The organism is Candidatus Symbiopectobacterium sp. NZEC135 (genome assembly GCF_025962695.1).
The window spans coordinates 1-211,693 of the sequence record NZ_JAGFPF010000003.1 but is presented as its reverse complement, the minus strand read 5'-3'; the positions used below and the strand labels follow the sequence as shown (position 1 = coordinate 211,693).

Annotated in this window: 206 protein-coding genes, 2 tRNA genes, 1 other RNA gene and 7 pseudogenes; 112 read left to right on the top strand and 104 right to left on the bottom strand. The window is 49.9% G+C overall.

Annotated elements, in window-relative coordinates:
* Positions 1 to 307: 307 nt before the first annotated feature.
* A complete protein-coding gene (locus J5224_RS03675) occupies positions 308 to 721 on the top strand; it encodes a CoA-binding protein (protein WP_264624062.1) in 414 nt (137 codons plus the stop codon).
* Positions 722 to 757: 36 nt separating this feature from the next.
* On the opposite strand, the gene hspQ is transcribed toward J5224_RS03675, so the two are convergent.
* Positions 758 to 1,066, bottom strand: a complete 309-nt coding sequence (gene hspQ / locus J5224_RS03670) for a heat shock protein HspQ (RefSeq protein WP_264624061.1) — start codon at positions 1,064 to 1,066, stop codon at positions 758 to 760.
* A gap of 201 nt (positions 1,067 to 1,267) precedes the next feature.
* Here hspQ and yccX point away from each other — a divergent pair, with 201 nt between their 5' ends.
* Positions 1,268 to 1,546 carry an acylphosphatase gene (yccX, locus tag J5224_RS03665; protein WP_264624060.1) on the top strand — a complete coding sequence of 93 codons (279 nt, stop codon included), beginning with the start codon at positions 1,268 to 1,270 and terminating at the stop codon, positions 1,544 to 1,546.
* A 7-nt stretch (positions 1,547 to 1,553) separates the two neighbouring features.
* On the opposite strand, the gene tusE is transcribed toward yccX, so the two are convergent.
* Together tusE and yccA are read right to left on the bottom strand one after the other, a co-directional pair.
* Positions 1,554 to 1,883, bottom strand: coding sequence for a sulfurtransferase TusE (gene tusE / locus J5224_RS03660; protein ID WP_264624073.1), 330 nt, complete (start codon positions 1,881 to 1,883; stop codon positions 1,554 to 1,556).
* A gap of 155 nt (positions 1,884 to 2,038) precedes the next feature.
* A complete protein-coding gene (yccA, locus tag J5224_RS03655) occupies positions 2,039 to 2,698 on the bottom strand; it encodes an FtsH protease modulator YccA (RefSeq protein ID WP_222157401.1) in 660 nt (219 codons plus the stop codon).
* A 228-nt stretch (positions 2,699 to 2,926) separates the two neighbouring features.
* Between yccA and J5224_RS03650 the strand changes: the two genes are divergently transcribed.
* The 4 genes from J5224_RS03650 to J5224_RS03635 all read left to right on the top strand — a co-directional run bounded on the left by J5224_RS03650 (position 2,927) and on the right by J5224_RS03635 (position 4,845).
* Positions 2,927 to 3,014: transfer RNA gene (locus J5224_RS03650), tRNA-Ser, on the top strand.
* Positions 3,015 to 3,433: 419 nt separating this feature from the next.
* On the top strand, positions 3,434 to 3,757 hold the full coding sequence (locus tag J5224_RS03645) for an antibiotic biosynthesis monooxygenase family protein (protein ID WP_264624059.1): 324 nt from the start codon (positions 3,434 to 3,436) through the stop codon (positions 3,755 to 3,757).
* On the top strand, positions 3,750 to 4,142 hold the full coding sequence (locus J5224_RS03640) for an amino acid-binding protein (protein ID WP_264624058.1): 393 nt from the start codon (positions 3,750 to 3,752) through the stop codon (positions 4,140 to 4,142). The genes J5224_RS03645 and J5224_RS03640 overlap by 8 nt, the downstream gene beginning before the upstream one ends.
* A gap of 1 nt (position 4,143) precedes the next feature.
* Complete coding sequence (locus J5224_RS03635; protein ID WP_264624057.1) at positions 4,144 to 4,845, top strand: ArsR/SmtB family transcription factor; 702 nt, start codon at positions 4,144 to 4,146, stop codon at positions 4,843 to 4,845.
* Positions 4,846 to 5,141: 296 nt separating this feature from the next.
* On the opposite strand, the gene J5224_RS03625 is transcribed toward J5224_RS03635, so the two are convergent.
* From J5224_RS03625 to mgtS, 3 genes are all read right to left on the bottom strand, one after another.
* Positions 5,142 to 5,552 carry a RidA family protein gene (locus tag J5224_RS03625; RefSeq protein ID WP_264624056.1) on the bottom strand — a complete coding sequence of 137 codons (411 nt, stop codon included), beginning with the start codon at positions 5,550 to 5,552 and terminating at the stop codon, positions 5,142 to 5,144.
* A 340-nt stretch (positions 5,553 to 5,892) separates the two neighbouring features.
* Positions 5,893 to 6,267, bottom strand: a complete 375-nt coding sequence (locus tag J5224_RS03620; protein ID WP_264624055.1) for a hypothetical protein — start codon at positions 6,265 to 6,267, stop codon at positions 5,893 to 5,895.
* 250 nt (positions 6,268 to 6,517) lie between these two features.
* On the bottom strand, positions 6,518 to 6,613 hold the full coding sequence (mgtS, locus tag J5224_RS03615; protein ID WP_195312406.1) for a protein MgtS: 96 nt from the start codon (positions 6,611 to 6,613) through the stop codon (positions 6,518 to 6,520).
* A gap of 246 nt (positions 6,614 to 6,859) precedes the next feature.
* Here mgtS and J5224_RS03610 point away from each other — a divergent pair, with 246 nt between their 5' ends.
* Entirely contained in the window at positions 6,860 to 7,282 is a 423-nt protein-coding gene (locus J5224_RS03610; protein ID WP_319802415.1) for an NUDIX hydrolase, read from the top strand.
* 61 nt (positions 7,283 to 7,343) lie between these two features.
* Here J5224_RS03610 and J5224_RS03605 read toward each other — a convergent pair whose 3' ends face one another.
* Positions 7,344 to 7,712, bottom strand: a complete 369-nt coding sequence (locus J5224_RS03605; protein ID WP_264624054.1) for a DUF4186 domain-containing protein — start codon at positions 7,710 to 7,712, stop codon at positions 7,344 to 7,346.
* Between the two features lie 96 nt (positions 7,713 to 7,808).
* On the opposite strand from J5224_RS03605, the gene J5224_RS03600 reads away from it, so the two are divergent.
* Positions 7,809 to 8,237, top strand: coding sequence for a universal stress protein (locus J5224_RS03600; protein ID WP_264624053.1), 429 nt, complete (start codon positions 7,809 to 7,811; stop codon positions 8,235 to 8,237).
* Between the two features lie 40 nt (positions 8,238 to 8,277).
* Here J5224_RS03600 and J5224_RS03595 read toward each other — a convergent pair whose 3' ends face one another.
* Entirely contained in the window at positions 8,278 to 8,463 is a 186-nt protein-coding gene (locus tag J5224_RS03595; RefSeq protein WP_196906518.1) for a GhoT/OrtT family toxin, read from the bottom strand.
* A 369-nt stretch (positions 8,464 to 8,832) separates the two neighbouring features.
* Between J5224_RS03595 and J5224_RS03590 the strand changes: the two genes are divergently transcribed.
* The 3 genes from J5224_RS03590 to J5224_RS03580 all read left to right on the top strand — a co-directional run bounded on the left by J5224_RS03590 (position 8,833) and on the right by J5224_RS03580 (position 11,836).
* Positions 8,833 to 9,114 (top strand): Arc family DNA-binding protein, encoded by a 282-nt coding sequence (locus tag J5224_RS03590; RefSeq protein WP_264624052.1) that lies wholly within the window; start codon positions 8,833 to 8,835, stop codon positions 9,112 to 9,114.
* A 147-nt stretch (positions 9,115 to 9,261) separates the two neighbouring features.
* Positions 9,262 to 9,531, top strand: coding sequence for a hypothetical protein (locus tag J5224_RS03585; RefSeq protein WP_264624051.1), 270 nt, complete (start codon positions 9,262 to 9,264; stop codon positions 9,529 to 9,531).
* A gap of 703 nt (positions 9,532 to 10,234) precedes the next feature.
* Complete coding sequence (locus J5224_RS03580; RefSeq protein ID WP_264624050.1) at positions 10,235 to 11,836, top strand: methyl-accepting chemotaxis protein; 1,602 nt, start codon at positions 10,235 to 10,237, stop codon at positions 11,834 to 11,836.
* A 54-nt stretch (positions 11,837 to 11,890) separates the two neighbouring features.
* Here the strand turns inward: J5224_RS03580 and J5224_RS03575 are convergent, their stop codons facing one another.
* Both J5224_RS03575 and J5224_RS03570 read right to left on the bottom strand, forming a co-directional pair.
* On the bottom strand, positions 11,891 to 13,312 hold the full coding sequence (locus J5224_RS03575) for a PepSY-associated TM helix domain-containing protein (protein WP_264624049.1): 1,422 nt from the start codon (positions 13,310 to 13,312) through the stop codon (positions 11,891 to 11,893).
* 106 nt (positions 13,313 to 13,418) lie between these two features.
* Entirely contained in the window at positions 13,419 to 13,835 is a 417-nt protein-coding gene (locus J5224_RS03570) for a DUF2946 domain-containing protein (RefSeq protein WP_264624048.1), read from the bottom strand.
* 459 nt (positions 13,836 to 14,294) lie between these two features.
* Between J5224_RS03570 and J5224_RS03565 the strand changes: the two genes are divergently transcribed.
* Positions 14,295 to 15,863, top strand: a complete 1,569-nt coding sequence (locus J5224_RS03565) for a glucan biosynthesis protein G (protein ID WP_264624047.1) — start codon at positions 14,295 to 14,297, stop codon at positions 15,861 to 15,863.
* Positions 15,856 to 18,396 (top strand): glucans biosynthesis glucosyltransferase MdoH, encoded by a 2,541-nt coding sequence (gene mdoH, locus J5224_RS03560; RefSeq protein ID WP_264624046.1) that lies wholly within the window; start codon positions 15,856 to 15,858, stop codon positions 18,394 to 18,396. The genes J5224_RS03565 and mdoH overlap by 8 nt, the downstream gene beginning before the upstream one ends.
* A gap of 92 nt (positions 18,397 to 18,488) precedes the next feature.
* On the opposite strand, the gene J5224_RS03555 is transcribed toward mdoH, so the two are convergent.
* The gene (locus tag J5224_RS03555) at positions 18,489 to 19,409 is read right to left on the bottom strand and encodes a Kdo(2)-lipid IV(A) acyltransferase (RefSeq protein ID WP_264624045.1); all 921 of its coding nucleotides are present in this window, start codon (positions 19,407 to 19,409) and stop codon (positions 18,489 to 18,491) included.
* A 290-nt stretch (positions 19,410 to 19,699) separates the two neighbouring features.
* Positions 19,700 to 20,794 carry an NADH:flavin oxidoreductase/NADH oxidase gene (locus J5224_RS03550; protein WP_264624044.1) on the bottom strand — a complete coding sequence of 365 codons (1,095 nt, stop codon included), beginning with the start codon at positions 20,792 to 20,794 and terminating at the stop codon, positions 19,700 to 19,702.
* A gap of 200 nt (positions 20,795 to 20,994) precedes the next feature.
* Between J5224_RS03550 and J5224_RS03545 the strand changes: the two genes are divergently transcribed.
* Positions 20,995 to 22,065, top strand: coding sequence for a rhodanese-related sulfurtransferase (locus J5224_RS03545; RefSeq protein ID WP_264624043.1), 1,071 nt, complete (start codon positions 20,995 to 20,997; stop codon positions 22,063 to 22,065).
* Positions 22,066 to 22,176: 111 nt separating this feature from the next.
* Here J5224_RS03545 and bssS read toward each other — a convergent pair whose 3' ends face one another.
* The 4 genes from bssS to pyrC form a co-directional block, all read right to left on the bottom strand.
* Positions 22,177 to 22,431, bottom strand: coding sequence for a biofilm formation regulator BssS (bssS, locus tag J5224_RS03540; protein ID WP_264624042.1), 255 nt, complete (start codon positions 22,429 to 22,431; stop codon positions 22,177 to 22,179).
* A gap of 197 nt (positions 22,432 to 22,628) precedes the next feature.
* Positions 22,629 to 22,886 (bottom strand): hypothetical protein, encoded by a 258-nt coding sequence (locus J5224_RS03535; RefSeq protein ID WP_264624072.1) that lies wholly within the window; start codon positions 22,884 to 22,886, stop codon positions 22,629 to 22,631.
* Positions 22,887 to 22,974: 88 nt separating this feature from the next.
* Complete coding sequence (dinI, locus tag J5224_RS03530) at positions 22,975 to 23,214, bottom strand: DNA damage-inducible protein I (RefSeq protein WP_264624041.1); 240 nt, start codon at positions 23,212 to 23,214, stop codon at positions 22,975 to 22,977.
* 128 nt (positions 23,215 to 23,342) lie between these two features.
* Positions 23,343 to 24,386 carry a dihydroorotase gene (pyrC, locus tag J5224_RS03525; RefSeq protein ID WP_264624040.1) on the bottom strand — a complete coding sequence of 348 codons (1,044 nt, stop codon included), beginning with the start codon at positions 24,384 to 24,386 and terminating at the stop codon, positions 23,343 to 23,345.
* A gap of 249 nt (positions 24,387 to 24,635) precedes the next feature.
* On the opposite strand from pyrC, the gene J5224_RS03520 reads away from it, so the two are divergent.
* A complete protein-coding gene (locus J5224_RS03520; protein ID WP_264624039.1) occupies positions 24,636 to 24,923 on the top strand; it encodes a putative quinol monooxygenase in 288 nt (95 codons plus the stop codon).
* Positions 24,924 to 24,994: 71 nt separating this feature from the next.
* Here the strand turns inward: J5224_RS03520 and rne are convergent, their stop codons facing one another.
* Positions 24,995 to 28,294: a ribonuclease E gene (gene rne / locus J5224_RS03515; RefSeq protein WP_264624038.1), complete on the bottom strand. Its 3,300-nt coding sequence runs from the start codon at positions 28,292 to 28,294 to the stop codon at positions 24,995 to 24,997.
* 597 nt (positions 28,295 to 28,891) lie between these two features.
* Between rne and rluC the strand changes: the two genes are divergently transcribed.
* The gene (gene rluC, locus J5224_RS03510; protein WP_264624037.1) at positions 28,892 to 29,845 is read left to right on the top strand and encodes a 23S rRNA pseudouridine(955/2504/2580) synthase RluC; all 954 of its coding nucleotides are present in this window, start codon (positions 28,892 to 28,894) and stop codon (positions 29,843 to 29,845) included.
* 61 nt (positions 29,846 to 29,906) lie between these two features.
* Here rluC and J5224_RS03505 read toward each other — a convergent pair whose 3' ends face one another.
* The gene (locus J5224_RS03505; RefSeq protein ID WP_264624036.1) at positions 29,907 to 30,506 is read right to left on the bottom strand and encodes a Maf family protein; all 600 of its coding nucleotides are present in this window, start codon (positions 30,504 to 30,506) and stop codon (positions 29,907 to 29,909) included.
* Between the two features lie 158 nt (positions 30,507 to 30,664).
* On the opposite strand from J5224_RS03505, the gene yceD reads away from it, so the two are divergent.
* The 21 genes from yceD to J5224_RS03400 all read left to right on the top strand — a co-directional run bounded on the left by yceD (position 30,665) and on the right by J5224_RS03400 (position 48,635).
* The gene (gene yceD, locus J5224_RS03500) at positions 30,665 to 31,186 is read left to right on the top strand and encodes a 23S rRNA accumulation protein YceD (RefSeq protein ID WP_264624035.1); all 522 of its coding nucleotides are present in this window, start codon (positions 30,665 to 30,667) and stop codon (positions 31,184 to 31,186) included.
* Between the two features lie 16 nt (positions 31,187 to 31,202).
* Entirely contained in the window at positions 31,203 to 31,373 is a 171-nt protein-coding gene (gene rpmF, locus J5224_RS03495) for a 50S ribosomal protein L32 (RefSeq protein WP_009112338.1), read from the top strand.
* A gap of 29 nt (positions 31,374 to 31,402) precedes the next feature.
* Complete coding sequence (gene plsX / locus J5224_RS03490) at positions 31,403 to 32,449, top strand: phosphate acyltransferase PlsX (RefSeq protein WP_264624034.1); 1,047 nt, start codon at positions 31,403 to 31,405, stop codon at positions 32,447 to 32,449.
* A 6-nt stretch (positions 32,450 to 32,455) separates the two neighbouring features.
* Positions 32,456 to 33,409, top strand: coding sequence for a beta-ketoacyl-ACP synthase III (locus J5224_RS03485; RefSeq protein ID WP_264624033.1), 954 nt, complete (start codon positions 32,456 to 32,458; stop codon positions 33,407 to 33,409).
* Between the two features lie 18 nt (positions 33,410 to 33,427).
* Positions 33,428 to 34,357: an ACP S-malonyltransferase gene (gene fabD / locus J5224_RS03480; RefSeq protein ID WP_264624032.1), complete on the top strand. Its 930-nt coding sequence runs from the start codon at positions 33,428 to 33,430 to the stop codon at positions 34,355 to 34,357.
* Between the two features lie 13 nt (positions 34,358 to 34,370).
* Positions 34,371 to 35,105: a 3-oxoacyl-ACP reductase FabG gene (gene fabG, locus J5224_RS03475; RefSeq protein ID WP_264624031.1), complete on the top strand. Its 735-nt coding sequence runs from the start codon at positions 34,371 to 34,373 to the stop codon at positions 35,103 to 35,105.
* Positions 35,106 to 35,259: 154 nt separating this feature from the next.
* Positions 35,260 to 35,496: an acyl carrier protein gene (acpP, locus tag J5224_RS03470; protein ID WP_264624030.1), complete on the top strand. Its 237-nt coding sequence runs from the start codon at positions 35,260 to 35,262 to the stop codon at positions 35,494 to 35,496.
* A gap of 82 nt (positions 35,497 to 35,578) precedes the next feature.
* Complete coding sequence (fabF, locus tag J5224_RS03465) at positions 35,579 to 36,820, top strand: beta-ketoacyl-ACP synthase II (protein ID WP_264624029.1); 1,242 nt, start codon at positions 35,579 to 35,581, stop codon at positions 36,818 to 36,820.
* Positions 36,821 to 37,016: 196 nt separating this feature from the next.
* Positions 37,017 to 37,817 carry an aminodeoxychorismate lyase gene (gene pabC, locus J5224_RS03460; RefSeq protein ID WP_264624028.1) on the top strand — a complete coding sequence of 267 codons (801 nt, stop codon included), beginning with the start codon at positions 37,017 to 37,019 and terminating at the stop codon, positions 37,815 to 37,817.
* Between the two features lie 14 nt (positions 37,818 to 37,831).
* Positions 37,832 to 38,857, top strand: a complete 1,026-nt coding sequence (gene mltG / locus J5224_RS03455; protein WP_264624071.1) for an endolytic transglycosylase MltG — start codon at positions 37,832 to 37,834, stop codon at positions 38,855 to 38,857.
* Positions 38,847 to 39,515: a dTMP kinase gene (gene tmk, locus J5224_RS03450; protein WP_264624027.1), complete on the top strand. Its 669-nt coding sequence runs from the start codon at positions 38,847 to 38,849 to the stop codon at positions 39,513 to 39,515. The genes mltG and tmk overlap by 11 nt, the downstream gene beginning before the upstream one ends.
* A 2-nt stretch (positions 39,516 to 39,517) precedes the next feature.
* Positions 39,518 to 40,531 (top strand): DNA polymerase III subunit delta', encoded by a 1,014-nt coding sequence (gene holB, locus J5224_RS03445; RefSeq protein ID WP_264624026.1) that lies wholly within the window; start codon positions 39,518 to 39,520, stop codon positions 40,529 to 40,531.
* Between the two features lie 19 nt (positions 40,532 to 40,550).
* Positions 40,551 to 41,348, top strand: coding sequence for a metal-dependent hydrolase (locus J5224_RS03440; protein ID WP_264624025.1), 798 nt, complete (start codon positions 40,551 to 40,553; stop codon positions 41,346 to 41,348).
* Between the two features lie 308 nt (positions 41,349 to 41,656).
* Positions 41,657 to 43,090, top strand: coding sequence for a PTS glucose transporter subunit IIBC (gene ptsG / locus J5224_RS03435; protein ID WP_264624024.1), 1,434 nt, complete (start codon positions 41,657 to 41,659; stop codon positions 43,088 to 43,090).
* A gap of 185 nt (positions 43,091 to 43,275) precedes the next feature.
* The gene (gene hinT, locus J5224_RS03430) at positions 43,276 to 43,626 is read left to right on the top strand and encodes a purine nucleoside phosphoramidase (RefSeq protein ID WP_264624023.1); all 351 of its coding nucleotides are present in this window, start codon (positions 43,276 to 43,278) and stop codon (positions 43,624 to 43,626) included.
* Between the two features lie 4 nt (positions 43,627 to 43,630).
* Positions 43,631 to 44,017 carry a YcfL family protein gene (locus J5224_RS03425; protein WP_264624022.1) on the top strand — a complete coding sequence of 129 codons (387 nt, stop codon included), beginning with the start codon at positions 43,631 to 43,633 and terminating at the stop codon, positions 44,015 to 44,017.
* A gap of 20 nt (positions 44,018 to 44,037) precedes the next feature.
* Positions 44,038 to 44,616, top strand: coding sequence for a penicillin-binding protein activator LpoB (gene lpoB, locus J5224_RS03420; RefSeq protein WP_264624021.1), 579 nt, complete (start codon positions 44,038 to 44,040; stop codon positions 44,614 to 44,616).
* Positions 44,576 to 45,463, top strand: a complete 888-nt coding sequence (locus J5224_RS03415; protein WP_264624020.1) for a phosphotransferase — start codon at positions 44,576 to 44,578, stop codon at positions 45,461 to 45,463. The genes lpoB and J5224_RS03415 overlap by 41 nt, the downstream gene beginning before the upstream one ends.
* Before the next feature lie 150 nt (positions 45,464 to 45,613).
* Positions 45,614 to 46,156, top strand: a complete 543-nt coding sequence (gene ycfP / locus J5224_RS03410) for an alpha/beta hydrolase YcfP (RefSeq protein ID WP_264624019.1) — start codon at positions 45,614 to 45,616, stop codon at positions 46,154 to 46,156.
* A 298-nt stretch (positions 46,157 to 46,454) separates the two neighbouring features.
* Positions 46,455 to 47,762, top strand: coding sequence for an NAD(P)/FAD-dependent oxidoreductase (locus tag J5224_RS03405; protein ID WP_264624018.1), 1,308 nt, complete (start codon positions 46,455 to 46,457; stop codon positions 47,760 to 47,762).
* 333 nt (positions 47,763 to 48,095) lie between these two features.
* Positions 48,096 to 48,635 (top strand): glycine zipper 2TM domain-containing protein, encoded by a 540-nt coding sequence (locus tag J5224_RS03400; protein ID WP_264624017.1) that lies wholly within the window; start codon positions 48,096 to 48,098, stop codon positions 48,633 to 48,635.
* Positions 48,636 to 48,676: 41 nt separating this feature from the next.
* Here J5224_RS03400 and yegD read toward each other — a convergent pair whose 3' ends face one another.
* Together yegD and mfd are read right to left on the bottom strand one after the other, a co-directional pair.
* Positions 48,677 to 50,029, bottom strand: a complete 1,353-nt coding sequence (gene yegD, locus J5224_RS03395) for a molecular chaperone (protein WP_264624016.1) — start codon at positions 50,027 to 50,029, stop codon at positions 48,677 to 48,679.
* Positions 50,030 to 50,212: 183 nt separating this feature from the next.
* Positions 50,213 to 53,662, bottom strand: a complete 3,450-nt coding sequence (gene mfd, locus J5224_RS03390; protein WP_264624015.1) for a transcription-repair coupling factor — start codon at positions 53,660 to 53,662, stop codon at positions 50,213 to 50,215.
* Between the two features lie 136 nt (positions 53,663 to 53,798).
* Between mfd and lolC the strand changes: the two genes are divergently transcribed.
* From lolC to J5224_RS03310, 16 genes and pseudogenes are all read left to right on the top strand, one after another.
* On the top strand, positions 53,799 to 55,001 hold the full coding sequence (gene lolC / locus J5224_RS03385; RefSeq protein WP_264624014.1) for a lipoprotein-releasing ABC transporter permease subunit LolC: 1,203 nt from the start codon (positions 53,799 to 53,801) through the stop codon (positions 54,999 to 55,001).
* On the top strand, positions 54,994 to 55,701 hold the full coding sequence (lolD, locus tag J5224_RS03380) for a lipoprotein-releasing ABC transporter ATP-binding protein LolD (protein WP_264624013.1): 708 nt from the start codon (positions 54,994 to 54,996) through the stop codon (positions 55,699 to 55,701). Before lolC ends, lolD begins: the two co-directional genes overlap by 8 nt.
* Positions 55,698 to 56,945, top strand: coding sequence for a lipoprotein-releasing ABC transporter permease subunit LolE (lolE, locus tag J5224_RS03375; protein ID WP_264624012.1), 1,248 nt, complete (start codon positions 55,698 to 55,700; stop codon positions 56,943 to 56,945). Before lolD ends, lolE begins: the two co-directional genes overlap by 4 nt.
* 52 nt (positions 56,946 to 56,997) lie before the next feature.
* The gene (nagK, locus tag J5224_RS03370; RefSeq protein ID WP_264624011.1) at positions 56,998 to 57,912 is read left to right on the top strand and encodes an N-acetylglucosamine kinase; all 915 of its coding nucleotides are present in this window, start codon (positions 56,998 to 57,000) and stop codon (positions 57,910 to 57,912) included.
* Between the two features lie 70 nt (positions 57,913 to 57,982).
* A complete protein-coding gene (gene cobB / locus J5224_RS03365) occupies positions 57,983 to 58,813 on the top strand; it encodes a Sir2 family NAD+-dependent deacetylase (RefSeq protein WP_264624010.1) in 831 nt (276 codons plus the stop codon).
* Between the two features lie 123 nt (positions 58,814 to 58,936).
* Positions 58,937 to 59,953, top strand: coding sequence for a vitamin B12 ABC transporter permease BtuC (gene btuC, locus J5224_RS03360; RefSeq protein ID WP_264624009.1), 1,017 nt, complete (start codon positions 58,937 to 58,939; stop codon positions 59,951 to 59,953).
* 23 nt (positions 59,954 to 59,976) lie between these two features.
* Positions 59,977 to 60,528, top strand: a complete 552-nt coding sequence (locus J5224_RS03355) for a glutathione peroxidase (RefSeq protein ID WP_264624008.1) — start codon at positions 59,977 to 59,979, stop codon at positions 60,526 to 60,528.
* A 3-nt stretch (positions 60,529 to 60,531) separates the two neighbouring features.
* Positions 60,532 to 61,320 (top strand): vitamin B12 ABC transporter ATP-binding protein BtuD, encoded by a 789-nt coding sequence (btuD, locus tag J5224_RS03350; protein WP_413544638.1) that lies wholly within the window; start codon positions 60,532 to 60,534, stop codon positions 61,318 to 61,320.
* Between the two features lie 138 nt (positions 61,321 to 61,458).
* Positions 61,459 to 61,926: an NlpC/P60 family protein gene (locus J5224_RS03345; protein ID WP_264624007.1), complete on the top strand. Its 468-nt coding sequence runs from the start codon at positions 61,459 to 61,461 to the stop codon at positions 61,924 to 61,926.
* 57 nt (positions 61,927 to 61,983) lie between these two features.
* Positions 61,984 to 62,124: pseudogene (lplA, locus tag J5224_RS03340) on the top strand (lipoate--protein ligase LplA); the annotation flags it as partial.
* A gap of 42 nt (positions 62,125 to 62,166) precedes the next feature.
* On the top strand, positions 62,167 to 63,864 hold the full coding sequence (locus J5224_RS03335; RefSeq protein ID WP_264624006.1) for a recombinase family protein: 1,698 nt from the start codon (positions 62,167 to 62,169) through the stop codon (positions 63,862 to 63,864).
* 615 nt (positions 63,865 to 64,479) lie between these two features.
* On the top strand, positions 64,480 to 64,629 hold the full coding sequence (locus J5224_RS03330; RefSeq protein WP_264624005.1) for a hypothetical protein: 150 nt from the start codon (positions 64,480 to 64,482) through the stop codon (positions 64,627 to 64,629).
* 69 nt (positions 64,630 to 64,698) lie between these two features.
* A complete protein-coding gene (locus tag J5224_RS03325; protein WP_264624004.1) occupies positions 64,699 to 65,184 on the top strand; it encodes a hypothetical protein in 486 nt (161 codons plus the stop codon).
* Positions 65,185 to 65,237: 53 nt separating this feature from the next.
* The gene (locus tag J5224_RS03320) at positions 65,238 to 66,620 is read left to right on the top strand and encodes a hypothetical protein (protein ID WP_264624003.1); all 1,383 of its coding nucleotides are present in this window, start codon (positions 65,238 to 65,240) and stop codon (positions 66,618 to 66,620) included.
* Between the two features lie 539 nt (positions 66,621 to 67,159).
* Complete coding sequence (locus tag J5224_RS03315) at positions 67,160 to 67,642, top strand: hypothetical protein (RefSeq protein ID WP_264624002.1); 483 nt, start codon at positions 67,160 to 67,162, stop codon at positions 67,640 to 67,642.
* 54 nt (positions 67,643 to 67,696) lie between these two features.
* Complete coding sequence (locus J5224_RS03310) at positions 67,697 to 69,415, top strand: AIPR family protein (RefSeq protein WP_264624001.1); 1,719 nt, start codon at positions 67,697 to 67,699, stop codon at positions 69,413 to 69,415.
* Between the two features lie 65 nt (positions 69,416 to 69,480).
* Here the strand turns inward: J5224_RS03310 and J5224_RS03305 are convergent, their stop codons facing one another.
* Positions 69,481 to 70,281, bottom strand: coding sequence for a hypothetical protein (locus tag J5224_RS03305; RefSeq protein WP_264624000.1), 801 nt, complete (start codon positions 70,279 to 70,281; stop codon positions 69,481 to 69,483).
* A gap of 159 nt (positions 70,282 to 70,440) precedes the next feature.
* On the opposite strand from J5224_RS03305, the gene J5224_RS03300 reads away from it, so the two are divergent.
* Together J5224_RS03300 and J5224_RS03295 are read left to right on the top strand one after the other, a co-directional pair.
* Positions 70,441 to 71,244, top strand: coding sequence for a hypothetical protein (locus tag J5224_RS03300; protein ID WP_264623999.1), 804 nt, complete (start codon positions 70,441 to 70,443; stop codon positions 71,242 to 71,244).
* 20 nt (positions 71,245 to 71,264) lie between these two features.
* Complete coding sequence (locus tag J5224_RS03295; RefSeq protein ID WP_264623998.1) at positions 71,265 to 71,684, top strand: lysozyme inhibitor LprI family protein; 420 nt, start codon at positions 71,265 to 71,267, stop codon at positions 71,682 to 71,684.
* A gap of 100 nt (positions 71,685 to 71,784) precedes the next feature.
* On the opposite strand, the gene J5224_RS03290 is transcribed toward J5224_RS03295, so the two are convergent.
* Together J5224_RS03290 and J5224_RS03285 are read right to left on the bottom strand one after the other, a co-directional pair.
* The gene (locus J5224_RS03290) at positions 71,785 to 72,708 is read right to left on the bottom strand and encodes a phospholipase D-like domain-containing protein (RefSeq protein WP_264623997.1); all 924 of its coding nucleotides are present in this window, start codon (positions 72,706 to 72,708) and stop codon (positions 71,785 to 71,787) included.
* Positions 72,709 to 72,735: 27 nt separating this feature from the next.
* Complete coding sequence (locus J5224_RS03285) at positions 72,736 to 73,365, bottom strand: hypothetical protein (protein ID WP_264623996.1); 630 nt, start codon at positions 73,363 to 73,365, stop codon at positions 72,736 to 72,738.
* Positions 73,366 to 73,697: 332 nt separating this feature from the next.
* On the opposite strand from J5224_RS03285, the gene J5224_RS03280 reads away from it, so the two are divergent.
* From J5224_RS03280 to J5224_RS03150, 27 genes and pseudogenes are all read left to right on the top strand, one after another.
* Positions 73,698 to 73,934 (top strand): hypothetical protein, encoded by a 237-nt coding sequence (locus J5224_RS03280; RefSeq protein ID WP_264623995.1) that lies wholly within the window; start codon positions 73,698 to 73,700, stop codon positions 73,932 to 73,934.
* Between the two features lie 405 nt (positions 73,935 to 74,339).
* Positions 74,340 to 74,846, top strand: a complete 507-nt coding sequence (locus J5224_RS03275; protein ID WP_264623994.1) for a hypothetical protein — start codon at positions 74,340 to 74,342, stop codon at positions 74,844 to 74,846.
* On the top strand, positions 74,812 to 76,707 hold the full coding sequence (locus J5224_RS03270; protein ID WP_264623993.1) for a phage terminase large subunit family protein: 1,896 nt from the start codon (positions 74,812 to 74,814) through the stop codon (positions 76,705 to 76,707). Before J5224_RS03275 ends, J5224_RS03270 begins: the two co-directional genes overlap by 35 nt.
* 9 nt (positions 76,708 to 76,716) lie before the next feature.
* Positions 76,717 to 77,205, top strand: a complete 489-nt coding sequence (locus J5224_RS03265; protein WP_264623992.1) for a hypothetical protein — start codon at positions 76,717 to 76,719, stop codon at positions 77,203 to 77,205.
* A gap of 19 nt (positions 77,206 to 77,224) precedes the next feature.
* Positions 77,225 to 78,769 (top strand): phage portal protein, encoded by a 1,545-nt coding sequence (locus tag J5224_RS03260; protein WP_264623991.1) that lies wholly within the window; start codon positions 77,225 to 77,227, stop codon positions 78,767 to 78,769.
* A complete protein-coding gene (locus J5224_RS03255; protein WP_264623990.1) occupies positions 78,720 to 80,435 on the top strand; it encodes a phage major capsid protein in 1,716 nt (571 codons plus the stop codon). Before J5224_RS03260 ends, J5224_RS03255 begins: the two co-directional genes overlap by 50 nt.
* A gap of 5 nt (positions 80,436 to 80,440) precedes the next feature.
* Positions 80,441 to 80,731 carry a hypothetical protein gene (locus tag J5224_RS03250; RefSeq protein WP_264623989.1) on the top strand — a complete coding sequence of 97 codons (291 nt, stop codon included), beginning with the start codon at positions 80,441 to 80,443 and terminating at the stop codon, positions 80,729 to 80,731.
* A gap of 2 nt (positions 80,732 to 80,733) precedes the next feature.
* Positions 80,734 to 81,156, top strand: coding sequence for a hypothetical protein (locus J5224_RS03245; protein ID WP_264623988.1), 423 nt, complete (start codon positions 80,734 to 80,736; stop codon positions 81,154 to 81,156).
* A 44-nt stretch (positions 81,157 to 81,200) separates the two neighbouring features.
* Positions 81,201 to 81,656: a phage tail tube protein gene (locus J5224_RS03240; protein WP_264623987.1), complete on the top strand. Its 456-nt coding sequence runs from the start codon at positions 81,201 to 81,203 to the stop codon at positions 81,654 to 81,656.
* Between the two features lies 1 nt (position 81,657).
* Complete coding sequence (locus tag J5224_RS03235; RefSeq protein ID WP_264623986.1) at positions 81,658 to 81,942, top strand: hypothetical protein; 285 nt, start codon at positions 81,658 to 81,660, stop codon at positions 81,940 to 81,942.
* 50 nt (positions 81,943 to 81,992) lie between these two features.
* Positions 81,993 to 82,304 carry a hypothetical protein gene (locus J5224_RS03230; protein WP_264623985.1) on the top strand — a complete coding sequence of 104 codons (312 nt, stop codon included), beginning with the start codon at positions 81,993 to 81,995 and terminating at the stop codon, positions 82,302 to 82,304.
* On the top strand, positions 82,291 to 84,729 hold the full coding sequence (locus J5224_RS03225) for a hypothetical protein (protein WP_264623984.1): 2,439 nt from the start codon (positions 82,291 to 82,293) through the stop codon (positions 84,727 to 84,729). Before J5224_RS03230 ends, J5224_RS03225 begins: the two co-directional genes overlap by 14 nt.
* A 115-nt stretch (positions 84,730 to 84,844) precedes the next feature.
* A complete protein-coding gene (locus J5224_RS03220; protein ID WP_264623983.1) occupies positions 84,845 to 85,390 on the top strand; it encodes a hypothetical protein in 546 nt (181 codons plus the stop codon).
* On the top strand, positions 85,387 to 86,013 hold the full coding sequence (locus J5224_RS03215; RefSeq protein WP_264623982.1) for a DUF2163 domain-containing protein: 627 nt from the start codon (positions 85,387 to 85,389) through the stop codon (positions 86,011 to 86,013). Before J5224_RS03220 ends, J5224_RS03215 begins: the two co-directional genes overlap by 4 nt.
* Positions 86,001 to 86,384, top strand: coding sequence for a hypothetical protein (locus tag J5224_RS03210; protein ID WP_264623981.1), 384 nt, complete (start codon positions 86,001 to 86,003; stop codon positions 86,382 to 86,384). The genes J5224_RS03215 and J5224_RS03210 overlap by 13 nt, the downstream gene beginning before the upstream one ends.
* 4 nt (positions 86,385 to 86,388) lie before the next feature.
* The gene (locus J5224_RS03205; RefSeq protein WP_264623980.1) at positions 86,389 to 90,747 is read left to right on the top strand and encodes a phage tail protein; all 4,359 of its coding nucleotides are present in this window, start codon (positions 86,389 to 86,391) and stop codon (positions 90,745 to 90,747) included.
* The gene (locus J5224_RS03200) at positions 90,747 to 91,832 is read left to right on the top strand and encodes a DUF6453 family protein (protein WP_264623979.1); all 1,086 of its coding nucleotides are present in this window, start codon (positions 90,747 to 90,749) and stop codon (positions 91,830 to 91,832) included. The genes J5224_RS03205 and J5224_RS03200 overlap by 1 nt, the downstream gene beginning before the upstream one ends.
* A 46-nt stretch (positions 91,833 to 91,878) precedes the next feature.
* Positions 91,879 to 92,142, top strand: coding sequence for a hypothetical protein (locus J5224_RS03195; RefSeq protein WP_264623978.1), 264 nt, complete (start codon positions 91,879 to 91,881; stop codon positions 92,140 to 92,142).
* Positions 92,143 to 92,204: 62 nt separating this feature from the next.
* Positions 92,205 to 92,678, top strand: coding sequence for a glycoside hydrolase family protein (locus J5224_RS03190; RefSeq protein ID WP_264623977.1), 474 nt, complete (start codon positions 92,205 to 92,207; stop codon positions 92,676 to 92,678).
* 3 nt (positions 92,679 to 92,681) lie between these two features.
* A complete protein-coding gene (locus J5224_RS03185; protein WP_264623976.1) occupies positions 92,682 to 93,113 on the top strand; it encodes a hypothetical protein in 432 nt (143 codons plus the stop codon).
* Positions 93,101 to 93,691, top strand: coding sequence for a hypothetical protein (locus J5224_RS03180; RefSeq protein WP_264623975.1), 591 nt, complete (start codon positions 93,101 to 93,103; stop codon positions 93,689 to 93,691). Before J5224_RS03185 ends, J5224_RS03180 begins: the two co-directional genes overlap by 13 nt.
* A gap of 330 nt (positions 93,692 to 94,021) precedes the next feature.
* The gene (locus tag J5224_RS03175) at positions 94,022 to 94,315 is read left to right on the top strand and encodes a hypothetical protein (protein WP_264623974.1); all 294 of its coding nucleotides are present in this window, start codon (positions 94,022 to 94,024) and stop codon (positions 94,313 to 94,315) included.
* 89 nt (positions 94,316 to 94,404) lie between these two features.
* Complete coding sequence (locus J5224_RS03170) at positions 94,405 to 94,626, top strand: DUF2188 domain-containing protein (protein ID WP_264623973.1); 222 nt, start codon at positions 94,405 to 94,407, stop codon at positions 94,624 to 94,626.
* 104 nt (positions 94,627 to 94,730) lie between these two features.
* Positions 94,731 to 95,621: pseudogene (locus J5224_RS03165) on the top strand (lipoate--protein ligase); the annotation flags it as partial.
* A gap of 38 nt (positions 95,622 to 95,659) precedes the next feature.
* A complete protein-coding gene (locus J5224_RS03160; protein ID WP_264623972.1) occupies positions 95,660 to 96,013 on the top strand; it encodes a hypothetical protein in 354 nt (117 codons plus the stop codon).
* A 160-nt stretch (positions 96,014 to 96,173) separates the two neighbouring features.
* Complete coding sequence (locus J5224_RS03155) at positions 96,174 to 96,899, top strand: EAL domain-containing protein (RefSeq protein WP_264623971.1); 726 nt, start codon at positions 96,174 to 96,176, stop codon at positions 96,897 to 96,899.
* A gap of 89 nt (positions 96,900 to 96,988) precedes the next feature.
* The gene (locus tag J5224_RS03150; protein WP_264624069.1) at positions 96,989 to 98,440 is read left to right on the top strand and encodes a protein adenylyltransferase SelO; all 1,452 of its coding nucleotides are present in this window, start codon (positions 96,989 to 96,991) and stop codon (positions 98,438 to 98,440) included.
* A gap of 1 nt (position 98,441) precedes the next feature.
* Here J5224_RS03150 and J5224_RS03145 read toward each other — a convergent pair whose 3' ends face one another.
* The 6 genes from J5224_RS03145 to J5224_RS03120 form a co-directional block, all read right to left on the bottom strand.
* Positions 98,442 to 99,224, bottom strand: a complete 783-nt coding sequence (locus J5224_RS03145) for a heme ABC transporter ATP-binding protein (RefSeq protein WP_264623970.1) — start codon at positions 99,222 to 99,224, stop codon at positions 98,442 to 98,444.
* Complete coding sequence (locus J5224_RS03140; RefSeq protein WP_264623969.1) at positions 99,217 to 100,221, bottom strand: FecCD family ABC transporter permease; 1,005 nt, start codon at positions 100,219 to 100,221, stop codon at positions 99,217 to 99,219. The genes J5224_RS03145 and J5224_RS03140 overlap by 8 nt, the downstream gene beginning before the upstream one ends.
* Positions 100,218 to 101,036: a heme/hemin ABC transporter substrate-binding protein gene (locus J5224_RS03135; protein ID WP_264623968.1), complete on the bottom strand. Its 819-nt coding sequence runs from the start codon at positions 101,034 to 101,036 to the stop codon at positions 100,218 to 100,220. Before J5224_RS03135 ends, J5224_RS03140 begins: the two co-directional genes overlap by 4 nt.
* Positions 101,033 to 102,082: a hemin-degrading factor gene (locus J5224_RS03130; RefSeq protein ID WP_264623967.1), complete on the bottom strand. Its 1,050-nt coding sequence runs from the start codon at positions 102,080 to 102,082 to the stop codon at positions 101,033 to 101,035. The genes J5224_RS03135 and J5224_RS03130 overlap by 4 nt, the downstream gene beginning before the upstream one ends.
* A gap of 204 nt (positions 102,083 to 102,286) precedes the next feature.
* A complete protein-coding gene (locus tag J5224_RS03125; protein WP_264623966.1) occupies positions 102,287 to 103,333 on the bottom strand; it encodes a 3-deoxy-7-phosphoheptulonate synthase in 1,047 nt (348 codons plus the stop codon).
* A 333-nt stretch (positions 103,334 to 103,666) separates the two neighbouring features.
* Positions 103,667 to 104,488: a pyruvate, water dikinase regulatory protein gene (locus J5224_RS03120; RefSeq protein WP_264623965.1), complete on the bottom strand. Its 822-nt coding sequence runs from the start codon at positions 104,486 to 104,488 to the stop codon at positions 103,667 to 103,669.
* Positions 104,489 to 104,822: 334 nt separating this feature from the next.
* Between J5224_RS03120 and ppsA the strand changes: the two genes are divergently transcribed.
* Positions 104,823 to 107,198 (top strand): phosphoenolpyruvate synthase, encoded by a 2,376-nt coding sequence (gene ppsA, locus J5224_RS03115; RefSeq protein WP_264623964.1) that lies wholly within the window; start codon positions 104,823 to 104,825, stop codon positions 107,196 to 107,198.
* Positions 107,199 to 107,260: 62 nt separating this feature from the next.
* Here ppsA and apbE read toward each other — a convergent pair whose 3' ends face one another.
* From apbE to ydiK, 3 genes are all read right to left on the bottom strand, one after another.
* Positions 107,261 to 108,238 carry an FAD:protein FMN transferase ApbE gene (gene apbE, locus J5224_RS03110; protein WP_413544639.1) on the bottom strand — a complete coding sequence of 326 codons (978 nt, stop codon included), beginning with the start codon at positions 108,236 to 108,238 and terminating at the stop codon, positions 107,261 to 107,263.
* A 199-nt stretch (positions 108,239 to 108,437) separates the two neighbouring features.
* An RNA gene (gene rprA, locus J5224_RS03105) (antisense sRNA RprA) lies at positions 108,438 to 108,551 on the bottom strand.
* Between the two features lie 268 nt (positions 108,552 to 108,819).
* Entirely contained in the window at positions 108,820 to 109,938 is a 1,119-nt protein-coding gene (gene ydiK, locus J5224_RS03100) for an AI-2E family transporter YdiK (protein WP_264624068.1), read from the bottom strand.
* Between the two features lie 370 nt (positions 109,939 to 110,308).
* Here ydiK and J5224_RS03095 point away from each other — a divergent pair, with 370 nt between their 5' ends.
* Together J5224_RS03095 and J5224_RS03090 are read left to right on the top strand one after the other, a co-directional pair.
* Positions 110,309 to 113,365: an FAD-binding and (Fe-S)-binding domain-containing protein gene (locus J5224_RS03095; protein WP_264623962.1), complete on the top strand. Its 3,057-nt coding sequence runs from the start codon at positions 110,309 to 110,311 to the stop codon at positions 113,363 to 113,365.
* A gap of 12 nt (positions 113,366 to 113,377) precedes the next feature.
* Positions 113,378 to 113,794 carry a hotdog fold thioesterase gene (locus J5224_RS03090; protein WP_264623961.1) on the top strand — a complete coding sequence of 139 codons (417 nt, stop codon included), beginning with the start codon at positions 113,378 to 113,380 and terminating at the stop codon, positions 113,792 to 113,794.
* A gap of 57 nt (positions 113,795 to 113,851) precedes the next feature.
* Here the strand turns inward: J5224_RS03090 and J5224_RS03085 are convergent, their stop codons facing one another.
* On the bottom strand, positions 113,852 to 114,253 hold the full coding sequence (locus J5224_RS03085) for a hypothetical protein (protein WP_264623960.1): 402 nt from the start codon (positions 114,251 to 114,253) through the stop codon (positions 113,852 to 113,854).
* 442 nt (positions 114,254 to 114,695) lie between these two features.
* On the opposite strand from J5224_RS03085, the gene sufA reads away from it, so the two are divergent.
* The 7 genes from sufA (at position 114,696) to J5224_RS03050 (ending at position 121,750) form a co-directional block, all read left to right on the top strand.
* Entirely contained in the window at positions 114,696 to 115,070 is a 375-nt protein-coding gene (gene sufA / locus J5224_RS03080) for a Fe-S cluster assembly scaffold SufA (RefSeq protein WP_264623959.1), read from the top strand.
* 8 nt (positions 115,071 to 115,078) lie between these two features.
* Complete coding sequence (gene sufB, locus J5224_RS03075) at positions 115,079 to 116,575, top strand: Fe-S cluster assembly protein SufB (RefSeq protein WP_222157332.1); 1,497 nt, start codon at positions 115,079 to 115,081, stop codon at positions 116,573 to 116,575.
* Positions 116,576 to 116,683: 108 nt separating this feature from the next.
* Positions 116,684 to 117,430, top strand: coding sequence for a Fe-S cluster assembly ATPase SufC (gene sufC / locus J5224_RS03070; protein WP_264623958.1), 747 nt, complete (start codon positions 116,684 to 116,686; stop codon positions 117,428 to 117,430).
* Positions 117,405 to 118,709, top strand: coding sequence for a Fe-S cluster assembly protein SufD (gene sufD, locus J5224_RS03065; RefSeq protein WP_264623957.1), 1,305 nt, complete (start codon positions 117,405 to 117,407; stop codon positions 118,707 to 118,709). The genes sufC and sufD overlap by 26 nt, the downstream gene beginning before the upstream one ends.
* Positions 118,709 to 119,932 carry a cysteine desulfurase SufS gene (sufS, locus tag J5224_RS03060; protein WP_264623956.1) on the top strand — a complete coding sequence of 408 codons (1,224 nt, stop codon included), beginning with the start codon at positions 118,709 to 118,711 and terminating at the stop codon, positions 119,930 to 119,932. Before sufD ends, sufS begins: the two co-directional genes overlap by 1 nt.
* 102 nt (positions 119,933 to 120,034) lie before the next feature.
* Positions 120,035 to 120,451 (top strand): cysteine desulfuration protein SufE, encoded by a 417-nt coding sequence (gene sufE / locus J5224_RS03055; protein ID WP_264623955.1) that lies wholly within the window; start codon positions 120,035 to 120,037, stop codon positions 120,449 to 120,451.
* Positions 120,452 to 120,736: 285 nt separating this feature from the next.
* Positions 120,737 to 121,750 (top strand): L,D-transpeptidase family protein, encoded by a 1,014-nt coding sequence (locus J5224_RS03050; protein WP_319802414.1) that lies wholly within the window; start codon positions 120,737 to 120,739, stop codon positions 121,748 to 121,750.
* A gap of 215 nt (positions 121,751 to 121,965) precedes the next feature.
* On the opposite strand, the gene J5224_RS03045 is transcribed toward J5224_RS03050, so the two are convergent.
* The 3 genes from J5224_RS03045 to J5224_RS03035 form a co-directional block, all read right to left on the bottom strand.
* On the bottom strand, positions 121,966 to 122,202 hold the full coding sequence (locus J5224_RS03045) for a major outer membrane lipoprotein (RefSeq protein WP_195312335.1): 237 nt from the start codon (positions 122,200 to 122,202) through the stop codon (positions 121,966 to 121,968).
* Between the two features lie 366 nt (positions 122,203 to 122,568).
* Positions 122,569 to 123,981, bottom strand: coding sequence for a pyruvate kinase PykF (gene pykF, locus J5224_RS03040; protein WP_264623954.1), 1,413 nt, complete (start codon positions 123,979 to 123,981; stop codon positions 122,569 to 122,571).
* A gap of 649 nt (positions 123,982 to 124,630) precedes the next feature.
* Positions 124,631 to 125,164 carry a hypothetical protein gene (locus J5224_RS03035; RefSeq protein ID WP_264623953.1) on the bottom strand — a complete coding sequence of 178 codons (534 nt, stop codon included), beginning with the start codon at positions 125,162 to 125,164 and terminating at the stop codon, positions 124,631 to 124,633.
* A 169-nt stretch (positions 125,165 to 125,333) separates the two neighbouring features.
* Between J5224_RS03035 and J5224_RS03030 the strand changes: the two genes are divergently transcribed.
* Entirely contained in the window at positions 125,334 to 125,804 is a 471-nt protein-coding gene (locus tag J5224_RS03030) for a MarR family winged helix-turn-helix transcriptional regulator (RefSeq protein WP_264623952.1), read from the top strand.
* A gap of 71 nt (positions 125,805 to 125,875) precedes the next feature.
* Positions 125,876 to 126,982: an NADH:flavin oxidoreductase gene (locus tag J5224_RS03025; RefSeq protein ID WP_264623951.1), complete on the top strand. Its 1,107-nt coding sequence runs from the start codon at positions 125,876 to 125,878 to the stop codon at positions 126,980 to 126,982.
* Between the two features lie 62 nt (positions 126,983 to 127,044).
* Here the strand turns inward: J5224_RS03025 and yqhD are convergent, their stop codons facing one another.
* Positions 127,045 to 128,208 carry an alcohol dehydrogenase gene (yqhD, locus tag J5224_RS03020; protein ID WP_264623950.1) on the bottom strand — a complete coding sequence of 388 codons (1,164 nt, stop codon included), beginning with the start codon at positions 128,206 to 128,208 and terminating at the stop codon, positions 127,045 to 127,047.
* A 250-nt stretch (positions 128,209 to 128,458) separates the two neighbouring features.
* Between yqhD and J5224_RS03015 the strand changes: the two genes are divergently transcribed.
* Entirely contained in the window at positions 128,459 to 129,382 is a 924-nt protein-coding gene (locus J5224_RS03015; protein WP_264623949.1) for an AraC family transcriptional regulator, read from the top strand.
* Positions 129,383 to 129,845: 463 nt separating this feature from the next.
* Here the strand turns inward: J5224_RS03015 and J5224_RS03010 are convergent, their stop codons facing one another.
* The 7 genes from J5224_RS03010 to hcp1 all read right to left on the bottom strand — a co-directional run bounded on the left by J5224_RS03010 (position 129,846) and on the right by hcp1 (position 134,938).
* Positions 129,846 to 130,106, bottom strand: a complete 261-nt coding sequence (locus J5224_RS03010; RefSeq protein ID WP_264623948.1) for a PAAR domain-containing protein — start codon at positions 130,104 to 130,106, stop codon at positions 129,846 to 129,848.
* 10 nt (positions 130,107 to 130,116) lie between these two features.
* Positions 130,117 to 130,866 (bottom strand): immunity 52 family protein, encoded by a 750-nt coding sequence (locus J5224_RS03005; protein ID WP_264623947.1) that lies wholly within the window; start codon positions 130,864 to 130,866, stop codon positions 130,117 to 130,119.
* A 12-nt stretch (positions 130,867 to 130,878) separates the two neighbouring features.
* Entirely contained in the window at positions 130,879 to 131,505 is a 627-nt protein-coding gene (locus J5224_RS03000) for a restriction endonuclease fold toxin 5 domain-containing protein (RefSeq protein ID WP_264623946.1), read from the bottom strand.
* 2 nt (positions 131,506 to 131,507) lie between these two features.
* A complete protein-coding gene (locus J5224_RS02995) occupies positions 131,508 to 131,840 on the bottom strand; it encodes a hypothetical protein (protein WP_264623945.1) in 333 nt (110 codons plus the stop codon).
* Positions 131,837 to 132,316, bottom strand: a complete 480-nt coding sequence (locus J5224_RS02990) for a DUF4123 domain-containing protein (RefSeq protein ID WP_264623944.1) — start codon at positions 132,314 to 132,316, stop codon at positions 131,837 to 131,839. Before J5224_RS02990 ends, J5224_RS02995 begins: the two co-directional genes overlap by 4 nt.
* Positions 132,316 to 134,325 carry a type VI secretion system tip protein TssI/VgrG gene (gene tssI / locus J5224_RS02985; protein ID WP_264623943.1) on the bottom strand — a complete coding sequence of 670 codons (2,010 nt, stop codon included), beginning with the start codon at positions 134,323 to 134,325 and terminating at the stop codon, positions 132,316 to 132,318. The genes J5224_RS02990 and tssI overlap by 1 nt, the downstream gene beginning before the upstream one ends.
* Positions 134,326 to 134,419: 94 nt before the next feature.
* Entirely contained in the window at positions 134,420 to 134,938 is a 519-nt protein-coding gene (gene hcp1 / locus J5224_RS02980) for a type VI secretion system effector Hcp1 (protein ID WP_264623942.1), read from the bottom strand.
* A gap of 514 nt (positions 134,939 to 135,452) precedes the next feature.
* Here hcp1 and J5224_RS02975 point away from each other — a divergent pair.
* Together J5224_RS02975 and J5224_RS02970 are read left to right on the top strand one after the other, a co-directional pair.
* Positions 135,453 to 136,001 carry a hypothetical protein gene (locus J5224_RS02975; RefSeq protein ID WP_264623941.1) on the top strand — a complete coding sequence of 183 codons (549 nt, stop codon included), beginning with the start codon at positions 135,453 to 135,455 and terminating at the stop codon, positions 135,999 to 136,001.
* A gap of 102 nt (positions 136,002 to 136,103) precedes the next feature.
* The gene (locus tag J5224_RS02970; protein ID WP_264623940.1) at positions 136,104 to 136,298 is read left to right on the top strand and encodes a helix-turn-helix domain-containing protein; all 195 of its coding nucleotides are present in this window, start codon (positions 136,104 to 136,106) and stop codon (positions 136,296 to 136,298) included.
* Positions 136,299 to 136,350: 52 nt separating this feature from the next.
* Here J5224_RS02970 and J5224_RS02965 read toward each other — a convergent pair whose 3' ends face one another.
* The 3 genes and pseudogenes from J5224_RS02965 to J5224_RS02955 all read right to left on the bottom strand — a co-directional run.
* Positions 136,351 to 137,001 carry a hypothetical protein gene (locus J5224_RS02965; protein ID WP_264623939.1) on the bottom strand — a complete coding sequence of 217 codons (651 nt, stop codon included), beginning with the start codon at positions 136,999 to 137,001 and terminating at the stop codon, positions 136,351 to 136,353.
* Positions 137,002 to 137,115: 114 nt separating this feature from the next.
* On the bottom strand, positions 137,116 to 137,400 hold the full coding sequence (locus J5224_RS02960; RefSeq protein ID WP_264623938.1) for a hypothetical protein: 285 nt from the start codon (positions 137,398 to 137,400) through the stop codon (positions 137,116 to 137,118).
* Positions 137,401 to 137,827: 427 nt separating this feature from the next.
* Positions 137,828 to 137,902, bottom strand: a pseudogene (locus J5224_RS02955) (GNAT family N-acetyltransferase); the annotation flags it as partial.
* A gap of 334 nt (positions 137,903 to 138,236) precedes the next feature.
* Here J5224_RS02955 and J5224_RS02950 point away from each other — a divergent pair.
* Entirely contained in the window at positions 138,237 to 139,928 is a 1,692-nt protein-coding gene (locus J5224_RS02950; RefSeq protein ID WP_264623937.1) for a hypothetical protein, read from the top strand.
* A gap of 280 nt (positions 139,929 to 140,208) precedes the next feature.
* Here the strand turns inward: J5224_RS02950 and J5224_RS02945 are convergent, their stop codons facing one another.
* The 3 genes from J5224_RS02945 to J5224_RS02935 form a co-directional block, all read right to left on the bottom strand.
* Positions 140,209 to 141,228, bottom strand: coding sequence for a hypothetical protein (locus J5224_RS02945; RefSeq protein WP_264623936.1), 1,020 nt, complete (start codon positions 141,226 to 141,228; stop codon positions 140,209 to 140,211).
* 72 nt (positions 141,229 to 141,300) lie between these two features.
* Positions 141,301 to 141,450, bottom strand: coding sequence for a hypothetical protein (locus tag J5224_RS02940; protein ID WP_264623935.1), 150 nt, complete (start codon positions 141,448 to 141,450; stop codon positions 141,301 to 141,303).
* Positions 141,451 to 141,915: 465 nt separating this feature from the next.
* Positions 141,916 to 142,107 (bottom strand): YlcI/YnfO family protein, encoded by a 192-nt coding sequence (locus tag J5224_RS02935; protein ID WP_264623934.1) that lies wholly within the window; start codon positions 142,105 to 142,107, stop codon positions 141,916 to 141,918.
* 370 nt (positions 142,108 to 142,477) lie between these two features.
* Between J5224_RS02935 and J5224_RS02930 the strand changes: the two genes are divergently transcribed.
* Entirely contained in the window at positions 142,478 to 142,675 is a 198-nt protein-coding gene (locus J5224_RS02930; protein ID WP_264623933.1) for a hypothetical protein, read from the top strand.
* 13 nt (positions 142,676 to 142,688) lie between these two features.
* On the opposite strand, the pseudogene J5224_RS02925 reads toward J5224_RS02930, so the two are convergent.
* The 3 genes and pseudogenes from J5224_RS02925 to mobH all read right to left on the bottom strand — a co-directional run.
* Positions 142,689 to 142,929: pseudogene (locus tag J5224_RS02925) on the bottom strand (IS3 family transposase); the annotation flags it as partial.
* A gap of 27 nt (positions 142,930 to 142,956) precedes the next feature.
* Positions 142,957 to 143,073: pseudogene (locus J5224_RS35755) on the bottom strand (IS3 family transposase); the annotation flags it as partial.
* A gap of 144 nt (positions 143,074 to 143,217) precedes the next feature.
* Positions 143,218 to 145,011, bottom strand: a complete 1,794-nt coding sequence (gene mobH / locus J5224_RS02920) for a MobH family relaxase (protein ID WP_264623932.1) — start codon at positions 145,009 to 145,011, stop codon at positions 143,218 to 143,220.
* Positions 145,012 to 145,316: 305 nt separating this feature from the next.
* Between mobH and J5224_RS02915 the strand changes: the two genes are divergently transcribed.
* Both J5224_RS02915 and J5224_RS02910 read left to right on the top strand, forming a co-directional pair.
* Positions 145,317 to 146,285 (top strand): hypothetical protein, encoded by a 969-nt coding sequence (locus J5224_RS02915; protein WP_264623931.1) that lies wholly within the window; start codon positions 145,317 to 145,319, stop codon positions 146,283 to 146,285.
* A 203-nt stretch (positions 146,286 to 146,488) separates the two neighbouring features.
* A complete protein-coding gene (locus J5224_RS02910) occupies positions 146,489 to 146,863 on the top strand; it encodes a DUF3742 family protein (protein ID WP_319802416.1) in 375 nt (124 codons plus the stop codon).
* A gap of 13 nt (positions 146,864 to 146,876) precedes the next feature.
* Here J5224_RS02910 and J5224_RS02905 read toward each other — a convergent pair whose 3' ends face one another.
* The 5 genes from J5224_RS02905 to J5224_RS02885 are packed head-to-tail and all read right to left on the bottom strand — an operon-like array spanning position 146,877 to position 151,527.
* Positions 146,877 to 148,394: a conjugal transfer protein TraG N-terminal domain-containing protein gene (locus tag J5224_RS02905; protein ID WP_264623929.1), complete on the bottom strand. Its 1,518-nt coding sequence runs from the start codon at positions 148,392 to 148,394 to the stop codon at positions 146,877 to 146,879.
* Between the two features lie 11 nt (positions 148,395 to 148,405).
* The gene (locus tag J5224_RS02900) at positions 148,406 to 148,756 is read right to left on the bottom strand and encodes a hypothetical protein (RefSeq protein WP_264623928.1); all 351 of its coding nucleotides are present in this window, start codon (positions 148,754 to 148,756) and stop codon (positions 148,406 to 148,408) included.
* Positions 148,753 to 150,150, bottom strand: a complete 1,398-nt coding sequence (locus tag J5224_RS02895; RefSeq protein WP_264624066.1) for an integrating conjugative element protein — start codon at positions 150,148 to 150,150, stop codon at positions 148,753 to 148,755. Before J5224_RS02895 ends, J5224_RS02900 begins: the two co-directional genes overlap by 4 nt.
* A gap of 10 nt (positions 150,151 to 150,160) precedes the next feature.
* A complete protein-coding gene (locus tag J5224_RS02890; protein WP_264623927.1) occupies positions 150,161 to 151,096 on the bottom strand; it encodes a TIGR03756 family integrating conjugative element protein in 936 nt (311 codons plus the stop codon).
* Positions 151,093 to 151,527: a TIGR03757 family integrating conjugative element protein gene (locus J5224_RS02885; RefSeq protein WP_413544637.1), complete on the bottom strand. Its 435-nt coding sequence runs from the start codon at positions 151,525 to 151,527 to the stop codon at positions 151,093 to 151,095. Before J5224_RS02885 ends, J5224_RS02890 begins: the two co-directional genes overlap by 4 nt.
* A gap of 176 nt (positions 151,528 to 151,703) precedes the next feature.
* Between J5224_RS02885 and J5224_RS02880 the strand changes: the two genes are divergently transcribed.
* Both J5224_RS02880 and J5224_RS02875 read left to right on the top strand, forming a co-directional pair.
* The gene (locus tag J5224_RS02880) at positions 151,704 to 152,315 is read left to right on the top strand and encodes a DUF6088 family protein (RefSeq protein ID WP_264623926.1); all 612 of its coding nucleotides are present in this window, start codon (positions 151,704 to 151,706) and stop codon (positions 152,313 to 152,315) included.
* A complete protein-coding gene (locus J5224_RS02875; protein WP_264623925.1) occupies positions 152,308 to 153,327 on the top strand; it encodes a nucleotidyl transferase AbiEii/AbiGii toxin family protein in 1,020 nt (339 codons plus the stop codon). Before J5224_RS02880 ends, J5224_RS02875 begins: the two co-directional genes overlap by 8 nt.
* Here the strand turns inward: J5224_RS02875 and J5224_RS02870 are convergent.
* From J5224_RS02870 to J5224_RS02825, 10 genes are all read right to left on the bottom strand, one after another.
* Positions 153,311 to 156,172 (bottom strand): conjugative transfer ATPase, encoded by a 2,862-nt coding sequence (locus J5224_RS02870; protein WP_264623924.1) that lies wholly within the window; start codon positions 156,170 to 156,172, stop codon positions 153,311 to 153,313. The two genes, J5224_RS02875 and J5224_RS02870, sit on opposite strands and share 17 nt — an antisense overlap.
* A complete protein-coding gene (locus tag J5224_RS02865) occupies positions 156,172 to 156,609 on the bottom strand; it encodes a TIGR03751 family conjugal transfer lipoprotein (protein WP_264623923.1) in 438 nt (145 codons plus the stop codon). Before J5224_RS02865 ends, J5224_RS02870 begins: the two co-directional genes overlap by 1 nt.
* Positions 156,590 to 157,996 carry a TIGR03752 family integrating conjugative element protein gene (locus J5224_RS02860; RefSeq protein ID WP_264623922.1) on the bottom strand — a complete coding sequence of 469 codons (1,407 nt, stop codon included), beginning with the start codon at positions 157,994 to 157,996 and terminating at the stop codon, positions 156,590 to 156,592. Before J5224_RS02860 ends, J5224_RS02865 begins: the two co-directional genes overlap by 20 nt.
* Positions 157,986 to 158,888, bottom strand: coding sequence for a TIGR03749 family integrating conjugative element protein (locus tag J5224_RS02855; RefSeq protein WP_264623921.1), 903 nt, complete (start codon positions 158,886 to 158,888; stop codon positions 157,986 to 157,988). Before J5224_RS02855 ends, J5224_RS02860 begins: the two co-directional genes overlap by 11 nt.
* Positions 158,885 to 159,565, bottom strand: coding sequence for a PFL_4703 family integrating conjugative element protein (locus tag J5224_RS02850; protein WP_264623920.1), 681 nt, complete (start codon positions 159,563 to 159,565; stop codon positions 158,885 to 158,887). Before J5224_RS02850 ends, J5224_RS02855 begins: the two co-directional genes overlap by 4 nt.
* Positions 159,562 to 159,960, bottom strand: coding sequence for a TIGR03750 family conjugal transfer protein (locus J5224_RS02845; protein ID WP_264623919.1), 399 nt, complete (start codon positions 159,958 to 159,960; stop codon positions 159,562 to 159,564). The genes J5224_RS02850 and J5224_RS02845 overlap by 4 nt, the downstream gene beginning before the upstream one ends.
* A gap of 12 nt (positions 159,961 to 159,972) precedes the next feature.
* Complete coding sequence (locus tag J5224_RS02840) at positions 159,973 to 160,332, bottom strand: TIGR03745 family integrating conjugative element membrane protein (RefSeq protein WP_264623918.1); 360 nt, start codon at positions 160,330 to 160,332, stop codon at positions 159,973 to 159,975.
* A gap of 18 nt (positions 160,333 to 160,350) precedes the next feature.
* A complete protein-coding gene (locus J5224_RS02835) occupies positions 160,351 to 160,584 on the bottom strand; it encodes a TIGR03758 family integrating conjugative element protein (protein WP_264623917.1) in 234 nt (77 codons plus the stop codon).
* Positions 160,581 to 160,961 carry an RAQPRD family integrative conjugative element protein gene (locus J5224_RS02830; protein ID WP_264623916.1) on the bottom strand — a complete coding sequence of 127 codons (381 nt, stop codon included), beginning with the start codon at positions 160,959 to 160,961 and terminating at the stop codon, positions 160,581 to 160,583. The genes J5224_RS02835 and J5224_RS02830 overlap by 4 nt, the downstream gene beginning before the upstream one ends.
* Positions 160,962 to 161,268: 307 nt before the next feature.
* A complete protein-coding gene (locus J5224_RS02825; RefSeq protein WP_264623915.1) occupies positions 161,269 to 162,171 on the bottom strand; it encodes a bacteriophage abortive infection AbiH family protein in 903 nt (300 codons plus the stop codon).
* Between the two features lie 274 nt (positions 162,172 to 162,445).
* Here J5224_RS02825 and J5224_RS02820 point away from each other — a divergent pair, with 274 nt between their 5' ends.
* Positions 162,446 to 163,498: a DUF3800 domain-containing protein gene (locus tag J5224_RS02820; protein WP_264623914.1), complete on the top strand. Its 1,053-nt coding sequence runs from the start codon at positions 162,446 to 162,448 to the stop codon at positions 163,496 to 163,498.
* Between the two features lie 160 nt (positions 163,499 to 163,658).
* Here J5224_RS02820 and J5224_RS02815 read toward each other — a convergent pair whose 3' ends face one another.
* From J5224_RS02815 to J5224_RS02785, 7 genes are read right to left on the bottom strand one after another with little or no spacing between them, the layout of a single operon-like run.
* Positions 163,659 to 164,408, bottom strand: coding sequence for a TIGR03747 family integrating conjugative element membrane protein (locus J5224_RS02815; protein ID WP_264623913.1), 750 nt, complete (start codon positions 164,406 to 164,408; stop codon positions 163,659 to 163,661).
* A complete protein-coding gene (traD, locus tag J5224_RS02810; RefSeq protein ID WP_264623912.1) occupies positions 164,405 to 166,564 on the bottom strand; it encodes a type IV conjugative transfer system coupling protein TraD in 2,160 nt (719 codons plus the stop codon). Before traD ends, J5224_RS02815 begins: the two co-directional genes overlap by 4 nt.
* Positions 166,565 to 166,568: 4 nt before the next feature.
* Complete coding sequence (locus J5224_RS02805; RefSeq protein WP_264623911.1) at positions 166,569 to 167,108, bottom strand: integrating conjugative element protein; 540 nt, start codon at positions 167,106 to 167,108, stop codon at positions 166,569 to 166,571.
* On the bottom strand, positions 167,105 to 167,695 hold the full coding sequence (locus J5224_RS02800) for a transglycosylase SLT domain-containing protein (RefSeq protein WP_264623910.1): 591 nt from the start codon (positions 167,693 to 167,695) through the stop codon (positions 167,105 to 167,107). Before J5224_RS02800 ends, J5224_RS02805 begins: the two co-directional genes overlap by 4 nt.
* Positions 167,677 to 168,393 (bottom strand): TIGR03759 family integrating conjugative element protein, encoded by a 717-nt coding sequence (locus J5224_RS02795; protein ID WP_264623909.1) that lies wholly within the window; start codon positions 168,391 to 168,393, stop codon positions 167,677 to 167,679. Before J5224_RS02795 ends, J5224_RS02800 begins: the two co-directional genes overlap by 19 nt.
* Positions 168,394 to 168,404: 11 nt before the next feature.
* A complete protein-coding gene (locus tag J5224_RS02790) occupies positions 168,405 to 169,055 on the bottom strand; it encodes a hypothetical protein (protein ID WP_264623908.1) in 651 nt (216 codons plus the stop codon).
* Positions 169,052 to 169,621 (bottom strand): PilL N-terminal domain-containing protein, encoded by a 570-nt coding sequence (locus J5224_RS02785; RefSeq protein WP_264623907.1) that lies wholly within the window; start codon positions 169,619 to 169,621, stop codon positions 169,052 to 169,054. The genes J5224_RS02790 and J5224_RS02785 overlap by 4 nt, the downstream gene beginning before the upstream one ends.
* A 342-nt stretch (positions 169,622 to 169,963) precedes the next feature.
* Here J5224_RS02785 and J5224_RS02780 point away from each other — a divergent pair, with 342 nt between their 5' ends.
* The 3 genes and pseudogenes from J5224_RS02780 to J5224_RS02770 all read left to right on the top strand — a co-directional run bounded on the left by J5224_RS02780 (position 169,964) and on the right by J5224_RS02770 (position 172,634).
* Positions 169,964 to 170,854: a hypothetical protein gene (locus J5224_RS02780; RefSeq protein ID WP_264623906.1), complete on the top strand. Its 891-nt coding sequence runs from the start codon at positions 169,964 to 169,966 to the stop codon at positions 170,852 to 170,854.
* Positions 170,855 to 171,081: 227 nt separating this feature from the next.
* Positions 171,082 to 171,230 (top strand): annotated as a pseudogene (locus tag J5224_RS02775) (transposase domain-containing protein); the annotation flags it as partial.
* Positions 171,231 to 171,371: 141 nt separating this feature from the next.
* Entirely contained in the window at positions 171,372 to 172,634 is a 1,263-nt protein-coding gene (locus tag J5224_RS02770; protein ID WP_264623905.1) for a TIR domain-containing protein, read from the top strand.
* A gap of 316 nt (positions 172,635 to 172,950) precedes the next feature.
* On the opposite strand, the gene J5224_RS02765 is transcribed toward J5224_RS02770, so the two are convergent.
* The 8 genes from J5224_RS02765 to J5224_RS02730 form a co-directional block, all read right to left on the bottom strand.
* On the bottom strand, positions 172,951 to 175,230 hold the full coding sequence (locus J5224_RS02765) for a helicase-related protein (RefSeq protein ID WP_264623904.1): 2,280 nt from the start codon (positions 175,228 to 175,230) through the stop codon (positions 172,951 to 172,953).
* A gap of 135 nt (positions 175,231 to 175,365) precedes the next feature.
* Positions 175,366 to 176,475 (bottom strand): DUF6094 domain-containing protein, encoded by a 1,110-nt coding sequence (locus J5224_RS02760; RefSeq protein ID WP_264623903.1) that lies wholly within the window; start codon positions 176,473 to 176,475, stop codon positions 175,366 to 175,368.
* Positions 176,476 to 176,545: 70 nt separating this feature from the next.
* Positions 176,546 to 177,193, bottom strand: coding sequence for a hypothetical protein (locus J5224_RS02755; protein ID WP_264623902.1), 648 nt, complete (start codon positions 177,191 to 177,193; stop codon positions 176,546 to 176,548).
* A gap of 119 nt (positions 177,194 to 177,312) precedes the next feature.
* Positions 177,313 to 177,657, bottom strand: a complete 345-nt coding sequence (locus J5224_RS02750) for a hypothetical protein (protein WP_264623901.1) — start codon at positions 177,655 to 177,657, stop codon at positions 177,313 to 177,315.
* A gap of 92 nt (positions 177,658 to 177,749) precedes the next feature.
* Positions 177,750 to 178,424, bottom strand: a complete 675-nt coding sequence (locus J5224_RS02745; RefSeq protein WP_264623900.1) for a DUF3275 family protein — start codon at positions 178,422 to 178,424, stop codon at positions 177,750 to 177,752.
* 82 nt (positions 178,425 to 178,506) lie between these two features.
* Entirely contained in the window at positions 178,507 to 179,397 is an 891-nt protein-coding gene (locus J5224_RS02740) for a DUF3577 domain-containing protein (RefSeq protein ID WP_264623899.1), read from the bottom strand.
* 388 nt (positions 179,398 to 179,785) lie between these two features.
* Positions 179,786 to 180,151 carry a DUF3085 domain-containing protein gene (locus tag J5224_RS02735; protein ID WP_264623898.1) on the bottom strand — a complete coding sequence of 122 codons (366 nt, stop codon included), beginning with the start codon at positions 180,149 to 180,151 and terminating at the stop codon, positions 179,786 to 179,788.
* Positions 180,152 to 180,260: 109 nt separating this feature from the next.
* Positions 180,261 to 181,058, bottom strand: a complete 798-nt coding sequence (locus J5224_RS02730; RefSeq protein ID WP_264623897.1) for a GTPase — start codon at positions 181,056 to 181,058, stop codon at positions 180,261 to 180,263.
* Positions 181,059 to 181,624: 566 nt separating this feature from the next.
* Between J5224_RS02730 and J5224_RS02725 the strand changes: the two genes are divergently transcribed.
* Positions 181,625 to 181,846 carry a hypothetical protein gene (locus J5224_RS02725; protein WP_264623896.1) on the top strand — a complete coding sequence of 74 codons (222 nt, stop codon included), beginning with the start codon at positions 181,625 to 181,627 and terminating at the stop codon, positions 181,844 to 181,846.
* A gap of 94 nt (positions 181,847 to 181,940) precedes the next feature.
* Here J5224_RS02725 and J5224_RS02720 read toward each other — a convergent pair whose 3' ends face one another.
* Positions 181,941 to 183,953: a DNA topoisomerase III gene (locus J5224_RS02720; RefSeq protein WP_264623895.1), complete on the bottom strand. Its 2,013-nt coding sequence runs from the start codon at positions 183,951 to 183,953 to the stop codon at positions 181,941 to 181,943.
* A gap of 164 nt (positions 183,954 to 184,117) precedes the next feature.
* Between J5224_RS02720 and J5224_RS02715 the strand changes: the two genes are divergently transcribed.
* Positions 184,118 to 187,396, top strand: coding sequence for a hypothetical protein (locus J5224_RS02715; protein ID WP_264623894.1), 3,279 nt, complete (start codon positions 184,118 to 184,120; stop codon positions 187,394 to 187,396).
* A 116-nt stretch (positions 187,397 to 187,512) separates the two neighbouring features.
* Here the strand turns inward: J5224_RS02715 and J5224_RS02710 are convergent.
* The 14 genes and pseudogenes from J5224_RS02710 to umuC form a co-directional block, all read right to left on the bottom strand.
* A pseudogene (locus J5224_RS02710) lies at positions 187,513 to 187,919 on the bottom strand (single-stranded DNA-binding protein).
* Positions 187,920 to 187,980: 61 nt separating this feature from the next.
* Complete coding sequence (locus J5224_RS02705) at positions 187,981 to 188,541, bottom strand: DUF3158 family protein (RefSeq protein WP_264623893.1); 561 nt, start codon at positions 188,539 to 188,541, stop codon at positions 187,981 to 187,983.
* Entirely contained in the window at positions 188,538 to 189,356 is an 819-nt protein-coding gene (locus J5224_RS02700) for a PFL_4669 family integrating conjugative element protein (RefSeq protein ID WP_264623892.1), read from the bottom strand. Before J5224_RS02700 ends, J5224_RS02705 begins: the two co-directional genes overlap by 4 nt.
* Positions 189,357 to 189,538: 182 nt before the next feature.
* Positions 189,539 to 190,753 carry an STY4528 family pathogenicity island replication protein gene (locus J5224_RS02695; protein WP_264623891.1) on the bottom strand — a complete coding sequence of 405 codons (1,215 nt, stop codon included), beginning with the start codon at positions 190,751 to 190,753 and terminating at the stop codon, positions 189,539 to 189,541.
* Positions 190,753 to 191,313, bottom strand: coding sequence for a DUF2857 domain-containing protein (locus J5224_RS02690; protein ID WP_264623890.1), 561 nt, complete (start codon positions 191,311 to 191,313; stop codon positions 190,753 to 190,755). The genes J5224_RS02695 and J5224_RS02690 overlap by 1 nt, the downstream gene beginning before the upstream one ends.
* Positions 191,314 to 191,324: 11 nt before the next feature.
* Complete coding sequence (locus J5224_RS02685) at positions 191,325 to 193,049, bottom strand: ParB family protein (protein WP_264623889.1); 1,725 nt, start codon at positions 193,047 to 193,049, stop codon at positions 191,325 to 191,327.
* Positions 193,042 to 193,290: a type II toxin-antitoxin system HicA family toxin gene (locus tag J5224_RS02680; RefSeq protein ID WP_264623888.1), complete on the bottom strand. Its 249-nt coding sequence runs from the start codon at positions 193,288 to 193,290 to the stop codon at positions 193,042 to 193,044. Before J5224_RS02680 ends, J5224_RS02685 begins: the two co-directional genes overlap by 8 nt.
* Before the next feature lie 112 nt (positions 193,291 to 193,402).
* Positions 193,403 to 193,615 (bottom strand): AlpA family transcriptional regulator, encoded by a 213-nt coding sequence (locus J5224_RS02675; protein WP_264623887.1) that lies wholly within the window; start codon positions 193,613 to 193,615, stop codon positions 193,403 to 193,405.
* Between the two features lie 449 nt (positions 193,616 to 194,064).
* A complete protein-coding gene (locus J5224_RS02670) occupies positions 194,065 to 194,994 on the bottom strand; it encodes a LysR family transcriptional regulator (protein WP_264623886.1) in 930 nt (309 codons plus the stop codon).
* A gap of 374 nt (positions 194,995 to 195,368) precedes the next feature.
* Complete coding sequence (locus J5224_RS02665) at positions 195,369 to 197,213, bottom strand: tyrosine-type recombinase/integrase (RefSeq protein WP_264623885.1); 1,845 nt, start codon at positions 197,211 to 197,213, stop codon at positions 195,369 to 195,371.
* A gap of 226 nt (positions 197,214 to 197,439) precedes the next feature.
* A tRNA-Val gene (locus J5224_RS02660) sits at positions 197,440 to 197,516 on the bottom strand.
* 160 nt (positions 197,517 to 197,676) lie between these two features.
* The gene (locus tag J5224_RS02655) at positions 197,677 to 198,573 is read right to left on the bottom strand and encodes a LysR family transcriptional regulator (RefSeq protein ID WP_264623884.1); all 897 of its coding nucleotides are present in this window, start codon (positions 198,571 to 198,573) and stop codon (positions 197,677 to 197,679) included.
* A 54-nt stretch (positions 198,574 to 198,627) separates the two neighbouring features.
* The gene (locus J5224_RS02650) at positions 198,628 to 199,686 is read right to left on the bottom strand and encodes an NAD(P)-dependent alcohol dehydrogenase (RefSeq protein WP_319802413.1); all 1,059 of its coding nucleotides are present in this window, start codon (positions 199,684 to 199,686) and stop codon (positions 198,628 to 198,630) included.
* A gap of 347 nt (positions 199,687 to 200,033) precedes the next feature.
* Positions 200,034 to 201,296 carry a translesion error-prone DNA polymerase V subunit UmuC gene (gene umuC / locus J5224_RS02645; RefSeq protein WP_264623883.1) on the bottom strand — a complete coding sequence of 421 codons (1,263 nt, stop codon included), beginning with the start codon at positions 201,294 to 201,296 and terminating at the stop codon, positions 200,034 to 200,036.
* A gap of 236 nt (positions 201,297 to 201,532) precedes the next feature.
* Here umuC and J5224_RS02640 point away from each other — a divergent pair, with 236 nt between their 5' ends.
* Positions 201,533 to 202,030: a M48 family metallopeptidase gene (locus J5224_RS02640; RefSeq protein WP_264624063.1), complete on the top strand. Its 498-nt coding sequence runs from the start codon at positions 201,533 to 201,535 to the stop codon at positions 202,028 to 202,030.
* A gap of 48 nt (positions 202,031 to 202,078) precedes the next feature.
* On the opposite strand, the gene umuD is transcribed toward J5224_RS02640, so the two are convergent.
* Positions 202,079 to 202,510: a translesion error-prone DNA polymerase V autoproteolytic subunit gene (umuD, locus tag J5224_RS02635; RefSeq protein WP_264623882.1), complete on the bottom strand. Its 432-nt coding sequence runs from the start codon at positions 202,508 to 202,510 to the stop codon at positions 202,079 to 202,081.
* Between the two features lie 478 nt (positions 202,511 to 202,988).
* Between umuD and J5224_RS02630 the strand changes: the two genes are divergently transcribed.
* The gene (locus tag J5224_RS02630; RefSeq protein ID WP_264623881.1) at positions 202,989 to 204,203 is read left to right on the top strand and encodes a diguanylate phosphodiesterase; all 1,215 of its coding nucleotides are present in this window, start codon (positions 202,989 to 202,991) and stop codon (positions 204,201 to 204,203) included.
* Between the two features lie 18 nt (positions 204,204 to 204,221).
* Here the strand turns inward: J5224_RS02630 and J5224_RS02625 are convergent, their stop codons facing one another.
* Positions 204,222 to 204,776, bottom strand: coding sequence for a TetR/AcrR family transcriptional regulator (locus J5224_RS02625; RefSeq protein WP_264623880.1), 555 nt, complete (start codon positions 204,774 to 204,776; stop codon positions 204,222 to 204,224).
* Positions 204,777 to 205,169: 393 nt separating this feature from the next.
* On the opposite strand from J5224_RS02625, the gene J5224_RS02620 reads away from it, so the two are divergent.
* A complete protein-coding gene (locus J5224_RS02620; protein ID WP_264623879.1) occupies positions 205,170 to 206,105 on the top strand; it encodes a DMT family transporter in 936 nt (311 codons plus the stop codon).
* Between the two features lie 68 nt (positions 206,106 to 206,173).
* On the opposite strand, the gene J5224_RS02615 is transcribed toward J5224_RS02620, so the two are convergent.
* From J5224_RS02615 to J5224_RS02600, 4 genes are all read right to left on the bottom strand, one after another.
* Complete coding sequence (locus J5224_RS02615; protein ID WP_264623878.1) at positions 206,174 to 207,367, bottom strand: MFS transporter; 1,194 nt, start codon at positions 207,365 to 207,367, stop codon at positions 206,174 to 206,176.
* A 326-nt stretch (positions 207,368 to 207,693) separates the two neighbouring features.
* Positions 207,694 to 208,770, bottom strand: coding sequence for a hypothetical protein (locus J5224_RS02610; RefSeq protein ID WP_264623877.1), 1,077 nt, complete (start codon positions 208,768 to 208,770; stop codon positions 207,694 to 207,696).
* An 8-nt stretch (positions 208,771 to 208,778) separates the two neighbouring features.
* Positions 208,779 to 211,310 (bottom strand): fimbria/pilus outer membrane usher protein, encoded by a 2,532-nt coding sequence (locus tag J5224_RS02605; protein ID WP_264623876.1) that lies wholly within the window; start codon positions 211,308 to 211,310, stop codon positions 208,779 to 208,781.
* 113 nt (positions 211,311 to 211,423) lie between these two features.
* A partial coding sequence (locus J5224_RS02600; RefSeq protein WP_413544636.1) for a molecular chaperone occupies positions 211,424 to 211,693 on the bottom strand: 270 nt, incomplete at its 5' end.

The window sequence follows — 211,693 nt, the reverse complement described above, 5'->3', positions numbered from 1 at the left end:
GGCTATACTGCTCGTGACGAAGAAAAGCAGCACTAAAACACGGTACAATTTCATCAGCTTGACTCCGGCATCATTTAACGCGCCATTGTTGAGTATTTGGCTAAATGTGTCAAAGTTTTCATTTTTTAACAATTTGTTATTGGTGTTATGATTTATCACCTGTTGTGCGTTTACTGTTTTGTTTATCTGAAAATTCTAGGTTTAGGTACACCAGATTGAATACCGGTTTGTCGGCAACGCAAGACAAAAATAAGGCGGCACAGTGGTGTACACTGTAAATGAACCCATGCAATGTGAGGTAACAACCATGAAGGATGCAGAGATTAAATCGGTGTTGGAGAGAGTAAAAACGATTGCTTTGGTCGGTGCCAGTGAGAAAGTCTCTCGTCCCAGCTATGGTGTGATGGCTTATTTATTGGAGCAAGGGTATAACGTGATTCCTGTTAGCCCTAAACTGGCAGGGCAAGAACTCCATGGTCAACGGGTTTATGCCTCACTGGCAGATATTCCTGGCAAGGTGGACATGGTGGATGTCTTTCGTCAGTCAGAGGCCGCTTACGAGGTGGCTAAAGAGGCCATCGCTATTGGGGCAAAAGTATTATGGTTACAAATTGGCGTGATAAACGAGCAGGCAGCCGTGTTGGCAAAAAATGCCGGGCTTGAGGTCGTGATGGATCGCTGCCCTAAAATTGAGATTCCGCGCTTGGGTATTGCCAAGTAATCGGCTTGCACGCAATGCCGGCCACAGTGGCCGGTATTAATGCTGTAAACGAGGCGCTCGCTGTTTGATCTCTTTAGCAAGCTCATCCAGAGAGGGGTGCCGGTCATCATCCGGTGCTTCTTGCATCAACTGTGCTTCTGCCAGATAAGTATGAATGGCTTGCCCTTGTTCATCTTCCATCACAACGTGATACCACGGGGCAGAACGCAGCGTATCGTGGGCATCCAGTTCTTCCCACGCCGGGCTTACCAGCGAGTATTCGGGGTCGATATCAATAACCACACCTGGATATCCCAGCAGTTTATGACGAATCTGTTCTCCAATACCAAATTTACAGATAATCATAATGCCTCCTGAGATAGTCTGATTCTGTAACCTTACTTCTATATGGGCGCGAACGCCCAGATTTCAAGTCGTATGCTGAACGTCGACATCGCGTATTTGCTACCGGGATGAAGTTATTTTACTGTTAATAGTATGATGTATATTGCGTCACTGTGCAGGGAATAAAGGGGCTTGCCCATCGATGATTGAGGAGGCGTTTAGATGTCTGAACACGGTGTAATAGCCTATGTATACGGTATGGTGCAAGGTGTTGGTTTTCGTTATCACACACAACATCAGGCCCGACGACTGGGTGTAAATGGGTATGCCAGAAATTGTGAGGATGGCAGTGTGGAAGTGGTAGCCTGTGGTGAGCCGCAGCAGGTTGAACAACTTATCGCATGGCTGAAAGCGGGGGGGCCGCGCAGTGCTCGCGTTGAGCGCGTGCTTATCGAGCCCTGCGCGATGATGGATTACACGAATTTTTCAATCCGCTATTAGCCGAATATCAGATACATTTTACCGGTTTAGGCAGCCCTGCAATTTTAGTTGCCTGTTTGGCTGGGCCTTTAGGGAAAAGTCGATAAAGATAGCGGCTATTACCTTTTTCTTCACCGTGCTTTTGTGCCATTGCTTTTACCAGCATGCGAATCGCAGGGGAGGTATTGAACTCCAGATAGAAGTGGCGAACAAAGCGCACCACTTCCCAATGCGCATCGGTTAACACGATATCTTCCTGCTCAGCCAGTAACGGTGCGAGAGACTCACTCCAATCAGCGCTGTTAAGCAAATATCCCTGTGCATCTGTTTCTATAAAACGCCCTTCAAACTCCACCATCATGCCTCGTAACCCCAGTTTTACGCGAAGTGTAGCAAAGAAATTCAGTCGGAAAAATGGGGGATAAGGGAGGAATAAAAAGGCCTGAGCTGCCAAGACGCCAAACTCAGGCCTGTTACATTCGTGGAATGACAAGGGCAGAAGCCTTAACCCGGTTAGTTGTTACGCATGATGCCTAAAATGCTCAACAAACTCACGAACAGGTTATAGATGGAAACGTACAGGCTAACCGTGGCGCGAATATAATTCGTTTCACCACCGTGAATGATATTGCTGGTTTCCCAGAGAATGGCACCGGCAGAAAACAGAATGAACAAGCCGCTCAACGCAAGGTGCAATGCAGGAAGTTGCAGGAACAGATTGGCAATCACCCCGACGATCAGAACAACAAATCCCGCCATCATCATCCCGGACAGGAATGACATGTCTTTGCGCGTTGTCAGCACATAGGCAGAACAGCAGAAAAAGACCAAAGCTGTGCCGCCCAGTGCAAGCATGATGATGTCAGAGGCACCGGAGGCAATCAGTGAGCTCAGGATCGGGCCCAGCGTGTACCCCATAAACCCGGTGAGCGCAAATGCTGCCAGAATACCTGCTGGACTGTTGGCGAGTTTGTGGGTCAAAAACATCAGTCCGTAAAACCCTATCAGCATCAACAATAAGCCAGGCGCGGGAAGGTTTAGCACGGTACTGGCGGTAGCGGTAAGTGCGGAAAAACCCAGCGTAAGCGATAAAAGGAAATACGTGTTACGCAGCACCTTGTGCGTGCTGAGCAGTGAGCTTTCCTGTCTGGAAGAGACAACAATACGATCCATGGCAGCGACTCTCTCTGTTAAATGATTATTATGACTCAGGATATCAGCATAGATAGTTGCGCAGGGTTATTAAAGACGTTTTACCCTTCTTTACGCTGTGAGATGCTAATTTTATAAGCATTATGATGATATTACGTCCAGTTAACGCTAAATAGGTTATTTTTAGCGCAGTTGAGCATTATCAGGCTTTACAACCTGTCGGGCTGTGTTTATAGTTCGCTTCGTTGTGGAGGGGTGGCCGAGTGGTTTAAGGCAGCGGTCTTGAAAACCGCCGAGTGTAACAGCTCCGTGAGTTCGAATCTCACCTCCTCCGCCACTCATTCAATAGAATCGATGCGTTATGAAGATGTCTTCGGTTTTATCCTGCATAACATGCAGCAAAAAAGTCCCTTAATAGGGACTTTTTTGTTTCTGGCCTACTTACTTTTTTCATCTTATTTACCCTGATTATCCGCTTATATTCTCTTTTTCCTATCGTCAAAAATTTATCTTTACCTGCTGTCAAGCGTTGAAATCGATAGAAAATGTCTTGAGAGATTTCTGCTAACAATTAAGCTGAAGATGAAAAGGATTCTCGAACAGATGGCACGTGATAGGATATCGCCAGAAGATATTTATCACTGACACCTGACACTGGTGTATTGATGATGACATCCATATTTCGCCCTTCATCGAAGTGTTCAGCACTGAAAACGGTACAGTCATGCCCGTGTCTAATACATAGAGGGTAGGAATGTGATTGCAGTGCTTTTTGAAGCTGATGTTGTTGCCACACAGCAAGAGCGTTATCTCCAGCTTGCTGCTGAATTGAAACCGCTGTTAGCAGAGATTGATGGTTTTATGTCTATCGAGCGTTTTCAGAGCCTAACAACATCGGGCAAAATATTGTCATTGTCTTGGTGGCGGGATGAAGAGGCCGTATTGCTATGGAAACAAAACGTTTTGCATAAGGCGGCTCAGGCAGAAGGACGCCAATCTATCTTCTCTTTTTATCGCATCCGTATTGCTCATGTGCTCAGAGATTATTCATCAGAAACCCGAGGCCAAGCAGATGTATGACATCCATGTTGTTTTAAATAATGCGCCGGGAGAACTGGCGGCACTGGGTACGGCATTAGGTCAAAACGGTATTGGTCTTGAGGGTGGGGGCGTATTTACCGTCGCAGACAAAGCACATGCGCATTTTCTTGTTGAGAAGGGAGATGAGGCCAAAACAGTGCTTGAAAACGCAGGATTTCAGGTTGAAAGCGTATGCAGGCCATTGATCCGCAAACTGAAACAAGAGCGACCCGGTGAGCTGGGAGAGATAGCGGCAACGCTGGCTGAGAAGGGGGTTAATATCCTGTGCCAATATAGCGACCATGCAAATCAACTGATCCTCGTGACCGATAATGGTAGGGTTGCCAGTAAAGCCACGGAGAAATGGGCTGTTGTGCCTGAGTAACATGTTAAAACACGCTACTTCAACAGACAGCAGTGATGCTCTGGAACATTCAATGGCAGCCTTAGCTGCTGCCATGTCTGATCCGTCCCGTATAAAAATGCTCTGCGCATTGATGGACGGACGTGCATGGACAGCGACAGAGTTAAGTGCAGTCGCTGATATCGCGGCATCAACTGCCAGTGCGCATCTGTCCCGGCTGGTTAGTGAGGGACTGATTACCTGTCTTTCTCAGGGGCGCCATCGTTATTACCGTCTGGCGGGAACAGACATTGCCGCGCTGATTGAAAATCTGATGGGCGTATCATGGCGTTCGGCATCATCAGCTAAAATCAACACACCTTCCTCATTACGGGTTTTCCGCACATGTTATGACCATTTAGCGGGTGAAATCGCTGTTCATATCTATGATTTTATGGTTTCTGAAGGTTGGATAACTTCAGACGGTGCATCAATGACGCCATTCGGACAAGAACAGTTCCGGGAATTGGGTATTATGTCCACGTCAAAGATACGACGTAAAGCGTGCTGTGGCTGTCTTGACTGGAGTGAACGGCGATTTCATCTTGGTGGCGAGGCTGGCGCTGCTTTTTTTGCGCATTGTGAGCAAAAAGGATGGCTAACCAGAACGCCGGGGTTTAGGGAAATAACCATTACTTCCAGCGGGAAACTGGCGTTTAAAAAACTGTTCGGGCTGTATACATAATTTATATAACACGATACCTGTAAAGTCGCAGGGAAAGGAGAATGTATAAATATGCGGCAAGTGACAATTGTTCCTTATGATGAACAGTGCCTGTTTATTTGAAGCTGAAAGCGTGCTGTTACAGATAACGCTTGGTCAGGTTATCTCACAGATTCATCATGTTGGAAGTACAGCGGTACCATAATTAGCAGAAACACCCGTAATTGACATATTTAATAATCATCTGCGATTAGCACTCATGGATGTGGCGTAGTAGAGATAATTTTCTTCTCGAAGGCTACTTTATCGGCTTTCTATCACTGTTCTCTCTGAGTATTTATTTCTGGGCCAGTGTGCGGCGTCTGCTGATTTGCGGTGACTACGGCTGTCCCGTCTACCATACACAGGCAGTTATCACTGATAAAATCAGTGAACACTGTCATCCGCGCTGGATACTGTCCGTCAGTGAAAAACTTGCGAAAAACATCCCGAACGGCGGGGAAATCGTGCCGGTGTTTTAGATAAAGCGTCAACTGAACCATATCATCCAGGCTCGCATCGACCGACTGAAGTGTTTTTTGTAACGCTTTTAGGGATGCCTTGGCCTGAAACACCGCATCTGCTTTTTCATGACCGCCACTGTGGTGTGCCAGAAAAATAAAACCGCCTGCCACTACGCATGCTGGGCAAGTATCATCCTTAGTGTGGGGGGCTGCTCTTAAAATCATCACTCTGTCCTTATGATGTATAATGCTGAAACTGTATTTATATACAGTTGAAAAGGCAAAGTGATTATGTGAAAAGCCCTATTAATAATATAGATTCTGTGAGCGCGCTCTGATTCTATCGATCTCCCGATACAGACAGCGGAGATGGCCAAGCCACGGTTAATACCTAAATAATGACAAAACAGTTTTTGTTTTTTGACAGAAAATCATCCTGTTCCTAAAGTACAAAATATTGCCTATGACATTATTGCACTCGGCGAGCAGAGTAGCTGAATATCATGCTAAAGAGGTTGGTATCGTGCCACCTGTGCTGTTGTCAGGTGGCCCTACGCCACCATAGTCAGGCGATATCGGTTTGCAGACCTTCCTTTGCCCTCTCTTTGAGGCTTTCTTGCACTTTGTGAGTGATGCGGCTCTGGTCTTCCGGTGACATAGCCTCAAACTCTTCTTTGGAGATCCCCATCGAGGCAAGCACCGTAAAAAAGAGTCGCTCTTCAGGAGACATATCAAGCCATTCCTGCAATTCCTGTGCAGCAGCAGACTGGTGTGATGCTTGTTTTGGCTGAGCACTAACCGCATTTTCTTGTTGAGCGGGATGTTCTTTAGCTACCGCTTTTTTTAACTCAATATCAAAAGCATTTCCTTGCGATGCAACCAGATGCGATGCTGATGATGTCGAAGAGGTACGCGTCGCCAATGTTTCGATGATGGACATTCGTATTTTCCTAAACATAGTGAGGAAATACGATAATGCTACTTTTTCAGGGATTCCATTCGGAGGGAAACTGCAATAATTGTGGCTAAATTACCGGATAGGTTCACCGTGCTGATGAAATGAGATTAACGTTGAGGCGGTTAAGCGAAGAGTAATGAACAAGCGGTATAGGTAGACGGCAAATTAAAATTTGCCTCCTCTCAGCCATGATGGCACGAGAGGAGTCATCGATTGGGGGGATCAGTGTTCATCAGTCATCCCATTTAGGGCTAAAGAAAGCGATAATAAAACCTACCGCCACGATAACAGCGAGTACGCTGATAAATACATTTTCGTTTGCCAACATGATAAAACTCCTTGAATTAAGTAATTCGATAGATAATCCTCTGCGATAGAAACAACCTGACTAGATGTCAACGAGAATTCTAAGATATACACCCTAAACGGGCTTTAAATAATCGCTACTTTTGATCACCGTGCTGGATAAAGCGCGAAATCTAAAATAGTGGGATCGTTCTTTGATCGCGATCTCAATTCCCTTTCACTACCTCAGGTAATCTTCTCGGCCCTTTTTGTCAAGGAAGCATGAGTGATGAGTAAGATAAGAGCGAAAGCGGTCTGCCTTTTCCGCCACCAAGGGCGAGTGCTGTTAGCGGAAGGGCACGATCCGGTCAAGGATTCACATTATTTGTTACCCATCGGCGGTGGTGTTGATTTCGGTGAAACTTCTGAGGCTGCGGCCATACGTGAAGTTAAAGAAGAGATTGGCGCGGATGCCATTGATCTGACGTTGTTAGGCGTCTCCGAGAATATTTTTGAATACAACGGAAAACCGGGGCACGAGATCGTTTTTGTTTATGAAGGCCAGTTTGCCGATAAGGCTCTTTATCAGCAAGAGGTAGTCCATGGGATGGAGTCCAACGGCATGCCGATTGTGATGCGCTGGATTGATCAGACTGCCGTGCTGAGTGATGCGCTGACCGTGTTTCCTGATGGCATAAAAGGCATGCTGTAGCCCGCATTGCTGATGCGTAAATCGTTGCCAGGGGGGAGTCCCTTTTGGCGGCACATCGCGGTTATCCCTGTGCCGTTGGCTCTCGCTTGGCGATTTCCCGTTTCAGCCATGCCATCACGACGCTCACGATGTAGTCTTGCTCTTGTTGGCTAAGCGCTTGGTGTGCGGTGATGCCATGCCATTTTGCCAAACAGCCTCGGCAGCAGGTTGCCGTAGCATGCTGTGCAATAAAGACAGGATGTCCGCGCATTGGGGTTTGTTTGCCATCATTGCGGGGGGCGGTGGGCGCTAAACGTTGGGCAACGAAATCAGCGGCATGTTGCTTGATGACATCGAAGCCCTTTTGATTCAGATAACTCAGCTCTTTCGGCCCGAGTGCAAAACGTTGTCGAAATCCAGAGCGAGACAAACGTAAGAAAAGATCGTCCATAGAAAACCTACCTCACAGATTTATAACGCGTTATTTTACATCATACCGAGGTGGGATATGCTTTTCTTAAGCGGGAATCTGCAATAAGGAGCTGCTATGTATACGATGATACTGGTCCCTATCGATCTGGAAGAAGAGGAATTAACGCAAAACGCCTTGCAGCATGCTGTGCAGTTGGCAAAGGCGTCGGATGCCGCACTTCACTTGTTTCATGCCTTGCCCGATGCCTCCGCCTTCATGTCTGCCTACTCGTTTGGTATCAAAGAGTTTGAGAATCAAGCTGTGGTCAAAGCAAACGAGATGCTTAAAGCGCTGGTGGCAACGACGGGCCTTCCGCCCGAGCGTGTGCACTATAGCGTAAGCTTCGGTTCTCCACGTGACGAGACCTTGCAATTAGCGCAAGAGATTGGTGCGGATTTGATCGTGGTCGGCTCACGCAGGCCCAATGTGAAAACCTATCTGCTCGGTTCTAACGCAGCGGCCATTGTTCGTCATGCCACGACGGCGGTGCTGGTCGTGAGATAGCCTATCGCTGTTGTGCGGCGTTGTCGGACAGGACGCGCCGCTACAGCAGCGAAAACAGTAACACCAGTGGAAAGCTGAGTGGCCAGGTTAGCCCGATCAATATTGAGGCCAGAAAACGCATCAACAGGGATTTATCTCGGCTCAGTAAAAACGTTATCACCATCGCAATGATGGCTCCTAACAAGTAGGCATGCTTGATAAATTCCCAGACGGCGTGGTGTGACACAGCAGGTTCCTTTTCGTGGCGGCGCGCTATTCTAATGTGTTAATATATTATGATCAACGCGTTAAGTCTGATGTTGTGGCACCGATCGCAAGTCATTTACCTTCTTTCCATTGTAAGTAAAATAATTGGCTTACCAATAATTCTTATTGTCATCTATTTTCGTCATAATTCAGGTCGCACACCTGCGATGCTGCCGTGATTGATCTGTGCTTTATGAAAGTCGTACGGCGGTGTCAAAATAGGTAACGACTGAGGTTGCATAACGTGGTGTCTTTTTCATGACGGAAATATTAAATTTTTGTGTCATGCTAGACTTTATCATACGACTAACATACCGTGTCCTTTTATCTCTTAAAGAAAGGTAAGAAAATGAGTGAGATATCCAGTTTATCTTTAAAGATCCCCCAAGAGTTGAAAGAGCAAATCAAAGCAGCCGCCTTAGAAAATCAAGTTTCCATTAGCGCAGAAGTGGCGGCACGTTTGGCCAAAAGTTTTGCTATTGTCGCTAAGGATAGCGTCGATGCTGAACAAGAGGATGTGGATAGTCAGCACACCGAAGAGGTTGTTGAGCAACCATTGAGCCAAAAAGAATTGAAAAAAATCAGACAGTTGATAAAAGATAAAAGCAAAGGCGCCTCCAAGAAAAAGTGATGTTGCCAGATGGAACCTCACCGTATTGCTAATGACGGTGAGGTTTTTTTTTGTCAGTAGCGATCGGGGTCGTGTTTTTGATGCCTCGTTGTAAGGTTTTTCCAGCCCTGGCCGATGAAAAAAATTTAGGCACTGGGAGGGGAGAAGATGTTACTGGGGATATTAAAAGAAACACTCATTTTTCAGCATCAGGATAACAACCGGTTTTATCGTTACGAAATTTATAAAAATGAGCACCGCGGTGGCTATTTTACTATTATTTATTTCTCTGGTGGTCGTATTAATCAGAGTGATAAAATATCAGGTTGGGAAATGATTTCTCCCTTTATGCTATTAAAGTCAAATTATCTTCCTAATGCCAAAATAGAGTGCGAATTACATTTTAATGAAACGCATAAAACGACTGTTCTACAATGATGTTAATATTATCTGACGTATTCTGTGATTTATAGATCAATAATATTGCTCCCCTTGCTCAAGGGCAAGGGAGTAATGTGTACATTAACGACGGTGTGTTTCTGATTATTCTCTCTTCTGTAGATATTCCTTTCCTATTATTTATTCAAAAATGTTTTAAATTTGTTAAAGCAAAACAGGCTCTGTCAGTAACTGTAATTTACCTTGAATACAGATAAATATTCGCATAATGATCGATTATGGTGGTATATGGGTTTTGTAAATAAAAATAGACATATAAATTTCATTCAATCAGTAAAGAAATCGTATAATATGCCGTTGAACATAAGTCTCTGGATTTGCGTGAATACAACCATACCCTGAATGAGAGTATGGTTTTTTTCGTAACTATCAGAAAGGAGGCTTTGGTTTATCTTTATGATTTTTATTGATTTATTTTATTGAAGGGATGCGGTATGTCAATCAGTGACAAGGATTGTTCTAATGAATGGCTTTCGAGCAAGATTTAATGCCGCACTCACGCAGCTAACATATTCGATTATCTCGCATGTGTGTCGCCTGCTTTGGTTGATGCTATGTGTTGATGTCAAATCTACAGGGATAAATAGCGCATGCCGCTATTCAGTGAATAGACATTCTGTTGAATGAAACGGCCAGTAATGGTGCCGTAACGTTTATAGTAAAGATGAATAAAGGAATTTATATGAATCTGTCAAATTGGCGTATTGGATATCGTCTAGGGATAGGGTTTTCACTCTTGGTATTAATGCTGTTGGTCGTCGGCGTGATGTCATTGGGACGACTGGCTGATTTTAACGCTCAGATAGACAGGATTGTGGTGAGTGACTATCCGCTCACAGTAAAGGGGAACCAACTGATTAGTGAACTTAATGGCTATGCACTTAGCCAACAACGCGTATTGTTGACGACATCAGAACAGGATATCAAAAAAGAGATGGAGTCGATGAAACAGCGAACGGTCACTGTTTCAGCCCTGATGGAAGAGTTACGTAAATCTGCCAATGACGCACGCTCGCAGGCGATATTGCAGGATATTAATCGGGCGCGTGCTGATTTTCATACCTCCAGTACCACTTTCGCGGGATATATCAATAGCGGTGATACTGCTGCTGCGCGCAATGAGTTTATGACAGCAACCGAGAAGAGCATTCAGGCTTACAAAGCGGCGATTAGTGCGTTTATTGACCATCGTGATGACCAGATGTCTGTCTCACAGCAGCAGGTGGCGCAAAGCTATACCAACACGCGGTTGCTGTTGGTAGGTATAATCCTGGCCGCCATTTTGCTCAGCGTGATCGTGGCTGCCGCCATCACCCGCAGTGTCACTCATCCGCTTAACGAAGCACTATCCATAGCTGAGCGCGTGTCGACCGGTGATCTAACTTCAGATATTCTTGCCACGCGCAAAGATGAAACCGGTTTATTGCTACAGGCGTTGAGGAATATGAATGACAGTTTGCGCCATATTGTCAGCCAGGTGCGGGATGGGGCGGAAAGTATATCCAGTGCCGCAGGGCAGATCGCCGCAGGCAATCAGGACCTATCAGCGCGGACCGAAGAGCAGGCCAGCTCACTGGAGCAAACGGCCTCCTCGATGGAACAATTGACGGCAACCATTAAAAACACCGCAGACAATACCACGGAAGCAACACAGCTTGCCGCACAGGGTTCACAGACGGTACGCGAGAGCGGTGAGCTGATGAATGAGGTTACCAACGAAATGCGCGGCATTCGTGAATCTTCACAGCGGATGGCGGAAATCATCGGCGTGATTGACAGCATTGCCTTTCAAACCAATATTCTGGCGCTCAATGCGGCCGTTGAAGCGGCGCGTGCCGGTGAGCAGGGGCGTGGTTTTGCTGTGGTAGCGAGCGAAGTCCGCGCCTTGGCACAACGCAGCGCGACGGCGGCGAAAGAAATTAAAGAGCTGATTGATGGCTCCGTGGAAAAGGTGCGTCAGGGGATGGTTCTGGTGGAAAAAACCGCCGTTTCCATGCAAACGTTGGTGACTAACGTTGAGGGGGTTAACGGTATCGTCACGGAGATTGCCCAAGCAAGCCGTGAGCAGAGCGATGGTGTGAATCAAATCAACCTGGCCGTGGGGCAGATTGATACTACGACCCAGCAAAATGCGGCGCTGGTTGAAGAATCAGCGGCGGCCGCATTGTCTTTGCAAGAGCAGGCTCAGGCGCTAACCAGCACGGTCAGCATTTTTAAACTGGGAAGCTATCATGAAGGCCCCGTAGCGCAGCAAGATACGTTGCGCATGTTGCCAAGCGCATAAGGCCTTCCCGGCTCTGCATCATGGGCAGAGCCGGGGTATTCCCTCCGCGAGCTGTCACTGTGGTGCGTGTGGCAGCGCGTCAGCATTTTGTATTGCTTGCTGCCGTCGCCAGCGTGCGATGTCTATCAGCAAGAACACCAGCAGGCTGACGCCCATGACCGGTAAACACCCTCCCAGTAATAGTGCGATGCAACCGACGAGTATGCGCACCGCAATCGGCAACGCGGTGAAGGCGGCGAAAAGCGTGTTAACCGGGTGCGGTTGGCCGCCAGGACGCTGTCGACGCAGCCACCACAGGCGGTATCCCCACGCGATCAGTGCGCACAGTCCCAGTCCGAACGCTGCCAGGATCAGCTGATTTGGCAAACCGAACAATACGCCCATGTGGGCATCAATCCCCCAACGAGTCAGCTTTGCTGCAACCGGATAATCTGAGAACCTGACGTAATCGACGACGACGCCACTGTCAGGATTGATGGCAACCATATCGGCCTGCGTAGGCCAGCGCCGCTCAATTTCAGTCACTGTCCAGGCGTTATCTGCGTTTTTTGCCGGGCGGATCTCCAGCTTATTGGCGCTGATCCCCGCTTGTCGTGCTATCGCCAATACGTTATCGACGTTATCTACTACAACAGACGGTGCGTGGTGATGAGCCATCGTCTCACTGTGGTGTTCAGCATGGGCATCCTGCGCTGTTGTGACAGAATGGGGGATGAGTGTGGTATTCAGTGATGGTGTTTGCCAGCCCAATGCGTTGCGCCCTACGCCGATATTATTGCCCGCCCATTGTGACCAGGTCAGCCCGGTAGCGGAGAAGAACAGCATCCCGATGAGTAGCGTTAGCCCCAACGTGCTGTGTACGGCGCGCAAGCGGGTGGCGGGTGGCAATTTACGGCGGGCGGCGACTCGTGAAGGCATACGTGTTCTCCACCACAGATAAACGCCGCCGAGTGCGGCGACCCACAACCAGGAGGCCGCCAGTTCACTATAGAGACGGCCAACAGAACCGAGAAACAGCCCCTGATGCAAGCGATCTAGCCAGGTTCGCAAAGGCAATATTCCTGATGTGCCATACACCATGAGTTGGCCCTGTATGGCCAGTGTGCTTGGGTTAACAAACACGGCGAGGTATTCAGAAGGGGCGGAGTCAGGGAGTCGAAATAGCACACGACTGGTGTCACTCGGTGTAGGCGCAGGACGTATAGCCAGCCATTGGGCTGAAGGTTGCTCTGCCAGTGCGGACTGAGCGGCAGCTATCTGTGCAGCGAGTGGTTGCGCCGTGCCGGGCACATCAACATGCAACTGATGCGCATACAGACGTTCTTCAATCTGCGGTGTTAGCACATACAACGTGCCGGTCAGCGCGGCAACAAAGATAAACGGCCCAACGAACAGACCAATGTAGAAATGCAAGCGTAAGAAAAGCGCCATTACCGCCGCAGAGCGGGGCTTTTTGTCAGCGTTTACGGTATCCATAGCATGAGAGCCCTTGTCATCGTAACAAGAAGAAAATAAAGGAAAAAAAGACGTCGCCTTGTGACAGGACGTTATCCAATATCAAATTTTTGTGTTTATGGTTGTGTTATATGACTGTCGGCGGTGCTCGAGGGGATTGGGAGCGATAACGCGCGGCAACGAACTTGTGCCGTGGACGCGATTTATTCACCTCGGACTGAGTGACAAACCGCGGATCGCGCAGCGGCGAGTTATCAGAAAACAGCGCCGGGTGATGGGATAACAGCCCGCAGTAACCACAGGCGTCGTGGCCCATGGTTGCGTCGGATGACATCGGTGACGATGTTGCCGGTTTGCTGTGAGAATGATGGTGCTGAGTATGCGTGGGCGGAGTATAATCATGCCGCATTAACGCCTGTGAAACGATGGGCGCGATGAAAATCATCAGCAACGCGAAGAAGCTTAGCGTGGTGGCAATTTTGTTGTGGCGCAATGCGTTCATGTAAGAATCAGTCGGCGTCGATGCAAGTAGGTGTAAAAGCATACATATGCCACCCTACTGTACCTGATTTAACGCGATTTTGTTACCTACAGGTGTCATGCATGTTGCAACCGAATTTTTTAATGCATTAGCGTGCAACGGTTCAGATTATTCTTGAAAGTTGCACGTGCGTAAATGTCATGGTAGCCGTGTTGACAAAAGAAGCAGGTATTCTCTGCAACTACAGCATAAATAGGGTGTTTTACTCGCAGCGCAACAGGTAGAATTGTCGGTCAGCGCACGCCTCTGGCATAAATAACCGCAAGGGGTTGCCAAAGGCTAACCGGTGACGGAGTATCCTCTCTACTTTTCGATTTTTTACAGAAATTTATCGGGGTTGCAGTTTGCGTTGTTTAAACGCTGACCTATCATGATGAACCGGGCTTTTATCAAGTTGTCGGAAGGTTAACTTATCCATTAATATGGATTTTAGTTGATTTAAGCACACGAACAGGGGGAGCTGTGCTGGTTAATAATTTTGGGGTTAAACGTCGAGTAGCGAATTTGCGCTGGTTGTCCGCAGCGATTGTGTTGTCTTTCACTGCGTTGCCTGCCTGGGCATTCTCGCTGGAGGATGTGGCAGCGCAAGCTGAAAAACTGGCAGCTAAAGGCTATGAAGCGCCGAAGAGCAATCTTCCCGCCCAGTTCCGCGATATGAAATTTGCTGATTATCAGCAGATTCGTTTTAATCAGGAGAAATCATACTGGAATAACCTGCAAACGCCGTTTCGTATTCAGTTCTATCATCAGGGCATGTATTTCGACACGCCGGTGAGAATCAATGAAGTCACGGCCACTGATGTTAACGAGATCGCTTATTCACCGGAATACTTTAATTTCGGTACGGTGAATCACGATGCTGAGACCGTGAAGAATCTTGGTTTTGCAGGCTTCAAAATTTTGTATCCCATCAATAAGCTTGGCAAGGATGACGAGATCGTCAGCATGCTGGGTGCCAGCTATTTCCGTGTGATCGGTAAAGGACAGACTTACGGCCTTTCAGCTCGCGGTCTGGCGATTGACACCGCGTTGCCCTCTGGTGAAGAGTTCCCGCGCTTTCGCGAGTTTTGGATCGAGCGTCCGAAACCCAATGACAAGCACTTGCTGGTATATGCACTGCTTGATTCACCGCGTGCTACGGGCGCGTACCGTTTCGTTATTTATCCAGGACGTGACAGCGTCGTTGACGTTCAGGCCAAAGTGTTTCTGCGCGCTCGCGTAGGTAAACTGGGGCTGGCACCGCTGACCAGTATGTTCCTGTTTGGGCCGAACCAGCCTTCTCCTACGTTAAACTACCGTGGGGCGCTGCATGATTCTAACGGCTTATCTATCCACGCGGGCAACGGTGAGTGGATTTGGCGTCCGCTGAATAACCCGAAACACCTGTCTGTCAGTACCTATTCGATTGAAAATCCGAAAGGCTTCGGTCTTCTGCAACGTGGGCGTGACTTCTCCAACTATGAAGATCTGGATGACCGTTACGATTTGCGTCCCAGCGGTTGGGTTGAAACCAAGGGCGAGTGGGGCAAAGGAAAAGTCGAGCTGGTGGAAATTCCTACAGCTGACGAAACCAACGATAACATCGTTGCGTTTTGGACGCCGGAAGCGCTGCCCGAAATTGGCAAGCCGCTGGAAGTGGGTTATCGCCTGCACTTCACGCGTGACGAAGAGCAATTGCATTCACCTGAATTGGCCTACGTTCAGCGCACCATGCGTTCTACCGGGGATGTGAAGCAGTCTAACTTGATCCGCCAACCTGATGGCACCGTTGCGTTCTTGGTCGATTTTGCCGGCCCAATGATGAAAGAGATGGAAGAAGCGACGCCTGTGACCTCTCAAGTCAGCATTGGTGACAACGGTGAAATTGTTGAGAACAATGTTCGCTATAATCCGGTAACGCGTGGCTGGCGTCTGACGCTGCGTCTGCGTGTGAAAGATCCTAAACAGCCAACCGAGCTGCGCGCTGCGTTGGTGAACGGTGAGACGCTGTTATCGGAAACCTGGAGCTATCAGCTACCTGCCAATGAATAAGTTACTCTCGAGCCCTGATTATATCGGGAAATTGCCTCTGTCCGCGCAAGCGGCGGAGGCGTTGCAGCATGCGTTGCCTGAGGCTGAGCGTGAAAATATCTCTGCTATCCATCGGGCTCTGGCGCAGGGGCAATCCCCTGCGACGCTGCTGACAGAAGACGATTCGCCGCTGCAATCCGTCAAGGCGCGTCTGGATGCCGCTTGGCCCGATACGGCGACGGCGGTGAAACCGGTAGCGGTTGACAAAGAAGGGCGTGCCGCATTACAGGCGATGCCCACGATCAAACGTGCGTCGATGTTTCCTGACATGTGGCGCACCAACCCGCTGGTGCGCTGGTGGGAAAGTATGTTGGGGCGTTCCCCGGCGCCGAACCGTCCTCATGCTAGCCCGGAAGAGAAGATTGCCGAGAACCGCTGGAGAATGGTGGGGACATTGCGTCGTTATACCCTGCTTATCCTGACGCTGTTCCAAACGGCAATCGCCACCTGGTACATGAAAACCATTTTGCCTTATCAGGGATGGGCGCTGATCGATCCGTTCGCGATGGTGAATCAGCCTTTCCTGCGCTCCTTTATGCAGGTTCTGCCTTATATCCTGCAAAGTGGCATTCTTGTACTGTTTGCTGTGTTGTTCTGTTGGGTCTCCGCCGGTTTTTGGACCGCGTTGATGGGCTTTTTACAACTGTTGATCGGCAGGGACAAATACAGTATCTCGTCAACGACAGTAGGGGATGAGCCACTCAATCCTGCGCACAGAACGGCGTTGATCATGCCGATCTGTAACGAGGACGTAGAGCGTGTATTCGCCGGATTACGGGCGACCTACGAATCGGTAGCGGCCACCGGACAGCTCGATCACTTTGACCTGTATGTGCTGAGTGACAGTAACGACCCGGACAAATGCGTTTCAGAGCAGAAAGCCTGGATGGACCTGTGCCGTGAAGTGGACGGGTTTGGTCGTATTTTCTATCGTCGACGTCGCCGTCGTGTGAAACGTAAGAGCGGTAACATCGACGATTTCTGCCGCCGTTGGGGCAGCCAATACAGCTACATGGTGATATTGGATGCCGACAGCGTGATGAGTGGTGAATGTCTGACGCAGTTGGTGCGTCTGATGGAAGCCAACCCCAATGCCGGGATTATCCAGTCTTCTCCCAAAGCCTCCGGGATGGATACGCTGTATGCGCGTTGTCAGCAGTTTGCGACGCGCGTGTACGGGCCGTTGTTCACCGCAGGCTTACATTTCTGGCAACTGGGTGAGTCGCACTATTGGGGCCACAATGCCATCATCCGCGTGAAGCCGTTTATCGAGCACTGTGCGCTGGCACCGTTGCCCGGTGAAGGTTCTTTTGCGGGCGCGATTCTGTCTCATGACTTTGTTGAAGCGGCACTGATGCGCCGTGCAGGCTGGGGAGTGTGGATTGCCTATGATCTGCCCGGTTCCTATGAGGAACTACCGCCCAACCTGCTCGATGAACTCAAGCGCGATCGGCGCTGGTGTCATGGCAACCTGATGAACTTCCGGTTGTTCCTGGTGAAAGGGATGCACCCGGTACACCGTGCCGTGTTCCTGACAGGGGTGATGTCTTACCTTTCCGCGCCGCTGTGGTTTATGTTCCTGGCGCTGTCAACCGCACTGCAAGTGGTGCATACGCTGATGGAGCCACAATACTTCCTCCAACCGCGCCAGCTCTTCCCCGTGTGGCCACAGTGGCGTCCTGAATTGGCAATAGCCTTGTTCTCGACCACCTTGGTGCTGCTGTTCCTGCCAAAATTGCTGAGTGTGATTCTGGTGTGGGCAAAGGGGGCGAAGCCGTACGGTGGCGCTGTGCGCGTCTTCCTGTCGCTACTGCTGGAAATGTTGTTTTCAGTGTTGTTGGCGCCAGTGCGAATGTTGTTCCATACCGTTTTCGTGGTCAGTGCCTTCTTGGGATGGTCCGTGCAGTGGAAATCGCCGCAGCGTGATGATGATGCCACGCCATGGAGTGAAGCCTTTGCGCGTCACGGTTCTCAATTGGTATTGGGGTCGGTGTGGGCCATTGGTATGGCTTGGCTGGATTTGCGTTTCCTGTGGTGGCTGTCGCCGATTGTTTTCTCGCTGATCCTGTCGCCATTCGTGTCGGTGATTTCAAGCCGGGCCTCAATTGGGCTGGCATGCAAGCGTGCTAATCTCTTGTTGATTCCAGAAGAGTACGAGCCGCCGCGCGAGCTGGTGGCGACGGACACCTATTTCCGTGCCAACCGTGCCCGTAAATTGGAAAATGGTTTCGTGCAGGCGGTCTTCGATCCTTCGCTCAATGCGTTGGCGAGTGCAATGGCAACGGCGCGTCATGGCTTTAGCCGTGCGGTTGAGCAGGGGCGGGACCAGCGAGTTGCTGATGCGTTGAAACAGGATCTGGATACGCTAAGCGACAATCAGCGTCTTGTGCTGCTGAGCGATCCGGTGACGATTTCCCGTTTACACTATGCGGTGTGGCATAATCCGCAGCAGTTCGCCACATGGCACCAGCGCTACCAAGCACTGGAGTCCTGACGGCTTTACCGTAACGGTGAGTTTCATCCATAAAAAACAGCGGCATAGCCGCTGTTTTTTTTATTGCACTGTCGGTAGTAACGCCTGGCGATTTAATACGGTGCAGGTTCGCCTTCAGGGCGCGTTTTAAAGCGGCGATGTAACCACATGTATTGATCGGGCGCCAGCAGCACATTCTGTTCTACCAGCGCGTTCATCCAGGAGGCCGTTGTGGCTTCATCGTCTAACGGTACGTTGAATTCGGCGGGCTGGATGATTAATTCATAGCCTTTTCCCTCCTCGCGCCGCCGAGGGACAAACGGCACAATGGCGGGTTTAGCCACTTTAGCCAACAAATAACTCCCGCTGGTGGTTGCTGCACGCCTCATGGCAAAGAAGGGAACAAACACGCTGCTGCGTGGGCCATAGTCATGATCGGGAGCATACCAAATGATCTCTCCCTGCTTGAGCGCACGGATCATGCCCTTGAGATCTTTGCGATCCAACATGGTCTTATTCGAACGCATGCGGCCCCAGGTTTGCAACCAGTCAATCAGTTTGTTGTCATTGGGGCGATAAACGCCGATCCCTGGGTTATGCATGCCGAAAATGCGTGCCCCCAGCTCCAGCGTAAGAAAATGTAATCCAATCAACAATACGCCGCGTTTTTCTTCACGCAGTGCTTGCAGATGCTCCAGCCCGGTAACGGTGAACCAGCGGGCGATGCGCCAGTCTGGCCAAAACCAGGCCATACCGGTTTCGAACAGTCCCATGCCCACGGATTCGAAGTTTTTGCGCACCAACGCGGCACGCGCTTGTTCGGTCATCTCGGGAAAACAGAGGGCCAGATTGCGCTCTGCGATATATACGCGATGTTTCATGACGTGCATGGAGACACGGCCCAGCGCAGTGCCAAGACGATAGATAACCGGGTAAGGCAGCAAAACAGCAAGATAGAGTATGGCGATCCCTAGCCAGGTCAGCCAGTAACGAGGGTGTAATAATGAACGAGTGAATGATGGGAGTTGTGTCATGAGTTCCAGTATCAAAAAAAGCAGGCGCAGTCATTCGCGCTTGTCGTTAAAAGAAATCAGTCACACCAAGTGATAGTGTCAAATGTGGTGCGGTGCATCAGCCATCGTAATGATGATGCGGGAAAGCGTTCCGGCATAGGAAGGCTAACCCAGGGTAAGGCAATGTGGAATACCCCAAAAATCAATATCCGTCTTTTATCTTAGCATCGACTAATAATGATGTTTAACTTTTGGTGGGATGTCTGTGCAGAATAGGTCCCTCCCGTTTGCACCAGGGAGGGGGGGCATGCTTAATGTTGAAACAGATTTTTAATGTGATGCGGTTCACTACGCCAGAATTGTGGTGGGGTGGATACTTGTGCGCCCAGCCGCGCGGCAGCGTGCCACGGCCAGCGTGGGTTATAGAGCACGGCACGCGCAATGCCGATGGCATCCGCCTGATCCGTTGCCACAATGCCTTCAGCCTGCTCGGCTTCTGTGATGAGGCCAACCGCGATGGTGGTGATCCCTACCTCACGCTTGATGCGTTCAGCATAAGAGACCTGATAATTGGGGCCTGGTTGAATATGTTGTGCCGGAGAAAGCCCGCCGCTTGAAACATGCATAAAATCGCAGCCCGCCGCATGCAGCGCATGACTAAGCACGACAGACTGCTTGAGATCCCACCCACCTTCCACACCATCGGTGGCGGAAATACGCACGCCAACGGCTTTGTGTGCAGGAACAACCTCACGCACTGCGCGGAACACCTCAAGTACCAGACGCATACGGTTATTCAACTCTCCGCCGTAGCAATCGTCACGTACATTCGATAATGGTGACAAGAATTGATGGAGCAAATAGCCGTGTGCGGCATGGATTTCAAACACATCAAAGCCAATGCGATCGGCGCGCTGAGCAGCAGTGGCAAAAGCCGTGACGACATCCGCAATCTGCTGCGTTGTCATCGCCGCTGGTGAAGCGCCATTGTCATCATAAGGCAGGGCTGAAGGGGCAACAGGCTGCCAACCACCTTGCTGTTCGCTCACGTGTGCCCGCCCTTGCCATGGTACTGCGGTGGAGGCTTTGCGTCCGGCGTGGCCCAACTGAATACCCAGCGGCATAGCAGAGTAAGTCTTAACCGCATTGACCGCTGTGGCGAGAGCCTGCTCGGTTTCGTCATTCCACAGACCCAGATCCTGAGGGGATATACGGCCTTCAGGCACAACGGCTGTCGCTTCAACGATCAGCAACCCGGCACCTGAGTGGGAAAGGTTACCTAAATGCATGGTGTGCCAAGGGGTAGCCAAACCGTTCTGGGCCGAATACTGGCACATAGGTGCAATGATAATGCGGTTGGGCAGTGTGACGGGGCCGAGAGCAAGTGGTGTAAATAGCCGACTCATGGTGGTTACCTTATCCAAGAAGAAACGAATAAACCATCATACGCTGAGATATTTTTACCGTGTCGACGATTTTCTCCCTGCCGCACGAATTCCTCCTCTGGCGTAATTGCCGCGATCGGCTATAATCCCGCGCGTTACGCACATGTCGCCGTAACGTTATAATCTGGTTAACCCCCTCGCTGAAGACAGGAACGTACACCATGCCAGTGTTACACAACCGTGTTTCCAATGAGGAACTGAAAGCGCGCATGCTGGCGGAAACCGAGCCGCGCACCACAGTTTCTTTTTATAAATATTTTGCGCTTGATGATGCTCAGGCGTTTCGCGATAACCTGTATGTGCAATTTCTACAATGTCAGGTATTTGGCCGTGTTTATGTGGCGGCTGAAGGCATTAATGCACAGGTAAGCGTACCAGCCAGTCGCTTTGACGACTTTAAGGCGGTGCTGTACAGCGCGCATCCGGCACTGGACAACATCCGGCTGAATGTGGCGCTGGATGATGACGGAAAATCCTTTTGGGTGCTGCGCATGAAAGTTCGCGATCGCATTGTTGCGGATGGTATCGACGATCCGACCTTTAACCCCAGTAATGTTGGCACCTATCTGAAAGCCGACGCGGTTAACGCCATGGCGGACGATCCGGATACGCTGTTTGTCGATATGCGTAATCATTACGAATATGAAGTGGGGCATTTTGAAAATGCGCTTGAAGTGCCCTCTGATACCTTCCGTGAACAATTGCCGATGGCGGCAGAAATGCTGTCTGATGCGCGGGAAAAAAATATCGTGATGTATTGCACCGGCGGTATTCGCTGTGAAAAGGCCAGCGCTTATATGCGTCATCAGGGCTTCAAGAATGTCTATCATGTTGAAGGCGGCATCATTGAATATACCCGTCAGGCCAAGGCACAGGGCCTACCGGTAAAATTTGTAGGTAAAAACTTTGTCTTCGATGAGCGCATGGGAGAACGCATTACTGACGATGTTATCGCCCACTGCCATCAATGTGGTGCACTGTGCGATACCCACACCAACTGTCGCAATGCAGGGTGTCACTTGTTGTTCATTCAGTGTCCCCGTTGTCAGGCTGCCTATCAGGGCTGTTGTAGCGATGCCTGCCAGAGTGAGTTGGCGTTGCCGCTGGAAGAGCAGCGTGAGCGGCGTCGCGGACGGGAAACCAGCATGAAGATTTTTAATAAATCTCGCGATCGGCTTAGAGGGGCGTTGCGTATCCCGGCCCCTGACGAAAACGGCAGTAATGAACAGTGACAGGTCATTCATGGCGTGCGGCTAAGCGGGAAACTTAAGCACTCTGAATATAACAACACCGCCATCAGGCGGTGTTGTCAGGGGGTAATCGATTACTGTGAAATCGGTAGTCTAGTGCTTAAGCAAATCTTGTGGCTGAAAATCCGTCGACTCTATTTTAGCGATACCCGCTTCAAGAATATAAATAAGTTGCCTTGCTACATCGGTAGTAAGCCATAAAGTTCGACCTACGTTTGCGTCTGCTGGAGCCTGGTCTGGGGTGGTTAAATAATGCAAGCGGATCATCATGGCGTCATAACTGTCAACGGTGCTGATATCCCATCCTACGAGAGGATGTGTCTGAATAACTTCATTTTTCCTGTCCATACATACCCCTTATTGACTAGTTACTAACGTGAGTGACTAACGAGGCTTGGGCGGCTCCTTATTGACAAGAGCAACTTAAGTATACTGTGACTTTTGTACAGCCGGTGAGTTATTTTGAGTCTTTTTGCAAAGAAAAATTTCTGGATATGATATCCCCAAATTTCAAGGGGATATCAGTCAGGCGGGCGCAAAACAGGTTATTCGGCACTGATACCGGCATGTTTTTCAAACACGGCAATAAGCAACGCCAGATGTTTTTTGGTCTGTTCTGAGCGTTCTTCGTTGTGTGATTCCAGTTTCAAATTATGCAGTAACAGCTGCGCCGTTCTTTCATCCAACGCAAATGCCAGGGAGGAAAACGCCAGTTCCAACGCATCAATCTTATGCTGCTGGTCACCAATCAGCGCTAATAATTCGCCGAACGTCATGGCTTGTTCTGGTTTCTCTACCGTCATTGTCATGTCCCTCCGTCATCGACCCTTTACCAGCTTGTGTGAAAACTACAAGGATAAAATAGAAGGTCTCGATTATTAATGCCAGTGATTATTCCGCACTAAACCAATCGTCGGCGCTCTCCCACGTTTCCTGAAGGATTTCGGAAATTAACGCTTTATCATCCTTGTTTCCTCCTAATACGCTCAGATTGTTGGCCGCGGCGTAACGCACCTGAATGGCGCTATCGGGATAATGACGGTGTACGCGCTGGGTCAATTCGTGCGTCAAGGCTTCAATGGCGCCAGCGGGTAAGGGGGCTGATTTGGCTAATGTGAGTTCTACGCGCATGATACTCTCCTTTAATTGACTGGTTATTTATACAGTTAAAGGTGAGTGGGAGCAATAGGGGGGATACAAATATCTGGTAGTGAAACGCAAAGGCCGTTAAAAGCCCGTGCAGCGCACGGGCGGGAAAATTAACGTACTTGCCAGTTCAACGTTTGGCCTGCAAGGAAGGGTACCAGCGCGTCATCACCCAGCGCGATGCTTTCCGGGAACGTCGTGGGCGCTTTGTGCAGTTCAATCCAGCCCTCATTGATGGGTAAACCATAAAAAGCGGGCCCATTCAGCGAGCAGAACGCTTCTAGCTTATCCAGTGCGCCAATCTCTTCAAACACGGTCGCGTAAGCACAGAGCGCGGCCTGCGCATTAAACACCCCGGCACAGCCGCAACTCGCTTCTTTCTTGTGGCGCGCATGGGGGGCAGAATCCGTACCGAGGAAGAAACGGTCAGAACCGCTGGCGACCGCATCGCGCAGTGCCTGTTGATGAATATTACGTTTCAGAATTGGCAGGCAATACAAGTGGGGCCGCACACCGCCCACCAGCATGTGGTTGCGGTTAAACATCAGATGTTGCGGCGTCACGGTTGCGCCCAGATAGCGATCGCCGTCCAACACATACTGCGCTGCTTCGCGGGTTGTTATGTGTTCAAACACGATTTTCAGCGTAGGGAAGCGTTTGCGCAGCGGCTCCATCACTGATTCGATAAAGCGGGCCTCACGGTCGAAAATATCGATCGCTGGATCGGTCACTTCGCCGTGAATCAACAGCGGCATGCCGATATCAGCCATCTGTTCGAGGATCGGGTAGATAGTGGCGACATCGGTTACACCAAAACTGGAGTTGGTGGTTGCGTGTGCCGGATAGAGCTTGGCGGCGGTAAATACCCCTTGTTGGAAACCTGTCACGACCTCTTTCGCATCCAGCGAGTCGGTCAGGTAGCAGGTCATCAACGGTTGAAAATCATCACCCACTGGGATCGCGGCGAGGATGCGTTCGCGATAGGCCAGCGCACTGGCGATACTGGTGATCGGCGGTGTCAGGTTGGGCATTACAATCGCGCGGCCAAAATGACGACTGGTGAACGGCAACACGGTTGCGAGTACGTCATCGTCGCGCAGGTGAAGATGCCAGTCATCAGGACGGCGAATTTTTAATACGGTAGACAGTGTTGTCATGAAAAGCGCTCCAGCGGGCTAAATGCTAAATGTCACGAGCAGATACGGCGGGACACAAGCATAAGCGCAAAGAGCGGGGAATGCACCCGTTTGTTGCTGGCGAAACGGTATCCGAAATGCGTGGCGTTCTGTGCTAACGACAGCGGTGCAGGGTACACGGCAGGGAAAGAGTAGCGTATGGTAAGTCCCATCGCTAATTTCTCAGTCAGGCCATTCACGGCCCGTTGGGATACCTAACAGGAGCAACAGATGGAATTGCGTATTGTCGCCAGTATTCAGGCCAAACCAGAACACGTCGATGCCGTAGCACAAGCGGTGAAAAAGGTGGTAGCCCCCAGCCGAGCCGAAGCGGGAAACCTGCAATACGATCTGCACGAATCACTGGAAGCGCCGGGTACGTTCGTCTTTTTTGAACGCTGGGCAAGCCGTGACGTGTTGATGGAGCACGAAGCAACCCCACACTTTCAGCAACTGGTCGCCGAGTTGGAAGGCAAAACGCTGGGTATGGTGATCACCCCGCTGCGCGCGCTGGTTTAAGCGGCGGCAGTGTTAATGCGGATATAAAAAAACCCCTCCGAGGAGGGGTTTTTTGTGCCTGGACGGCGTATTTACTCAAACGCGGCGGGTTTTGCTGCTGCTGCGGTCGCGCGGTTGACGGCAGAGTGACCGCCCGCGCTGCCTTTACCGGCGAACTCGGTGGTCGGGCGTACCCAATCGCTGTGGCGCGGTGCTTCCGCCTCGTAGGCAGGAGCCGGTGCTTTGGTCATTGGTGCGGAAGCTGAGTGCTGCTGCTTAGACTCGCTGCGTAACGGTTGTACTGTACGAACCGTGGTGGTAACCGAGGGCTCGGCAGCCACAGATGCAGGTTCAACGGCAGCAACAGGTGCAACGGCCTCAATGGTGTCGGCTGCTTCTGTCGTTTCTACGTCAACAGTTTCAACGACAGCAACCGCTGGTGCAGTTTCTTCCGTTGCCTGAGCGACCTCCGCTACTGCGGCCTGTTCTTCAACAGCTTCAACAGACGCTTGCTCAGCGCTTGCTGTCACTACCGGTTGTTCCTCGACAGCAACGTCAACAGGTTCTGCTGCTACGACTGCTTCAGGGACTATGGTCTCTTCAACAACTACAGCCTCTTCAACAACTACGGCCTGCTCAACGAGAGCCGGTGCTTCGACGGCGTTTTGTGCGACATGTTCAGAGGCAACAGACGCGGTGCTGACGGTGTCTTCAACGAGAGGTGCGACGACGACCTCAGCCACCGGCGTAGCAACAGGTTGTGCTTCGGTGTCAGATGCAGCAATAACCGGCAGTGCCGCGATCGGTGCTTCGATAGCGGGTGTCAGCTCAGTCGACAGCTCGTCGTTTTGTGCCAATGCAGCCACCGGATAGCGGACCCACACTTTACCAGACGCCATTTCCGGCGAAGCAGAAGCCTGTGCCAACGGCATCGGCGATTGTGTCGGATAACGCTCATCACGATAGCGACGACGACGTTGACCACTCACACGCAGATGACGCGGTGAACGGCGCGAGCGGCGTGGCATATTGGCATCGTTACGGCCCGCTTCTGCCTGCTCGGCGTTAGCGTCGGTTTCCGCAGGCGCGTTTACTGCGGTATCCGTCAACAGCGGCAGCGCGTGTTCTGCTACTGGTGCAGGGGATGTTGATGCTTCAACCTGGCTATCAGCGTGTGCTGCTGATTCACCATCAATGATACGCACTTTCTGTGTTAACTGGCGGCGCTGACGGCGTGGCATTACCGGCGTCGGTTTCTCCTGTTCACTCTCTTCCTGCGCGCTTTCTTCATCACGGTTCAGGGCGTTAACATCTTGCTGGGCCTGACGTTTTTCATCCTGACGACGACGTTGACGCTCTGCACGTTGTTCACGGCGTTGCTGATCGTCACGCGGCGCTTTTTCTACCGTTTCTTCAACAGGGGCGGCAGTTTCCGTCACCGCCGGGGCGTTCTGGCGTTTGTTGCGACGGTTCTCATCACGGGATTCGCGGTTGCCGTCACGGCTTTCCTTGTTGCCATCACGGTTGTCACGGGTGCCGTCACGTTGATTGCGATCGCGACGGTTGTTTGAGCCTTGACGACGACCGGAACGACGCTCTTGACGCTGCTCTGTGGAGGCGACTTCTTGCGTGTTGGTGCTTTCCGGCTGGCTTTCCGCACCAGCAAACATGTTTTTCAACGCGCCGAACAGACGACCAAACAGCCCAGGCGTTGCAGGCGTAGTGGCTTGCTCCGGTGCGGGTTTTGCCGCTGGTTTCGGTGTGATAACTGGCGATTCAGGCAGGTCAGGCATGGTGAACGTGGCCAACGCCGGTTGCTCAGGAACCTTACGCTCCAGAGATTGCTCTTCCTGAACCTGTTGCGCCTCTGCATCAAGGCGCTGTGGCAGCAGATAGCTGAGCGTGGTCTTTTCTTCACCTTTACGTACGCGCAGAACGTGGTAGTGCGGCGTTTGCATGCCATCGTGTGGCACGATAACGGCGCGCACGCCACCTTGACGTTTCTCGATGGCATTCACGGCTTCGCGTTTTTCGTTCAGCAGATAAGACGCGATAGGCACTGGCACGATAGCGTGAACTTCCCGGGTGTTCTCTTTCAGCGCTTCTTCTTCGATTAAACGCAGAATAGAGAGCGACAGGGATTCGTTATCACGGATAGTACCTGTCCCGCTACAGCGTGGACAGACGTGATGGCTGGATTCACCGAGTGACGGACTCAACCGTTGACGGGACATTTCCAGCAGGCCGAAGCGGGAGATGCGACCAATCTGAATACGTGCGCGATCCTGACGAACGGCGTCGCGCAGGCGGTTTTCCACTTCACGCTGGTGACGAACCGGCGTCATGTCGATAAAGTCGATGACAATCAAGCCACCGAGGTCGCGCAGACGCAACTGGCGGGCGATTTCATCAGCCGCTTCAAGGTTGGTGTTGAAGGCGGTTTCTTCGATATCGCCGCCGCGTGTTGCGCGGGCCGAGTTGATATCGATCGCTGTCAACGCTTCAGTGGTATCGATGACAATGGAGCCGCCGGAAGGTAAACGCACTTCGCGCTGGAAGGCGGATTCAATCTGCGACTCGATCTGATAGTGGCTGAACAACGGAATTTCACCGCTGTACAATTTGATTTTGCTGCTGAAATCCGGGCGACCCAGGGCAGAAATATGCTCTTTGGCAAGGTCGAGGATTTTCGGGTTATCGATAAGAATTTCACCGATATCAGGGCGCAGGTAGTCGCGGAATGCACGAACGATAACATTGCTTTCCTGATGAATCAGGAACGGAGCAGGGCGGCCTTCTGCTGCTTTTTTGATGGCGTCCCAATGTTTCAGACGGAATGCCAGATCCCACTGGAGCGCATCGGCAGACTTACCAACCCCCGCGGTGCGCACGATAAGCCCCATGCCATCAGGCAGTTCGAGCGAGCTAAGTGCTTCTTTCAGTTCGGTGCGATCGTCACCTTCAATGCGACGAGAAATGCCGCCCGCACGCGGGTTGTTTGGCATCAACACCAGATAGCTACCTGCCAGGCTGATAAAAGTGGTCAGCGCTGCGCCTTTGTTGCCACGCTCTTCTTTGTCAACCTGAACAATGACTTCCTGTCCTTCGCGCAACACGTCTTTGATGTTGGGGCGACCGTGGGAGGCATAGTTACTGGGGAAGTATTCGCGAGCAATCTCTTTTAACGGAAGGAAACCGTGTCTTTCTGCGCCGTAATCGACAAAAGCAGCTTCAAGACTGGGTTCGATGCGGGTGATTTTTCCTTTATAGATATTGGCCTTTTTCTGCTCATGGCCCGGGCTTTCAATGTCCAGATCGTAGAGCCGTTGACCATCAACCAAAGCAACACGCAACTCTTCTTGCTGAGTCGCGTTAATTAACATTCTTTTCATCTTAACTTACTCGTTATTTTTACTTGCATCATTGATAGAGCTACGGACAAAGATGCTGAATGACCGGGTTCACCGATGGCCTCGTGGCTTATCGCAGGGACGTCAACCTCCCGGTTGTCGCCTGCATAGAGGCGCATATTTCGGTAGCCTGTATTTCCTGATGGAAAACAGCACATTTATTGAGGGAACAGCTTCTGAAGAAGGGTCACCAGATCTGATTCCATTTACCGGTCAAGCTGCCATCCGCAGCCCGCTAACTGCTTGATTACGCATTACGTCTTACGCCATTGCTGCGTTTATGCGTTATCAGGCAAATTTACCTATTTTGCCCTTTCCACTGTTTCAGGAAGATAGGCGGGTAAAACCACAGCATTATTCCATTGCTGGTACTGTTATAGCAAGGTGACTTTACGGATGTGCAACAAGATTGTTTTCCTGATTTTAATCACATGTGCGAGCAGTATGACTGAAGTCCGCACGTTTGATAGCAATCAGTTGGCCCAATATCTCGGTAACAGCCCATAAAGTACCTGACAGACAGTTAAGCACATAAAAAGGAGTGGCGCTATCTGCACGGGCTATTTAGAATCGCGCATCATGAAAACAGAGAATCCATCAGTACAATTTATCGCAGTTTCTGCCGATGAAGCAGGGCAGCGTATCGACAACTTTTTGCTGGCGCGGCTGAAAGGCGTGCCGAAAAGTATGATTTACCGCATCTTGCGTAAAGGTGAGGTGCGTGTGAACAAAAAACGTACCAAGCCGGAATATAAGCTACTGGATGGCGATGTGGTGCGCGTTCCGCCCGTGCGCGTCGCGGAACGTGATGAACCCGCGGTGTCTGCCAGTCTCGGTAAAGTGGCCGCATTGGCCGATTGCATTCTGTATGAAGATGACAGCCTGATCGTGCTCAATAAACCCTCCGGCACGGCGGTACATGGCGGCAGCGGGCTGAGTTTTGGCGTCATTGAAGGGCTGCGCGCGCTGCGGCCTGAAGCGCGCTTTCTGGAGTTGGTGCACCGGCTCGATCGCGATACGTCAGGCGTATTGCTGATCGCAAAAAAACGGTCGGCGCTGCGTGCGCTGCATGAGCAACTGCGGCTTAAGGGCATGCAGAAAAATTATCTGGCACTGGTACGCGGTCAGTGGCAATCCCATTGCAAAGTGGTGCAGGCACCGCTGTTAAAGAATATCTTGCAAAGCGGTGAGCGCGTGGTGCGTGTCAGTAGCGAAGGGAAACCCTCGGAAACCCGTTTCAAGGTGGAGGAGCGCTTTGAGCAGGCGACGCTGGTGCGTGCCAGCCCAGTGACGGGGCGCACCCATCAGATCCGTGTGCATACGCAACATGCGGGCCACCCTATTGCGTTTGACGATCGCTATGGTGACAGAGAATTTGACCGGCAACTGGCTGCCACCGGGCTGTCGCGTTTGTTCTTGCATGCGCAGTCGTTGAGCTTTGAGCATCCCGGCACCGGTGAGATGATGCGTGTCGAAGCGCCGCTTGATGCTGCATTGCGCCACTGCTTACAGGTGTTGCGGCAGCAGAAATAATACCCGCCGTGTTTTACCGTAAAAATGCCAGCTTTGCGCTGGCGTTTTTGTTTTTATTGCTTCATTCACCCAACCCAACTGACGTTAATGGATTGACGCCTTCACCGCGCAGCATGTCGCACAGCGCAATTAACGGCAGGCCAACCAGCGTATTCGGATCGCGTCCGGACAGTTTATCAAACAGGGTGATACCCAATCCTTCACTTTTGAAACTGCCTGCACAGTGCCAAGGCTGCTCTCGCGCCAGATAGGCTGCAATCTCTTCTTCACTCAGCGCACGAAAATGCACGTCAAAGGGTTCAACCAGCGATTGCAACACACCGCTGGTGCTGTTGAGCAGCGCCAAACCGGTATAAAAGGTGACGCAATTACCGCTGGCCTGACGTAACTGCTGCGCCGCATTTTCCGGTATCAGCGGTTTTCCGGTAATGACACCGTTAAGCACGCAGACTTGATCGCCGCCGATGATCAGGTGTGAGGGATAGCGGGTAGCCAGCGCTTGCGCTTTCTCCCGTGCTAAGCGCTCAACCAGCGCGAGGGCGTTTTCTTGCGGATGTGGGGTTTCATCGATATCAGGATTGGCACACTGAAAAGGCAGCCCCAGCTTGGCGAGCAGGCTTTTACGGTAAGTGGAGGTAGAGGCAAGCACAATCTGAGACATAATTTTTACGATAAACCGTAGCGTAATCAAAAAAGGCATTTTACACTGTGCGCCGCTGTGAAAGCGAATCTGGGCGATCGCGAATCTTGATAAAATAGTAAGACAACGCCGCCTTTTCCTTTGACTCTATGTCGTTACGACGTTAATATGCGCGCCCTATGCAAAAGGTAAAATTACCCCTGACCCTGGATGCGGTTCGCACGGCTCAAAAACGTTTAGACTATGTTGGTGTCTACACGGTTGAACAAGTTGCGCGCGTTGCCGAGTCTGTGGTCAGTGTGGATAGTGATGTTCAGGTCTCTTTATCGTTTAATATCGATAATCAGCGCCTGGCGGTGATTAACGGCAGTGCACAAGTGGACGTTACGCTGATGTGCCAGCGCTGCCAAAAGCCGTTCGAACATCAGATTCACACCACATTTTGTTTCAGTCCTGTCGTCAATGACGAGCAGGCAGAGGCTCTGCCGGAAGCGTATGAGCCAATCGATGTCGATGAGTTTGGCGAGGTCGATTTGCTGGCGATGGTTGAAGATGAGATTATTCTCGTACTGCCCATCGCTCCGGTACATGATTCTGAACACTGTGAAGTGTCCGAAGCGGACATGGTGTTCGGTAAACTGCCTGAAGAGGTGGAGAAACCGAACCCGTTTGCCGTATTAGCCAGTTTAAAGCGTAAGTAATTAAGGAGTAAGGTCCATGGCCGTACAACAGAACAAACCTAGCCGTTCCAAACGTGGTATGCGTCGTGCTCACGATGCGCTGACCACCTCTTCTGTTTCCGTAGACAAAGTTTCTGGCGAAACTCATCTGCGTCACCACATCACTGCGGATGGCTACTACCGCGGTCGCAAGGTTATTGCCAAATAATTCTCGCGAATTATTAGCAAGGCAATACCTTGACACGCCTCACACTGGCGTTAGATGCAATGGGCGGGGACGTCGGTCCCTGCGTAACGGTGCCTGCTGCATTGCAGGCACTGGCTTCTAATCCGGGTCTTCACTTGTTATTGGTCGGCGATCCCGCTGCGCTTCATCCATTACTCGCCAAAGTCGATTCTGCTTTACTGTCCCGGTTGGAAATTGTGCCGGCTGAATCGGTTATTGCGAGTGATGCGCGTCCGTCGCAGGCGATCCGTGCCAGCCGTGGTACGTCGATGCGCATTGCGCTGGAACTGATTAAAACGGGTAGGGCACAGGCGTGCGTGAGTGCAGGAAATACCGGTGCCTTAATGGGACTGGCGAAACTGCTGCTCAAGCCGTTGGAAGGTATCGATCGTCCTGCTTTGGTGACAATGTTGCCGCATCAGCAGCAGGGCAAAACGGTGTTGCTGGATTTGGGTGCCAACGTCGAGTGTGATAGCGCGCAATTGGTACAGTTTGCCGTGATGGGTTCAGTGATGGCCGAAGAAGTGCTCTCGCTGGACAATCCGCGCGTTGCCCTGCTGAACATCGGCGAAGAAGAGACCAAAGGCCTGGCCGCGATTCGCGATGCGGCCGCGCAGTTAAAGAATACGCCCTCGATTAACTATATTGGTTACCTTGAAGGCAATGAGTTACTGACGGGCAAAACCGACGTGATGGTCTGTGACGGCTTTGTGGGTAATGTCACATTGAAGACGATGGAAGGCGTGGTAAGGATGTTCCTGTCACTGCTCAAATCGTCGTCAACCGATGTTGGACGTAAAGCGAAGCAGGCGTGGTGGCTCACGTTGATCGGCCGTTTTATCCAAAGACGATTGGCGAAACGGTTCGGTCATCTCAATCCTGATCAATATAATGGCGCATGTCTGTTAGGGCTGCGGGGCACCGTGATAAAAAGCCATGGCGCGGCGAATCAACGGGCGTTTGCCGTCGCTATCGAACAGGCAATGCAGGCGGTGCAGCGGCAACTTCCCGACAGGATTGCGGCGCGCCTGAAAACTGTATTACCCAAGAGTGACTGAGCGTACATGTATACTAAAATAATCGGAACGGGCAGTTTTTTGCCTGAACAAATCAGGACGAACGCTGATTTAGAACAATTGGTCGACACTTCCGATGAATGGATTGTGACGCGCACCGGTATCCGTGAGCGCCGCATTGCCGGGCCGGATGAAAACGTGGCGACCATGGGACATCAGGCCGCGCTGAATGCGCTGGAGATGGCGGGCATCGATAAGGACAAAATTGGCTTGCTGATTGTGGCAACCACGTCCTCTACGCACGCGTTTCCGAGTGCGGCTTGCCAGGTTCAGCAGATGCTGGAGATCCGCGATACCATCGCCTTTGACGTCGCTGCGGCTTGCGCAGGGTTTACCTATGCGCTCAGCATTGCCGATCAATACATTAAAAACGGTGCGGTAGATTACGCGCTGGTGATTGGCTCAGACACGCTGGCGCGCACGCTGGATCCTGCCGATCGCGGCACGATCATTCTGTTTGGTGACGGCGCGGGCGCGGTCGTGTTGGGCCAGTCGGAACAACCCGGCATCCTGTCAACCCACCTGCATGCAGATGGCCGCTATGGTCAACTGTTGACGCTGCCTCATCAGGATCGTGCGCATCAGGATCAACCGGCCTACCTGACCATGGCGGGCAACGAAGTGTTTAAAGTTGCCGTGACGGAACTGGCGCATATCGTTGAAGAAACGCTGCATGCTGCACAGCTCGATAAGAGCGAGCTGGACTGGCTGGTGCCGCACCAGGCTAACCTGCGTATCATCAGTGCTACGGCGAAAAAATTGGGTATGGGCATGGACAAGGTTGTGGTGACACTCGATCGCCACGGCAATACGTCGGCCGCTTCCGTTCCCAGCGCGCTGGATGAAGCAGTGCGCGATGGGCGGATAAAACCCGGTCAGTTGATCCTGCTGGAAGCCTTTGGCGGCGGGTTCACCTGGGGTTCTGCGCTGGTTCGTTTTTGATCAAACGGGACGTTTAATATGACGCAATTTGCAATGGTATTTCCGGGGCAAGGGTCCCAGACAGTCGGCATGCTGGCTGAGCTGGCGGCAGAATACCCGGTAGTACAAGACACCTTTGCTCAGGCTTCTGAGGTATTGGGTTACGACCTGTGGCAGCTCACTGCACAAGGCCCGGCGGAAGAACTGAATAAAACCTGGCAAACTCAACCGGCACTGCTGACGGCGTCGGTCGCGATTTGGCGGGTGTGGCAGCAGCAGGGCGGCAAACAGCCCGCGCTGATGGCAGGGCACAGTCTGGGCGAATATTCGGCGCTGGTGTGCGCTGGCGCTCTGGACTTTCAGGAAGCGGTGCGTCTGGTTGAACTGCGCGGAAAACTGATGCAGGAAGCCGTGCCGGAAGGGACGGGCGCGATGTACGCTATCATTGGTCTGGATAACGATGCCATTGCTGCTGCCTGTGAAGCGTCTGCCGAGGGGCAGGTGGTTTCTCCGGTGAATTTTAACTCACCGGGTCAGGTCGTGATCGCGGGTAACAAAGAAGCCGTTGAGCGTGCCGGTGCGGCTTGCAAAGCTGCCGGGGCCAAGCGTGCGTTGCCGTTGCCGGTGAGTGTGCCTTCTCACTGCGCGTTGATGAAACCTGCGGCAGAAAAACTGGCAGAGGCGTTAAAAACGATTACAGTTACTACGCCAGCCATTCCAGTGATTAACAACGTTGATGCGCGTAGCGAAACCGATCCCGATGCCATCCGTGCGGCGCTGGTGAAACAGCTTTACAGCCCAGTGCGCTGGACCGAGTGTGTTTCCAACGTTGCAGCGCAGGGCGTTGAGCGCTTGCTGGAAGTGGGGCCAGGCAAAGTGTTGACCGGGCTGACAAAACGTATCGTTGATACCCTGAGTGCGGCGGCGGTTAACGATCCGGCTTCACTGTCTGCGGCCCTGGAACAATAAAACGGAGAGTACCATGAGCTTTGAAGGAAAAATTGCCCTGGTAACAGGCGCAAGCCGCGGTATTGGCCGTGCGATAGCAGAAACGCTGGTGGCACGCGGTGCCACCGTGGTGGGAACCGCGACCAGCGAAAATGGCGCGCAAGCCATCAGCGAGTGGTTGGGTGCCAATGGCAAAGGCTATATGCTCAATGTCGCCGATCAGGCGTCCGTTGAGGCCGTATTGACAGCGATTCGTGCGGATTTCGGTGAAATCGATATTTTGGTCAACAACGCCGGCATTACGCGTGATAACCTGTTGATGCGAATGAAAGACGACGAGTGGCAAGATATTATCGACACTAATTTGACATCGGTATTCCGTCTGTCAAAAGCGGTGTTACGCGCCATGATGAAAAAACGCTTTGGCCGTATCGTTACCATAGGCTCCGTCGTCGGAACCATGGGGAACGGCGGACAGGCGAACTACGCGGCAGCGAAAGCGGGCCTGATCGGTTTTAGCAAGTCGCTGGCGCGTGAAGTGGCCTCACGCGGCATTACGGTCAATGTGGTTGCGCCAGGTTTTATCGAAACCGATATGACGAAGGCATTGACAGAAGAACAACGTGCAGGCATTTTGAGCCAGGTTCCCGCGAACCGTCTTGGGGACGCGAAAGAGATCGCCAGTGCTGTTGCTTTTTTGGCCTCCGATGAGGCTGGTTATATTACGGGTGAGACATTGCATGTCAACGGCGGCATGTATATGATCTAAATAGCTCGGAATTTATTTGCGTTATTTGCGGTGAAAACCGCAAAATAGCACAAAATCGTGGTTAGACCAGCCGGGATTTTGTTGCATCTTTTTCAACATTTTATACACTACGAAAACCATCGCGAAAGCGAGTTTTGATAGGAAATTTAAGAGTATGAGCACTATCGAAGAACGCGTTAAGAAAATCATCGTTGAACAGCTTGGTGTTAAATCGGAAGAAGTGGTTAACAACGCTTCCTTCGTTGATGACCTCGGCGCGGATTCTCTTGACACCGTTGAACTGGTAATGGCGCTGGAAGAAGAATTTGATACTGAAATTCCAGACGAAGAAGCAGAAAAAATCACAACTGTTCAGGCAGCCATTGATTTTATTCAGGCTAACCAGCAGTAAGCGAACATATCTAGGCGGTCACTCGACCGCCTAAGTTTTCTTTGTCCCGCAGTGTCATATTTTCCCTCCCTGGAGGACAAGCGTGTCTAAGCGTCGTGTAGTTGTGACCGGACTGGGCATGTTAACTCCTGTCGGCAATACAGTTGAGTCCACCTGGACTGCTCTTCTTGCCGGTCAGAGTGGCATCGGCCCGATCGACCATTTCGATACTACTGCCTATGCAACCCGTTTTGCTGGCTTAGTAAAGGATTTCAATAGTGAGGATTTCATCTCGCGCAAAGAAGCGCGCAAGATGGATGCCTTTATCCAATACGGCATTGCTGCTGGCATTAACGCCATGCGCGATTCCGGTATTGAAGTGACGGAAGAAAACGCGGCGCGCTTCGGTGCGGCGATCGGTTCCGGCATTGGTGGCCTGGGTCTCATTGAAGAGAACCACAGTTCACTGGTGAACGGCGGTCCGCGTAAAATCAGCCCGTTCTTTGTCCCTTCCACCATTGTTAACATGGTGGCAGGGCATCTGAGCATCATGTTCGGACTGCGTGGTCCGAGTATTTCCATTGCCACTGCCTGTACGTCTGGCGTGCATAATATTGGCCATGCGGCGCGCATCATTGCTTACAACGATGCAGATATTATGCTGGCTGGCGGCGCGGAAAAAGCCAGTACGCCTCTGGGCGTTGGTGGATTTGGCGCAGCCCGTGCACTGTCCACGCGTAACGACAATCCTCAGGCGGCAAGCCGTCCGTGGGATAAAGATCGTGACGGTTTCGTGCTGGGTGACGGCGCCGGGATCATGGTGCTGGAAGAGTATGAGCATGCGAAGAAACGCGGCGCGAAAATTTACGCCGAAATCGTTGGCTTCGGCATGAGCAGCGATGCCTATCACATGACGTCACCGCCGGAAAACGGCGCTGGCGCAGCGTTGGCGATGGAAAACGCTTTGCGCGATGCGGGTATCACTCCGGCCCAGATTGGGTACATCAACGCGCATGGCACTTCAACGCCTGCGGGCGATCTGGCGGAAACGCACGCTGTGAAATCGGTGTTTGGTGAACAAGCGAGCCGCGTAATGGTAAGCTCAACCAAATCCATGACCGGCCACCTGTTAGGGGCTGCGGGTGCGGTGGAATCCATTTTCACGGCGCTGGCGCTGCGCGATCAGGCGGTTCCGCCGACCATCAATCTGGATAACCCGGACGAAGGTTGCGACTTGGATTTTGTACCGCATGAAGCACGTCAGGTTTCCGGTATGGAATACACACTGTGTAACTCCTTCGGATTTGGCGGCACTAACGGTTCACTGGTGTTCCGCCGCGTGTAATAGTGCGTCGATACCGCTAAAAACCCGGGTAACCGGGTTTTTTTTTGCCTGTCTCCCACCGTTGTGGGCAGCGTAAAATTCAGAACGCACCACTTGTTGCCGTGATGGGTTACTGGCACTCTGAACGTCACGCCGTTGCCACTACCCCAGCGTTGTTGGCATCGGTGTTCATGAACCCGTTGGGTGAGGGCAGCGTATGTTGTGGATAAATGGCCAGGCGCAAGCGCAGATAGCCGTTACCGATCGTGGCCTCCAGTATGGTGATGGCTGCTTTACCACCGCACGCGTGCTGGAAGGCAAGATCGTGTGGTTGCCATTGCATATGGCGCGATTACGTCAGGACACCGCGCGCTTGCATATTCCGTTTATGGCATGGGATACACTGCAAGCCGAAATGGAACGGGCGGCGCAGGGCGTAGAGCAAGGCGTAGTGAAAACTATCGTAACCCGTGGCAGCGGCGGACGCGGTTACAGCACGCTGTCGTGCAGCGAACCGACACGTATTGTCATGCAGACGGGCTATCCTGCTCACTACACCGAATGGCGCAAGCAGGGCATCTCCCTTGGCATCAGTCCGGTCACGTTGGGGCAAAATCCACGCTTGGCGGGCATTAAACACCTGAACCGACTGGAGCAGATCCTGATACGCCAGGAGATGGAAGCGCAAGGTGTCGATGACGTGGTGGTGCTTGACACTGAGGGCTGCCTGGTGGAATGCTGTGCGGCCAATTTGTTTTGGCGCAAGGGCTGTCAGGTATTTACGCCTGATTTGTCCGTCGCGGGGGTGAGCGGGGTTGCGCGTCAGCAGGTGATGGCCTGCTTGTCCCAATACCCCGATTATCAGCTACAGGTGGTGCGTGAACCCGTGACGACGCTCGCCGATGCCGATGAAGTGTTTGTTTGTAATGCATTGATGCCGGTGCTTCCGGTCAATCAAATTGATACCTGGTGTTATCGCTCCAGAGCGTTGTACCAACTACTGAGCCCTAACGGTTAGTCGATGGTTGAATGATGAAAAGAAAGAAGACGCTATTTTTCCTGCTGCTGGTGATAGTACTCGCCTCGGCACTCGGCGCCGCATGGCATAACCTGCAACAGTTTGCCCGTTCACCGCTATTGATTGAACAGGAAACCATTTTTACCCTCCCAGCCGGAACCGGCAGAGAAGCGCTGGAAACGGCGCTGACCGAACAGCAGGTGATCCCGCCAACGGTGCTGTTTCAGTGGCTGCTGCGTGCGGAGCCCGAATTGGCAAAGTTTAAAGCAGGGACCTACCGTTTTATGCCGGGCATGACGGTACGGGAGATGCTGGCGTTGCTGGCGAGCGGTAAAGAGGCGCAATTCTCTATTCGTTTTGTCGAAGGATCGCGACTGCGCGATTGGTTAGACACGTTGAAAACTGCACCCTACCTGACACACAGCGTGCAGGATAAAACGCCGCAAGAGATTGCTGCACTGCTGGATATTAAAGAAGCAGAGAGCCCGGAAGGCTGGCTCTATCCTGACACCTACCTCTACACCGCAGGCACACGTGATAGCGATCTGCTGCTGCGCGCGCATCATCGCATGCGTAGTGTGGTGGACGGGGTGTGGAAAAACCGTGAGGCGGGGTTGCCCTATGCGTCGCCGGAAGAACTGTTGACCATGGCCTCCATCGTGGAAAAAGAGACGGCGGTCAAAGAAGAACGTCCTCAGGTCGCGTCGGTATTTGTCAACCGTCTACGCGCTGGCATGCGCCTGCAAACCGACCCTACCGTGATTTATGGTATGGGTGAGGATTATCGTGGTGTGATAACGCGTAGCGCGTTGGATACCGCCACGCCGTATAATACTTATGTGATTGCCGGGTTGCCGCCGACCCCGATCGCCATGCCGAGCCGAGCTGCCCTTGAAGCCGCTGCGCATCCGGCAAAAACAGATTATCTTTATTTTGTGGCGGACGGGAAGGGAGGACACCGTTTCACGACCAACCTTGCCGATCATAACCGTGCAGTGCGCGCGTACCGCTCAACGCTGAAGGACCGGGATGAACAGTAAATTTATCGTGATTGAAGGATTGGAAGGCGCAGGCAAAACCAGTGCGCAGAACACCGTATTGGCAACCTTACGGGCGCACGGCGTGCAGGATGTGGTCTTTACCCGTGAACCGGGTGGTACACCATTGGCCGAGCGGCTGCGTGGCCTGATAAAACAAGGTGCCGATGATGAGAGAATCACGGATAAAGCGGAATTATTGATGCTTTATGCCGCGCGCGTACAGTTAGTGGAGAATGTCATCAAACCCGCGTTGGCGCGTGGTAGTTGGGTGATTGGCGATCGCCACGATCTCTCCTCGCAGGCTTATCAGGGCGGCGGGCGCGGTATGGATCAACAGCTCATGCAGTCACTGCGTGATACCGTGCTGGGCGCGTTTCGCCCCGATCTTACCCTGTACCTGGATATCCCGCCGGAACAGGGATTGGCGCGCGCGCGCCAGCGCGGTGCGCTCGATCGTATTGAGCAGGAATCGCTGGATTTCTTCGCCCGCACCCGCGCGCGCTATCAAGCGCTGGCTGCCGCCGATGCTACTATCGTTACCATTGATGCCTCGCAGTCGCTGGAGAAGGTGAGTGTGGATATTGAAACCGCACTGGTGCGGTGGCTTGGTCAGCAACAGACACAAGATGCTGTGCCGTTGTCGGTACAGGAGCGCTAAGCATGGAATGGTATCCCTGGCTGAATGGGCCCTATCGGCAACTGATTGAGGGATATCAGGAGGGGCGAGCGCACCATGCAGTATTGCTGCACGCGCTGCCGGGTATGGGGCGTGAATCGCTGGTGTATGCGTTATCCCGCCGTGTGCTGTGCCAGAAGCCTGAGGGCATGAAGAGCTGCGGAGAGTGTCATTCCTGTAAATTGATGATGGCAGGTACGCACCCAGACTGGTATGCCCTCAGCCCGGAAAAAGGCAAACAGACGTTAGGGGTTGATGCGATACGCAGCGTATTGGAAAACCTCTATCAGCGTTCACGGCAGGGCGGTGCGAAGCTGGTGTGGATTGAAAACAGCGAACAGTTGACCGAAGCAGCAGCCAACGCATTGTTAAAAACCCTGGAAGAACCGCCAGAAGCGACCTATTTTCTGCTCGGTTGCCATGAGCCAATGCGGTTGTTGGCGACGTTGCGCAGCCGTTGCCTGCACCTTTATCTGCCTACGCCTGACGAAGCGCAGAGCGTTGTCTGGCTCAATAAACGACACCCTGCATCTGCGCAGGCGCTACAAACTGCGCTGCGTTTACAGGCGGGTGCACCGCTGGCGGCTGAGCACTTGCTGCAAGACGATACCGCACGTCAGCGCACGGCATTATGTCAGGCGCTGGCAAATGCGGTACCCGCGCGTGCGTTTTATTCGTTGTTGCCGCAACTGAACCACGAAGACGCACCGGAGCGTATTCACTGGCTGTCCTCGCTACTGCTAGATGCATTAAAAATACAGCGTGGCGCTGCTAGCGCGCGCGTTAACCTCGATCAGGATGCGCTGATAGCGCTGTTAGCCAACCAATTACCCGCTGCGGAAATCGATGCGGTGCTGGCGCGTTGGCTGCGCTGCCGCCATCAACTCCTGACGGTGACAGGCGTGAACCGTGAACTCCTGCTGGCCGATGTGCTGCTGGAATGGGAGCAACGGTTTCAAACGGCAAGCCTGAATGCCCTCCCTCCTTTCTCTGTTTGATAAGCGTTGAGTAAATAGCATGTTATTAGTGGATTCGCACTGCCACCTTGATGGTCTGGATTATCAATCTCTGCATAAAGATGTGTCTGATGTGTTGGCCAAAGCGCGGGCGCGTGACGTCGGTTTTGTGCTGGCGGTGGCAACCACACTGCCCGGTTTTCGCACCATGCGTGAACTGATCGGCGATCGACCGGGAGTGGCCTATTCGTGCGGTGTGCATCCTCTTAATCAGGATGCACCGTATGATTATGCTGAGCTACGCCAACTTGCTGCCGATCCGCGCGTGGTGGCGATGGGTGAAACGGGCCTTGATTACCACTATCAGCCGGAAACCCAGGCGCAGCAGCGTGATTCCTTTCGCGAACATATTCGCGTTGGCTGTGAATTAAACAAACCGGTTATCGTGCATACCCGTTCGGCACGTCAGGATACCCTTGATATCCTGAAAGAAGAGGGGGTAGAGCGCTGTGGTGGCGTGTTGCACTGCTTCACCGAGGATATCGCGACGGCGCGCACGCTGCTGGATATGGGGTTCTACATCTCGTTTTCAGGCATTGTGACGTTTCGCAATGCCGATGAACTTCGGGACGTCGCCCGCTTTGTTCCGCTGGATCGCCTGCTGGTTGAAACTGACTCCCCATGGTTGGCACCGGTGCCATTTCGTGGCAAAGAGAACCAGCCTGCCTACGTGCGTGATGTTGCCGAGTATCTGTCCGTGCTAAAAGGTGTTGATATTGCACAATTAGCGGCGGCTACCACAGACAATTTCTCCCGCCTATTCCACATCGATTCGCAGCGGTTGACCGCCGCCGTCTAGTGTTTGAAAATGGCTGAGTTTTTTTGTGCCGCGTAATTAATTGACGCTCACCTGTGCGCTGGTTGGTGATTTCGCCGCCAGCGACAGCGATCCTGTCTGCCTGCATCGTACAGAAATAGCGATTTTGTGCGCTGCTCGACCTGTTGGCGCGATGAAACGTGATAGCAGTCAAACATTGAATGATTCATTTATTTTACTCTGCGTAAAAATTAAAAGAGGGATAAATCCCTCAAATAACAAAGGGTATCCTCCCCGCCTTTTGTTGCTATAACGCCGTAAAGCACTATTACTCAGGAGCACACTCAATTATGTTCAAGAATGCATTTGCCAACCTGCAAAAAGTAGGTAAGTCGCTGATGCTGCCTGTTTCCGTACTGCCCATTGCAGGTATCCTGCTGGGCGTCGGATCGGCAAACTTTAGCTGGCTGCCGGCCATCGTCTCTAGCGTGATGGCGCAAGCGGGTGACTCCGTATTCGCCAATATGCCACTGATTTTCGCCATCGGCGTAGCCCTCGGTTTTACCAATAATGATGGGGTTTCCGCGCTGGCGGCCGTTGTTGCCTACGGTATTATGGTGAAAACGATGGCAGCGGTGGCTCCATTGGTGCTGCAACTGCCGCCCGAAGTGATCATCAAAGAACACCTGGCGGATACTGGGGTGCTCGGCGGGATCATCGCCGGTGCCATTGCGGCCTACATGTTCAACCGCTTTTACCGCATCCAGTTGCCGGAATACCTGGGCTTTTTTGCCGGTAAGCGCTTTGTGCCGATTATCTCCGGCCTGACGGCGATTATCACCGGTGTGGCGCTCTCCTTTATCTGGCCACCGGTCGGGACCGCAATCCAGACGTTCTCGCATTGGGCGGCTTATCAGAACCCAGTGTTGGCCTTCGGTCTGTACGGTATTGTTGAACGTTCACTGGTACCGTTTGGTTTGCACCATATTTGGAACGTACCGTTCCAGATGCAGATCGGTGAATTCACCAACGCAGCGGGACAAGTGTTCCACGGTGACATTCCGCGTTACATGGCCGGTGACCCGACCGCGGGTAAACTGGCGGGCGGCTTCCTGTTCAAGATGTACGGTCTGCCTGCGGCGGCGATTGCTATCTGGCACTCCGCGAAGCCGGAGAATCGCGCTAAAGTGGGCGGCATCATGCTCTCTGCGGCGTTGACCTCATTCCTGACCGGGATCACCGAACCGATCGAGTTCTCTTTCCTGTTTGTGGCACCGATCCTGTATGTGATCCATGCCATTCTGGCAGGTTTGGCGTTCCCCATCTGTATCCTGCTGGGCATGCGCGATGGCACCAGCTTCTCCCACGGTTTGATCGACTTCGTGGTGCTGAGTGGTAACGGCAGCAATCTGTGGCTGTTCCCGATCGTTGGCTTGTGCTACGCGCTGGCTTACTACACCATCTTCCGTGTGCTGATTGCCAAACTGAATCTGAAAACGCCGGGCCGTGAAGAGAGCACCTCTGAACAGTCTGCGCAGAACAACAGTGAAATGGCAGCGGCGCTGGTAACTGCCTTTGGTGGCAAAGAAAACATCACCAATCTGGACGCCTGTATTACGCGTTTGCGCGTCAGCGTCGGCGATGTCGCCAAAGTGGATCAGGCAGGCCTGAAAAAACTCGGTGCAGCTGGCGTTGTGGTTGCAGGCTCCGGTGTACAGGCGATTTTTGGTACGAAGTCTGACAACCTGAAAACGGATATGGATGAGTACATCCGTAATCACTGATTCGTTGTCCGGGGAGTGATAAAGGGAGCGTAAGCTCCCTTTTTTATTGGGTGCTGACCTGCGCAGAAAAAGCCGCAAATCAAATATCTGAACAAGAAAAAACAGAAAGAAGGTTGAAAGCAACCGAAAGTGTCACTCATACTGCCGTAACCATTCGGCATTACACGTTTACAAGGAACTCAAACATGGCTGAAGAAACCATTTTCAGTAAAATTATCCGCCGGGAAATTCCTTCCGACATCGTCTATCAGGATGAACTGGTGACGGCCTTTCGTGATATCGCGCCTCGCACGCCAACGCACGTTTTGATCGTGCCTAACGTATTGATTCCGACTGTAAACGATGTTTTGCCTGAGCACGAACAGGCACTGGGAAGATTGTTCACTGTCGCCAGCAAGATCGCGCGCGATGAGGGCATTGATGAAGACGGCTATCGTCTGATCGTTAACTGCAATCGCCATGGCGGCCAGGAAGTCTATCATATTCATATGCACCTGCTGGGTGGTCGTCCTCTGGGGCCGTTGTTGTCGGACTAACGTGATGAACATCCAGATTGTGCGCAACCTGTTATCTGCTGTGTTGGTGTTGGGGGCCGTCGCGTGTTCCAGCACACCGCCCGTGTTGACCATCAACGAGCGGCAAACACTCGTGCTTGATGCCTCTCTGTTGTCCGCCGGGATCACGGCCTCAAAACCCGATCTGACCACGCGCAGTGAGGGGGGAAGCGCTTGGGCGGTGCTGCGCAATACGTCATCTCAGGCGGTGGCGGTGCAGTACCGCTTCTACTGGTATGACGCAAAAGGGTTAGATGTGCTGCCTTATGACGAGGTGCGCAGCGTTCTGGTGCAGGCGCAGGGCGAAGTGCGTATTTCTGGCGCGCACGAGGGGCAGAATGTTCAGCAAGTCCGCCTCCATCTGTTTCTGTAAAAGCGTTTAGAGAGGAAAGCATGAAAAAGTATCTTGTGCTGCTGTTCGGGGCAATGGTGTTGACCGGATGTATGACCCGTCCGCCAGAGCAACAGCCACCGGCGCAGATAGAACCGGTACAACCGTCACAGCCGGAAGTGGTCACGCCGCCGCCGGGGCAGCCGGTGCCTACGCCGCCGAAAATTCAAACACTGAACTGGGAAGGCAGCGTCGGGCCATTAGTGGCGCAAATGCGGCAGGCCAGTGGTGTCGCGCCCGGCAGTATCCTGCTGGTTGACAGCGTGAAGAACAACACCAACGGCGCACTGCCGGTCGCGAAGGCGACAGCGGCGATTTATGATGCGCTGGGGAACGGAAAAGCGTTCACGCTGGTGCCGCGTGAACAGGTGGCCGTTGCGAAACAGACGCTGGGGTTATCGGCGGAGGACAGTCTGGGCTCGCGCACGAAGGCGATTGGCCTGGCACGCTACGTGAGCGCGCAGTATGTGCTCTACAGCGATGTCAGCGGTGATGTGAAAACCCCGCAGTTGGATATGCAACTGATGCTGGTGCAAACCGGTGAAATCGTATGGTCGGGAAATGCTGCCGTCCAGCAGTAAAGTGGCGCTTGAACGTCTGCTTGCGCAACGCTTTCCGGCGGTTGATACCGCCGGTTTTCATTTCGATGCCGTGAACGGTTCGGGTCGCGGCTGCTGGCGCGTTCGCGTGGGCGATCGTGAACTGCTGGCGCGGCCGCAAACCACCGAGGCGGCGCAGTTGGGCGTATCCAGACAGCGTGAATACCGGGTGTTACGCCAACTCTCAGTACGCCATTTGGCCCCGAAGCCTGTGGTGTACCGCGACGGTTGGCTCATTGTGGAATGGGCGGCAGGGGCTACGGCATCTGCGCAGGATTTTTCCTGTGTATTGGAAAACGGATCGCTGGCACAACTGCTCAGTCAGCTTCACTGCCAGCCCTGCTGTGGCTTTCGTTTGAATTTACCGATGCAGTTTATCCGCCATTGGCAACACATGGATCCGCGTCGGCGCACGCCTGCGTTACTGCGCTGGCACCACCATTTTCAACGCGTTGCGCCGCCTGACCAGCTCGCATGGGCACCCTTGCACCTTGATGTGCACAGCGAGAATGTCTTGATCACGCCGCAGGGAACGCTGCTGCTTATCGATTGGGAATACGCCGCCGATGGTGATATTGGACTGGAACTGGCGCTGTTGGTGCGCGGCAACGGGCTGGACGTTGCATCACAGCGACGTTTGCTACAGACTTACCAGCAGTTGCGCCCCGGTTTGTGCGCGCAGGCGTTGAACGCATCGGTTCAACAGTGGCTGCCCTGGGCCGATTATCTTATCCTGATGTGGTGTGAGGTGTGTTGGCATCAAACGGGGCAAACGGCGTTTTTAGCGGCAGGTTCGGCATCGCGTCGAGCCCTCGGGCTACACGCGTAATCCGGACGAATACGCTACACACCTGCGCGCCAGATAACCTGTCATCGGTCAATGCAGACTCAATTCATCGGGTGTATTATCAAAAAGCGTCTGCCTGTTGTGATAGAGGGCGACGTCTGACGTTGGTCGTATCCGGAGGATGAGGTTCAGATGATTATCTACTTGCATGGCTTTGATTCCACTAGCCCTGGCAACCATGAAAAAGTGTTGCAGTTGCAGTTTATTGACCAGGACGTTGAGCTGCTGAGTTACAGTACGCTTCATCCCCGCCATGACATGCAACATTTGCTCAAACAAGTCGACAAGCTGATTCAGCGTGCACAGGATGAGCGTCCGCTGATTTGTGGTGTCGGGCTGGGCGGTTTTTGGGCCGAACGTATCGGCTTCCTATGTGATATTCGCCAGGTCATTTTTAATCCAAACCTGTTCCCGCAAGAGAACATGGTAGGAAAAATCGACAGGCCCGAAGAGTATGCGGACATTGCCACCAAGTGTGTCGCTAATTTCCGCGAGAAGAATCGCGATCGCTGTCTGACCGTGCTGTCACGTAATGATGAAATGCTGGATAGTCAGCGCAGTGCTGCACTGTTGGGATCGTTCTACGAAGTCATTTGGGACGACATTCAGACGCATAAATTCAAGAGTATCTCGCCGCACCTTCAGCGCATTAAGGCGTTTAAAACGCTCGGCTGATCGCTATACCCCCTCCCATTTTTCCCTGTCACGACGTTTGACGTTCCTCGTCCAACGTCGTGTGTCCTATACTGATATCCGCACCTGCAAAATAATTTGATGAATTCAAAAGGAAATTTTTTGCCGCGAATCAAGCGGATGAAAAATAAATTGATATATATCAATTTTGGTATGACCAAATGACCTAGCGTGCTATTCTTCCCACAGATTTGGCATTTAACTTATGAGAACCCTATGTAATATAAGGATATTATTTTTTACGCCTTATTAACTATTGGTTCACAATCAGGGGGTCGTTTTGACATCAGCACTTAAAAAAATTGTTATTGTCGGCGGTGGAGCCGGCGGTTTGGAATTAGCCACCAGCCTGGGTCATAAGCTGGGGCGCAAAAGCAAAGCTGAGATCACCTTGGTCGATCGTAATCAAAGTCATTTATGGAAACCGTTGCTGCACGAAGTGGCAACAGGCTCGATGGATGATGACATTGACGCGCTGAGCTATCTGGCACATGCACGTAACCACGGTTTCCATTTTCAGTTAGGCACGTTGATGGACATCGATCGTGAATGTCAGTGCATTCGACTGGCCGAAATCGATAACGATCAGGGTGAAATGCTGGTTGCGGAACGTTCGCTGCCCTATGACATTTTGGTGATTGCGCTGGGCAGTATCTCTAACGACTTCGGTACCACCGGCGTCAAAGACAACTGTATTTTTCTCGACAGCCCCAAACAGGCGCGCCGTTTCCACAATGAAATGCTCAACCTGTTTCTGAAATTCACCTCAAACACTAACGACGATAAAGAAAAGGTTAACATTGCTATCGTCGGCGGTGGCGCGACGGGGGTAGAACTCTCCGCGGAACTGCATAATGCGGTGAAGCAACTACACAGCTATGGTTTTGACGGGTTGGATAATCAGGCTCTGAACGTGACGCTGGTAGAAGCCGGGGAGCGCATTTTGCCCGCGTTGCCACCGCGTATTTCTGCCGCCGCGCATCAGGAGTTGACCAATATCGGTGTACGCGTTCTGACCAAAACCATGGTCACGGAAGCGAAACCCGGTGGTTTGCACACCAAAGAGGGCGAGTTTATTGAAGCCGATTTGATGGTGTGGGCCGCAGGGATCAAAGCTCCTGATGCCATGAAAGAGATTGCTGGTCTGGAAACCAACCGCATCAACCAGCTGGTGGTGGAACCGACGCTGCAAACCACGCGCGATCCAAACATCTATGCGATCGGTGATTGCGCATCGTGCCTGCAACCGAGCGGCAGCGTTGTCCCGCCGCGTGCCCAGGCGGCGCATCAGATGGCGACGCGCTGCTATCACAATATCCTCGCCCAGCTCAACGGTCAGGCGCTGAAGCCTTATGTCTATAAGGATCACGGTTCGCTGGTGTCGCTGTCCAAGTTCAGCACCGTCGGCAGCCTGATGGGTAACCTGATGCGTGGATCGGTAATGGTGGAAGGGCGCATTGCGCGCGTGGTGTATATTTCACTGTACCGTATGCACCAGATTGCCTTGCACGGCTACACCAAAACCGGGTTGATGATGCTGGTGGGCGGTATTAACCGCGTGATTCGCCCGCGTTTGAAACTGCATTAACCGACGGGGTCTACAACGTGCTGCCGGTTGGGGCGGCACGTTTTCCGGTCCTGAAGGGCCAGAATTTAGCGCTTTTTTACTCTCAGAATAACATCTCGCCTTAACGCCAATTCCCCCTAAGAAAAATCCCAAATAACCGCATTTTATTAACATACCTACGCTTTTGGTTAACTAATCTGATTGTCACGTTTACGCTTCGAATGCACACTTTTGCCAGTTATCAACGAAACAACGCACGCTGTAATGGCTGATACCGACGTTAAGGGCACCATCCCCTGACGCTCATGAATACAGCGAATAAAGCAGGTGCGAGCGGTCATTCAGGAGGTTTCTGTGAACAAATCCATGTTAGCGGGGGTGGGTATCGGTGTGGCTGCTGCTCTAGGCGTAGCGGCGGTAGCCAGCATGGAGGTATTTTCACCCGAGCCGCAGTTTGCCCAGGTAATCTCGGCAACACCCATTAAAGAAACGGTGAAAACACCGCGTCAGGAGTGCCGCGATGTCAGCGTAACCCACCGTCGCCCGGTGCAAGATGAGAATCGTCTGGCGGGGTCGGTGCTTGGCGCGGTGGCTGGTGGCGTATTGGGGCATCAGGTCGGCGGTGGTCGAGGCAAGGATATTGCCACGGTGGCGGGGGCGTTGGCGGGTGGATATGCAGGCAATCAGGTTCAGGGCCATATGCAGAACAATGATACCTACTCCACGACGCAACAGCGTTGCCAGACGGTGTATGACAAATCCCAGAAAGTACTGGGCTATGATGTCACTTACAAAATTGGCGCGCAGCAAGGCAAGATCCGTATGGATCGCGATCCAGGCACCCAAATCCCGTTGGATAGAAATGGGCAACTGGTGCTGAATCAAAAGGCATAAGTGGAAATCTGACACGCCCATCAGGGCGTGTCATTGCTCGTTTAACGCTGAAACAATAATTCAGCCCAGCGTGCCAACCCGGCGGTGACGGAACCAAAATCATCGCCGCTGGCGATAGACACATCAGGCAATGCTTGTTGTACCGCCAGACGCAACTGCGGCGAGCGCGCGCTGCCACCGGTCAGATAGATGACATCTGGACGTGTTCCACTGTCATCCAACGCCTGGCGAATCTGGGTTTGAATCTGCGATACGGGTTGGGCAATCGCCTGCACCATCTCGTCGGCAGAGACGCGTGTTGCCAGCGCGGTTTCGATAAATGCCAGCGCGGCGTCGGTCAGGGGCGCATCGGATAAGGCAATTTTGCAGGCTTCTGCTTGTTGCACCAAGCGATAGCTCAAGCGCTGCTGCCAGACGCTCAGTAAACGTTTAACCTGTGCAGGTTCACGCGCATCGCGGATCATCTCGTTGATCAGTGTACGGGTTGCATTGTTGTAAAACGCACTCTGTGCTGGCACATCGTTAATGGCGACCGCATTCCACCAAGGCAAGGTCGGCAAGGCGATGCCTTTTTCCGTCATACCATTCATACCGAGCAGCGGCATAAACTGTTTGAAGGCCAGTTGGATATCGAGATCGTTGCCGCCGGTACGGCATCCGCTGTGCCCTAGCAGACTGTCGTGACGCTCTTGCTTGCGGTGCCACGCAGGCCCCATCAACAGCATCGAGCAGTCGGTAGTTCCCCCGCCGATATCGACCACCAGCACCCGCGTTTCCTGCTGTAGCGTCGCTTCAAAATCCAGCCCGGCGGCGACGGGCTCAAACTGAAAGGCGATATCACGAAATCCGGCGCGCGTTGCGGCGCGCTCAAGAATGTCCTGTGCCTGCTTATCCGCCGCATCGCCACCGATACTTTGGAAATGGATTGGCCGACCAATCACCGCCTGCGTGATGGTATCTTCCGCCTGTTGCTCCGCCTGCTGGCGAATATGCAGCATCATGGCGCACACCAGATCTTCAAAAAAGGCGATCTGCTGCGCTTTTAACCCTACCGCCCCTAAAAAAGACTTGGGGGACTTCACGAACCACACTTCTTGCGGGTCATCCATATAACGTGCCAGCGCCGCTTGCCCAAAGTGTACGCTCTGGGGTTCAACGACAATATCTTCATCGCGGTTGTAGCTGATGGCACGTCTCAGCAGTTGCGCATTTTCGCCTTCGGCCTCGACGTGATGATGACGCCACAACCATTCGCTGACGGCTTCACGCGTCGGCGCGCACAGCATGGATGAGAGATAGGGAGAGTTGTTTTCCAGTGGCAACAGGCGTGGCGTGCCATTTTGCATCAGTGCAACGGAACAGTTGGCCGTGCCGTAGTCAAAGCCGATAAACATGTTATCCCTCCCGGTAACAAGAAAAAGGCGGGGATTTTACTGCGTGTAAAGCGGCTTGTATAGAGGCACATCTTTTTCAGGATAAACGGGGTTGCGTATCCGATTGTCGCGCTTTTGGTTTGTGGTCATCTTCAACCCTACACACCGTGGTGGCTAAACAAGAGTAGCCACCACGGTGCAGGTTTATGCCGCCAAGGTATGTTGCGCCATGTCAGTCAGCAGTCCAGCGATGAAATCGATACGCTGTGGCCTTTCGCTGAGGTCTTTAATAAATTTCAAGCGGGTAGGGCCATCCAAACGATAGACGCGAGGATCGCGCTGTAACAGGCCAATCAGGTGCGCAGGATCGACCCGGTTGTGGGCGCTAAACTCGATAAATCCGCCTTTTTCATTGCCCTCGATACGTTTGATGCCCAGCGATTGCGCGTGCTGGCGCAGTGCGGCAATCTGCAACAGATGGCGCGTGGCATCCGGCAGAGTACCGAAGCGATCGATAAGCTCCACTTTCAACTCTTCCAATGCGTTATCGTCCTTGGCGCTGGCGATACGCTTATAGAACGACAACCGCGTGTTGACGTCAGGGATAAAGTCCTCCGGCAGCAGGGACGGCAGGCGTAATTCCACCTCGGTCTGGCTGCTGATCAGATCTTCCAAAGAGGGTTCGCGCCCTGCTTTGAGCGCATCGACCGCGCTTTCCAGCAACTCCATATAGAGCGAAAAACCGACGGTCGTCATTTGCCCGCTTTGATCTTCGCCAAGCAGTTCACCGGCGCCGCGAATCTCCAAATCATGGGTTGCCAGCGCAAAGCCCGCGCCCAGATCTTCCAGTGAGGCGATAGCTTCCAGCCGTTTGTGCGCGTCGGTGCTCATGGCCTTCGGGTTTGGCGTTAGCAGGTAGGCGTAGGCTTGATGGTGCGAACGTCCTACGCGGCCGCGCAACTGGTGCAACTGGGCCAAACCGAAATGGTCGGCGCGCTCAATGATGATGGTGTTGGCGCTGGGGATATCGATACCGGTTTCGATAATGGTGGTACACACCAGTACGTTAAAGCGCTGATGGTGGAAATCGCTCATCACCCGTTCCAGATCCCGTTCGCGCATTTGGCCGTGACCAATCGCGATGCGCGCTTCAGGGACCAATTCCGCCAAGCGTTGTGCGGCTTTTTCAATGTTTTCTACGTCGTTGTAGAGGTAATAAACCTGCCCGCCGCGCAGAATTTCACGCAGCATCGCTTCGCGCACCAACAGACCATCGTATTCGCGGACAAAGGTTTTTACCGCCAGACGGCGCGCGGGCGGCGTGGCAATAATCGAGAGATCGCGCATCCCGCTCATCGCCATGTTCAGCGTGCGCGGGATCGGCGTGGCGGTCAACGTCAGGATATCCACGTTGGCACGCATCGCTTTAATACGCTCTTTGTGGCGCACGCCAAAGCGGTGCTCTTCATCCACAATCAGCAGCCCAAGGTCGCGCCAGTGCACATCACTTTGCAGCAGTTTGTGGGTGCCAATCAGAATGTCGACCTTGCCTTCCTGCGTTTGTTCCAGCACCTGCGTCTGTTCTTTGGCACTGCGGAAACGGGAGAGCATTTCGATACGGATAGGCCAGTTGGCAAAGCGGTCGCGGAAATTGTCGAAATGCTGTTGTGCCAGCAGGGTAGTTGGTACCAGCACGGCCACCTGTTTGTGGTTTTCCACCGCCAGGAACGCGGCGCGCATCGCGACTTCGGTTTTACCAAAGCCGACGTCACCGCACACCAGCCGATCCATTGCCAGCGGCTGACACATGTCGCTCAGCACGGCATTGATGGCTTGTGCCTGATCCGGTGTGGTTTCGAACGGGAACCCCTCACAGAACAGTTGGTATTGCTCGCGATCGTGCTTAAAGGCAAACCCGCTTTTCGCTGCGCGCTGTGCGTAGATATCCAGCAGTTCGGCTGCCACATCACGCACTTTCTCCGCCGCTTTTTGCCGCGCACGCGACCAGGCATCCCCCCCCAGTTTGTGTAATGGCGCACTGTCGTCCGCGCCACCGGAATAACGGCTGATGAGGTGCAATGAGGAAACCGGGACATAAAGTTTATCTTCGCCCGCGTAGCTCAGGATCATGTACTCGGCGGTGATGCCACCGGCTTCCAGCGTCGTGAGGCCGACATAGCGTCCGACACCGTGCTCCAGATGCACCACGGGCTGGCCCGGATGCAGTTCGGCCAGGTTGCGGATCAGCGTATCGGTATTAATGGTGCGACGGCTGTCCTGACGTCGACGCGCAACGCGTTCACCGAGCAAGTCGCTTTCACAAATCAAGGCGCGTTGGCGCAGTGTGTCGATAAAGCCGTGCTCGCTGGCACCGATAATCAGATAAGCGCCGGGTTTGTCCGCCTGATCCAACCGGGTAATGGGCGTTGGTGACAGTTTGATGCGCGCCAGTAATTCCTGCAGGGTTTCGCGACGCCCCTCGCTTTCAACGGAAAAGATAACCTGTCCGGTAAAGCCTTCCAAAAAACGCCGCAGTGCATCCAACGGCGCTTTGTGTTGATGCTGGATGGCAATGTCCGGCAGCGTTTGGTAACCGAGGTTACGGTGTGCCGCTTTATCCGCCAGCGTTTCTTTGCTGAGTTGAACGCGCGGCCAGGCTTTCAGTTCGCTGAACAACGCATCGACGCGCAGCCACAAGGTGTCCGGCGTTAATAGCGGGCGCATCGGGTCTACGCGGCGGCTTTCAAAACGTTGTTGAATATCGGCCCAAAAGCGGGTGGCGCTGGCTTCCAGATCGCCGGTGTTGACCAGCAGCGTATTGCTGGGGAGATAGCTGAACAGCGTGCTGAGCGGCTGTTCAAAAAACAGCGGTTGCCAATATTCAATGCCCGCAGGCCAGGTGCCTTTGCTGACCTGTTGATAAATATGCTCGGCATCACGACGTACTTCAAAGGTTTCGCGCCACTGGCTGCGAAAGCGTTCGATGGCGTTTTTGTCAGTAGGGAATTCATGCGCGGGCAGCAGGCTGATGTGTGCCACTTCGTGCAACGTGCGCTGGCTGTCGACATCAAATACGCGCAGGCTATCTACGTCATCATCGAAAAAATCGATGCGGTAGGGTTCTTCACTGCCCATGGGGAAGAGGTCCAACAGCGCACCGCGCGTGGCAAACTCACCGTGCTCCATCACCTGATCGACACTGCGGTAACCTGCTTGCTCCAATTGCGCGCGCAGTTTATCGCGCGACAGGCGTTGTCCCTTTTTCACCATTAACGCATGCCCGTGCAGGAAGGTGTGTGGGCACACCAACTGCATCAGCGTATTGACCGGCAACACCAGCACACCGCGCGTCATTTCCGGGAGGTGATACAGCGTGGACAGACGCGCCGAGATTATCTCCTGATGCGGCGAGAAACTGTCGTAAGGCAGCGTCTCCCAGTCAGACAACGTGGTGACCGGATGCGCCGTAAACTGCTGGAGTTCATCGCGTAGCCGCAGCGCGTTTTGCATATCGGGTGCGATAAGCACAACCGGCCCGGCGTGGCGTTCAATGATGTCGGCACACTCGACGGCGCAGGCAGCGCCTGTGAGTTGGCCTAACAGACGTTGTTCACCCGCTTTTACGGGCAGAGCATAGCGATTTTTTTCAGGCATAATCCGAATATCTGGTGTTGCCCCGTTCCAGCATAAGAAAAAGCAGTGTAGAAAGCGGGGTAGGGTTCCATAAAGTGATATGACCCTTTATTATCCTTGATCACTTTGCTTTAGCAACCTTATCCAGACGGATTTCATGTATCAACCTGTCGCTTTATTTATTGGCCTGCGTTATATGCGTGGGCGAGCATCGGATCGCTTTGGGCGATTTGTCTCTTGGTTATCGGCCATTGGCATCACGTTAGGCGTCATGGCGCTGGTGACCGTATTGTCGGTGATGAACGGCTTTGAGCAGGAGCTTGAAGAGAGCATTCTGGGGCTGATGCCGCAGGCAGTGGTCACCACGGCGAACGGTTCACTCGATCCGCAGGCGTTGCCCGCCTCGTCGCTGAGCACCTTACAGGGCGTGACGCGCATTGCGCCAATCACCACGGGCGAAGTGGTGCTGCAAAGTGCGCGCAGCGTGGCCGTCGGGGTGATGCTTGGCATTAACCCCGATGAACCCGAGCCCTTGTCCCGTTTTTTGAAAAATACTTCGCTTACTCAACTTCAACCGGGTGAATACCAGGTGATCCTTGGCGAGCAGTTGGCCTCCCAGCTTGGGGTTAAACGCGGTGAACAACTGCGTATTATGGTGACCGGTGCCAGCCAGCTCACGCCGATGGGACGCATTCCCAGCCAGCGCTTGTTTACCGTGGCGGGTACTTTTGCCGCAGGCAGCGAAGTGGATGGTTACCAGATGCTGGTGAATCAGCAGGATGCATCGCGTCTGATGCGTTACCCGGCAGGGCACATCACCGGCTGGCGCTTATGGCTGGAAAACCCGTTGGATATTGTGGCGTTCAGTGCGCAGCCAGTGCCACAAGGATTGGTGATGAAAGATTGGCGTGAACGCAAGGGCGAACTGTTTCAGGCCGTTCGTATGGAAAAAAACATGATGGGGCTGTTATTGAGCCTGATCGTCGCTGTCGCGGCGTTCAATATCATTACATCGTTGGGGCTGTTGGTGATGGAAAAGCAGGGCGAGGTCGCCATTTTGCAAACGCAGGGGCTGACTCAACGCCAGATCATGGCGGTGTTTATGGTGCAGGGGGGCAGTGCCGGTGTGATTGGCGCATTGTTAGGCGCTGTGCTGGGTACGCTGCTGGCCAGCCAACTGAATACGCTGATCCCAGCATTGGGGCTGTTGCTCGATGGTGCCGCGCTGCCCGTTCATATTGATGCGGTGCAGGTGGTGACTATCGCGTTGGTGGCGATGGTCGTCGCGCTGCTCTCTACCCTTTATCCTTCCTGGCGCGCCGCCGCCGTTCATCCCGCAGAGGCTTTACGCTATGAATGATTCCCTGTTGTTGCAATGTAATGACCTGTGCAAAACCTACCAGGAAGGAAAACTCTCCACCGACGTGCTGCGTCATGTGACATTCAGCATGCAGGCCGGTGAAATGATGGCGATTGTTGGTAGCTCCGGGTCGGGGAAAAGTACCCTGTTGCACTTGTTGGGCGGGCTGGATGCGCCCACCACGGGCGATGTTATCTTTAAAGGCGAGGCGCTCAGCGGGCTCTCTGCTGCCGCTAAATCGGCGCTACGTAACCGTGAACTGGGTTTTATCTACCAGTTTCACCATTTACTGCCGGATTTCACTGCGTTGGAAAACGTGGCGATGCCCTTGCTGATTGGCAACACCTCGCCCGCGCAGGCGCAGGATCAGGCGCGCGCCATGCTGACCGCCGTAGGGCTGGATGCACGGCGCGAGCACCGCTCCAGCGAGTTGTCCGGTGGGGAGCGTCAGCGCGTGGCCATCGCTCGCGCGTTGGTGAATAACCCGTCTCTGGTGTTGGCGGATGAGCCTACGGGTAACCTCGATCAGCGCACAGCGGATACCATTTTTGAACTGCTGGGCGAATTAAACGTGCGTCAGGGCACGGCGTTTCTGGTGGTGACTCACGACTTGTCGCTGGCTGCGCGTTTGCGTCGCCAGTTGGAAATGCGTGACGGGCAACTCCAGCAAGAGTTAACGCTGATGGGAGCCGCGCAATGAGTTTTCCCCCGCTTTCCTTGCTGATTGGGCTGCGTTTTAGCCGGGGTCGTCGGCGCGGTGGCATGGTTTCCCTGATCTCGGTGATCTCCACCATCGGTATTGCGCTCGGGGTGGCGGTGTTGATCGTTGGCCTCAGTGCCATGAACGGCTTCGAGCGTGAATTGAAAAATCGTATTCTGGCCGTGGTGCCCCATGGTGAAATGGAACCGGTCAATCCGCCGTTCACCGGCTGGCAGAATATGTTGCCAAAAATTGAGCAGGTGCCTGGCATCGTTGCCGCTGCGCCCTATGTGCATTTCACCGGGCTGTTGGAGAGCGGTGCCAGGCTGCGCGCGATACAGATGAAGGGCGTCGATCCGCAACAGGAACAACGTCTCAGCACCTTGCCAACGTTCGTGGCAGGAAACGCCTGGGCCAATTTCAAAGCGGGTGAGCAGCAGGTTATTCTCGGTAGGGGCGTTGCACAGGCGCTTGAAGTGAAAACCGGGGATTGGGTGACGGTAATGATCCCCAACAGCGATCCGCAAATGAAGCTGTTACAGCCGAAGCGCATTCGCCTGCACGTGAGCGGTATTCTGCAACTCAGCGGGCAGCTCGATCACAGTCTGGCGTTGATTCCGCTGGCTGACGCACAGCAGTATCTTGATATGGGGGATGATGTCAGCGGTATTGCCATCAAGGTCAATGACGTGTTTGCTGCCAGCAAATTAGTGCGTGACGCAGGGAAAGTCACTGACACCTATATCTATATTCGTGACTGGATTGGCACCTACGGTTACATGTACCGCGACATCCAGATGATTCGGACTATCATGTATTTAGCGATGGTACTGGTGATTGGCGTTGCCTGCTTTAACATTGTTTCCACGCTGGTGATGGCGGTGAAAGACAAAAGTAGCGATATTGCCGTGTTGCGCACCTTGGGGGCGAGCGACAGCCTTATCCGCGCCATTTTCATCTGGTATGGCTTGCTGGCTGGTCTGTTGGGATGCGTGATTGGCGCGGTGATCGGGGTGGTAGCAACGCTGCAACTGAGTGCGATCATGCGTGGGATTGAATCGCTGACCGGGCACCATTTTCTCTCGGGTGATATCTATTTTATCGATTTTCTGCCGTCAGAATTGCACATGACGGATGTGGTTCTGGTGCTACTCACCGCCGTGGCGTTGAGCTTGCTGGCCAGTTGGTATCCGGCGCGGCGCGCCAGCCGTATTGAGCCCGCTCGTGTGTTAAGCGGGCAATAGCGCTGCGGCACCTTGCAATCGCACAACCTATTCAGCCACAGAGGAGTGAGCCATGTATTATGGTTTTGATCTGGGCGGCAGTAAGATTGAAGTCGGCGTCTTTGATGCGGATATGAAGTCCGTATGGCAAAAACGGGTGCCTACGCCGCGTAATGACTATGATGCGTTGCTGGCGGCCTTTGTCGCACTCACGCAGGAAGCCGATGCGTTGACAGGCAAACAGGGAACTGTCGGCGTCGGCATTCCGGGTATGCGCGGCGGAGATGATGGCGCGCTGTTTACCGCTAACCTGCCTGCAACCATGGGAAAACCGCTACAGGCGGATTTACAACGCCTGTTACAGCGCGATGTGCGCATGACCAACGATGCTAACTGCTTTGCCCTTTCGGAAGCCTGGGAGGGTGAATTCCGTCAGTATCCTGTGGTGTTGGGGCTGATCCTCGGCACTGGCGTCGGCGGCGGTCTGGTGATTAACGGCGAAGTGATTGATGGTCGCAACGGCATTACCGGTGAATTCGGCCATTTCCGGCTGCCGGTAGATGCGCTGGATATCATGGGGGAAGATATCCCTCGGGTGAAGTGCGGCTGTGGTCAATCGGGTTGTATCGAAAACTATATTTCTGGCCGAGGTTTTGAATGGCTTTATGCGCATACCTATGGCGAAAGTCTTAATGCTGTCACCATTATTCGCCACTATCGGGCGGGGGAAGCAAACGCGCTGGCGCACGTCGATCGTTATATGAGCGTGCTGGCGGCCTGTGTGGGGAATCTGTTGACGATGTTTGACCCCCACTTGCTGGTGCTGGGCGGCGGGTTGTCTAACTTTGATGAGATCTATCAGTTTCTTCCGACGCGGTTGCCGGAGTATTTGCTGCCGGTTGCGCGCTTACCGCGCATTGAGAAGGCGCGTTACGGCGATGCTGGTGGCGTTCGTGGTGCGGCCCTGCTGCACTTTGCTTCGCAGTAATTTTTTAGCGATAAACGCGCATTGGCCATCAAGCAGGCCGCGTTATAACCCAGCTTTAACAGGAGCAGACATGCATACGCGTCAAAGGATGATCCGGTTTCATCAAGGAAAGCGACTGCGTCAGCAGCGTCTGCGTTCACGTATTTTCCATAAGGATTATCTGGCGGTGAATGAATCAAAAAGCCCGCGCGTGGTGGTTCTGACCGGCGCGGGGATTTCAGCGGAATCCGGCATTCGCACCTTTCGTGCGGCGGATGGCCTGTGGGAAGAGCACCGGGTGGAAGATGTCGCTACGCCGGAAGGGTTTCAACGCGATCCACAACGGGTGCAGGCGTTTTACAATGCGCGCCGTAAGCAGTTGCAGCAGCCAGAGGTGGTGCCCAACGCAGCGCATCTGGCGTTAGCCAATCTCGAGGCGGCGCTCGGGGATAACTTCCTGCTGGTGACGCAAAATATTGATAATCTGCACGAGCGTGCCGGCAGCCAGCGGGTTGTTCATATGCACGGTGAATTGCTTAAGGTACGCTGTTGTCAGAGCGGGCAGGTTATCGAGTGGACCGGTGATATCGCTGCCGATGAACGCTGCCACTGTTGCCAGTTTCCCGCGCCGCTGCGCCCGCACGTGGTGTGGTTCGGGGAGATGCCCCTTGGCATGGAGCGCATCTATCAGGCGCTGGCGCAAGCCGATTATTTCATCGCTATCGGAACGTCTGGACATGTTTATCCGGCGGCGGGGTTCGTTCATGAAGCGCACAGCCATGGCGCTTACACCATAGAACTTAACCTCGAACCGAGTCAGGTAGAGAGCCAGTTTGATGAAAAAATCTACGGCGCGGCGACGGCAGTGGTGCCGGAGTTTGTCGGTGCCTGGTTGACAGGGCGACGTAAAGTGGCGTTTTAATCGCTACTCGGTACCTGAAATGCCTTAGCGAGATGAACGGCGTGCAGTGACGCTACACGAAATGACGGTCGAGTTAAGCTGAGTTGAGTTTGCGGGTATGACCGCAGTGTACAGGATAGCGTTATGCAGTCATTGAACAAGGGATACTCGCTGTTACGTTTGCGCCAGCGCTATCATGACCGTCAACGCGTTGTTGTGTTGGCGCTACTGGCGGTGGTGGCCGTGATCATCGGGTTATGTGCTGGCGATCGTTGGGTGATGCCCTGGGCGTGGTGGGATGACGCCCAGCGTGTTTTCATCTGGCAGTTGCGCCTGCCGAGAACGTTGGCGGTGATGCTGGTGGGGGCGAGCCTGGCGATGTCGGGGGCCGTGATGCAGGCCATTTTTGATAACCCACTGGCGGAACCGGGCTTGCTGGGCGTTGCCAATGGCGCAGGCGTGGCGCTGGTGCTCGGCGTCCTGCTGGGGCAGGGCATGCAGCCCGTTTGGGTGCTGAGCGTTGGCGCTATTGTGGGGGCGCTCGTCACCACATTCTTACTATTACATTTTGCGCGACGTCACATTTCCAATGCACGTTTGCTGCTGATTGGCGTGGCGCTGGGGATTGTATGCAGTGCGGTGATGACCTGGGCCGTCTATTTCAGCACCAGTCTGGATCTACGCCAATTGATGTATTGGATGCTGGGCGGGTTTAGCGGCGTTGACTGGCGCTACGGGTGGCTGATGGTCGCCTTGCTGCCTTGTCTGGTGTGGTTAAGCCGTCAGGGGCAGACGCTCAACCGTCTGTCGCTGGGTGAGATTCAGGCGCGGCAACTGGGGATCTCCGTTTACCGGTGGCGTAACCTTTTGGTGCTGGTGGTCGGCATTCTGGTAGGAATTAGCGTTGCGCTGGCGGGGGTTATCGGGTTTGTCGGTCTGATTGTACCCCACGCGCTGCGGCTGATAGGATTGACCGATCAACGTTATTTGCTGACGGGATGCGGGCTGGCGGGTGCCATGACGCTCTCACTCTCTGACACTATGGCCCGCGTAATGATCCCCTCGGCCGAATTGCCCATCGGTGTGATCACCGCGACGCTCGGCGCACCGTTGTTTATCTGGCTGCTGCTGCGCCAGCGTAATCCGGTAAATGTAACCTAATGACGTACAACAGGAAGGTGACTATGAGTAACGACATCTATGCAATCCCGTTGACCACCATTAACGGTGAGGCGACCACGTTGGGCGCTTACCAGGGACAGGTCGCACTGATTGTTAACGTGGCCTCCAAATGCGGTTTAACCAAGCAGTACGATGCGTTGGAAAAACTGTATGAAAGCTATCGTGAGCGCGGTTTTGTGGTGCTGGGTTTTCCCTCCAATGAGTTCGCCGGGCAAGAGCCGGGCAGCGACGCTGAAATTCAGGAGTTTTGCCGTGCCACCTTTGGCGTGCAGTTCCCGATGTTCAGCAAGATTGAGGTGAACGGTGAGCAGCGTCATCCCCTGTACCGCCACCTGATTGCCGCACAACCCAAAGCCAAGGGCAATCTGCTTAGCGGTTTTTATGAGCGTTTACTCAATAAAGGGCGCGCGCCCAAGCATCCTGAAGATATTCTGTGGAACTTTGAAAAATTCCTGATCGGGCGCAATGGTCAGGTGATCCAGCGTTTTTCTCCTGATATCGCGCCGGATGACAAAATGATTGTTAACGCCATTGATGCTGCGGTGGCCGAGTAATTGTTGACACAAGAGTTAAAGCATCACGTTCCCAGCGCGCTGCGTCTGACCCATGTTGCCTGCGGGCGGCGTTTACAGCCCGTCAGCGTCAGCGCCTATGCGGGGCGGTTAATTCACGTGGTCGGGCCCAATGGTTCAGGGAAAAGCACGCTGCTGGCGCGGGTTTCCGGGCTATTGGAGGGCGGAGGGCGCGTGGAACTGGACGGCATGCCGATTGCCGATTTATCTGCGCGAGATCTGGCGCTGCGTCGCGCTTATCTGTCGCAGCAGCAAAACCCGAGTGCGTTGATGCCCGTGTTCCAGTATCTGGCGCTGCACCAGCCGAAACAGGTGAGTGTCATGGCGGTCGATGAAGTGGTCGCCCAACTCGCCACGCGTCTGATGTTAACGGATAAATTGACGCGCCCGTTGACGGAACTGTCCGGCGGCGAGTGGCAGCGTGTACGTCTTGCCGCCGTATTTTTGCAGGTATGGCCTTCGCTGAACCCTTATGCGCGCCTGTTGGTACTGGATGAGCCCGCCACCGGTCTGGACGTGGCACAACGGGTGGCGCTTGATGCCATGCTAAAAGTGTTGTGCCAGGCAGGGTTGATTGTGTTAGCCAGCGCTCACGACTTAAATCACAGTTTACAGCAGGCTGATGACATCTGGTTGATTTCAAAAGGCAAATTAATTGATGCTGGCGATGCAGCAGTCGTCATGCAGCCCGAACGACTGGCACCGGTTTTCGGCATCGACTTCCAACGCCATCGCGTTGGCGAGAGCGACTGGCTGGTGCCAGTGTCCGAGTAACCGTGCATTTACCGCATCAGGCTTGCCAAAACAGTGAGAACAACGCTAAATTAAGCTGTAATATCATTCTGATAGCGTGACATTCCCCGCAGGATGCGGTGAACGAGAAAACGTACCGATACTCGCAGGATACCGCAGATGCGCTTGATTCAGGGGTTGCTGATCGCAAGTTTGTTTTTGGTTGGGTGTAGCAGCCATCGTGCTCCGCCGCCCAATCCGCGTCTGGGCGACTCCATCATGGTGATAAGCCAACTTAACGAACAGCTCACGCAGTGGCGCGGTACGCCCTATCGCTATGGCGGGCTGGATCACCGTGGTATCGATTGCTCAGGCTTTGTCTATTTAACCTTTCGCGATCGTTTCGGCATGCAACTGCCGCGCACCACCGAGGCGCAAACGGAATTGGGTTCGCGCATTGACCGTGACGATCTGTTGCCGGGCGATTTGGTGTTTTTCAAAACCGGCAGCGGCAGCAGCGGATTGCATGTGGGGATTTATGATAAAGACGATCAGTTTATACACGCGTCGACCAGTCAGGGCGTAATGCGATCGTCATTGGATAACGTCTACTGGAAGCGGGCCTACTGGCAGGCGCGCCGAATCTGATTCTACTCTCAAGTAACGGCTGCTGATGTCGGCAGGCCGTCTGCGCATGGAGCCTCAATGTCTTCACTCCGTTTGTTGCTGTCTGACTCTTACGACCCCTGGTTTAATCTGGCCGTCGAAGAGTGCATCTTTCGCCAAATGTCCCCCACGCAGCATGTGTTATTCCTCTGGCGCAATGCGGAAACCGTGGTATCAGGTAACATATCACACACCTAAAAAATAGTATTAAGGTGTTGTTTCATGGCTGGTTTAAAACCTCACATCTACATACGTGTATCAAAAGCAAATCAGGTTCAAGGTTCTGGTCTTGATGAGCAAGAGACTAGAATCCGAGCGTATATAAAAAATCATTCCCATATGTTCAATGGTGATCCTATCGTTTGGAAAGATGAAGGTGTATCTGCATATGGTTCAAAAAACGTCGAGAACGGTCAACTTGCTGGCTTCATTAATGGGGTAGAACAAGGTCAAATTGGTGCGGGTGATTGCCTAATTATTTACAGCCTTGATCGGCTTTCGCGTCGTTCGGCTTGGGATGAAGATACCATTCAGTACATCGTAAAATCCGGCGTTGAAATTCATGATGTATCAACTCCGGTAGTACTGAAACGTGATGATCCATTCACGAAAATCATCATGGAACTTATCGTCCAACGTGGCAACAATGAGTCCAAAATAAAATCTGAACGTTCTACCAGTGGGTGGCAAGCCAGATTTAACAATATGGTTAAAAACGGGGGGATTATGACCCGCCGTTTACCTCGCTGGTTAGATAGTGATGGTACTGGATACTTAATCAAAGATTACGAAGTATCGATCATTCGTCAAATATTCACAGATTACATTAATGGACTTACAAGTCCTGTAATAGCTAAAAGACTTAATGCGGATAAGAGATTAATTAATGGTAGTTTATGGCGTCCTAATGCTATTACTAAACTAATTAAAGATCGTCGGTTACTAGGTTTCTTTTGTCGTAATGTCAATGACGAAGAAGTATCTGATATATTTCCTAAAATTATTGATGATGAAACTTTTTATCATGCTAATAGCATATTGAAGATTGCAAGCAGTGGAGTAAAAGGCAGACCAAGGTATAACGATAAGGAACGCACTGTAAGAAATATACTCACTGGTCTAATCCGTTGTGGAAAATGTGGAGGCAGAGTAACGACATCTGTTAATAGTAAGGGTGATCGTTATGTTAGATGTAGAAATAGGATTAATTTTGAAACATGTGATGCAGGTGGTTTTAAGTATGAGATCGCAGAAAAAATCATTTTCAATCATGTTAAACAGATAGATTTTGCTAGTATTATAAATGGTACAACTATAAATGACAAATTGTCAGTATTAAAGTCAGAATTAGTTAAGTTAGAGATAGAAGAAAATGAATGGTTATCTACTATTGAAGAAAGGAAAAGAAATAAGCAAAGAATATCTATTGCTTTTGCAACAGGATTATCAGATGTACAAGAACGTATTGATATTGTTAAAGATGAGATATTAGTACTTTCAACAGATGACAATATTTCTAATTTTGATCAACTTGATATTGATAAAGCGTTAGATCCTAAAAATGTAGAAGCACGATTAGCATTAAGGAAGATGCTTTTGCAAGTACTGGATACTATATCTTTCATTCGTGATGAAAATCGAATAGGTTTCAACTTACAATACAAAAATAGTGTATTTCTTCATTTGTTAATTGCAAACATTAAAACTCAAAAGATTATTTCATATGGTTCAATAAGCATTGAGAATGATGAACAAGTTATCTTAAAAAATAACTTTTTCGATCTGAATATGTTAAATGGTCAGATAAAAATGCATGATGTTACTGATTTAGAAGAGTTAGAGGACGCTGAGGACTCTTTGAGTTTTTGGAAGACTTATCTTGAACATATTTTAGACTTAATACGAAAAAAAACTAAATAAAACCATTTAAATTTTAATTTTAACCTCATAGAACGCACTCTATGAGGTTTTTTTGTATGTGGTAATACATTCTCATGGACAAGGCTCTAAATGTCACTATGGGCTTCCTATGGCGTTTTAGGTATTTCAACAGAAAAATGAAACAGTAAAATTTTATATGGTATAATATATGTATATTTCATTATAAACCTTATGCTTAAAGTACTCCCCCATCCGTGGGGGATCTTTTATGGGTTGGATATCATAATGAATGTATAGAGTTAATCATTTCACCCTCTTTTTATATTAAAGTACTAAATATAGTAGATGAAAAAGAGGGGGCAGCCATGATTAAAAAAATAATAATGGAATTTATAGCTTTCATGCTTATGATAGTTTTATTTCCAATGTATGTAGTACTACAAATTTTGTTTATGATAATAGCACTTATATTGTGGCCTATAAGTAAGATAATGATAAATAAGAATGACAGTAAAAACACGAAACAGTAAAAATTAATATGATATAATATATAGTATATCTCATTATAATATCCTCCATTAAAGAATCCCCCATATGTGGGGATCTTTTATGGTTTGTAAAAATGGAATTTTGTTAAACAATAAGGAGCATCAAATGAAAGAAAATAAGAATATATCAGTTGGAGTTAGATTAACACCACTACAGAAATCCGCATTAGAAACATTAGTAATGAATGGGAAAGCTAAAAATATTAGTTCTGCAATTCAGTACTTAATCAATATGCATATAATTACAAGGGTTTGATACTTTCACTATAGAAAAGTATTGGCAGTACTTCAAGGATGGAGTACTAAATTCATGGAAGAATAGAAAATGGATAAGGTTAATGATTTAAAAGAGAACAAATATAAATATCGACTATACAGTAAAGCATATACTTATTGGTCAAATATGCACAATAGAGTGAGAAATAGCAAAGCATATTCTGATGTAATGATTTGCTCAGAATGGTACTTGTTAAGTAACTTCTATAAGTGGTTTGAAGATAACTATACTGAAGGATGGGAAATAGATAAAGATATTCATGGCAGTAAACTATATAGTCCTGAAACCTGCGTATTTGTACCACATGAAGTAAACCAACTATTCAGAAACTATAATACTAACCTTATGAAAGGTGTAGTAGTTAACGGTAAAGGTTTTCAATCGCAAATTACGATTAATGGAGTAACGACTAAGTTAGGTACTTATCCAACACAGGAGGAAGCGAATAATCAGTACTTAATTGCTCGTGAACAAAGGTTAATAGAACTATCACAGGAATATCCTGAACTAAGTTCAGTGCTAAAAAAACAATAACAATCAAAAAAAGCCAGTACTGGAAATACTGGCTAATTATAATAAGGAATATTATGAATACCAATTATTTATCTAAGAAAATAAATTACATTTCCGCGGATTGTGGAGCAGGAAAGACTTATTCATTAACACAAATGATTCAACGTACTGATGATCGATACATCATCGTACAAGGCACACTACAGCTCGTAGAACAGACTAAGAGCACACTTGGTGAAATCTGTAAGGTGATCACATCTAAAGATAGTGACAGCGTAGAGAATGATTTACACGCCTTTCTGATGAAGCCAACGCATAGAGTACTTATTATTACGGATAAAGCATTTACTCGTATCACCGATTTATCACTATTACGTCAATGGAAAATTTATCTTGATGATGTTGTGAATTTTCATAGTTATAATGTTATCAATACTGAAAAAAAGTATGAAGTTGAACATCAACTATTTAAAGATTTTGATTCGTTATCTAAGCAGTACTTAACAGCAAAAGCAATTACTGAATTTTCGGATGATTTAGTACAAACAATGTCTACTCGTTTTGGTTTCATTCAAGACTATGATCACTTTGTCATGAATAGCAATTTCTTCGATAAGATAGGGAAAAGTGGCAATACAGATATTTATTCAACTGCAAATAATCAACTTACCATTCTTGCATGGATAAACATTGCCAAATATATCGGGCAGGACATTACATTTATGGCTAATAAGTTTGAAGAGTCATTGATTTATAAATCTGATCCAAAATTGTTTGAAGAAATTAATTTGGATGGAATGCTTAAGCGTAAAGTACCAGTACAGAATAGATTGAAAGTGTACTATTTTTCTGAGGAACGTTTTAGTCGCACATATAGAAATAATAATCCAGATGCTTTAAGTAAAGTTGCAGAATGGATTAATAATAACGTGTGCGAGTACTTCTATACTACTAATTCAGATAATAAAAATATTTTGAATGGTAAGTATATTGATCCAATTAGTCGTGGTATGAATAGTTATCAGGATTATACTAAATGTGTATGGCTAGTAAGTATGAAACCTTCACCCGTTGAAACTAAACAACTAGAATTAATGTTTAAACTAACACGCGAAGAGGTAGTGCAAGCTAGAGAAAGGGAAAATTTATATCAGTTTGTTCAACGTAGCAATTTGCGTGATTATGATAGTGCTGAGATTATAGAGGTGTATGTTTTTGATAAAGAACAAGCCTTATCTTTAAGTACTGATATCAATTATATCGATATCGGATTGAGTAGCAATAATAATAAATTTGAACCTTTAAATTTATGCAATACAAAGAAACAAAGACTAAAAAGAGCTAAGAAGAAGTTTGAAACCATTGAAAAGTTTAGTGAATGGTTGAGTACTGATACAAATAATGATCTTTCAGACCGAGAAAAAGAGCATTTTATCAAATCATATTTAAGAAAATGATGTATTTTTCACCATCATGATGTACCCAAATTACTAAAGATCCTATAGGTAAAAAAGGTACATTACTTCTCATTGAAAAGGAATAAAACCTTGTTTCTTGGAACGCCGCGAAGCCCCAGCGAAGCAAGTGAACAAGAAACAAGGTTTTATGAGTAACGACGGGCAACTTGTTGCTTGTCGTCTATGATTATCATATACAAATGGAACAGTAACAAACTCGCGTTGCTTCGTTTGCTACTGACCAGATACTTTCCTCATTCGCTACTGGAAGTAGCTCATTCGCTGCGTATCTGCTTTTTGTTTATAGAAGTACTTCAATATGAAGGGCGTTAGAAGTAGCTACGCGGTCGTATGCACTCCCTTGTCGTTCGGCTGTTTAAGCCTCTAAACGTACTCACAAGTGACCGCAGGGCACAACCCGATCAGATTATTGCTTTTCATGATGGTGTTTGTGACAAATAGTTATTGACTTATACGCTATAAATCATACAGTTGTATAATAACCCATCCGATACAATATCTATCCAAGAAGGTACACTATGTCTGTATTTCTTACTGTACTATCTGGTGTCCTTGTCTATGTCCTAGGTCAATTAGTTCTCAAGTTATTAATTGATCCTGTTAATGAATTGAAAAAAACAATCTCCAAGATAAGTTATGATTTAGTGTTTTACGCTGACGTATTAGCAAATCCTAAGCCAAAGGGCGATGAACGCATGGATAAAGCTACAAGAATAATGAGAGAGCATTCATCATTGCTTCATGCTAATGCGTATTTGATCCCTTGCTATGAATACACTCGTCTCGTCTTTGGTTTACCAAAGGAAGAAAAGATAATAGCAGCAACTGAAAATCTAATTGGTCTATCCAATGGCTTTGACGGAGTGTTAGCTGAACAAGGAATACTGAATGCGTATAAGATGCAACATACTAAAGTTAATCTAGGCATACGGATTCCTAAAGGTGATTGGCTTGATCTTGAAAATGAGATAAAATTTATTAAGGTCAAGTTTCATAATTAAATGTCTATCTTATTATGTTTTAGTGTTTTCATTTTGACTAGAGGTGAATTACTAATGGCTGGTGCAAGAGAAATTACAATATCCGGTGTGAAAAGAAGATTGCTTAGCCGTTATGGTGAATCGATTAATATGAATGATATTGGAGGGAATCAAGCCGATCAAGAGCATTGTAAGGTTTCTCGGTGTATAGCAGCACTTGCAGTAAATATTTTTAATCCTGATTTAGCTAATGAGATATGTGCTGATGCAGTATGTGATGGTAGAGATGATAACTGTATTGACGCCATATATGTTAATCATGACAAAAAGATTGTTACAGTTGTTCAAGCTAAATTTGATCAAACAGGAAATGGTTCAATAGGCCGTCAGGAAATAGCAGATTATCTTACTGCATGTAAAAGCATTCTGATGGAGGAATATGATATATTCAATCAAAGATTTAATAGATTCAGTACTGATCTTGAAAAGGCATACGATGAATCATATAAGTATGTATTTGTCTATGCGTATAGTGGCAGAGATGATATATCCGAAGATGTCAGTAGAATAATTTCAGATAGAAAAAAAGATTTTAATTTCGACTTAGATGGTGATTTTATTGATATCTACCCTTTATCTTTAAGTGGAATGAAGGACTATCTGAGCCGTCGAGCACTAGGAACAATTGATTTAAGTGATGTTGAAGTTCTTCAGTATGGTTTAACAGAAGAACCACTTAAAGCTGTGCACGGTATTATCACTGGCGATCAAATCGCCACATGGTGGGAAGTTTATGGAGATCTTCTACTGGAAGATAATATTCGAGGTGGGCTTGGTGATTCGTCTGAGGTTAATAGAGGCATAAAAGAAACGCTGCTTAATAATCCTGATATGTTTTACTATTACAACAATGGAATAACAATACTTGTTAACTCATTTACACCAAGGAGAAGAAATAATCAGGCAAGACGAGAGTCTGGTGGTTTTGATTTTACTAATATGAATATTATCAATGGTGCCCAAACTATTAGTACAATAGGGAAAACCTTTTTATCAGGCGAATTGACAGTTGAGCAGTTATCAACTATTAAAGTACCATGCCGTTTCATAAAAGTAGAAAACTATGGGGATGCAGAAGGAAATAAAATAGCACTCGAAATCACTATAGCAAATAATAGCCAAAACAAAGTAACCGCACGTGACTTCATTTCAAAAGATCCTTTCCAAATAGAATTAAAAAAATCGTTTGCTTTTGAAGAACCTTATGTATATGAGATAAAAAGAAGCGAAAGTGAAAGTGATGACGATATCTATTTGATTACGGTTGAAGACGCCTTATCATCATTAGTATGTAATCTGGTGGCACCACGATATATTTCGTTATTGAAATCTTCAAGAGGTCGATTTTTTGAATCGATTAATAGTCCGACGTATAAAGCTGTCTTTAATCCAAGCGTACATTGTGTTCTATTAATAAATGTAGTAAATATTTATCGTTCTGTATGTGTCTCGCTGAATGCTATGGAGAGTAATAGAGAAACAAAACGAGATCAGAAAATAATTATTCATGGTCGGTATGTGTTTGCTAGTTTGATTATGCACAAGTACAATAACTTAATAAACCGATCAACTGTTGTTTTACATGAACGAATTCCATCATTTGATGATGATTTAGAAGGCTATTTCACGGATATAAAAGATTATATAGATGAGTTTTATTCCACAAGCCATATGCCAAGGTTTTTCGAAAATCAGACAAGAGTTAAAGAATTATTTGATCTTTTTATTCATTAACATACATGGATAAATTATTTTATATTTTATTGGAAATAATATGCAGCTGATTTTTTAACTACATGTTATTTCCAAATATTGAAACTTAACTCTTTAGTAAGGATGTTTATTTCTTCTTCAATATCTTGGAGTTCTTTTACAGATGCATGAGTTTTATTTATTATTTTAAGGTCAAAAAAGATAGAGTCATCTCCAATTTTATTCCAATGCTGTAAGATTTTTTCTTTTTCATACAGTATTGCAGTGTAATTGTCTAACTCATTTAATAAATGCAATGCAGATTCAAAAAAAGAAACTTTCTTTTTCCTCAATTCTTCATAAAGTTCTTTCTTGTCAAGTTTCCATCCATATATAAATAATTGCGTTTCACTTTTACGAAGCAGGAAAACATCCTTCATGTAAAAGTTAACATAACGATCATGTGATTCTTTTATATATCTGGAAATATTATCTATATGTTGTATTCCACTTTGTGTTGAAAAATCCTTTCTCCATTCTCGAAGGTCTTCATCAGTTTTATGAAGCACCAACTCATTTGAAGCTATTTCAATACCAAGTAAAGTTCTTCTTATATTCTCCTCAAGAGGTAGAATATGATTCTCATGAAATTTTACAATAAGAGGTAATGAGGATTCTTTCTTTTTTATAGTTAGCCAATCTTTAGCATTCCATGCAGCATACAAAGCCGCCCCAGCCATAACAATATTAGCACTGGCACTAACCCAATCCGCAATGCTTTTCTCAAATACCAATGCATCAAGGAAACAGATCGTTATCACGCCTAAAGAGAAAGCTATTAGGTGAGTGGAGTTCACATACCTCTTTGCATATGCCCATACGGTAGTGCAGACCTTGCGTATGTCCATGTAATCCCTACTAGAAATCAGATAGATACTTAAATTTACCTCAACGACAGCTAACCAGCAACCGAGATCGATAGTACCTATTGATTTACCGGCGATTGATAGATTTTAATAGATTATATCGATCATAAATTCACTATCGATCGTTTTTATCGATCATAAATGTTTGCTGGTGTAGAATCATATAACTACAAACAAGGGATTATTCAAACTATGAAGAAAGCAGCATGGGTAGTACTGTACAGCCTTTGGGGACTCTTTCTGATACTTGCGGGCGTGGAGAAGTTCGGAGACGTTGCCGCCGCAGGTAGTGGCACTTGGTCTGTATTGGCACTGTCTGTATCAGGCATATTTCAACTTCTAGCGGCAATTGTTGCCCTATGCTGGGCAGTACTTGGCATTGGTAGCCTTAAAGAGAAATACTTGCCGTACAGATTCATTAATCATTACACCGTGCCAGTACTGATTATCTCTTTAGCCCTGATAGGAAGTATCGCCAGATCAAGCAGTGATGAAGCAAGAGCACAGAATCTTGGCTTCAAGAATGGTTCAGAACTAGCAGCCGCTAGACAGAACAACATTACTAATTCCGCAGAGTATGCGAAGTTTGTGAACGATAAGCAGTTACATGAAGCAAGGATAGCCGCCGAGAAAGAACAACAGGCCAGAGCGGAAGAGGCTAAGTGCATGGATGATGCCCTATGTTATGCATCAAAACACGAGAGCGGTAATTATGTGTGCCAAGTAGCCGTTGAAAAATCGGCTAAGTATCAATTTAAATGGACGGATGGAGTACTTGAACCTAAATTCTCATCATACAATTGGTATAATAAAGATAAGAAGCTGGTTACGTTATATGGCAACCGAGCACAAGCACAAAATGGTTTCGGTGCTTTCAAGAATATTCAGTACTCTTGTACCTTCAATGCCAACACTGGGGAAGTACTTAACGTTTCGATGCAATAATGAGGATGATGGTTATCATAATGAAAAAGATGTTACTCACAGCATTACTACTTATATCCACTACAGCATCATACGCAGCTACTGATGATTACGGCAAGGATTTGGATGATAACTTAACAGCCTGTACCAACAAGGCTGAGAACACCTTAGCAACGATAGATTGCTTCAATGATGGTCTGAAAGCATGGGATGCAGAACTCAATAAGCAGTACAAGCTATTACTCGCGGATCAGTCTGATGAATTCAAGAACAGTTTGAAGAAATCACAAGTAGCATGGATCAAGTACCGTGATTCTTACTTGGAAGCTATGCAGGCGTTCTACCGTCAACAAGATGGCACCATATGGGGCATTATCATTTCAGATGCTAAGCTACGTGTGACAAGGGATAAGGCTATTGAGCTTTACAAGCTACGTACCAGTACGAACTTGGAAGGATGAATGGTTAAGTACTGGAATTGTATGGTTCCAGTACTTATCATAATGAATATGAAACTATGCCTTCATAGATTAATTTTATTTAAATGCTGACTTTTTTAATTTAATAGTATATTTCATCCCACAAAGAAGAGAACTCGTCATCAGCATTTATCGTGGATGGGAGTACGTTTCTGAGCCTTATATCAATCCACGATAGAGATATTTCTTTTTCTATTTCTTCACCATACTCAATATGTTCATTAGCATTAGCTATATATGCACTCCCAATAGCATTAACTTCGAAAAAAGAAGATTGGAAATATTTTTGAATTCGATTGGACTTAGATCTTTCCAATTCAAATAGCTCATTGTAATATTCCTTTTTGTCATTATAATAATCGTATGGTTCATCATAATCAATGGAGCTTATAAAATTAGGTACATCCATTTCGGCAAGCTGTGAAAATGTATTTTTATTGAGATTAATGCTCCACACTTGAAGTGTTGATACTTCGAGTATTCCTCTTGAGGTACTGATAGTTCCTAATTTAAAATCAGGCATGTTTTTTCTGACGCTAAATGAGTTGAAGTTTCTTAATGGCATTGTTGCCATGTGCATTAAATCAGAAAATTGATGTTTGAACTCCTTTATTAATTGAAAGTCATTCTTGATTATTATGATGTTTTCATAATGATAGTTTGCATTATTTGACCAATTATAACTTCCTGATATTAGTATCTCATCATCGATAATACAAAATTTATTATGCATCAATTTACTTCTTATGGGGTTAGTGACTCGATGAAAACAATTTTTAATTATAGGAGAGGATTCTTCATAGAAGCGTGTATTGGAAAAATCATCATTGGCAAGAATATATACTTTTACTCCTTGGTTTATTCTGTCTAACAGTATTCTTTCAAATATTTTTATGTTGATCCACGAGACACAGATCTTTATACTATTTGTGGCATTTTGAAGCTGCTTTTTAATATGTTGTTCAATATCTTTAAAGTGACATTGGGTTTCAATTATATATTTCATATATTTAAATTTATTATGTTTAATGAGTTATTTTGTTACTTTATTGTATTTTCCGAAGTAAAGAAGAAAGTCTTGATTATATTCATTTAATTTATGATAGAGAGAATAAAAATTCTCTTCAGATGTATTAATAATGTTGATTTTTTCAATGAGTCTTTTTTTGATGCCATCTTGGAGTTCTTTTCTTGGGACTGTTAAAAAATGCCTTGAAATTAACCAAAAGTTATAAGCATTCTTGTGGGTCGTATCATACAATTCTATTGTTTGAAAAAAAAGACTTTCGATCTCATCATTGATGTTCCAGCCAAGACGTTTTAGCCTTTGTATGTTGTCGTAAATATCATTTGTTTGTGGACCGGTTTTTCTTAATTCTGATAAATTACATTCAATATCTTCTAGTTCTATATCGTATAACAAAGAATCTTCAAAGTCAGGTATCATTTCTTTATAATATCCTAGCTTACTACCAATATTAGTAATACTTTTACGCAATAATGGAAGCTGTTCGCAAATTAGATTTTTAGCTAACTCATAACCATCTTGCTGTTTTCGCTGTTGAATCCACTCTGGTGCTTTTCTATAAGCAGCAAAGGCAATACCTAATGTACCAAACGTACTTAAAGCACTAACCCAATCAGCCCACGTTCCCACTTCCATCTTCTCACCTGTAGTGTAGAACCCCAACACAGCAACTAGTACTGCTACTGCTACGATGAGCAGAACGATGACAGTACTGATTAGCGTCCTATTAATCCATTTCATTGATTATTAACTGTGTTATTTGACGTTAACTCTATGATAGCGGTACTGTTATTGAGCAGTCCAGTACTAGATACAATCTAATTAGGATATTTCAGTACTATCAATAATCAAAAGTGATATGGGTGATGGAGTATTCATATCTGCATAAAATATATAGTGTTATGCTGAAAATGAACTCTTTCATTTATTAGGTTTTAATTAACAGGGTCATATATAAGAGGTGATGAATGTTTAATATTAATAATGTTATAAATGAGCTAGACGGTTTGTTTAGTTATGCTGTCGAGAAAAATAAATACGTTTTCGATGTAGATGATAGTGATAATAACAAGTACTATCAAGTTAACATAAAAGTTTCTGGCATTGCAGGGGATGGATGGAAGCTTTGCGTTATAACTGATAAAGAAGATATAAGTATTCAGTATGTATATGTTTCTGATAAAGGAAACTGGACTGAGTTATAATTTAAATAATAAGCATTACTATGAGTGCTGGGTATACCCAGCATTTTAAATTGATTGACTTCAATGCAATATAAAGCCTTCTAAACGTATCAGTACTTTCTAATACATTCCATCACCCATTTAATTAAAACTCTGTACAATTCGATTCAGGAGCTTTAAATAGGTTCTAGGCGGCAATAGTCTCGTGTGTGGTTTCGGCACCGCGTTGTTTTTTATATATGTTTGATTTTTGATCAATCCCGCCACTTTTTGAGAACAATTATCATCATACAGTACTAATATTCTTTATATATAGACCTGCGTTAGGGGTAGCACATGCGAATTTAATGATCTTAATATAATAGATCCGCAGGCGTTACCGCTATATAAAGATAAATACTTGAGACAAGTAAAAGGAGAAAGAGGATGGCACTAAGTTATCGTTCGATAGCCAAACAGTACGGCTACGATGAATCAACCGTACGGCAATCATGGGCAAAGAAGGGAATGCCCGATCCAAAATCCAGTACTGAGCAAGATGTACGGGAATGGATTGTTGAAAATATATTACAACCCCTACGCGATACGGATACGCAGGAACAGATTCAACGTGAAAGACTCCGCAAGCTAACAGCAGAAGCAGAACAAGCAGAGATTGACGTGAGATTGAAAATGGATGAACTCATTGAAATTACCATTGTACAGAATGAACTATCATCGTATTTAAAACGTATCCGCGATCATATCAGGACTATCCCAAATAAAACCTATTTGGAATTGTTTGAACAAGACAGGGCAATAGATATTAAACGAGTGCTTCAATCACGGATTGATGAAGTACTGAATGAGTGCGGTAGGTTCAATTATGAAACTACGCAAGAGGAACACAGCAAGGAAGATGAACACACAGAAGATAAAGAGGATAATTTATAAATCCTGTAATAGTATTCTCCCACCACAAAAACTACTACCAAGTGAATTTGCCGAAACATTTCTAGTACTTCCAGATGGTGCCAGTGCAGGACAAAAGATCCGGCTATATTCATTTCAACGTGAAATGTTAGATATTATAGATGAACCACAATATCGAAAGGTAGTCTATAAAACATCGGCACAGATTGCGAAAACAACAATATTAAACTCAGCATTATTCTATTGGATGTATACAGATTCGAGCAATATTGGTATCGCACAATCGACAGGAAATGAATTAAAACAATGGAAAGCAGGGAAGATAGATAAGACTATTGAACAGGTTTCAGTACTCAACAATTTAATCACCGATAAAAACGATAAACGATACGCTAACAATGCCAGCCAAATACAATTACGTGATGGTAATTTTCTTTATTTTATGTCGCTTGGTAGTCCTAATCATCTTAGAGGAAAGACACTTAAAAGAATAATTCTTGATGAAGTATCGGCAGTGGACCTTAATGATCCTGAAGGTAATCCGATCCGCTTGGCAGAACAGCGTATTACTGACTTTGGAGCAGAAGGTAAAATACTAATATCCAGTACTCCAACATTTTCAGGCGATGCTATTGATATTGAATTTCAAAACTCAGATCAAAGGCATTTCCATGTAATTTGTCCACATTGCCAACATGAGCATGAATTACTATTTGAAAATATTAAATTTGATTGGGAACAAATCGGTAATAGAAAACTACCTGATCCAAAAACGGCAGTACTACATTGTCCAGAATGTAATGAACCAATCACAGAAGCACAACGTGTCAGAATGGTTTCTAAAGGCTTTTGGGTTAAGCATAGACCAGAGATAACCGATACAGCGGGTTTCTATATTAATCGTCTGTATAGCCCTAACAGTACTATCCAAGACATCATTTCAGAATTTCGCCTTGCATGGTTCGAGTATAATAATCAGTCATTCTATAATACAGTACTCGGACTTCATTACTCTGAATTACAGCAAGATCTTGAATTAATCAAACTTGAAAACCTACGCGATGATTCATTTGATATTGGGAATATACCGGATGAAGTACTTGCAATCACGATGGGTATTGATCAGCAACAAGACAGACTGGAAGCTACGGTACTCGGATTCAATGATAAGGAATTATTCGTACTCGGACATAAGATATTTTACGGCATAAACTGTGAGGTTAAAGGCGATACTGCTTATGATCAGTTATTGGCATTCGTGAAATCAAGTTTTCGTACAGTATCAGGACGAAAGGTAAAAGTACTTAAAGCATTCATTGACTCAGGCAATGGGCGAGCAACAAATACCGTACATGCATTCTGTCAACGTGATGCAGTACTTGAACCAATTAAGGGTTCAGGATCAAGAGCAATCCCCATGTTCCAACAGTCCAGTAGTAAAGGTCAGACATTCTTTAATCTTAACGTCCATGAATTGAAAACATGGATACGTTCATTGGTTATCAACGCCGTATCTGAAAATCCCGATGATGCACCATTGAAAATATTATTCAGTAACGAACTACCAGATGACTATTTCGAACAATTAATCTCTGAGGAATTGAAACGTAAGGGTGATGGTTACTCATGGAATCTCAAGAAAGGCCAGAAACGTAATGAGGCTCTAGATTGTCTCGGTTATGCACTTGCCGCTATGAAATATTCACTCAGTAAATTAGGTGGTCAACCATTCAAAGAATTGCGTATGTATGCCAGCAAGCAAGGGCAAGTACAAGAACCGATAAATAATTTAGATGAACATACTGCATCAACAACAGCATCAACGGCACCAAGACAAAAACAACGAAAAAAAAGTATTGGTGGTAATTGGTTTGGGAGATAAAAACAACATATGCAAACAATACAGGTATACAAAGGGCAGTCATTTACTTTTAAGATGCCAAAGGGTACTAGATTAACACTTTACCCTGCGAACCAAGCAACATCAAACGGTACAAGCAGCGAATACAATCAAACATGGTCAAGCTATCAAGTACAGAATTGGGGCGATTTTCAAACATTGGTCCTATTCAATCAAACAGATGATAGTGTAATAGAGATATATCAAATTGAAATTATTGATCCTGCAAAAGATAGTACTCAATTGCAGACATTACAAACGCAACTAAAAGATATTGAGATATTGATAGCGGCAAGAATATCAAATGACAATTCACAACTAACTATCAATAATAAAACTCTCATTAGAGAGGAATTATCAACGTTATTGAAGTTAAAGGATGAAATTATTTTAAAGATAAATAAATTGAAGAAGAAGATAAAAGGGAATAATGGTTCAGAGCCATTCTTTAAATCAACTATACATTTTAGATTCAAGTAACAATAGGAGGACACAAGGAATGTGGCCTTTTCAAAATAAAAATAATACACCACCACAAACAGAACCACAGCCGAAAGTAAAACGCATTCGTTCGTTAACGTCAGATCGTTTAAAGCAAGAAATTAATAATTCTCGTACTTATAGTGATTCTATTGTCGGTATAAGTAATGAACGACTTAGTTCAATGGCAGGAGCATATGGTAACTGGAATATTAATCAAGTACTCAGACAAACATTACCAAGCCTTAGATCTGCGTGTCGCCATTTGGCAGTACAAAACCCATTCGCTAAAAGATACGTTTCATTATCTTCAAACTTAGTCGTGGGGGCTGATGGTATTACTGTCAGACCAAGACCATTAACTCATGATTGTACTACGAATCAAGAACTATCTGAGCGTTTAGAAAAAGCATTTTATGATTGGTCAGAGAATGCGAGTGAATTTTCATTTGATGGATCTTTATCAATCGACTTGTTTCAGCAACTGGTAGAACGAACAAGGGCAATTGATGGCGAATGCTTTATACGTATTCACCGAGATAGGCAATCAGTAAAGTTTAGTATTATAGATTCAGCAAGGATTCCAAGTACTAAAAATGAAATATTACAAAATGGTAATTATATTAGTAATGGAATTGAATATGATCAAGATAGTCGAGTGATTGCATACTATGTTGCAGATATACATCCTTTGAACTACTCACTACACGTATCGTCATGCAAGCGTATATCAGCCGATGAGATCATTCACTATTTCATTCCAGAGTTCCCAAATCAACAACGTGGTATTCCTGATCTATGTCCGTCATTGAAAGCCCTACAGGATTATAACGCATATATAGAAGCCACCTTGATCGGGAAGCGAATCTCATCGAGTGCAATGGCTTTCATTAAAAACGATAGTGACAGTGGGTTACTTGATGAGGATGAAGAGCAGAGAGAATACTTTGAGTACTTAGAACCTGGCAGTATTAAAGAACTAGGCAGGGGACAAAGTATTGAAACTATCAACCCAACAGCAGGAGTTGATAAGATCAGCGAATTCTCCGAGATTATTATGCAAAAAATAGTTGCTGGCTTGGGTACTACCAAGCAAAATCTCACCGGAGATACCAGCAATGCAAGTTTTAGTGCTGCAAAAATGAGTGACCGCATTCAGCGAGATGGAATGAAAACCCGTAGTAATCTGATGATCTCAAAAGTACTAAAAACAATTTATCAAGAATGGTTGAAGGTATACATGATAAATACAATGAAGAATTTATCATTTAGTGATTTTGATAATATTAAGAATGCTGAATACATCTTACCAAAACAAATCAGCCTTGACCCTGTAAAAGATGCTCAATACGAACAAATACTTCTTGATATGGGTGTGAAATCAAAATCACAAATCATTCGTGATTTAAATACTGATCCAATTAAGGTATTCGAAGAAATCAATTCTGAGAAGGAACAGATGCAAGAAAAGATAAATAAAGAAGAGAATATAATAGTACAAGGAAGTACAACAGATGGAATTAAACAAGAAGACTCAAACGAGGGAGATAAACCTATCGAGTGATAATATTTCTGATAGAACGGTATTACTTTCTTTTAGTTCTGAAACTCCGGTTAAACGTGAAATTAATGGACAGACCTATAATGAGATTCTTTTGCATGGAATGCAGAATGTAGATCTTAGCCGATTACAAAATGATGCCGCTTTACTATTCAATCATGACTTTGATTCACTTATTGGTGTTGTTGAGTCGGTAAATATTGATACAGATAAAATAGGTCGTGCATTAGTCCGTTTTTCCGAATATGGACTAGGAGAAGAGAAATATAATCAAGTACAAGAAGGTGTACTAACTAAAGTATCCGTTGGTTATGAAATCAATGATTATGAATTTAGAGGTAATGACTTATTAATCACTCGCTGGACTCCATACGAAATTTCATTAGTTAGTGTGCCAGCAGATGATGCTGTAGGTGTTGGACGTAGTATTGAATCAGATGATGAAGTACTCGCATATTTAAAAGAGCATCCTGAATTACTAAACAAAATTCAAGAGCAACACGCAGAAGATACCGATACCGATGAAGTCATTGATGATTTAGACAGTACAACTACTGAATCAGATACTGACAATGAAGTTAGTAATGAATCAGAAGAAATAAATAAAGAAGAAGAGACACGAATCCATGAAATCAATTCAATGGGAAAAGTGTTCGGTCTTGAACAAAGGATTGTTCAAGAAGCAATAAATAACAAAAAGAGCGTTGAAGAATTCAAACGCCAAATGATATTCAAGGAAGAAACACAAATGGAAGAAAACTTTTCCCTACAAAATACAATTCGCTCGTTGATTAATGGTGAAAAATCCGCAGGTGAATATAACAATCATGGTATTGTATTACCAGTATCTGCATTTCAACGTGTCAGTACTGCAACCAATTCAGCAGGAACATTAATTCAAAATACTATTCAGTACGATTCATTTATTGATGTTGTGCGTCAAAATAGCGTATTGAAGAATTTCCCCATTAAAATCTTTAGTGGTTTAGAAGGTGATGGTAATTTAGAACTACCAATGTTATTAGATGATTACACAGGCTCCTTTGGTTTCGTTGATGAAGATGTAGCAGCAACAGATACAAATGCGGTATTTCAAAATATAGTATTAAGTCCACGTACATTTACTGGATCTGTATACTTAACCCGCTTATTACAAAAATCTGTTTCAGCAGCAGAACGTTATTTAACTGAAACCTTAATTTCTGGAAGTGCAGAGAAATTAGAACGTGCTGTTATTTCTAAAGTAATTTCTGGTGGTGTAAAAGAAACAATAGCCGTTGCAGATTTAACATATGAAAAAGTACTAAGCGTTATTGGTGATATCGGTAATATGAAAGTAGCCTCTGACAAACTATCTATTGTTTTATCTCCATCTTTAAAAGCAAAATTAAAAGGCGTTAAAATTACACCAGAGCAATTTTTGATTGATTCGAATGACCGTATGTTAGGCATTCCTGTTTATGAGTATGTGTTTGCCGCAGCAGACCGTGATCAATTCATAATTGGCGATTTCTCTCAAATAGTTATGGCTGAATGGTCAACCTTAGCGATTGACCGTGACGATACTACCAGTCGTGCGAAAGGTGGGGTACATTTAAGAGTATGGGCTGATATTGATTTTAATATTACACGTCCTGAGTACTTTACCGTCGTTAAAGTTACTGAGTAATCACTATGGCAAGATCACTATCAACAAGTGATCTTCAAAAACTACTAAAAGATTTTAGTGAAAAAATTTATGTTTATGGATCTACATACAATTATTATATTGATGTGATCCATGAACAAGAAGAAATCGTTTTTGAAGATGTGATAACAAAACAACAATATTTCAGTACTCAACGTAATAGTATTAAAGTTGCCGACAGATTTCAAAAGAGCGGAAGTACTATAATTTATATTGTAGAAAATATTGATGATGACTTGTCAGGCGTTATAAATGTCTACTACAGAAAGGTAAATTAAATATGATGATGTATAAAATACAACAAACAATCACATCATTGTTATTAGCTAAGAATATAGTACTTAATAATCCATTTAAAAGACAATTGCAGGATGGGCAGCAATATACACTATTCATTGGTGATATGATTGAAACTTATACACCTATCAAGATGGGTAATCGCATTCAATCAGAATTATCAATTGATATAGTTAGTGTATGTACTGATGAACAGTTAAATGATAGTACTTTACAAGATGTAATCACCGTAATGAACTCTGATGAATTGAAGGTTACTTTGATTGAAGAACAGGTCAATGTTTCAAGCATACATCATGAGTCTACAGAACGTGTGATTTCTGATGACAGTACTGAGCTATATGAATCGAAAAGATGTGTATTCAAATTAACCTACACATTCATAAATAATAATAATAAAGAATAATCGATGAGTAATGGATTACTCATCAATAATAAAAGGATTTAAAAATGGCAATGGATATTTTCGCAGGTGCGAATATTAAAGTTGAATTAGGCACAGCAGGTAACACTGTATCGAGTACTTTTGAAGTAATTCCAGAGGTTTCTGTTTTTCCTACTAGTGGATCAGAATCCGCAGTAATTGACGTTAAAAGTTTTAATTCAGCTTACAACCGTAAACTATTAGGTACTAAATCTGTACCAGATATAACTTTGAGTGTAAATTGGCTTCCAGATAATACAGTACATACAAAATTATTAGCTGCATCTGAAAATCAAACTCGTGTACAAATTAGAATCACTTACTTTGAAAATGCACTTCAAACTACCGGCTATTCAGTAGTATATAATGGCTTCATTTCTAAAGATGGGGTTACAGGGGATAAAGATCAGGTAGTAGTTCGTGAATTTACCTTAGCAGTAGATGGTAAAGCAGTAGAACAAAAAGTACTAGCAGGTGAATAATATGAACTTTCAAGAACTCATTAAAGTACTTGGCGTTAAACTTCATGAGATTGAGATTGGCGGTATTACTTTATATGTAAAATTACCTTCAGTACTCGAATATTCTTCATGTGACACTCAAAGTAAAACAATCATGAATTGTGTCGTTGATGAAGGTGGTAATAAAGTGTTCAATACTGAAGATGAAGTAAACCAATTAGACTTTCAGTACTATACTAAGATATACCAGAAAATTAATGAATTACTTATTCAAGCAATGAATGATAATGATATTGAAAAAAAGTAAAAAGCGATCCAGTACTACACTATGCGTTAAAACAAATAAACAAGAAAGGCATGGGATATGATGAAATCATGTCTATGCCTTTTTTATTGTTCCAGTACTTAATGGTTTTAGACCAATTGATAGAGCCAAGTGGAGCATATATTGAACAAATGCGTCATGCTCAAACTTTATCAGCCATATATTTAAGTACTGGTAACGTTAAGAAATCAGATTTTGATAAGTTCGCTCCCATGAATTTTGATTACATTGGAGTACTTTCCGGTAAAACACAGGAAGAACTTTTACAGGATCGCAAAAAAGAAAATTATAATAAAATAATGTCATTGTTTGACATTAAGGATAATAACGATGGCAAACAATAATCAATCCATGAATTTTACTATAACAGGTAATTCAAATGGTTTAGTACAGGCAATGAATAACGCCAGTACATCAATGAATCAATTTGGTAGCAATGTTGGCGGGATAGCAGGAACAGCGGCAAATAACATTGGTGGCTTGATGTCAAAAATGACCAGTCTTAATCCCGTAATGTTAGGTGTTGCTGGTATTGCTGCAACCGTTGGACTTGCATTTAAAACACTCAGCGAACAAACCGCCGCCGCGATGGAAGTGTATCAAAGTGCTGTTAAGGCAGATATGAATTCCGAGAGTCTCCAACAGATGGCGACTATGTTTCGTCAAACAGGTTTAACCCTTGATAACATCGCAGACCAGCAGAAAGACCTTAAAGATAAACTCGGTGATGCCCTTGCCAACAATGCCGGATCAATGCTTTCAGACATCATCATTCCTCTTAAGTTAAACATTATTGAACTCCAAAACATGGCGAAAGCTGGCGACGATGTGTACGCAAAGATCTACTTTGCGGCAAGGGCACAGGGCGTCTCATCAAGTGCTATGGTTAACATGTTCGAAACGTTGGGTAATGATGCGACGAGTAGATTATCAGTACTAAGACAATTCAACTCAGAACAAGAGTATCAACAGGCATTACAACGTCAGGGTATTGCTCTTACTAATGATCAAATTAACAATTTTCGTGCATATGAAGATGCTACGGCTAAATTAAATCTTGAATGGTCAAAATGGAAGAATGAAACTATTGCACCGTTAGCAGAGACGTTAGCAGACATCCTAAGACTCATTAACGACATCATGAAATCTGCACCCGTTCAGAACGCCGCAGTAGCAACCAGTGAAGCAGGGATCGCAGCCGTTGAGCAGTACCAGCAGGATTACCAGAAAGACCTATTAGCCAATTCCAGTATTTACGGTTATCAACTATCTCAGCAGGAAAATAAGAACAAGCAAACGTTAGATCGGTTAAAAGAACAAGTTGAACGTGCCAAGGAAACACAGAATGTATTAAAGACACCTGAAAAACCTAATAATCCCCTTGCTACAAATGAAACTACTATTAATCAAGCGATGTCACCAATGAAAGGTTCAGCCGCGAAAGCACAGGATTCTTTGGACTCGTTGACAAGTCGCTATAATCAATTGAAAGAGAGTATTAACGCATCGCTTGATAGTGCCTATGGTGGTGATACTAAGAAACAGCAAAACGCATTGGCAGTACTTGAAAGTAACTATAAGGCACAGAAAGAAACGCTTGAGAAGGTCATTAACGCTGATGAAATTGCTGCCAAGAAGAAAGCCGAGAGCGATGCTAAACAGGCAGAACAGAAAGCAAAACAACTTGCTCAACAACATGTACAGGCCATTAAAGACGTCGAAAATACAATGAGTCAAATCGGTATGTCCGAAAGTGCTGTCAGGCTACAGCGTTTCAAATATCAATACGATGAAATGGAACGCACAACGAAGAACAACGCTAAAACCCTTGGATTAACCGAAGCAGAAACAACCGAATTACTTAAACGTCAATATGAATCACGGCAACGAGCATATAACGACATGGTTGATGAGATGCTCAAGGAAACAGACCGTAAGAAACTATCTGATAATCTTGCCGCCATTGGCGATAATTTGACAGATAAACAACGTTCAGATCTCCTAAAGAATATGAATAAGAATGCGGGAATTGATCGTGATGATGAGAATCCATTTGATACCCGTGGATTGGGTTTAGATCTTGAAGCGTTACAAGAACAACAAAACCAAGAATTGATACTTAATAACCAACTATTGGCAAATAAAACATTAAGCCTTGAGCAGTACTTGGAACGAAAAAAACAGCTTGAGGACAAATATAACCAAGACAGTATGAATCTGATGGTTAATCAAACCACATCACAGATCTCAATGATGGGCGGCATGGCTGATTCCTTGGGAACCATCCTATCAGGTGCGTTTGGTAAACAGTCTGGAGCCGCCAAAGCTGCCTTTGCCGTGAGTAAGGGATTGGCAATTGCCGAGGCGATGATAGCGATACAACAATCAGTAGCTAAGGCAATGGCCCTTGGTTGGCCTATGGGGATCGCGGCTGGTGCTCAGGTATTAGCACAAGGTGCAACAATTGTCAGTACTATAAAATCAACGACAGTAGGGCAAGCACATGATGGTATTGATAATGTCCCAAATACGGGTACATGGAACCTTGAGAAAGGGGAGCGTGTTGTTGGTGCGGCTTTGAACCAAGACCTATCCAATTTCTTGAAATCCTCAGACGATAATGGCAGTACTGGCAATATTGAAATTAACGCACCTTTGATAGTCCAAGGTTCAGGTCAACTTACTGATGCAGAATTTAACAGGATGTTGCAGAAACACCGTGATTCATTAGTTCAGGCTGTACGTCAGAGTCAACAAAGAAATTCATAATTATTAGTGGGACAGTACTGGAACATACCATTCTTGCATACATACACCAACCAACACTGAACCAGTACTACCCACATAAATACTACATGATAACAATAATAAAAAGGAAGCATTTATGGACGAGTTTTTAATCAGTTCATTTGTATTGTCTGATAATCAGCCAATGTATAAGAATCAAGCTAATTCAGGTCGATTAATTCAACGCTCAACCGGTATTCAGTACTTTGATATATCTTTCCAAGTAAATTTAAATATTGACGATAGAGCAGCATTTCAGAAGTGGATTGCTGAACACAGTCAGGGAAAACCATTTGAAATGTCTCTTGGCTATTATTCTCTTTATAATGGTTTACAAAAAGGCAATGTGATTGCAAATGCAGCCAGTAAGAATACTTATAAAATTACCTGCACCTCAGTTATTGAGGTCGGTACTTTAATTCAATTCTCAGGACATAAAAAGATTTATCGAGTCATTGCTAATGATGGTGTTACATTATCGATATTTCCGAGTTTGAGACAGGAAGTACAAAATAATGAAACCATAAAATATAACGACATTAAAGGTACTTTCATTCTTAATGTAGACAAAAACAAATATGAGTATAAATCAGAGCAAATAGTACAACAGACTTTCACAGCAGTAGAGGACATTACATCATGATAATAGATGAATCACTACTAACCAATACTGATTTATTGGAGTACTGGAACATTACTAAAGGGAATAATAAAACACGGCTTACAGAACAAGACATTTACTCAATGGGGATTATTGTTAAGTGCGTAGATGTTATTCCTATTAGCACCTCAGCATTTTTCTTAACAGATGCATACGTAGATATTGAGGCTAATGGCGTGACGTACATATCAAGTCCTGATTTTCTTGATTCTAGTTTTAGTACTGTCACCGAGAAGAAGGACATTAATAATAACGGTACTTCTTTCAAAGTAGCAAATGTACAGCAATCATATCTTTCAATGGCCCTTAACGGCACTCTAAACAACGCAAAAGTGAACATATACATGACTATTCTTAATCCTGCTAATGGTGTTGTCTTAAGTCATATACGTTATTTTACTGGCTATATCGATGGTTTTAGTACTGACATTAATCCACTTGAAGGTAAAAACGAATTAACCATTAATATTAACAGTACTTGGAAGAAGTTAGATCAAACACAACGTGTTTTAAGTTCAACGAGTGTGCATCAATCAGTTCATCAAGGGGATAAGTTCTTTGATCTTATCGGTGTTGTACAAAGTAGTCAGATATGGAAATCTTAAAATATATTCAAAGCCTACTAAATCAAGAATTAGTCTACGGTATTAATGATTGTCATATACTCGCATTAACGATAATAGATATTCAATTAGAAACAAACTACCGTGATATCTATTACGGTAAATATCATGATCCTAAATCTGGTTGGTTATATTCCAAGAATACCGAATATCCAACTTTGCGTGATCTGCTAAATACTGTAGGGACTACTAAACAATCGATTCCGAATAATGGATGCGTATTACTTAAGGGTAATCATGCCAGTACTTATTGGAATGGAAAGGTTTTAGTACTCAATAACACTAATAACAAATATGAATTAACACACTTCTGTTCATCGGATGAATGGGAGATTTATTATATAGGGAAATAACATTATGGCAGTAGCAGCAGCAGTAGGGGCGATCATTGCTGGTTTATCAGCGGCAGGTGCAGCCTACGCAGCATCATTATCGATAGGATGGGTTATTGCAGCAGGGGTAGCAGCAGCGGCAGCCTCTTATCTTGCCTCTTCAATGATGATGAAGGTGGGAGATCTTGGGAATACTCAATACTCATCAACATCAAGTCAATCATCAAGGTCAACATCGCCAAGCACGGGCATTCCGATTGTCTACGGTGGTGAACATGATGCTTTGATCAAAACAGGCTCAATCATAGCGTGGCAAAATGTTCAAAACGAAACGGGAAATTATCTATGTACTGTACACTGTATTAGCCTTGGTGAAGTCGATAACTTCATCAATCAATTGTATTTTGATAATGTGGCAGTACTAAATCAGCCAATAACAAAAGAAGGGATTGTAACTTCATCTTACATTAAAGATCGTTTTAGACCGTACTTACAGTTAGAAGTACGATTCGGTGCTAAGGATTCGTATAATGGTTCAATGTCACTTGCAAAACAATATGGCGGTGAACGTTGGACTGATGCAATGCGTGGTGACGGGCTTGTTACTATCACTTCTGTTATTCGCAAGACACAAGATAGTCAAATTGATGGTATTTTAGTAAATTATAACTATGCATTAGCCGTTGAAATGCGTGGGCGTAAGATTAATGACATTTTAACGAATACAATTAAAACATCTTCAAACCCTGTTTCAATCCTAACAGATTATATTACTGATACATATTTCGGATTAGGTATAGATCCTACAGATATTGATCTAGATAATTTTCGTATAGCAGCACAGTACTGTGAAAATAATCAATTATACTGTAATGGTACGATTTCTTACGATAAAACATTTAAACGCAATATTGAATCCATATTACAAACATTCGGTGGCGTACTTTATCAATCTGGTAGTCAATTCAGACTTGCACTTGATGTAGCTGATTTACCAATAGCATCATTTTCAGAAGATAATATCATTGGTGAAGTACAATTAACGTCAGGTAGTCAGAATGATTACTATAACTGTATTGATGCATCCTATACCAATCCAAAGAATGACTATGCAAACGATGTTGTTCGTTTTCCTAGTAATATTATGGAAAGTGATATATTGGTTAAAGATGGAACAATCAAGAAAAAAGATGAGGATTACTTATTAGTACAGGATAAAGAGCAGTTAGCATTCCTTGTCAATCCAGAGGTTTTAAAATCGAAGTACGTTAACAGTACTATCCAATTCAACACCTATGATGCCCTTGATATCTCAGTATGGGATGTGATTACCATTTCCTATAGTGAATTAGGTTATGTAGATAAGAAATTCCGTGTGGTTAGTAAAACGCTACCATTCTCCGCAGAACAGATAGGCTTATGCCAATTATCTTGTGTTGAATATTATGATGAAATTTATGAAGGTACTGACACCGGTATATTCCCACAGGATGGATTTAAAACTAATCTACCTGATGCAACAACCGTAATTGCTCCAAGTAATATCCAAGTAGTCAGGAAGGGGACATCAAGTACTGGTAATGTTGTTACGGTTACATGGGATCATAGTACTGATTATAATATTGCTGGATACTATGTTAAGTATCGTGAAAGTACTTCAAATACATGGATTGATATTGGTTCAGTTAACAGATATACATCATCATTTGAAATATCATTACCAACAACCAATGCATATCAATTCGCAGTACAGGCATATAATAATTTAGGGTATGTATCAGCATTGATCAGTACTGGAAATATCACACCTGAATATAATTTTACATTACCTTCAATCACTGGATTGAAATTAGTAAACAGTACTACCAGTACATTAGTTACAGACTCACAGGATTTTCGTTTTCAATGGGATGAACAAAGTAATTTAGTAGTGAATGGTAAGAAATTTAGTGATTACTACAGATATTATGAAGTCAGATTGTATAATGGAAGTACCTATATTAAATCATTCAGTACTACATCAACGAATTTTGATTTAACACGTGACCTAAATGCTGTAGGCCGTAAACCTACCATTGGTATTATTGCTCATGGCTATAATTCTGGAACATACTCAGCAGAAGTTAAACTTACTGTAGAGAACAAACAACATGCCATTCCAGTTAACGTAGAAATGAAAGGTGGTTTTGGGAGTGTCTATGTCTCATGGAAAAAAAGTACTGAAAAGGATTATGCAGGTACGCAGATCACTATTATTGACGGCACTAACAGTACTGTAATCAATACGACGGAAACAGAGTTTACCAGTATCAATCTTGATGATGGTACATATGGGATTAAAGTTGGTCACTATGATGTATTTGGTACTGATAATATTGTATTCAGTACTGAACAATCTATTACTGTAAAAAGTGATTATCAATTCTCACAAGATGATATCGATAATATTCAGGACTTATTAGATCTCAGTAGTGAACTATCTACAGTACTTGATGATGCTAAAACATATACTAATACGCAAATATCTAATGCCAAAACATATACTGATTCTCAGATAACGAGTACCAAGACATACGCAGATAATCAGATGGCGAATGCTATTCAAACGGCGAATAACAATACTGCAACTAAAATCACTCAGGCTAAAAGCGAAATCAATACCGATACGGGTAATAAGATTACTGCAAGTGAGACAAAATTAACAACTGCATATACCACGGCGGATAGTGCTTTAAATCAGAAAATTACGACACTTGAAACATCGACGAATACTAAAATATCAGATACCAATAGTAAAATAACAACATTAGAAAAAACCGTTAGTGATGGTGATATGGCTAACAGTACTTTAATCACTAATCTTGAAAGTTCATTCAATACAAAATTGAATACCACTAACTCGAATATTACTAATTTACAAACTACCGTAGCAAATAACAACACCGCACAAACTACAGCTAACAATACGTTGGAATCAAGTTTTAATACTAAGTTGAACAGTACTAACGCAACCATCACTAATTTGCAAAAGACTATTAGTGATAACCAAACGTCCAATGCACAACAAATTAATGCACTTGATACCAAATTTACCGGTCAAGCTAACACTACAAACAGTAATCTAACTAATTTATCAAATGCAGTTAGTACTCAGAATACAGCGAATGCAAACCAGTTTAATAGTATTACAAGTACTTTATTAAATGTTGGTGGAAATTTACTACAAAATAGTTCATTCGAATTAGGCAGCACAACAACCGCTGAGGGATGGAATGTTTATAATAATTCAGGTGTATCTAATACGGTTTCAAAACCTATTGGTCGTCTTAGTGGCTCGGCAATGCAAGTAACATTTAATGCGTCCAGTACATCTACACACGGTGTATTTACAGGCGTTAATATTCCACTATGGAAAAGTGGGCAATGGTACACGGTTAGCTTTTACGCTAAAAAGATTAATGGTACTGGTTTTAGTGGCTGTAATTTAGCATGGAACAATCCGCAACCATCAACTACACAGACTGTATTAAATCCTAATCTAAGCACTGAATGGCAACGATACGCATTTTATATTTTCTGGAATGCTGGGATTAGCACACGACAGGAGTTATATGTTACGAGAACAGGTAATAGTATAGCAGGTGATGGATTTATTATAGATGATGTTATGGTTACTTCAGGTCAAGGTGTAATCGGTTATTCATCAAGTACAGATGATATCGCAAGGGCGAATATCTCAACATTGCAAAGTACGGTTGTTAGTAATCAAAATGCAAATGCCACATCTATTAGTCAAGTACAAACTAATTTGAATAATAACATTGCTACAGTTAATACAAAAATAGATACGTCAATAAATACATTAACGAACAATATTAACTCAACCTATTCATTAACTGCGAATGCAAATGGTGTTGTATCTGGTATTAAATTAGTCGCTAATTCAGGTGCAAGTACTAATAGTGCAATCTATTTCGTTGCTGATAAGTTTGTTGTTTCTCCTGCTGCCAGTACTACTAACGCTAAGAGTCCGTTTACTATTGATGGCGGTGTTGTGTATCTGAATAACGCGATGATTAAAAATGCGAGTATCGGTACTGCCTTGATCGCTGATGGCAGTATCACAAACGCCAAGATAGGTAATGCACAGATCACTTCTGCTAAGATTGCTGATGCTCAAATTACCAATGCTAAAATAGCTGGTGATATTCAAAGTGATAACTGGTCTTCTGGTTCAGGTTGGCGACTTGGTAAATCCGGTACTAATGCGGGTAAATTAGAGCTTAAATCTGCTTCAACTGGTCAACGTATTGAATTAGATGAAACAGGGTTACGAGTATATGATTCGAATAACATATTAAGAGTATCAATAGGGGTAATATAATGGCAGGTATGGGCGTTAAATTCTTTTCTAATACAATTGGAAGAGAGTTTATAATGGATGAAGGTTGTAGATATATGAATTATTTGGGAAGAGTAACTAACAATGCAATGTGGGTTACTCTTCCCCGTAAACCCACGGCAGGGAGTACTATCTATTTTATTCTTGAAAATGGTGCAAATGAATTGGCAACGGCAAACATAGATCGTATTGCCACATTCTATGATGTTAAATTGAGCGAGGATCGTCAATCAATACAGTATGGTATAACTAACATGGGGGCGGGTTTAATATATGGTAATGTTAGTCCATATGACAGAAAGTATCCAGAAATGAGTTTTCCCCTTCATGTATTTGAAATTGGTGGTGCTTCTCCGGCTGCTGGATTTGGTTTTGGTATCTATGGTGGGTCAGACTATAACGTAATAGTAGATGGTAGAACGGCTGGGGCTTGTGTATGGAAGTACTCAGGTAAAGTGAAAAGTGGTTTCGCTATTCCAACAACAATACCAGCATATAATAACGCCATTGTATATGCCCGTTGGAATTTACAGACACATGGTATTAAACTTTCTTCTGATAAAAAAATTTTCATATATACGGATCAGTCTGCAAATGTTGATACTACTACTGAACTTGATATGCAATTGGTGGTGTTCTCAAGTGGTTTCGATATTCCAGAGACACCGATTGGTATTAATATTAGAAACGAAGCAAATCAAATTACCTTTTCATCTGATTATCCACCATTGAGATTAAGGAATACCATGCACTATCCAAAATGGAATGGTACGTCATGGCCTGGTACATTCGATGTCGCTGATTTACCAATTGCTGATGGTATGGTTCCACTTGTAAGAAGTTATGGTACTTTCATACGTCCAACCACGATTGATAACATTGATAACCGTTTTCGACATGTAGTACTTAATGCTGCCTGTAGAATGTATGATAATAAAATACAAGTATTCCAAGGTGGTGAGGTTATGGTTTCGGGTATTCCACTTGGGCAAGCATGGGTTCCTGTAGTAACTGGCTCCGTAGTCATTCTACCAATACCTATTATTTCTGCTTCTGATTATTTTTAATTATAATAAATACTACAGTAGATAATAACAATAATAGGAACTAATAATGGATGGCACAATAACTATTATATTGTGTGTCGTTGGGGTACTTGGTTTTTTCTGGACACTATATAGGGATAAAAAACGTGATGGTGAATCACTAACCGATAGAGTCACAAAACTGGAATCTGAAACAGCACTTGTAAAACAAAGTATCAGTACTTTGAAAACTGAACAGGAAGCTATTAAAGATAATCTTGAGAAACTCGAAGAACAACTAACACAAATTAATCAGAATATCGTCAGGATCTTAACCATTCTCGATAAGTAACAGGTGGCCTCATTGTAGGCCACTTTTTTTGTTTCTCCATAAATAGATGTATAGAAATCATTATGGAGAAAGTACAAATGGATTTGTATCAAAAATTAAAACAGTATGAAGGTACTAAACAATATCAGGCAAAATTGGGCTATTATCGTGATGGGAATTTTCATATATATAAGGATCATCTTGGAAATGAAACTATCGGTTATGGTCATTTAGTACTATCAAACGAGAAACAAGCATTCAAGAATGGTATATCAGAAGTTGAAGCGGATTTATTACTTCATGCAGATATCCAACGAGCAAAACAAGATGTTAAGAAATTAAACGTTAAGATCCCCGAAGATTCACGTTGGAATGATTTTCTTGTGATGATGGTTTTTCAACTTGGATTGACTAAAACACTTGGCTTTAAGAAGTTCCTAAGTGCTTTAAGTTCTGGAAACTATGCAACTGCAATCATAGAAGTAAAAGATAGTCTTTGGTACAGGCAAACCGCCGGAAGAGTAGACGACATGATCGCCTATGTAGTTAGGGGGTGAGTCATGGACACGCAATGGAGTATGTTCAACCCTCAAGATTGGTCATTGGATGATGTACCTGAATATGCAGCGTTTGTTTATCTAATAGAATTTCCTGAAAGTGGGGAGTACTACATTGGAGTTAAACAATGTTATCAAAAGATCAAACATATTAATCAGCGTACTGATGATACAAAAGAAAGTAACTGGCCTATCTATAATTCAAGTTCCAAGACAGTAAAGCAGTACATTGAAGATGGTGAAAATCATACCAAGAAAATTCTATGGTGTTTTCCTACAGTACAAGAGGCGGCGTTGGTAGAGACTGCTTTAATCAGTATATTCGGTTCAGATAGTCAATGTCTCAACAAAGCTATCATGACTAAGACACGCTTGATTAAAAATAATGGTAGTACTACAAATATAATTCAGGAGATACTTTCATGGCTAATATAAAGTTTCAATGGAATAATAGTCCTCAGAATATTGCTAGCCAATTAAACCGTAATGGTCAACAATGGGGCAGGGATTTCCAAACTGAGCTAACAAGAAGATCTAAGTTAATATCAGATCAAATACAGGATGATATCAACAAGGTAAAAGGCGGTGCTGTACCATTCACACAGAAAGCAATACGTTTTCGAGCCACTAATAGTAAATCATCAAGTACTGTATACAATAATATCATCGTGCAGCCAAATCAGGCCAAGTACTTAAAGTTTATTTTAGGTAGTGCTGAGAAAGCAGGATCAAAAATTATTCCCACTAGTTCAGCCAAGTTGACGGCAGAAGGTAACATTCAAGGTTTACGTTCAAGATTGAAATCGGGAAGATATAAAACTGTTAGTAGTGGTAATCGTAAATACATCATTGATACTAAATCACCTAAACGCAAATCAAGAATAGAAAGAGTCATAGGCATTATTGCAAGTAGGAAGAGAAAACAATTATTCGACTTCTATAAACAAACGAGCCGATATGCTCAAAAAGAATTTAATTCAATGAAAGGGAGTTTTCAATTTAAATGGAATTAAGTCAATACATCAATCAGTTCCCATGTTATCCGCATACGGAACTACAGGATCAGACATTATGCGGAGTAATACCATGTTCAACCACATATCCCTACGACAAAGTGTTTGCTACGCATAAGTTAATAAAAAAGAAAGTACTTAAGACTGGCGGTGATCTTCTCGCTGTCAGCTTTCTCAAGGGGAATGAACCAACTTTAGAAGTAGGGGATTCAACACAATGGATCATAGAGGGAAGCGTACATGATGTTGTAGTACTCATGGCGTTCCCATTACAGCACAAAGGATACAGGGCGTGGTGTTACATCGTCCAACAGAAGCAGGAGGCATTAAATGTTATGGATAACAACGATCATTGATTTGGTCAAAAGCGGCGTTGGGTACTTTACCAAGCGTCAACAATCAAAAGACGAGCTACAGGCACAGAACAGTCATGAACAGAATCAGATCACCCTTGAAGAGACTCGTAAGGGCTTCACATGGCGTCAGTGCTTGGGTTATGTGTTGACTTTCATTGTGGCGTGGAATTTCGTTTTCGTGCCTTTGTTGGCATTGATGGGCGTCATTTTACCAGTAGTACCACTCGACGATGTGTGGCGGGTTCTGCTTGTTTTGATTGGAACGTAACAAAATACTACATATAGTGTTTGACGTAATTACACGCACTATATATAGTATTCTTGTGATTCGTTATTACACTTCCAGAGGGCTGCAAAATGGGTAAGAACCAACATGTAGTACCACACAATGGTGAATGGGCTGTTCGTAGCGAGGGTAGTGATCGCGTAACCAAAACTTTCGATACACAGCGTGAAGCAATCGATTATGGTAGAGGCATTGCTCAACGGCAAGAAAGTGAACTTGTAATTCATCGCCCTGATGGACGTATCCGTGATAAAGATTCATATGGTAATGACCCATTCCCACCTCGTGGATGATTGTCAGTACTACTACAGAAGGGAACCATTTGGTTCCCTTTTTTCTTTGTGTGGTTCAATAGTATCGAATTACAATTTTTGGTTTGTGTGCAACATTGACTATTACCGTGGTGATTGGTCGGGCACAAAACCCGTGGAAAGAGTGCAATACCCGTAAGATGGAGGAGGATGGCATCAAGCTGGCGCGTCGCAGCAGCGGGGGCGGCGCCGTGTTTCACGATTTGGGCAATACCTGCTTTACCTTTATGGCGGGAAAACCGGGTTACGATAAAAGCGTTTCAACCGCCATTATTCTTAATGCGCTGACCACGTTGGGCGTTGCGGCTTCGGCTTCAGGGCGTAACGATCTGGTGGTGGATACGCCTGATGGTGAACGCAAGGTGTCGGGTTCTGCCTACCGGGAAACCAAGGATCGTGGCTTTCACCACGGTACGCTGTTGCTCAACGCCGATCTTTCACGTCTGGCAAATTACCTCAACCCGGATGTGAAGAAATTACAGGCCAAAGGTATCACCTCCGTCCGTTCTCGGGTTGCCAATCTGGTGGAATTGTTGCCGACGGTCGATCACGCGCAAGTGTGTGAGGCGGTGCGTGACGCGTTTTTTGCCTACTACGCAGACAGTTGCACGGCGGAGCACATCTCACCCGCACAAATGCCCGATCTCCCCGGTTTTCGTGAGCAATTTGCCAAGCAAAGCAGTTGGGAATGGAATTTTGGTCAGGCCCCGGATTTTACCCATATGTTGGATACGCGCTTCCCGTGGGGGGGCATTGAGCTGCATATGGATGTCGATCGCGGCATCATTACGCGCAGTCAGCTGTTTACGGATAGCTTGAACACCGCGCCGTTAGAGGCGTTGGCGCAGGCCTTGCAGGGCTGCGCATACCGTGTGCACGATATCATCGCGGCGGGCGAAGCGCTGTTTGAACAATTTCCTGAACAGCAGTCAGAGCTGCAGCAGGTGAACACGTGGCTGGCGGAGAATATTCGTTAGGTGCAATCGGATTTTGCTCTCCACGGCAGAAGCAAGGAATGAAGAATGTCGGGTTTCTGATGGAAGGATCTTCCACATGGCAAGGTTTGGAAGTGCACAGCCATGTGGGTCCCACCGCGGTTGCTGCGATGGACATGCGCAGTGGTCATCACGGACGTATGGCGTTGTATAGTCATAACGTCCCGCTTTTTTGGGCTTCGATGCTAAAAGATCATTCCGGCATCTGGTTGGTGTTTAACACCGAACACCCGCAATCAGAGGGATTGTTGCCGGCCGTGACCTCACGGGATGTCGCGTCGATGTGGCGCTCGGTGTCGCAGGCGTGGACGAGTGAGGGGGGACTATTTACGCAAACATCAAGCGCAGAACGTTTTAGAGAAGATCTTGGATAGCGTCGTGTAATAACGTGAGCAGGTGGCAGCTGTCATGCCTATATCGTTAACAGCATGACATCACTGTAAGGGGAGCATCAGGATAACGAAAAAGGGATTGTTGAGCGCCCATTGTTGGCGTTAGAGTGATATTGCACGCTTATCTGCGCAGACATCGACCATGAAAATCGCCTTAGACATTGACTACGAAAGTGAATACCTGTTCTGGCCCATTTATAGCCGAGATGAGCGGTTATTGGCCCTGGAAATGACCGGTTGTTTCAATAGTGCGGATGGCAAACTCACCGTGCCGGGCGATATCCTGATGAGTATGTTGACCACGGCGCAAAAGCTGGCGCTGCTGGATGAACAAATCGATATCATTCAACGCAAAGCGGAGTGGCTGAAACTGCACCGGTTTTTGTTGGTGTGGCGCATTGAGAAGCATTGTGCTGAACTGCTGATGGCATCGATTCCACGCCGCAATGCGATCCGCGCATTACCCTTTGTCCATCTGGAGATTAACGAGGCGTTTCCTCATCTCGGTGAAGGTAAAGGAAACCGTGGCATTACCGAACTCAGTAACATGTTTCCCCTGTGGCTGGATAATTTCGGCTCAGGCAAGGTAAACCTCAAGGCGTTCCATGATGGTTTACTGAGCTATGTGAAAATCGATCCGAAACTGGTGTGGGATATTCTCTCGCGTCCGGCCCCTGACCTGATCATGGATCCGCTGCTTAACGTGATGAAAAGCCACCAGCAAGGCCTTGGGGTGATCGCGAAAGGGATTGATACGCCCGAGCATTTGAAAAAAGTGCATCACCTCAAGGTGGATGCGGTACAAGGTAAGCTGTGGCCCGCCATCCCGCTGCATGCCTTGGAGCAGGAACTGACGCCGGCGGCGTAAACCAGTATCCCTATATTTCCTCCGTGTTTATTTCCTTGTTGACGTTCTACACTCAAGTCTGACAGACGCAGTAGAGTGACAGAATGACGATGACACAGGGATTACGATTTACCCATCACTACCATGACGCTTTGCCCGGATGCTACACGGCGCTTTCGCCCACACCGTTACAGGGTGCTCGCTTGCTGTATCATAGCGCGGAACTGGCGGAGCAGTTGGGGGTGCCTGTCAGTTGGTTTCAGCCTGAACACAGTGATATCTGGCAAGGAAAGACGCTGCTGCCCGGCATGCTGCCGTTGGCGCAGGTCTATAGCGGCCATCAGTTTGGCGTATGGGCCGGGCAACTGGGCGATGGTCGGGGGATTTTGCTGGGGGAGCAGCGACTCGCGAACGGTTCCAGCATGGAGTGGCATCTGAAAGGTGCAGGGTTGACCCCCTATTCGCGCATGGGAGACGGCCGAGCGGTGCTGCGATCGGTGATTCGCGAATTTCTCGCGTCGGAAGCACTGCATCATCTGGGCATTCCTACTACGCGCGCCTTGGCGATTGTTACCAGCGATGAACCCGTTCAGCGCGAACAGCAGGAGCAGGGGGCGATGCTAATGCGCGTTGCCGAAAGTCATCTGCGTTTCGGGCATTTTGAGCATTTTTACTATGCACGGCAGCCGGAACAGGTGAAAAAACTGGCCGATTTCGCCATCACGCACCACTGGCCGCACTGGCAGCACGATGAACAACGCTACTCGCTGTGGTTTACGGACATTATTGAACGCACGGCGCGCATGGTTGCTCATTGGCAGGCAGTGGGGTTCGCCCACGGTGTGATGAATACTGACAATATGTCGATCCTTGGCCTGACGTTCGATTATGGCCCCTACGGTTTTATGGATGACTATCAACCTGACTTTGTCTGTAATCACTCCGATTACCACGGTCGTTATGCCTTTGACAACCAGCCCGCCGTGGCACTGTGGAACTTGCATCGCTTAGCGCAGGCTCTCTCTGGATTGTTGCCGGTGGAATCACTTGAAACCGCGCTGGGTTGCTATGAATCGGCTCTGATGGCGCATTTTGGTCAACTGATGCGCGCCAAGTTGGGCTTTTTTGATGCGGATGCCAGAGATAACGATCTGCTGGTGGGGTTGCTGAACCTGATGGCGCGTGAGCGCAGTGACTATACCCGCACTTTCCGCCTGCTAAGTGATACCAACGTGCAGGATACCGAGTCGCCGCTGCGTGACTTGTTTATCGACCGGGCAGCATTTGATGCCTGGTTTAGCGACTATCGTGCTCGGCTGGCGCAGGAGACGCGGAGTGACGCTGAACGTCAGCGCAGCATGAAAGCGGCCAATCCAAAATATATTCTGCGTAACTATCTGGCGCAGCAGGCGATTGAAGCCGCTGAGCAGGATGATATAGGTCCATTGACGCAGTTGCATCAGGCGCTTTCTCGTCCGTATGACGAGCAGCCTGAATATGAATCGCTGGCGGCAGCACCGCCAGCGTGGGGTAAAGCGTTGGAAGTGTCTTGTTCCAGCTAGGCTAGCGGCGCAGAAAAACCTGCGGTGTCGCGTCGTCGGGATGCGGATGCACCAGCACGTCGGCCTGATACCACTGCGTGAGCGTTTCGCTTTGCAATACTGCTTGCGGAGTGCCTTGCGCCACCAGTTTTCCCTGATGCAGCAGAGCAATGCGATCGGCATACAGCGCGGCCAGATTCAGGTCGTGCAGGATGCAGCACACCGCAAGGGGTTGCTGTTGTGTGAGCTGCTTGAGCAGACGCAACAGGTGTTGCTGATGATAGAGATCGAGCGCCGATGTCGGTTCATCCAGAAACAGCCAGCAGGGCGTCGGTGTCGGGTGCCATAACTGTGCCAGCACGCGTGCCAACTGCACGCGCTGCTGTTCACCGCCGGAAAGGTGGCGATAATCCTGCTGGGCTAACGCGGTGCATTCGGTTAACGCCATGACACGATCGACCACGCTGTCACCGGCGTAGTCATGACGATAGGGCGCACGCCCCATGGCAACCACGTCGCGTACGCTAAACGGAAAACTCAGCGCACCGTGCTGACGCATGACGGCGCGGGTTTTGGCCAAGGCATCGGGCTTCCAGTCAGCAAGTGCTTTTCCGGCCAACTGACACTCACCGCTGTCGGGGGCCAGATAGCCAGTGAGCAGACGCAGCAGCGTGGATTTTCCCGCGCCATTCGGGCCAATAATGGCGACGATCTCACCGCTATTGATGTCCAACGAAACATCATCAATCAATGTGCGTCCGGCAACCTGATAGTGCAGATGCTGGGCCGTCAGACGGTTAGTCATGGGTGCTTCCCTTGTGCGTGACAATCAGCCATAGGAAGTAGGGGCCGCCTATCAGACTGGTGAGCAAACCTACGGGCATTTCCGCCGGTGCTAGCAGGGTTCGTGCCAGCGTATCGGCCATGATAAGTAACCCCGCGCCCGCCAGCGCTGAACCCGGTAGCAACCAGCGGTGATCGGCACTCAGGTTCATGCGTACCAGATGCGGGATGACCAACCCGATAAACGCAATGACGCCGCTGACCGCTACCGCCGTGCCTACCAGCAGTGCGCTGAGCAGCAGTAATATCAGCTTGGTCTGCTTTACCTTCACGCCCAGATAGTGTGCGTCTTCATCGCCCAACTGGATCAGATTGAGTTTGCGGGCATAGCACTGTACGCACACCATGGCGGGAATGACCAGAGAAGCGGCGACCAGCAACACCGGCCACTGGGCTTGTCCCAGGCTGCCCATACCCCAGAGTGAAAACTGACGCAATTGCTGATCGTTACTGATGTAGGTTAGTACGCCAACGGCCGCGCCACACAGCGCATTCAGAGCAATGCCGGTTAACAGCAGACGCGTAACGCCGCCGCGTTCATCGCGCCCCAACATAAACAAAATAGCTGTCACCGCCAGACTGCCGGCGAAGGCAGCCAGCATCGGGCTATAGAGTGCCAACAGTGGGGGAAGGCCCAAAGGCATCAATAGTGCAAACGCGACAAACAATGCGGCTCCGCTGCTAATGCCAAGTAAACCGGGGTCAGCCAGCGGATTGCGGAACAGCCCCTGCATCACAGCACCAGCCGCGGCGAGTGCGCTACCCACTAGCAGTGCCAGCAGGACGCGCGGTAGGCGAATAGTGAGCCAGATATGCCACAGCGGGTCACTGAGCGGCGCATGCCACAGTTGGCGGAAGGAGAGGGTGAGTGCCCCCATATTGGCGGCACCCAGCATCAACAGCAGCGTGAAACACACCAGCCCCGCCAGAATCAGGCGGGGGCGTTGCCGTAGTCTCATTTTACCTGCTCGGCGGCGTGACGCAGCGTGGTTAACAGCGCTGGGGTTTCCAGCGTAAAGCCGAGCATTGCCATATCATCGACCACCACCACGCGGCGGTGTTTGCCTGCCGGGGTCAGCGCAACGCCGGGCAATTGCCAGATTTTTTCTTCGCCACCCAAACTCTGCAAACCCTGTGCGGAGATCAACAACAGATCGGGCGCACTGGCGATAACACCTTCTTGCGATAGCGGCTGGTAGCGCACTACGTCAGGCATGGCATTTTGTAACCCGGCGGCACGGATCACTGTATCGGCGGGGGTATTTTTTCCTGCTGCCATGGCAGTCATGCCACCGTGACTGAGCACAAACAGCGCTTTGACGGGCAGCGGTTGCTGTGCCACGGCAGATACCTGCTGCTGATAACGGTCGGTCAGCACTTTGCCGTCGCTCTCTTTGTGCAGCGCCTGTGCAATGGTGTTGATTTTCTGCGGAATGCTTTCTAGCGTCGGCTGTGCCGGCACCATGACCACCTTCACGCCGCTGTCTGCCACTTGCTTGAGTACCAGAGAGGGTTGTGACAACTCACTGGCAATCACTAACGACGGTTTTAGCGACAGAATGCCTTCCGCATTCAACTGACGCATATAGCCAACATCCGGTAGTGCTTGCGCAGCGGCCGGGTGCAGGCTGGTGCTGTCGCGGGCGATAAGTTGCTGCTCAGCGCCAAGCGCATAGATGATTTCGGTGACATCACCGCCAATGGAGACGATCCGTTCATTGGCGCTGGCGCCCAGCGGCAGCGTCAGGAGCAGTGCGTAGAGCCAGTTTTTCATGCGACCAGTTCCTTATTTGCCGTGAGCGCCTCGATTTGTGTGCGCCATTGTGCCTGTTCCGGCGTGCCTTCGGTGCGCTGGCCGAACAGCTGTGCGATTTGTGTGCCATCAGCCGCATAGAGTTCCAGGCTGGTGACGATACCGTCTGCGGTCGGTTTACGGGTGATCCAGCTTTCGGCAATCGCATCTTCAATCAGGTGCAGGGTGAAATCCGGGTTGAAAATGTTGATCCACGCCGCGTGCTGCGCCATTTTCTCTACCCGTGCGATGGGGCCGGTGAAAATCTGTACGCAGCCACGGCTGCCAACGAATACCATGATGTCATTTTGATCCTGCTGCGCGGCGGCCAGAATCTGCGACAGGGCGCTGTTATCGACCCGACAGGCCAAATCGTCTTTAACGGCGCGGAAAGCCTGTTGACGCGTAAGGTTATAGCGTTTGAGTAGAATGAAAAATTGGTGTACGTCTGTCATGGCACGCCATTCGGCTTCAAATGCCGCCTGGTCGATGCTGGGTGCCTGAGTGGCCGCTGGGGTTTCCTGACGTAACTGCACCTCTGGGTTCACGTCTGTGACAAATTCGGCCAGATAGGCATCCCAAGCCGTCATATCGGTCTGTTCGGTGGCATATACCTTTAGGATAGCATCACCCTGATGGTCAAAAAATTGAATGCTCTGGCGTTCGCCACGCGCGGTCTCTTCCCGCAGGCTGAATGCCACATTCCACTGATGCAAAAACAGGCGAAGATCCAGCGCGTAAGGGTTAAGGATCAGACCCGCATGACCGTCCAAATGTTGGTTTTGGTAAACGCCGACCTGCTCGTGTACCGCATAGGTGTTGCGCGTGATGGATTTGGTCTGGCCGACCTTCTCCAGCGCCAGCAGCCAGCGCTTGGCATCGCCTTGCAAGCGTTGTGCGTCATGACCGACGCGTGCGTGCGTCAACACTGCTTCACTGATGCCGAGCGCCGTGGCGATATCACGGGCGTATTGGCGGGGATTGTTGTTTTTGGCTTGCAGGTATTGATCATAAATCGCGTTCGGCATTGTCTGTTCCTGTGGTCGTTCTGCGATGGGTGTTATCGTATTAGAAATATTTTACTTAATAAATGAGAATCATTTTCATGTTGCCAAAAGGTGACATCAAGTGAAGATTTCTTAATACGTCGGAAACCGATAAGCCAGCAGAGGATGATGGAGCAGCAGCGCACGACCAGGAATGGCCATGCGCGGTTGAGAGGCAGTAGGGCGTTAGAAGCGGCTGTCTACCGCACCGGCTAACTGTGCAAGCAGGGTTTCAGTCTCCTGCCAGCCCAGACAGCCATCGGTAATCGATTTGCCGTAAACCAGCGTTTGTGGCGCAGCCAACGGTTGCTGACCTTCAACCAGAAAGCTTTCCACCATAACGCCTGCAATAGCGCGTGAACCCGAGCGTATCTGTTGACACACGTCGGCGCACACATCCATTTGTCGCTGGTACTGCTTGTAGCTGTTGCCGTGGCTAAAATCCACTACCAACTGTGGCGGCAAGGTGAATTCGCGCAGCAGCTCGCAGGCGGCCTGAATATCGGCGGCGTGATAATTGGGATTTTTTCCGCCGCGCAGAATGATGTGACCATAGGGATTGCCGTGAGTCTGGTAGATGGTCATTTGCCCTTGTTTATCCGGCGACAGAAACAGATGCGATGCGCGTGCGGCACGGATGGCATCGATAGCAATACGCAGATTGCCGTCGGTGCCGTTTTTGAAACCCACCGGGCAGGAGAGGGCAGAGGCCATTTCACGGTGGATTTGGCTTTCCGTGGTTCGCGCGCCAATGGCACCCCAACTGATGACATCGGCAATGTATTGCCCGGTGACCATATCCAAAAATTCCGTTGCCGTCGGTAAGCCGAGTGCATTGATATCCAATAACAGACGACGTGCCAATGCCAGACCGTGATTGACCTGATAGCTGCCATCAAGGGCTGGATCGGAAATCAACCCTTTCCAGCCCACAACGGTGCGAGGTTTTTCAAAATAGGTACGCATCACGATTTCCAGCCGATCCTGATAGCGAGTGCGCAGCACTGAGAGCTGCCGAGCATAGTCGAGCGCGGCATCAACATCGTGGATGGAACAGGGGCCAACGATCGCCAACAACCGGGGATCTTTTCCCGTGAGAATATTTTCTATTCTCTTTCGTGACGTTGTCACTTTTTCCGCAACTGCGGGTGAAACCGGCAGTTGTGTCAGCAGCGCCTGCGGCGCGATCAGACGATCGAGCCATTGGCTGCGTAACTCATCAGTTTTTAACATGCAATATCTCTGCTTACGGGTGGGTCAGGGGACTGTGTCACATGGCGGTTCGTCTCGCAAAGAAACGCCGCTGAAACAAGGGGGGAACGCGCATAGAAAATAAATCATCGCTCACACTGCGTTTATCTTCCTGAAGATAAGGCGACGTGAGTGAATGGCGCGCGCATCATGTCAGACGGCGGCGGGACTTTTGGGCGCTAAGCGAGTGTCAGTTTTCCCCTTCTCCTACCAAATGGGTTGCTTCGCTACGACGACATGTCGGGAAGTCATGGCATCCACGATAACCGAATCAGGGGGCAATTCAACCCGCTTTTGCTAAAAAATGATAATGTACTAGTACATGCGACGACTCATGCCTAATATATCGATGATCTTGGCGGAAATCTCCTCTACGGAGTAGTTTGTCGTGTTGAGATAAGGGATCTGGTGACGGCGAAACAGCGCTTCCACTTCGCTCAGTTCCATCCGGCACTGGCGCAATGAAGCATAGCGACTGTTGCCGCGCCGCTCTTCACGGATAGCCGCCAGGCGTTCGGCATCGATAGTTAGGCCGAACAGCTTGTGTTGAAACGGTTTCAGCGCTTCAGGCAGGCGCAGATTGTCCATGTCATCGGCGATGAAAGGGTAGTTGGCTGCACGAATGCCAAACTGCATGGCGAGATAAAGGCTGGTGGGGGTTTTTCCGCAGCGCGACACGCCGAGTAAAATCACCTGTGCCTGATCGAGATTGCGTAATGAAATGCCATCGTCGTGGGCGAGCGTGTAGTCAATGGCGGCGATGCGCGCATCGTATTTGCCGAGGTTTTTAGCCGTCAGACCGTGGGTGCGGTTGGCTTCTGGCGCGGGAGGAACATTGAGTTCTCCTTGTAAGGGCGCCACCAATGCCTGCACGATATCCTGACAAAAACCGTCGCTGCTGTTAATAATATCCCGCACGGTTTGGCTAATGATGGAATAAAACACCAGAGGACGCACCCCCGTTTGCTGGTAGAGCGTATTGATGCGTTCACGTACTGCGTTGGCGCGCGCTTCACTTTCCACAAACGGCAGCGTGTAGCTGACCGTGTTGACAGGAAACTGTGAAAGTACTGCATGCCCCAACACTTCGGCGGTGATGGCGGTACCATCGGAGATATAAAAGACGCTTCTTTCCACATCAACCCCTGCTTTTATGGCCGCGAAAAATAGTGACTAAACTCGTTCAAAAATTGGCGTTGAACGATATTTTTAATGAAACGGCATTTCATTATCTTCATGATAAACCAGTTAAACTTTTACAGTATTGTATTTTTACCCCGTTAAGCAAGATTCAGCAGTGAAATCGTTTTTATTTCATAGGTTGAACGATTCACCTTTCCCAGGTTTGTTAAACGCTATGCTACATTCATGGCGTTGAGGCAATTGCCCAACCAACATGTTACATCTCCCCAATGGTCTCCATACCCTGTGGTATGCAGGCCGAAATCGTATGCAGAAAGGATTATTTTCGATGTCCAATAACGGCCCTGATTTGCGTAATGTCCTTTGGTATAACCAGCTCGGTATGCATGACGTTGAGCGGGTGGGCGGCAAGAATGCCTCTTTGGGTGAGATGATCACCCATTTGTCAGAACTTGGCGTATCGGTTCCCAATGGTTTTGCGACAACGGCGCAGGCGTTTAATGATTTCCTTACGCAAAGCGGTATCAACCAACGCATCTATGAACTGTTGGATCGTACCGATATCGATGACGTGAACCAACTTGCTAAAGCGGGTGCGCAAATTCGCCAGTGGATTATCGACACACCGTTCCAGCCTGAACTTGAGCAGGCGATCGCTGCGGCTTACGATCAACTGTCCGAAGGGGAAAAAGCGGCTTCTTTTGCGGTGCGCTCTTCCGCGACGGCAGAAGACATGCCGGATGCCTCCTTTGCCGGGCAACAGGAGACGTTCCTCAATGTGCAAGGTATTGATGCGGTAATGGTGGCGGTGAAGCATGTGTTTGCCTCGCTGTTTAACGATCGCGCTATCTCTTACCGTGTGCATCAGGGCTACGATCATCGTGGCGTTGCGCTCTCCGCCGGGGTGCAGCGCATGGTGCGTTCGGATCTGGCCGCATCGGGGGTGATGTTTACGCTGGATACGGAATCTGGTTTCGATCAGGTGGTGTTTATCACGTCCGCCTACGGTCTTGGGGAAATGGTGGTGCAAGGGGCCGTGAATCCGGATGAGTTTTACGTGCACAAACCGACGTTGCTTAACCGAAAACCCGCCATTGTGCGCCGTACCATGGGGTCGAAAAAAATTCGCATGGTGTATGCCGACAGTCAGGCTCACGGCAAACAGGTACGTATTGAGGATGTGCCCGCAGAACTGAGCGTGCGTTTCAGCCTCACGGATACCGAAGTGGAAGCGTTAGCGCATCAGGCGCTGCTTATTGAAAAACACTACGGTCGCCCGATGGATATCGAATGGGCGAAAGACGGGCACACCGGTAAGCTCTATATCGTACAGGCGCGGCCGGAGACGGTACGCTCTAACGGTCAGGTGATGGAGCGTTACCAACTGATCAACCGCGGCAAGGTGTTGGCGGAAGGCCGCGCCATCGGTCACCGCATCGGTGCCGGCCCGGTAAAAGTGATTCAGGACATTAGTGAAATGCATCTGGTTCAGGCAGGTGATGTGCTGGTGACAGACATGACCGACCCGGATTGGGAGCCGATCATGAAGAAAGCCGCCGCTATCGTAACCAATCGCGGCGGGCGCACCTGTCACGCAGCGATTATTGCGCGTGAGCTGGGTATTCCTGCGGTAGTGGGCTGTGGCGATGCGACTGAACGTCTCCATGACGGCGAAAAAGCCACCGTATCCTGTGCGGAAGGGGACACCGGATACGTCTATGCCGATCTGCTTGAGTTTCAGGTCAAGAGTTCACAAGTCAACGAGATGCCGCCGGTGCCGTTGAAAATTATGATGAATGTCGGAAATCCCGATCGGGCATTTGATTTCGCCTGTCTACCCAACGATGGCGTCGGTCTGGCGCGGCTGGAATTTATCATTAACCGAATGATAGGCGTGCATCCACGTGCGTTGCTGGAGTTCGACAGTCAAACGCCAGAACTGCAAAAAGAGATCAAACGGCTGATGCAGGGCTATGACGATCCGGTTGAGTTTTACGTTGCGCGCCTGACGGAAGGAATTGCTACACTGGCGGCAGCGTTCTGGCCGAAACGCGTTATTGTGCGTCTGTCTGACTTTAAATCCAACGAATACGCCAATCTGGTGGGCGGCGAGCGCTATGAACCGCATGAGGAAAACCCGATGCTGGGCTTCCGTGGTGCCGGGCGCTATGTGTCACCGGATTTTAAAGCGTGCTTTGCTTTGGAATGCGCGGCGGTGAAACGCGTGCGTAATGACATGGGGCTGACTAACGTGGAAGTGATGATCCCGTTTGTACGCACCGTTGCGCAGGCGGAAGCGGTAGTCGCTGAGTTGGCGCAGCAAGGGCTCAAACGCGGTGAGAACGGCCTTAAGGTGATCATGATGTGTGAGATCCCGTCGAATGCGCTGCTGGCGGATCAGTTCCTGGCACATTTCGATGGTTTCTCCATCGGCTCTAACGACATGACGCAGTTGGCGTTGGGTCTGGATCGCGATTCTGGCGTGGTGTCTGAACTGTTTGATGAGCGCAACGAGGCGGTGAAAGCACTGCTATCGATGGCGATCAAAGCGGCCAAGGCACAGGGGAAATACGTGGGAATTTGCGGACAAGGTCCTTCCGATCACGAAGACTTCGCCATCTGGCTGATGGAACAAGGCATTGACAGCCTGTCACTCAACCCGGATACCGTGGTGCAGACCTGGCTAACGCTGGCAGAAAAGTAATTGTGCAGTAACAACAAGCCCCGGCAATGCCGGGGCTTGTTGTTTAACGCCCTCATTCAGCGTTACGGTTTTGCCTCTTGTTGCAAGAATGCCTTGAACTGAGGGGTCATCACCGTGTCGAATCCGTTGTCTGTTTTGGTGATCAGATAAACGGCTAACCCGTGCTGCTCGGCCACTTTCAGCGCCTTTTCCGTTCCCAATACCATTAACCCCGTGTCCCAACCGTCCGCTTCGAGCGCGGTTTTGGCAATCACGGTGGCAGACACCAGCGTATGGTTAATCGGGTGGCCGGTGCTGGGATCTATCACGTGGGAGTAGCGTTTGCCGTCCTGTTCGAAATAGTTGCGATAGCTGCCGGAGGTACTGATGGAATACCCTTGCAGATCGACTGCCGCTTGCACGGCGTTTTCACTATCGGTGGGTTTTTGAATGGCTACCCGCCACGGCATCCCTTGTCCATTGACCCCGCGACTTGAAATGGCACCGCCGACTGAAACCAGATAATTGGTAATGCCCTTGCGTGTCATCAACTGTGCTAACAGATCGGCACCGTAACCTTCACCCAGCGTTGAGAGATCCACATACAGTGACGGCAGATCTTTTTGCAGCCATTCGCCCTTGCTGTTGCTGGTAAGCGTAAGGTGCTGCAAGCCCACGCGCTGACGGGCGTCATCGATTTGTGCTTGAGTAGGAATGGTCACCGGCTGTTTTTGTGGCCCAAAGCCCCACAGGTTCACCAATGGCCCCACGGTAATATCCATGGCATTGTCTGTTGCCCGGCCAATGCGTTGGGCCACCAGAATGATGTCTGCCATACCGCCGGGAATGGGCTGCGGATCGCTACCTTGATAACGGTTAAAGCGTGACAGGATAGAGTCTTCGCGGTACGTGGAGATATCGTTGTTGGCCTGTTCAAGCAGGGCATCGATCTCTTGTTGCAGATGCGCTTTCTCTTCAGGCAGGTCGCCGCTGATTTTTACGCTGTAAAACGTCCCCATGGTTTTACCTTCCAGGCTGGTCAACGGTCGGCTATCGGCCATCGCGGTGTTGTAGACCACCAGACTGACGAGAATCAGGCACACCCTGCGTGCCAGTGGGGAATGTGACATAGAAAATGACTCCTGATAAAAAGAGACGTTAGAAATAATCCATTACTGCGCGCTTGCAAAGCGGAGATTGATAAAAACAGGATGAGGCGCAATTTCTCAGTAACCGCAGCGGAAAAGTACAGGAGTAACCACAAAAAAATGCCCACCTTAGGGGATGGGCAAAGACTACACACAGCAATTCGTTACTAGCTCTGACGAGGAGGAAACCTCATTGGCAAACTCGCGTTGTCCTTACAAAATGCGTTTGTTCAGCAAGACAACGGTTGACAATCGTTTCATGAATAATGCTAGAAGCTGTGGGGCATTAAGTCATTAAGAATCATCCTAATGGTTAACGTTTTTTTAATGGATTTGTCACGAAGAGATGCGTATTGTCAAACTATTTGATGTAACATCGCGGAATGTTGATAGGAAATCAGAATAATCCGTGGGTACGTTACGAAAAACATTAAAATTATTTATCTATTGATAGGTTTGCCGCAGCGCTGGAGATTACGCTGCGGCAACCGTTGTTACTGCGAGCGTGTCGAACGATCGTTTGGCGGCGATGAGGCGTCCGCAATGATTTCTGGCAACGGCGTTTCCTTCATCCAGGCGGAGAGCAAGCGGTATGACACGGCAAGCACCACCGGGCCGATAAACAGGCCGATCATGCCAAATGCCAGCAGGCCACCAATGACTCCACACAGAATCAGCAGCATGGGCAGATCGGCCCCCATGCGTATCAACATCGGGCGAATAACGTTATCCAGCGTGCCCACCACACAGCTCCACACCAACAGAATAGTGCCCCAGGTGGTATCACCGCTCCAATAGAGCCAGATTATCGCCGGGATCAACACCAGAAGCGGCCCTAACTGCGCCAGACAAAACAGGAACATCACGACGGTGAGCAAGGTTGGGTAGGGGATGCCGGAGATGGCGAGGCCAATGCCGCCCAGCACCGATTGCACGATGGCGGTCACCACCACGCCGAGCGCGACAGCACGAATCGATTGTGCAGCCAGTATCACCGCCGCATCGCCGCGCTCGCGTCCCAGACGAAGCGCAAAGTGGCGCACGCCCTGAGCGACCGCTTCACCTTTGTAGTAGAGCAGGGCGCTAAAAATCAGCATTAGGCCGCAGTGCATCAGGAAACGCCCGATGTGTGCCGCTTGCGATAATAGCCAGGTGGCGGTTTGGCCGATATAGGGTTGTACTTTGGCAAACATACCGCTGCCGCCACTTTGCAGCAAACCGTGCCAACTGGAAAACAGCCTGTCGCCGACCAGGGGAAGGGACGTCAGCCATTCCATGCGGGGAGGCGTCAGTTTTTCTTGTCCGGAGGCCCAACTGACGATGGCGGAGGTGTTGTCCATCACGGTGCTGACCAGGATGGATATCGGCATCACAAACAGCAGGCAGAGCAACAGCGTCATGCCGGTTACTGCCAGCGCGCGCTTGCCCCACAGTAACTTCTGCATTTTCACCATCAGCGGCCAGGTGGCAATCACCACCATGCTGGCCCAGGCGAAGCCCAGAATAAAGGGTTGCACCACCCAGAAACAGGCGATGATCATGATGGTGATAAACATCAAACTGAACAGGATGCGGGGCAAATCAAAACGCTGCTGGCGCGCACTTTGCGGCATTGTTGCAGACAGTGGCGAGTGTGCAGCCAGCGATTTAGGCGATGATGACTTCGACAATGGACAATACCTCTATCTAGAGACCCAACGTTGAACAAGTTCCCTGCGATCGCTCGGGTCATCCGGCGGGGATAACTTATCATGGGGCATTTCTCGCGTTTTTGACAGCGTGTGAGCGGTTTTGTTAACGCATTCACGGACAGGGCCCCAAAAATCATGCTGGGTCGCTAGGCAAAAAGTTTTTCTTGGGATGGCGGCGTATAGCGCTGAAATGTGATAAAACGTAAAACCGCGAATTCGCAGAATGATTTTTACAACAAACACACTCACAACACGCTAATTATTTTTAGTCGACAGACAGGGTCAACACATAATGATCCCACAGATCTCTCATGCACCTGGGCTGGCTCAGCCGGTGCTTAATTTTTTGGATGCTTTGAAGCAACGTGGTTTTACCGGCGATACCGCCACCAGCTATGCCGATCGTTTAACCATGTCGACCGACAACAGCATTTATCAGCTGTTGCCCGATGCGGTGGTGTTTCCTCGCTCAACGGCGGACGTAGCGCTGCTGGCGCAGCTATCAGTACAAGAGCCTTACCGTGAACTGACGTTTACCCCGCGCGGCGGCGGTACTGGCACCAATGGGCAAGCGCTGAACCAGGGCATTGTGGTGGATATGTCCCGCTACATGAACCGGATTTTGGAAATCAATCCTGAGGAAGGTTGGGTTCGCGTTGAAGCCGGGGTGATCAAAGATCAGCTCAATCAATACCTCAAGCCTTATGGCTATTTTTTTGCGCCGGAACTGTCCACCAGTAACCGCGCCACCCTTGGCGGCATGATTAACACCGATGCTTCAGGGCAAGGATCTTTGGTGTACGGCAAAACCTCGGACCACGTCCTTGGCGTGCGTGCCGTGTTGTTGGGCGGTGACATGCTGGATACTCAGGCGATGCCTGTGGCGCTGGCGCAGCAGTTGGCAAAAGAATCTTCACCGATAGGGCGCGTATACCGCACCGTTTTCGAACGTTGCCGCGACCAGCGTGCGCTGATCCTCGATAAATTCCCCAAACTGAACCGATTCCTGACCGGATACGATCTGCGTCACGTGTTCAGCGATGATATGCAAACGTTTGACCTGACGCGCATCCTGACGGGTGCAGAGGGAACGCTGGCCTTTATCACTGAGGCCAAGCTGGATATTACGCGCTTGCCAAAGGTCAGGCGTCTGGTCAACGTCAAGTTTGATTCCTTCGATTCAGCGCTGCGCAGCGCCCCTTTTATGGTGGAAGCCAAGGCGCTTTCGGTGGAAACCGTCGATTCCCGCGTGTTGAATCTGGCGCGAGAAGACATTGTTTGGCACTCCGTCAGCGAACTGATTCAGGATGTGCCCGGTCAGGATATGCAGGGCCTGAACATCGTCGAGTTTGCTGGCGATGATGAAGCGCTGATCGACAGTCAAGTCAGCGCGTTATGTGAACGCATTGATGGTCTGCTCGCGGCCCATGAAGCGGGAGTGATCGGCTATCAGATTTGCCATGACCTTGCGGGGATTGAGCGTATTTACGCCATGCGTAAAAAAGCGGTGGGGCTGCTGGGTAACAGCAAGGGGCTGGCTAAGCCGATCCCCTTTGCGGAAGATACCTGTGTGCCGCCGCAGCATCTGGCCGATTACATCGTCGAGTTCCGTGCGCTGCTCGATAGCCACAATCTGACCTACGGCATGTTTGGTCACGTGGATGCGGGTGTGCTGCACGTGCGTCCGGCGCTTGATATGTGCGATCCGCAACAGGAAGTGCTGATGAAACAGCTTTCCGATCAGATTGTTGCGCTGACGGCTAAATATGGCGGTCTGCTATGGGGGGAACACGGTAAAGGATTCCGCGCCGAATACAGCCCGGCCTTTTTTGGCGAAGAACTGTATAACGAACTGCGGCGCATTAAAGCCGCCTTCGATCCGCATAACCGCCTTAACCCCGGTAAGATTTGTGCGCCGTTGGCCGTCGATGCGCCGATGATGCGCATTGATGCCGAGAAGCGTGGTACTTTCGATCGCCGTATTCCGTTGGCGGTGCGTACCTCGTTCCGTGGCGCGATGGAGTGTAACGGCAACGGCCTGTGCTTCAACTTTGACGTAAACAGTCCGATGTGTCCTTCCATGAAGATCACCGGCAATCGTATCCATTCGCCGAAAGGGCGAGCGACGCTGGTGCGCGAATGGCTGCGTTTGCTTGCCGAGCAGGGTGTTGATCCGGTGACGTTGGAGCAGTCGTTGAGCGAGCGGGGACCCAGCTTGCGTGGCTTGATTGAAAAGACCCGTAATAGCTGGCGTGCGCACAAGGGCGAGTATGACTTCTCTCATGAAGTGAAAGCGTCGATGTCAGGGTGTCTGGCCTGTAAAGCCTGTTCAACCCAATGCCCGATCAAAATCGATGTTCCGGGATTCCGGGCGCGTTTTCTCCAGCTTTACCACACGCGCTATTTACGTCCCGCGCGTGATTATCTGGTGGCCGGTGTGGAAAGTTATGCGCCGTTAATGGCGCTGAGCCCCAAGACGTTCAACTTCTTCCTGAAAATGCCGCTGGTTGACGCCTTGAGCCGCCGGACGATCGGCATGACCGATCTGCCGTTACTCTCTTCTCCTTCGCTGCGTCAGCAATTTGCCGGACACCCGGCAATGACCACCACGCTGGAGCAGTTGGAAAGCGTTGCAGCAGCGTCCCGCGATCGGTATGTGTTGATTGTGCAGGACCCGTTTACCAGTTATTACGATGCGCAAGTGGTGGCCGATTTGGTGCATCTGGTGGAAAAACTGGATCTCAAGCCAGTTCTGTTGCCCTTCTCACCGAACGGTAAGCCGCAGCATATCAAAGGCTTCCTAACGCGCTTTGCTAAAACTGCGGCAAAAACCTCGGATTTCCTGAATCGGGTCGCCAAGTTGGGAATGCCGATGATTGGCGTCGACCCGGCGTTGGTGCTCTGTTATCGCGATGAATACCGTGAAATTCTTGGAGACAAACGCGGCGATTTTCAGGTGCAGCTGGTGCATGAGTGGCTGCTGCCGCTGCTGTCGGCGAGAACGCCCACGGCAGCGCCGCGTGATGATGCCTGGTATCTGTTTGGTCACTGTACCGAATCAACGTCGCTGCCGACCAGCAGCAAGCAGTGGGCCGATATCTTTGCCCGTTTCGGTGCCCGGTTGGAGAATGTCAACGTCGGCTGTTGTGGTATGGCAGGCACCTATGGTCACGAAAGCAAGAACCTTGCTGACTCTAAGGGGATTTACGCCTTATCCTGGCAGCAGGCTCTGCAAAAATTACCTTCCGCGCGCTGCCTCACGACGGGGTACTCATGCCGTAGCCAGGTGAAGCGCATGGAAGGTCAGGGGTTGCGTCATCCGTTGCAGGCGCTACTGGATCTCGTCTGACAGGAGAGCGTTATGCTGTGGAGAAGAACGGTTACGCTGGATCAACTGAATCAACAAAGTCTGGGCTGCATGGTGGAGCACGTCGGCATTCGCTATACCGCGATTAACGACGATTCACTGGAAGGCACCTTGCCGGTAGATGGCCGAACGCGTCAGCCGTTCGGTCTGTTACACGGCGGTGCATCGGTGGTGCTGGCGGAGTCGCTGGGTTCGGTGGCGGGCTACCTGTGTACCGAAGGGGAGCAGCGCGTGGTGGGGATGGAGATTAACGCCAACCATCTACGCGCAGTGACGTTAGGTGACGTGCGTGGCGTATGCCGCGCGCTGCACGTGGGTCGCCGCAATCAGGTGTGGCAAATCGATATTTACGATCAACAAGGTCGTTTGTGCTGCACCTCTCGGCTCACGACGGCTGTTGTGACGCCCTGATTTTTCTGCAATTCCTGAATGCGCGTCAGCCGGCGCGCATTTTCATTCTACGGATCCTCAAGGCAAAAAAGGCACGCGCCGTACAAAATCGGTCTGAAACGCGGTGGCCTTATCCCAACAGCCTTCAAGGCTGAGCTGATGACAAATCAGCTTTAGCGTGTTGCGGGCAAAATAGTAGCTCTGCACGCGGAATAGATGGCAACGCCCTTCGTTATTAATCTCTTTTATCAACCGGTTATGTAATTTGACCAGTGCATGCAGATAGCTCTCATCATCGCCGTTCTTACGGCACAGATCGATCATCTCCATACAGGCATTATGGTAGCGGCGCAGGTGATCGATATGGCTTTCCTGTCGGTTCAACCGCGCTTCGGCCATATAGAAATCTACGGTGACATCCCGGATCAAGAATTTGTACTCATCAATCTGATGCTGTAGCCAGGCATTCACGGATTGCATAGGGATCACCATGGATATTAATGATAATCATTATCATATTTATAATGTTCATCGGGATCAACCTATCGCCCCGTGCCAGAGAAAAAAAAGTATACGGCCTGATAGGACTTTTTGTGGTCAATAATTGCGCAATTAAACCATAAAAACGGTCACGATTTTTCCTGTTTTAAAAATAGGTATCGCCTATGAATGTTATAATTATGATAACGATATGTTTACAGTAATTCACTTGCCTGTCACGTGTCGGTAAATTGGTCATTTATATCAACAAGTTATTTTTTTATCGTCCGTCTGTAAACCGGCGAGCAGGCAAAAAAAAGTCGGATTTTTTAAGGCTTCGGTGAAATGTTACAAATACCCCTGCGAAACAAGAGGTTGAAGCAATAATCATTATCACTAACATTAGGCTCAGACAGAGCTTTTCTGAAACGAGGTACGGCGGATGCAAACGGGAAACGTAGAAACATTTTCACTGGATGAAAATACCTGGAAAGGGCTGACGCTGACGACTAGCGCCGCTCAACAGATCCTGCGTCTTGTCCAGTCTGATGACACGGTGAAAGGGTTACGTTTGAGCGTCAAGCAATCAGGATGTGCAGGGTTTGGTTATGTACTGGATCTGGTCAACGCACCGGATGCGGGCGATCTGGTGTTCGAGCGTGAGGGGGCACACCTGTACGTCCCCTTAAAGGCGATGCCTTTTATCGATGGCACCGAACTGGATTATGTGCGTGAAGGCTTGAACCAGATTTTCAAATTTAATAATCCCAAAGCGCAGCATGCCTGCGGGTGTGGCGAAAGCTTTGGCATTGAGTGATGACTGATATGGCGCGTAGCAATGTAGATGTACCTGATGATGTACAAATCTGGATGGGGGATGGCCGCTACAAAGAGGGCTTTTTCACCGAACTGCCAACGGACCAACTGGGTCGTGGCGTTAATGAAGAGGTGGTGCGAGCGATCTCCGCCAAACGCAACGAACCCGAGTGGATGCTGGAGTTCCGTCTCAATGCCTATCGCGCCTGGTTGGAGATGGAGGAGCCGCACTGGCTAAAAGCGCACTATGACAAGCTGGACTATCAGGAATACAGTTACTATTCGGCACCCTCATGCGGTCACTGTGATGACACCTGCGGCTCTGAACCCGGTGCTAAGCAGCAGTCCAGCATTGCCGAGGTAAACAGCTACCTGACCGCTGAAGTCGAAAATGCCTTCAATCAGCTCGGCGTGCCGGTGCGCGAAGGGCAAGCCGTGGCGGTGGATGCGATTTTTGACTCGGTATCGGTGGCGACCACCTATCGTGAAGAGCTGGCACAACAGGGGATTATTTTCTGTTCGTTCAGCGAGGCGATTCAGGAACACCCCGATCTGGTGCGCCAATACCTCGGCACGGTGGTGCCTGCCAACGATAACTTTTTTGCTGCACTCAACGCCGCTGTCGCCTCTGACGGCACCTTCGTCTACATCCCAAAAGGCGTGCGTTGCCCGATGGAACTCTCCACCTATTTCCGCATCAATGCGGCGAAGACCGGGCAGTTCGAACGCACTATCCTGATCGCCGATGACGACAGCTATGTCAGCTATATCGAAGGGTGTTCCGCGCCAGTGCGTGACAGCTACCAACTGCACGCCGCCGTGGTGGAAGTGATCGTCAACAAAAACGCTGAGGTTAAATACTCTACGGTGCAGAACTGGTTCTCCGGTCAGGATGCCAAGGGCGGTATCCTTAACTTCGTGACCAAGCGTGCGCTCTGTGCCGGTGAATATGCCAAGATGTCCTGGACACAGTCTGAAACCGGTTCTGCCATCACCTGGAAATACCCGAGCGTGATTCTGCGCGGCGATAACTCGGTGGGTGAGTTCTTCTCTGTTGCTCTGACCAGCGGGCATCAGCAAGCGGATACCGGCACCAAGATGATCCATATCGGCAAGAACACCCGCTCCACGATTATCTCCAAAGGGATCTCTGCCGGGCACAGTGAGAACACCTATCGCGGCCTGGTGAAAATCATGCCGACGGCCACCAATGCGCGCAACTTTACCCAGTGCGACTCGATGCTGATTGGCAGCGACTGCGGTGCACACACTTTCCCGTATGTGGAAGTGCGCAACAACAGCGCGCAGTTGGAGCATGAAGCGACAACCTCACGCATTGGCGAAGACCAACTGTTCTATTGCCTGCAACGCGGCATCAGTGAAGACGACGCGATTTCGATGATCGTGAACGGATTCTGTAAGGACGTGTTCTCGGAACTGCCATTGGAATTTGCCGTTGAAGCGCAGAAGCTTCTGGCGATCAGTCTGGAACACAGCGTCGGCTAAGCGCGGCGCACAATAAAAATGCAGCAGGGTGCCGAATGTCAATCTGACAGCACCCTACGCGAATTGATGTTATCAGGCGTGCTCGATACGGCGCCGCAAGGATAAACTATGTTAAGCATTAAGAATTTACACGTAAGCGTTGAAGGTAAGGCCATCCTGAACGGACTGAACCTTGAGGTGAAGCCCGGCGAAGTTCACGCCATCATGGGACCCAACGGTTCCGGTAAGAGTACGCTTTCCGCCACGCTCGCGGGCCGTGAAGATTATGAAGTCAACGATGGCACGGTGACGTTTCAGGGGAAAGACCTGCTGGAGTTAGACCCGGAAGATCGCGCCGGTGAGGGCATCTTTATGGCCTTCCAGTACCCGGTTGAGATCCCCGGCGTCAGTAACCAGTTTTTTTTGCAAACCGCCGTCAACGCCGTGCGTAAATACCGTGAGCAGGAGCCGCTGGACCGCTTCGATTTTGCCGATTTCATTGAAGATAAAATCAAACTGCTGAAAATGCCGGAAGATTTGTTGACCCGTTCGGTTAACGTGGGTTTTTCCGGCGGCGAGAAAAAACGTAATGACATTCTGCAAATGGCGGCGCTCGAGCCGGAATTGTGCATTCTGGATGAGACAGACTCCGGGCTGGATATCGATGCGCTGAAGATTGTGGCTAACGGCGTTAACGCGCTGCGTAATCAGCAGCGCGCGTTTATTATCGTGACGCACTACCAACGTATTCTGGATTATATCCAACCCGATTATGTGCACGTGCTCTATCAAGGCCGCATCGTCAAGTCGGGCGATTTTTCGCTGGTGAAACAGTTGGAGGAGCAAGGCTATGGCTGGCTTACCGACCAACAGTAACACGCTGGCTGAAAAACAGGCCAAAACGCTCCAGCAGTGGCAGGCGTTGTTTGACGCTTCACGCGCGGCGGATGCGCCCAGTGCGCAACATCACTGGCAGCAAGTGATTCGACTCGGTTTGCCGGGGCGCAAGCACGAACATTGGAAATATACCCTGCTGGATGGGCTGCTGGCGCAGCAGTTCAGCGCACCGGATGCCGTGACCCTTGATGAAGATACACTGGCGGTACATGCACTGGCGCTGGAGAGCTGGCGTCTGGTGTTTGTCGATGGCGTGTTCAACGCGACGTTGAGCGATGCGCAGTGGGGGCCCTACCAGATTACGGTGAACGCGCCCCATGCGGCACCCACCGATCTGGCGGCGGTTCAACCTGAATTGTTTTTGCACCTGACGGAAAGTCTGGCAGAGCAGCACAGCGCTATTCGTTTGCCAGCCGGATGTCATGCGGAGAAACCACTGTATATTCTGCATATCAGCAGCGGACAGTCTGCCAGCCTGAACATGGCACACCAGCGTCACCATGTGTATGTTGGGGCGGGAGCCAGCGCAGAGATTATTGAGCACTACGTCAGTCTGGATGACAAGGCACACTTCACCGGTACGCGCTTGACGGTGCATGCTGCTACCAACAGCCAGGTAAAACACCTCAAGCTGGCGTTTGAAGCGGCTGCCAGTTACCACTTCGCCCACAACGATCTGGTGTTGGAACGGGATGCGCGTGTGCGCAGCCACAGTTTCTTGCTGGGTGCCGGATTAACTCGGCACCACACCAGCGCGCAGATTAACGGTGAAGGCGTCAACCTCTCTATCAACAGCCTGATTTTGCCGATTGGCAATGAAGTGTGCGATACCCGCACTTACCTCGAACATAATCAGGGCCACGGTGAAAGCCGCCAACTGCACAAGGCGATTGTCAGTGACAAGGCTCGCGCAGTGTTCAACGGTATGATCAAGGTCGCGCCAGGGGCATTGAAGACTGACGGGCAGATGACCAACAACAACCTGCTGCTGGGGCGTCTGGCGGAAGTGGATACCAAGCCGCAGCTCGAGATTTACGCCGATGATGTGAAGTGCAGCCACGGTGCCACGGTTGGACGTATTGATGACGAGCAACTGTTCTATCTGCGTTCGCGCGGTATTTCACAACAGGACGCGCAGCAGATGATCATCTACGCATTTGCTGCCGAATTGACGGAAGCGCTCGATAACGACACGCTGCAAGAAGCGGTGTTGCAGCGTATTGCGTTGCGCCTGCCGAATGCGGCAGGAGTGGCCTGATGAATTATCCGATTGAGCGTATTCGCCGCGATTTCCCGGTGCTGGCGCAGCAGGTCAACGGGCAGCCGTTGGCGTATCTCGACAGCGCCGCCAGCGCGCAGAAACCGCAGGCGGTCATTGACCGGGAAGTGGCGTTTTACAGTAATGAATATGCTGCAGTGCACCGTGGCATTCATACGCTAAGCGCACAGGCGACCAGCGCGATGGAAGCGGTGCGTGAACAGGTTGCGCGCTATATCAATGCGGCGTCAGCGGAAGAGATCGTCTTCGTGCGTGGCACAACGGAAGCGATCAATCTGGTCGCTAACAGCTACGGCAGCGCTTTTATTCAAGCCGGTGACAATATTCTGATCACCGAAATGGAGCACCATGCCAATATTGTGCCCTGGCAAATGCTGGCGGAACGTCAAGGCGTTGAGCTGCGCGTGCTGCCACTCACGGCGCAAGGTACGCTGGATTTACGCCAATTGGATACGCTGCTGGATACGCATACCCGCTTGTTGGCGGTGGCCCAGGTTTCCAACGTGCTGGGCACGGAAAACCCGCTGGAAGCCTTGATTGCGCGGGCGCGGGCGGTTGGTAGCGTGGTGCTGGTTGACGGTGCGCAGGCGGTAATGCATCAGCGTGTGGACGTGCAGGCGTTAGACTGTGATTTTTATGCTTTTTCCGGTCACAAGCTATACGGTCCCTCCGGTATTGGCGTGCTGTACGCCAAGCATGCGCTGCTCAATGCCATGCCGCCGTGGGAAGGGGGCGGAGCGATGATTCGTGACGTCAGCCTGACACAGGGTACCCGATATGCTGATGCGCCGTGGCGCTTTGAAGCAGGGTCGCCCAACACGGGTGGGATCATGGGGCTGGGTGCCGCGCTGGATTATGTCTCCGCCATCGGGCTGGACGCTATTCACGATTACGAAACGGCGCTGATGCACTACGCGCTGGATGCGCTGAGTACGGTACCGGATATCACGCTCTACGGTCCGGCAGAGCGAAAAGGGGTGATTGCCTTTAACCTTGGCAAGCATCACGCCTACGATGTCGGCAGTTTCCTTGACCAGTACGGTATTGCCATTCGTACCGGTCACCACTGCGCGATGCCATTGATGGCACATTATGGCGTACCCAGTATGTGCCGCGCCTCGTTAGCGGTTTATACTACCCGTGAAGAAATAGATCGGCTGGTTGCCGGACTACAGCGTATTCATCATTTGCTGGGAGGCTGATAAGCCTTTATGCACGTCTGCGTTTCCCCTTGTCTTTTTGTTCTGGCGTTGTCGCCAGGTGGCATGGGGTAGGCGTGCATGTCAGCCTGTTGGGAGGAATTCATGGCAAGCTTGCCAGATCCAGAAAAATTGTTGCGAAATTTTTCTCGTTGCAACAATTGGGAAGAGAAGTATCTGTATATCATTGAACTGGGCAGTCGTTTAGACCCGTTACCAGAGCCGTGGCGTCAACCCGAGAATCTGATTGCTGGCTGTCAGAGTCAGGTGTGGATTGTGATGACGGGTGATGAGCAGGGCCACCTGGTTTTTAGCGGTGACAGCGATGCGGCTATCGTCAAGGGACTGGTTGCCGTGGTCTTCAGCCTGTTTCAAGGATTGACGGCGCAGCAAGTGTTGGCGCTTGATGTGCGACCTTTCTTTACGGCGCTGGCGCTCAGTCAGCATTTGACGCCGTCTCGCTCACAGGGTCTGGAAGCGATGCTACGCGCCATTCGCGCCAAAGCGTCGACCTTGGCCTGATCCTGCCAACCAGCCCGTTTACGGCGGGCTGGTTCACTCAAACACGGCGTTCGCGCGCCAACCGCCTGTTTTTTCAGATTACCCCGCTGGCTATTACCAGAAACGCCTTTTATTCTGTCGTGGTGCTTTGTCAAGAACTGCATATTAACGCATTGATTAGCAAATAAAACCTGTGAGTATTTTTAGCATGCTACACTTGCAGAATCCGACGGAAGTGGCTGCATTCAGGCCCCGGCTGGTATCAATGACAAACGAATAATAACGTCAACCTGTAGAGATTTTCGTATGAAGCGTATGTTTACATTTTTGGGTATGGTACTGGCGACCTACCTGGTAGGAAGCACGGCGGCGAATGCCACCGAATACCCCTTGCCCCCCGTGGGTAGCCGACTGATCGGTGAGAACATTGCCTATCCGGTGCCGCATGATGGTCGGCCGCTGGAAGCGATTGCCTCTGATTTTAAAATCGGCCTGCTGAATATGCTGGAAGCCAATCCCGGCACCGATCCCTATTTACCAACGCCGGGTTCCACCTTGACCATCCCGACGCAGATGCTGCTGCCGGATACGCCGCGCGAGGGCATTGTTGTTAATCTGGCTGAGTTGCGCCTTTACTATTACCCGAAAGGGAAGGGCACCGTTATCGTTTTCCCGATCGGTATCGGCCAGCAGGGCCGCAACACCCCGTTGATGGTCACGTCGGTCAGTGAAAAACGTGCTAATCCAACCTGGACGCCGACGGCTAACATTCGTAAGCGCTATCTGGAAGAAGAAGGCATCAAACTTCCGGCGGTTGTGCCGGCGGGGCCTGATAATCCGATGGGGCTGCATGCCCTGCGTCTGGCGGCCCATGGCGGTGTCTACCTGCTGCACGGCACTAACGCTAACTTCGGTATTGGTATGCGTGTCAGTTCCGGCTGTATCCGCCTGCGTGCCGATGACATTGAATGGTTATTCAATAACGTACCGGTAGGCACTCGAGTACAAATCGTTAATGACGCGGTAAAAACCTCGGTGGAGCCAGACGGCAAGCGTTACATTGAAGTGCATCAGCCGCTGTCTAAAACGTCCAAGGACGATCCGCAAACCATGGCAATTCCGCTGAATAAACAGATTCAGAGCTTTATCCATGCGGCAGAAACGGATAGCCAAATGGTGGCCGATGCCATTGTGCGCCGTTCCGGGATGCCGATTCTGGTGAGCGCCGGGCAAAGCGTAGAACATTTTCAGGAACCTGCGCTAACCGCGCCTGAAACGCATCAGGCCGCGCCTATCTCTTCAGTCAGTGTCTCACAGTAATTCACCGATAAAACGCGCTCAGCGACCGTTGAGCGCGCATTAACGCCACTCCCCGGTGAATGCCGGAAAAAATCGTTCTCAATGCCAGGTTATCTGAATCTTGTGACGTGCGTCAGCGGGTTGCAGGAGGCGGTGACGACATAGGCTGAATAGGCAAAATAACATGCAAAAAAAATGGCGCACACTGTGCGCCATTTTCACTACTTAACCAATTCTTACTTTTTGTAAGTACGAACTTGGTTGTCCAGACGCTGGTTAGCACGAGCTGCGTCATCTTTAGCAGCCTGTACATCAGCGCGGATTGCGTTCACGTCGTTGCTCAGTTGATCAACTTTAGCGTTCAGAGTCTGAACGTCAGAAGACAGTTGGTCAATTTTAGCATTGCTGGAGCAGCCTGCCAGCAGAGTAGAACCCAGGATTACCGCGCCCAGTACCAGTTTAGTACGATTCATTCTTAATACCCTCTAGATTGAGTTAATCTCCATGTAGCGTTACAAGTATTACACAAAGCTTTTTCTAATGAGAATAAATTTTTGATGAGAACATGCTTAATTTTGATCGTTCGCTCAAAGAAGCAGCGAGTTTTACAGAGTAGTTAAAAAAGGAGTGAAAACAGCGGTCTTTTATGATGCAAATTGGGGATATATTCTGCGGAAATAGGTGGAGCGGAATAGTACTTATTTACTGAGTGTAGTCGATTGATAACATAAAAATATAAAAAAGCGCCATTTACGGCGCTTTTTTACTATCGATAATTCACTCACGATTGAACGTTGACTGGCTGCCGCGTCGTTAACCGCGACAGCCAATGGAAACGATCAGAGGCGGTGTACGGATGCGGTGTTGGTGGTGCCACTGGAAACCAGTGCGCCAGAAACCATCACAACAACGTCGCCCGGTTGTGCGTAACCGCTTTTCAGCGCAGCTTCTTTACCAATGCGATAGAAGTCGTCGGTAGAGGCGATTTCGTTCACCAGCAGCGTATCAACGCCTTTGCTCAGCAGCAATTGACGCGCAGTGATGGCATTGGTAGTCAGTGCCAGAATACGCGCGTGCGGGAAGTATTTACGGATGGATTTCGCAGACTTGCCGCCGCTGGTCGCTACCACGATTAACGGCGCATCCAGTTTTTCTGCGGTTTCCACCGCACCGCGGCATACCGCTTCGGTGATACGCATTTTGGCAGAGTCTTGCTGTGCATCCAGACGTGCGTTCATCACCACGTCAGTGCGCTGACAGATGGTCGCCATGATGGTGACGGCTTCCAACGGGTATTTCCCTTTGGCGCTTTCGCCGGACAGCATGACGGCATCGGTACCATCGATAATGGCGTTCGCGACGTCGCCCGCTTCTGCGCGGGTTGGGCGCGGGTTTTTGATCATGGAGTCCAGCATTTGGGTGGCAGTGATAACCACTTTACGTGCTTTGTTGCATTTTTCGATCATCATCTTCTGGGCGAAGATAACTTCTTCAACCGGAATTTCCACGCCGAGGTCGCCACGGGCAACCATGATGCCGTCAGACGCTTCCAGGATGTCGTCAAAATTGTTCAGACCTTCCTGGTTTTCGATTTTGGAGATGATCTGGATGTTTTCGCCGCCGTGGGCGTTCAGGTGAGCACGGATCTCTTCAACGTCAGAACGTTTACGGATGAAAGAGGCAGCGACGAAGTCTACGCCTTGCTCACAGCCGAAGATCAGATCGCTTTTGTCTTTTTCAGCCAGTGCAGGCAACTGAATGGACACACCCGGCAGGTTCACGCCTTTTTTCTCGCCCAGGTCGCCGTTGTTCAGTACTTTACAAACTACTTCACCGTTGTTAATCGCGGTGACTTCCATACCAATCAGACCATCATCCACCAGTACGGTGTTGCCGACGGACAGGTCAGTAGCGAAACCTTCGTAGGTAACCGCAACGCGTTCTTTGTTACCGATAACCGTTTGGTCAGTGGTAAAGGTAAAGGTCTGGCCTGCGACCAGACTCACGTCCGCACCGTTTTCCAGTTTCATGGTACGGATTTCTGGCCCTTTGGTGTCTAGCAGAATGGCGGCTTGTTTACCGGTCTTCTCGATAACCGCGCGCATGTTTTTGATGCGCTGCCCGTGCTCAGCATAATCCCCGTGTGAGAAATTAAGACGCATCACATTCATGCCTGCATTCAGCATGTTGGTCAGCATTTCCTCTGATTCGGTTTTCGGACCGATAGTACAAACGATTTTAGTCTTTTTCATACGAGTGTTTTCTACAAGTTGTGATGGATAAAAAAATCATGAGTTCGCTGGCACCGGATTCGGGACCGACGAAGGGAATGTGTTTGCGAGTCCAGAGCGAATAGTAATTGTAGCGGATAACGATGAATGAAAGATGATGGACGTGGCCTGTTACCACCGGCGGTAAACCGAGTGCGGGGATGTGCTGCAACCGCGTCGCTCGCCACCGGTAAAACGCGTTTTTCAACCCTCAGCGCGTCTCGGGGAGTTATGTTTGCAGTAACAGTGTTTAATCGTAGTATTTTCGGCACGTCGATTTGCTGAAACCATTCAATGAAACAACGTTTCGTATTATAGTTATAACGCATCGGGAAACAAGATAATTACGCTGCTAAGATAGCGCGTTTTCTTGTGTTTGCGCAAAAAAACTAACGATTTTGTCATTTTCCCTCATTTTCTTTCTTTTTATTGCGCAACTGCACAGTAGTGAGTTTGCGCTGCGCCCTCGCGCTGCGCTTACTGAGCGCACAAAGCGTCTGCGGTAAACAGCTGATGCGATTATGAGCGATACCCGAGTGTGCGAGTGAAAAAAGGCTGTGTTTCTGTCTGGAAAACACAGCCTGAGTGCGTTTGGTGTGGTTTTCTGTTCGTTGAACCTGAAGAGGTCTGTTTACCGGTTTTCCAAACCGCGAGCCTGACGTTCCGTGCGGATCTGGTTTTCGTTATCACGCAGGTAACCATCAAGCTGCATCAGTCCGGCGCGCACCTGCTGCCATTGGTCAGCATACTGCGCTTTGGGTGTGGTAGGGTTAGGGTGAGCGGCATCCCATGCCAGCGCTTTGCTAATCGCTGCGCGCCAGGCTTTGGGCGATCCGCCTGCCCATTCATTAATCGCTTGCCCAAGCGTAGCATTCAGGGCATCCATTGCCGCAGGTTCACCATCGGGCGGCAGTTCGGGGTGTGCCAGTAAATGGTAGCGCCAACGCAATTGGCCGATATAAAACCAGGTCACAGCCTCATCCTTATGACCGGTTTCAAACAGTTGTTTGGCGTGCAGATAGAGTTCGCTAGGATGTTTTTTTGCCAAAACGGCATCCGTGTCTTGTGGGGATTGCGTTGTCATGGTGACATCCGTGGCAGCAGGCGCTGCGGGTAGATAAGCGGTAAGCGTTGCCAGAAGCAAGGTTGATAACAGTCGTTTCACACTAACTCCAAAGAGATATAAAAAACATGAGCTTATCGCTAATCATGTCCGAGTGAAACCATGAACACTCATCTATTGCGCGCGTTATTATCTGAATGATGGACCAATACCGCGATCGTCCTGATGTAAAAATGTTGCATATACAATGGTTGCATATACAATTAACGACATGAAAAACACAGACACGTCTCAGGGCTGTACCAACCTCAAGTTGCGCAAGCTTACGCGAATGGTGACGCGACATTACGATCACTACGTTGCGACATGCGGGTTGAAAAATACCCAGTATGCGCTGTTATCGTATGCCGTGAAACTGGAGCCTGTTCGCCCCGTCGATCTGGCCCGACACATGCAAATGGATGCCTCTACGTTAACACGCAATATGCAGCCGCTGGTTGCGCAAGGATGGCTAAAAATGTGTGCCGGGAATGATGCACGCAGTCGCCGGATTGAAGTGACGGCGGCAGGGCGGGAGAAACAGGCGCAAGCGCAACGGGTGTGGCAGGAGGCGCAGGTGGCGATCGTGGCACAATTGGGTGCTGAACGGGTCGCTGCGCTGCATCAACTGCTTGAGGAGTGCATTGATTGCCTTGATGGCAGCGGCGAAGGGGTTACCGAACCACCTCACCACTGCCCTTGATACATCTTGTCTTGAGAATTGGCTGCGTTTACCTCACTTCGTGAACGCTAATCGTTAAAAAGGAAAGGTCCATGTCCGACAATATCTTGTTCACCCCCTTTACGTTGAAAGGGTTGCACCTGCCTAACCGAATCGTGATGGCACCGATGACGCGCGGTATGGCAAAAGCGGGGATCCCTGGCCCTGAAAATGCGGAATATTATCGTCGTCGCGCACAAGGCAACGTGGGGTTGATCCTGACGGAAGGCACGGTGGTGAACCGTCCTGCTTCGCGCAATATGGCAGGCATTCCCTTTTTCCACGGTGACGCGGCACTGGCTGGCTGGCAGGGCGTTGCCGATGCCGTTCATGCAGCGGGCGGTAAAATTGGCCCACAGATTTGGCACACCGGTTCAACGCGCGCGGGAGAGTGGGAGCCGGATGCCCCGGTGGAAAGCCCTTCTGGCTTGGTGGGACCGGATGCGCCACGCGGCGTGGTGATGACCGAAGAGGATATTGCTGACACGGTAGCCGCCTTTGCCCAAGCGGCAGCGGATGCCAAACGGTTAGGGTTTGACACGCTGGAACTGCACGGTGCGCACGGTTATCTGATTGACCAGTTCTTCTGGCCGGGGACCAATAAGCGTACCGATGCTTTCGGTGGAGCAACCATCCGTGAGCGTTCCCGCTTTGCGGCGGACATTGTGCGTGCTGTTCGCGCGGCCGTTGGTCCTGATTTCCCGCTGATCCTGCGCGTCAGTCAGTGGAAACAGCAGGATTATAAAGCGCGTCTGGCAACCTCGCCGCAAGAAATGACGGAATGGCTGGCACCGCTGGTTGAGGCGGGCGTTGATATTCTGCACTGCTCACAACGTCGTTTCTGGGAGCCGGAGTTCCCGGACGTTGACGGCGAGCAAGGGTTGAATTTTGCTGGCTGGGCGAAGAAGTTAACCGGTGCAGCCACCATCAGCGTTGGGTCGGTGGGATTAAGCTCTGACTTCTTTGCTGCCTTTGGCGGTGAGGGATCGGGCGCGGCGGCATTGGATAACCTGTATACGCGTATGGAGCGGGACGAGTTTGATCTGATCGCCGTAGGTCGCGTTCTGCTTTCTGATGCGCACTGGGCAGAAAAAGTCCAGTCGGGTCAGACGGATGCTCTACGCGGATTTAATGCGGCAGATTTAGCCGTACTTGCCTGAGATATCGCTATGACAAAGGGAGCCATTGGCTCCCTTCGCAGACACAGCAATGAGGGCGGCGCTTAACGTGCCGCTTCGTAGATCTTCTGACTCACTTCCGGCGTAATATCAGCGTGTTCCCCGAGCGCCGTCATGCCGTGTTCTTTCAGTTTGGCAACCAACGTCGGAATGGTACTGCCATCCAGTTGATAATCCGCCATGTGGGTAGGTACGCCCATTTTCTCGAAGAACGCACGCGTGGCCGCGATAGCACCATCAATGCGTTGATCTTCGCTGCCTTCACGTAAACCCCACACGCGTTCTGCATATTGCAGCAGTTTGGCGCGCTTTTGCGCCTTTTTCGCTTGCAGCAAGGAAGGTAGCACGATGGCTAGCGTTTGCGCATGGTCAAGCCCGTGCAATGCGGTCAATTCATGGCCCATCATATGAGTAGCCCAATCCTGCGGCACGCCAGCACCAATCAACCCGTTCAGCGCCATGGTGGCACTCCACATCACGTTAGCCCGGACTTTGTAGTTTTCCGGTTCGGCTAGCGCGCGCGGACCTTCTTCAATCAGCGTTAACAGTAAGCCTTCAGAAAAACGATCCTGCACTTTGGCATCTACCGGATAGGTCAGGTACTGTTCAACGGTATGCACAAACGCATCGACAACGCCGTTGGCGACCTGACGCGGCGGCAAACTGTAGGTGACCACCGGATCGAGCACGGCAAACAGAGGGAAGGTGTAGGGGGAGAAGAAGGGCAGCTTATCACCCGTGGTTTTTCGACTGATAACGGCACCATTGTTAGATTCAGAACCGGTTGCTGGCAGGGTCAGCACGCAAGCCATTTTCACGGCATTGGTTACCTGTGAGCCGGTGGTTTCCAAAATATGCCAGGGATCTTGTGCGGCTTGATAGTGTGAAGCGGCAGCGATAAATTTGGTGCCATCGGCGACCGAGCCACCGCCCACCGCGAGCAGAAAATCAATGTTTTCGGCACGGACCAATTCAACGGCTTTCATCAGCGTTTCATAAGACGGGTTCGGTTCGATACCGCCGAATTCACGCACATCACGGCCTTCCAGCGCCTGATAAACCTGATCCAGTACGCCGTTACGCTTGATGCTACCGCCACCGTAAGTGATAAGGATGCGCGCATCAGCAGGAATTTCTTTGCCTATTTCGGCAATTTTGCCTTCACCAAACAGAATTTTGGTCGGGGTATGAAGTGTGAAATTTTGCATAGGGTATTTATCCAGTTCAACGCCTTGATAAGGAATCCCGGGTGACGCTTGCGGGAGATGGATACCGATCGTTCAGTATGAATGATGTGGGCTATTATCGGCACCTGGCTGCAGGCATTCAATGCACATTTCTGTTGGGTTATTGCCTATTTCTACAATTACCCGGAGAATTGGGTGATAAAAAATGACGTTTGTGTCATGTTGTTTTCCTATTGTAGAGACGGTTTCCACCCCAAACGAGGCCTTACTGATGACGCCTGCCCAAAACAACCCGGTGTTTGCCAAGATAATCACGCAGGCGCTCAGCTACACCACCCAGCACTGGGTTACGCCCTCGCCGATAGCACAGGTAAAAATCCTTTACACGGACCAACCCCACCCACGAGTGCCGGTGATGTATGACCCGACGATTGTTATCCTGTTTCAGGGAAGAAAGATTGGCTATGTGGGCGATACCGTTTTTCAGTATGACGCAGAAAACTATTTGTTGATGACGGTGCCGCTGCCGTTTGAATGTGAGACGATTGCCAGTGCGGAACAGCCTTTGGTGGGGATCTCCATCCGAATTGATCCGCAGGTACTTCAGGCATTGCTGCTGGATATTGGCGATGATGATAGCGTTATTCGCCCGTGCTCAGGCTCTTGCGGTGTGAACAGTGTGCCGTTTACCGAAGAGATGCTGTGCGCCGTTGAACGACTGTTTGATGCGATGAAAACCCCCCGTGATGCGCGAGTGTTGGGGCCAATGATCGTCAAAGAGATTACCTACCATATCCTGTGCGGGGAGGGGGGCGCGGCGTTGCAGGCGCTGGTCAACCGACATACCCATTTCAGTCAGATCGCTAAAGCGCTGCGTCGTATTGAAAATCACTATGCAGATAGCCTTAATGTGGAGCAACTGGCGGCGGAGGTGAATATGAGCGTGTCCGCGTTTCATCATAACTTCAAGGCGGTGACCAATACCTCACCGCTGCAATACCTGAAGTCTTACCGGCTGCACAAAGCGCGTCTGATGATGCTCAATGACGGCGTGCGGGCAGGTGCGGCGGCGGTGCGCGTTGGGTATGAGAGCGTGTCGCAATTCAGTCGGGAATTTAAACGCTACTTTGGCGCAACGCCAGGTGATGAAGTGGCACGGCTGAAAGTCACCAATATGGCGGTTGAAGAGAGCTGAAATCGCTCGGGTGTTTTGAGTCTTGGGCGTGTTGTTTAACAGTAACACTCTGGGAGTGAAGTCAGCTGTATTCAAATGGACTTAACGTCATTAGCATTGAGCAGATTTCAATAGATTTTACTGGGGCAAGAGAAGAGTGGAACTTTATTCTTTTTAGGATGTTATAGACATTAGCATACGTCTATACAACATGAATTGGTACGACCAAGTGGACTAAAATCCAGTATCTGACTCTTTGATTTAACAAATTTAATTTTATCACTAGCATAACCAGTGGACTTAATTATGGCCTTATTTTAAAACTAAGTCAAAATCTTCATTAAGTTCTTATAAGGTATTGACCCGTAATTTAAACTTGAAACTGTACAGTCACTCTCTCTGACGTTCTATATGCTATAGAAACCAAAATTCCCAGAGCCATTGGCCATGTGTGGAAAATCGAAAACAACCCACAGCGATTGATTCATTTAATGTTCGCTGAACCTTGGCTTGCGATTAATACTGCACCACAAGTGCTCTGCATCCCAGCAACAGCTAGCTTTTTTCCTTTATATTTTACCAAATGCGGAGCTTCTGATATTGGGTAAACCCCTTTGCAAAGGGGGCATTCGACCAGATCGCCTACACAAGCAACCGCAATACCCTGTGCTGTAAGCCCTGACTGTGCAGATATGACTTTTCCGCCATGTGAGGTAGCGTCATTAAGGCGAACTATTCTGTCCATTTATTTCTCCTCAGAAGATATCTTTATACGTTGGCAATATATTGTGCGATGCCAGTAAAATCTCCAAATCATTTGCCTGTTTTATATCATTTTCATTGTTACCATCAAAAAATCCTTTTTTACTTATAAACAAAGTCCCTATCTTAATATCATTTTTTGTTATGTCATGCATCTGACTATCAAGCCCAGGTAAAATTCGGTCAAAAACCCTATCCGTATAAAACATCCATCCGACAGGAAAACGATCAGGGAAAACATTTTTTTCGTTTCTACTATAATTGTTAGTTTCCACTAAAATTATTTTAGGTGCTATTGTTTCGATTAATTTAGTTACCGTTTTAGATGTGAAATTAGTGATGCACTTCTCGTCATTAATTTTACATATTAGCTCGTAAGAAAAAAAACACGTATTTCTGCGCGTGAAATTAGAACAAAGAATAGTATCACCAAACTCATTCCATATTTTTTTTACAATAATAGGGTAATCATTCTTTATGCTGTCAAACAGTAAAGTGCTTGCATTGTCAGTAGCACTATTAATGCCATTGATGACCTGTTTTTTCATCGCATCTTTTTGGGATGTGCCTGTTAGATACCAATCAAAGTTATTTCTTATTTCAGAATAACAACTAGATAACAGTAATAATCGTTGCAATATAGTATTTGCCCCCATTTCAATATCAGTATCACGAACAATGCCATCTCTAATTTCTTTGAAATCAGGTTCTTTACATATAATTTTTATTATAACTTTTTTCATAAAAATTACCTTCTATGGAGTATAAAAAGCGGTTATATCCTGTAATAATCTAAGCTGTTCGCTATAATAACTATGACTAACAGGTTGCATAAAATGCCAGTGACACTTAGGTATGTTATTGCATAAATCTATCGCGTCCTGCTGCCTTCGGGCCTGAATAATGGGATCTTCTAATTTTGAGTACCATGTAACAGGTTCTCCATCTTGGTCGAAAAATTGATCATAGCGTCCCTTTGCTTCAAGAAACAGGCAGCGCTCAGGTTTCCAGCCATCAAATTTAACTTTCTTTTTAGGATTAAACAGTCTGGGATCGCGAAAAGCAAATTCCTGAATGTAGTTTTTGCTGCTGCTATCCTTGCGAACGGCTGTTGAGCAAATTCTCGCCTGATACATCAGGTTGATTTCTGCCCCGTCAAACAACTCCTCTTCAGGGATCACTTTGGGGATCGCGGGACAATCCTCACAGGATTTAGACGAGTCGGCAACGGCGGCTTCCTTTTCAGCCTCTTCCTCTTTATCGGAATCCTTTATGGCGTCATGTACCGCAGCAACACCGATAGTTGTGGCAATGACACCGGCTGTAAACTGTGCCGCTTCTACCATGGCCGGTACTGCTAATGCTGCTAAGGGTAATGGCATAGTTATGTCCTTTTTGCCAGATTGAGCGCTGAGTTGATAATGTCCCGGTAACGTTGCTCAGGGTTATTCGATTCTTCCAGCGCGGTCCTGATGGGAATGCTCTTCGCATAACCGGGCTCACAGGCTTCCAGGTAGAGAAAGATACGTAATAGCCCGGTGTCATGAATGCCCAGCGATTCAGCATAATCCAACGCCTCAGTAAGTCGCATTTCACACTCAATATCATCCTGTATTACCTGGGGATATTTTGACTTGATTTCGCCAATAATATCTTTAATGAAGGATTGTTTTTCCTCGTTTGTTATGGCTTCTAACTGCTCAGTGCTAAACTTCATGACGCCAATCCTTTCGCATTCAAACGTAGCGCATAATCGCTTCCTGCAAGGGAATATCGCCATTCTGCTATTCCTTGCAGCATCTCTTCCCGCTGTGGCGGCGCTAAGATATCTTTGACCCGGTGTAGTACCCTGGGATCATAAAATCGAAAAAGCGCGATCCGTCCATCCTCCAGTCTGACGTTCAACTGTTGTGCAAGGTGGGCGGCCAGCTGGTCGATATCATTTTCACTTTTTATCCATGTGACGGATGGGCACTTTTGAGCGAGTTCGAGTAATTGATCTCGATACTCCGATGCCGAATCCAGTTGGATAATCCAGGGGCCGCTCCAGGCTATCTCAGCATCAGGGTACGTCCGAAATAACGGTAAAACCGCGGCTTTTTCGTAAACCAGCTCCTTTCGAAAGTAGCGTTCATATTGCAGGCCGCATACCAAACCATAGGCATTCAGGTGAGTAATTAGTTCATCAGCCATTATTTCTCCCCTCTGACAACCAATGTTTGCCCACTGACTGCGGCCTTCATCAAACAGGTCAGGCACAGGGGTTTTGTCTCTGCCAGAGAAATCGCTGGGGTTATCTCGGCAAGCAATGAGGGGGATTCTTGATTAACGATTTCAGGTAGTTTTCCTTTCCAGCCGCTGCCCTCTCCGGGAGCGCCACTTCCCATATTAACGATGCTGCTGGTGCTGATGCCTGACGAGTCAATTTTTATGAAATGACCTGCCGCCTGTAACGTTATTTCACTTCCTGCATCGATCACTATCTTTTGGCCGGAAGACAGATGAATTTCCTTTGCGCCATTCACCAATAAGCCATCATCGGCTTTTACATGAAGTGAGGTATTGGTTGTAAGGGATGCCTCTTTTTTCACCAGCATGCGATATTCGTTATCGATGGTGTGGTGCATGTTATTTTTGATGTGTGAAAACTGATCGTTTTCTACCAGGGTAGATTGATTATTCAGCACCACGGTGTTCATGTCCTTCTGGGCATGAATAAACACCTCTTCCTGTCCGGCCAGGTCTTCAAAACGCAGTTCGTTGAAACCATCGCCCTGATGTGTTGCGGTGCGCAATACGGTGCGCGTTTTATTGGCGGGCAGCGGATACGGCGACAGGCTAGTGGCATGAAAGGTTCTACCCGTCACAATCGGCTGGTCCGGATCTCCCTCGAGGAAGCTGACGATAACCTCATGGCCGATGCGTGGGATGGCGATCAGCCCGTACTGACCACCGGCCCAGCCCTGACTGACGCGCACCCAGCACGAACTCTGGCCGTCACTGGCACCGTAGCGGTCCCACGGGAATTGCAGCTTCACCCGGCCGTGTTCATCGCAGTAAATCTCTTCACCCTCCGGGCCGACCACGGTGGCAATCTGTGGACCATCCACCATCGGTTTGTACGGCAGGTCAGCGCGCCAGGTGGTACTGGCTTTGATGACTTCGAAACGGTTGCTGTAGGTGGTCGGCTCGCCGCCGCCTTCCTCTTCCAGCGCCTGCGGTTGCTGACCGCTGTGGATAATCGCCACCAGTTGCCAGGCAATATTGAGTGCCGGATTAGGGTGTTCAGTGAGCGTAAAGCGGCTGCCGGGCATCAGCATCGCGGCGTTGGATTCGCCGGAGCCGGTCATCGCACCGGCGCGTAGTGCATCCAGTCGGTAGCCGGTAAAGGCCTTGCCGCTCGGGTCTTGCTTGAAGCGCCCCGGGTAGTCGAAATGCTGGTAACTCTCACGCTGGTGCGCCAGCTCCGCGCTCAGCTTGCTGTGCAGCAGGCCATAGGCTGGCGTTTTGAAACTGTAGTCCTTGAGGGCAACCTCGGCGGTGCTGACCGCCTCGGCATAGCGAAAACGGCGCACATAGTCGCCTGCGCTCAACCCCTGTGCCGCAAGATTGAAGAACAGCTCGGGGCCTTCGCCGAGCGCCCCGCTGTCATCGGCAAACACCACGCGGTGCTTACCCGCTTCAAACTCGTGGAAGAAGTACAGACCTTCCTCTGCGGCCAGTCGGGTGATAAAGGCCAAATCGCTTTCCCGGTACTGCACGCAGTATTCACGCACCGCATGGTCGTTACGCAGCGTAAAGGCATAATCGGTAATGCCGGACTCTTCCAGCAAGGTGCCGATAATCGCCTCCGGCTTCTGTGCCTGAAAGATACGGGCGTTGGTACGCAGCCCCAGCCGCCATAGCGCAGGACGCACTTCCGCCTGATAGCGGGTGCGCCGAAAGCCGGTGTCACCCTGGGCAAAAGCACTGACAATCCCGCTCACCCGGCGTTTCAACTCGCCGTCAAACCACACCAGCAGCTCACAGGGTTGGTCGAGCACCGTGCCAAAATCGATACCCGGCTGGGCACTGGCCAGATTCAGCGACAGAGCAAACGGCTGATTCAGCACCTCGCTCAGTTGAAAATCCACCACGGCAAAGGTGCTTTCGGGCAATGCGCCAACCTTTACCGTGAACTGTAATCCTGTACTGTTTGCCACACGCCCTCCTGATACCATCATCCACACTCAGGCATGGCGCAGGCCATGCCTCAGGGTAGAAAACCCGGCACTGGGCCGGGTTACGCCTCTGCGCTTACGCTTCGATCGGCGCGCGCCAGTCATCAGAACCCGAGGTTCCGGCAACGGTGTGCTCCCAGTCGATTTTGCGGTAGGCCAGAGAGACTTCGATAAGCTGGGTGTAGTCCAGTTTTGCCGGATCCTGGCAGTGTGGCATCTGGCAGTTGATGTCCACGATGGTGGCGTCGGTCAGTACGGTAGAGAAGAAGTGCTCTTGCTTACCTTCCACGGAGGTGCGGTACCACTTCAGGGTCACGGTCGGCAGCATTTCACCAGAGGCCAGTGAGTTGTACATCAGCGGGACTGCTTTGTTCAGCGCGACGGTGAATTTGAACGGTTTGTGGACGCGTTGACCAGAAGGCTGACCTGATTGCGGGTCAGTCGGAACGGTGACAACGTGTTTGAATTCCTGTACCAGCATTTCATCTTCGTGGCCCTGCACGTAGATGTTGCCGACGGAGTCAGAGGTGAAAGCACCTGCGGTGATATTGCCCTGCGTTTTTCCTTCGATGCTGATATAGCATGGAGTTGGCATGGTGTTGCTCCTTGTGGTTAAACAGGTTTAAAAATAACGGCATAGGCTTAGCAATATTTGCGCCATTTTTTATCCAATTGTTTTTATTGAATAAAATAATTTGCTGGTTGTTTTTAAATTAAATTTGCGCAAGATATTGCGCAGACTTCCAGGATCGTTTGCAAACATTGCGAAAACAGGGTTTTATTCTGCAATGTGAGCAAGAAGTTGCGCAGAATGCGTGCTTATGCTGAAAATGGCTGAGTGAGTTGCCGGCGTTCGACTTGAGAAGTAGGGGACGATGATTGATGGCACTGGAGGGGGATCGGCTGATGGTTGATGTGCGGGACTAAAACAGGTGTGCTCACACAACCATAAGCGTGCAATTTCTCAAGCTGGTGATACCTGAAATGGCATTAACTACAAGGACTTCACACATACTGCTCACCTATCATGGTTGACTTAAAGCCACAGATTATTCAAGCAGCGAAGCTGATAGTTATTATACAGATAGTTGAATGGGGAGTTTTCAGGAATGGAAAGACATCGCCCACATGGTCGTACCGTAACCACATTAGAGGCAGATGTACTTAAACTTCGTGCACTAGAAATGGTGTTAGTGCTCTTCTATGTGGAAAACCTGAAAGATTTTATTATCAGCTCTGTCAAAGTTACAAAACGCCTAAGAAAAATTATTGATAGCACGAAGTCTACAACAAATAACGAAGAGCAAATTAGTTTTAAAAAAGCACATGAATTACTCATTTCAGAAGGAATCATAACTCAAGAAGAAAGCTTACAACTGATAGATATGATTGACTACCGTAATACTATAGGTCATGAGATTCACAGAATAACCATAGATATTGGAGCATGCTCTAACCTTGCAAAATATGAACTTACTAGCGGAAATAAAATAGCAAAATATAATTACTCAGTAATCAAATATATACAGAATATTAGAAGAAAGGTAAAAAGGAAAATGATGGAAAACTCATTTTTCTTTGAACTATCTTTCGATACACTGGCATTTAATGCCGCAGAGAAAACATACCTTAAAGAGATTAAGAGATTAAGAGATTAAGAGATTAAGAGATTAAAGAAAAAGGTTAACGCTGGGATTGATAAGGTTAATGTTACTATAGAAACCACAAATAAAATCATCCGCAGCATTCCTCGTGAAGTTATGGATACTATACAACCTGGTCATCCGAAAAACACAAAGAGCAATGGCACATTTAGTCCAGAAGGTATGAAAGGAATGTTCATGCTATATGATGCAAAAGCAACTCCGCTGGCTGCTGCTTATATAATGAGGGTATCATATCGTACAGCTTCAAGATGGTATAAAAAATGGAGTGAAAACCAAAAAACAACATAAAATAAGGTTGGTAAAAATTCAAATCAAATACCAACCTTATTTATAATTTATTTTATTTCTTATCTGTTATAGCAGGCACACCCTTAATAGTAAACCTTTTTTCACTGTTAAAATATAATGGGGATTTGAAATAAGGCCCTTTTTTAACCATAACAGCAGTTTCTATTAACTGATCAATAGCTTTTTCAAGACCATCTTCTTTAAAAGCAATAGAAACCTCACCTTTGGGATAGCCTTCAGTTTCGACGACACAGTCAATCATAGGATGTTTAACACAACTAATTAAATAGCTTTCGAAGGCATCGCGAGGTAAAACCAAACCAAATTCTCGCCACGCATATTTTCTACCCCAGTAATATCCATCTCCAGCTTGATAATTTACTCTTGAGTCATTCTTGCCTTTATTTTCATCATGCTTTTGCTTTGACATATTACGAGCATATAGATAGCTAAAATCTTTATCCAAAATGGACGATTTGGATAGGCATGATAGATCGACTACCTTGCAGCCATTTTCTTCGGTGAAACCAATATTATACCGTTCTCCTTCAACGATGGCATCTTCAAAATTAGCTTCAAACTGATAGGTTGTGTCAGTTGTTGCAGGTTGAAAAGTATGTAAGAATCGACCATTGCCAAGGTCAAGCTTTTGATAATTAGTTGCAATTAAATCATGAATTGTTTTAAGATCTCGGGATTTCATAACTCCATCCTTATCGGAAATATTTTCATTGAAATAAAAACGACAACTCAAACCATAATGTTATAAATTAACAGCAAGGTTAAACAGAACGAGAAAAAATTGCATCTTCCTATGTCAAGAATGAATATGTGTGTACTCATTAGTGCTTTCGTCAAATATATAGCACTCATATATAACATCTCTTGATGTTGTGATTGATTTTACTTCGGATAATTCAAGGTTATTCAAAAAATCATCAGGACGATCTTCTATATATTCCTTATCGACCAGATAATAATTAACAGCTTTCAGGAATAACTCATGTTTATCGCAGACAAAAATAGGAAAATCGAACTCTACAATTTGCTTAGAACAGGCGACCTCGCTCTCGCTCCACACAGCAACTTCTACGCAAGGCATACACCACCTCTCAGATATTTTTAGCTTATCAAGCCGATGATACAGAAAATTTCTTGAAATAAAAGAAGTCAATTAGCCCAGTTGGTGGTAAGACAACAAGAGAGGTCTCTGCCGACTTCATCAGGCTATGTCAGTTAGCGAGACTTATCAGGATGACCATGTGCCTAAAAGGAGCGAGACCGAACAGTTGGCAGAGCTTGCATGTGGTCTACAAGTATGGTGATGACCACCATAAATCTGTATATTCCCTGCAGCGTCTCTGAAGTGGTTTACTAAATCTGGCCACTTAAAGTGTAACTCTCAGGGTGTGAATGACTATATCTGGTACTGGGCGGCCAATCAGAAGAGTAGTCATGTCCGCTGAGAGCGAGCAGCAGACCTTTTATAAAGACTTTTTCATAAAGATACGGCCTGCTCCTTCGGGTTTTCAGTCAATACGTCCAAATTCTTCCCAACCGTGCTTTTTGTAGAAGTCAGGGTCCTGAAAGCTAATTGTGTATAGGGGTTTGAAGTCCGATGGCACGGAAACGCACCTTAAGAACATAAATATATGATTTTAAATCTATAAATTTATGACGTTGTCAGTCAAGTTTACGTTGATTTGATTACCGCATTTATTAACACTGGAAATACCAAAAACCGCATGGCTACTGGCTTCTACGGCAAAGCTAAAAAAATTCTCGCTTTCTTCACTCGCCAACCTGCTCAAAAAACGCGCTTAACGTACACTTTCGTACGATTGGGCTTCAACCCCTAGCACTACTTTAGGTGAAAACTGGTGAGTTTTAACCGTTAATTTGATATTTTAATGTAATGACAAATAAGGATAGTTTAGAATGACACACGCAAGCAATGAAAAGCCTCTTATTTATTTATTGAACACAACGTTAGACGTTGAAGAGAAATTACAGGATAACAAATTTAATGCGCATCATTATTGGCTAAATGGTTCCGAGGAAATAAATACAAACTTCAGTTCAATAGAGATTGATTATGCCAATGATTTTCCAGGTGATCTCCACGAGGCGGAAATCGTTGTTATAGACACTTTACCAACTAATCATCATATTGAAGCTAATAATAGCCCAGTAAGCGTCCACTATAGATATCCGCCTTCAAGGGTAAACTACTTACCTCTTGATATGTATTTTGTAGTTCGTAATATATTCCAAAATCATAGAAAACAAATTATTGTGGTTTTCTGTGAAAGTTTAGATAATGAATCATATCAACTTAAATATAATGGAGAAACAAATGACCCAATAGACACTAACACGTATCCTTTTTTCCAACCATTGAGTTTAGCACATAGAATTGGAAAAAGAATATTGTTAGCGAAGGGTGATAAAGAAAAAGAAATTAAAAACTGCCTCTCAAAATATATAGCCAACTCTTCATATAAATTAGTATTCACCAATTTACGAGGCTATGACACTCCTTTGCTTACAAATGAGGCGGGTGAAAGCGTAGCAATGATGAGGTTTATAGATAATAAATCAATTATCTTTTTACCTTCTATTGATGATAAAAAGGGATTTTTATTGGAGCTATTTGATAAGGTGTTTCCAGAGCATCCAGACTTCAAAATATTATTCCCCGAAAATGGTTGCTTCTCATGGATCAGCAATCCATCATATATCTCTATAGAAGAAAGAAATAAAATAATTGATGTTGAAAATGAATTAAAGAGGCATGAAGAAACAATAGCATTATTGAAACAAGAATACGAAAGCATTCATAATAAAGATAAGAATGTTAAGTTAAGGAACATACTGAAAGAAACGGGGGATGAACTTGTTTATTCTGTGAAGTGGTTCCTAGAATATATTGGTTTTACTGATATTGTAAATCCTGATGAAAAAATAAAACAAGAAGATACTACGCAAAAGCTCTTTGAAGAAGATCTCAACTTTGAATACGACGGCCTTCATTTTTTAATGGAAGTTAAAGGTATTGGAGGAACTTCAAAAGATTCAGAATGTTCACAAGTTTCAAAAATAGAGTTGCGTAGAAGAGGTGAAGATAAAGGTAAAACGGTACAGAGAAAATTCAAATCTGTATATGTAGTAAATCATCAACGTTATAGAGAGCCAAAAGAGCGCCAGGCAATCCCGTTTACGCCTGAACAAATCGAAAACGCTCAAATGACTTATAGAGCTATGACTTACACATATGAACTCTTCAATGTGTATCATATGATCGAGAATGGTATTTTGAAGAAGGAAGCTGTAAGAGAAGCATTTAAGCAGGATGGAGTGATTAACTTCCGTGAGTCGCTAATATCTCTAATTTATAACAATTGCTTCAAGCGCTTTAGTGTCTATTCATTTACCCTTGATGGAACTTACACCATAACCAGAACTGACAAGCTGGCTATCCTTGATAACCAGTATCACTGGCATTTGCTGGATATAGTGAACCTTCAGGTTAATACAGTTGATGTAGACCAGGCCAGCGAAGGCAATGCAGGTTTACAGGTAGCAGAGCTGGTTGAAGGAGCAAAAGAATACTATCTGGTGAAAGCGTAAGTGTAAGCCCCCATGAGGGGCTTATAGCTATTAGGGGTCGGTTTGGATACCGAAAACTATTGTACGTTAATGTGATTTTTCGTACCTCTGAGCTGTGGTAGAGCTGAACCACTTTGACAGGTAGTTTTGAGCGAAAAACAGAAGTACGAGACTGTTATGACTATAAAGGGCGGCTTTTAGCATCGCCCTGTGTTAATCTGCGCGGGATAGGCCAATAAAACATTATCGCAATAGCGCCAAGGAAACTCTAACATATAAATTATTTCTTGACGCTATAAGGTTAGAATTTAGGATCTAATTTCCTCATATTGTTCGCATGAAATTTAGCGCAATCACGCCAAATGCCTAGTGACTCAGCAACCTTAACGGCTTCATCCTCACCTTTTATAACAACATGATATCGACCACTAACGATTTCGTTTAATCTATTTTTAGCTAAGTGAACAACTTTGTTTTCATTGTAAGATGATGGTTCAAATGCAAGTTTGCATGACATGTAGATGATACCTTCAATGCCCATTTTTTTTATGATGTATTTATTAATGTCTTCGAAAATCAATCTTATTATGTGAGAGCATAGCAGCGACGTTTTTGGAGAAATAAATATATCTTCATTATATTCGAATTCACTTAATGGTTTGCCTCTTGGGAAGTTTCTCTCCACTGACTCTTTTAATTCTTGGGATTTTGATATCTCTGATAACTTATGAGATGCTTTGGATTGCCTGTGAGCTATTGAATTTCTAACTGCTGAAAAATACTCATAGATCGGAAGATACGTCTTTATGCTTTTCATATCCCACCCGTGCGAATCATATAATTTTACAATTTTATTACCACTGGTTGATTCCGATTTTTTATCTTGAGTGTTATTAAACATTGCCCAGCTTGAAAACCAAGAGTCAATATCGACAATACAATCATCCAAAGCTGAAAAACTGCCAAATATAGCCATTTCACTTACATACCAATACAGCATCTTTTGCGCTAATTCTTTTTTTAATTGATAATGAAATTCACTACTATCATCTTCCTTATCTTGTCTTTTTGATGATGTTTTATTTTTTAAGTTTGATTCATCGACTGGAGGACTTGGAAGTGAAAAACTCGGCGGAAATTGCCAGGATTTATCAGTTTTCTTAATGAGCTCATTCATTTTATTTTCATTGCCTGGCGTCAATAAATATTCAATAACATGATTAAGTGATGAGGTTAAAACCTTAACCTTCGTATTTAAGCCCTCATGAAATAAATGGTAATTTAAAAAAGGTTCAGTTACAGCATATTCTAAGTCTAACATTTTTCATCTACCGTTGATTGTGAGTTTATATGTTATTTGTTTCAAGTAAATCTTGATGTATTAGTTAATTCCTCACGCTTTCTCTGCTTGTTCAATAGTCAATTTTTGAAAATCATTAGCCTTCTCTCTCTGAAGTCTAGGATATATATATTTGTGTGAATCACCGATTAACTCATCGAAGTTTTCATTTTTTAGTTCCATTAACATAATTTGCTTAGCCATATAGTATATATTACTCACTCCTAAATCTAATCAACTAAACATATTAAATAGTTTCTTACTCTGTATAAAGAAATTTCTTTATAGTTCTAAATCACTCTTGTTACTTGATAGACGTTTAACTTCTCACAGGTTTAATTCCTATTTTTACTTTAGCGTATGCTTTTTTCGTTTTTGGCACGAAACGGCCAGTCCTGCGGGCTGCCATGTCCGCTGTGAGCGCAGGCTGTGTGAAAACTTTTTGGTCGCTAACTTTACCAAGAATAGGACTGAAAACCGTGCTCATACGTAAAATCTAGCTCTACTAGTTCAGCCGATCAATTTCAGATTTTACATTTACGCACGTACTTCAGTTTTTGGTCCGTGTTTTCACACAGCCTGAGTGAACTATAGTCATTAGCACCCTGAGAGTTCATTTTTGGTTAGTGATACGCGATTGTTGATCAGGATACAGATGAACTATCCCAATCAGGTTTTTGACCTGTCGCTTTTCTCTTTTTCCAACCGAGCTTTGCAGGTTTCTAAGATCCAAGCTGAAAAGTTGGCATCTGGGTTGTTTATTTTCTCCCGTGCGACGCTGGCGTTGATCTCGTCGATTAACTCATGTGGGAAGCGAATTCCCTTTTTTGTCGATTTGTTGTTGTGGTTGCCAGTGGCCATCGCAAATTCCGTAAAAGGCGAAATCCATCCCGTATCTGCAGTGCGCAATACAGAGTAAAGTACTTGACGTGTGCGCACACTAATGGTTATTCTGTGCGCACACCTTGATAGCGTCGGCGCTATCAAGCGAGATCCGATAAGTGCAGCAACACATACCGGATCTCTGACCACAATGTTAACGGAGGTAACATGATGGCTGCTTTACAGTCTACCCAAACTCGCCCCAAATTTCAGTACTACTTTCCGGTGCCACAACGTCCGCTACCTACGGTGTTTTGCATCTCCAGCCGCGTTGTTTTTAGATCTCTCCTTCATAGGGCTTTCACCACTATGGATTTTTCCTGCCTGTGTGTGGCTAAGGGGGTGCAATGTGTTTGATGACTATCCATTGGCGTTAGAAGAAGTTATCGATCAGTGTCGCACGCTGGCGTATGCCGTCGTCGAGTTAGATAAGGCTGAGGCCAGGGATATTCTGATGTTCATGTTGCAGGAACGGATTGAGTGTCTGCAACAGATGCTTCAGTTGGAGCAGGAAGGGGATAACGCTGAACTGACCCCACACCAGTAGATATATTCTTTCCTCACTGCGAAGTCTTTTCGATGACATCAGGGCTGACACCACCCAAATGGCTGTGTCGCCGGGCCCGGTTATAGAGCTCTTCAATGTAATCGAATATAAACCCGGACCATGTCTCGGGTTTATATTCCCGCACTTCTAGTGCGATTCTTTTTAGCGAACTGAAAAACGATTCTGCTACAGCATTGACGCTCCCAGCAATTCTTACTGAGGCCCATGCTAGGTGATAGGTTATTGGCTAGACATCGGAATGCTTCGCTTTTCCCAATGTGTTTATGCTGAGCGTTTAGCCTGAGGATTTCCGTTCTGGCATCCAGTAGATCTTGAGCCTGATGCTCACTGTTACCTGGTTTGACGGAACGGACCCGTTTATAAAGACTGTGTGCCGACCAATTCGTGGTCTGGTCAGGTTGGATATGCTTAGGCGCACGTTCAACGGTAAATGTCTCTGGTTGGGGATCAGATATTGACTGAAATGAGTCAGATGCGTCTTTGAAAACATGCGCATGTGCAGGGGGGGCGGGATTCCATGATTAAACGGACTCATTCTCAAGAAGCTTTAAGTATGGATTATTTGGCGGCTGATCCGCGAATATGCACGATGGCTCTGTGAGCAAGTAGCCGTGCAACCGCCGAGTCTTTCTTGGCCCTGTTACTTGGCATGTCCAGATGTTCAGGCCGCTGGGTTGTTTTCGGTGCACTTGATGCTTCTCGAAGCGCTTTTGAACCCACTGCCAACCTTGTAATCCCTCTTGTTTCGCTTGGGTGGCAATTAGTGGATGCTCTTGCGCATAGCGCTGGAAAATCCCTGGACTAACAAGATAGACCGAATCGTTCACGGTATGCACCATCGCTTTTGCGTCGTTGATGATGAGCTTACGTGATTGAACACCTTCCCTCAGCCAGACCATGAAGTGTTCACTCGAAAGCTGTTTGGCAGACTCAGGTTGGGATGGCGTACCCAAGGCCTGTGCCGGTATAGGCTCATCCCTATTATTAGGTTGTGCGGAGGTTTGCTGCGCCGCACTCGACGTACAGGAGGATGCAACTGTGCAGGGTACTTCTGCTGGCATCAGCATTGTAAGCATGTCTTCCAAGAGATCGTGTGATGCAGTGTGGAACTGTACTGTTGCAAAATCGGGTTCTGGGCGAACGGGGGGCATCGCGTTGTTGCTATCGAGGGAGCTGGTATCGATCGTCACCGTTCCTGTAAAGGGGGCTGGACGCTCGGATGCTTCCCAGATCAATGCCGGTGAGAGCTTCAACAATGTGAAACTGTGTGACCAGCCGGATGCACTGCTGATGGTGGCTTTCCAGATGGCCTTGCCATCCAGAGTCGGCTGCAACACGCCATGCTCCTGCAACACGTTGAACACAGCCGTGTTATTGGATGGAATGCCTTCGATCCCCTGCGCCAGCAGATGGGCACGCAGTTTGTCAGAGACGGTCTTACTGACCAGCCAAAGCGTATCCTCGGTCAGCCATCCATCCGAAGCCTGGGGCTGGTTGATTTTCAGTTCCTCCTTGAGCAGGTAACGCAACCCGTCGAGTAGCTTGCGCTGTAGCGCCTGCTTGGGGGCCGCCAGGACGACGCGGTTGGGATTTCCGCCCAGTTCCTGAGCCACCGAAGCGCGATCAGCCTGGATAACGAGCTCTCCCAGCATACCGGCGTGTTCGTATTGGCCTGCAAGCACATACAGCAGCGAAGTCCAGAGGGCAGGGTAGCTGCTGAGCCAATCGAAGATGTTATTATCGAGTATTTGTCGGTGGAGCAAGCCAGTGGCGGCTCCATGCAGGCGGTATTCACGGTCATCCCGGTAGCGAAAGCGGTAGGGCTGTTTCAGCGGCCCATGCCAGGGGTGCCATAGGCTGCCATCCTCGTGCTCGATGTGCAGATCAACGGCAATCTTGCCGATGTCGTGGAGCAGGGCTGCATAAGCGATGGCCGCAGTCCAGGCTTCTGATTGAGCGGCTTGATCTTCCGGAGGTGCGCCCGCCGGCAGCAGGTGGGACTGCCGTAGTTTCAGTGCAAAGGAGACGATCTCAAGTCCGTGATCGAGCATCCCACCATGGTAAGCGTGATGATGCGTTTCCGAGGCGGGAAACAACTGTACCAGCTCTGCGTAGCGCTCCAATGGTTTGCGGTAAAGTGTAGCGAATTGTTTGCGAGAGAGTGAGGTGCGCTGCCAGATGTGTTCCAGCAGCTTCTGTCTACGAGGCGTGGCCAACAAGGACGCAGCGGGTTCTGGTTGGAGTAGCCCTTTTTCTGGCATGACAGGATCAGACTGGGGTAGCGTGGGCTTTTTTCGCTGGAACAGAGTAAACATTGTGGTGCCTCAAGTGCGGGGTAAACATGCCTTTTCCTTTTGCAGATAGAGCCTTTCCCCTTGACCCCATTCCATTGCCCTTTATCGGCTTTACCCTTGTTGAACCCTTTTGATATAGCGCTACTTATCCGTATTATCGAGTATCAATACGGCAAGGATGGATCCTTTTTGTGCTGGGAAATAGATGGCTGTATGGCAATACGAAGGTGTTGCAGGTGCGTCGCCATGTAACTATTTTGGCCTGAATCAATAACAGTTCTTGCTTTGGGAGAGGAGCTGTTTCGTGATGTTGAATGGAAATAAAAATGACGAAGGAAATTGAACGCGATATCAGCAGTATCAGACAGGAATTGACAGGCTCAGAATTGGATCTGTCACGGCAAGCAAATCGCTCCCTGAAATACTATGTGAGGGGTATTTATAACGATTTAGTGAAATGGAGGTTTACATGTCAATATGAACAAGAAGAGTCACAGCGTAATCTTGAGGTGGCCCTTTGTGTGATTGGTTTCATTGGCGTGTTACTGGCGATAACTCGCTCAGCGGGAAGTGATATCGATTGGCTACGGGAACATACTCTGTCATTCCGGCTATGGGGAGTTGCTTTGTGTGCCATTTTCGTTGGTGTATCGCTGGAACGATCGTCCCTGGTGAGTTCTCTATGGCGTTTTACTGTCACGAAGGTTTTGCTATCAATTGTACTGTCGGGGCTGGTGATCTATGCACGTGGTCAGGCAGGCATTTATGTCAATGCTGTGTTTTATGTTGATGCGTCGGCTTTACCTATTACCCTGTTGTTTACTACCGGTCTTATGGTATTCAAATTGCTTTTGCCGTTTATAATCGTTGTGGTTGTGATTATGTTTTTGGTGAATATTTTCTTTCTGGGTGTTTGGCTCAAGAATAAGGTTGATCGTAGAGATTCAGAACTGTCATTTTTTTACCCTACTCTTTGCGTGTTTGTTTCATCTGTCCTTCTTTATCATGGGTGGTTATGGCCCAGCGATCAATTGAACGATACTCGTGTGTCTGAAAAAGTCTATCTGCTGGCTCATGCGCTGGATTTTAATAAATCGCATCAATGCGCCAATATTCCAATGGATCGGCCAGTGGTTTTTCTTGGAAATGCTCAGGACGCCGTGCTGGTGGCTCCATATCCATTGGAAGACTTTGACTTTGCCACTTTCTTTGAAGCCTCGGTAAATGTTCCAAAGGAATTTATGCGGATGCGATGCGACTACAAACCAGCACAAGCATTTCCAGCAGGATGGTGATTGGCAAACATTGTTCCTGATGGTTTAAAACCGCACTGTTAGAGTAATAAGCGGGACAGCCGATCTCTGGCAGTTAAATATTCGATGTATGGTATTTCTGCCCTTAGCTAAGTAGACAAGGATGATTTCCGTAACAACATCGCGTATCAATCGCTGTGAGGTGGACTTTTGATACAAACGGATAATGCAGACAAATGATGACCATGAATAGCGCGAGCCATAATAGTATTGCAGAACGCTTCGGCCGTTGGCTTGGCAGAGGCTGGCGTGGTTATGTGCATCGTGAGCGTAAGGTACTGCAATGGTTGGCATCCAAGGGACTACCATGGATTGCAGCCTTCGCGCTTTTGTGGGCAATTAAACTGGTTGCGCTTGGCGTACTGGCGTATTTCTCCTTTTGGTTGGCATTGTTGATGGTGTTTGCTGTTGTTGCCCGTTGGCCCGTTGGACAAAGCACGTCAGAAGATGATTTTGAATTGGGCTTACCTGCGACGTTGGATGGGCTTCGCGAAATGCCAGGATACGATCCTAATCTGCATAATGATACATCTCACGAGATGTATCGCGATGATGATTGATTCAGCTTAAACCCTACCTGAGTTTTTTAGCGACTGTACCAGCTCCTTTCCCACCAGCATTACCGGCATCTTTTGTACCTGCAGCAAAGCTATTTGCAATCGTCCCTGCCCGAACGCCAGCCCAGGTTAGCGCACCGATCCAGAATGCCGGGAGCACCAGGAACATCGCGCCCATGACGAAGTTCAGCAACATGTCGCCGAAGGTATTGTTTATGCCCATAAGCGGAGCAAAATTGCTGTGTGGACGATTCCAGCCCCAACCCCACCCGTAAAGCGCATCCAGAATGGTGCTGTCAATCCAGCGTGCCAATTGAAACCAAAAGTCCACAAAGAACAGTGCAAACTGCACGATGCTGATCGTTACAACTGTCTTTAGGTCGTAGGTGCCTACCAGAAGTACCAGAGGGATACAGATCACCAGTGCCATCTTCAGTAGTGCAAGCACCATCGGCAGTGCCTGACGCATGACGTCCAAGGCCGGAAATGCGGCGATTGCTCCAATAGTCATACCGATGTCACCAGTAGCGCGCGTGACGATATTCGGTAAGGTTTTGTCGATTTGACCGCCATAATCGGTGTAGACACTGCTTTGGTTGAGTTTCTGCTGGCGGGGGGAAGCAAGCGCCCTGATCACCGAGTCATCCACCTCTGCACGGTTGATGAATCCTGCCCAGTTGGCGATGCGACTAAGTAGGCTGGGGTCGACCTGTGCCAGCAGGCGCGCACGCAAGCCGTTGCCACCATCGCTCCACCACTGGCGGCAACTGGGGTAGCCCGCCCCGCTTGGCACCTGAGCCAGCCCAGCGTCACGAGTGCTGTCGTAAGCCCAGCCATCACGTGGTGTCTTGGCGCGGTAGGTGTCATAGAAGCCTCCGGTGCTGACAAAATAGGTCGAGCCGATCCAGGTCACGTCGTGCATTTGTGCTTCATCAAGATCAGGACGATTCATGAACAGTTTGGCGCGTGCAGGGCCGTAGCAGTCGTGGGTAAAGTCCGCGACTTCCTGAGCCAGCAGGGGATCGTCAATACGGGTGGCATTGATCTCCATCCGCATTTGTCGCAGGTCAGTGCCGCATGGGATAGCCGCCACCGAGGCTCCAGTGAGCGCGCGTGAGAGCGCATGCATGAAGGCCCACCATACTGGCACTTTTGCACTCTGGTTGTTGAGGGTGCTGAAGGTTTGTGACCAGCCTGTGTCTTCGGGCTGTGGCACGCTGATCTGGCACTGTGCCGAACGCGCCTGATCGTACCTGATTGTGTTGAGGTCAACATCAATGAACGGAATACCGGCGAACATCACCACCACGATCGCTACCCATACCCGGTTTTCAATGCGCATTGAAGACAGGACGCCCTTGTTGCTTTCGTCAGCACCCTCGGTACGGGATCTCAACCATTCGTCGATGATGATGGCCACGAAGGGGAGGACGAACACACCGCTGGAAACCAATACTGCCCAAATGCCGTTGTGGACGACCCAGCTCACCAGGGTCAGGTAATACTCCAGATAATCGGTGGTGAAAAGCGTCATGGTCATATCCCCTATACGTCCTGCACCAAGAGGCTGAATTCCAGTGTCAGCAATGTGGCGATACCGGAAATCTCGGCACGAATCAGCCTGCGCCGGGCGTCAGTGCTGGTATCGTGCAGGAACAGGCGGCAGCGCATCCACAGCCAGCCATAAACGGTGGCACCGTACAGGCACAGGCGCCACAACAGAAAATAGTTGGCCGCGTCGGCCAGCCAGTGTTTCCAGCCAACGATACTGCCAGCGAAGTGGATGCCCATAACGTTCGCTGTTGCGGTAATCATCAGCAACGCGACCGTCCACAGGATGACTCTGACGGTATGCCAACGAGACAGACGGTGTGATCGCAGCCGGGCAAGACTCATGGTGCGCTTCCGGGACTGGAATGCTGCAACCGGTGAAGACGGTTAGGTACGGGATCACCTTCATAAATGCCGCGTGAGCCGGCTGCGCGTGCGCCGTGGCGCTGGATGATGGTCATCGGCGAGTTGTTGGCAAGCTCGCGGCGCAGTTCAAGCTCGGTTTTGAGATTAAGGATCTCGCGGTCAAGCGAGTTACTTTCCCGATCGACGGCGGCGACTGCCAATTGGTTGACGGCGACGTTTGGCTCTTTCTTGCCGGTCAACAGTGTACGTTGCAGCAGCAGGGCTTTTTCCAGTACCGATGCTAGCGCGACTTCGGAGGCCAGGCGTCGTGCCAGAAAGTCTTGATCCGGTTCGTCACGCAGTGCCTCGATGACGCTACGGGTGATGGGTAGCGAGGCACTGCCTGCTTCGCGAAGGTTCTCGAACGTGGTATTGCGGGTTCCCCTCACCAGTTCCAGCAGGACTTCTAGCTTGGTGTCGTATTCGTCCTGGATGACCGGGGTCAGCCCGACGCCTGGCACGGTCTCGGTCTTGGTGCAGCCTTCGCAGGTACGTTGTTCCTGCTCGCCCAGCACACGAGTGGCAAAGTCGATGGCTTGTTGGGGGGATGCCCACGTCTGACAGGACAGGCTTTGGCAATTTTCCGGGTCGATAGGGGCAGAGTCGGTTACCCCACGGCCATTGACCAGGTTGTAACCTGCGCGGATCACGTCACCGACGACCTTGATTGAGCGCTGACCTGCACCACCGGCATTGCTGCCACCAACCCACGGTACGCCGTTGTTGCCTCGGTTGTTTTCGGCCCGTTCAATGGCTGAAACGGCGTCGCTGCTGGTGATTGACTGACGCAACGCCATGCCTTCGGCTATTTGGCTCCAGCCTAGCTGGCCGCCTGCGGTTTCTGCCATTTTATCAGCCATCGCTCGGCAGGTGAGTTTGGAGCGATCAAAGTCGAGTCGGGCTTGCAGGACGCCATTGGTCAGAAGGTTGTAGAGTCCTGGATCGGCTCGCTGGATGATCAGTGCGGGCAACGAGGCGACGGCGCTGGTGGCGCTTTGGATCACGTTACCCATGATGTTTTGGAAGCCGCTGCTTAGCCCATTAAGCTGATTCTGGATCGTCGTACTGATGTTCATGTCGCCACATATCAGGTTGCTGTTCCAGCCCACACCGACACCAATCGAGCGCATGCCTGCCGCACCGCTCATCGATACGGCGTTACCGCCACCGATGGAATACATCACTTCATCACCAATGACGGCTCCGCTGTTCTGGAAGCCTCTGTTCTGTGCCAGAGCCAGATCACTGCTCAGTGTCAGTGCAGCAACCAATAGTGTGGGTTGCCACAGACGCGGCGCAATAATTGAAAACGCTTTCGGATCGAGACGTTTCATCATCATGTCCTCAGTTGAAATCCACGCTGCCGAGAAAGGTCTGGCCGCGTCGCTGACAGCAGCTATAGGGTCGCCATAGTGCCCAGGCGTAGTTGTCTTGCCGGGCCTGAGTGAGTGTTCCGGTGTGTGGGAAGACCGTGCAGGAAGAGGATGGACGAGGGGTCAATTCTTGCCATTTTCCGGTTGATGCATCGTTTTCCATCAGTGCGCCTGCCGGCCAGTAACCGTCGCGTGTGTTAGCGAGCAGGGGCTGGTATATGTGCAGTTGTCCCCTACGTGTCACAATATCGCCTGCTCGCTGGGCAACCACAGCGCTGGCCCTGTGGCTGTCCACCTGGTGCAGGAAACCGCCGCGTGGGTAGACGCTGCCCCACAGGTTCCGCGTGGTGCGTGCGCCTATCTCACGCATACCGGGGATCAGTGCCTCGGGATACACCGCTTCGGGAATGTTGTAGCGCCATGCGATGGTATCGAGTGTGCTCAACAGGTATGGCATGAAGGCGGTGCCAGCACCATCGCAGATATAGCCTGAAGATGAGACAAACTGACTGAATGCTTGGCCGCCGGGGTGGCCGATCACGTCTGCGTTGCGGAACTTGGATAGGTTGTTCTCGTTGCCATGGTTGCTGGTGCCGTCACCACCCCCCCGGGCCGTGGTGTTGGGCATACTCATGGCGCGCACTTCAACCCACGGGTTTTCGCCTGTGTTGCTATAACTCGATACCACGGCGTCGGGTACGTAGTGCCTGACTTTGACGGAGGTACGAACCGTACATCCGAACTTGGTGCAAAGCAGCCAGTAGCAGATCCCAGTGACCCGGTATTCCAGGCAATCAGGGGATAACGATGAGGAGATGATAGCTGTGGTGTTGAGGGCGAATGAGGAACTGGCTGCCGTAAGCAAAACTGTGGCAAGGCTGACGCGCTGACGGCGGGGGAGTCTCATGGCTGAGCCCTCCTGTATGTGTTGATTCGCGCCACTGCTTTGGCGACGTCAGGTTCGCCATAAACCACATAGCGTTGATCGACGATGACGGCCGGAATGGTGGTAATGCCCAAACTCCAGGCATCGACAACCCTTTGGTATGCTGCTCCGATACGTTGTTGCAGGGCTGCGCCGCCTGCTTTCAGGCGTTGCTGCATGATGACTGCGGCGCGTGCCGGGTCTTGGGGAAGGTGGTTTGCCAGCTCGGCCTCAATGCGTGAGAGGCTATCCAGTTCGATGAGCCGGGTATTGCCCAAGTTCTGAACTGGGTGCCGTGTGTCGGTGACGACAAGTACGTCTGCGGCCTGTGCCAGCGGACTCAACAGTGCAGTCAGCATGACGATGGCAAGCGTATGCCACCAGAATGAAGAGGTTGAAACAGGATCCAGCATATTGGCACACCATGAAATTGTTCATGGTGGTAGTCCACTCCAACTTGCCTCAGGAAACGACGAACAATCGGCAAGCGATGATCTCCGGTTTTTGAATGAATCAGCGTTAGGTCATACTTGCTCACATTGCGACGTGTTAGATTTTTTTATATAATATCTAATAAAAGGAGGCCGTCATGAGTACATCCCAAGCCATTCGAGAACGTATCGCTGCCCAGTTGGCAGGTGAACCTTTCACGCCTGCTCTTTTTGCCGGGTTGGGGTCACGTGCGGCTATTGATCAGGCACTGATGCGGCTTAACAAGGCTGGCAGTATTGAGCGCATCGGCCATGGTTTGTATGTCGTACCCAAGGTGGGCCGCTTTGGCATCAAGACGTTGCCCGCACCTGAGCAGATAGCACATATACTGGCTGATGCGGAAGGGGCGACGATTGAGATCCATGGTGCCGAGGCCGCACGGCGTTTCGGCTTCTCTACGCAGATGCCTGCGCAGGCGGTGTTCTATACCAGTGGTTCGTCCCGTGCTGTCCGGCTAGGAAAAATGACGGTCCGCTTGCAACATGTCGCCTCACGCAAACTGGTATTGGCTGGTCGACCCGCAGGTCAGGCGTTGTCGGCGCTCTGGTATCTGGGGCGTCATCAGGTCACGTCCGGTACATTTCGGCGAATCGCACAAAAGTTGGCTCCTGCTGAATTTCAGGCTTTGTGTTCCGCCAAGGCGTCGATGCCTGCATGGATGCTGGAAGCATTGAGTGGTTACGAACACAGTGAGGCGACACATGTCTGATACGTCAGTTTTATCCTATTTTGATCTGACGCCCGTTGAGCAGGCCGAGCTATTGAATGGTCTGGCACCGGCGCTGGGGCGTCGCGCTGAAATTCTGGAAAAAGACATCTGGTTGTGCCAGATACTGGGCGTACTCTTTGCATTACCCTGCTGCAAGCCGATGGCCTTCAAAGGAGGGACGTCTCTGTCGAAGGTCTATCAGGCGATCGAACGTTTCTCCGAAGACATCGATGTCACCATTGATTATCAAAGCCTTGTGTCGGATGTGCCCGAGTTGGCCACACTTTCTGGGAGCAAGCGCCGCAAACTGTCTGACACGCTCAGGGATACCTTGGCTGCGCATGTCAACGGGGAACTGGTGCCGGCACTACGTGCGACATTGCTACAGAGTCTTCCAAATCACGAAATCACGATTGAAATCAGTGATAATGCAGAAGAACTCAGGCTCTATTACCCCAGTGCAGTGGAGAACACCGATCCCTATCTGCGGCCCAGCGTGTTGATCGAGTTCGGCGGTAGGAATGCGACCTTTCCCCAGGATGTGCTGACCATCGTGCCGGACATTGCCGCCTATGTGCCGGACTTGGTATTTCCAACAGCGCAAGTTGCCGTACTGTCGCCGATGCGTACCTTTTGGGAGAAGGCAACGCTCATTCATGTTGAATGCAACCGCCCGGAACTGCGTGGTAGCGCTGAGCGGCTGTCGCGGCATTGGTACGATTTGGCGCGGCTTGCTGACCATGATATCGGTCGCCAGGCTTTGGGTGATATTGCGCTGTTGCGGGATGTACTGAACATCAAAGAAACCTTCTTTCGTAGCGGCTTCAGCCATTACGATCGCTGTTTGACGGGAGAACTGAGGCTGATTCCGGATGCAGCGCTGCTTGATGCGTTGAGGCAGGATTATCAGGCGATGCTGAACGCCCAGATGTTCTATGGTGAAATCCTGTCGTTTGCTGACATTGTTGAACGGCTGACCAGCTTGGAAAAGCAGATCAATCAGAAACACTGAGCTGTTCCATAGCGTGTATACCACGCGCATGATCAATCATTTCGGTCACTTTGAACGCGGCATCCAGCTCGCTAATGCCGAACTGCTGCATCAGTTGGTAGCGTTCGGCTTTTTCCTCGGGCTCGGTCTGTGCCAGGGCGAGATAGAGGCTGGGCGGTACGGCACGAAATAGCACCTCCAGGCTCTTGGAGAGGATGACGCCTTCGGTGAACTTGCCGGATTCTTTGCGTGCGGACAGCATCAGCGCTTTCTGCGCGGGTGTCAGTTCCCTGAATCGTGCGATTTTCTCGACTTCGTCGGGCGGCATCGACAGGCAAATCCACCACTCGATCATGTTGAGCATCGGTTCTGCGGCCTTTGGCAGATCGTCGATGTTCTGCGTTGCGAGCCAGAACCATGCCCCAAGTTTGCGCCACATTTTCGTGACCTTCACGACGTAGGGCGAGAGCAAGGGGTTTTTGGTGATGATATGGCCTTCGTCCGTCACGTTGAGGATAGGGCGGCCCAGGAACTGGTCGCGCTCGGCGATGTTGTTGACGGTATTGATCAGCGAGATGTAGGCGATCGACAGTTGTGCGTTGTAGCCTTCGCGTGCATAGGTCGCCAGGTCGACCAGGGTGATATCGGCCTCAGGCCAAGGGGTACCGTCGCGGTCAAACATTTCTCCGTCGCTGCCCTGGCAGAACATATCCATCGCGTCGGCCATCTCCAGCAAACGGGCACGCCGGATTTCTGGCAGCGTAGTGTCATGACCACGCTCACGCAGCGCATCGCGCACATCGCGGGTCAGTACGGTACGGTTGGCAGCGACGCAGCGCTGAGCGGCGTCCAGAATACATTGGCGGATCAACGAGCGGTCAGCCCGTGTCATGCGGGCTTCTTCCTTGTCTTCACCCCCCGTGATCATCAGGCGTGCCGTGATCTCCAGTTCGCCCAGCACATCACGCTGTTCGTCAGCCTCAGTTTCCTTGTTCTGTGGCTTGTCATCCAGTTCATCGGCATCGAGTGTTTGTACATCACTCGGAGCTTCAATGAGTCGGCGGGCGTCGGCGAACGGTGCGAGACTGACGCCAGCTCCTGGAGCGAGCTTGACATGGTTGACGGTCAGCCCTAAACGCCGGGCGAACTCGCAGAAAAGCCCGAAGGAATTGCCAGCCTCCACAATGAAGATCCGTGGACGATAAATGGCTGTGACCTGATTAAGCAGGTTGTTGAGGGTGGCGCTCTTGCCCGACCCCGTAGGGCCGAACAGGAAAAGGTGCGCGTTCATCTGCCGATCCAGGCGGTTGAAGGGGTCGAACGTGATCAGTCCTCCACCTCGATTGAAGACAGTGATTCCCGGGTGACCTGTACCCCGGCTACGTCCCCAGGTCGGTGAGAGGTTGGCCACATGCTGGGCGAACATCAGTTGTGTGTACCACTGTTTGCGGTCCTGGGCTGGGTTGTACATACATGGCAGCCAGCACAGATAGGTGTTGAGCGGGGCGGCCTCGTCCTCTTCGCGTACAGGCTGCAGGCCTGCGCCCAGCATCACGTTGGCCAGTTGCAGCCCCCGGCTGTCGAGTTCTTCTTCATCCCTACCACGCAGGTAAAAGGCCAGGCTGGCACGGTAGAGTTTGTGGGAACTACCGATCAGTGAGCGCGCCTCTTGCACATCCGCCAGGGTTTGTTCGGACGCCAGCGTCTCGCCAACAGATTTCTTTGCCAGATGATTCAGGTGTGCTTCGAGTACGTCCTGTGGTGTGGCAACCAGTGTCAGACACATTATCGTGTTTTCCGGCATCTGGTCGAACAAGGTATTGATTGCGTCGCCTTTGCGATTCTCGCCTGTCATATGACCCACACTGGGCGGAGTGCGCAGGCGATCGGTCGTCATAACCCGATGCGGCATGCCGTCAAAGTGCCACTCGCCCCGTGCCGTATCTGAACGTGGCTGGCCGAAGAACAGTCTCTGGCTGAAATCGCACCCAGAGGCCAGCTCGATTTCGTTGACGTCGTGGGTGTCCGGGTAGGCGGTCAACTGGTAGAAGCGTTCGCGGTCTTCGGCACTGGGGCCCAGCAGCGTGGGACGTGGGTTGAACCAGCGCAGCAGCCAGTTGTGGATGTGCGATGCGTCCAGACGCTGTACGCGGATACCTGCGTTGGCCAGACCACCGCTCAGGCGATCACAAGCCACGTTCAACGCTTGCTCGGGCATCAGACCACGTCGCGTCGTGCTGCCTGCGGTGCGGCGATAGACGACCATGCGTACCCGTCGAGTTTGCCCTCGCCAGGGCAGACGCGTGACCGTCGTATCCTCGAACAGGCCTCCCGGCTTTGCTACTGCGCGCAGGTGATGGGCCATCGAATGCAGATAGAATTCGGTGAAGCGTGAGCTCTGCGCACGTGGCTGGATGTAGCCCTTGAGGGTCTGCAGATACTGATCAAAGTTGGTCTCGTCCTGAGCGTAGAGTTGCAGTACCCAGGGATTGTCGTCGAGCTCGTCAAAGCTGTCCTGCAGCGCGTTTTCCAGCGCATTCCGTGCCTGAGCCAGCCAGACAGGTTCGCGGCCTTCTGTACCCAGCGGGGTCAGTTCAAAGAAGGCGGCGACTGAGACACCATCTTCCAGCAGCATACTTTGTGATTCGGGCAAATATTCAACCCAGGGCAGCAACGCGACAAACGACGGGGCAACCTCGTACAAGGCCTGCTCATCGGCCTGGGTGGCGGGACGGCTCCCCCTTACGCTGGTACCGGGTTCGGGAATACCTGCCTGCTGTAGTGTATCGATGTGGCGCTGCCAGTCGTCCGGCTGTTCGCCTTTGGTCGGCACAGAGGGCTTGCGCCAGGGAGGCGACCAGACCATCAGTAATCCTCCGTACGTTCGCCCGGCATCGCGTATTGCACACGCTGGTAGAGGGGGAAGATGGTGGTGTAACCGGGTACAGGAACCGGGTCCGTCCCCGCCAGATGCGGGAACACGTACATCAGCAGGTCGGGGTTGGGCAGCCGCAGAAACTGGCTGCGTACTTCATTGGCGGCGGTACGCGTGTAGTGTGCCTGTTCTGCAGGAGCAGCTTGCCCATCCGCATGGCTAAGTGGACGGCGCAAGCTCTGACGGGCATCGAGCAGTTGGCGATAGGCCATCTGTCCCACTCGACCTCCATTGCCGCTTTCTTGCTGCCATATGTCCTGCATGGTGCGACCCCCATGGGGTAACAAGTCTTCCTTGCTCGTGGCGCAGCCGGTCAATACGGTCACGGATAGCATGATTGTCAGCGGTTTAGTCCAGTTCGAGCGCATGGCTTTCTCCTGTACGATGGTCGACCTTGCGGCCTTCGGTGTCGTAGTCAATGGCGAGCGGTTTTTCGAGGTGAACGGCGACGTGTGCGCCGGGCTTCACATAGACTGCTGCGAAGGCCTGACCATAGAGTTTGTTGACCCAGTCCGACATGTCACGTACGCCGCCGGCAAGAATGTGGCCCACAGCCTCGTTGCTGCTGAAGCCCACGGTGCCGATGGAGCCGTCGGCACCGGCGTAGGACATCTGACCATTGTCCGAATCGATGAGCGATGCCGCACCTGCGCCTGCTGCGGTGATCAAAGCTTGTGTACCGAGATACTGCTGGGCATTGCTGCGGCGCTCGCCGGACACGCACGGGATACCGTAGGGGTCACTGATCCACCCGAGACCGTTCTGGTCATTGCTTTGCTGATTACTGCGTTCGCTGTCTTCCGGAATAGTGCGGATGGTGCCGTCGTGGAAAACGAAGGTGATTGAGCGTACCTGTCCCCTGACGCATGAGAGCGTCCAGTCGCCGGACGTGGTGCCACTGAACACAGCGCCAGCCACATCGGGGATATTGATGCCGTTGGCCGTCAGGTTGTCGGGGCCGACCAAGACTTTGAAAGGGTAGGGGTCATTGACGGTGCCATCGATCGGGACGCGGCCAATCAAGGCTGTCATCGCGACTGAACCCATCAGTGTTGAATTGGTGGGTACGGTGTAGACGGCTCTGGCGGGGTTGGCTCCGGTCGCGTTTGTGCTGGCACTGGTGACGCTTTCGACCGTGGTGTCCAGCGTCTTCTGGGCGGGCCCGAAACGTGTCGGAAAGTTCAGCGCAGCGTTGCCATAACGGGCATCAGCCTGTCTGGCATCGTCAGGCTCTACCCAGCGAATCGTGGTCTCGTCGCTGAATCCTTCAGCATCCCCGTCTCGCAGGCCAAGGCCGACTGGCAGGTCACCGTGACCGGCGTTGCCGATACTGTCCAGTCGCCGTTGCAAATCTGCCAGCAGGCCCTCAGTTTGTTGGCGCTCGTTGTTGAGTTGCTCCTGGTCGCGGCGAAGGCTGGCCCGCTCGGATTCCAGTGTGGTACTGATACGCTGGTCAATGGCACTTTCACGTTGACGCAGACGCTGGTTTTCTTCTCGTTGTGCCCGGTTGTCGGTGGTGGCGGTTTGTAGCTCAGTGCGTAATTGCCGAACCTGGGCCACCAGCGTCGCGACAGTATCGCGTGGCGTGTCTCCTTCGATGCCCAACGCCTTCATTTCTTCTGGGGTGAGCTGGCTGCCCGTCTCTGCCGTGACAGGGGACTGTGTGCCGCCACCAGAGAACAGGCGGATGCCAACAAACAGGACCAGCAGTGCGACGGGGATCATAAGCCATTTCAACAGACCGTTACTGCGCATGGTGTACCTCCGTTGTCGGGGGCGTGGTGGCAGGCACGTGCATGGCAGGATCAAAGCGTTGGATGGCGGGCAGTAGCGACTGCGGCAGTCCGTGCTTGCGGGTAACCAGATACAGCACCGTGGTGTCTTCGGGGGAGCCGCGTGGGCCGAGCGCCGTATGTTGGAAAGTGGCGGTGAGGAAATCACCTTGCAGTGCGCGTGGATCGAGTTCAACCCAGCCATTGCCTGTATGGGCCAGTCGCACGGCAGTGACCCACTGATCTTCCAATCGCCATGAAGCCAGCGCTTTGGCCTCTACAGGCAGTGTCGGCAGCAGCGTATCCAATGGCAGGTCGCGGCGCAAGCTGATGCGCATTATGCCGGGTACAGACTCTAGGGTGCGTAATGGTGCGTACAAGCTTTGTGCGGCGTAACGTGTGAGTACCACGGCCACAGGTGTTTCACGTTGCGCGGGTCTGGCCTGGTTTGTTGTGGGGGCGGGGGTTGCGTTGTCTGGCGGCTGACCATAGCGGGGTGGGGTGGCATGACCCTCAACGATGCGTATCGGTTCAAGTGCTGGCTCGCCGTCTTTGGCTGGTGTGGCCGCAATGTCGAGCAGGATCAGCGCACCGCTGTCGGCGTCCTGCAACTGCAATCGGGTGGGGTCGATAGGCTCGCTGGCACGCAGGTAGATGGCTCCACCTGCGCTCTGTACACGCAGACGGTCGCCGATGCTGGCCGGGATGCCGACACGGACATTGCGATCTACGAACACAATGCGTTCCTGCCCAACAGAAAGTGGCACGGCAAGTGGCAGTCGCTCCCAAAGCAGGATTTCCACGGCATGGAGCGCAGGAGCCTGTACCAAGGCTATCAGCACTAGCCAGATGAGACGGAGACGATGATGCTTCATGGGGATTCTCCTTGTGTGCCCAGGCCGCCACGATTGGGTGCATCCTGTGCCAGAGGTGCGATGCGCTGCGGGGCACCGTCATAGCAGTCGAGCATGAGGCCGAACGGGTTACGGGCTGGATCGATATCTGCACGCGTCACTTTCACTGGATAGCGCACCAGAGCGCGTTTGACCTGCTCTGGGCCGTGGTACTCGTCGGCGCTGAGATCGAGTGTGACGACCCAATCGCGGTCAGAGACCACGCGTACCCGCGTTGTAGGATTATCGCCATAGCCGCGACCGGGGATTTCGTAGACGCCGCGTACACGTTGCCGAAGTTCGCCCGTGCTGCGGCGATAGTCGTAGTCTGACTGCAGAAAGGCGCGGCATGCCGGGGTGAAATACGGTGATAACGCATGAAGGTTGCGTGTGTAGTCCTCTTCTCCGTTCGTCGGCCAGCGGTTGAGTTGCTGGAACACATAAAAGGTGAAGGCGTAGACCGATTCGGGGGGCACCTCCCACCAGACCCGGGAACTCCCCGAGCGCAGATCGGGGGGGACATGGATCGTCAGATCACGCGGTGCGCTCCACCAACCGGCACCCATTACCAGAGTCACCAGCAGTAATGCGCTGGCACCGATGCGAAGGGTCTTGATGTGTGCTTGCAGATGCGCGACTTCGTTCTTGAATCGGCTCATCGTATCGCCCTCTGGTTTGACCAGAAACCAGTGCGTGTTATTAGCCGGTGCCCACCGACCCAGCTAGCGAGCAGCGGATAGCGAATTGTGATGTGCCATTGCAACTGACGATACAGCCAGGTATCAGGCCGGCCGCGTTTCTGTCGTCGCAGGAAGCCGCCACCGATGAACACGCCGCAGGCGATGCCCAGCACAATGCAGGTCGGTGCCAGAGCGATGGTTGAAAGCAACCAGGACAGCGGCACGCCGATGAGCAGCCCAGCGCTACCGGACAGGCTGCAGCAGATCCACAACTCATCAGCCGTCAGGCCGCGTACCACCACTGGATGTCGATTAAGACGATGTGGCAGGAACGTGATTGTGCTGTCCGTGCGGACATGTGGATGCTCTGACATGTCCAGTCCCTCTTACAAAATGCCAGTGGCTTCAGTGAGCAGCCAGATGCCGACCACCAGCAGCACCGCCCCAACGGCGACTGTCAGGCCGAATTGGCCCCAGGTTTTCTTGCCGTTGTGGATTTCGGCGTAGGTGCCATAGGCGTGGTAGCTCACCCCGATGAACATGCTAGCGACCACCAGCAACGCCACCAGCAGCACGATGTCGTAGCCGTAATTGCGGATGGTTTCCATGATGCCGCCACCGGTGCCCCGAGACGGGTTTTCCAGTTGCGGCAATCCTTGGGCGAACGACAGTGCAGGCAAGGTGGTTAGGCTCAAAACCAGCGCGGCACGCTGAACGAGACGAGTGAAATAGAGGTGGTGCTTCATGGTACTGATCCTTTCTGGTTATGAGAGGAGGAAAAACGTCAGCACGAGGTACATCGTAAGAAAGCGCACCATGACGCTGAGGAACTGACGCTGGTTGAGTTTGTTCTCGGCCCAACCAAAATAAGCGGTGCGGATGGCCCATGAACCCCAAAGCAGCAGCACTGCGAATACGACGCCGATCAGAACGGTGGACATGGTTGCAGGTGCGATACCGCTATTAGCTTGGAAGGCGTTAATTTGTTCGGCAGTCATGGCTGGTCCTTCAGGGAAATGTTGCTGTGTTCTGCTGTCGATTCCTGGCGGTAGTTACCTTTCAACTCGGCAGGGTCCCGTGGCTGGGCGCGGGATGGCGTGAGATGAGACTGGATACCGATGCGTATACGATCAAGGTCATCGCGTAACCTTGGGTAGTCGAAGTAATAGCGTTCGCCTAGCTCTGCGGGGGTTCTGGATGCGCTCTGCACGACGAGGCGTTCCAATGCGTCGAGTTGCCTTAGTGCAGCAGCAAGATCCTGGCTCTGCGCCGGTGTGTCGGCATGGGCAGAGAACGAACTGCCGAGCATTAGGGCTGCGGAGAGAAAAATGGGCGCGCTGCGGCGTACAGCGCGAAGCTGGGTTGGGAGAACCATTGCTCCATTCCTCGGTTTATTGAGTAATGGCGTTATGTTGGTGGAATGCGTGCTGCAAAACTGCAAACAATCGGAACTGCGCAGTTACCGAATTGATGGGGGAAGGCTCTTTTACATACAGTTCACGGTTTGGTACAGCCTTTAAGTACTATCTCTCTCGTTGTCAAATCAGGAATGGCATCGCTGATTTGCCATAGTCGAATACCGAGTGTAAGACGATGATGAAGGTAAGGAGGGATAGGTAATTAGATCTATGCCTCGACTACCTTGGTGAGGTTGTCGAGGCTATTGATCCGAGATTGTGGGGCTAAAGATCTTGCCAGAGAACTGGTTTTGCGTTGTTTAGTGGTAGATCTAGCGCCGCCAGCAACGACTGTTTATCAGGCCACTCATTCAGATCGCGTACTGCAATCGTCCATTGAGCTTGGGCCACACCGGGTTGTGCGAGTAGCGCTTGGAAGTACGCGGCATCGACATCCGATAGAGAATGACCTAGCACGATCACTTGTTCTACGGCGACTAGGGACTTGAAGAAAGAGGCGTGTTGAGTGATAAGTTCGGCAGAGTGCTTGAAGGTGAGCGAGAAATAGTTGTCGATTATGTCGTTAGCTTCCATTAATCGCGTGTCTATCCCTGAAATATCATGGCGATCGTTTAGCGACCTGCGTGCCGATGGATTCCAGGCATGCCCGAGAATCAGCACTTCGTCCGGTTGTGCAGCGCAGCCATGGATGAATAGGATGCACTGAGGGGAAACACCATAAACACCGATCAGCGTGCTGGTGTAGTTGAAGTTCAGAAACAGCGCTTGCTGATCCATACGTGACAGCACACTGGGAACGTTATCGTGTGTGGGAATGTGGAGCGTACGAACCCAGTCTGCGAAATGTGCTTGTAGTTCCTTCGATAGCCTATCGACGACATTCTTTACCTCGTATTGGAAATCGTGATGTCCTGAATCGCTCCAATCTTCGGCGTTATAAGACGTCATGAAATGGCCGAGGTTGTCGAGCAGCATGTCCGCGTCCAGCATAGACAGTGCTTGTTCCAATTCGCTCCAGTTTTCTCCGGCTGGGAGGTATTCCTCCACTTCACGGTAGACGTCGCTGTCCACGTTTTGTACGTAATCTTTGAAGTGTCCGAAGGTGGATGGGATACCATGCCAGAGATCAAAACCGTTGCCGATGATGTAGAGTGTGGTAGGTGGCATTTTGCCTCCGGTAGGGCATTTTGTGTTGAGGGGAAATAACGGTTATCTGATTTTTAATATCTTAGATAGCTTTGCGGGAAGTATTAATATCATAGAAGGTCTCTAAGTGCCTATATTTTGGCAGAGAGTTTTATCTAAATATTATTATCAATATTCGGGATTTCGAGAGAAATCCATAATTGATGCTATCTTGAAGAATTATTCAAAGTACCATCCAGAGGATGGAGATTTTCACTTTTTCTGGGAATGGCGTCGACTTTTTTGGAGAGATTGAATGGAATGCTTCCGTATTGATGAAAGTGGCTATACTGGTTTCGACCTCTTGAACGCAGAGCAACCTTTTCAAGGTGCGACAGCTATAGCGATCGAGGATGCCGATGCGCGTCGATTGATTCGCGAACACTTTCCCAAGCTCCAGGCCGATGAACTCAAGTATCGCTCTCTTGCTCGTCGCTCAACTAATCATCCTCGTTTGCTTGCTTTGCAAAAAGATCTGCTAACACATTACAAATGTATAACTTACGTCTGCAACAAGCGCTACCTTTTGCTGCTGATGTTTTTGGACTACGCAGTGGAACCTTTCTACTACGAGCGAGGACAAAACTTCTACGTTAATGGCCAGAACTACTCACTTGCGTCACTGCTGTACACGGCTGGCCCCACGCTTTTCGGCCGTGAAGCCTTCAATGAACTGCAGGTTTCATTCCAACATGCTGTCAAAGAGAAATCGTTGCAGTCACTTGGTGATTTGGTGCAGGCTGCTCGCAACACTCACTGGCAAAATTTACCAGAAGCTCTTGGCCCGTTGGCCAAATATGCAGCCCCCGAGTGCTTAGAAGCGATCGCCTCGCCAGGAGTCAGCACCGATGCTGCGATGGTTGTGCTGCAGTCACTAATTAGTCGTATGGAAGTCATAGCTGATGGTGCCTATCGTGTTGAACATGACCAATCCAAGAATTTACTTACTTACCACGATCTCTTACAGCGTTATATTGATCACGACGAGTCAATCACTTTTCGCGAGACTGAGATTACAAGCATCACTTTTCCACTCAAATTGCAGTCCGTGACGCAGGTGGACTCGAAGAGTAGCCCAGCCGTGCAATTGGCCGATGTGATGATCGGTGCCGCCATTGAGGCGGCTAACACGCTCACGGGACAGAGACGCAATGGGGGGTTGGATGCTCAGGCCGTCTTGGCCCTATATGCGGAGCATCAACTTATTCACATGTTGCCCTCAATCGATTTTGATGAACAGAAGAGATTCCGTCAAGGGACACAGGCGTCGGAGGTTATTGATTATTTCGCATCCCATTTTCACAAGTGACAGGATGTGTTTGCGGTGAATAGGTCAGCATGATGCCTGCATCTTGCATGACATGAAAAATGTTCTACATCGGGACTCGGTTATGCAAGAGTGATCTACCATCATGGTTTGCTTTGTGCGGCATAGATAATGGGAGCAGAGTTGATATTGATTGAATTTTTTATAAGTATTTCTTAAAACTACTCGCCGTCAGAGCCACCGCGACGCTCAACAATGCAGCACCTGGTAGCAGTATTAGCAGCGGATGCATCGATATCGGCAGCGCCAGATAGGTTACCCAGGGCAGCACAGCCAGCGGCAGTAACGCGGCCTTTGCCCTGTGGTAAATAAAGCCTGATTCCCGACCCGCTCCAAACCTGCGTACATCGCGCCGCACCAGACCATCAACCAGGCCCACAAACACAGCCGTGACAATGAGCGGCAATGTCAGTACCAGTACCAGCAAGCGCACCATGAACGTCAGTACGGTGAAGGCTGCGGCGATCAGATAGTTTTCTGACCACACATAGACTTGGCTCTCGAAGTAGCGGAAGTCGCGCGTGGGTGTCTGGCTGGGAACACGCGCACGCTCGGCGGTCTGCTGCATGCGCTCAAGCAGTCCAGTTTTGACGAACATCCATTCATACCCGGTATCGACAATCTGGTGTGCCGTACGCCCTGGCTCTTGCACGATGGCGCTGCGGGTGAAGTGAGCCGATAAGTGTTTCATCTCATACTGCAACATCGCCTGAGAGTGCCGCCAACCTTGGCCTTTCCAGAAAAGATGCATACCTGCGCATTCCACGATGATAGAAATCAGCAATGAGCCAATCAGCACTCCCACTAACCTGAATGGCAAGGTAATGACACTCGCCAGCAGGCTTTGTCGGCGTGTTTGCTGATGTTGTGCCGTAGCCGCTGGATCACTCATGGTGCTTTACTCTGGTCGGTAAGACTGTCGGCATCTTCGTCGAGCAATTCAGGCGGTAGAGCGTGCTCCTGCAGAGTAGGCGATCCCTGATTCTGCCACCATTGACCCGTATCGGTATAGCTTTGACGCATGTAGCCTGCTAACTGCTGAAGATCCATCGGCATGATTTCATCCGGATCGGGGGCGGGCAGGGGCATGCGGACTTTCCACAGGTTGCCACCTTGCAGCAGTGCAAAGCATTGCCCTTTCGGAAGTTGAACAACGTGTGACGGCTCAATCATCGGCACGCTCGACATGCTGATGCGATCCTGCGTGTTGCTGGTGAAGTCGGTTTTGGCGTGGATGTCGGAGCTGTCTGTCGCGCCGCTGACCACGGTCGTTGTGTAGACCTCCACCTTGGGCAACTGTTTTGTGAGCAGTTCGGCGGTGGCTGTCTCGCGCACGCGCAGCATGAACAGGTTGTTGAAATTGCCGACGACTTGACCGGCTTTGGCACGATTGCCAATGCGAGCTTCAATATCACTGAGGGTCTGAGTGTAAGCGGTTACCTGGATGCCAGCGCCGCCCCCTTTGTTGATCATCGGGATGAATTCGTCGCCCATCAGTTCATTGAATTCATCGGCATGAACGTTGATCGGCACTTTTGTGTCAGCCGATGCACCTGGCAGGCCATCGTCGATGCCGAATTTATAGATGTGTCCGGCCACAGAGACCATATCGCTGAACATCGAGTTGCCCACCGCAGCGGCGACTTCGGCATCGGAGAGCGCATCAAGTCCGACGTAGACGACCGCGCGTTTTCTGATGATCTGCATCCAGTCGAAAATCGGTCTCGGGTCGGTCAGATCCGAATAATTTGGGGCCAGCAATTGGGCGATTTTGCCACTGGTGAGCTTTTCAAGCAGAGGCAGCAGGCTGGCGACGATCTTGTCAAAGTACGTTTTGTCGTAGCGAACCGCTGATCTTAGTCCGTCCAGTACGGGATCGTAGTTACGGGCCTGGCTAAGGTATTGTTCAAGGGCGACTACGCGCTTTTCGCGACCGATCATGTTCCTGGGAATGTTCTTCTCATTGAGCTTGGCTTCAATCTGGACGATGACCTCCCAGGCTTTCGGTTCTGTGCGGGCGAAGTAGTGCCGGGCGTACTCGATGAACAACGCATCGATATTGATGACATGGCGCTGGATCAGCAGGTAGTCCGGACGTTGCCCCAGCTCGATCAATGCGCGTGCAATCACATTGACGAATCTCCAGGCAAATTCTCTGAATGCAGCAGAGTTACCCTCCCCGGAAAGCTGCCCTGCGATGCGGGTCGCGACTTCGCTGATGCGACCAAAACGCCCCACCGCGTTGTAACGAGCGCTGATCTCCGGCCACCCTAGATGAAACACGTAGAACGCATTCTCTCTGCCTGCACGTCTGGCCTCGACGAACATTCTTTTGAGCAGATCCGCGTCGCCTTTAGGGTCGAAAACAATGACCACTTCGTGCTCGCCCAGATGATCCTTTCGACGGATATCCTGGGTGATGAATAATTCAGCCAGCCGCGTTTTGCCTACGCGCGTGGTGCCCAGTACCAGGGAGTGGCCGACACGTTCACCCAAGGGCAGGCTGACATCCACCTCGTCAGGCTCAATACCATGCAGACGCGGTAAGCCGCCAACGGGCGGTAATGGCCGCACCGGATTGAGCGGTATATCCCAGGTCGTAAGACGGGGTAGTTGCGATAATGGGAATGGTGCGAACTCCAGCCGCTCCTCCAGACGTCGGGCCAATTGGTAGGCGGATGTCGGCTCTACATAACGCCTGAACTCAGGTCGGTAGGTTTGCATCAACCGGTGAGTGTGTTTCTGCTCCCAACGGAATCCTTTGCCAATGAACAAGCGTTGTTGGCTTACTGGCACGTCGCGGCTGGTCATCACGTAACGCGGCAGGCGGCGGATATTGCGTCGATAGCGCAGGATCACCTGTGCATCGCGCCAGCGCAGTGTGCCAAAAATTCCGAAGGCCAGTGCGCTGCCGATGCCTATGTCCGGACTCAGCGCGAGAGCCCATGGAGCCGTGAGACACAGCAGTGCGGCTCCGGCGCAAACTGCAACGGTATAGAGTTCTACGGGTGGACGCAGCAGTACCTCGACCGGCTGGGACTGTGCCATTGTGTTATTGCTCAATGCCCGTGCTGGTGATGAGCGCGGGGTAATGCCGCAGGCCAAGTCGCTCAGTCAGGTCATCGGCCGCCACTGGCGCAAGCTGCAGACCTGGTGCGATAGCACGCAGGCGTGTCAAGCCGTCTTTGGTCTCGACGTTGACCACCAGGCCGATGGCACCTCGTTCGTGAAGTAATACGCTTTGGCGCTGCAGCCACACATGGGATGCCTTATCGTCACCGACAAGAAAGAACGGTTGCAGGCCCGGTACATCGATGACCCGGCGTGCTACGGTGCCAGGGGAGAGCCCCGGGCTGCGTACTGGCAGCATGTCTGCTTCGGTTGCTGGATTTACCTGTATCGGTGGAATGGTAATGGGATAGCGTGGAGTATCGGGTGAACGTACCTGAAGGTTGAGCGCCTCGTAGTACGGCAGAGCAGAGGCCCCGCCGTGGTTTTCCACCACAATCGGCGGCTGGGCTGCGTGAATCAACGGCGATACGGTGGTCAGTGTTAGGAACAGGCCGTATGCCGTCTTGATGTGGATCGTCATGGGGTGGTTTCCTTGCTGAGAGTGGTGGGGACAGTTTGCTGCGGCCCCAATACACGTTGAAGGTGTTGCGACACACTGCGCCGGTAGCGTGCCGCAGGCGCACCGCCAGCAGGTCGGTGGTAGCGACCCATTGCCAGCAGCCAGTCTTCGCCGGGGATATGTTGCTCCTTGAGGATCTGTGCCGCGATCGTCAGGTTGTTGTACGGATCGAGTAAGTCGCAGGGCTGGCGGTAGCGGTGCTTTTGCCAACCGAGATTGATCTGTCCCAGGCCCACGTCAATGCGGGTAAGTGGTACGTCTTGCAGGGCCTGGTGTACTCCTGCACAGGCCTGAGCCTGGCTGATGTATCGGCGAGACTGGCCTGCCACATTCAGCGACCACGGCCACGGCACGATACGCTCTGCACGGCGCACACCACTTTCCTGCAACGCCACTGCATAAAGGACGACAGAGGGAACACCCGCGCGTTGAGCCGCCAACTGGTAGGCCTGTGGGGGGATCTCCTGGGCCTGAGCCAGGCCAGCCATCAGTATGCTTACCAGCAACGTCCACCTTCGTTGCATGGATGTCAGGGCTGACGCTGCCATTGACCATTTACCTGTCTGACACTGGCGGGCAGGTCTCCGGACAGCCCAAGAGACAACCAGCGACCTGCGTCGTGGTTCAGTGTGATGGTGCTATTGCGTACCTGCTCTGGGTCAATCTGTGCGCGTCTGGCCCAATCCCGGATGCGTACATCGTCCTGGCGTGAACCGACCATATACAGGTCGAAGGGCGTGCCGGAGGTCTGTAAGCGCTGCACAAGTTGGGCGCATGGCTGGCAATTCTCCTTGACGAACACCGCCGTGCGTCCGTTTCCGGTTACCGTGTTTTTGTTGAGTCCGGCATCAGGCAAATTTACCCGCAGCATGTCGGGATTCTGTCTTTGCCAGGCTTCGTCGTACGCTCGCTGATAGGCCAGCAGTTTTTCAACACGACGTGCTTCTGCCTGTACTTGTAGTTCGGCATAGCGTTGTCGCTCGTCGTCACTGCGGGCCTCGATGCCCAATGCTGATAGTGGGTCGAGGTTGGGTGAGTAGGTGCCGAGGGGCCCCTCCATGAGTTCGCGATAGCGCAACCATTCGTCAGTGTTCAAGCCCCAATCCTGCGCCAGACGTTCGTCCCGGTGCTGTTCGACCTTGGTCGGTACGATACGGGATTGCATCGTGGTGGAGGGCTGTGCCATCGCGGACATTGTCAGAGTGGCCAGTGTGGCAGTGAGGAGGATCGTCATCAGACGTTTCATGGTCTTCTCCATCAGGGGATCGCCAGGCGTCGTGTCTGCCCGGCACGGCTGAAAATTGCGGTGTCGTCATCGATGGTTTCCAGTCGCCACTGGCTCACGGTTTCACCGGGTAATACAAGCTGGATTTGCTCAGGTGCGAGTTCTCCACTGGCCGGTGCAATCGATACCATGCGTTGTCCTGCGCGCAACTCCAGACCCAGGATGCGAAACGGGAATGGCATTTTCCTGGGCGCGGTAGCAGTAGGATTGGTGGTGCGGCTGGTGGTTGGGGCGCTTTGAATGGCTGCTTTCTGTTGAGACTTGAGTTGCGCCAGCTCATCACGAAGCGTTTGCACGATTTGTGTGGGGGCGTAGTTTTCCTGCGTTTGCTCCATCTGAGCGATACGCGTTTCCAGACTTTGTTGCATGCTTCGTAAGGCTGTTGCACTGGCAGGGAGAGGGCGTGCTTCAAGAGCCCGTATGTTGTCGGCCAGCTCTGTCAGCCGATCCTCCAGTACCTGAACTTGCTGCAGGCTGGCATCCACCTGCTCGCGTTTGACCAGATCGGCTGTTGCGTGATAGTTCAGGACGGCAAAAGCAGTCAGAACACTCAGCCACACCCAGACCAGAAGTCGGATGGTCATGGTTGAGGTGTGTCTCAACGTGATGGCAGTGTTGTTCATGGTTGCCCTCCGGCAGGAGGGAGGGGCTTAACCGCTTCGGCGACCTGGGTGTCGCCATTTGCAGTGTCAGTGCCTGCGTCGATATCGGTGCGTTTGAAGCACACTTGTCGCGTACGGTTATCGACATACAGCGCCCAGAACGGCCCGGCCAAGGTAAGCAATGCCTCCCGCAAGGTCATCGGGCCGAGGTGCAGATGCGCAGCGGGCAGTGGCAGTGAATAGAGTTCAATAACAGACTGGGCCGTTTCGCAGAGCTGGTAGCCACTTCGCTTGAGGGCGTGCCGCAAGCCATCACCCACGGTAGCGCGGGAATGCTCGGGTATTGATACGTCGATCACCTGCAGCAACAGATCACGTTGCGCCGCATCGGGAGCCAGTTCAACCAGGGTATAGCGTCCGTAACGTACAACCGGAATGAAGTCCGGCGTAGCGTCGGGAACCGAAGCGACCGCTTTGATGGGCGGAGAGGGGGGCGGGGCAGTGGTTGTTGTACATCCGCTGCCCAAGGCTGCAATGATCAGCAGGTGGCTGACAAACAGCCGCCAGATTGAATGTGTTGGTGACATGGTTCAGCTCTCTATAGCGATGAGCTGCTACCTTCGTCTGAGGCGTGGGTTTGATCAGCAAAGAATGCGGATTGGGTGCCTTCCTTTTTGGCGTCGTTGACGCAGACAAAGTGGAGGGGAAGCTGATCCCAGCTTTGCAATTCGCTGAGCTACGCCAAGGCCTGAAGCTGTAGTTTTATCAATTGGTGAGGCTAGTTCAACATATGCTGGTGTTTTCAGAAATTTGATCTAAAAATTTTGCTTGCGATTGTTCACTCTCATATTTACGGCTAAATTCAATCTTATAAGAGCGACTACCAGTTTTTGTGTGTCGTCTAGATCTAGTTAGATTAAGGAGGGCAGATGGCCGAGTCACCAGCAGACTTTGAGGAAAGCGAGTTCCGCGGGCCTCTCTTCAACCAATTGTTGCGAGGTAACAACCTGCTTTGGGAGCCGGGGCAAGTTTTTGAGGAGCACATCGGAATCGACTACGCGGCGCTAGTGGAGCATGAGCTTTTCTGGCGCTATCGCAAAGGGAGATTTCGAGAAGGGCTGCCTCTAGCTGAGATCGGGCTCAGCTACATTTGGAAAAAGAAAAAGAAAGGAAAAGTGCTTCCACCATTCGCTCTCAATTTATTTATTCAAGCAAAGCGATCCAACCAACGATCGCCCACACCAAAAAAAGCGAAGGATAGGGGGCTCGCTACTCCTTGCTGCTTCTTTAATATCAATCAACAGCAGCAAGCGGCTCTACATCGGTTGAGCTCAGCCTTGAAAGGAAAAGGTCTTGTCTGTTATGCCGCACCCGCATTCTTGAGTCAGGGCGAACTGTATAACCACACTGAAAAGCGCTCAATCGTCCAGAACAGTACATTTCCTTCGGCCAGCAAGCTACAGGGCCATTCTCGGTGGTACTACGACAGGGCTGGCACGTTCGGTATTGCTAATCCACAGTTCGAGAGAGTAGATATTGGTCACATAGATACGCAGATCGAAGCGCTCAGCAATCAAAGAAACGGCATCAGTGAATCCCTCAGCGAGAACCTCGACTTTTTGGTGGGTGCCGTGAACAGCTCTATAGATGATAACCCGGACGAAATCTCATCGAGGGACACGTGGTTCAGCTATCTCGCCCAACTGTTAACTGATGAAGCAGAAGAGATACTCGGAGACATACCTACTGAGATTAGGTCATATCTTCGCGTACGAGCTTACTGTCACGCCTACAACTTGGAATGGCTCACGCTGCAGTAGTCTGCAATCTAAAAATTTATTCAAGCCGAGACCGCTTCGAGGCTTTTATGAAGCGGCGAGAAGGTGGCGCTTCAGCGTTCCACCGAGAGGCTCGACCCGGCTTGCTAGGTCGAGCCTCTCGGTGGAACGTTAGTAATCCGGCTGTCTGCTTTGGGTTGCTGATTCAACTGGTGGGTGTAACGGTTTGGTCAAATCGTTGTGCCGGTGTTTCGGGGGAAGTCCAGCTCGCGGATTCCCTACGGGCAGGACGGCGAGCGGTTGCGGTGATGAACCTGATCCCTATGCCTATCTGAATGGCGTGCTCACGAGGTTGCCGACGCCGCCCAATAACCTCATCGAAGAACTGCTACCGCATCGCTGGATGCTGCAAAACTGACTGTCAAGGGCGGGTTCGCCGGACGCTTACTTAGCTCGAGATGCTAAGAAATTCTAAATGCGTTACATTTATTAATATGGTCATGCCTAGGGCAAATAGCTGGATGGGCTCCGTTAATTTACGCTACAGGTTTTAATTATTATGAGTGAAGAAAAAAAGTTCAAATATGATGTTGCACTTTCCTTTGCTGGGGAGCAGAGAGAATATGTAGAGAAGGTTGCGCGCGGACTTAAGGGGTTCGGTGTTTCTTGCTTCTACGATTTCGATGAAATATCGTCGTTATGGGGTAAAAACGGAATAGAAGTGCTTAACAAAACCTATGAAGAAGAGTCCCGCGTCGTAGTTATGTTTGTTTCCTCAGAGTATGTGAATAAGCCTTGGTGCAAAGTAGAGAGACGAGCTGCATTGAGTGCTCGCATGGAGCATGATAAGGATTCTGTCTTGCAGGTCGTATTTGACAAGGTAAAAGTGCCGGGCATACCTACATCGGAGATATATGTCGAAGCAGAGAATTATGTGCCAGGAGAGCTTGCTGTTCTTATTTGTCAAGCCATCGGGGTGGATGTGGCTTCGATGAAAGCGGATATAACCGCTGCTCCAGTGAGTCCAGAAGAAAGTGGTACGGTCCGTTGCCGTGTAGACAGTTGTAATGGGCGTCAAGTGATCGGACAGGGAAACTGGAGTTTTGAAACCCGTTGGGATAGGGCAAGTGACGAAACAATACATATATACAACGATGGCTCAACTGTTGTGGGAGTTGCATTTGCTTCTGACTGTTGGGAAGCCGCAGATGTAAAGAATGCGGTGGCGCATAATTTCACTTCGAGAGTGATTACTCCCCGAAACGGATCGTTAGTGGTTCTCAAGAATAAGTTTGGGTTTTATGCTTTGTTGAGAATCGAGTACATCGCTGATTCGACCAGGGCAGCATGGTATGACGAGGTGATATTCAGTTATCGGATCTTGCGTGACCATAGTGAAGATTTCAGCAAGGTCGAACCGTTTTCTCCTCTTGGGCCAAGTATCTCCCTTGATTTTGACTTGGACGGTGGTACGCTCATGATACGTAATACTTTCAACGAGCCCGTTAAGTTTTATGCCATAGCTACCAATACGTTTGGTATTCCACCATCCCCCCCAGAAAAGCAATTTAAAGAATTACCGTCAAAAACTATAGCGCCTAGCAAGGCCTTAACTGGAATTGCTTGCCGTTTTAGTATGGCACCGTTGGTCCCGGGGAGGCGTAGCGTTAGTACCTTGTATATGGATGTCTATATTTCCGATATCGTTGATAATTTCTATAAGGCTCGGTTTATTCTAAAAATCACTTGTCGCGGAAATCCTAAGTCCGAAGCTCAGTTTGTGAGTGCGAAAACTCGGTTGGAAAGCACGGAGGCTCTTTAGTGTTTCGCTTTCCGTGAGGAGAGACTCGGTGTTGTTATAGCACTCGGCCTGATCGTTTTAGGAGCAGGAAGATGTTGTTCAGGGGCGGCTAAAGCTGGATATGTCAGATGCCTCGGATCGACCCGTTGAACTCACAGTTGAAAGCAGACATCTTCCCTTGCCTCTGGTGTTGTGCCTTCTTTATTTTGGATGGTGCGCGAATGAATGGGCTGTGATGACGAACAATCCCGCTGTCTCTGGGCAGTTTTCACCATCACAGCGCGACATGTCATGTGAAAAAGCCGACGTCCTTGTGGGACGTCGGCAGACAGGAACATCAGGCCGCGACAAGTTGCCGGGCCAGGGCGACCTCAATGGAGTCACCATCCTGATTAAGCACATCCAGTCCTGACTCAGGCACGTCTCCCGACGTGCTCTGAGAGACCAGAATTTTCTTCGCCATCAGAGCCAGGCAGGTCATCTGCGACGTGGCCGTATACCCCAGGTAGATCACCTTCACACGCTGCTTCTGGCCGATACGCCAGGAGCGTCGCGCGGCCTGCTGCAGTGTGTACACGTTGTACCCTGATTGCATGAACACAATCGTGGGGAACTCCAGAAGATCCAGCCCTGTCTTGACCAGCTCCGGGTTGGTGATGAGGACATCAATCCCTCTGTCGAGTTGTTCTGCAATCCAGTCTTCACGGCGGCTGGCATCGACGCTTGCGCGCAATACTGCGACCCGGAAACCTTCTTGCTCCAGCAACATTTTCAGCCTGCTGGTGGTGTCTCGCGTGCCTGTGTAGACGGAATAGGCCAGGATCTTGCGCCCTTCTGCCTTCTCCTGTTTGCAGATGTCGATCAGTTCCCGCTCCTTGGGCATCACCTGCAGCTCATTGAACTGGACCGGGGTGAAAGCCAGTACTTCTCGCGTACGTGGATGGCGCACGGTTTCAGTACGAAAGCAGCAGTCAGACCAGGCCAGCAGGACATTGAGCACCACGCCCAGCAAGGTGGTGTCCCGCTTTCGCAGGGCTTCCTTGAGCTGAGTCGTCAGGCTGGCAGCGAGCTTGCTGTAGGTATCACTTTGCTCAGCGTCCATCTCGACTTCCCTGAACTCTTCGTCATACGGGGGCAGTACGCCACCAATATCCCGGAGCTTGAGGAAAATCGTGAAAGGCAGAACGCAGCGAAGCACACCTTTGGGGCCGAACCCCGGCGCTTTGACTGTCCTGACGGTAACCTTCGAGCCTTTGGCGGTCTTGTGGGACGGACCATCGCTCTCGGAATAGATATCCTTGAGGACGCCGTGCTCCCGCATGAATGCCATGGCTGCAGCGTTCATACTGCCGCTGGCACTCGGTCGGTAGCCGTCTTCGATCATACGTCCGGGCAGCGCCCGGAACAGCAGATAGAACAAATCGGAAGCGTAGCCTCCCATCAGCGTGCCGGTGAGTAGCAGCGTTTTGCGGGTTTTGGCCGCAATAACACCCATGGCCTGACCCTGCGCTGAACCGCCTGTCTTGTACTCGTGCGCTTCGTCGGCGATGAGCAAATCGAACGTGCTTTGCGGCAGATACCGCTTCACAAATTCGCTGGGTTGATAACCGCCTTCACCGAAGCCGAACTCCATACTCGACATGGCGCGTTCCATGCGCTGAGCCTGCCTGTCTGAAAAGACCAATTCCCCTCGGTTGTCCATCAGGTTGATGAACTGGTGGAAGTTATCTCCCAGCATCGATGCCAGGAATGAATCGCCGAAGGTCTTCATCAGTTTGGCCGCAGTGGCTTCACCTATGGTCGGAATACGTTTCAGCGCCCGCAGTACTGCTGCGGATTGATCGCTGCCTGACAAACTGCGTGGTCGCATCAGTGTCCAGAGGGCACTCTCGCAAAAACTACACTTGCGACGTACTTCCTCCGCGTCGAGTTCCTGTGCGCTGACCGGTTCGCCATCAAGATTGCGAATCATGGTGCCGCAGTGTGGACAAAGCCCAACTGTGCCGTGACGGGTGCGCTTGCGAACGAACGTGGGCTTCCAGTGGAATCCCATGCGCATGCGCACACGGCCAATGATGAAAAATTCCTGTCCATCGGCTGGCACATTCAGTTGCTCGCGCAGCTTGATCAGTTTGAGCAGTGTGTCCGGGCCGTTGAGCACCCAGACTTTGGCCCCCGTGACGGTTTCGAGAATTTCCCTGCGCCATTTATAGACCAGGTGTGGCGGGCTGAGGACGAGAGTGCGGCGATAGCCTTCCGCATTGAACACTGCCGCTAGCGCGATGCCGACGGTGGTTTTTCCCGTCCCCATCTCACCATTGACGATGGCCGCACGCTCGCCCTGATTGACGAGCAACTCGGCCGCTGCATGCACGACCTCGGCCTGGGCGGGGAACAACTGTCGCTTGAGGTTGGCGAGAATGCGTTGGCGGTTTGCACGCGGCACACCGTTGTAGACCGGTGGATTGGCCCGGTTGAGAGAGTCGAGCAATTCATCCCCGAACTCGCTGACAAAATCCTGCATGCTGATGGAGAGTTCATCGTTCGCAGGGGCGAACAGATCTCCAGTCTCGGGTGATTGCGTTACTGCAGGGGCCGCTTCGATTTGTATGCTCATGGTGATGCTCCAAAAAATGGGGCATGCACCGCCCAGGGGCGATGTATGCCCCGATGGGTAAGAGAAACGGACTGGCGTTGAACTCGGGTTCAGTGGCCAGCGGTGTGTGGGTGATGCTGCTTCCCCCTGCGGGGATTAATGGATGGTAAGGATCTGTCCCAGCGTGGCTGAGTCAGGAGACAGGTCCCATGCTCTGATGACGGGCACGAACTTATCGGTGAGGATTCGCGTTTCGGCGATGGAGCCGTCATCGCGTTCGCAATACTCGGTGCTCGTCGCTTTCTGCTTGTAGGTGTCACCCTTGACTGCAAGCGTGCGACCGCTTGGGGACTGCACGACACCGGAGATAGCACCCGCCGCCAGGGCTAATGCCAGGTGCCATTCAGATAACGCACGAGCAGGCGCACGCAGCGACTGCTGCGCGGCACCGAGGTGAGTCTCGAACGCTGACCACAAACCTCGCAGGCGTTGTACCTCTTCGGCGAACTGCATCGGCTCCATGCTGATGCGATAAAAATGCTCGGGCTCAGCCTGGGCGCTTGGAACGAGATATGGAAAAGACGTCCACTCAGACGGCAATTCCTCTGCTTCCTGCTCTCCCTGCCCGATTTGCAACAGTTGGGTTCGGTTGGACTTCACATCTTCATTCGCCAGATCGCGCTGGCGAGCGCGACGACCGAACAGCACCACTTGTTTGAACTGTGTATCTACAGCACGGAAGACACGCAGGTCGGCGAAGTGGCATATGAGCCAGCCCACCATTTCCTGGTCGAGCACATAGTACGGAATGATGAAAATGAGAATGCCGTGGGACTGCAGTAAGGGCAGTGTCCGCTGGTAGAACAGTTTTTCCAGCCGGGGCCGGCCTTTACCGTCGTAGCCGATGTTGCCGTTGGCATCTCTGGATAAGTCGCCGTACGGTGGGTTGAGCCAAAGCAAGCCGAATGCCTGACGCGAAATGATGGTGTCCATCAAATCAGCATGGATGCAGTGTTCGACCAACAACCGTGCATGACTGGCGCGCTCCTGATCGTATTCGACAGCGTACGACCGGGTGTGATCAAGCCCGAGGGCATGGGCGGCTTCAGCAATCGCAACGCCTTCGCCGGCACAAGGATCAATAATGCACATGGGCTCATTGCTGGGTGCCAGTGCGGAGAGTGTCCGTTCAAGCGTGGACTCATCGGTAGGGTAATAGCCATTTTTGGCAAAATTTCTGGCGAGCCGGGGAAACATGAGTGCCATAGGAATCTCCTGTCTGGCGGTGATGAAAGAAAGTGCAGGTGCCTGGTAAGGTGCGCCTGCTGTGGAGTAGTCAGACCACCGCTTGCGATGTGCAGATCTGTGACGGATAGGGATAGGCCGTGAGAGCGCCGTTACGAATAAGCCCGCCCAGCGCGTCGGTGAGTACTGGCACGTCCAGTCCAAGGCGAAAGCCCCGCAGCGGCCCGAGGGCGACCGGTAGCTCATGGAGCATGTCGCGGCTGCGCAGCAACTCCAGCACTGGCATTTGCCAGTGGTCGAGCAGTGGCAGCGGACATGTGTCTTTGACGAGTTGCCACAAGCGAACAGTGGGTTCAGCGGCAGATCGCGGTAGTAGCGCCAGTGCGCTGGCTGTGCTCTTGTCAGGGCAGATGCAGCGTTGGTCGAACAGCCACAGATTGGTGAGCGATCCAAACAGCGTGCGGCGATAGTTGCGGGTCAGGCGTTTTTCAAGGCGCTCGACCGAGGGGATGAACACAGGCACGGAGCCGCCGTGTTCTGTGATGAGGTGAAACTGGTTCAATCCATCCTCATCGCGACCCAGTGTGAGACGGGCGATAAATTGCTGGACGGCAGTATCCCGCGCCCAGATTGAGACAAAGACCAGATCGCCATTCTCGCGGCAGACGCAGGCATCGACCATCAGATCAGTGCATTCGTCGATACGGAACAACGGTTGCGGTAATGAAGATTCGGGCATGGTGGTGTCCTCAATAACATTGAGGGGCAACGCTGCCTGTAGGGCAATGTTGCCCCAAGGGGATGAAGGCGTGTGAACCGTTCCTCTTTCAACTGGTGTGGAGGAACTGCTGTTGGCGTTCAATACTCACCGCAACCAGCCGGACAGCAATTCGGATCAAGGCCGTGTTTGCAATAGCCGTTTTCAGCATTCCAGTCCTGGGTCTCCTGCCTTTCAGCGGGCGTCGCATAATCCCATTTCCGTGCTATTGACAGCGCCTGTGCGCGTAGGTGCTCAGGTAGTTGATCAACATGCTGGTCAATCGATGAGCTCAGGAGAACAATGTAATGGTCGTAAGCCAGCCCGCAGTACCTGCTGGCCTCTGTGGCTGCTGTCTTACAGGCAACCTGCCAGGCTTGCTCATCCAGTACGACGCGGGCATTTCCGTCAACGTGCGAGAAAGAGGTTGTATCGTTTGTGAACATGATGGTGTGCTCCAGAAAGAAATCGGAGTCCTCCCCCAAAGAGGCGGTGCTCCGGTGGGTGGGGAAAAATGCGACAGTAGTGACAGGATGAATCAGGTCGCCAGAGATTCAGACTGGTGGTTCCACTGCTGGGCCGTGGCGTCGAACGCATAGCCCAACTGGTTCAGCCGCCCGATCTGCAGGCGCAAGGTGCGGCGGTCAATGGTCGAGTCCAGCTTTACCGACTCACCCAGCGGCCAGAGGATGCCGAACAATACGGTGTCGTCACTATCGGGATTGCCCGAAGCAGCCACAATAGTGGAAGGCGTATAGACGCCGAATGGCGTGGTGTCGACCAGTGGGTCCTTGGAGGCTTGCACAGGGGCCGGCCTGGCCTTGGATTTGGGCATTGCGGTTGGCGTGGGAACGGGTTGTGTACCCGATTCCTCATCAAGCGGATCGACATCCTGCGTGGCGAAGGCGTGAGCCTCTGCTTTGCTGAGTTTGTCGATACCAGACAAGGTCATGCCATCCAGGTTGGCACGGATCTCGAATCGCATGCCGTCGCCGACAGGATAGGCTTTCGGATAAATATATCGAATCGCAAATTCACCCTCATACTTCCCTTCGGGATACTGCTCCAGTTCGGGATCTTTGACATGGAACAGCCCAAGGTGGGTGGTGAGACGACCGACTGTGAACCGGCCGTTACGACCGGATATTGTGCGGATTGCGAGTTGGCCGCGAACGATGATGGGGGGAGCGGATTGAACGGCTGCTGTAGCCATGGTGAATCTCCTGAGATGCGTTGTACTGCCGATAAATCTGGGAAAAGAGACAAGACCCCAATGTGAGATCTTGCCGAACGGCTTAGAGTGAGGTTGCAAGAGCCGACTCTTCTGCCGAGGATTGCGCTTCAGGCTCGGACGTACCAGGTATCGTAGACGGCATAGTTGCGCTGTTGTCAGGGCGTTTTAACGCTGAGGGGGCCTGGTTGACCGTTGGATAGACCCGTTGACCATCGATCTTGATCAGGCCAATATGGATCAACTTGGACTCCAGACTCGCAGCCGGTTCGCCAGCATGCTCACCTTTTGTGCGAAGGTACGGATCAGCTTTCATGTCGTTGAGACGAAAGGCCACCAGTACCTTGCGATCAGCGTCGACAGCCTGCACACAACGGCGTACCAGATGCTGAGCCTCCGGAGCGGTCACGATAGTGTTGATGTACCGGTATTCCGGTTCCTCAACCGGCCCAGCCAGCGCACCGAGGGTGCATGCGAGGAAAGGGTCACTCTCCTTGGGTGTGACGTCTTTGGGGCGATTGAGATAACCAATGCCTCGGGTGATCAATTCGTACTGTTCGATTGCCACTAGTGTGGCTGGGCCAATCAACTCAGCCTTCAGCAGTCTACCTTTTAGGCTGGCTGCGGATTCACCCTTGCGCTCACCGCTGGGGCGGATGAATGCATCACACCACAGGTCTCCCAGCCGGAACTTGACCATCGGGCGCTGCTTTGGATCATCCATGCCGATGTATTTTTCGACCAATTTTTTAGCCTCGGCACCAGAGACTTTGACATCAAAATAGCGGATGACCGGCTCTATGGCAGAACCGACCAACGCTGCGATGGTGCAAGCTAGGAAGGGTTGAGCACGTCGGCCGCCTCGTACGGGAACTTCCCGCACACGCTGCAGGCGACCGTAACCTTCGGTGTGCAGGTCAAAATAGGTTTTTTCGCCTGAAGTAGAATGAACCATGATGAAATCTCCATTGAAAAATGAAGCGGAGACACACCAGGCCCGATTGCGGGGGTGTGTAACCCCGCGATGGGTTGATAAGGCGGATGCATCCACTACTGGCAGAAGCCGGTGGTCGTCCGCTCGAGGATGCTGTGCGAACTGGCTCGGTCATGCGGTTTCTGCCGCACCGCAACCTTGGAGACCGTGGTTGCGTGGCATGTCGCTGACAACGTCAGCAAAACATGCTGAGAGACTGCCTATGCCTTAATGCAGGCGCGACAAGAAATACGAACTGTAGCCGTTCCCTATTTTCGATATGTCATTACTCAGGAAATGGCCGTTGTGGGACAAATGCGTACTTAACGACTTTCTGTAGCCCCCATCAGGAGGCTACGAAGGACGAAAATCAGTTGCTACCGAGGTTTGCTGCAACAACTTGCAGGAAAATCTGTGTGGCGGTAGCAGACACTTCGAGATCGCCTGCTCCATCCAAGATTCTGGTAAATACACTGTCGCCAGGTTCGAAAAATTCGCCAAAATCGTCGCCACCAAACTCAGCGCGTGAGCGCTCCCACCAGTCGTCAAAGGGAGCAACGTCAGGGTTGCAGCCAATCGCGTAGGCGATCAGCTTTTGACGCCCATCGGGATGGAACTCACCATGCTCGGCGAGCCAGTAAACACCATAATCCTTGACCAAGATTATGCGGCACTGATTGGTAACCGCTTCGGCGATGACGGGCCGCAGCTCGGCTCCTTTGAAACGTAAAGTCATAGGTACTCCTGAGATAAGGGTATGTCGGACAATGCGGTGAAGAACCGTTGTCCGGGGACGGGGGACGCGCGATTTAGTCCCGGCGTGTAGACGAGTTGTCTCTGTAGCGTTATGACTTACGTCGTAGCGGCTTTTGAATGGTGCGCACACGTATGCGATGCCAACTGCCATCGTCGATCAGGCTGAGCAGTACGTCCCCGAGGTTATCGAAGAACACGCCGTCAACCCGCTCGACCAACTCTCCATCGTGGCTCAGCACTACGGCATAGAGATCGTCGACGCGTTCGTATTGCATAGTGACGCGGCCATCGAATTTTGCCGTGCTGGTGTTGAAACTGATAGCCGGTGGCGTAGCGATGATGTCCTTAGGGAGTGGATCGACCCAGGTGAAATCACGCGCACCGGCATCAACCAACAGGTGTGTAATGCGGCGGAAGCCATCGGGTGCCGGTAGCTCCTCCAGTTGCCTGATCAGTTCCTGTAACTCGGGGCAGCTAGGTTGTGGGATCGGAAGCCTGGCGGGTGCAGAGCCGAGAATATACGTCTGGAACTTGTAGGGCTTGCCATCAGAGGTGTATTCGGTGTGCTCTTCGGGGGTGTCTGCGCGAAGGCCGTCGAAGCGGTGTCGGGCGTAGGGTTCGACTTGCACTAAGGCACCTTCGTCCGGATCTTCGGTCACGAGAGTCCGGTCAAGCACGGCGAACTCGATTCTGCCAGTCTTGACGACAATGACGTCCTCCGTTCTTGCGATAACCTTTCCCTCGAAAGGCTTCGGATCAATATGAAAACCGAGTGTTGAAACCTTGGGTTGGCCGTCAAAAATGTTGAACTTGAAGCTGCGGGCATTGGAAGGAACGTGGTCACGCACCAATGATTGCATCTGATTGCGAATGCTTTGATGATCCATGGGAAAGTCTCCAAAAAAAGGAGCTCCCCAGCCACAAGGGAGGAGAGCCCTGTGGGTGGAATAAATGGACGCTAAGCGTCTTGGTGATGGCGAAAGCCAACACGCTATCAGCGTGTCGCGGTCTTGATGGCCTGGACCGCCTGGGATGCTGCCGGCTACGCCAGCGAACATATGTTCAGCATGGTGCGATGATGGTTCGCGTGCGTGGAACAAAACGCATCAGGTTGCGCCCATATTGGTGCTGATTGCGGTAAATAAATCCCTTCGCAGGGAGGGCGAGTGGGGCAAGCAACTCTGTTCTATAGAAGCGGCATTAGGTGGCCGGTTGCAGCGCATGTGGTGTGGGTTTTGTGTTCATGGGGTATCCTGTTTGTTGGGGTCAAGGCTACAGGCCCAACCGGATATGTCGTAAATCAGGAGAAAAAGTGTCGGGGACCTGCTGGCCTCCGACTCGGTAGGAAGAAACCACCTGTGGGCTGTTTCAGGATGCAGTCGTCGTCAAAACCGTTCGCTGTCGCAGCAATCGCACCCGGCCGTTATCGTGGTTGTGGCCGGAATCCTCTGGCATGTATCCACACACAAAGGGAGCCCAGTTTTTCGCCGTTGGGCGCGGCAATGAATACCGTCATCCCGAAGGGTTTCCTGATGTCTGGCCTCTCAAGCAAAGCATCAGGAAACCCTTCATGGAGGGCGGAAGAACTGGAGAAGGGGGAACGCGTCTGGTGCGTCCATGGATGAGTTGCCTTCTTGCCTCGCTGCCGGAGCATGGCGAGGTGCGCACGGTTTAGTAGAAGACTGGCACGCCGGGATTCCCGCACGGGCGCGGGAATGAGGCCATGTCATCACAGAATACGTGACATGGCTCTTCGGGTCCAGGGCGACTCAGGGGGCCTGGGAGCTGCGGCTGCGCTTGCGCGGCATGGCGCGTTTGTGTTTGCCACTGTCGATAGGCTGAGAGCCTTTGCAGTCGGGGTAACGAGGACAAGACCAGAATGGCCCGCTCTTGCCGGTGCGTTGACGCATAGCGGTGCCGCATTCGGGGCATGCGGGTCCCTGTGGCACCTTGATAGACAGAGATGCCCCTCGATACTGCTGCACCAACTGCGTGATCCAGGCTGACTGCTTGTCGATGAAGACATCGAGTGTGAGCTGACCGGCTTCGATCATGTCCAGCGCCTGTTCCCAGATGGCAGTCATGCCTGGGTCGGCAATGGCACCGGGAACGGCGTCGATGAGAGTGAATGCCGCATCGGAGGCGCGTACTGAACGGCTTTTCTTCAGCAGGTAGCCACGGTCAAGTAACCCTTTGATGATATTGGCTCGAGTCGCCTCAGTGCCGATACCCGTGGTGTCCTTCAGCTTTTGTTTGAGGCGCGGATCTGAGACCAGTTTGGCTACACCCTTCATCGCCTTGACCAGTTCGCCCTGGGTATAAGGACGTGGCGGCGATGTCTTGAGTGCTTTACAGTCGATGCCAGTTATCTGGCAGGACAATCCTTCATGCAGCGCTGGCAGAACCTGGCTGCGTAGTGTGGTCTCGCCATCCTCATCTGGCCTGGGTTCAGTGAGCACCTGTCGCCACCCGATGACGACGATCTGCTTGCCGACCGCTTGCAGTGTTTCGCCGGTGCATGACAGGCGCGCGGTGGTACGGTCGAATTCATGCTGCGGCAGAAACTGCGCCAGATAGTGGGCACGGATCAGTTTATAGACTGCCTGCTCTTTGTCGCTCATCGCCGTGAGATTTGCGGGTTCGAGTGTGGGGATGATGCCGTGGTGCGCCGTGACTTTATTGTCGTTCCAGGCTCGTGATCGCTGATTGCGGTCTAGCTGGTCAACGATCGGTCGTAGTTCAGGATCGGTCTTGAGAAGACTGTCGAGTACCACCGGCACCTCGGCGAACATGCTTTCAGGCAGGTAGCCGGAGTCTGAGCGCGGGTACGTCGTGGCTTTGTGAGTCTCGTACAGTGCCTGGGCGATTTCCAGGGTTTCCTGCACATCCAGGCCCAGTTGCTTGGAACAGATTTCCTGCAGTGTGCCCAAATCGAAGGGTAACGGTGGGCCTTCACGCAGGCGTTCAGTCTCGACAGACATGACTTGTGCGCTGCCAGCAATACGCATGCGTTCGGCCGCCTGTCGCGCTATGGGCTCCTGCAGACAACGGCCAGCATCATCTGTTGCTGTATCTGGTGCAAGCCAGACTGCAGTGAAAGATTGACCTGCGCTTGATAGCGCGGTCTCGACTGCCCAGAATGGCACTGAGACAAAGCGTGCGATCTCGCGGTCGCGATCGACAACCAGTTTCAGTGTTGGGGTTTGTACCCGGCCAACGGAGAGTACGCCGTCGTAACCGGCCTGCCGACCCATGACAGTGAACAGGCGACTGAGGTTCATGCCTATCAGCCAGTCTGCTCGAGAGCGTGCCAGGGCCGAGAAGTACATCGGCAGAGTTTCGCCTGATGGTCTGAGCGCTGCCAGTGCTTTGCGGATCGAAGCGTCATTGAGTGCCGATAACCAGAGCCGCTGGATGGGGCCGCGATAACCGCACAGCTCGATGATCTCGCGTGCGATCAACTCGCCCTCCCGGTCAGCATCTGTCGCGATGACCAGTTCGGTTGCCTTGCTCAGAAGATCTTTGACGACGTTGAATTGCGAGGCGGTCTTTGATTTGATTTCGACACGCCAACGTTCAGGGATAATGGGCAACTGCTCGATAGACCAGCGCTTGTACTGCTCTCCATAGATTTCAGGTGGGGCTGCCTCAACGAGATGACCAATGCACCAGGTTACGGTGATACCTGAACCTGTCAGGCAACCATTGCCTCTTTGGGTGGCCCCCAGTACACGTCCGATATCTTTGCCCTGAGAGGGCTTCTCGCACAGAAATAGTCGCATGGAGTTTTCTCGACGTGTGAATCATGCCTGCGAGTATTTCTGTATCAAGAATATAAAGTTATAAAGAATACGGATTATGGGGCAACGCATAGGCGTGGCAATATCGGTATTATGGTGGCGTACTTCGGTATGCTGGATTTATTACGCAACGCTGTGGGGAAGGTTTGAATAATTCAGTTTTGAGTCCTCTTGATAATTATCGGGAGTTCCGAGGCCGCATTATGTCCAGGTTGGCGGCAGAAGAGAAACGACAGATTTATGTCCGCCATACAACGCATCCGCTTCGAGAGTTAAGGCAAGCAATCGCAGCTTACCAGGAACATCTGGCGTTTAATGGTGAATCGATGCTGGCAGAGGATGTGGCTGTTGAGCCACATCTGCGCCGAGCATTGCGCATTCCAGGTCATGTACCGCTGAGCCCTTCAAGAATGGACATTATCAGGCAGTATCTGCTGCTCTTTCTGCCATTGTCGGTTGTACTGAATCGGGCTAGAAAATTCTTGCATTATTCTGGCTCGTTTGGTGGAAGAAGCCTGATCTATTCAGTACAGGTGAAGCGGACACTCGCAAGTAGCCGTTACTACAGCCGATCATTTGATTTCGTCATGTCCAAACTGGAACTGCCTAAGAGTTTTGAGGCATTTCGTAGCATGCGGGAGCTGGATATTCACTGGATGCGGTCGTATTGCTGTCTAGGCATTCAGCAAAAAGTGCAGATGGATAAATTTCATGCGGCACTGCCTGGACAGAAGGCCAACGGCGAACGAATTTTGATCCTGATACAACAAAGGATCATCCAACAGGTTGAAGATCTGTTCTGGCTTTCTGAGCGCCCGAGTTGGTTGGCGCGGTATGATCCTCCATCACTGCAGGAGCAGGCGCGCTTCCAGCAACTTGTGATACTGCTGCGAGACGCGGGTGTTCCGGTGGAGCAGATTGTCCGTCAGGTTTATGTCGATTTATCGCAGCGTAAGCTTGAGTGGCTGACGGAGAACCTCAAACAACTGGGCTGCGATAGCGATGCCCTCAGAGTGCTCTTCGATCGCATTCCAGAGCTGGTAATGTTTACCCAGCCACAGCGGTGGCGCTTTCTGCTGCAGGCTCTCAAGATCCGCCGTGCAGTCGATCTGGTACGCTTTGAGCGTTTACTGTTTTCCGACCAGGTTTGCAGTACTGGCTTCGCCCAATCCTTGCTGACTGCAGGGGCTGATATTGATGGGCTGGTAGCTTGCCAAAAATTGATACTGGCAACGGGTAATATTGCTGATCTCACTCCGGTCACTGCCAGACTCAACGTGTTGCTATCGGCACCTTGGTTTTTCACCGTTGAGCAATTGGCTAGCGCTGAGGACTACCTGCTGCTGGAGCGGGATTTGTCGGCTTACTTGCAGGTGCTGCAGGAATATGGTTTTTCAACTGCCGCTGCCGCACTGGCCTTTCAGGGTAGTTACCGGCAGCTTGGAGCAGAAGCGCTGTCGCGTTGGCTGGCTATTGCGGCCTTGCCGGGTGCAGGACAGACACCGTCAGCAGTGGCCAAATGGCTGCAAAGAGCAGCCTCTGGCGGGTATGTGGACGCCTTCGAATACATGCAGCAGTCTGGGGAATTACAGACGTTTGCGCACTTGCGCCAAGTGACCAAGGTAGCCTCCCTCGGCACTACGCTACTGGCCTATCTACGTGAAGATCGCGGACTTGTCGGGCTACCCGTGCTACTGAAGTGGTTCTACAACGATGCACCCGGTATCAAGGAGGTACGCCTTGGCGCAGGGTTCGACGCTATCAAGCGTGTGTTGTTGGATGATGCCTTTACCCGCCGTGACTTCACTCTGATTGTGGGTAATAGCGCTTGTGTGGAACTGTTGCTAAGGCACTTTATTGAGCAGAAGATCGGCTGTTATCCCTATCAGGCCGAAGATGAGCAGAAGACGAGTTACCTGCAATGCAGCAGTGACCTTCGCCATGAGTTGGTAGATCATTTTGCTCCTTGTATAAAGCGCATACTGGGGCTGACCGATGGTGTGCTTCTGGATAGCTTGATGCCATACCTTGAAGCACCACTTGTTCAGCTTGAGGGAGAGGTTGATAGCTTGCGGTCACTGCTGAATGATCTGCTTGCTGGGCGTGGGCCTTCGACGGTGACATTAAGCCAGCAACAAGCCGAGCTTGTCGCCCTGGTTTATCGCACTAGTGTTTCTACCATTCGCCAGCTTTGGCCATGTCTGCAGTCGCGGGAGGCGGACGTGCCTTCTAGCTTGCTGGAAGCAAACTATCCAATGACGTGGATGCGCACTGAGTTACAGGTAGAAGGTGATGTCGATTCGCGAGGGCTTGAGGCACTTGCTAGAGCATTGGCATTTGCTGCTCGCTTCTCGTCTTGCATTGCACAAGATGAGCATGAGGCTTGCCGACATTTGAGTCCAAAGCGTTTGGGAGATAGTGCTGCCGATGTCTGGTCGTTAGCACCACATCTTGGCGTATTGCTGGCCATCTGTCATGCCGATGCCAACGTTGCTGTGTGGCTTAAAGAAGGAGAAGAAAGGCTAAAGACAATGGCGCAGGCGGGTTCGGAGATCGTTCTGTTATTGGATTCGCTTCGTTCGCTGTTTGATGTGGATATCGGTGATGCTCTGAATGTCCAAAGTGCACCTTTCGTTGCTGGGTTGAGCAGTAGCGCGGTGGCGGTGTTGGGCTCGCGTCTTGATGCTCGCTGGCAGATAGACGAAGGTGCTCCTGAACAACGTCTGTTAAAGGCGATAGCTCGAACTAGAGCACTGGTTTTAAAAAAATTTGGACGCTGGAGTGAGTTGCAGCGCAGGCGAGTGGTTCATGAGGGAGAGAGTCAGATGGGTAGTCAGATGGTTGCCCGCGTTTCTAAATCACCCGCTGCGTTCTTTGCCAAGATGGCAGCCGGTATTTGTACCGGGAACAATACGCGGATGTGGGAGGAATCCCGACATGTACACATGCTTGTGTTTGTACCAGGCGGTAAGCGCATTGCCGGAATGGCATTGTTGTATTTTGAACGGATAGCGAGCCTTGATAAAGCGGGATTTACATTGGTGATCCGTGCCATTAATCCGATCGGGGATGTGTTTGCTGCCTACAGTGTGTCATCGATTGTGGACGGCTACTTTGATGCAGCCATACGCATCGCTCAGGATTCTGGATGTGTCGCGGTTGCGTTTCCGTCTCCTACCGGCATGCACCTGATGTCAAATCGCAAGGATATCGAGGATGACATCAAGGCGCGTTATATCGGCTGTTCTCATAGGGTGTATCGCTACGACACTGAAGATGCTGGAGGAGATTGGCGAAATGAGCCGCGTCAGATAACCACGAGCTTCTACGCCTATGAAGAGGGGGTAAACCTAGTCAACGAACTGTATGTGATCTGGCGGGCACAAGTGGTGGATGATGTGCCGGTAATTGCAACGCAGAGCTAGCGGCGGGTAAGTCTATTTTGTAACAACTTCTTGTGCTGGAGCGCGCGAAACGTAATGGACGTCGGTGGAATAGGGGACGACCACTGTTTGGGATCGCCCTGAAGAGTTAGGCGTCATTAGGCCAGTGGCATCTTATCTGCTGACCCTGACTTGGGGCTCAGAGTGATAGCCTCGATCCGGTAAGGGAGAATACCAACGCTACGTGCATTGACTCGATAAGTCGTATGCGGATTGTTGTGCTCATCGGTCCAGTCGTCGCGCTCTACACGCCCGCTGACCGCGACCCGCATGCCTTTCTGGAACAGTTCGGCGAATTGCTCCGCGTCACGATGCCGCCAGTCAACCGGTCAACCGGTCGCCAGAAGCCACCGCGATTTTCAAAGGCTCCGCTCTTGCCGGGGACGGAATTGTCGAAGTAGGTGTTCAGGCGCAACACCCGACGTGGTTCTTCGTTGCCGTTGGGGTACTCGTGGAATTCTGGCGCAGAGCCGACATTTCCCTCGCCGCTGAAATGTGTACTCATGTCTATGACTCCTGGTTGATGTGAATTACCCGCATTGGAAAGACAATGCAGGCGGAAACCGTCAGCGACGTTTTGCCGATGCCTGATATTTCGGGCACTCTCCCCCAGGATGGGACTGGCTTAGATCTGCCTGATAGCCTGTCCGGCACAGATAAATATCGTCGGCATGGGTCAGTTTGCTAGCGCAGTCCCTAGCCTGGCGTGCAAGTGTGTGCAACAGGCTAATCTGCATGTTCAGTACGGCACGCTGGACTTCAATCGCATGTAAATCGTTGATAAGTCCGGGTGGCGTGGCCGGGTTGACTATCATATCTTGCCACAGGGCCACGCCCATTCTGGTGCGGTCGAGGTTGCGCCAGCGCAGAAAAGTGGTACCTGCACCAGTGGTTTGTTGGGCCAGTTGTGTCGGTAGCAGGTTGAAGGGGTGGCTGCGTGCCTGTGCCAGAACCTGCCGCTGTGCCAGCATAATCAGATCGTCGCGCAGTGCCTCGCATTGACTGGCCCAGCCTTCGAGGGCCCCTTTACCTTTAAAAGGTTTTAAAAGGCCTTTTAGGTAGCCTGCATGTTCCAACAGTCGGAAGGCGCTCTGTTCCAGCATAGCGAAACGCGTCAATACACTCATGCATGGTCACCATCACTATCTTGTGCATAGGCGGTTGGGTCTTCACCGGCGTCAGCAGGGATATCAGCGGGATTGTCCTCGTGTGATGGTGCTTTATTCGTGGTGCCTGCATAAGCCGTGTTCGGTTGTCCACGCCGGTTCAAGGGTGGTGCGAAGCGTGAACGATACGTGCCTTCGAGCACATCCTGCGGCAGTTCTCCGAACTTCTCCACTGCGGTACGGGCTGCGGCATTGTTGGCGGCGAAGTCGTCGCGCTGGGTGCCGGAGTAGCGGTATTGCTGTGCCAGACTGAAGAGACTGCGCAGGGCATGGGCTCCGTCGTTAAGCCAGCGTTCGAGAGTTGATCGATCGATCAAGGCGGTGTGGTGGGCCAGAATCAGGCGGCGGGCAAGATCGTCGTAGTCGGCCAGTAAATAGACTGCCACAAAGCCCAGTTGCGAGGATACGAATAGAGGCAGTTTGACGGGTTGTACATTCATGTTTTCGCCAAGGCTTAGCGCGGACGGTACGTCTGCCAATGCCTGATCCACTTGTTGGCGCAAGCTTTGGATCTGTTCTTTGGTGAGCGCCAGCTTGTCTTCGATGCGCAACATCCACCAGTCAGAGTAGGGATCGTCCTGTTCGGCACCACGCTTGAGTTTGTTCATGATGGCGACAAACCCGTTCAAGCCGACGATGCCTGGTTTGCCTTCTGAGGCTGCGCGTCCGCGCCAGATACGCGACGCGTGGTGAGTATGCAGGGTCAGTGACATCGCACTGCGCAATGACCCCAGGTTCAATTGCAAGGATTCAGTGGTATTTTTTTCGTTGGCCATGGTGATGATTCTCTGTAGTGAACCGAGTCGTCAGCTTCGGCTGCAACGGGAAGGCCGTCAGTCATGAAACCGCACTGCTGGTCAGCCTGTTTTGCAAAGTACCGGATGCCCTGTTCTGGAAGGAGGTATATGCAGCTATACCCAGGGTATAGACGACTATGGATGGTGATGGATAGGTCGATTCAGGGGGACTCCAGCAATTTGCGCATCCGTGCCAGATGTGCCAGTGCGACATCTCTGTTCGCCGCAGACGGCTGCGATGGGGCGGGGGCTTCACGTGATTTGGTGGTAGGCGTTGTTTGTGTGTTGTCCTTCTGCCCTGCCCAGGCTCGGAAGTTACCGCGTAGGGCTTTCTGGATGATGCCGAACAGATAGCCTGCGGGGTTGCGAATGGTGGTTGTCGTGCAGCGAGCATCCCATTCGTCAAGAATGGATTGGTGCAGATTGGCTTCAACCGACTGTAATGCGGTCAGCGCACCGGATTGCTGCTCAGCCTTGAGTGCCATAAAGCGCTCAGGGAAATGCAGCATCCCAAGTTCTTGCGCACGCGGTACTGTAAGTATTTTTTTATTATTTTCTTTTATATGTACTGTACTTATGTTCTTCGGATTCCGAAGTGTGCTGATTTTGCTGGTGCTTAGGCCTGGTTTGGAATCCGAAGTCAGGTCGCCATGATTCCGAAGAGGGGGCGTTGTCCCTTCTTCGGAATTATGATCGTTCATATCCTGTGGGTAACGTGAATCCATGCGCCAGCCCTGTGCGGCCAGACGCTGTGTCAGCACCTGCAATCGGGTTGGCAGTACCTGGCCGCTGAGCATCGAGTCCTGGGACATCTCCTGTAGCGTATACACGCTGACACGCTGGACAGACTTGCTGGCATGAACCAGAGACTGGCTGACCAGCGCCAGGTAGTTGGCGTCAAGCTGGATTGCCTCATAGGGGGTGAGTGGTTCATCGTGAAGAACATAGAGGTTGCCCAGAATACGCCCTGTGCGCGGATCACGCCTGCGCCTGACTAGGCTGATCCATCGGGTCAGGCGCAGCATCGTCAGGGTACGTGCGACCGTTTCGTGAGACGCTCGGGCAGCACCAGGTATGGACGATAGCCAGGGAGCGAGCTGATCGTACGTTGGCATTGCGGTGATACCATTTTCTGCGAGCATCAGCCGGAAAACTTGCCAGCCGTTGCGTTCAAGCGGGGTCAGCCGTCTATCCATCAGTAATGCCCGTGGCACACTGTCGTGGTGATTGCCACTGAAGAGGAAACCATCCGTTGCTGCAGGTGATGAGGTGTATTTAACTGGCTTCGCAGATTGCGGTTGCAGATGAGAGAAAGCCTGGTCGAACAGTTCATTCAGCCGGATGGGGCGGTTTATGCGTGGCTGGCCTCCTGCCATCAGGCCTGTCCTTCGTCAATCCACCCGCATATGGCGCTCCAGATAACGGACAGAGGCAGCTCGGTAGCCTCTGCGAGATCCGCTGCAATACCCAGCATATCCATATCGTCATTGAGTGCCACTTTCTGCGATTTAACCGCAACAGACCATCTGTACCACAGATTGGTATCTTGTTCTTCGGTCAAAACCGGATGGCGGCCTTTCCTTTTTGGCAATCCGATAACACTGCGGCGCAACGCTATTTCCTGATGGGTGAGTCCGAAGAACTTGCTGATAAGCTCGGTGCTGGCTCTCAGGCGCAGGAGTCGGTCGATTTTGACTACCTCTTCGGTTACACCATCGACCTGATGCAGTAGCCGACGTAGCACATCTCGATTGACTACTACGGAGCACCAGGGCACGTTGGCGTTGGCCAGCACGCTTGCCATAGCAGGATGTTTCAGTGCATCAAGGTCGGTGTCATCGAATCCCATGGACTTGGCTCTGCGCAATTGGCCATTGCGCAGATCATGTAGTGCTTGCGCGATGACAGCTTGATTTAGAGGGTGCGGACCGGTCATGGCGGTACTCCTCATGATCTGGGGATGACATCGCTGTCATCCTGTGTGCCGTTCTCAATGTCGATCAGTCTGCGGGTTAGCCGTAGCAATCGGAACAGCTTCACCAGTGCGCTGTCATTGAGCCGCTGCGGCGCATTGTTTACGTCATTGCTCGCGTCCAGTATCCCCTGCAACAAATACCCGAGTAGTCCGAGTTGGATCGAAGACTCAGTATCTGAAGGCGGATATGTGGCTGGCAGATAAGGGGTGCTGAGGGCGTGCAGCAGCACCAGCACCATGGATGCTGACGTATTTGTATTGACACAGCCATTGGCGTACTTGCAACTGAATCCGATGCCGTTTTCGTATGGCTCGATAAGATCCTGCGCACCGACTTCGTGGGCAATTTCTGTTGCAAACTGCGCAATGTGGGTGCGTAGTCGAGAAGGCTCATCCAGTGATGTATCAATGTGCCAGATATCGGTGATCGGATACAGGCTATCGACCTGGATAGGGATGGATTGCAAGACATTGCACTTGAAGTCCGGCAAGGTCTCTCCAGTATGATCAGCGACTAAACGCTGAATCGACTGCAGCCGTTCAGTTGTGCTGGCAGGAGAGACAACACGCTGTTGTATCAGTGCGGCATGCTCGTTGTTTCCTGTCGCAGATTTGTCCTGTGAGGTGTGGACGGCAGGTTCAGTCGGGGACGATGTCGGTTGTGTAGATTCCTTGCTGGCCGTCGATGGCAGTATGTTCCTGGCGTTTGTGGATTCCGATGTGACCTCGGGCGGCGTTACGGGTAATGGCATCTTCTCTTGCAGAATAGATCCCCGTGGTTCAGTCGATGGTGCTTCATTGCTGAGTAGCTGCCAACGCCGATCGGCGTCGGTGATTTTGAATGCCAGCGTGTCGTATTCCATATCCAGTAGATCGGCCATTTGTCCGATCAACTCATCTTGTACGCGCTGGACACTGAAATTGCCGGGTGTACTGTCGAACATCACCAATACATCCTGGAACAAGGTGGTGAAGTCGATGTTACGGTGCGTGTTGGTGCCGTGAACAGCCCAGGCCCGCTCAGCCGCGCGTCGTAAGCCGGTCAACTGCTCTACTTGATGTCTTCCCAGCCCCGCATAAAGAACAGTAGGGATAGCCGGAAGCAGGTATTGAATGGCCTCTTGCATGCGACTGATATGAGGCTGGGGGACAGGGTAGCCATCGGACTTGAGAAGGCGTGCTAGCTCTGACTGTGACAGTACTTTCCCTGTCTCTTGTTCATAGAGCTCCCGTGCGTTATTGACACCTAGGGCTCGTTCGATAAATGACAGGCCACCGTGCAGTTCGTCTTCGGCCAGATGCCCTGTCAATGCGATGATTTCACCGCGTTTCGACCATGGACGGAACAGGCACGGAATACGGAAAAAGCGTTCATCCCTAGTCTCAGTCCACAGCTCGCGCAGGATCGATAGTCTGGTATTGCCCCCGCTGCGAATGATATAGCCCTTTGCCCCTGGGCGCTGAGTTATGGAGGGCGGTGAGTCGAGCCCGCGCTCGCGTATTGAGGCTTTGATCTCGTCGTAGAGTGGGTTACGGGTCAGACGAGGATCGAGCTCATAGGGTGACAGTTCGTCTAGCGTAATAACCATCGAGGTTTCTACAACTGGTGAGCTTAACATTCCTGCAATTGGTGCTTTGCTCGCGAAGTCTTCGCTCAGCAGCTTGTTGGTAAGGTCTTGTACAGAAATATCAGGCATGATGACCTCCCTCTTCAGGAGAGGCAAATTGGTTTTGTACGCGCCGTAGCAAGGCGCGTGGATTGTACCCAGCACGATAGTCGCTGATCGTAGAACGGGTGAAAATGGGTGACATATCAGGTTTGGTGAACGTCAAATGTCCGCCAGAAGTACACACAATTCCCCGGCCTTCCTGCAGTGCGATTTCGAACAGTGGCAATAGTTGCTTGTGGCTCCGGGATAATTCATGGGCATGGAACATGGTGACCCCTCCATGGTTTTTCCGGTAATGCAGTAGTTTTGCCGCTCTCACCTTTTGTTGGACTAGCAACAATTATTTGCATGGCCTGCTCCTTATCGTATGGCTGGGGCAGTCAGATGCGTTCTTTCAGACGGTCAGTGATCCACTGATCAATCTCAACCGAATCCCAGCCAACCGCCCGTACACCAAGACTTATTGGTTTGGGAAAGCGACCTTCTTTCATCAGGTTATATATATGGGCGCGTTTGAATCCGGTTTTAGACTCAACCTCTGGACGACGTAAAATACGGCGTTCTGGCAATGGTGTCGTGTTTTCTGCGTTCACTATTGTCACTCCTTAGTGCTTGGTAGCGTTTATGAGATGTGATTACTATTAAAAAGACCTCATCATTCCGTTTCATCAAACAATAGGGATGTACTAGTTACGGTTTCTTAGCTGACTTAAAAAAGAGATTGCTGGATATATTTGCCAGCATTTATCTGGACTTTCGTCCAGCAATGTTTATGAAGAATAAATGGCGGTACAGTGCTTCTGTTGTCGGTGTTTTTGCGAATGAAATAGAACCCAGTTCAATGGGTTCTATTGTGTCGTTAACCAAACTGAAAATGTCAGATTTCATGTGAATTAAATGATTGCTTAATATTCATTTGGTTAATTGACGTTGAATGGACTGCATCACAACGTTAACGGATAATGAAGGTATCAGCCACTAACTGTGCTGGTCGTATGATAGACAAATAAAGTAAGACATTAACTGATGCAACTTACCCATCCTAAGGCACTTCTTTGGGCGCTGCCTGCATGTGAGCGGGCTGCAATTCGCCAATTTCAAGTGCACGTTTGATAAAACGCTCCAACTCCGGCGAGTAATATTTTTCCGTCGTGATGATATTGGTCGATGAGTCTGGGATATCGTAAGATGTTGCCCGTATAATTATATTCGGGTGGTTATACAATGAGAGTTGTGACTCAAGACCAATGCCGATACCGTATCCGGCAGCCACTAGCATGAGCATCGCTTCGTGGCCGGAAATGTACTCGGCAATATTAGGTTGTGGTAAGAACGCATCATTAAACCAGCGCCGGATGGTGTTATACCCTCCTGCGCATTGTTCTGGATGGCATAAGATCAGAGGATAGCGAAACGCTTCGGCGACAGAAATAAGCTCTAAAGAAAGCAGAGGATGATTACGTGGAATAGCGACTGCGGGACGTTCACTCCAGACTGAATGTTTGATGTAGCCAGAGGGGGTGATATCGTCAATAGTGAACCCGGCATCAATCTGGTCGTGGGCCAGAGCTTGAAGCATTTCGTTGACGGACATCTCAGTGATACGTATCTCTGTACGAGGTTCTTCTTCTCGGCATTGGGCAAATAGTTGTGTCAGCCGGGGTTGAGCTAGGCTGTCACATAAGCCTATACGAAGCCTGCCTCTGTAACCTTTTGCTGCAGAATGCACGCGTGTTTTGGCGTTTTCGATAAAGCTAACAATGCGCTGAGCTTCCTCGCGGAATACCTCCCCAGGCCAGGTCAGCCGAATACGACCTTTATTACGGTGCAGTAACTGAACGCCTAACTGTTGCTCCAGTTCTTTAATCGCACGGGATAGTGGTGATGGTTCTATATGAACTCTGGCGGCGGCTCTTGCGAAGTTCTGTTCTTGTGCAACAACCAGAAAATAATGCAGGTGACGGATCCTCATGTTTTATCGCTCCTTTTTATAAGTAACTTGTGCTTCTGAAACAACAGAAGGACTAATTTGTTTTTGTTATCTGGTGCTAGTAATCCATTCCCTATTCTATGATGGTTTCACTTATGCAAATCAATGAGAATTTTGCTAAATATTACGCGGAGGGAGAAGTAAAGATATAATCAATTATAGAGAAAGTGTTGGTGTTTTTTTAATCAGTTTTCTTTGGGGTTGTTGTTGTTAATTCAGTATCGATGACTCTAGTACTGTGGGGTATAGTATTTGTCGATGAAAAATCACTCTGAATAATACCTGGAGAATTATTAAACCCCGAATAATATCGCGGGGTTTAATAAATGATTTAATTTATTTTATGATGGGCCCATTCAAAGAATGGATGTGCTTGTGATTTTATTAATGATTGGGATAATCTCGTGTAGATTATTGGCATTGACTACATCAATAGGAGATTGGTTGTTTAGCTTTTTTATTTTATTGGATAAAGCTTGATAAACTGTCCATGAGTCTACTTTTTCTGATAATTTAAGTACTGATTGAATCAATTTTTGTTTTATGGGGTCAAGTTGCCAATCAGGGATTCGTTGCCCACGATTGCCAATGTTTATTGTTAATAGTTTATTTGCTTTTATCTCCCGGTTAATTTGGTCTCGAGATTTACCAGCCAGTTTAGCGAATTGGGATACTGATAGATTGTGCGGCTTTTCGTATATATTAAGCATGTCGATGCGTTTTTTTTGTATTTCCGTGATAATCTCTCCTGGGTCATTTTCCTCACAGGGTTTTGATGGTAAGGGCGAAAGTCGTTTAAATACTGTTCCATTTTTATTTTCTCCATCAGTTGTAACTCTAGGAGTAGAGGTAATTGCTGGAATTGTTGTTGCCAGTGGTGATATTGGTAAATCCCTATCTGTATCCAGCACGGTAGGAATGCCAGCGATATAGATAGTCAAATGCTCCAGTGCTGATTCAGTAAATCCTTGCTCTAATAAGTCTAGTCTGTCAGCCCAATCTTGCATCATGCGTCGTCGTGGTTCTACATAGTTAGCATGGTTATATGCTGAGCTAACTTTATTCGGATCTGAATGAGAAAGTTGAGCATCAACCCACACTTTGGGGTAACCGATTTCGTTTAGCGCTGTTGACATTGTGCCACGTATACCATGACCTGTTAGTTTATCTTTATACCCCATACGCTTTAGCGCATTATTGAGAGTGTTTTCACTGATACGCTCTTTGGGGTTATAGTAATGTGGCAATAGGTAGTGCTGGGCTGGTTTAACTTTTTCTATTAAATATCTTATTATTTCAATTGCTTGTGCAGACAAAGGTACAATATAAGGAGGGATGTCTTGTGGCCGTTTTCTGTTTTTTCGCATGCTTTTTTGTAGTTGCTTCACCTCTTCGGGAGGAATAAGCCAAAGACCACGCTCTAAATCGAACTGCTCTGGTGTAGCGAGACGTAATTCACCAGTGCGAACGCCGGTAAGAAACAGTAAGCGAATACCAAGTTGTGTAGTTTCATTCCCTGAGTATTTACGTAATTTACATAAAAACGACGGTAACTCTGACATATGTAAAAATGGATTGTGAATCTCTGGCGGTTTTGGTAGAGCAACTTCTTTCAGATCCATTGCAGGGTTAATGTCAAGACCATCTATTTTCACCACAGCGAAACGAAATAATTGCCCAAGCCAACTGCGTGCTTTTTCTGCTGTTGTAAATGCTCTGCGTTGTTCAATCTTGGATAAGATTTTCAATAGATCTATACGGCGGATATCATAAACTGATCTTTTGCCAATTTGGGGCAATATATCATTATTAAATGTGCGATGAATCTGGGAAAGGGTACCTTTTTTATCTTCCTTTAGTTCTAGAGATCTATATTCAACCCATTTATTGAACACAGATTCAAAATCATTTTCGACAGCGAGTTGTATAGCATAGCGTTTTTGTTTGCGATTAGCCTGAGGATTTATTCCCGTATCTAACAAAGCTCTTGTTTCATCCCGCAGGTTTCTGGCTTCTTGTAGTGACACTTTGGGGTAGGTGCCAAGAGATAGGCGTTGTTGTTTACCTAGCCAGTAATAGCGGAAATGCCAAGACTTCCCACCACTTGATGTGACGTAAAGGGAAAGGCCATTATCATCTGGAATTGTATAGGCTTTGCCAATCGCTTTTGCTTGGCGAACAGCTATAGCAGAAAGTACCATGATCGTCGCTCCTGATAAGGACCAGAGCTGGATTTTTGTTCACGATGGTGCTGCCTAACAGTAACAATCTGGAACCGAAATCACCCGCATTCAAATGGACTTAAATGTGTACTTAAAGTCATCGGATTTGAGTGGACGTCGATAGATTATACTGGAACAAAGAAGATGGAATTTTTCTTCTTTTCAGTGTGTTATAGACACTGGTAGATGTCTATAGAACATGAATTGGTACGACCAAGTGGACTCGAACCACCGACCCCCACCATGTCAAGGTGGTGCTCTAACCAACTGAGCTATGGTCGTACTGTGTATAGTATCAATCAATTAGTTGATTAGATACGTTTTTTGACACTCCCGCTGGAGGAGTGGGCGCTATTATGGCGTTGTCCTCCCGTGATGGCAAGTGCTTTATTACCGCTTTTTTACTGAGTGCTGAATGTTTGTGCGGCACAGTTCCTACGAGTCATTTCTCTTGATAGCGCATCGCATCGATAAACAGGGCAAATGCCGTGGGGTGCTGTTTGCGTGTCGGATAATAAAGGTAGTAGCCGGGAAACGGCGCGCACCATTCTTCCAGCACTCGCGTCAGGGTGCCCGCTTTAAGTTCCTGGCAAACCGCATCTTCCGGCACGCAAGCGAGGCCGAAACCGTGGCATGCGGCATCAATGCGCTGGCGCAAACTGTTGAATGTTAACTGTCCATCCACGCGCACCCGCATTTCGCGACCGGCATGCGCAAACTCCCAGGCATACAATCCCCCTAACGTAGGCAAACGCATATTAATGCAACGGTGTTGCTGCAACGCCTGAGGGGATGAGGGCACGCCGTTGCGCTCAAGGTAGTCGGGCGAACCGACAACGGCCATGCGCATCTCCGGGCTGATACGCACCGCCACCATGTCTTTTGCCACCTGTTCGCCCAGACGAATGCCTGCATCGAAGCGCTCGCTGACAATATCGGTGAGTGCGTTATCAACCGTAATTTCAATATTGATATCCGGGTAGGTGGCGAGGAACGATTTCAGTATGGGCCATAGCACATAATCGGCGGCATGTTCACCCGCTGTGATACGGATATTGCCCGCCGGACGCGCACGCATGTCGCGTAGCGCGATGAGTTCGTTTTCAATGTCGACCAGATGGGGTTCAATACGGCTTGCGAGTTGCTCGCCGACCTCGGTTGGCGCGACGCTGCGTGTGGTGCGAGTGAGCAATCGCAGTTCCAGACGCTCTTCCAGACTGCGTACCGAATGGCTCAGCGCGGATTGCGATACCCCAAGATGAGCGGCAGCTTTGGTAAAGCTGCGCTCTCTGGCAACCGCCAAAAAGGACAGCAGATCGTTGAAATTTTCTTTCAGCATGTGGCCTTCCGGTTTGCGCCACCGGCGTGGTGCAGCGGCGCGTCTATCAAAGGATTACTGTGCGCTGGGTGCAGGCAGTGAGGCCATATCGATGACAAAACGGTAACGCACATCGGCGTGTTCCATACGTTCGAATGCTTCGTTGATCTGGTCCATCCGAATCATTTCACAGTCGGGCAGGATCTGTTTTTTCGCACAGAAATCAAGCATCTCCTGCGTTTCACGGATGCCGCCAATCAGCGATCCGGCGATGCGTCGGCGTCCGAGGATCAACGGCACCGTGGTCGGTTCTGCCAGCGGGCCAACTTGTCCCACCAACACCAGCGTGCCATCGACTTTCAACAGGGACATGTAGGGGTTAACGTCGTGCTTGACCGGAACGGTATCGATGATCAGATCGAAATGGGATTGTGCGGCCGCCATGGCGGCGCTGTCGCTGGAGACCAGCAACCGATCTGCCCCAAGCGATAACGCATCGGCTTCTTTGCTGTTGGTGCGACTCATTACCGTGACATCTGCGCCGAGACCTGCCGCCAGCTTGACGGCCATATGGCCTAAACCGCCCAGCCCAATGACGCCAACCCGGCTGCCGGGACCGACATTCCACGTGCGTAACGGAGAGTAGGTGGTAATGCCCGCGCACAGCAGTGGCGCGACATGCGCCAGCGTCAGAGTATCCGGTACGCGCAGCACAAACTCTTCACGCACCACTAAATGCTTGGCATAGCCACCGTAGGTGTTTTCTCCGGTGATGCGATCGGGCGCGTTATAGGTATCGGTTCTGCCGTTGGTGCAAAACTGCTCCTCACCCTGATGGCAATGGTCGCACTCTTGGCAACTGTCGACCAGACAGCCCACTGCAACCGCATCGCCCACGCGAAAACGGGTAACGTCTGGGCCGACGTGGGTGACGCGTCCAACTATCTCGTGGCCGGGCACGGCGGGGTACTGTGTCCACCCCCAGTCATTGCGTGCCGTATGTAAATCCGAGTGACACACGCCGCAGTATAAAATTTCCATAGCAACATCATTGGCGCGCAGGGCGCGGCGCTCAAAGGTGAACGGGGCAAGCGGCGTGCTGGGGCTCAGTGCGGCGTAACCGATGGTTTTCATGATTGGCTCTCTGTGTGGCGTATTGACGGTTTGCGTCGAAATAAAAAGGTGATGCGGCGTGTCATCAGCGTGTATCGCCGTGTTATGGCGGCGCGAAACGGTATGATATTGAGCGTATCGCATCGCGTAATCCGATACCAGATAGCAAAATATGCATACACCAATGAGTATAATTCATGAATCTCGATGCGATGCATGCGCTTTTCTTCTTATGCGCTGCCGTGGTGATGGTATTTCGCATACAAAGAAATAAATGGCTTACATCAGTCATGGATAGGGTGACGCAATAATCGTGCGGTATTTCCCCACACGTGGGTTGTGCGCGCCATTCTGGTAACGCTGGCCGTCTATTTTGCAACCGGTACGTCGGCGAACCGGGTGGTATACGCGGGGGACAACATGTTGCGCTTCATCGCCCAGGGCTGCTGAATACCTTGCCCGGCGAACCATATAGACCCTTTTCCCGAGGTATTTACGTGGTCAATAACCTGCATGAGCGTTGCGCTATTGGCCTGCGGTTGGTTGGTATCAAACAAATTAAGCTGGGCGGTGCCCTGGCTGTAAAAATCGCTCAGCATGACGCCGGCTTTCATGTAACGGTGTCCGTTGGTCCAGATACGATCGAGCGCCTGGGTGGCTATGCGAATAATGTCGCGCGTGTCGCTGGTGGGAATACTCACTTTGCCGGAAGCCTGATTGCCATAGAAGGTTTCACTACCAGCGTGTGGGCTGGTACGCAAAAACACGCTAACCTGACAGCAATATTGCCGTTCCTGCCGTAGTTTCTCGGCAGCGCGCTCAGCGTAGGCGCAGATAGCCTCATGCATGTCATTATAATCAGTGATGCGATAACCAAATGAACGGCTACAGACAATCTGCTGTTTTGTTGGTGCAAATTCATCCAGCTCGAGGCAAGGCTCGCCGCGCAATTCACGCACGGTGCGTTCCAGCACCACGTTAAAGTGCTTGCGAATCAGCCAGGTTGGGCTTTCCGCCAGGTTCAGTGCCGTTTCTATGCCCATCAGATTGAGTTTTTTACTGATGCGCCGACCCACGCCCCACACCTCGTTGACGGGCACCAGTGACAGCAATTTGCGCTGCCGATCGGTGTTCGACAAATCCACTACACCGCCTGTTTTTCTCCACACTTTGGCAGCATGATTTGCCAGCTTGGCCAACGTCTTGGTTTGTGCAATGCCGACGCCGACCGGCAGCCCGATCTCTTTATGCACTTTTTGTTGGATCTGTTGGCCTAACAGGGCAAGAGGGGTTGCGTTGCTGACGTCGGACAAATCCATAAAGGCCTCATCGATCGAATAGATTTCCAGCGTTGGCGTTAACTCAAACAACGTGGCCATAACGCGGTTACTCATGTCGGCATAGAGGGTGTAGTTAGAACTGAACACGGCGATTTGCGCATCGGGAAACGCTTTTTTCATCATGAAATAGGGCGCTGCCATTTTTATCCCCAGCGCTTTGGCCTCTCGTGAACGAGATATCACGCAACCGTCATTGTTGGATACCACCACCACTGGTTTTCCGCGCAGGTCCGGACGAAACAGGGTTTCACAGGAGGTATAGAAGTTATTGACGTCGATAAGGGCGAACATAGTGGGGATCTCTGTATGTGTGTTTATATACAGTATGTTTGTAGAGTAAAGCGATCAAGCGGTATTGCATGTGCTGCCAGCAATCCATTGATAGGGTGGGATAACTATTTTTATTCACTGCCGATATGGGCAAATGACACGGTGCTCCCTGATGGCCCCCGTGGGCAAAATCGATTAGCATGTCCGTAACTTTTTCGCCCTGTGCATTCACTGCTGCTGAGACGTTAACGGCCACGATGAGCAAACTGGATTACATAAAGCATTACCCATCAGAACTGATCGCGAGTGTTGATAGCTTGCTGCAATCTGGCAAGCTGGCTGCGGTCATTACACAAAAGTACCCCGTGCCGCATACGGTGACGAATGACAAACAGCTCTACGACTATGTTAACGGTATAAAAAATCGCTATCTGAAAAAGGAAAGTGCGCTTGCCAAAATTATTTATGACGGTGCGTTAAATCCCGTTAAAGGCACGCTCGGTACCAATACCTTTATCTCAAAAAATCATGGCGGGAAGTTAAAAGCCAAGAATGAAATCAAGATATCGACCCTGTTCAGGAATGCGCCTGAAGCCTTTTTGCGTATGATCGTGGTGCATGAACTGGCACACCTGCGTGAGAAGGACCACAACAAAGCTTTTTATCAGCTCTGTTGCCACATGGAGCCTGACTACCACCAGTACGAATTTGACATGCGTTTGTGGTTGATTTGCAGAGAAGAAGGGCTGATTTAACCGAATATCATGCGCCGAGCGATAGGCGCATTTCTCTTTTCCTTCCCGCTAGCGCATCGCCTTTACCGTAAAGGTGACCACGCCGAAGATCTCAAGCGCTTCCTCATGCTGAAAGTGTATCGGTGAATAGTCTGTATTATGCGGCACCAATTGCAGAGAAGGGCGGGTGCGCAACTCTTTAACGGTAAACTCGCCGTTCACGGCGGCCACAATGATATCACCGTGCTGTGCCGTCAATGCCCGATCAACCACCAGTAAGTCGCCGTCGCCAATGCCGGCATCAATCATTGAATCACCGCTGACGCGAATAAAGTAAGTGGCATTGGGGTGTTTGATCACCAGTTGATTGATGTCGAGTCTGTCTTCCACGTAGTCCTGCGCCGGGCTGGGGAAACCGCAGGGGACGTGTTCGATAAAAAAGGGCAACGAAGCAGCATTGACGCTGAGGCGTAGAGGCAGTACGGGCGTGGATAACAGCATGATGATTTTCTCTATATGTGTATATAAATACAGTATATATGCAATACCCATCGATCAAGCGGTTTTCTGATAGTTTCCTGTAATGGACTATTATACCGAGTGATTTACAGGCAAAGTTTGTGTGGTGACGCTTTCTCCAGTTTGATGTACTCGAAATACTAGCAATAAACGCTTTTCTACGGTGTCTATCGGTAACGGTTTGCAGGCATAGTCATTGATGTCAAAGGGTTATTGGTGTGATACAGGGTATTGAAAACTGGAGGATGAATTTTGTTGCTGCTAACCTTTGTCCATGAACGTGTCTTTTAGCGGACATATTACAGCCGCGATCGTCCGTTGAATTCGGGGAGCAGCGTGGTGTGTTTAGGAAAAACGGTGATACGTGAGAAGCGCCTTGTCTGGTATCTTACCTACTGTTATGCCTTTCCCTGATGATGGGAAGATTGAAACACCTATTTTTTCTAAGAGTCTGGGTCTTATGCTGTCTACATTGATTTACCGAAGCCGTGCAAGCCGAATCTTTGATCCGTCGCTGCTCGATGCACTCGTGGCGCAGTCTCAGGCGCGTAATATGACGCTGCAACTGACCGGCATTCTGATCTTTGATGGCAGTCATTTTCTTCAGATTTTAGAAGGTGACCCCGAAGCCGTGAATCAGGTGTATGACACAATCTGCAACGATCCTCGCCATGACGGTGTGATTGAGTTGATGCGTGATTATGCGGCGAAGCGCCGTTTTATCAATATGGGCATGGCGCTGTTTGATTTACGCCATGACAAGCCTGGTGCCGTGCTGCGAGCGGTGATAAAAACTGGCGCGCTGCGTTATAATCTGGTGAGTGATGACCGGGTTTATAAATTTATTCGTACCTTTGTTGAAGGTCGTTGGAAGAAACAACTGGCCTACAGCACTGAACCTGAATCCTGGGGCTTCTTGGCAGAGGCGCCGCCGTTTGCCACTCCGCCAGAACAGTCGTTTTTGGGGCAACCTTGCCAGTTCGCGTTGCAACCCATTGTTGAGCCGCTGCGTGGGCAAATCAGCTCGTTTGAAGCGCTGATCCGTGGTCCGAACGGTGAATCACCGCTGGATTATTTCGCGTCGATTCCGCCCGACAAACTGCATGAAACCGATCTTTCCTCCAAAGCGTGGGCGCTGGCGCTGGCGAAAAATATCAATATTGGCAGCCATAAAATTTCTATTAACCTGCTGCCGATGTCGCTGGTCAAGGTGCCGAATGCCGTTGATATTTTACTGGAGCAGATCGACCGCAATGGCCTGGTGCCTGAACAGGTCATCGTTGAAGTGACGGAGGATGAAGTCATTTCCAGTTTCGACGCCTTTTCCTCTGCTATCCAGCAATTACGTTCGGCAGGGATTGGTGTGGCTATCGATGACTTTGGTGCAGGTTTTGCCGGGCTATCGCTGCTCGCGAAGTTTCAGCCCGGCAAAATCAAAATTGATCGCAGCATCGTAACGGATATTCATGCACATGGGCCCAAACAGGCGATTGTTCAAGCCATTGTTAAATGTTGCGCGGAGTTGGAGATCAGTGTCGTTGCTGAAGGGGTGGAAACGGTGGAAGAGTGGTGCTGGTTAGAAGCAGCAGGCATTAGGCGTTTTCAGGGATTCCTTTTTGCCAAGCCCAAACTCAATGGTGCACCGGCTATTTATTGGCCGCACCGGCGGGGCTAGGTGTCGTGTCTCTAGATATTATTCCCGTACCAGTCGGGTGATCGCTAGCAGAATTTTTTCCCGACTCATGGGGTGGCGATTAAAAAAGTTATGAATGGTATACCCCTCAATTAACACATCCAGCGTCCATGCTGTTTCCTCGTTAAAATGGCGGTGTAATGCAGTCCTGCTGCGTGACATCCACTCTTGCAACAGCGCGCGGTAGGTTTCCTGGCGCGAAGCCAGTGCATAGAGTTCAAAGCTTAACGTCAGGTGGTTTGGCGTTGCCCAGATATTCCCGCAAATCAGATCCGCGACGGCTTCACAGGCTCCGTCGATCTCTTTTGCTTGTGCCAGACGCTGATGGAAAGCGTGAGAAATTTCGTCAATCATAAAGGTAAACGCGTCAATCAGCAGCGCATCAATGCTTTTATAGCGATAGGTTAAGGTGCCCAAAGAGAGCTGCGCCCGCGCCGCCACCCGGCGATATGTAGTACCGCGTACACCGTGTTCAAGGATGACGTCTAACGCGGCTTGCGCGATCCTGGTGGCTGTATCTGTTACGATATCTGTCCGATCGCACGAGGCGGTCATCTTTTGCTCCTTATTCTCCATTGCTGCTGCGCTGGACTCCACGGCATTCTAAGCTATTCGCTACCTTGAGGCGATAAACCCTGTTGTTAACGCTCAGATTTTTATGTCGGGTTATTGCACTTAATGCGTCGTTTTATCCGTTATTGCAGTCTGTGATATTCATCAAACTTATAAGTGAAAATTTTTTCATTTTAGTTAAATGATTAACAATCATTATCTTATGGTGATTTTAACTTTTTAAATGATATCTTATGAGATTTTATTCATAGATGGTACTGTTGCCGCGCTGAGTAAGCCCTTATTCTGAACCGGTAATCCAATCTTGAAAGCCAAGACCCGAGAATGTCTTGGTATTTGAGAGAGTGGTGTTGGGATCGGTCAAAGGAGTGGATTTTGAATAATGCGATTGCATTTTATACCAATAAGAAAGTGGTATTTTTACTGGCGACACTCTGTTGCCTGCTGTGGGGAAGTTCTTATCCGGCGATAAAAAATGGTTATGCGCTTTTTCATATCGCTGATGGCGATATTCCGGGGAAACTGCTATTTGCCGGTTACCGCTTTGCGATTGCAGGCATCTTGTTGCTGTTGCTGGCAAAAGTACGCGGGTGTTCTCTGACGCAGCTACTGCCGGGCCAACCGAAACAGTTGGTGATCCTGGGTTTAAGCCAGACCGCCGTGCAATACACGCTATTTTATATAGGTCTGGCTCACACCACCGGGGTTAACGGGTCGATCATGAATGCCACCCAGACATTTTTCAGCGTGCTGTTGGCGCATTATTTGTACAACAATGACAAATTAAGCATCAATAAAAGCGTTGGCTGTCTGGTAGGGTTTATCGGTGTCGCCATCGTGAATATTAACGGACTGGGTGATTTCACGTTTACGCTGATGGGTGACGGTTTCATCGTGATTTCGGCATTTTTAATCTCTGCGGCAAGCATTTACGGTAAACGCATTTCTGCTGCCATGGATGCAACTATGATGACAGGCTACCAATTAACCCTTGGTGGCGTCGTTATGATTGTGGCGGGTTATCTGTTGGGCGGTAATATTCGTATCGAAAGCGGCACGGCCTGCATGGTATTGCTTTATCTGGTGTTGATTTCGTCGGTGAGTTTTGCTTTGTGGAGCCAACTGCTGAAATACAACAAAGTGGGGGTGCTTGCGCCGTTTAACTTCCTGATCCCGGTTGCTGGCGTGCTGCTCTCCGCACTGTTTTTGGGCGAGAAAATGCTGGAATGGCGCTACGCCATTGCGCTGGTGCTGGTGTGTGTTGGTATCGGAATGGTCAATCGTCAGGCATGGAAGCCGTCATCGACATAAACATTGCTCAGTTTTCCGTTGGTGCCAGGCAAAAAGGCACCAACGGTGAGGTTAAAACGCACCACGCGTCAGGCCGGATGCTTCACCGGGGTCTTTTTCTCACTGGCTGCAGAGGTGCAGAAAAACGCCAGGATCACCATGCACAATACCGGCAGCATGGCGATGCGCAGCCCGGCATGTTCGCCAATAAAGCCCAGTGCTGGCGGCCCGACCAGAAAAGCGATGTAGCCGAGAATGGCTGCAAGGGTGACGCGCACCGAGCGGTTTTCACCCGTAGCACCTGCGGCAGAAATGGTGAGCGGAAAGCCCAACGATGCGCCAATTCCCCATAGGATAACCGCGAGGGCGGCAAGCCACTGTGCGTGCGTTACAATAATCAGCCCCAACCCCACGGCGGCTGAAATCGCGCTGAATTTGAGAATAGCAGTACGGCCAAATTGGTTGACGATGTAACTGCCTGCAAAACGCCCGGCGGTCATACCCGCGGCGAACCCGACAAAGAACAGAGAGCCTGATGTATGGCTGAAACCATGCGCATCGATCATCAACAACGGCAGCCAGTCATTGGCAGAGCCTTCCGCCAGCGCCATCGCTAAAATCACTACGCCCAGCAGCATTAGACGCGTGTCTTTCAGTTCATGAATCACCTGCGCTTTATAGCTGCGATGCTCACTGTGTTGCTCTGCTACGAGGGCGCTTGCCCACGGCATATGAGTAAATTGCACTGCAAGCGTCAGTGCAGTCAGGCTGATGATGATGCCAAAATGGAGGTTGATACTGATGTTCAGTGCGGTCATCCCCATGCCGATCAGTGCGCCAACCAGCGTGCCCAGGCTGAAAAAGCCGTGCAGTGTGGTCATGATGACCTGATTGATATGCTGTTCAAATGCGGCACCTTCAATATTTAAGGCAATATCAATCATGCCCAGCCCCATGCCAAACAGCGCCAGCGCACAAAACGCTACAGGTTGATTTGCCAGTAAAAGCGCTACGGCCAGCAGCAGGAAACCGATAGCCAGCAGCATAAAACCCGCTAGCGCTACGCGGCGGATGCCGTACTTGTTGATAAGCTTACCTGACCAGAGGATTCCCACCATAGAACCGCAGGAAAAACCAAACAAAATCAATCCGAAAACCTCAGTAGACGCATGCAGCGTGTCTCGAATCAACGGCGTTCGGGTGATCCAAGAACTCCAGGCGAAGCCAGGTAAAAACATCAGCGAAAATAACGCCATTTTCTGGCGCAGAACGGATGAAGACATAACAATCAACCTTACTCACATTATCGGGTTGCACAACTTGTATCGCAGTCAGTGTGATTATTGACCGGGAATGAATATTCACCACCAAGAATTGTTTCTTGTGTGTCGTACATTTGTACGAGTGAGTGTTGCATATCCTTCTGCGATTGTCAGCTATCAGGTCTTTTTATTTGTTATGCCATGAGGTGAAAACATGTGAGTGCGACAAGAGCTGCGCGCGCCCACGTGATGGAAAAAATGCAGGCGGACAGCCTCGCCAGCGTGGTCAACAAATTCTATAAAACCGCGCCGGCATAGCCGTAAGGTTAACCGTCTGCGCCGGGCTATCAGTTGTAGGTTACCGCCACATTGGCGGAGGCAGTAACCGGGCCGGTAGGCAATGTGGCTCCACCTGAGCACAACCGCCAGGTAATTTGGTTGGCATACGTTTGGTTGAGCTCGCTGGCGCCAAGCACACCAACGTTGATGTCAGCGTAATTAAAACTGACGCCAGTAGTGGCATCACAAGTGCCGCTGCCGGTAACGCCGTTACCGATCTCTCCCGTGATATACCCTCCTCCTTGGTCTAATGCCAACCGTGCAGTGTTGTTGTTATACAACTTGCCACTGAATTGCACGTTGATATTGGTATCGATGGTGTCAGGTGCATCCTGATTACAAGTAACAGTGAGCGGAGCTGTGAGGTTAGCCAACTCAGCGAATTGTGTGATATTGCGCGCAGCGGTGCCGAAGTTGACACTGGTGGTGGTGGCGATTGAGCAGGCGATAGCAGTCACTCGTAGAGTGGTAAAAGGGAATATATTCCGTGTAATACTGTCATTACTCACGAAGGAAGCAGCATACATTGGCGGGAGTGTATAATTACCGGTCTGTTGCGTGCCGTCGGTTACTATTGCCCAGGTTCCATTCATTGATAGATTCTGCTGAAGATTAGGATTAATGTTAGAAAAATTTAAGCACCATGCGCGGCCTGCTGGCGCAACACCATTTCCACCCGCACCTCCCGTTATTGTTCCTTGGGTGCCTTGCAGCCCAATAGTTCCGCTCATTGTGTGGTAAATTAAACCGGTGCCTGTATAGGTGTTTACACGAAAATCTGCATTTGGGGCTAACCCAATACCTGGCGCAATAGGCAGCACCTCTATCCCATTAATGGTCGTGAGATCTGTCGTTCTTATACACTCTGTTGTTACGTTGGTTACGGATGCAGCCCCTCCTGTTGTTGGTATATTTGTTGGCGCGCTCATGAACAGGGTTCCTGATGCAGTAAAATTCGCCCCCTGCCACACCACGCCTGATCCTTTGCCAATCGTCAGCGTATTGGCCTGCAAAGCCTGAGAGGCAAACAACACCAACCACGCGGCGATGTCGGCCGTTTTCCTGATAGCCATAACGTGGCTCATGTCTCACCTCATTCGCAGCGTACGGTCAGTGACCGTATCGGGTTAGTCGACGTGGGGTTGGGCAGTTTGCTGAGATCAAATTTTGCCCGGCACTGTTGCTGTTGTTCTCGTCCCCAATTAACGTTCAGCGTGCCGCGCTCCGGCAAACCGCTCATATAGACCTGGCCGTCATCGCCGACAATGCCGGTATTGATGTCATCGTTCTGCGTGCCATCTACCGCAGCGAGTGCACCAAAGGGCACGCTGCCAGTGGGCAACTGCAATGTGATCAACGCCTGATAACCGATGCGGGTGGCGAAGTTGGCTAACACCACCGCCCCTTTGGTGGGGTAAAGGTTCAGGCTGGACTGGGTGATATCCACGTCATCCGGCAACGTTGCCGGGTTAAGATCGATACTGTTGCGCTGGTAGTTCGACATGTAGGGCACCAGCGCATAGCCGCGGCTGTCGGTCTGCACGTTGCCTTGCATAATGCTGACGCCGCCCGCGCCGGGGGCGCTGACCAATGCCGCAGAACTGCCTATCATCTGGCCCAGCGTCACCCCCTCGGGATGAGCAACCACGGAACCGCTGCCGCCCAGATTAAGCGAGCGATTGTTGCGGCTATAGCTATAACCGAGGGTGGCGTTGCCTTTGCTACCCTGGTAGCTGGTGTTTAACGTGCTGGTGCTGTTATTTTGATCGTTTGACCACCCCTGCATGACGCTGTAACTCAGACGATCGTCCAGTGTGCTGCCGCTGAGACCCGCTTGCTGCTGTACGCGACCGTGATTGTCGTGTGTCATTTGGTAGCTGGCATAGAGACGATTTAACGAGGCGGATGAACTAAACACGCTCATCGGTACTTGCACGTTTACCGAGAACTGACGATTTTCCGGCCAGCTATTGTTGCTTTTAATCCTGTCGATGCTGTAGGCAAGACCATAACTGACACCGCGATAGTTACCGTTGTAACCGGCAGAGAGCGTGTTCATCACATTTTCATTGCCCCAGTAATCGGTGCGCACGCCGGAGAGGTAAAATGAACCATTGCCTCCGACCTGCTGGCTGACCCGCATCTCAAAGCTGGATCGCTGACGCGTCAGCGCCCAAGGGACCTGACCATAGCTAAGCCGATGCCCCAGACTATTGAAATCGGTAAAGTTGTAGTAGTGCTCGGTGGAATAACGGTAAGCCGCCAGATCAAGCGTTGTGCCGGTTTCTTGTACGCTTTTCGCATAGCGAACCCGGTATGAAGCGCCGTGCTTGCGATCGTTCTGCTGCGGTAATGTTGTGCTCGATGTGGTGACGTCCGCAGAAAGCGCTCCCCATGCGCCTAATGAGATACCCGAACCCGCCACCAGCGACAGATAGTCATTGGCAAACAGGCCGCCGCCGTACAGCGTGATATGCTGTGGCAGACCGTAAATCGCGGTGCCGGAAACGAACGTTGCCTCCTGAGAGTTAACGGTGATACCGCCGTTGTAGCGTCCTGCGGTCACTTCATATTTCAGGCTGCCCGGACGCCGCATCACCGGAAGGGACGCGGCTGTTACCGTTTGGGTACGCACTGAGCCATCCGCTTCGGCGATGGTCACCGTAAGATCGCCCGACTGGCCCGTCTGAAACAGATCGCTGATGCGAAATGGCCCCGGGGGCACGAAGGTCTGGTAAACCACGTTGCCATTCTGGCTCACGGTGACGCGGGCATTGGTTTGCGCAATACCACTGATCACTGGTGCAAAGCCCCGCTGGCTGATCGGTAGCATGTCATCGTTGGAGTTAAGTTTGACGCCGCGGAAGGGGACGCTGTTGAGCACGTCATTGCTGGTGGTGCTTTCGCCCAGCAATATTTCAGAACGCCAAGGCGTAATATCCCTTTGCAAGTATGTGTTGGTGAATTGCGTATTTTGGTTGCTTTGTCGATCTTCGTCATGTTGGCTGATGCTGTTACGTGTATACGTCATTGTGCTACGTAACCGCCATGCGTCGAGATTGATCCCTGCACGCAGGTTGGCGAACAGGTTAGTCTGCGTCTGTTTATCCATGCCATACTGTGCGTCTTGCCAGTTGCGCCCGCCGTTAACGGTGTAATTCAGTAAAAAAGCCGGAATACCGTGGTCCCATAGCGCAGGATCGACGGCACCGCGGATATTGGGGCTCAGTGCAATCTGCGGGATGCTGAGATCCAACCGTAACTGGTTAAAGTTAAAACGGACATAGGCGTCTGGAATCAGTGCCGGCAGGTTTTCCACGGGTTTTTCCGCCGGCAAACGCGTGAAAGCAGGTAGAGCTTGCGTGTTTATACCGAGCTCGTGCAGCATCGCGGGGGTGAGTTCTGGTTCTATTTTACCCTGCGCATTCGCACTGAAGACCAGCGTGTGTTGCCCCTGATCCAATTGGTTGACGAAGACATTAACCATATAAGTGCCGGGAGGAATACTCCCGGACTTTTCGAACACGCTAAGATCGGTCGTGGTTAACTGTGCGCCACCCAATGAAAGCAGACCCGGATCGAAGTAGTCCTGCGCCCACACGTTGCCTGTCGTTAATAAATACACGCCAACCAGAGGAGATAGGGGGAATGTGTTGATGTATTGTTCTTGTTTTCGCATTGTTGAGAACTCTAAGTCACAAAGAATTAGCTACTGTTTGGCAGCGTAAGGGGAATGCGCTACAAGGTGCGTTGCTCGACCTCTGTATTCCACCCATCTTCGTCAATCAACTGCCAGACGACATCTTTTCCCATAGCGTCAGGCGGTAATGCATAAAATTGTTTGCCAAAGGGGGGCACCATCAACCGCAGTTGGGCTTTGCTCAGCGCGTGGGTGCCGACTTTCAATCGAGAAAAGGTTAGCCAGTAGGGTGTGGGATTATCAGCAACCAGTCGGTTTCCCTCGCGTTTAAAACGCAGTTTGGGTGCCATTTCGGCGACAGCTTGTTT

Excerpts from the sequence above, each read along its gene's own strand:
- J5224_RS03675 (WP_264624062.1), top strand. The coding sequence starts at position 308 with ATGAAGGATGCAGAGATTAAATCGGTGTTGGAGAGAGTAAAAACGATT.
- hspQ (WP_264624061.1), bottom strand. The coding sequence starts at position 1,066 with ATGATTATCTGTAAATTTGGTATTGGAGAACAGATTCGTCATAAACTG.
- yccX (WP_264624060.1), top strand. The coding sequence starts at position 1,268 with ATGTCTGAACACGGTGTAATAGCCTATGTATACGGTATGGTGCAAGGT.
- tusE (WP_264624073.1), bottom strand. The coding sequence starts at position 1,883 with ATGGTGGAGTTTGAAGGGCGTTTTATAGAAACAGATGCACAGGGATAT.
- yccA (WP_222157401.1), bottom strand. The coding sequence starts at position 2,698 with ATGGATCGTATTGTTGTCTCTTCCAGACAGGAAAGCTCACTGCTCAGC.
- J5224_RS03640 (WP_264624058.1), top strand. The coding sequence starts at position 3,750 with ATGTATGACATCCATGTTGTTTTAAATAATGCGCCGGGAGAACTGGCG.
- J5224_RS03635 (WP_264624057.1), top strand. The coding sequence starts at position 4,144 with ATGTTAAAACACGCTACTTCAACAGACAGCAGTGATGCTCTGGAACAT.
- J5224_RS03625 (WP_264624056.1), bottom strand. The coding sequence starts at position 5,552 with ATGATTTTAAGAGCAGCCCCCCACACTAAGGATGATACTTGCCCAGCA.
- J5224_RS03620 (WP_264624055.1), bottom strand. The coding sequence starts at position 6,267 with ATGTCCATCATCGAAACATTGGCGACGCGTACCTCTTCGACATCATCA.
- mgtS (WP_195312406.1), bottom strand. The coding sequence starts at position 6,613 with ATGTTGGCAAACGAAAATGTATTTATCAGCGTACTCGCTGTTATCGTG.
- J5224_RS03610 (WP_319802415.1), top strand. The coding sequence starts at position 6,860 with ATGAGTAAGATAAGAGCGAAAGCGGTCTGCCTTTTCCGCCACCAAGGG.
- J5224_RS03605 (WP_264624054.1), bottom strand. The coding sequence starts at position 7,712 with ATGGACGATCTTTTCTTACGTTTGTCTCGCTCTGGATTTCGACAACGT.
- J5224_RS03600 (WP_264624053.1), top strand. The coding sequence starts at position 7,809 with ATGTATACGATGATACTGGTCCCTATCGATCTGGAAGAAGAGGAATTA.
- J5224_RS03590 (WP_264624052.1), top strand. The coding sequence starts at position 8,833 with ATGAGTGAGATATCCAGTTTATCTTTAAAGATCCCCCAAGAGTTGAAA.
- J5224_RS03585 (WP_264624051.1), top strand. The coding sequence starts at position 9,262 with ATGTTACTGGGGATATTAAAAGAAACACTCATTTTTCAGCATCAGGAT.
- J5224_RS03580 (WP_264624050.1), top strand. The coding sequence starts at position 10,235 with ATGAATCTGTCAAATTGGCGTATTGGATATCGTCTAGGGATAGGGTTT.
- J5224_RS03575 (WP_264624049.1), bottom strand. The coding sequence starts at position 13,312 with ATGGATACCGTAAACGCTGACAAAAAGCCCCGCTCTGCGGCGGTAATG.
- J5224_RS03570 (WP_264624048.1), bottom strand. The coding sequence starts at position 13,835 with ATGCTTTTACACCTACTTGCATCGACGCCGACTGATTCTTACATGAAC.
- mdoH (WP_264624046.1), top strand. The coding sequence starts at position 15,856 with ATGAATAAGTTACTCTCGAGCCCTGATTATATCGGGAAATTGCCTCTG.
- J5224_RS03555 (WP_264624045.1), bottom strand. The coding sequence starts at position 19,409 with ATGACACAACTCCCATCATTCACTCGTTCATTATTACACCCTCGTTAC.
- J5224_RS03550 (WP_264624044.1), bottom strand. The coding sequence starts at position 20,794 with ATGAGTCGGCTATTTACACCACTTGCTCTCGGCCCCGTCACACTGCCC.
- J5224_RS03545 (WP_264624043.1), top strand. The coding sequence starts at position 20,995 with ATGCCAGTGTTACACAACCGTGTTTCCAATGAGGAACTGAAAGCGCGC.
- bssS (WP_264624042.1), bottom strand. The coding sequence starts at position 22,431 with ATGGACAGGAAAAATGAAGTTATTCAGACACATCCTCTCGTAGGATGG.
- J5224_RS03535 (WP_264624072.1), bottom strand. The coding sequence starts at position 22,886 with ATGACGGTAGAGAAACCAGAACAAGCCATGACGTTCGGCGAATTATTA.
- dinI (WP_264624041.1), bottom strand. The coding sequence starts at position 23,214 with ATGCGCGTAGAACTCACATTAGCCAAATCAGCCCCCTTACCCGCTGGC.
- pyrC (WP_264624040.1), bottom strand. The coding sequence starts at position 24,386 with ATGACAACACTGTCTACCGTATTAAAAATTCGCCGTCCTGATGACTGG.
- J5224_RS03520 (WP_264624039.1), top strand. The coding sequence starts at position 24,636 with ATGGAATTGCGTATTGTCGCCAGTATTCAGGCCAAACCAGAACACGTC.
- rne (WP_264624038.1), bottom strand. The coding sequence starts at position 28,294 with ATGAAAAGAATGTTAATTAACGCGACTCAGCAAGAAGAGTTGCGTGTT.
- rluC (WP_264624037.1), top strand. The coding sequence starts at position 28,892 with ATGAAAACAGAGAATCCATCAGTACAATTTATCGCAGTTTCTGCCGAT.
- J5224_RS03505 (WP_264624036.1), bottom strand. The coding sequence starts at position 30,506 with ATGTCTCAGATTGTGCTTGCCTCTACCTCCACTTACCGTAAAAGCCTG.
- yceD (WP_264624035.1), top strand. The coding sequence starts at position 30,665 with ATGCAAAAGGTAAAATTACCCCTGACCCTGGATGCGGTTCGCACGGCT.
- rpmF (WP_009112338.1), top strand. The coding sequence starts at position 31,203 with ATGGCCGTACAACAGAACAAACCTAGCCGTTCCAAACGTGGTATGCGT.
- J5224_RS03485 (WP_264624033.1), top strand. The coding sequence starts at position 32,456 with ATGTATACTAAAATAATCGGAACGGGCAGTTTTTTGCCTGAACAAATC.
- fabD (WP_264624032.1), top strand. The coding sequence starts at position 33,428 with ATGACGCAATTTGCAATGGTATTTCCGGGGCAAGGGTCCCAGACAGTC.
- fabG (WP_264624031.1), top strand. The coding sequence starts at position 34,371 with ATGAGCTTTGAAGGAAAAATTGCCCTGGTAACAGGCGCAAGCCGCGGT.
- acpP (WP_264624030.1), top strand. The coding sequence starts at position 35,260 with ATGAGCACTATCGAAGAACGCGTTAAGAAAATCATCGTTGAACAGCTT.
- pabC (WP_264624028.1), top strand. The coding sequence starts at position 37,017 with ATGTTGTGGATAAATGGCCAGGCGCAAGCGCAGATAGCCGTTACCGAT.
- mltG (WP_264624071.1), top strand. The coding sequence starts at position 37,832 with ATGAAAAGAAAGAAGACGCTATTTTTCCTGCTGCTGGTGATAGTACTC.
- tmk (WP_264624027.1), top strand. The coding sequence starts at position 38,847 with ATGAACAGTAAATTTATCGTGATTGAAGGATTGGAAGGCGCAGGCAAA.
- holB (WP_264624026.1), top strand. The coding sequence starts at position 39,518 with ATGGAATGGTATCCCTGGCTGAATGGGCCCTATCGGCAACTGATTGAG.
- J5224_RS03440 (WP_264624025.1), top strand. The coding sequence starts at position 40,551 with ATGTTATTAGTGGATTCGCACTGCCACCTTGATGGTCTGGATTATCAA.
- ptsG (WP_264624024.1), top strand. The coding sequence starts at position 41,657 with ATGTTCAAGAATGCATTTGCCAACCTGCAAAAAGTAGGTAAGTCGCTG.
- hinT (WP_264624023.1), top strand. The coding sequence starts at position 43,276 with ATGGCTGAAGAAACCATTTTCAGTAAAATTATCCGCCGGGAAATTCCT.
- J5224_RS03425 (WP_264624022.1), top strand. The coding sequence starts at position 43,631 with ATGAACATCCAGATTGTGCGCAACCTGTTATCTGCTGTGTTGGTGTTG.
- lpoB (WP_264624021.1), top strand. The coding sequence starts at position 44,038 with ATGAAAAAGTATCTTGTGCTGCTGTTCGGGGCAATGGTGTTGACCGGA.
- ycfP (WP_264624019.1), top strand. The coding sequence starts at position 45,614 with ATGATTATCTACTTGCATGGCTTTGATTCCACTAGCCCTGGCAACCAT.
- yegD (WP_264624016.1), bottom strand. The coding sequence starts at position 50,029 with ATGTTTATCGGCTTTGACTACGGCACGGCCAACTGTTCCGTTGCACTG.
- mfd (WP_264624015.1), bottom strand. The coding sequence starts at position 53,662 with ATGCCTGAAAAAAATCGCTATGCTCTGCCCGTAAAAGCGGGTGAACAA.
- lolC (WP_264624014.1), top strand. The coding sequence starts at position 53,799 with ATGTATCAACCTGTCGCTTTATTTATTGGCCTGCGTTATATGCGTGGG.
- lolD (WP_264624013.1), top strand. The coding sequence starts at position 54,994 with ATGAATGATTCCCTGTTGTTGCAATGTAATGACCTGTGCAAAACCTAC.
- lolE (WP_264624012.1), top strand. The coding sequence starts at position 55,698 with ATGAGTTTTCCCCCGCTTTCCTTGCTGATTGGGCTGCGTTTTAGCCGG.
- nagK (WP_264624011.1), top strand. The coding sequence starts at position 56,998 with ATGTATTATGGTTTTGATCTGGGCGGCAGTAAGATTGAAGTCGGCGTC.
- cobB (WP_264624010.1), top strand. The coding sequence starts at position 57,983 with ATGCATACGCGTCAAAGGATGATCCGGTTTCATCAAGGAAAGCGACTG.
- btuC (WP_264624009.1), top strand. The coding sequence starts at position 58,937 with ATGCAGTCATTGAACAAGGGATACTCGCTGTTACGTTTGCGCCAGCGC.
- J5224_RS03355 (WP_264624008.1), top strand. The coding sequence starts at position 59,977 with ATGAGTAACGACATCTATGCAATCCCGTTGACCACCATTAACGGTGAG.
- J5224_RS03345 (WP_264624007.1), top strand. The coding sequence starts at position 61,459 with ATGCGCTTGATTCAGGGGTTGCTGATCGCAAGTTTGTTTTTGGTTGGG.
- J5224_RS03335 (WP_264624006.1), top strand. The coding sequence starts at position 62,167 with ATGGCTGGTTTAAAACCTCACATCTACATACGTGTATCAAAAGCAAAT.
- J5224_RS03330 (WP_264624005.1), top strand. The coding sequence starts at position 64,480 with ATGAAAGAAAATAAGAATATATCAGTTGGAGTTAGATTAACACCACTA.
- J5224_RS03325 (WP_264624004.1), top strand. The coding sequence starts at position 64,699 with ATGGATAAGGTTAATGATTTAAAAGAGAACAAATATAAATATCGACTA.
- J5224_RS03320 (WP_264624003.1), top strand. The coding sequence starts at position 65,238 with ATGAATACCAATTATTTATCTAAGAAAATAAATTACATTTCCGCGGAT.
- J5224_RS03315 (WP_264624002.1), top strand. The coding sequence starts at position 67,160 with ATGTCTGTATTTCTTACTGTACTATCTGGTGTCCTTGTCTATGTCCTA.
- J5224_RS03310 (WP_264624001.1), top strand. The coding sequence starts at position 67,697 with ATGGCTGGTGCAAGAGAAATTACAATATCCGGTGTGAAAAGAAGATTG.
- J5224_RS03305 (WP_264624000.1), bottom strand. The coding sequence starts at position 70,281 with ATGGACATACGCAAGGTCTGCACTACCGTATGGGCATATGCAAAGAGG.
- J5224_RS03300 (WP_264623999.1), top strand. The coding sequence starts at position 70,441 with ATGTTTGCTGGTGTAGAATCATATAACTACAAACAAGGGATTATTCAA.
- J5224_RS03295 (WP_264623998.1), top strand. The coding sequence starts at position 71,265 with ATGAAAAAGATGTTACTCACAGCATTACTACTTATATCCACTACAGCA.
- J5224_RS03290 (WP_264623997.1), bottom strand. The coding sequence starts at position 72,708 with ATGAAATATATAATTGAAACCCAATGTCACTTTAAAGATATTGAACAA.
- J5224_RS03285 (WP_264623996.1), bottom strand. The coding sequence starts at position 73,365 with ATGGAAGTGGGAACGTGGGCTGATTGGGTTAGTGCTTTAAGTACGTTT.
- J5224_RS03280 (WP_264623995.1), top strand. The coding sequence starts at position 73,698 with ATGTTTAATATTAATAATGTTATAAATGAGCTAGACGGTTTGTTTAGT.
- J5224_RS03275 (WP_264623994.1), top strand. The coding sequence starts at position 74,340 with ATGGCACTAAGTTATCGTTCGATAGCCAAACAGTACGGCTACGATGAA.
- J5224_RS03270 (WP_264623993.1), top strand. The coding sequence starts at position 74,812 with ATGAACACACAGAAGATAAAGAGGATAATTTATAAATCCTGTAATAGT.
- J5224_RS03265 (WP_264623992.1), top strand. The coding sequence starts at position 76,717 with ATGCAAACAATACAGGTATACAAAGGGCAGTCATTTACTTTTAAGATG.
- J5224_RS03260 (WP_264623991.1), top strand. The coding sequence starts at position 77,225 with ATGTGGCCTTTTCAAAATAAAAATAATACACCACCACAAACAGAACCA.
- J5224_RS03255 (WP_264623990.1), top strand. The coding sequence starts at position 78,720 with ATGGAATTAAACAAGAAGACTCAAACGAGGGAGATAAACCTATCGAGT.
- J5224_RS03250 (WP_264623989.1), top strand. The coding sequence starts at position 80,441 with ATGGCAAGATCACTATCAACAAGTGATCTTCAAAAACTACTAAAAGAT.
- J5224_RS03245 (WP_264623988.1), top strand. The coding sequence starts at position 80,734 with ATGATGATGTATAAAATACAACAAACAATCACATCATTGTTATTAGCT.
- J5224_RS03240 (WP_264623987.1), top strand. The coding sequence starts at position 81,201 with ATGGCAATGGATATTTTCGCAGGTGCGAATATTAAAGTTGAATTAGGC.
- J5224_RS03235 (WP_264623986.1), top strand. The coding sequence starts at position 81,658 with ATGAACTTTCAAGAACTCATTAAAGTACTTGGCGTTAAACTTCATGAG.
- J5224_RS03230 (WP_264623985.1), top strand. The coding sequence starts at position 81,993 with ATGGGATATGATGAAATCATGTCTATGCCTTTTTTATTGTTCCAGTAC.
- J5224_RS03225 (WP_264623984.1), top strand. The coding sequence starts at position 82,291 with ATGGCAAACAATAATCAATCCATGAATTTTACTATAACAGGTAATTCA.
- J5224_RS03220 (WP_264623983.1), top strand. The coding sequence starts at position 84,845 with ATGGACGAGTTTTTAATCAGTTCATTTGTATTGTCTGATAATCAGCCA.
- J5224_RS03215 (WP_264623982.1), top strand. The coding sequence starts at position 85,387 with ATGATAATAGATGAATCACTACTAACCAATACTGATTTATTGGAGTAC.
- J5224_RS03210 (WP_264623981.1), top strand. The coding sequence starts at position 86,001 with ATGGAAATCTTAAAATATATTCAAAGCCTACTAAATCAAGAATTAGTC.
- J5224_RS03205 (WP_264623980.1), top strand. The coding sequence starts at position 86,389 with ATGGCAGTAGCAGCAGCAGTAGGGGCGATCATTGCTGGTTTATCAGCG.
- J5224_RS03200 (WP_264623979.1), top strand. The coding sequence starts at position 90,747 with ATGGCAGGTATGGGCGTTAAATTCTTTTCTAATACAATTGGAAGAGAG.
- J5224_RS03195 (WP_264623978.1), top strand. The coding sequence starts at position 91,879 with ATGGATGGCACAATAACTATTATATTGTGTGTCGTTGGGGTACTTGGT.
- J5224_RS03190 (WP_264623977.1), top strand. The coding sequence starts at position 92,205 with ATGGAGAAAGTACAAATGGATTTGTATCAAAAATTAAAACAGTATGAA.
- J5224_RS03185 (WP_264623976.1), top strand. The coding sequence starts at position 92,682 with ATGGACACGCAATGGAGTATGTTCAACCCTCAAGATTGGTCATTGGAT.
- J5224_RS03180 (WP_264623975.1), top strand. The coding sequence starts at position 93,101 with ATGGCTAATATAAAGTTTCAATGGAATAATAGTCCTCAGAATATTGCT.
- J5224_RS03175 (WP_264623974.1), top strand. The coding sequence starts at position 94,022 with ATGTTATGGATAACAACGATCATTGATTTGGTCAAAAGCGGCGTTGGG.
- J5224_RS03170 (WP_264623973.1), top strand. The coding sequence starts at position 94,405 with ATGGGTAAGAACCAACATGTAGTACCACACAATGGTGAATGGGCTGTT.
- J5224_RS03160 (WP_264623972.1), top strand. The coding sequence starts at position 95,660 with ATGAAGAATGTCGGGTTTCTGATGGAAGGATCTTCCACATGGCAAGGT.
- J5224_RS03155 (WP_264623971.1), top strand. The coding sequence starts at position 96,174 with ATGAAAATCGCCTTAGACATTGACTACGAAAGTGAATACCTGTTCTGG.
- J5224_RS03150 (WP_264624069.1), top strand. The coding sequence starts at position 96,989 with ATGACACAGGGATTACGATTTACCCATCACTACCATGACGCTTTGCCC.
- J5224_RS03145 (WP_264623970.1), bottom strand. The coding sequence starts at position 99,224 with ATGACTAACCGTCTGACGGCCCAGCATCTGCACTATCAGGTTGCCGGA.
- J5224_RS03140 (WP_264623969.1), bottom strand. The coding sequence starts at position 100,221 with ATGAGACTACGGCAACGCCCCCGCCTGATTCTGGCGGGGCTGGTGTGT.
- J5224_RS03135 (WP_264623968.1), bottom strand. The coding sequence starts at position 101,036 with ATGAAAAACTGGCTCTACGCACTGCTCCTGACGCTGCCGCTGGGCGCC.
- J5224_RS03130 (WP_264623967.1), bottom strand. The coding sequence starts at position 102,082 with ATGCCGAACGCGATTTATGATCAATACCTGCAAGCCAAAAACAACAAT.
- J5224_RS03125 (WP_264623966.1), bottom strand. The coding sequence starts at position 103,333 with ATGTTAAAAACTGATGAGTTACGCAGCCAATGGCTCGATCGTCTGATC.
- ppsA (WP_264623964.1), top strand. The coding sequence starts at position 104,823 with ATGTCCAATAACGGCCCTGATTTGCGTAATGTCCTTTGGTATAACCAG.
- apbE (WP_413544639.1), bottom strand. The coding sequence starts at position 108,238 with ATGGCCGATAGCCGACCGTTGACCAGCCTGGAAGGTAAAACCATGGGG.
- ydiK (WP_264624068.1), bottom strand. The coding sequence starts at position 109,938 with ATGCCGCAAAGTGCGCGCCAGCAGCGTTTTGATTTGCCCCGCATCCTG.
- J5224_RS03095 (WP_264623962.1), top strand. The coding sequence starts at position 110,309 with ATGATCCCACAGATCTCTCATGCACCTGGGCTGGCTCAGCCGGTGCTT.
- J5224_RS03090 (WP_264623961.1), top strand. The coding sequence starts at position 113,378 with ATGCTGTGGAGAAGAACGGTTACGCTGGATCAACTGAATCAACAAAGT.
- J5224_RS03085 (WP_264623960.1), bottom strand. The coding sequence starts at position 114,253 with ATGCAATCCGTGAATGCCTGGCTACAGCATCAGATTGATGAGTACAAA.
- sufA (WP_264623959.1), top strand. The coding sequence starts at position 114,696 with ATGCAAACGGGAAACGTAGAAACATTTTCACTGGATGAAAATACCTGG.
- sufB (WP_222157332.1), top strand. The coding sequence starts at position 115,079 with ATGGCGCGTAGCAATGTAGATGTACCTGATGATGTACAAATCTGGATG.
- sufC (WP_264623958.1), top strand. The coding sequence starts at position 116,684 with ATGTTAAGCATTAAGAATTTACACGTAAGCGTTGAAGGTAAGGCCATC.
- sufD (WP_264623957.1), top strand. The coding sequence starts at position 117,405 with ATGGCTGGCTTACCGACCAACAGTAACACGCTGGCTGAAAAACAGGCC.
- sufS (WP_264623956.1), top strand. The coding sequence starts at position 118,709 with ATGAATTATCCGATTGAGCGTATTCGCCGCGATTTCCCGGTGCTGGCG.
- sufE (WP_264623955.1), top strand. The coding sequence starts at position 120,035 with ATGGCAAGCTTGCCAGATCCAGAAAAATTGTTGCGAAATTTTTCTCGT.
- J5224_RS03050 (WP_319802414.1), top strand. The coding sequence starts at position 120,737 with ATGAAGCGTATGTTTACATTTTTGGGTATGGTACTGGCGACCTACCTG.
- J5224_RS03045 (WP_195312335.1), bottom strand. The coding sequence starts at position 122,202 with ATGAATCGTACTAAACTGGTACTGGGCGCGGTAATCCTGGGTTCTACT.
- pykF (WP_264623954.1), bottom strand. The coding sequence starts at position 123,981 with ATGAAAAAGACTAAAATCGTTTGTACTATCGGTCCGAAAACCGAATCA.
- J5224_RS03030 (WP_264623952.1), top strand. The coding sequence starts at position 125,334 with ATGAAAAACACAGACACGTCTCAGGGCTGTACCAACCTCAAGTTGCGC.
- J5224_RS03025 (WP_264623951.1), top strand. The coding sequence starts at position 125,876 with ATGTCCGACAATATCTTGTTCACCCCCTTTACGTTGAAAGGGTTGCAC.
- yqhD (WP_264623950.1), bottom strand. The coding sequence starts at position 128,208 with ATGCAAAATTTCACACTTCATACCCCGACCAAAATTCTGTTTGGTGAA.
- J5224_RS03015 (WP_264623949.1), top strand. The coding sequence starts at position 128,459 with ATGACGCCTGCCCAAAACAACCCGGTGTTTGCCAAGATAATCACGCAG.
- J5224_RS03010 (WP_264623948.1), bottom strand. The coding sequence starts at position 130,106 with ATGGACAGAATAGTTCGCCTTAATGACGCTACCTCACATGGCGGAAAA.
- J5224_RS03005 (WP_264623947.1), bottom strand. The coding sequence starts at position 130,866 with ATGAAAAAAGTTATAATAAAAATTATATGTAAAGAACCTGATTTCAAA.
- J5224_RS03000 (WP_264623946.1), bottom strand. The coding sequence starts at position 131,505 with ATGCCATTACCCTTAGCAGCATTAGCAGTACCGGCCATGGTAGAAGCG.
- J5224_RS02995 (WP_264623945.1), bottom strand. The coding sequence starts at position 131,840 with ATGAAGTTTAGCACTGAGCAGTTAGAAGCCATAACAAACGAGGAAAAA.
- J5224_RS02990 (WP_264623944.1), bottom strand. The coding sequence starts at position 132,316 with ATGGCTGATGAACTAATTACTCACCTGAATGCCTATGGTTTGGTATGC.
- hcp1 (WP_264623942.1), bottom strand. The coding sequence starts at position 134,938 with ATGCCAACTCCATGCTATATCAGCATCGAAGGAAAAACGCAGGGCAAT.
- J5224_RS02975 (WP_264623941.1), top strand. The coding sequence starts at position 135,453 with ATGGAAAGACATCGCCCACATGGTCGTACCGTAACCACATTAGAGGCA.
- J5224_RS02970 (WP_264623940.1), top strand. The coding sequence starts at position 136,104 with ATGGATACTATACAACCTGGTCATCCGAAAAACACAAAGAGCAATGGC.
- J5224_RS02965 (WP_264623939.1), bottom strand. The coding sequence starts at position 137,001 with ATGAAATCCCGAGATCTTAAAACAATTCATGATTTAATTGCAACTAAT.
- J5224_RS02960 (WP_264623938.1), bottom strand. The coding sequence starts at position 137,400 with ATGCCTTGCGTAGAAGTTGCTGTGTGGAGCGAGAGCGAGGTCGCCTGT.
- J5224_RS02950 (WP_264623937.1), top strand. The coding sequence starts at position 138,237 with ATGACACACGCAAGCAATGAAAAGCCTCTTATTTATTTATTGAACACA.
- J5224_RS02945 (WP_264623936.1), bottom strand. The coding sequence starts at position 141,228 with ATGTTAGACTTAGAATATGCTGTAACTGAACCTTTTTTAAATTACCAT.
- J5224_RS02940 (WP_264623935.1), bottom strand. The coding sequence starts at position 141,450 with ATGGCTAAGCAAATTATGTTAATGGAACTAAAAAATGAAAACTTCGAT.
- J5224_RS02935 (WP_264623934.1), bottom strand. The coding sequence starts at position 142,107 with ATGGCCACTGGCAACCACAACAACAAATCGACAAAAAAGGGAATTCGC.
- mobH (WP_264623932.1), bottom strand. The coding sequence starts at position 145,011 with ATGTTTACTCTGTTCCAGCGAAAAAAGCCCACGCTACCCCAGTCTGAT.
- J5224_RS02915 (WP_264623931.1), top strand. The coding sequence starts at position 145,317 with ATGACGAAGGAAATTGAACGCGATATCAGCAGTATCAGACAGGAATTG.
- J5224_RS02910 (WP_319802416.1), top strand. The coding sequence starts at position 146,489 with ATGAATAGCGCGAGCCATAATAGTATTGCAGAACGCTTCGGCCGTTGG.
- J5224_RS02905 (WP_264623929.1), bottom strand. The coding sequence starts at position 148,394 with ATGACGCTTTTCACCACCGATTATCTGGAGTATTACCTGACCCTGGTG.
- J5224_RS02900 (WP_264623928.1), bottom strand. The coding sequence starts at position 148,756 with ATGAGTCTTGCCCGGCTGCGATCACACCGTCTGTCTCGTTGGCATACC.
- J5224_RS02895 (WP_264624066.1), bottom strand. The coding sequence starts at position 150,150 with ATGAAACGTCTCGATCCGAAAGCGTTTTCAATTATTGCGCCGCGTCTG.
- J5224_RS02890 (WP_264623927.1), bottom strand. The coding sequence starts at position 151,096 with ATGAGACTCCCCCGCCGTCAGCGCGTCAGCCTTGCCACAGTTTTGCTT.
- J5224_RS02885 (WP_413544637.1), bottom strand. The coding sequence starts at position 151,527 with ATGCTGGATCCTGTTTCAACCTCTTCATTCTGGTGGCATACGCTTGCC.
- J5224_RS02880 (WP_264623926.1), top strand. The coding sequence starts at position 151,704 with ATGAGTACATCCCAAGCCATTCGAGAACGTATCGCTGCCCAGTTGGCA.
- J5224_RS02875 (WP_264623925.1), top strand. The coding sequence starts at position 152,308 with ATGTCTGATACGTCAGTTTTATCCTATTTTGATCTGACGCCCGTTGAG.
- J5224_RS02870 (WP_264623924.1), bottom strand. The coding sequence starts at position 156,172 with ATGGTCTGGTCGCCTCCCTGGCGCAAGCCCTCTGTGCCGACCAAAGGC.
- J5224_RS02865 (WP_264623923.1), bottom strand. The coding sequence starts at position 156,609 with ATGCGCTCGAACTGGACTAAACCGCTGACAATCATGCTATCCGTGACC.
- J5224_RS02860 (WP_264623922.1), bottom strand. The coding sequence starts at position 157,996 with ATGCGCAGTAACGGTCTGTTGAAATGGCTTATGATCCCCGTCGCACTG.
- J5224_RS02855 (WP_264623921.1), bottom strand. The coding sequence starts at position 158,888 with ATGAAGCATCATCGTCTCCGTCTCATCTGGCTAGTGCTGATAGCCTTG.
- J5224_RS02850 (WP_264623920.1), bottom strand. The coding sequence starts at position 159,565 with ATGAGCCGATTCAAGAACGAAGTCGCGCATCTGCAAGCACACATCAAG.
- J5224_RS02845 (WP_264623919.1), bottom strand. The coding sequence starts at position 159,960 with ATGTCAGAGCATCCACATGTCCGCACGGACAGCACAATCACGTTCCTG.
- J5224_RS02840 (WP_264623918.1), bottom strand. The coding sequence starts at position 160,332 with ATGAAGCACCACCTCTATTTCACTCGTCTCGTTCAGCGTGCCGCGCTG.
- J5224_RS02835 (WP_264623917.1), bottom strand. The coding sequence starts at position 160,584 with ATGACTGCCGAACAAATTAACGCCTTCCAAGCTAATAGCGGTATCGCA.
- J5224_RS02830 (WP_264623916.1), bottom strand. The coding sequence starts at position 160,961 with ATGGTTCTCCCAACCCAGCTTCGCGCTGTACGCCGCAGCGCGCCCATT.
- J5224_RS02825 (WP_264623915.1), bottom strand. The coding sequence starts at position 162,171 with ATGCCACCTACCACACTCTACATCATCGGCAACGGTTTTGATCTCTGG.
- J5224_RS02820 (WP_264623914.1), top strand. The coding sequence starts at position 162,446 with ATGGAATGCTTCCGTATTGATGAAAGTGGCTATACTGGTTTCGACCTC.
- J5224_RS02815 (WP_264623913.1), bottom strand. The coding sequence starts at position 164,408 with ATGAGTGATCCAGCGGCTACGGCACAACATCAGCAAACACGCCGACAA.
- traD (WP_264623912.1), bottom strand. The coding sequence starts at position 166,564 with ATGGCACAGTCCCAGCCGGTCGAGGTACTGCTGCGTCCACCCGTAGAA.
- J5224_RS02805 (WP_264623911.1), bottom strand. The coding sequence starts at position 167,108 with ATGACGATCCACATCAAGACGGCATACGGCCTGTTCCTAACACTGACC.
- J5224_RS02800 (WP_264623910.1), bottom strand. The coding sequence starts at position 167,695 with ATGGCAGCGTCAGCCCTGACATCCATGCAACGAAGGTGGACGTTGCTG.
- J5224_RS02795 (WP_264623909.1), bottom strand. The coding sequence starts at position 168,393 with ATGAAACGTCTGATGACGATCCTCCTCACTGCCACACTGGCCACTCTG.
- J5224_RS02790 (WP_264623908.1), bottom strand. The coding sequence starts at position 169,055 with ATGAACAACACTGCCATCACGTTGAGACACACCTCAACCATGACCATC.
- J5224_RS02785 (WP_264623907.1), bottom strand. The coding sequence starts at position 169,621 with ATGTCACCAACACATTCAATCTGGCGGCTGTTTGTCAGCCACCTGCTG.
- J5224_RS02780 (WP_264623906.1), top strand. The coding sequence starts at position 169,964 with ATGGCCGAGTCACCAGCAGACTTTGAGGAAAGCGAGTTCCGCGGGCCT.
- J5224_RS02770 (WP_264623905.1), top strand. The coding sequence starts at position 171,372 with ATGAGTGAAGAAAAAAAGTTCAAATATGATGTTGCACTTTCCTTTGCT.
- J5224_RS02765 (WP_264623904.1), bottom strand. The coding sequence starts at position 175,230 with ATGAGCATACAAATCGAAGCGGCCCCTGCAGTAACGCAATCACCCGAG.
- J5224_RS02760 (WP_264623903.1), bottom strand. The coding sequence starts at position 176,475 with ATGGCACTCATGTTTCCCCGGCTCGCCAGAAATTTTGCCAAAAATGGC.
- J5224_RS02755 (WP_264623902.1), bottom strand. The coding sequence starts at position 177,193 with ATGCCCGAATCTTCATTACCGCAACCGTTGTTCCGTATCGACGAATGC.
- J5224_RS02750 (WP_264623901.1), bottom strand. The coding sequence starts at position 177,657 with ATGTTCACAAACGATACAACCTCTTTCTCGCACGTTGACGGAAATGCC.
- J5224_RS02745 (WP_264623900.1), bottom strand. The coding sequence starts at position 178,424 with ATGGCTACAGCAGCCGTTCAATCCGCTCCCCCCATCATCGTTCGCGGC.
- J5224_RS02740 (WP_264623899.1), bottom strand. The coding sequence starts at position 179,397 with ATGGTTCATTCTACTTCAGGCGAAAAAACCTATTTTGACCTGCACACC.
- J5224_RS02735 (WP_264623898.1), bottom strand. The coding sequence starts at position 180,151 with ATGACTTTACGTTTCAAAGGAGCCGAGCTGCGGCCCGTCATCGCCGAA.
- J5224_RS02730 (WP_264623897.1), bottom strand. The coding sequence starts at position 181,058 with ATGGATCATCAAAGCATTCGCAATCAGATGCAATCATTGGTGCGTGAC.
- J5224_RS02725 (WP_264623896.1), top strand. The coding sequence starts at position 181,625 with ATGTATCCACACACAAAGGGAGCCCAGTTTTTCGCCGTTGGGCGCGGC.
- J5224_RS02720 (WP_264623895.1), bottom strand. The coding sequence starts at position 183,953 with ATGCGACTATTTCTGTGCGAGAAGCCCTCTCAGGGCAAAGATATCGGA.
- J5224_RS02705 (WP_264623893.1), bottom strand. The coding sequence starts at position 188,541 with ATGAGTGTATTGACGCGTTTCGCTATGCTGGAACAGAGCGCCTTCCGA.
- J5224_RS02700 (WP_264623892.1), bottom strand. The coding sequence starts at position 189,356 with ATGGCCAACGAAAAAAATACCACTGAATCCTTGCAATTGAACCTGGGG.
- J5224_RS02695 (WP_264623891.1), bottom strand. The coding sequence starts at position 190,753 with ATGGCAGGAGGCCAGCCACGCATAAACCGCCCCATCCGGCTGAATGAA.
- J5224_RS02690 (WP_264623890.1), bottom strand. The coding sequence starts at position 191,313 with ATGACCGGTCCGCACCCTCTAAATCAAGCTGTCATCGCGCAAGCACTA.
- J5224_RS02685 (WP_264623889.1), bottom strand. The coding sequence starts at position 193,049 with ATGCCTGATATTTCTGTACAAGACCTTACCAACAAGCTGCTGAGCGAA.
- J5224_RS02680 (WP_264623888.1), bottom strand. The coding sequence starts at position 193,290 with ATGTTCCATGCCCATGAATTATCCCGGAGCCACAAGCAACTATTGCCA.
- J5224_RS02670 (WP_264623886.1), bottom strand. The coding sequence starts at position 194,994 with ATGAGGATCCGTCACCTGCATTATTTTCTGGTTGTTGCACAAGAACAG.
- J5224_RS02665 (WP_264623885.1), bottom strand. The coding sequence starts at position 197,213 with ATGGTACTTTCTGCTATAGCTGTTCGCCAAGCAAAAGCGATTGGCAAA.
- J5224_RS02655 (WP_264623884.1), bottom strand. The coding sequence starts at position 198,573 with ATGCTGAAAGAAAATTTCAACGATCTGCTGTCCTTTTTGGCGGTTGCC.
- J5224_RS02650 (WP_319802413.1), bottom strand. The coding sequence starts at position 199,686 with ATGAAAACCATCGGTTACGCCGCACTGAGCCCCAGCACGCCGCTTGCC.
- umuC (WP_264623883.1), bottom strand. The coding sequence starts at position 201,296 with ATGTTCGCCCTTATCGACGTCAATAACTTCTATACCTCCTGTGAAACC.
- J5224_RS02640 (WP_264624063.1), top strand. The coding sequence starts at position 201,533 with ATGAGCAAACTGGATTACATAAAGCATTACCCATCAGAACTGATCGCG.
- umuD (WP_264623882.1), bottom strand. The coding sequence starts at position 202,510 with ATGCTGTTATCCACGCCCGTACTGCCTCTACGCCTCAGCGTCAATGCT.
- J5224_RS02630 (WP_264623881.1), top strand. The coding sequence starts at position 202,989 with ATGCTGTCTACATTGATTTACCGAAGCCGTGCAAGCCGAATCTTTGAT.
- J5224_RS02625 (WP_264623880.1), bottom strand. The coding sequence starts at position 204,776 with ATGACCGCCTCGTGCGATCGGACAGATATCGTAACAGATACAGCCACC.
- J5224_RS02615 (WP_264623878.1), bottom strand. The coding sequence starts at position 207,367 with ATGTCTTCATCCGTTCTGCGCCAGAAAATGGCGTTATTTTCGCTGATG.
- J5224_RS02610 (WP_264623877.1), bottom strand. The coding sequence starts at position 208,770 with ATGAGCCACGTTATGGCTATCAGGAAAACGGCCGACATCGCCGCGTGG.